Below are 230686 nucleotides of genomic sequence, written 5' to 3' on the forward strand. Positions count from 1 at the left end.
CGGAATAAATGCTTCAGGAAACACAATTAGATCTGCCTCTTTTTCCCCCGCTTCTTGTATTAATTGGATTGTTTTATCAATCGTTTTTTCTTTATCAAATAGCACTGGGGCAGCTTGTACCACCGCTACCTTGCATTTGCTTTTGGTGAACGCAATCATAATTTGACCTCCTAACAGAATAAGTGAACCAATTATAACATCTTTATCTTTTATTTTTAATCTTTTTTTCATTATATATACGACCGTACAGGTTAATTACATTCGATCGTTTCGTACATTTATCACTTCTGCTGTAAGAAACTTCTATAAACTCTACTTAATTCACGAAGCTCATACCCAGACTATATGATCGGTTGGCTATGCGTGTATTAGGTTCAGAATAAGTGATAGAAAGACCCCGTCACAGTTGATGTGACAGGGTCTTTCTATGAATACGAGTAATCGGTATAGTAGTTATTCTTCTGCGCCAAAAACCTCTTTAAAAAATGCCAGCGTCTGCGCTGCATCGCTAGAAAGGTCGTCTGTAAAGGCTTCAACGCTGACTCTTCCCTGATAATTGATCGCCTGTAAGGTTTGGGTAAAAGGTGCGTAATGGGCATCTTCCGTCATCGATACAGGGAATCTGCGGCCTTGGATTTTTGCAAAATGGACGTGGGCCAAGTGTTCTGGTCCGTATGCCTCCAGATGCGCCAGGGGTTCTTTTTCCAGCATCAGATGGTAGTAATCTACCAATACCTTGACTGATTCGTGGTGGACGTGATTCGCGATCAGACACCCTTCTTCAAAGGTATTGATGATATTGCATTCCCCTTTATTCAAGGGCTCAATTACAAGCGTCAGCGCGTATTTTTCAGCCAAGGGGGCGAATTTTTTACAAAAATCGACGACTTGCTGGCAGCCTTTTTCTAGCGGAAAACCTGCCGGGACTGTTTTCGCATCGGGGCTGCCGAAAACGACGAATTCGGCCCCTAAGCGGTTGGCCCGGTGGAAGGCGTTCTCGACATAGTGCAAAACGGCGGCCTCATCGACGGTCTCTCCGGTGATTCGCTGGCTTGCTGGCAAGAAGCCGTTGCAGCCTTCACAGCGAATCCCTGTTTTGGCGATTTCGCGTTGCAGCGCGTCGAATGCTTCTTCTGACAGCTCCATGACCGTTGACAACGGGAGCTCAAGGTAGTCATAGCCGCATTCGGCAATGGTTCGGATATTTTCTGGGCTGATCCCTTCTTTTCCGGGAGCAATAAAATTGAAACAGGCACCAAATCGCATCGCTGGCCTCCTTATTCTGTCATCGTCGCGGCTGCGCGCAGGGCCAATTGGTAGGTTTCAAATCCAAAGCCTGCCATGACACCGCGGGCTTTTTCTGATAAGACAGAATGGTGGCGGAATTCCTCCCGCGCGTGGACATTGGACATATGCATCTCAATAAAGGGAACTTCTAAAATTTCCAACGCGTCTCGAATGGCGTAGCTATAATGGGTCCATGCTCCTGCATTGATGATCACCGCGTCCACATGGTCTTTGTAGCCTTGATGGATGCGATCGACCATTTTACCTTCATCATTGGTTTGATAGCTTTCGACTTCGACGTTTAATTCTTTTGCAAGCGTCGCCATGTTGGCATTGATCTCATCTAGCGTCACCGTTCCGTAATGTTTTGGGTTGCGGTGGCCGAACATATTATGATTGACTCCATGAAGCATTAATATTTTTTTCATGACTGGGTTCTCCTTTACTATTGCCAAGGCACAATGTCTAAAACATCTTTCACAGTGCCTGGATTTGCTTGTAAAATCTCAATACAAAGACCGTCTGGCAATTGCCACCAGTTCTCTCCCTGCGGCAACGGTTTGACATCGTAGGTTTTGATTTTTTCCAAAGCTTCTTTTTGATTGTCGGCCATGATCCCTAAGTGTCCGAGTTTCCCCGTCGGCTGCGGCTCTGTATTTTCAATCAACTGAATGCCCCCATACAGCCAAACTTGCCGCGGCTGACCGGGTTCTTCTTTTCTCATGCGTTCGGTGCAATTTAAGGTCGTTTGGAAGAACTCGATGTACCACTCAATGTCTGTGACGAAAAGAGCGACATGTTCGACATAGGCTTTAGTCATTTTTCATCACCTCGTTTTTCATTTCGATGCCCTTCACACAGGCAGTCAATGCGCTGTTTACGGGAGTAGGAATCCCCATTTTCACGCCCCAGCGAACAACCGCGCCGTTGATAAAATCGACCTCCGTTTTTTGCTTTTTCTCTAAGCTTTGCAGGATCGATGTCTTAAATTCGTAAGGCAAGCCAACCGCCGCTTTTGCCCATACTTGAACGGGAACTTCGGTCGTTAAACGAATGTTGTTGGCTTTGGCAATCGCGACGCCTTCTTCGATCGCCGCAAAGGCTGTTTCTTCGATTTCCTTGATCTTGTACAAGTCGCCGTAGCCAAGTCCGGTGATTCCTGCCAATGCCCCTGTGGCGACATTGATCAGCAGCTTGTCCCAGATCATTCCGTTGATATTTTCGCTGACCTTCGTGATGATTCCGCCGTCGTTCAGTTCTTTCGCGATGGCTGTGATCCGCTCGGAATGACTGCCGTCCATCTCGCCGATACAGATTTCTTTGCCCTTCACACCGGGAATGACTTTTCCTGGCGCCTGAAGCACCCCGCCAACGTAGGCTTTTCCGCCAATGATCTTTTCGGCGCCGACTTGTTCTTCGATGATTTCTTCGTTGCCTAGCCCATTTTGCAGGGACAATACGACGGTTTCTTCCCCAATCAATGGAAGTGCTTGTCGAATGGCAGCTTCTGTTGCGAAGGACTTGACCAATACGATGATCAGATCCATTTTATCTAATTCAGCAGGATTCGTGACGGCTTTGATGGGTACACGGATTTCTTTGTCCTCTTCTATAAAGATCAATCCGTTTTGATTGATGGCATCCACATGCTCCTGCCACTGATCCACTAAGTAAACGTCCTTGCCATGTAGCGCCAGCGTGCCGCCGATGGAACTCCCTAGAGCCCCCGCGCCTAAAAAACAGATTTTCATTCGGTCATCTCCTCTTCAGGAATAAATTTCAAAATGTGCTGTGCATACACACAAATGTCCCCCTTCTGATTGAAAATCTCTACATCCGAGTAAGTTTTCATCGCGTCTACATCTACTTTTTTCACGGTATACTTCGCTGTCACCGTATCTCCGAAGAAGACAGGTTTGATGAAGCGCAATTTGTCATACCCGTAGGAAACACTTGGGATGTCTGCTTTTGCTTGCTGCTGGATCAAGGTCGATGCCGTACACCCAAAGGAGAAGGTCAAGACCCCATGGACGATCCGTTCTTTGTAGGGCGTCGTCTTCATGAATTCTGCGTTCATGTGCATTTGACTGAAGTCTCCCGTGATCCCTGCGTACAGGTACACATCCGATTCACTGATTGTTTTGGTGTAAGAGCACGTATCGTTGACTTTTAAAGGCAATTCTTTCATTCTATTTTCCTCCTAATTGGTTATCTAACCATTCATCTTTGATGCCCATGATCGCTTCACTGAATAAACGCGCGTCCATCACCTGAAGCATGTCTGAAATGATCGGGCGGAAACCCATTTGCTGTACAATGTCCTCTTCAATAGCCATATCGGGTGCGATCTCGATCAGTTCCAGCCCTTGCGCGGTCAATTTGAAAACGGCGCGTTCCGTCACGTAATAGACCTCTTGGCCCCGCGCGATGGCCTCTTTGCCATTGAAGGTGATCTCAGGAACCTTCTCAATAAATTTCTTAAAGCGACCCTCTTGCTGGATCGTGAGCTTCTTATCATGGATCGCCGTTTTTAAGCCCCCGGCCGTCAGCGTGCCGCAGAAAACAACTTTTTGCGTATTTTGACAAATGTCGATGAAGCCCCCAGTCCCGACGATCTTTCCATTGAAGCGATGCACATTGACATTGCCTGTTGCATCCACTTCCGCAAAGCTTAAGAAGCAGACATCCAAGCCGCCGCCGTCATAAAAATCGAATTGCGCAGGCATATCCATCAACGCCCGACTATTCAACGTTGCCCCAAAGAAGATTCCTTGAGCCGATTCGCCCCCGACTGCTCCTGTTTCAACCGTAAGAGTGAAGGCTTCCTGTATCCCTTCCTCTCTGGCGATGATCCCGATCCCATCAGCGATCCCGACACCGACGTTGCCGACATTTCCAGAAGAGACCTCAAACAGCGCTCTGCGACCAACGACTTTTCGCTGATCCAAGGGAATCAACTCCGTAGAATCCAAGTAAGAGGTGTAATCCCCTGAAAGGAATCGGTTGTTTCCACCGACATACAGCTGTGATTGGTCCTCATCCACTACGATCGCATCGACATAAAACCCTGGGATTTTTACCTGTCTCGGATGCAGTGTGCCAGCCTTTACGACCTTCTGCACCTGCACGATGACTTTTCCGCCATTGTTATGTGCTGCTTGGGCGAAGACCAGCGCGTCGCCATAAATGATTTCATCCTCCATCGAGATATAGCCGTCTGTGTCCGCGGTGGTCCCGCGAATCACCGCCACATCGATCGGTGTCGTTTTATAGAAAAGATAATCCTTCCCATCAATTGTGCTTTTTTTCACTAATTCTTCCGTGGTTTTTTCATTTAATCGACCGCCACTCTGCTCGGGATCAATAAACGACCCTAAGCCAACATGGGTGAAGATCCCCGGCTGCTTCGATGCAGCGGCGCGTGTTAAATGACTGATGACTCCCTGCGGAAAATTGTAGGCTTCGATCTCATTTCGCTCTGCCATTTCTGCCAACCTTGGTGATTGCGCCCAATGACCGCCGATCACTCGCTTCACCATTCCTCGTTGTGCCAGCGGGGACATTCCGCGATCATTTCTATCCCCCAGCCCCGTCGCATGGATCAATGTCAGATCTGCTGGGTGCTGCTCCTCTTTAAATCGCTCTGCTAATGAACAGATGACCTTTGTTGGTTCCGTGATGCCTCCGCCAGCGCCGCAAAATCCAACGGTGTCGTTGTCTTCGATCAGCTTGACTGCCTCTTGTGCGGACATTAGTTTAGACTGTTTCTTACCCAAAACGTCGCCTCCTTTTTCTTTATCATAGCGCGATCACTTCATAGAAGATAATACCGTTTTTTCTATTTTTAATAACTTTTAGTTATCGAAATGCGCTATACTGGAAACAAAAAAGGAGCGACCACGATGAATGTGCAGCAGTTGCGCTATTTTCTCCACTTGTCCAATACTCAAAACATGCAGCAATCCGCGGACGAGCTATTTATCAGCCAGCCCGCGCTAAGCAAATCCATCAGTAATTTAGAGGAACGCTTAGGAATAAAGCTTTTTGACCGCGTCGGCAGGAGTATCCAATTAAATAAATTTGGTGCCCTCTATAAAAAACGTGTGCACCGCGCCATCAACGAATTGGATATTGGAAAAGAAGAACTCTACTCCCTGACAAATGCGGAGAATGGCCGCATCGATCTTGGATTCGTGTATTCGTTAGGACCCATTTTTATTCCGAATCTTCTAGCAGAATACGCGCAGATCAGCCATTTAAAAATTCGGGGAAACCAAAATAATACGATGAATCTACTGCTCCAATTGCAGGAAGGAAAATACGATGCCGTCTTTTTTACCGGCAACGACAAGCACCCTGACCTTGACCAATTTTCTGATCTGACCATTTCGACCTTCCATACCCAACCGGTGGTGTTTATCGTCAGCGAACTCTCCCCGCTTTCCAGTGAAAAATATTATTCGATCGAGGAGCTGTTAGCCTATGAATTTATTACCTTTCACGAGCCAAGCACACTGCGGCCGCTCATCAATCATTTCTTTGCTGAAAAAAATCTGTCCCCGAAAATCACCTACGAAGTGCTGGACGATTTGACCTTACTCAGCTTAACAAGTAAAAATTTAGGCATTGGCATCTTCCCTAAATCAAGTATCATGAAAAATTTTGGCGTCCGCGAGATCTATATCAAAGAGACCTTTTTGACCCAAACCATCTATCTAGCCCAAAACCCGCTGCGCTACAAATCACCCGCAGTAAAAAAATTCATCGACTATGTAAAGAAAGAAGAAAAGAATTTGCTGAAGCATGTTTAGGGGGTTTTTGGGAAATACAGCCTTTATGAATGCACTAAAAAAACTGCGTGAGTCACGTATACGAACCGTGACTCACGCAGTTTTTCTATAGTTGTTGTTATCGCCATAGGTAGAAGGATTGTCCAATATGACATCCGCCAATTCGAACAGGCGCAGACCACTGGCATGAGAGAAGAAAACAGTCGTCCTCGTTAGTCATCCTTCCGTTTTATGAGACCCGCAACCGCTATGGCGACTGAAGCGAGTCCTAAGATTTTCAGGCCTGTTTCTACCAGCGTGCCCGAGCGCGGATAGCTCTTCGCTGGGGCACTTTTTTGTGGCGGTGCTTTTTTGGGTGCAGGCTTTTGACTTGTATCGGACGTCTTACTAGGCACCAACTGTACGATCGCGTTTTTTACGCTCGTCAAGGCTATCTGGATTTCATCCACGGTCGCTTGGCGGTCTGTCTGAACCTTTTCCGCCTTTGCCATCGCCCGCTCATAGGTCTGCCAACTGTCCTTCGTGTAGCTCGTTTTGCGGCGGCGTCTCTCCTTCTCTTTATTGATCAGCTCCTCCAAAGCTGTTTTATCCGGTTGCCATTGGGCATATAAGGTGACCGAACCCTCCTGATCCGCTGTCAAATTGTTCACCGCTTGCGCATCTGAATACGCGGTCCCTTTGCCGTCTGGCTGCGTATTCCAGCCTGTAAAGAAATAGCCTTTACGGGTAAACGATGCTGGAAATAAATTCGACGTCTTGTCGTAGATAAATTGCTGGCTCGACGCGTCGTCCGTTCCACCATTCGGCTCGAAAATAACCCTGTAGGAAGTAGCTTTCCATCGCGCTTTTACCCTTTGATCCCCCGTCTCTCCCTTTGCGATTTTTTCTATCTTTTTATTCTCAGCATACCAACCTTGGAAGGTATACCCTGGTCTCTTCGGCGTCGCAAAGGTCTCGATTCCTTGTTCGATCGTATAGCTTTGTTCGGGGATGCTTGTGCCGCCTGCGCTGTCAAAGGTGACTTTGTAGGTGATCGGCTGCCACTGGGCATAAAGATCGACCTGGTCCCCTTCTATTTCAGAGAGATTTTTCACGAGCTGCCCATCGCTATAGGTTGTCGTTCCTTGCCCATCAACTTGGGTGTTCCAATTCTTAAAGGTATAGCCCGTTCTCACGAATGCATTGGGTGTCAGTATTTTTTCTTCCCCATAGAAGAATTCTTGATTTGCCATTGCCCCCGCTCCGTTATTTTTATTGAATCGGACCGCGTATTGAATCGTTCCCCATTGTGCCCTTAAGGTACTTGGTCTCGTAATCTCGCATGTTGTAAAATCAACCGGCTGACCGTTCAAGGTCCAACCGATAAAAGTGTTCTGCTTTTTCGTGCCTGAGTAGGCAGGATCAGTTATTTTTTTGTTTTCAAAAACCTTTTGCATTGCAGGCGTATCTGTGCCGCCGTCCGTATCAAACGCTACTTCATGCTGCCTCTGGATCGTATAGGTGTGGACGGCGTCATCCCTCAGAGTATGATGGCCAGCGACCATCTCACTTGTCGAATCATAAACGGTCTCCCCATCATCCATTACCCAAGCATACGTGGTCTTTCCATTGTTCTCAGACACAGGAAGTTCTCGTAAAAGTGAAAAGGTAAGGAAGTCTCTTGTTATTTTTAATTCGGCAAGCGCCTCGCATCCGTCAAATACACCGTACAGCGCTTGGACATTTACTGTATTCCAACTGGATAAGTCTAAACGAATCAGATTGGTGCAGCCGTTAAATAGAGCTTCAATACTTAATAGTTTTTCGATCCGCCACCTAGAAGCATCCAAACTTTTTAAACTCCGACAATTAGCAAACATGGAATACATGACAGAAACATTTTTCGTATCCCAATTGGACACATCTAAGGTACTCAACCCATGGCAGGATAAAAACATCGACGCCATATTCGTTACATTGCCCGTGTCCCACTTCGAGACATCCACCTGACTCAAGTTCTTACAGCCGCTAAATACAGACCTCATATTCTCGATGGCCGAGGTGTCCGCATCCGCAAAAAGAGCAGAAGAAAGCGAGAGATTATCCATAAATAATTGTTCAAATTTTCCAGTCACCTTCACAGGCGCCTGACCCTCCTTCGAAGCTTCGATCTCAAACGCTTTCGTCTGGCTTCTTAAATACGTGCCAAGCACAGCATTCAGATCGATCGCCACGGGTTTGTCCTCAATGACCGAAGGGACTTTGATCGTCGCGGGATCTCCGGTATAGCTTTTTATGACCATGCGCCCGCTTTCCTCCTCTGCGTACCAATCACTCGAAAACAGGCGCGGTTCTTGCGGAGAAACCCTTTTTTGCTTCTCTTTTAAGGCGCCTTGTTTTGCGGAAGCGCTGGTCTCATCTAGGGACACAGGTGCGTGAGAAGTGATTTCCTGCGTCGTAGTGCAGGTCTCCTGAGAAGGTGCGGGTTGACTAGTTGCTTGTTCTAGCGTTGTGGAAGTACTAGGTGCCGTCGTATCACTGGTCGATTCTGTCGTGTCCGTCGCAACTACGTGGATCGGAAGAAGACCGATATTTCCCAATAGAAAAACACAGGCAGCTAACCTACAGCCCACCTGCTTCATGTGAATTTTAGAAATAAAGCGCGGCTGTCGATCAGCGAATAGTGAACGACGTGTCTCTGTTTTTTTCATTTATCCCACCACCTATGCGAATTAAAAAAACATCGAATCAGACGTTTCCCTTACGTAAATTTTAACAAGGCGCTTCCTCGGATACAACGAACCCCCAAACGAAGAAACAAGATTTTGTTTGCGCGACACTACCAACAAACCCCGTCCCCATGCGATCCAATACCCTTACGATAACGCCTGTCCCTGCTTTGCCCTAAATGCTCGTTTTCCTAAAAATAAATGGGTTTTCCTGTTTGTATTTATTCAAACAAATAGCCACCTATACCATATAGATACAGGTGGCTTTTCAATCGATACTAATTATATTTCCACAAATTGCTTTCTAAAGCGGTGCTGAAAGTCTCTGTCCAATCCTAGACCACGCTCCAAATAAGAGTCGAAACAACCATAATGTTCCTTAATTTGATCTGCCGCATGTATCAAATACTCCTTCTTCACAGATAATGCGGTTTGAAGGGCATGATATGTTTTTTTATCTATTTGGTCTTTGTATGGAGACAAGAGGATTTCATTTGCCTTTTTTCTTGACTGATTCGTTTGCAAATAATCCGCTAAAATATCCTGATTAGATGCCCCAGCGATTTTTAAAATCAATGCGGCTGCAACGCCCGTGCGGACTTTCCCAGCAAAACAATGAAAGATACAAGGAGAATTTCTAGCTAATATATCTTCTAAAAATTGACGGTATCCGATTGAAGCGGAATCACTTTTTACTAGGTCCTCGTAGGTCGTGAGCATTGCCGCTTCAATGTTGTTGGCGTTTTCTAACATCGCTTGCAGGGATACACTGTCTTTTTTATTTGTCGATTCCAGTAAATCAATACTCTCATAGGAAACTTTTCCAAGCTTCTTATCGGGTGCCTCTTTCCTTTCCTTCGGACTTCTAAAATCATAGATTTTACTTATTTTACACGTATTCATTAGATAGTAACTATCCGATTGGTCCAAATCTACTAATTGACCACTTCGATAAAAATAGCCTTCTTTTAAACGACCATTTTTTACTGACACGTCACCGATGTCTCGAAAATTCGTAAGCAATAGAAGCTCTCCTTCCCTTTTTATTCGTTGATCGTATAAACCAGATTATCAAATCGAATATCATTATAGGTGATTTCTGTAGCATTGGTTTGCATTTGCTTAGCAGTAAAAGTAAGCCCTTCGCCTGTTTGAACGTACAGTGTTCTATTTTTCAGATCATATCCGGACCAATACTGGGTATAATCACCAGAAATATCTTCGGGAGAATTTAATTCTAATCCTTTTGGTATAATAAAGGCCCTGAACAATGCATAAAGTGCATTGATTCCGTCTCTCTCTGAAAATTCTTCAATCATATTTTTTAAATAGAAACCGCGAATAAAACGAGAAGGCGACGTATAATCTCCTGGCATCCCAATTAGACCATAGCCTGTTCCATTTTCAATAGGGGTTAATGCGATAGAATGATTAATCGTTCTAGGCTTAGCATCAATATTTTGAAGACCTAAATAATGACGAATATTCGTGGTATGATACGCATATTCAGGACTATTCGTCATGACATCGATATATTCATAAAGTTTAAACCCACCGTTGACGACAGGCTCCAACACTATTCCGACACCAGTTTCATCAATAAAACAAAAATGTAATGGAAACTGAAAGGTTTCTTTTCTAAATACATAAGGTTCATCGATCAGAGTAAACATTTCATAATGTGCCCGAATCGCATCAACTGTTTTAAAGTTGGTTAATATATAGGTAACGAATTCTTCCCCATAAAGAGCCGTTTTCCCATCTTGTAAAATCTTACTTTCATTTTCCCAAGTAGCTTCCATCAAAATCTGACAATCGCCTGTCAGTCCGTGTTCGTTGACGCCGTCAAACAAAACTGCTGTACCTGCGATACCTACGCCTAAAACAGCATACTTACTTGTCCAAGAATGATACCGACTATTGATTACTGCACCTCCCGGTATGTTCATGATTTTTACTGAATCTTCATCCGTATGAAACATTTTTTGATTCAAATCCATGGTTCTTCCAAAAAAAAGACTTCCCTCTTTTGACGTAATTGTCATATTTGTACACATAATGCTTGTCCTTCTTTCTTAAATCAAAAATGCAAAATTCGTCGAAAAAACCTTCCTTGCGAATCTTTACAATTCAATTTTGAATATTTTTTTAAGTGATACATCGGAATATCTTCATGCTCGATCGCTTCGTTCTGAGTGTCGTACATTCTCTGAGTACCATCAGGATATGTCACCACGACGGATACTCTTCTAGGCAGAGAGTAAATCTTCTTCTCCGGTAAGAAAGAGAGAGGAATATTTTTTTCTGGAAATTGATTTGGGTATAACTTTCTTCTTAAGTGATATACTTTAGATCGTGTAAAGGGATCGGTAAGCCAATTTGGATTTTGTGTCATTCGTTTCAATCGCCTCTGCAAGGCTCTTCGCTCTTCGATAGTCATAATTACTTCTCCTACTTTTTAATAGCAAATGAGGAACCTGCATAGAACTCTGTGTAAGTGGATGTGCGTACATACTGTGAATTAGGATGTGGCAGGTCCCTCATGATTAATGTTAGTGAAATTTGCCCTTAAAAGCGCTTCTTTAAAACCGTTTTCGCTGCCCTCATTTCTTATCTTTCCAATCTCGGTACTCGATTTGCACAGCGAAAACAAGCATGTAAATAAGTGAACCTGCTGGGATTACTGCTAAAAACATCAGAATAAAATACACCGTTTCACTCCTCTTCGACACTGAAATCTTGTCATATTATATGAACGTTTCTGATTGTTGAAATGCGGTATGAACCGTTTTACATACCAAAAAGTCGCTTTCCATTTATCGGAATACGACTTTGCTTATAGGAATGAGTCACAAAATGATCAACCGTTCTTCTTCTATTGATGAGTAAACCTCATCATCTAAGAAATATCCTTTTCTCCAAAGGGTTTTCACTGCTTTTTCTTCATTTGAAGGTTGGATAGCCCTCATTTTCTGATTAATGCTGTGGACACAATTAGACAGACTGGAAAGTCTTGATTTCGTTGTATCATCATCTCCCCACAGCTGTTGGATCAATTGATCTCTAGATACTTTATCTGGAAATGCAGTATATAATTGCTTCACTATTTTTTTCTCAAGCATACTTAATGAAACCATTGATTCCCGAACGGATTTCTTCTCGTAGCTCTCTTTTGCTTTCATTTCATCCAAAGTATCTCGTAGCTCTTCAAGCCCGATTGCCAGAGGAATCTCGCAGACACCATCCACTTTACTTTCCTGTAAGCCGGTTACCGAATTTGTTTTTCTAACAACGATATGCCCCTTCTCACATAAGAGTGATTTCGCTTGTTCAAATTCGCTTTCAAAAATGGTTTCACTGATCACGACAACAGGAAAATAGTCGAATAGGTCCATTTCTTTCTTATTAGATAGCAAGGCGTCTAGTAATTGAACCGAACAAAAAACATCATAGCCCAGTGTTTCAAGTAATGTCTTAATGTATTGTTCTTTATTTACGTTTCTAGTTAACACTAAAATCATTCATTTTCTCTCCTTTAAAAAAATCCCATTCATCAGGAAGCTGTTGAATGGGATATGATCATCTTATTCTTGTTCTTGAGAAGCGGTTTCTTGAAAAAGAACACCCTTTGAGAGCTGACTCACTTTAAATTGGAGCTCCTCATACATGGTCAACACATTTTCCTTCGATTCTAATACTTCGATCAAGATTTTTTTTGCTCGATTACCGATATTTTCCAATTCCAATTCCGCGGAATTGATCATATGTTTGGCTTCTATCTGAGCTTCTTCGATCGTGCGATTGGCCTGTTTTTTAGCTGAAATCAATACTTCCCCGATCTCTTGTTGGGATTGGATCACTTCTTTTTTTAAAGTATCGTTTTTCTCTACTAATTCAATGATATGCTGTTTCGCTTGGGTCAATTCTTCACTCGTTTCAGGCGTTTTTTCAGTTTTTAATTTTTCTAGTGCTTCTTTTAAACTGTCTCTTTCTGACACTAACGCGTTGGCATACTGTTGTTTTTCTTCTAATTTTGAAATTTTCTCGTGTGCATCAAAAAGCGCGCTGTTTAACGCTTCCTTTTCTTCTAATAACTCGCTTAGTTGCTGAAGTTGTTTTTCTTGTTCAATCATTTTTTTGTCTAATGTCTCTTTTTCCGTTGTTACTTGTTTGTTTAACGTTTCTTCATTTGCTACTGCCATTTTTAATTCCTCCAATTGATTGTTTAGATGCTGCATCGGTTCCAATTTCTTTTCCAAATCTTTTGTGAGATTTGCTAGATCTAAATTAACGGCTTCCTGCTCTTTTAGTTCATTCTCCTTTTGATATAAGTCTTTTTTTGTTTTCTCAATTTCGTTAGTCAACTGTTCTATTTTTATTGCTTGGTACTCTGTAGAAGAAGCAAATTCATCCAAGCGAATTTTCGCAGTTTCCTGGTCTTGTTTTAGTTCTTGGATTCTTTCATTTCGCTCAACGATTTCAGCATGACCAGTTTCTACAAGTGCTTTTTCTTCTTTAAGCTGCTGAATCAAGGTTTGTACACGCGATTGCTCAGCCTCTAATTGTTGTTTCTGATTTTGATTGATTGCCTCTTGCTCAGCCATTCGAACGAGCAATTCTTCTTTTTGCTGATTGACCTCGTCTAGTTCTATTTGGATTTTTTCGGTCTCCTGCTGAAGTGCTTTTGGTTGATGGCCCGCTAGTTCTTTTTTCAATTGTTCATTTTCAGTTTTTAGTTTCTGAATTTTCTCTGATTGCTGATTGGCTTCAAGCACTTGTTTTTCTTGTGCTTTCGCCAAATCATCGACTAATTGAGCCTTCTCGGTCTCGAGGCGTTCTATGTCTTGTTGCTTCGCTTCTTTTAAGTCCTCGAATTCTTCATTTACGTGTTGCAATTCTTCTAACTGGCTTTTCCGCTCACTAATCTCTTGCTTGAGGGCTTTGATTTGAGCTTGTTGCTCAGCTCCTTTTTCAACCAACGTTTCCTTTTCTTTGGTCGTTTCTTCAAGTGTCGCTTGGAGCTGCATCAATTGCTCTTTTGGGAGCTCTTCTTGTCGCTGTTTTAATTGTTCGATCGTCTTTAACTGTTCTTGTTCCTTTTGAAGCAGTGCATGATTATTAGTTTCTAAGCTCTTCAAAGACTGTTTCAATGTTTGAATTTCAACTTCTTTTTGCGCCAACTGTTTTTGGATCTTATTTATTTCTTCTTCACTCTCATCTATTGAAAGTTTGTCTTCTGGCACATCGTCAATAAATTCTTTTAACGAATTAACAGAGAACCATTTATTCCCCTTCTTATCTGCGGCCATTTACCCTTTCCCTCCTTTTTTTTCGACATCTTGTTCACGATCATTGATTTTCTTAAAATCATTTGTATCTTTTTCTCGGCTATAATCCGCGTTGTAGACAACTTTTTTTGTTTTACCAACCGCTGTCGTCAGTTGCACATGGATTTGTGACAATCCTGGAACGTCGCTGGCTTCTTTGACAAAAGCAGCTACGTTTTCTTTGATCGTCTCTTTACTTGCCGCATTGTCTGTTTTTCCGATTAAATTGATTGAAAGAGTCTTGCTTGGCACATCCAATGAAATCACGACTGTCGAAAGGCCAAAATATTGCACCACTTTTTGAGAAATGTCCGATTCGATCTTTGCTTGCAAATCTGAATTTCTTTCCTCTGAAGAGAAGAGCTTTTTCCAGTTGTAAACGTTCAATCCTACACCCTGCTCAGGATAATTTTTCAGTGGCACATTTTTAACTAATTGCTCTTGCTGTTGCTCTAATAACGTAATCTGATCGTTCATTTGGGCTTCGTGTTGCTTTGTATGATTCAGATTTGCTTGTAAGGAAATCGTCGTCCCCACTAAAATCAATAAGCAGATCGCCAAAGCTAAACAAGCGACTAATAAATAGTTGATATGCCTGCGTTGCTCAATTTTACTTATATAATCAACCTTTTTAAGAAAGGTCGTCGATTGGTTTGGTTCCTTTCGTATAAGTGCCAATTTATAATTTATAAAAACTCGAAACCCCATCAATCCGATGGTCGTTACTACAAAAAGTATCGTCACTATTTCAAGTATTATCATTCCGTACGCTCCCCTAATTTACTCGTCCGAAAGAATTCAGCGGCCATATCCGGTCAATCACAATTCCCTCTATTGACTTTTTTTGGACGAATCCGAATTCTCGACTATCCTTTGATACATCTATATGATCTCCCAACACAAAATACTGATTTTCGGGGATTCGTTTTATATGCTGAAGTTGTTGCGCTTGATATTCTTCTAAGTGAATGCGGTAGGTATTATTGAACGCCGCCCGATCGCCGATATTCAAAATCAATTCATTTTGCTGAATAATGACAGCATCCCCAGGCATGCCAATCACCCGTTTGACCAACATCCCTTTTTCTTTCGGAATAGAAAAAGCAATCATTTCATACCTTGTGATATGTGTATGTTTTTTTACAATGACTGAGTCGCCGTTGTTCAAAGTCGGTGCCATGGACGTTCCGTTAACCTGATGGATTTTGTAAAATACTATGATCTCTATCAGGCATAAGAAAAATAATCCGATAAAAACGTATGTTTTGATTTTTCTGTCTTTCTTCATTTTTCCCTCTATTTCGGTGAAAGATACGTAACTAAGCTAGAGCGTGCGAGATCATTATTGATAACACGATAAGAAATGGCTGTTCCGCCAACGACGTTGCACTCGGAGATTAAAATTCCCTCACTTCCCACTGCTTCTACAAATGCCACATGCCCATAGCTTGGGTCAGAACCTGCGGACCCTGGTGTGAAAGAAACAAGATAACCGGCCTTGGGTTCGCTTGATACATTGTATCCCAAAGCACGAGCTTTACTCCCCCATTGACCGCCATTTCCCATAAAATCGTCAACCGTTTTTCCCAGCTGTGCCATCCGATTATACGCGTACCAAGTACATTGGCCGACGGGGTAGGAGCCTGAAATGTTATAATTCTTCCCATCATAATCTGGGTAGTTCATTCGTTCTTTGTATTCAGTTGGAATCTTGTCTCTCCCTACGAGTATCGCACTCGTTGTTCCAGTAGAAAGCGGCGTTTTTGACACTTGTTTTGCATCATATTTGGTTAAGTGATACGCCGCAATCAACGAACTGATTTTTCGATTGTAGGAAGTGTCCGTCGCGTACTTGCCAGTTAAATTATCTGCTGCTTTCAAATAGTTCTTTGCTTTTGATCGCCAAGAGCCTTCGTAGTACTTATTATTCCCTTGAATGCCACCTCGAATCAGTGTCACATAATCCCCAAGCGAATCACCATAGCTTGAATAACTTCTAAAGGAAGCCTGAATCGTATAATTTTGACCGTTCCCACGATCTTCTTCGGTGGAGAAGTTCACGGAGTTACCCTTGTAAGTTCCTTTAACACCGAACAAATTGTGGTATGGCGCTTGAGACAATCCACTAGTGCCAGACCCACTCTCCAATATCGCTTGTGCAATCATTACGGAAGCAAATACGTCATATTTATTTCCAAGACTTTGCGCATTGTCAGCAATCTTTTGAATAAAAGATTGGGTTTGCGGATTTGCTTTATAGTCCATATTCGCTGGATAATTTTTTTCTTGCTTTTTGCCATATTCTGTAAGAGCAGGAAAAGCAATTTTCCGTACGTTAAGATTTCTATTTTTACTATCCAAGACCTTTATTTGAACGATTTTATTTTCGGAATCCTTCTTCGTTTCTTTGTCTTTATCCACAGCTAAATAGCGATTGCTTCCTATATAAATACCCATCAAAGAATTGTCTTTATAGAGCAAATCCCCTGCTTCTTTCGTCTCAAAACTTCCTTCTGTCTGTGCTAGTTGATCAAAATTCTTACCAAATAGTTGAATCGACAGATAGTTCATCAATTGACTCGCATTCGTCAATGAATAGTTATTTTCTTGTTCGTTCTGACTATCAGATGTGACCTTCACCTCTGATTTCCCTACTTGTTTGATGCCTTCGTAGACGACTATTGCACGTTCTTTACTGCTGAAAGTAGACAGCAATGGTAATTCAAATCCCTTTAGATTCGACTCAGACATTTCACTAACGCGCAAGGAATCGTCTAGTATCACAGCGTCAGAATCTAACACACCGCCTTCAATAGTATTGCCAAATAAAGAAGACGAGGCATTTGCTTCTGGCACAGATGTTTGATTTGGTATCTGGATCGACGGATGTGTGCCATTATCTTTAGCTGAAGGTTGTTCCGTTGTCCCAGTTGTACTTTCAGAACTTCCTTCGCTAGAGGGTTGGGTCTTTTCTGAAGATGATTCACTAGTGGTGTTCTTCTCGGAGCTAGATGAGGACTCCTTACTCTCACTAGAACTCGTTGAACTTGAAGAACTTTGACTACTAGATGAGCTGGACGATTCTGACGTACTACTCTCAGTACTTGAGGAGTCCTGACTACTACTTGAGCTTTCGGAAGATTCTTGTGTACTGCTTTCTGACGTGCTAGAAGTATCATCAGTACTTGAACTTTCGGTACTTGTCGATCCTGGATCATCACTCTCTGACGTAGAAGTTGGGACAGTTTCATCTGTTATATTCGTATCCATCCTAGATGCAGAAGTCGCTGGTTCATTCTTAGTGATAGTGTCGATACTAGTGGCTGTCTCTGACCTTACCGGCTGCCCACTAGAGGGTTCTCCTGTGTGATTGACCTGATTGCTGGCAAAAAGTGTCTCACCATGGATACTATGAATTGCAATCAAGCTGGCTGCTAAGACACCTGCGCCAATGACCTTTTTTTTCATTTCTATTCCCCCTGATTATTGTTGTGCCTGCTAATGAATTAGACACACTATTGCTTTAACCATGATAATCGCCAGATTTATTCCACACACCTCTCGTAAACCGTTTTCAAAGACGCGGAGTCTTTTTATGAATCTTAAGGAGAATCCCCCTTACATTCACTTAAATAAATGAAATTAGTTTATTATATTTGCTATTGCGAAACGGGCTCGATATTATCTAAATAAGAAGAAATGACTCTTCAGTCGGTGAATTCAAACAAATACTTAAATTATGGGCACTCACTCAAGGTAGGTTAGGGGTTATTTACGTGAATATTTATATCGTTGACGACAATTTTGTCATTGAAAAAAAAGTAAGAAAAATCGTTGAACATCTAGATTTAAGTAATGCTCAGTTTGATCTGGAACCAATCGTGATTGATTATCCAGAGAAGTTTTATGACGAGCTCCCTCTTATGGAGATTGCAGATAACAGTATCTTTATCTTAGATATCGATTTAAATACCCACTTTACCGGTATCGATCTTGGAAAAACGATTCGAGCGGTCAATTCTGAGTGTTATGTTGTCTATCTGACAAATTTTCACGACAAGGCGATCTCTGTCATCAATGAAAACATCCATCCTTGGTCTTATATTGTAAAAGAGCTCGATGATATACGGTTTGAGACAGCTATTGCTGATGCATTAACGACGATATTTCATCAACAAATGACGCGTGAACAATCTTCTGATTTTCTTACTTTTTCTGTTCAAAAGAGAGAAATCTTAGTCCCCGCTAAAGAAGTTATGTATTTAAAAAGTATGAATGGCTATAAACATTCTGTTTTGGTCTGTACGATGGAAGAAGAACTTATCGTTGACGGAACCTTGAAGAAATTTAAAACTACTCTTAAGCAACCTTTCTTCTTTAAAGAGCTTCGTGCGTATGTTTTGAACATGAATGCTCTTACAGAATGGAGCAGAGACGAACAATATGTCGGATTCATTAATGGAGAGGTCTTAGAGCTAGGTGTAAAATCGATCGATAAACTAAAGAAAGCTCTTGTGCAAGCAGGCTATCGATAATACGATTTGGAGTTGATGCAGTTGGCACCCTATTTTCAAGCGGGCTTATTGTCTTGCAACTTGTTGGTCAGTTTGATTATTTGGCAGAGAATCAAACTATTTAATAGAAGAAACACGATTATTTTAGCTGGAATTCTTCTCATCTGTTACTTAATTGGCGTAACGAACCATGTCCTTTTCATCAACGATTTTCTTTACCCTTTTATGGTTATTCAATTTGTCATGATGGTGCGGAGAGTCAACAACTGGCTTTTGCCCGCTCTTTTTTTTACCATCCAGTTATGTTTAACGATGGTCGTTTGGATCATTACCTTTGATTTACCGCGAATGCTAACTGATGCTTTTTTTAAAAATGTGAATCAACCGCTCGTGATCCTCCTCTTGTTCCTTTCACAAAACACACTCATTCTTGTGGTTTATTGGTTTCTAAAAAAAATGAATGACAGAACGCATTTTTGGAATTTTTTATATGAGCGTCCGAAAAAGAATCGATTGCTTTCAATCGTGATTCTATTCATTATTTTATCTTTAGCCGTCATTCACGGACATTTTGCTTGGACTCAAAATTGGCTTTTCGGAATGTATACCGCTTTTATCTTAGGTAGTGTTTGTCTGCTTCTGGCACTCGTCGTTCATAATTCAATCGAAAATCAAAAAAAATTAAACGAGTTAAGAACACTAACAGAAATCTACTCTGTAGAAGTCAGCAAAAATGAACTGACTTCCGAATTCCAGCATGATTTCAAAGCTCTATTGATCTCTTTAAATAGTTGCTTGAAAGAAAATGCGATTGATGATGCAAAGCGATTGCTTAGTCAGGTCATCGTTGATTCTAAGGAAATTTTTCAAACCAACTCTTATGCGGGTATCAACCGTTTAAACAACGTCCCTCTTCAAGGACTTGTTTTGAATTTTTTAAAAGACTGCGAAGAAAATGGTATTTCTGCTGAAGTGACTCTCGTCCCCGTTCCAATCACATTGCAGGTCGAGGTCATTGACCTCGTTCGCGGATTGTCAATTTTATTGAACAATGCCTATGAAAATACCGTGATCTTGCCTCCACATCTCCATAGGCTAACCATTGTCATGAAAGATTCTGGCGAAGGTCAACTATCCATCATTATCACAAATCCGATCGAGAAAAAAATCGAAATCGAACAAATCTTGAAAAAAGGCTACTCTACAAAAGAGGGCCATAAGGGGATCGGATTGAATTATCTAAAACGAATCACTTCAGATGATTCCCATTTGCACTTGTACCTTCGGCAAACAAAAAAAGCCTTTTTCGCAGAACTGATCGTTGACTATATTAAAAATAGAGAACCCACATCATAGTTGGGTTCTCTATTTTTTTGTTATTGATTTTGAAATGAATAAACAATTGATAAAATGCCGCTGATCATAAAATAAATTCCTACTAAATAAGAAAGGCTCAAGGCGGCTATGATTGGATGAAATAGTAAAAAGAAGCCAATCATTATACCCAGAATATTTAAAACAAGATGTAACCAATAATACGTTGTGCCTGCGAAAGAGCTAGAGATCATCAATTCCATCAAAGAGTCAAAAATAAACCAAAAGGCAAAGACATAAGGCAATGCCAAAATCCCTGCACCAATATTTATCACTAAAAAAATACCCAATAAAAGATCAACGATACCCAAAATGAAAATCCAGGTATGCTTATTTCCATCGAATTCCTTCGTTTTCCTTCTAAAGAACAATTCAAAAATACCTTTGACGATCGCCATTAAAGCAAACATCCACACAACCGCAATGAGATTCAACTCTGGATTCCTAAAGGCTAACAAAGCGACGAAAATGGCTACTATTCCCATTACAAAATAACTCAACTTAAATGTTTTCATGTTCACACCTCATTTTTCAAACTAGTAGATATTCTGAAATAGAGACCTCTTGTTTTCTATTAAATTCCCTTGCAATTCGATGCTTAACTTTGTTTCTTTAAACAGTTTTGCCCCCTTCCTAACTCCAAGATCCCTTCAGAACATCTACTTACTTTAATGTAGCAACAATAAAAGAAAAGAGATTGAGGCATAAACCCTTTTCATCCTCCAAAGACTTTTAAAAGTCGCTTTTTAAATGAGTGCAAAAATGACACAAAATATGAAACCGGAAAAGAAAACGGTTTATTGGATATTTAGTTTTTGAAAGAATGACGTACTATTTACGAGTAGAAAGGAGGTTAATTACGAATTATCCATAGAACATCGAAACAAAATCAACTAAGGAGGAACAAGGATGTTAAAAATGAATTGGAAAAAGGGGGTTACGATACTCACTACTTTTGCGACACTATTGAGTCAAGGAGTGAGTGGTTCGATCGCATTGGCGGAAACACTCTCTGATAATGAAACAAGCGAGCTTCGATGGGAACAAGACTCCACATCCAAAGATGCCCTAGAATTATCAGACAAAGATCAAACCATTTCTCTAATCAGCGACAATACTGAGGACAGCACAATCGACGTTTTAATACCCGCAGATGTTGAACTTAATCTGAGCGAAACTCAAGTACAGAACAAAGGTAAAAGTTCTGTTGAGTACAATCAAAACTCCCGCGAGTTAAAGGTTACGTTTGACAAAAATAAAACGACCGATAGAAACGCTGCACTTGTATTAAAAGCTGCAAACAAAAACGACTTCAAAAATGTAAAATTAGTCGCAAAATCCACTCGAAATGATGGAAAAGAGTATCGTTCAAAAGCGTTAAATCTCTCTAACGCCACCTCTTCACCTGATTCATCCTCAGAAGAAGCCCAAGATGGGAGTGATGATTCTGAAGATGGTCAGCCAGCGATAACAGAAAAAACAAGCGCTGAACCAAAAAAAGAAACAACAGAAACAACAACGAAAAAAGAAAGAAACAGACCACAAGTCAGAGCCGGAAACAGAAACGTCGATTTAGACATTTCTCCTGCCTCTGAAACAGTTTTATCTGGTCAAGATGCAACTTATACTCTTAACTTTAAAGTCACTGGGAATCAAACAAATTACACAAATGCAAAAATCACTGTTGATATTCCAAAAGAATACGATTTGAATCAAGACTTGTCAGAGCTTGCCATCGCAGGTGTCACACCTACGAGAGATGGTGCTACTGGCCAACTCGTTTATACTTTTGATTCGATTGCTGCAGGTCAAGCCTACACAACGAACATCAAATTAAAAACGATGAACGGAACCACCCCTGATGGTACAGCAATTACGCTAACTTCAAACTTTAGCGCTACTGAATTCTCAGGAAAAGCAGAATCAAAAGCAACAGTTACTGTAAATGCGAAATCTACCTTATCAGCTTCAAAAGCTTATATTTCAACAATCGGTACTGATGGGAAAGAGAAGAAAGATCCTCCAACAGGCGGTGATTCTTCGGTATGGAATATTAAAGTAAATGCATCGCAAAAAAATCCTGGATTGGTTTATTTCAAAGAAGGGTCAAAAATAACGATCAAAGATACTATTCCTTCTGGAATAACTTATGTTAGTGATGATGCGAATGGTTCATATGATAAAGCCAGTAATACTGTTACTTGGACTTTTGATGCACCAACATATGAAGTGCAAAAAAATGCTGTAGAATCATTATTCAGCAAAGAAATCAATCTTAAAACGAAATTTAATGCTGATGTTAATGAATTTGCTACGTTTGAAAACAAAGTGTCAGCAGAAGGTACCGATATTAGTGATAAACCAGTTGCTTCAAGTGCCACAGCAAAAATAATGACTGGTCCTAGTGATCCAAGTAAGATTGAGCCTAGCGGCAGCAATGTTCCACCCTATCATAATGGACCAAGAGATGGTATAGGTACTGTACTAACTACAGGATACGATGGAAATCCAGATCCGACTGTATATGATACGGCTTTATTAACATATAAGTTTTATGTCGCTCCGAATAATGCAAATAGTCCAACAAAAGATTTCACAAAATACGATATTGATTATGCTATCGATCCCAACTTAAATCTTACACAGTTGAATTTTTCGGGCGGAGTAGAATACAAACCGTTTAATAACTATCCAGGAAACGGTGGAACTACTAAAACAGCACCTAAAGCGGATGTTTTTATCACTGTAGGTGGGCAAGAAAAACAAATCTATAAAGACACAGAATTATTCAGTCAAGGAAAGTATAATATTTCGCAGAAAGATCTTAATAATCTCGGAATAAAAACTGGAACATATGTCTCTAAAATAAGGGTTCATTTCACAAATGCTCCTGCGGGCATGAATTGTGGTTTTTATCCGTCATTTAATGTAAAGAAAGGTTTTACTGGTAAAACAACTAATACAGTTGTTTACGATTTCGCTGGGTTTGATACCAACGGAAATCCCGTAAGCTGGACAAACAAAGATGATGCAACTAGCATAGAACCACTAACAGGCGCAAGGACAGCAGAGGTAGTCCCTACCCCACCTGCAGCTACTCCAATCGCTAAATCAGCGATTAGTTTTGATAAAGATAAAAATGGAATCGTTGATGCTGGTAAAAATCGTATTTCAGGATCATTTGCAGCGGATAAAGCTTCTCCTCTTCCATTAAACAAGTCACTTTCATCAACTGCTCTGTTACCAGTAGGAGTTAAAATTGATGAAAAGAATCCAGAATACCGATTAGCAAATGCTAATGGTTGGGATGATGCAACAACGGATGGAAAAAATACAAACGGCACCATAAAAATTATCTCTAATGACTACAATGGAACAAAACGTCAATTAGTCCAAATTACTTGGAATGACTCAAAAATGTATGGTGGTCAAAGTCTTAAATATGGTTTTAATACGATCATTGATAAAACAGCTCCCACTCCACTAAGAATGGATACGTACGGATTTTCAGGTGATGCGAAAATCTCTGTTCCTTCAGGTGCTGCTACTTTGACAGACTCGTATCTTCAAACGGATACGGACGATATCAATGGGAATGGAAACACAACGGAACCTCGCGTACTTTCTTCCAATCAATATCGAATGATCAAAGAAAACAAAGTAGACACGACAAAATTAGTCAAAGGAGATCAAGACAAAGCGTTCTCTAAATTTGGTCATGCTAGTCCAGGTGGGAAAATTGATTATCAATTAACCATGAAAAACACAGGCTCTTCAATTGGCACTTTTGCTATGATGGACGTCCTCCCATCTGTAGGCGATTTAGGAATTACAGATAATGTCAGTCGTGATAGTAAATTCGCACCAATTATGACAGGTCCTATCTCACTTCCTGGTGAATGGAATGGAAAAGTGACGATCAAGTACAGTGAAGCTACGAATCCTAAACGAGATGATCTAGATAAATTAGTCGACTACCCTTCTACTACACAACATCTAGAAAATCCAGCCGGTGCACAATTGCCGCAATGGAAAACAGCCGATCAAGTATCTGATTGGTCGAAGATCCATTCATTTATCGTTACGCTAGATGATGGAAAATGGACTTCTGGTGCAGCAATCACATTGAACTTTTCAATGAAAACACCAGACAACTTAACAAAGAATTTAACGGACAAATCAAAAGATGAAAAGACACGTGCAGCGTGGAATTCATTTGCCTATACAGCGGACAATTCACAAGTCGTGGAACCAGAACGTGTAGGTGTTGTCGTAAATGCAACAGAACCAATTATTCATAAAGATGTTGAAGATAAACAACATTTGGAATTGACCAATCGTGACCAGGCCTTCAACTGGCACGTGAATGCTGAATTTGGTGACAGTGCAGCAGCATGGACACAAGCAAGCATCGTCGACCAAATCAATCCTGTTTTTACTATCAACAGCGTAAAAGTAGCGGATGAAACAGGCAAAGATGTCACAGCAAACGGTACAGTAACAACAGATAAGAACAAAGTTGTCTTTAATTTGAACAAAAAAGAGAACAGCTTCTCTTACCTATCTGGTCATACGTATACAATGACGATCAACACTGTTATTGGTAAAGATGTCACAGATGAACAGTTGGCACCTTATATCAAAGATGGCGGTATTCCTAACCAAGCAGATTTAAATTTTGGTAACGAGGGTGATGTGATCCATTCAGAAAAACCAAATGTGATCCCACCAGAAGAAACCCCCGACATTCATAAAGATGTTGAAAACAAGCAACATTTAGATCTATCAAAACGTGATCAAGCTTTTGATTGGCACGTAAACACGAAATTTGGAAATACGACTGCTTCTTGGACTCAAGCAAGCATTGTTGACCAAATCAACCCACTTCTTACAATCAACAGTGTAAAAGTAGCGGATGAATCAGGTAAAGATGTCACAGCAAACGGCACGTTGACCACAGATAAAAATAAAATCGTCTTCAGCATCAATAAAAAAGACGATAGCTTCACTTATCTTGCCGGTCATACGTATACGATGACCATCAATACAGTCATCGGTAAAGATGTGACAGATGAACAATTAGCACCATATATTAAAGACGGCGGCATCCCTAACCAAGCAGATTTAAACTTTGGGAATAAAGGAGATGTCATTCACTCAGAAATTCCAACAGTGACACCGCCAAAAGAAAATCCAGACATCCATAAAGATGTTGAGGACAAACAACACTTAGACCTAACAAATCGTGATCAAGCCTTTAATTGGCATGTGAATGCAGCGTTTGGAAACACGACTGCTTCTTGGACTCAAGCAAGCATCGTCGATCAAATCAATACTGTCTTCACAATCAACAGTGTCAAAGTCAAAGATGAAACAGGCAAAGATGTCACAGCAAATGGCACATTGACCACAGATAAAAACAAAATCGTCTTTGACATCAACAAAAAAGACGACAGCTTTACCTATCTTGCTGGTCACACGTATACGATGACGATCAACACGGTCATTGGCAAAGATGTGACAGACGAACAACTCGCCCCTTACATCAAAGACGGCGGTATTCCGAACCAAGCGGACTTGAACTTTGGGAATAAAGGGGATGTGATTCATTCTGAAAAACCAACAGTGATTCCTCCGAAGGAAAATCCAGATATCCATAAAGATATCGAAGAAAAGCAACATCTTGATTTAGCCAAACGCGATCAAGCCTTTGATTGGCACGTAAATACGAAATTTGGTAACACGACCGCTTCTTGGACTCAAGCAAGCATCGTCGATCAAATCAACCCGTTACTTACGATCAACAATGTGAAAGTCAAAGATGAAACAGGTAAAAATGTCACAGAAAATGGGACATTAACCACAGATAAGAACAAAATCGTCTTTGATATCAATAAAAAAGATGATGGTTATACGTATCTTGCTGGACATACCTACACCATGACGATCACCACGATCATCGGTAAAGATGTGACAGACGAACAATTAGCCCCTTATATCAAAGATGGCGGCATTCCGAATCAAGCCGATCTAAACTTTGGCAATGAAGGCGACGTGATCCATTCAGAGATTCCTACAGTCACTCCTCCAAAAGAAGTGCCTGATATCCACAAAGATGTGGAAAACAAGCAACATGTAGATCTGACTAATCGCGATCAAGCCTTTGATTGGCATGTCAATACAAAATTTGGTAACACGACCGCTTCTTGGACTCAAGCAAGCATCGTCGATCAAATCAACCCACTTCTTACCATCAACAGCGTCAAAGTTGTGGATGAGAACGGCAAGGATGTCGCAAAAAATGGTGTGATAACTACAGATAAAAACAAGATTGTCTTTGATATCCATAAAAAAGACGACAGCTTCACTTATCTTGCCGGTCATACCTATACCATGACGATCAATACGGTCATCGGTAAAGATGTGACAGATGAACAATTAGCCCCTTATATCAAAGACGGCGGTATTCCTAACCAAGCGGACTTGAACTTCGGCAACGAGGGTGATGTGATCCATTCGGAAGTTCCAACTGTTATTCCACCGAAAGAAGATCCAGACATCCATAAAGATGTAGAAGATAAGCAACACTTGGATTTGGCAAAACGCGATCAAGCCTTTGATTGGCACGTTAAAACAGCCTTTGGCAACACGACTGCCTCTTGGAAGCAAGCAAGCATCGTGGACCAAATCAACCCACTTCTTACCATCAACAAGGTGAAAGTCGTGGATGAAAACGGCAAAGACGTAACGGAAAATGGCAAGCTTACAACCGATAAAAATAAAATCGTCTTTGATATCAATAAAAAAGACGACAGCTTCACTTATCTTTCCGGTCATACCTACACAATGACCATCAACACAGTTATTGGTAAAGATGTGACAGATGAACAATTGGCCCCTTATATCAAAGATGGCGGCATTCCGAACCAAGCCGATTTGAACTTCGGCAATGACGGCGATGTCATCCATTCAGAAATTCCGACGGTTACTCCGCCAGAAGAAGTACCAGATATTCATAAAGACGTTGAAGACAAGCAACAGTTGACCTTAACAAACCGTGATCAAGACTTTAACTGGCATGTAAATGTCACATTCGGAAACACGACTGCTTCTTGGAAAGAAGCAAAAATCGTAGACAAAATTGATCCGCTGCTTACCATCAGCAGCATCAAAGTATTTGATGAAAAAGGAAAAGATGTCACTTCAAACGGTGAGATTTCAACCGAAAGCAACAAAGTCGTCTTTAACGCAATCAAAAAAGATGGTAGCTTCGCTTACCTAGCCGGTCATACCTATACCATGACCATCAACACGGTCATCAGTAAAGACGTGACCAATGAACAGCTAGCTCCTTACATTAAAAATGGTGGGATTCCAAACCAAGCCGACTTAGTCTTTGGTAACGGAAAAGACGTCATCCATTCAGAAGTTCCAAAAGTGGTGCCTCCAAAAGACACACCTAAGGAACCTAAGACTCCAAGTAATGGATCGAATACACCGGGTAATGGAACAGGACGCAATTACGACCCAGATAACAGTGGAACACAGAAACATCTACCTCAAACAAATGATTTAGCTTCAAATCCACTTGTGATCATCGCTGGTTTAGTCCTTGTGGTTGCAGCTGTTTGGATCTCTATTTCTAGATATAAACTAAAGAAATAAGCATAACAGCTTAGATCCAGTTATAGGGGTGGCTCTTTCTAGCCACCCCTATTCTTTATTCTTTCAAAACAGGAAAGTTCAGGTGGTGCTATGCCAAAAATGATACGATCAAACATGACTCGGATCTATTTCAATAACTCTGGGATCATTCGAATCGAAAAAGGAAAATTTTATAAATACATGAAAAAAATGGATCATTCATTCTATAAAGTAGTTGATACATACGGAAACGGCATCATACTGACACATGATGAGTTTTCCTCACTGTTTTTACGAACAGGATCAGGGACTATTCATTGAATGAGCGGTTGTTTCCTCCTCTACGTCTACTATTCGACGTAGAGGAGTTTTTTGTTCATTACTCCATCTGAGAGCGCATCATAATTTGTGGAAGGGGAAATTTATTATTCTCTAGGTAACAGTAAAAACGGTCGAACAAAGCAACTAGCTTGTGCCTTATTCGACCGTTTTTACTATTTATTTTTCTTTTTTATCGAAGCGTTTTGTTCAGATACATCGTTTTATCCATTCTATTCATACACTCTTCTTTTCTCATTTCAGCCATTTTAATATACATCGTTTCTCCTTCTGGTGAGTAGGATTGCTTAACTTGGTCTGAAAATTTTATCCTTGAGTTTAAAATCAAGACCTGGTGTGCATCTAGAGGCTCATCCAATGTAACTGATACAACGGATCGAAATTGCGATAAAGAAATCTCAGAAACATGGGTCAATATCTCCAGCAATTCATCTAAGATACAATCATTGACTCTCTTCATTTTAATTCATGCCTCCATCATCAATACACTCGTAAAATCACGCGTGCTTTCTCTAGATATAGAAATAAAAGGCTGTTAGGCAAGGAGAAAAGCCGCGGGAAGCTTTTCTCTTTGGCCTATTCGCCTTTACTCTATTCCTTTTTTCTGTTTTCTCTTTCTCATTATGAGAATGATTCCACCAATTACAAGAAGTACTATCAAAATTCCGATGATGTAGATCCATATAGGTGTTTTTTGGTTCTCCCCAACTGAAAGACTGTTTACTTTGTCCGCTTGCTTATCTGATACTTCAAATGATCGGTTAAACGTCCATTTATTCTTCTTTGCGTCTGTTATTGTCAGATCCAAGACATACTGTCCTGAAGGTAAGCGATCATTTTCCTTGTAGTCAATTGCAAAATCGTAAGTCGAATTAGGTGCCATTTGCATGTCGCTATCATAGGTTTTTTGGATAATTTTCTTAGCAGTCTGTTTATCTTTGATTTCGACAGTATACTTTAAATGACCATACGCATCCATTGTCGGATTTGACAATTTCGCTACAATCGTAGGTTTTCCGAACATTGCTTTTGGAAACACTTCTTTCAATTGCAAGTCGCGTTTGACAGGAGTATCTGTCTCTGTGAGCTTTAACCCCAACACATACCCATAACGATTATTGATTTGTCCACTTTTATCCTCATCTAGGCGTGTTACCTGAATACCGGATAGAATCTGACCATCAAATTTTTCTTTAGGCATCGTAAGTGTAATGGGTACTTGTATAGAGGATTGCCCTTTCAATGAAATTTTTTTGTCGTAGTTCGCAATCTTATCAATCGAAAAAGGCGTCTTCTTTTTTGACGGTGTTTTGTTAGTCGTATAGTCAATAAAGCCTTGATCGTTTGTATATGCTTGATTTACGTTGATCGCATAATTCGCTTCTTCAGCGGAGGTATTCGTGATTTTTACATACACTGTTTGTTTCTGATTTGGCTGCATCCGTAAATCAAAATAAGATTGTGTACGATCGATTTGATTCGTTGCTGGTATCATTTGAATGTTGAATCCTACATCTTCCGACTGAGCTGCTTTTGTCGCACTTCCTACAAGCATTGCAGCAAGAATGACCGCTGCCAAAAAGAAAAATTTACTCCATTTATTTCTCATTTATCCTCAACCTATCCTTTAATTAGCGAAAGCTTCTTTTACCTATCGCACTTGTATTATTGTGCATCTGCCGTATTGTATAGTTGATAAGAGATCGTCCCAGTTAATGTATCCCCTGCCTTTAACACATTGTTCGTGTCTGTAAATCCAATAGATGCGGAATCGACAGCCGTTTTGAGTAATCCTGTATTGTTTTCTTTTGTTGGAGCAGCATCTGATTTCGCAATGATTCCTTGTGCGCCAGTACCAGTCAACGCAATGTCATTGATTTTGAAGTTCGTGATAGAAAAAGTATCTTTTGCTGAATTGTTTGCTGTGATCGAGTTATTGACAACATTCGCTTTCACCGACCAAGTTCTACTAGAACGATTGTTAAAGACATCGACGGTTTGATCTTTTAAGGTGCCATCAATCGTGTACTTGCCATTTTTAACAGTTGTTTCAAAATTGTATGCATTTGGAACACTTTCCAATGTTAATTCATCTTGATCAGGTTTTGTCGGGTCTAGCGGGTCGACAGGGGTATCATTATCAAGTACCTTGACATTTGCAGGACTTGACCCTGTTTGCCCTGTAACCGAATCCGCTAGCGCGATACTTTGAAATCCTCCCGTTAAAATAGTGCCGATAAGTAATCCTGTCCATAATTTTGTGGTTGTTTTCATTTTTTTCTCCATTCTTGCTACTCGATTTTTGGTTCTTCTACCAATAATAGTTTTTGTTCTGCTTGATAACTGCCTACAGGCGTGTTTTTCGGTACATTCAACATAATGTTCTCTTTTCTGATCCGATACTCATACTGCATATTTAGCTCTGAAACCTTTGTTTTGACTAAAAGAGCTTTTGATTGTTGACTATTACTATCTGCCTTGTAGGAACGATAAATATCTGTTTTGTTGGACTGATCTTTTGTGGTCAATGTCCCTGCCCCAAGAATCACCCTCGTCGGCAACACTTGTTTTTTTTCATTTTTAAACAGTTCGAATTGATAGTATAGAGACCAATCGCCTTTCGAGCCACGTTTATCTATCACTTGAACAGTAAAGTCTTCCTTGGGTCTTAAAACAAATGCATCGGTTTGCTGTTCCTGTTTCCCAAAATCTAGTGGGGCTATCTTTGTTAAATAAAGCTCTTTTGGTTTGATTTTTACTTCTATCGGGGTACTTTTTTCTTCTAAGGACCCATCAGCGAAAACAGTTATTTGCATAACCAATGATCCTAGTAAAAAAATACTGATAAGTATTTTTTTAATTTTCATATTTTCTTCCTCGCCACCCTCGATAGCACATACTTGCTATACCTAAATAAAACAGCATCAGACCAACTTTTTGGATGTATCTTGACTGTTTTTCATTGGTTTTGGGAAGTGTTTCGTATAGTGTATTTCTAAAGGATTCCTTTGATGGGCGGGTAATGACTAAGGTCGCTTCTTGATTTCCAGTGTCATCAATAGGTTGTTCTTGCGCATATCCAGCAGTAGTAGTCACCCATAGAAAAATTAGCACTCCGAGGTATAGGCAGAATTTCTTTCTTCTCATTTTCTTCTTCGCCTTAATCCGCATTTGGCGTATTGTATAACTGATAATTAATTGTGGCTTTCAACGTATTCGACGCCTTTAACCGGCCATTCTCATCCTGGAAATCAATAGAAGCTTGTGAGATCGGCTGCTTCATCACACCTACATTGTTAGACAACGTTTTATCCGTCACTGACTGCACAATGATTCCTTGATTTCCTGTACCCGTTAGTTCTACTTGATTGATCTTAAAAGAAGAGATAGGCAAATATTCGTTCAACGCGTTTTCAAGTGTTAGTTGATTATTTAAAATGGAAGCTTTTACACTCCAATCACGTGCCAATCGATCATTGTAGATTTCAACAGCTTGGTTTGTTAGATTCTGCGAAAGACGATACGATTTTGGTTTTAACTCTGTCTGAAAATCAAAAGCAGTGGGAACAGCTGTCAATACTAGGCTTCGCTGATTCCCATCTGATGGATCAAGAGGGTCAACGGAGGTTTCCCAAACATAGGTGCCCGGATTCGTTCCATCATAGTTGTTTAAAAATTCCGAGGTCGTCCCGACTGTTTGTCCATCAATTTTTTTCCAATTTCCTGTATATCCAGATTGCGTGATTGCTGGCAAATCTGTCGTATTGCCGTTCACTCGAAAATTTGGGCCTAGAATAAACGTCCGCAGACTGGCATCTTCGACGAACATACGGTGCATATTTGGCTTCTGTCGCATATCAAAATTCGAAATATCCAATGTGGTCAACGCAAAATTTTTGTAGAACATCCAGCGCATATCGGAAACCTTGCTTGTGTCAAAACTACTGACAGTGACTGTTTCTAAACTCTGATTGAAATCAAACATTTGCGCCATATTTGTCACATTAGTCGTCACGAAATTAGAAAGATCCATACTTTTTAATTTATAACAGTATCTGAAAAGCATGTTCATATTCGTTACGTTATCGGTTCTAAAATGCGAAACGTCTAGCGCTTCAAGATTGTTCATATTGTAGAACATCCCCTTCATCGAACTGACCCTACTGGTAGAAAGGTTCTCTATCCCCTCGAAACGACTACAATTTGATAGTGTTACAGGTGCCGCATTAGTCTCTTGTTCTTTAGAAAATAGAAACGATGAATTTACTGGTGCTTCAATCGGTTGGGTAAACGCAATTACTTTTACCTGAGTGGGATCAATTTTTTTCGCATCCGTACGGTTCCAAGGAGAGCTTGCGGTCTCGCCCAGCATTCCTCCAGTGGTAAATGAGAGCTTTCCACTGGCAGGATCAAATACCCATGTGGTTGTCCCCCATGAATCAGTGACTACCGATGCTTTTTCCTGTCTTGCTGGTTCCAACGTGTCTTCTACCTGTATGTTCGCCTCTGAAGAACTCGTCTGCGTTTCTTGATGCTCCTCGCTTGTTTGAGTTGTTGATGATTGCGCATTGTTTGTTGAAGTAGGTGCGCTTATCTTCTCTTCCGATACGTACTCGAAACTATTAGCCTTCGCATAACTCGTATCGTGAATTAGAAAACCCGAAATCGCACATAAACAAATCGTCCCTAATAGAATTTTTTTCATACCTTTACTACACTTTTGAATCCAGCATTCTTCAATGAGACTTTTAGCCGCTCAAATCTCCTTCGTCTCTTCAGCCAAATACGGATCATTCAATCTCCTTCCTTTCGTTTTGCATTTATACGATAAGTACTGTCCTCTCATCGATCATGCTTAAACGTATTTTACTTACTTGTATAAAAGAAAAAATGAAAATTAAACCGTTTACAAAGAAGCTTACGGCAAAAATCCACGATCATGATCGTGGATTTTGATTATTCTTCAACTAATTATGGCCTCTTATATTTATTTCTATAATAGTTAGCTTTCTCTTTTCCCAAATCTGAATACTCTTTTTTCTTAAGAGATGATTCAGAAAATCTTTGGTCCCAATCAGGCTCCTGCTGATCAAACTCCTCTGAACTTACTGACGATTCATATTGTTGATCAGCTGTATCTGGCGTGCGTTGACAAGCAGATAATAGGAAGAAAACACTAAATAGAAACAGTAAAATACCTATTCTGATTTTCCTGTTCTCCTTTCTTTAATAAAATAGTCTCATTCAAGTCAGATACTATAAAAGACCAATGCCTCTTTTAAAAAGGAAATTAGTTCTTCCTCTTCGTGAAAATCCACCTTGCTTTCTTTAATTAGTACAGATAATGCACGGGTATATTCCGCTTCAGTCATGATGGTTCCCCCTAATTCGAATGCTTGCCTATTTAATGACTCTCCATTTTTTAAGTGTTTATCATAGTTTCTTTTAACAAACCTAGGAAGGTCGAAAGAACCGTTTTCACCGATCCTTTCCCTATATTTTTTCACAAAAATCCGTTTAAACGTTTTAAAATGGAAAAAAATCGACCAAAGTCATTGTAAACGGTTTATGTATATTGAGAATTATTCCTATGAATTATATGATTTCTTAGGTTAGATTAATTCTAACTAACTTCTTCGATAGCAGTACCCGTTAGTGAAGTTTCAGGTACTGCTATTTAAATTTGTATAAAACAATTATAGAGGTGTGTTGTGATGGATATATATATAGTGGATGATAGCTTTGTGATTGAAAAAAAAGTTTCGGCCCTCATTGATTCACTCAATCAGAAGAAAAAATATTCAAATCTGAACCCTATCATTGTTGATTATCCACAACGATTTTATGAAAAAATCTCTCAAATGGAAATCAAAGATAATGATATTTTTATCCTTGATATTGATCTAAACGCCTTTTTTACAGGAATAGATATTGGAGAAACCATTCGCTCAAAAAACTCAAAATGCTACATTCTGTACCTCACTGGTTTGGAGGACAACGCCATTTCCATTATTAATAAAAATATTTATCCTTGGGCTTATATTGTCAAAGAAATAGATGACCGACTTTTCAATGAGTCTTTGACTCGCACACTGGAGGAGATTGTTTTACATCAAATGAAGAGGCAGCAGTCGTCCGACTTCACGTCCTTTTCCGTTCAAAACAAACAGATCGTGATCCCTGTTAAAGACATAATTTACTTAAAGAGTATAAATGGATATAAAAATTCTGTATTGGTTAAAACGATGGATGAAGATTTGATCGTTGATGGAACCTTAAAGAAATTCAAGAATGTTTTCTATCAACCATTCTTTTTTAGAGGCTTTCGAGCATACATTATTAATCTAAATACGATTACTGAATGGAGTAGAGAAGAACAATATGTCGGTTTTGCTAATGGAGATATTTTAGAGTTAGGAGTAAAATCCATCGATAAATTAAAAAAAGCAATCACGGAGATTTCTTATTAAAAACATTGGGGGAAAAGGCTTTGGCTAGTTATATTCGAGCCGGGTTGTTGGCCAGCAATTTATTAACAACCGTTCTCATCGGAAAAAAAATAAATATCTACAGCAAAAGAAATGCAGCTCTGCTAATGTTAATTCTTCTCATCTGCAGTGTGATTGGTCTATTTACTGAAGATGCTTATATCACATATTTTATTTTTCCATATGGTACGATTCAGTTCTTTATGATAACTAAAAAATTTAACAGTTGGATATTGCCTACACTTTTTTTTGTAATGCAGCTCTGTTTGATTATGAATACTTGGTTTCTGACCGTTGATATTCCAAGAATATTAATCCCTGATTTTCCTTTTTTAACTCGAAGTTCCTATGTAGTTTTGACGCTTTTTATTGTTCAAAACTTATTATTGGTTTTGTGCTATTTTTTTCTAAAATTGATAAATCAGAAAACACACTTTTGGAATTTTTTTGTCTATCAGAATAGAAAACTCCGCTTTCTTTCCATTGCGATTTTAATAGTTTTTATCGCACTTATTGTCTTGTATATTCAAGCAACGATTGATCAAAATGTTAAAATCTTACTTTACACTGTATTATACATAGATATTCTTTGTTTATTGATAACGGTCATCACTCATAATTCTTTTGAATATCAGAAAAAAAATGATGAGTTAGAAATACTGTCAGAGGCTTATCTCATTGATCAAAAAAAACGTGAAATCTCAAATGAGTTTCAGCATGATTTCAAGGCGCTGCTTATAGCTCTGGATAATTGTTTAAAAGAAAACTCGATTACCGATGCGCGGATCTTACTGAACCAAATCATCGCAGATTCCCAAGATATGTTTTCATCAAATGAATACGCGCAGATTAATCGCCTAGAAAATCTGCCCATTCAAGGTTTGATCCTCAATTTTTTAAAAGAATGCTCCAAAAATAACCTCTCTGTCAAACTCAAACTTGACTCAATCCCCAAAAATTTACGCGTCGACAGTGTCGATCTCGTAAGATGTGTTTCCATTTTACTAAATAATGCTCTTGAAACGACAATCGATCTGGATGGCGACAATCAGAAAAAAATAATCCAACTTACTGTAGAAAATGACGGAGTAGATACTCTATGCTTTTCTATTACAAATCCAGTTGATAAAAAAGTTGAGTTAGATGCTCTTTTAAAAAAAGGATTTACAACAAAAATTGGTCATAAAGGGATTGGGCTAAATACGATTAAAAAAATTACTCGCGAATCAGAGTATATAAATTTGTATATCAAACAGACGAATCATACATTTATTTCCGAATTGGTAGTAAGCTATTCTAGTTGAATGGGATCGGTTTTAAAAAAATGAAAGAGTCCCACTACTAAAAAGCAGTGGAACTCTTTTTGTTACTTCCTTCTTCTAAAATAAATCAGTCCTGCTCCAGTAATAATTCCTACACCCAGCACGAATAGCCAATGGCTATTCGAATCATTGGTTTGAGGATAGCTGCTGGCGCTTGAATATGTCTTAGTTCCTTTTCGGTTTGTGACAAGCACTGATTTCCCTATTTTTTTGGGCGGTTGTTTTGGTGTTTCTTTTTCTTTTGGTTTGGTGATTGCTTGGTTGACAAATTCTCCGGCCTCTGTTGGCTTGGGTTTGTCTTTGGCAGCGGCGGCGATCGTGAATGCCCGTTTTTCCTTGCTAAGAACATAGCCTTTCGGTGCTCTGGCTTCCACAAAATAGTAATTTCCCGGCGCCAACCCTTCGATAGTAAGCACCCCATCTTTATCCGTTGTGTAACCTTCTATCTTCGTTCCATCTTCATGATATAAGTCAAAGACGGCATCAGATAAGCCTTGACCGGATTCAGATACTTTCTTCAATTGAACTGAACCTTGGTAATTAATGAAGGATTCTAGTTGAAGAATTTCTGGTTTCCCTTCAATTGAAGCAGCGATCTCAAATGGCATTGCTTTTTTATTTCGTAGATAATTCTTTGGTGCCTTGGTCTCAATCAATTTGTATTTACCGGGAGCTAAACCGAACGCTTGTATTGTTCCATCGTTGCTAGAAACAAGTTTTTCTGTTTTGTTTCCATCAGCGTCAAGAACGGTTTGAATCTTTCCATCTTGGTCACGGATTTCAAATTCAGCATCCTTCAATGGTTGCCCTTGCTCATCTTTCTTGACGACGGAAATCGCTCCTTGAGCGTTCGTTAAGTTACCTAGCTCGATTGCTTCTGGTTTGCCTTGATGCTCTTTGACCTCAAATGGATGCGGGGTCGTATCTTGGATATAACCTTTTGGTGCTTTTGTTTCCACTATTACGTAGTGACCTTCACTTAATCCTTTGAAATAGATCTTGCCATCGTCGCCAGATACTATCGTTTCGGTTTCTTTGCCGTCGCGGTTGATCACCTTCACAGGTACGCGACTCGAATCTTCTGCTTTGTATATCTGAAATTCTGCTCTGGCCAATGCATTTCCGTTCTCATCGACTTTTTTTCCGCTTCCTTCAGCCTGGTAGTTTTTGAAATCTAGATTGTCAATGGTTGGATTTTTGTCATCATTGTCTTGAACCACAAAATAGATGGGTTGCTCGTTCTTTATATACCCAGGAGCTGCTTGAGTTTCTTTTAACTTATAGCTTCCCGCCCCCAAGCCTGAAATGTCTAAGACGCCGTTTTCAGGTGTAACGACTGTTCTCACGAACTGCTCGTTGCCATCCACGATCCGCGTCAGCTTGAACTGGGCCCCGGCGATGGAACCCCCATCGCCGACTTTCGTGATCTGGGCTTTCCCATGAAAATTTTGGAAATCCCCTACTTCGATCTGCTGTGGTTCGCCCTCGACTGCTTCCGATATTTTTACCTCGATCAGCGCGGGATTGACGACATAGTCGGCGCCTTCCGATACTTTTGGTGCAGTCGTTTCTTTGAAGTAATAAATTCCGGGAGCCAAATGGTCAAAGGTGACCTTTCCCTCGTTGTCGCTGACCGCTTTTTTGCCTAACGATTGCTTTTGCTGATTATACAGCGTAAATTCCGCACCGGCTAACGCTTCATACGCGGTATTTCGCTTCACGAGTTGGAAAGATCCTTGGTAGTTGACAAAGTCTGATAATTCGACCGCGGATACAGAGCCCTTGGCTGCTTCCTTAATCGTAAATTTCTGTTGTTTTTTATTGAGCAGATATCCTATTGGCGCTTTGGTTTCCACAAAGGTATAGTTTCCCGGAGCTAAGCGGTCAACGCGGACTTTCCCTTTTTGATCCGACGTGATTGGCTGCGGATTGACCTTTTTTCCTTGTTCATCTAAAACATCAAACGTCGCACCGGACAATGTTTCACCGGCTTTGTTTTTCTTGATAAATTCGGCTTCGCCTTGTTCATTGACTAACTGTAAGGGGGAGCCATTTGGTTGTGTCGTCACTCGATCCGGTTTGTTGTGCTCTTCTGCGTTGATCGAAAAAGGCACAGGCTTCGTATTTCTGATATAGCCTGCTGGTGCCTTCGTTTCAACAAAGGTGTATTCGCCGGGAGCCAATCCTGAAATAACGACTTTCCCATCTGCTTGAGAAACAAGCGGCTGCGTGTTGACTTTCGTGCCTTTGCTGTCTAGCACATCGAAGGTCGCACCCGCTAATGGATTGCCGTCCTTTCCATTTTTGATTAATTCGGCTTCGCCTTGATAATTTTTGAAGGTCAATTGAACCTTCGGAAGCTGGTGGTCCCCATTCCGAAAGACTTGGAAATGCACCGGATCTGTGTTCAGTAGATAGCCGACTGGCGCTTCAAGCTCTGTTAATCGGTACAGCCCCAGCGGCAAGCTGTCGATTTCCAGAACACCGTTATTGTCCAATCGGTCTTGCTTCAAGGAAACTTCTTCCCATAACGATCCCTCTGGCGACAGTCTATTGAAACGTTCCAATTTAAAGCGCGCACCTTTTTGAATCGCCCCACCGAAAGTAATCGGGTTGCCTTGTTCATCGGTCTTTTGCAAAATGACTTTGTTTCGTTCATTTGGAATAGTCATTGGCTGCGCATTTACTGAAGAGGTGTCGTCGTTGATCGTGATCCTCCGACCTGCTGCCAGCTCATCAGAAATGGTAAACCCTTCAGGTGCATCAGTCTCAATCAATAAATATTCTCCGTAAGGCAGGTTTCCAAATATTAATTGTCCTTCGTTAGAAACTTCTCCTTGACGCAGAAGCTGTGTCTTTGTTGTATTCCACAATTGAAAATGAGCACCGCTCAGCTTCTTCTGTGTCTCGGCTTCTGTCTTCTGGATCATCAGTTTTCCTTTTTTTCCTTTTGCGGAGCCTTCACTGTGATGGATCTCCACAGTGACATCTTTGCCTTCGCCGCCAACGATCACCTTGTCATTGTCCCCAGTGACTGATATTTTATTGGATACCGTGTCTTTACTGCCACTGGCACTTGAGGTGATGTAGCTGCTATAGACTAACTGATAAGCTGTGTGGATATCTTTTAACATGTTGATCGTTAACGTCTGTTTTCCTGTTTCATTGTTCGTGTCCAGCGAGACAGTATAGTCCGTATCCAGCATCAACGGCTTCTCGTAATTGGGTGTGATCGTACCATTTACTGCCACACTCGTCTCATATAGGCGAATCGATGAATGATCGATCACTTGGTTTTCCGTTGGCCGATCTGTGATGACCACGTTTTTCAGCGTTGATTGTGATGGATTAATGATGGCCTGCCAATCCACATAATCGGGATTTTGCTTGTTTTGGGTTCCTGCTTTTTGAACATATTTTCCACCATTCGTGATTCCAACTTCCCCAACGACCTCTCGTTTTCGATTATTGTTTTCGTATTGAGCAGTGTTTATATATTGTTTCGAATCTTCGATGATCTTTCCTTCGAGAGACGTCTCAAATTCAATCAAATAGAGTTGTTCGGCTCCTTCTGGAAAAGCGATCGTTAAGGTTTGATTATTGCGGCTGTCTGGCTCAGCTACCTTCTTCATATCTCCAGTCACTAGTATTTCTGGTTGTTTTTTCACAACGGTTCCATTCTTTTGAACCGACGCTTCGTATACTTTAACGGAGCCTTTTACATAGGTCTGATTGTCCTTGATCGTGTCGGTCAGCTCTGCATTGACCAATGGATTGCGGCTGTGGTTAACCGCGATCGTCCACGTGATATGCTTGTTTTGCGCATTGTATTTCCCACTCTTTTGGGCGTTTAGCTGATATGGAACGACTGGACGAAAGTCTTGGTTGTCGTTAGATGTATGCTTCTTCCCGAATTCCGATGTCCATTCAGCCGCCATATTGTTTTTAAAGCGGTCTTTTGCAGGGTCATTCGGGTCTAGCTGATTGACTTCAAAGTGTGTATAATACGCCAAATCAAACTCGGAAGACGTCTGCTTATAGTCGTTTTTGAATTGAACATTGAAGCCTAGTTCGTTGCCTTCGTTATCTTTGACGATCGTCAGGTCATAATCTTTACCTGGCGTCAGCACAACGTTCTTCGTGACATCTCGAATGTTGAATTTGTACGTGCCGCCGTCAGATGCCATCATCAACCCAGGTGTGGGTGAATAGCGATCTTTCAAAAATAACTCGTTCATTTCGTAATGGTTTTTATTGATCGCGATCTTCCAGCCGACTTCTTTGGTGTTATAGTTGATGTCGCTGATTCGTTTAATGACATTTTGCTGTTGGGCTGTTCCTTTGTCTCCGCCCTTTTGACCGGTTCCATCGGCCACACTGTTGGTCACCTGCGTGGGGTCTGTCACGATGCCGTCAACTTTCGTCTTATACTCGACACGCAGCGCTCGCTCCACGTCTTTCAAAAACCGAAGAACGAATCCATGCCCAGAAGCATCTGGCTCTAAGACGTAGTCGGTCCCTTCTATGTAGGGAGTCCCTTTGACTTCCGCCCCTTGTTCGTTAAAGGCAATAGGGAAAACCGTTACAGAGCGATCCACCAGCGTCATATTCTTGCTGATGGTGTCTGTCAAAACAGCGTTGTCTTTGGCAATTTTTTTCTCATTGTAATTGTATTTGATTCCCCAGCTAAATTCTTGCTTGGCAGCATCGTAGCCGGTCCGGTTCTTCTCGAGGGGCTTTCCAACATTCGTCGTCACGGTTGCTTTCGCATCGACACCGTCGTCGTTCTTTTTGTCCGTCAATTTCGCTGTGTTCGTAAAACTGATTTTCCCGCCATTCTCAGGCTTTGCGAAATCCTCGATGGTCGTTTGATAGAGGATGCGATAGGCGCTGCTCGTTTTTCCTGGAATCACGATGTTGCCATTGGCATCTACGGTATATTCGCTTGGAGACAGTTCCCGGCCCGTCTCTTTAACCGTCCCATCAAGATTCATTATTAGTTCCATGACCTTCGCGGATTGAAAAGTGATTCCTGTCGGCCACTTTTCCGTGATCGTCGCGTCTTCTAATACATTCATCGCCTGATTGACATCTACTGTCCATTCCACCTGTTTAGGATTAGGCGTACGGTCAAAATGCCCCTGCTTATCAATCGAGGTTTCTGTGTTTGGACGAATCTCGACCTTCACTGGCGGCAGGTCATCCTTGACAGGATAATGGATCGTAATGTCTCCAGGACCGTCGATGTGTTCCTTCTTGATCGTCGTATCGAATCGAAAGCGACCTTCGATATCGCTTTGGTTTTGGACTTCTTCGGTAAAAGTAAAGCGAATATTTCCTTCGGTATCAAGGGTATACGTTGCATACACGTCCCCGTCGTCATTTTTCAGTTCCCCAGAAGTAGCACGGTTAGGCTTCAATTCCTCTGGTAAATGAAAATCGAAATAATCTCCAGCTTGGATTTTCTGGCGAACTGCTTCAGGAATTTGCCAGTTGTAGGCGATACGCACGGTGGTGTCTGCTTTAACTGGCGGTTCGATGACATTTCCCTTCTCATCTAAGAAGGTTAATTTCGAATGGGTGATGATCGTGCCTGCCCCGTCTGGAAAATAGCTGCGAATATCTGTTGGACCATTCGTATTATCTTTCACAACTGCTTTTTTAGCAGGTTTTGTTGTATCCGTAGAAGATGGAGTGTCGCTTGTTTGTGTTTCGTCTGTAGAGCTGCTAGGTGTACCGCTCGTCTCAGAAGTGGTCGTCTCAGAAATTGCTTCCGAACTGCCGGTCTCAGGCACCTGCTTCTCCTCCGAAGGTGAGGTCATTGGTTCTTCTGAGTGTTCTTCAGCGGATTCTAGAGGATAGCTGATTTTTTGATTTTCATAATTTAGATCGATCGACGTTAGGTTTTTCGTTTCTCCGAGTGTTAGATGAATCACTCCTGACCTTGTGATATCTTTGGGAACAGTGATCACTTGATTGTTCTTGACAGGCAACTCTGTTAAGTGACCCGCTTGATCGAAGGCAGCCTGTTGAATAATAGGCTGTGATGCATAGACCTCCGCCTCTTCCTGCAACTCGTTAATCGTGACAGTGACATCCAGTGAGTCGCTGTCCGATCCTGGTGTGATTTTTTCTAAATGTAAGCCAGAAACATCTCGTGCTTCGGCAAATATCTTGAGTGGTGCGAACGCGTTAAGCAACATCAAAACGGCCATAAATCCGTACATCCCTTGTTGCAGTTTCTTATTCATCATCTTTTAACTCCTCCTTATTGTTTTTAGTTATATCAGACTCTTTTCGCTTTAGTTTTCAAAAAAAGCATCTTCCAGATTCCTTTTCTGAAGTACCCAATCGATGTGTTTTTTCTCAGACACTTCCCCAAGTGTTTGTGAAATTTTCTCCATATCCCCCACCGATAATTTCTTTCCGACGACAACGACCTGCGCCTCTGGATAGGTCTTTTCGATGTCCTTCAAGATTCCCGTGGTTACAAGAATATCCACTTCCTTCGCTTCCGCTTCAAGACTGTTTGCGACCGTTATGTTGTAAAGGTAATGAAAATAGCCATTGAGTTGCTGGATCAGATTGTTTGTTAATAAATTTGGCATATCACTCTCTACTAATATTGAAATAGGAACTTCGTATCTGCAGGGATTATCCAAAAATAAAATATTCTTTAAATACGGAATCAATAAATACTCTTTTTCCAAAAAAATCGGATTTTTTGATTCTTCATACAACACGTCAATAAAACGCGCTGTTTTCTCGATCAGACACGGGAAATTTTTAGAAAAAATCTCCTTATAGGTATTTCCGGTAGTATCCGTATTGAACCCTTTAAAATAGTAGGCAAAACAATTGTTCGCTAATACACACGCTTGAAAGTGCCAGCGCTTTTCTTCAGGAATAGTAAAGTATTCTTCTTGAAAACGCGTCAGCATCAATTCCGTCGCTAAGTAAATCTGCGTTTGTTTTTCTGCTTGCTCCTGCATCAATTTACTCAGAACCGACTCGGTGAAAATCTCGATCGTTTTGGACATCGACAACCAAACCAAAAAAAAGAAAGGTATTTCAGCTATTTGGATATCCACCACACCATCGACTTCACTCATGATTTTTTTAAAGCGCGGATACAATACATTGTCTGTAATCTGCCTTTCGACTTCTGGATCGAAACGAACCCGCTTTCCCTTTCGCGCGCGAATAATTCCTTCGGCGAAAATATACGCGACTTGTTTTTTATAAGCATAGGGAATCTTCGGATAAACGGTGAATTCACTATTTAACACATGATCCACATAACGTTCGATTCGTTGCTCGTTAACGTGGGCAAAGGGCCAGCTTCTGCCACGATAAATACTCCAAAAAAAGGTCATCATGAACATCCGAATTTGCTGCTCCTCACCAACCAATTGACTATTCTCTCTTCCCAACGAAATATGGTAGCGTTCCAGAAGGTTTTGAATTCTTGCGAGGCATCTTCGAACGGTAGACTCACTAATGAAATGATCCAGAGCGTAATTTCTAACGCTATCGAATTCTTCTGTAAGTAAAGCCTCAAAAATCCTGACTGTATGACAGCTCCGAACAACTTCTGCAGCCAGTTGATGGACATCTGCGTCTCGCTCGATCACCAAACGTACACCGCGACCTCGAGAAAACTCAAAATGGAATTTCTCAGGATCGATCTCATTAATCTTATCCGCGAGTTCATTCATGACGCTTAGCGTTGTACGCATACTCATGGACAATTGTTCACTCAACCACTTTGCCGTTACCCAATGCCCATTCGTTTCATTTAATAACAGAACCATCCGTCGCTGGTGAAAAGTCGTGCGATCGAAGAGTTCCTCAAAAAAATCTCTTTTTGCTTCTGACATTTGATCCCCTCTTTTAAAAGAAAAATTTAATGATAAAATAAGCAATCCTTCGGCATCATCATAGTAAATTAACTAAAAAATGGATAATGAACTGCTCAGAAAATCGCCTTCATTTCAATTTTTCTCAAATAATTTTATAAAATTGACCATAACAGCAGAGTTTCATTTTATTCTTCAAAAGCCACAGAAGGATTAACGAGATAAACAAGTAATTCTCTATACAAATAAAAAGATCTATTCTTACTTTTGTAAGAAATAGATCTTTTTTTGAAAGATAATGAATCGTTGTATTTTTTCATCCGCCGTGTTCTGAAAGAACTTAGAAATAAAAAATTGAATATCTCGCTCTATTTACACGTTGTTTAACCAAACGAAGCTCCTTCTATGACTCACATAATGGTCAAACGGCCTTCTTCTATGGCGGAATAGATTGTTTCGTCTAAATAATAGCCTTTCCGCCAAATGGTTCGGACGGCTTTTTCGTCTTCCAACGGATAGATTTGCTCAAATTTGTTATTTATACTATGGACACAATTTGACAGGCTGGACAATCTCGATTTTGTGGTCTCCTCGTCTCCCCAAAGCTGCAAAATCAAATACTCACGTGTCACCGTTTCAGGAAAGGTATCGTACAATTGACGGACAATTTTCTTTTCCAAAGTGCTCAGAGATATTCTTGCCCCCTTGGCTTCATAATTCTGCTGCGAACGAGCTACGTACATTGTATCCAAGGTATCGCGCAGCTCTTCCAAACCAACCGAAACGGGAAGCTGATACACCCGTTCGTCGCTTGTTCTTTTTGGTACGTCTGACACATTATTTGTTATTCTAACGATAAACTGAGGGGCATCTCCCAGCAGCTTTATGACTTGCTCGACTTCACTTTCAAAAATTGTCTCGCTGAGAAAGAGAATAGGAAAAAAGTGGAGTAGGTCTGTCTCTTTTTTTCTATTTAGTAGTGCACCCAATAAATGAGCCGAACAAAAGACATCATAGCCTAGCGTCTCCAATAGCGACTTGAGGGTCTCTTCCTTGTTTACATTTCTGGTTAACATTAAAATCATTTCTTTTCTCTCCTTAAAAAAGTCCCATTCATCAGTAATCTGTTGAATGGGACAGGGACCGACTTTGTTTTTTTTAAAGGATCATTCCTTGCTTTCACAACGCTTATCCACGTTCTTGACCTCAATTTTTATTCTTAAAAAGAAACGTAGGATTAACTCTTTTTAGCTCGTATCCGGTAACGAAATATCCCTGCTGCTACAACGAGCACCAGACCCAGGATTAGAAGAGCACGCGATCCCTTTTCTCCTGTTCTAGGAAGACTTGTTTTATAGTTGGTTGCACTGTTGTCTCCTTTAAATGAATGGCCGCCTCCCCCGTGATTTTTAGGTGAGGAAGGAGCAGGAGGCACATGTGTATTTGTTAAAACATAGCCTTGATCCTGATTTCCAGTGATTGTTGCTTTATAGCCCTTGATAGAAACTTCTTTAATCGTATAGTGGATCGCTTTTCCCTGACTGCTTAGCGGCAGGTCTGAAAAATCTCCCTGCCAGTTTGTCGCTTTGGTCAAAACCAATTCCTTGTCCATTTGTTTTCCGTCAGCGAACAATTGAACACGGATGCGCTCTGGTCGAAGCCCCTCCTGATCTCCAAAATCGTCCCACACTTTCAAAACATTGATACTTGTTCTTTTAGGTGTATAGCTATTTATTAGATTGAAGCCGTTGACCGTCGTACTGTAATGAGAAACGCGATCTTCCTGAATGGCGTAGCTTATTTTCTTGCCATCCTGATACTTCGGAAGATCTGTAAATTGGTATGTCCAGCCCGTTTCAGCGCGAACCTCTTTTTCGGCAACTTCTTTTCCATCGGCTAATAATCGAATATGAATCGACGCAGGTCGAAGCCCGTCCTGATTGTTCTTATCTTTCCAAGTTTTTGTTCCAGTAACTTGTGTTGTTTCAGGAGTATGGGAATTGGTCAGGGCGAAAGTCCCTTTTGCTATTTCCTCTACGGTTCCTTTATACCCGTTGATCGTTCCAACTTCACCAACGGTATACTGAATTTCTTTGCCCTTCGATTTTACGGGTAAATCGTTCCAGGTAGTTGACCAGTGATTCTCTTGGCTCAGCGCCACTTCTTTCCCGACTTTCAATCCATCTCCATACAATTGGAGGTGAATTTTTTCTGGGCGCAGTCCATCTTGATTATCAGCATCGTCCCAGTGTTTGGTTGCAGAGACACTGGTTTTTCCTGGTATATACTTATTCGTAATCGTGAAATCCGTAATCGTCGGCGTATAATCTGTCACAGAGCCTTCCATCACGCTATACTTGATTTCTTTGCCATCTTTGAATTTAGGCAAATTGGTAAACTCATATGCCCAGTTGGTTTCTTCGGATACATCCTTAGACTGAGACTGTTCAGACTTGCCATCTGCCAAAAGATTTACCGTGATTTTTTCTGGCCGCTTACCATCCTGATTGTCGGCATCGTCCCATACTTTTTTTCCTTGAACTGAGATTACTTCAGCTTTATGGGAATTGGTAACCTCAAACCCACCTTTTCCATCGGGAGAGATGCTGGTTGGCTCATAGTTTGGAACGTCAGATTCCTTGACCGAATATAGTATTTCTTTTTTTGCCTCATCGTACTTTTCTAAGTTTTCAAACGCTCCTGACCAGTTGGCGGAAGCAGTGACTGTCAGTGTTTTTTTGGTTGGCTTTCCATTGGCTACCAGCGTAAATGCAATCTTTTCTGGTCGTTTGCCATCTTGGTTATTGGCATCATCCCAAATCTTTTTGATCGGCACATTGACGTACTGCTTTTTTTCATTGGCGATATCTTGAATGGGCTGCGTTAATTTTATGACCCCTTGATCGCTAATGAGTTCAAAAGAATGTTCCTGCGTCACTCGATCGTAGCCGGGAGGCGCGGAAATTTCTTTTATTGAATAGGTTCCTTCCTTTAGGCCTGTAACGGTCACCGTTCCTGTTGCATCAGAAGTTAGTGACTTCGCCACTTCTTCGGAGATCTTGTCTTCACTGCTGACCCATTGGACTTTGTTAGCGGCAGTGACTCCATTGTAATAATCGCCCTTCGCATTCTTGATCGCGAAGACGGCTCCCGACAACCCCTTCTTAGTCTCTCCATCGACCTTCTTAAACGAAATTCTCGGAAGATCGTTTTCAACGAACATTTCCGCAAATTGTGCCGTCTCGGTGTCTGGATTAAATCTCACGACTTTTCCATCCCGCAGCTCTTGGCTGACTGTAAAACCATCTGGTGCCTGCGTCTCAATCAGCAAATAATCGTAATTTGCACGCAAGTTTCCAAATTTCAGCTCTCCTTTTTCATCCGTGGTTCCTGAACGAACGAGTTGTGCCTTGTTTCCTTTCTCATCTCGGGTCCACAGTTCCAGTTTTGCTCCAGCTAGAGGTGTCTTATCGCCTTTGTTCTTGTCGATTTTGACGAGTGTAACAGAAGCCGCTGAGCCTTGTGCACTTCCACCAGAAACAATCACTTTTTGTTTAGTAGTCGTTTCCTGTTGAATCGTTTTTTCATTCATTCCCTTGATCGAAATCTTATTCGTGACTTCATCCGTCAAGAGACTTGAATTGATTAATGACCGGTATTCTAGCATATACGCCGTGTGGATCGTTTTCAGCAGTTTGATTGTTGCTACTTGTTTGCCGGTTTCATTGTCCGTCTGTACATCGACAGAATAGTCTTTTCCTTGTTCTAACGTTTTATTCGTATTTTTTGAAATGTTGCCTGCCGCATCTATGACGGTTTCAAAAATCTTTATAGACGCTTGGTCGATCACTTGATTTACTGAAGGCTCATCCGTGATGACCACATCATCTAGGGTGGATTGCGAAGGGTTGATCACGACCGACCAGTTCACATAATTCATATTTCCGCTGTCTTGTTCCCCTGATTTTACAGCGTAGCTTCCCCCATTTGATGCCTTGACAGAGGCTTCCACTGCCTTACTTTTGCCATCATTTTGAAAAGTTGCCTTATTCAAATATGGCTTGTCTGTGATCAATGACCCTTCAAGACTTGTCTCGAAGACCAGCGCATACGCTTTGGTTGAGCCATCTGGCAAATTCGCAGAGACGGTCTCCGCCGATTCCGCGGCTGCGTTTGCCACTTCTGTTCCAAGTTTTACGGAGCCATCAGGATTGATGGTAACTTCATATAATTTGGCGCTGTTCGGTACATAGGTTTGATCTCCGAGGATCGGATCGCTGATAGTCGCGTTTTTTATCGTTTGTTGATTGTAATTAACGATGGTTGTCCACTTGATCCGCTTCGTTTGCGCATTGTATTCCCCGCCTTTTGAAGCGTCCACCACGTAATTTTTCGTAACTGTTTGATCTTTTTTCCCGGTATTTTGATGATCCTTGCCATCCGCATCCTTCCACTTTGAAACAGCCGTGTTGGTAAATTTCTCTTGTTCTCTGGCAAAATCGGTCGCGTAGCTGATCACATAGGTTTTATTGGTCCCGGGGTCAGCCAAAGCCCCGATGAATTGAACATTGAATTTTTTATCTGTGGGTTCTCCAACAAATTCATAATCAACGCCAAGCTGCAAGGGTATCTTTGAGCCTTGTTCGAAAATCTTGAAGCTCTCTTTATTGAAGACCAGCCCCTCAGACATCGTGTCTTCTAACTTCCAGTTAAGCATGTCATAGTTGAAGCGATTGACCGTGATCGTCCAATTGATTTTTCGATTTTGATAATCCACAGAAGCGTCCTTAACGACACCATTTTTTTCAATCGTTCCACTACCAGACCCTTTATATCCGCCATCTGTGATGACCTCGTTTTTTAACGTGCTTCCATCAAAATTATCGTCAACGATAACGGTCAGTTTTGTTTTGTAGTCAATGGTGATAGCTGTAGAGACTTCTTTTAAGAAGGTGACTGTCATTGATTTTCCATCAAAAACAAGGGAATAATCGGTTCCTTCGACTAAAGTTGTCCCACTTACTGTTTTTACAACAACGGACCCTTTGACAAACTCTGCATAGTCTCCTACAAGAGTGTCCTTCACATACGATCCCGCGGGAAGCTTTTTATATCCTTGATTGTATGCGATTTTCCATTTGTAAACTTGTCCGTTTTCAGTGGTATCTCGTACGCCATTCGATTTAGAAATGAGCTTTCCAAATTGGAGCTTCACTTGCGCATCTGCCGATTTTACATCTGTCCCGTTGGTTATTGTTGCTGTATTTTTGAAGGAAAGCTCCCCGCCTTCATAGGGGATTTTATTCTCATCAACTGTCGTTTGATAGACCAGCTTGAAAGATTTCGCTGTCTCCGCATAGTTGCCGATGAACGTGACGACATTTCCTTCACGTGTGTAGTCGGTTCCTTCAACTAAAGGAGTGGTTCCTACACTTACGACCTCTCCCTTTAGATTTATTTCTTGAGGATAGATTTTTAAATCCGCTAAGTTCAACCCTTCCGGCAGAGGGTCCGTCACCGTGGTATTTTTTAATACATTCAAATTCGTATTAATGGAGACATCCCAGCGAATTGAGCGATTGTCTGACCCTTTGGTGCCCAATTTGCTTATTGAGTTGCCGCCATTTGGCCGAACGGTGACTTTGATCTCTTTAGTCCCTTCATCGAGAGGGACTTTGATCGTTGTTTCTCCCGCATTGTTTTCCTCTTTTAATTGTTCCGCATAAAACAGTGTTCCTGAGATGTCATTTTCCTGCTCGACTTTTTGGTTAAATGTCCAGCGCACCTTGCCCTCTGCACTGATGGTGTAATTCCCATAAACAACCCCGGAGCTGTTTTTTAATTCTCCGCTTTGAGCTCTCACTTTTAGATTATCTGGCAGCTTCGTCTCGTAATAATCCCCGCCTTTGATCAGCTTCTCGTCGATCAGACGTTGCGGGATTTCCCAATTGTAAGAGAGTTTTATGGTGGCGTCAGAGGGAACGGTTTCGTGCTCGTAATCGATCGGAACATTGCCATTGAAAACCTCGATCTTTACATCAGATAAAAATTTTTCATTTCCTTTAAACAACGTTTTGATATCTACCGGTTCTCTTTCAGCTAACATTGCTGCCTTCTTGCTAACAACAGATTTCTCTTTCTCCTTGCTGCTCTCTTGAGTCGTGGTGCTGGTCGTAGTTGTTTGTTCACTTGTGCTTGCGGAAGTTACGGTCGTTGACTCTGACGATTCTTTCGTTGGTTCTTTTGAAGAGGACGTACTTTGAGGGATCGTCAGTGGTGGAATCGTCACTTCTTGCTCTTGATTCGCAGAATGAACCTTAAATGAACGTTCGTTTTCCCCTTTTTTCACGCGGAGACGGATATTTCCTTCCACCGTCGTTTTCGGTTGTGCGTGAATCGTCACCTGTTTCTTATCCTCAGATAAGAGCGTTGAAAATTCTTTTTGAGCGTCGTTGATCAATTCAACCGGCTCGCTCAACGACAGGACGAAAGTTTTCTCTTGATCTGTCGGGTTATCGACAGCGGCTCCCACTTGAACCTCTGCGTACTGTTCCCCCTCTGTTGCTGGGCTTATTTCTAATTTACGTATAGTTAATTTCTCTATCGGTTGTTCGGAAGATGTTTCTGCAATCGCAACGATAGGACCAACAAACGTATTTAAAAGTAAAACGATTAACAAAATAACAGACTTCTTTATCTTCACTTCCCTATCCACTATAACCACTCCTTCTAAAAATAATATTAATAAAATCCATATATTAAAAATATATATTAATATTATTTTATAATTTAAAGAATGGTTATCATACAACTATTTATAGTCTTATTTCTAACTAATAAAGTATCAAATATGACTTATAGTATTTGCTATATTAATTTAACAATGGAATTCTTGTATGCTAGTATCTCACTATGCGGAGTTCCATTAGAAGCTATCAGGGAGTGTCTCTATATGTTTGGGTTAAGTTCCTCTACGCGTTTAAAGCAAGAAATTATTTGTATCTTATATGAACAAAAAGACTATGTATCAAGTGAGAAAATTGTTGAACTGCTTGGTTACTCAAATAGCCAAATGGTCAAGAAAAACTGTCAGGAGTTAAGAGAAATAGCCAATCATTGTTATTTAAACGGCGAAGTTGAACTAAGTATGGTAAGAAATAAAGGAATCAAGTTAACGTGCTCCACAAATAATGATCTGCAAAAAATAACTGAATATATCTTTTTAGAAGATTTAGCCTACAATATTTATTCCGATATTCTCTTTGAAAGATTTATCATCACGACGGTCTTTTGCAAAAAGAATTTCGTCAGCGAATCCACGCTGCAAAGAAAAGTCCGGCATTTGAACAATTACCTGCATAAATACAAGCTGCATATTTCTTTCTCCAGCGTGCTAAAAATCAATGGCAGCGAAGTAGCCATCAGAAATTTTACTTTTTTATTTCTATTTTCTATCCATCGCAGGCTTTCAGGGATTCCTCGATTATCTTCTGAACAAAAAACAAGCTGTTACGAGCGGACAAAGGACATCGAAGAAGCTTTACAGTTTGATTTGATCCCTACACAGAGGGAAATATTGGCCGTGCTATTATTCGTGAATTGTACTGCAGCGGCAAAAAATAAACACATCCTATTTACAGAACAGCAAACTCAAATGATTCATCTCTTAAGCGTAACGAATAAGCCATCATTTTTGATGGATTGGACACAGAGAGATTGGATTTTTTTTTTACTATCTGTTTATTGTTACGATTTCAACAACATTCGCATGGAATTGCATTCAAATTATGACGCGTTGCCGTTATTTGTCAAAGAGGCAGAGCTGTGGCTGACCCTCTTTCAATATTCTTTTGTGCCGCTTTCTCATCAGAACAAGCAATTTGTCAAAGAAAAGTTATTTAAGCAATACCTCATGCAGCATCTGTTTTACATCGATGAAAACTTAATAAAAAAATCTCTCAACATTGATTTAGATAAAATTGCGTGCAATCAACCCTTCTACATGCAGAAATTTTACGAATTTTGGACGTCATTCAAAATGAACAGTCGTTTTTTCGATACGTCTCAGTTTAAAATAAGCAGTTTATTGTTATGTATGTATGTCATACCTATCAAGGATTTTTTACCGAAAATAAGCATTTATTTTTACTCTGATCTTTCACAGCTCCACCATAATTATTTGATGAATAGTGTTATATTTAATTTTTCAAATCAGTACACCATCGACTATGTATCCGACATACAGGACGCTGATTTAGCGATAAGTACCACCAGCTATTTGGAATCTCAGCTCTCGGCGGAACAAGATTTTGTAGTGATAAGATCTGATTTGCCAAAAATTGATCTGAAAAAGCTCGAAGACGTGTTCAAAAAGATCGTGCAAAAGTGGTTATAATAAGCATAAAAAGCGAGGATCAAGAAAATTTTCTTGATCCTCGCTTTGCCTATATGAAGCAGTCTATTTTTAACAATTACCGAAATCGTTTACGCATCCAGCAAACTCCTGCGAAATTCTTCCCTCAAAGCCAGCAAATGCTCCTCCGAAAAATTCTGTGACAGGCGGTACCCGACAAAATACGGGGAAACGATGAAACGCGGCGTTAATTTGATCCTGTATTGATTTTTTTCTTCAAAAATAAACAAATTATAACTGTCGCACCGCCCGTGATGATAGGTATTCAGTACATAACTGACGGTCTTCTGCACATAATCTGCCAGTAAATCAATGGCTTCCGGTGCTTCCGCGTTCACTAAAAGGTTGATCTCAAGAAACCCCATGATCGGCTTTGTAGAGAAATTGATGGCGATATTTTTTTCGGAAAATACATCGATACCTGTAAAGTTTTCGTCATGGATCTGCCCCTCCCCGTCAAGCACATCTAATCCAACGATCTGCATATGGGGATGCTTCAAGCTGCCACCCGAAAAAGGCCCGTGATTTTTGTAAAAAAGCACCGATTCAAATCGCGGATCACGGGTCATTTCAGCCCAGCACTCGAAGGCAAAATGGAACAAGGCGCGATTTTCTTCGTTTGTATAGGTAGAAATATCTTTATTGTGATCCGGATTCTCGATGATCAGAGTTTGGACCGTGTCCTGTAACGTTTGAAATTTATTGCGAATCCAAAACATCTGTTGTTCCGCTCTCAGGATATTTTCCTCTTCCGCATAGTCGCAAAACGGACAGCCCGCCTTCTCCGATCCTAAATGCTGCGGTTTCCCAGTTGCCGCTTGCGGCAAAAAAATAAGCGACCCTTCTTCGTTTCCTTTTTCCATGAATCTGCAACTCCTATCTGAACGCCGCCAACCAAAAACGGCTGACGACCAACTATCGTCTTTTATTCCTTTATGATAGCATTTTTCAGACGTATCTCCTACTTGAGAAAATTATTTTAATGGAGTGAAAAGACAAGTGTTTGACATCCCATTCAGTAAAAATATTAATCATAAGTATTCTTGAAGCAAACTACTGAATTAAAGATGTTCTGCGGCAAAATTTTTTTGTTAATCTCTAGAAACTACCCTTTTGGGTAAAATTATATTTGTAGAGACTTTGCTAAAAGACAATATTAAGTAAAATTTTCACCTCATAACGTCCTTATCTCTTTGAGTCAGAGTTCGTTCTATATCGTCAAGTTTTATTGAGCTGCTATCTCCATATATCGTATGTTTCAGCGCGGCAGCTATAGTCGCAAACTCAACGGTTTCTTGAGGACTCAAATTACTCAATAATCCATGTAAAATCCCAGCAGCGTACGCATCTCCACCACCTACACGATCAACAATAGAATCTAGCTGTATCTCATCTGAACGAACGAATGCTTCGTCAATAAAAAGATTTCCTTGTAGGCGATTGTATTGAGCGGATATTACTTTCCGCGTTGTTGAGTAGAAAACCTTAATATTGGGGTAAATATCTTTGATTTTTTTATAATAATGAGTAATGTCCGCATTAGGAGTTTCAGTAATCTCAAAGAAATTAATAGCATCAAGTTTCCCTGCTGAACACCAATCGATATAAGGAGCAATCTTTTGAATATATTTTCTACAAGCCGACACTGACCATAGTTTTCCACGATAATTGATGTCTAAACTAACTGTAATCTCTCTTTTTTTTGCCTCTTTTAATAGAAGTAAGACGAACTCTTGCCATTTCAAGGAAAGTGCTGGCGTAATGCCCGACACATGTAAAACATCAATCCCATAAAACAACTCATCTAAGTCCCATTCTAATTCAGTCATCTGAGAGAAGCTTGAATATTTTCGATCATAAATAACAGAAGAACTACGAATTCCTGATCCAGTTTCTAAGTAATATGTGCCTAACCGTTCTCCGCCAAATAATAGATGATTCACATTTACTCCATATTTCATCAAATGCTGCTTTGCTCCAAAACCTAATGCATCGTCAGGAATTTTGCTGACAAAATACGTTTCATGACCAAAATTTGCTAAAGAGATTGCAACATTGGCCTCTGCTCCGCCAAAATGGGCTAAGAGACAATTATTGTCACTTAGACGTTCATTGTTACAGGTGGAAAGGCGAAGCATGATCTCACCCAGTGTCAATATTTTAGTCATAAAGATCATCCTTAATCTTTTTAAATTCTGTCATGTATTCTTTAGCGATACGTGTGACACCTTTATAGTCTCCGGTTTTAGCGGGCTTCAACAGATTGCCCCCGACGCCGACTGTTACCACACCTGCCCTGAACCAGTCTTTCATGTTTTCCAACGACACCCCTCCGGTTGGCATAATATTTATCTGTGGCAAGGGGGCTTTGAAGGCAGATATGATTGCTGGACCATATGCCGATCCGGGAAATAATTTTACGATATCTACGCCTGCTTTTAGAGACTCTTTTATCTCCGTTACGGTTAGACACCCTGGTAAATAAGGTATTTGATACAGGTTACAAACTTCTGCTGTTGCCTGATCGAAGGTCGGACTAACTATAAATTCAGCTCCTGCCATTATGGCTAAACGGGCAGTTGTGACATCTAAAACTGTTCCCGCACCAATTACTACGCTAGAATCCAAGTTCTCCGAAAGTAATTCCCTAATAACCTCTGCAGCATTAGGCAATGTAAAAGTAACTTCGATTCCCTTTATTCCACCTTGAATCAATGCTTCACAGGATCGTTTTCCTTGTTCTTTAGAAGCTCCGCGAACTACCGCAATGACCCCTGCTTCTTCAATTTTAGTTAATAATTCTACACGTTTCATTCTTCAGCACCCTTCTCCGTCTTTCAAACGATACTTCCTATCTCATTTCCATTCATCTGCATCCCATACTGAACAGTTAAATGAGGATCTTTCATTTCAGGAAAAACAACCATAATCGAAGTATCCTTATTGTTTTCCTTCAAAAGAGATAGATCAATTTCTGCTAACAACGTATTCTTTGTGACTCTTTCGTTTTCTTCTACTAGAATATTATAGCCATTACCTTGCAATTCTACGGTATCAATCCCCATATGAATCAATGCTTCTTCTCCATGCTCACCTTTGATGATTATGGCGTGTTTTGTAGGAAAAATTGACATAATCGTTCCATTAAACGGTGCATACACCTGTCCATTTTCTGGCTTGATCGCAAATCCTTCACCCATCATTTTCTTTGAAAAAACGGGATCATTAACATCTGTGATTTTTACAACATATCCTTGAACTGGATTATATATCTTTTCATGTCCAGCTTCTTTGACAATCCCTTTCTTCTGTTCTTCTTGTTCCATTGCTTCATTAGGGTCGAAAAAGAAATAGACCAATCCGCCAGATACAATCATTCCCGTTAAATGAATAATGAAATAATCTCTGATACCAGTTGCGCTATACAAATAAGTAACAATTCCGGGTATAGCTGCCACACCCATACCAGTACTTTTAGCATGTAACAATCCTGCAACTAAACCCGCAGTTGCCCCACCTGTTAAGGCAAAAAGGAACGGTTTGCCAAATTTTAGATTCACTCCGAAGATTGCTGGCTCTGTGATCCCCAAGAAAGCTGGCAATGAAGCCGACATCAAAAAGCCACGTTTCTTTTTATCCTGAACTTTCCATCCAGTTACTAAGGCCGCAGTTGCTTGTGCAATAATTCCACCAGTAATCATTGCATTAAATGGGTTAAAGCCCGTATTCGCTAACAAATCTGTTTCCAAAGCCAAAAATATATGATGCATTCCAGTGACAACAATGGCTTGTTGCGTTCCTCCAATAATCAAACCGCCTAATCCGAAGGGTAAACCAATTACTGCTTTTGCAGCACCCAAAACAAGCAATTCAATGTATTGGCAAATTGGACCAATGATAATCAAACCTAATAATCCAGCAACTAAAATCGTTGTAAATGGTGTGACAATCAAATCAAGAACATCAGGAACTTTCTTTTTTAGTGCTTTTTCCGTTTTTGCGGCTATGATCGCCACCATTAGGGCCGGTAATACCGAACCTTGATAACCTACAACATTCAAATCTAATCCGAAAAACGTAAATGTAATTGCGTCTGCTACCCCTTTAGCGACATCGCTAGGATTTGGTAACAACGGGTTGACCAACATCAAACCCAGAACAATCCCTAACACTGGACTTCCACCAAATTGCTTCATCCCCGCCCATGCAATCAGTACAGGCAAAAATGTGAAAGCTGTTTTCATCAAAATAGTTGCGATTGTCAAAACATTTGGGTTCATTTCTACACCAAAAGCGTTGATACAATTGATAAAACCGCTAAATAATCCGGTAGCAACCAAAACTGGAATAACTGGAATGAAAATATCCCCTAAAATTCGCGATACTTTTTTAGGTAAAGACATCCCCTCATATAGATCGCCTTTAATATCTGTATTTAACTCAGTACTCGTATTTCCAACCACAATAGCATACACACGATCAACAAATCCCGTTCCAAGAATAATCTGGTATTGCTCTCCAGCAAAAAATTGTCCCTTTACCCCATCAATATTTTCAATCTCAGCTTCGTTAACTACTTTTTTGTCGTTCAAGGTCAAACGCAAGCGTGAGGAACAGTGTCCTACAGCTCGAATGTTTTCTTTTCCGCCAATCGCTTCAATGATTGCATTTGCTACCATAACATCTTTATTTTGATTCATTTTTTAACTCCTCCTTAAGGTCTTCCTGCAGATCCATCTGGCAAACGGCACAATGTCCAGTCAGCCATCCGATCATGTGTTGGAAAAGCCGCCGCTGCTTCCTCGTCAATATCGACACCAATACCTGGTTGATCATTCAGATAAATGTACCCATCCTTTGCAACCGGTGTTCCCGGAAATACTTTGTACGTATTCTCTTTAATGCTGCAACTCCATTCTTGGATACCGAAGTTCGTGGAAGTAATACTTAAATGCGTATTCACCGCATGCCCGATCCCTGTCATATCACCTGGGCCATGCCACGCAGTTCGCACACCATAAGCATCTGCCAAGGAAATAATTTTTCTTGTTGGTGTAATTCCGCCCACCTGGCTCAGATGCAATCGCAAATAGTCGATTGTCCGGTTTTGGATAAGCCCCGTCCATTCATGGGGATTATTAAACAGTTCTCCCATTGCTAGCGGAATATGGGTATGGCTTCGTAAATGCTCAAACCATTGGACTTGTTCTGGCGGCAATGCATCCTCTAAGAACAACAAGTCAAATTTCTCCAGCTGATTAGCAAATTTTACCGCTTCACTGGGAGATAAGCGTTCGTGCACATCATGACAAAGCTTGATCGAGTCTCCAAATTTTTCTCTCAATTTTTCAAACCCTTCAATCATTGTCTTCATATAAACATCTGGATCGTAGTAAACACCGGGAGTACTCTCCTTAGGTAAATGCATCGCCTGATTATTTCCGCCATACCCGCCAATCTGTACACGAATCTGTTTCCAGCCTTGATCGACTCGCGTTTGCACTAACTCAACAGCATCACTGACACTTTGTGCATCGGCATGAATATAGGCTGGAACAGCATCACGAACCTTTCCACCAAACAATTGATAAAGCGGCATATTCGCCAGCTTCCCTTTAATATCCCAAAGTGCCATGTCGATTCCTGACAAAGCGTTGTTCAATACCGGACCGTTTCTCCAATAGCTACTCACCGAAGCCGTGCGCCAAATATCTTCTATCCGTTGCGGATCTTTACCAATCAAAAATGGTTTTAAGTATTTATCAATCGCTGTTACGACTACTTCATATCTCTGTGTAAATGTTGCACAACCCACTCCATAAATACTTGGGTCATTCGTTGTCACTTTAACTGCTACTAAGTTGATGCCTTCTGGAGCCGTGGTAATTACTTTAATATCTTCAATTACTAGCGCTTTCATCATTTGTTAAAACCTCTTTCTTAAATTTGACTCAAGTATAAGCGAATCCTTTTTTTCTGCCTATAGCGTCTGTGAACTTAAATAAATGATTCAGCATTAGATTCTTTTCCCAAAAATTGAAATTTTTCCCAGATAGTCAAAGAAAAAAACTCCCTAATTAGAGAGTTTTTTTTGTTTATATTCCATATAGCGTAAGAATAGAATACTTACTAAAATAAAATAGGGATCTAACACGCTGTATTTTTTCCAATTACCAATAGGAACTTGCTCCAAATTAACAAAAATATTTTCATTACTGAAGTGGGCGATTTGATTCTCTGAGAAGCTCGTAATCACAACAAATGGGACACCCTTCACCTTCAAGTCTTTAGCAAAGGAATGAGCGTTGTCTGATCGTCCTCTCAATGAAATAATAAAAACCAAGTCTTCTGTCGTTAACGTATCCGTTAGGGAACCGATCTCATCAACCCCCTCAACCACGTAAAAATGTTCATCACCTGCTAGAAAGACCCGACGCATCTCTTGTGCGACAGCCCTTTGCAGAGTTCCTGTACCATAAATAAAGACTTTTTTACTACTTTGAATAAGTTGAAAAATCGTTGAGAAATCCCGGTACTTCATTTCATTCATAGAGTTAGCGATAATCGAAACATACTGATCAATTAAGTTTCCTTCCAAATCTTCTGCTTCTAATTCTGCTTTAAGTGCATACTTCAATTCAGAGAAACCCTTATATGATATTTTTTGAGCAAAACGATGAATACTAGATTTGGAATAATTGCATTTTTTTGCCAAATTAACTAATGTTGATTCTGAGGCTTCTTTTTTATTGTTAGAAATGTATTTCCAGATTGCTAGATCATTCTCATTAAGGTCAAAAAAATATTTACTAACTAGCTCTTCTGTTTTAATAGACACTGCTTTTCACCTCGTTAAGGTATTTTCTTCATTGTATTACAAAACAATGTTCCTAGCGATAGCCAGTTAAATAATACTCTTAATCCCCAAAAGATAAAATCCAGTCAATTTCTTGTAAAACCGCTTGCTCATTATTGGTCCCTACGATTTTATACGCGTACTGTTTTAATGCCTCTTTGCCATTTCCCATGACAAATCCATATGCTGCCTTTTTTATCATTCCCAAATCGTTCATATTATCGCCAAAGCAAGCAAGTGCACGGTCTGAGATTCCCATCCTATTTTGTAAAAAGTCAATGGCTTTTTCTTTTCCTGCGTTGCGAGAAACAATATCCACTGCTTTAACACCACTGGTCAATATGTTTGCTTGCTCCTGAAAAGTAGCCTTTAATGTCTCGAGATTTTCTTCCTTTTTATCTGGCCTAAAATTGACGGTGATTTTATAAATCTTATCCGGCAGATCGTATAAGGAGTCTACTAATCTCAAATTATGATAGAAGAATTTTCCACTTTCTATGAACGTTTTTTTCGTATGACTGAGGATATAAGAGGCTTTTTCTCCAGATAAAATCAATCGATCGAGAGCTATTCGCTCGTCCTCAAGTAAAAGTTTCAAAAGTTCATTTATCAGAATCGGATCTAATGGACACTCATAAATTACTTGCTTTTGTTCGACAATCAATGCACCATTCTCGCAAATGAAACAGAGATCTTCTAAATATCCTGGAAAATAATTGGCTAGGTGAATGTACTGATTCCCGGAAGCCACGATGAATTTGATCCCCTGTTTTTTAATTTGATTGAACTGTCTGGCAAACCTTGACTCATCATACATTTTTTGATCATCCAAAAAAGTTCCGTCCATATCTACCGCGATCATCTGAATCATCTCTTCACTCCTTCTAACGAGGAAAAGTGTGGCACGTGAATCACGCCACACTTTTCCTCGTTATTTTATTTTACCGATCACTACGCCAGCATCAGTCATTCCTTGATGGATCGTAAGCGTTCGCTCCGCCAGGTTGGTAAAAATCACCATGGTTGTTGTTTCTTTTTGTTTTTGCATTAGATAAGAAAAGTCCACTTCTGCAAGCTTCGTCTCAGGCCCAATAGATTGCCCTTCTGTGACAAAAATCGTGAATCCCTCACCCTGTAAAGCAACCGTGTCAATACCGATGTGAATCAATACCTCGTTTCCTCTTTCATCTACTAATCCAATGGCGTGTTTCGTTGGAAAAATGGAAACGACGCTACCCTTGATTGGTGAATAAAGTTCGTTACTTTTCGGTATGACGGCAAATCCATCCCCCATGGATTTCGAGGAGAAGACTGGGTCACTCACTTTTTCAAGATTAAGGATATCCCCAGCCACAGGGGCGTAAATTTCAGTTAAAGCTTTCTTTTTAAATACGTTAAACATAGACTCGCTCCTGTTGGAAGCGCTCGTTGGTTAATTGAATCGCTTCTTTAGATTTTTTCACAACATCTTCTGCAATTCTCGCTGACAGTCCGATGTAGTTTTCAGGCATTAGCATTTCTTCTACTTCTTTAGCTGAGAACAATTGTGTGATGGTCTTATTTTCCATCAGAATTTCTTTGTAGCTTCGATGGGTCAGCTCTGCTTCGATCGCCAACTCATAGACCAGTTCATGCGCTTGGTCCTTTCCGAGTTGCTGTGCGATCTGCATCATGATATATTCGCTATTGTCTAAACCTGCGTTGATGTGTGCATTTTCCTGCATTCTCTTTTCGTCTACAGTCAAGGTCCTGGTCAACTCCTCTGCTCGCATCAAAATTTCTGTCATTAATTCTAACGCTTGCATCATTACACCATCAAGAAGCATGTTTGACGTGCTGTCGGCCTCAAAAGGTCTTGCGGCTGAACAATAAGTGACGGTGGACAAAGAATACATCATTTGCGCGTTTGCAATGATTCCTTTTGACAGCTTAGGATTGATCTTATGAGGCATCGTACTGCTGCCGACTGTCCCACTCGTAAATCCTTCTGCCACCTCGCCGAATTCCTCGATGGACGTCTGAAATACCTCTTCTGCGATTTTATGCAAATTATTGGCTAAGAGCTGCAGTGTATTAAGGTATTCTATTTTTGGCGAGCTAATATTTCGAGAAGGCACCATCATTGGCTCTAATTTCAAAATCTCCGCTACTCGATCTTGCACGGCCAATCCGATCTCACCTGTAGAATTGAAAGCCCCGACTGCTCCACCCATCATCGTTGTGAACACACGCTTTTCGACTTCCTGCATTCGTTCTAAAGACATCAACAGCTCCGATATCCAGACAGAAACCTTGTAGCCGTAAGTGATTGGAATGGCGTGCTTTCCGTGGGTACGTCCTGCCATCACGGTGCCTGCATGCTTTGTGGCTAAGTCGTTCAAATTATCCAATATAGTCAAGGTATAGTCCAAGAAGCCTTCGTGAACTTGTTTCATGACCAAATTCTGTGCGGTTTGCTGGATATTTTGTGTTGTCGCACCAAAGTGGATAAACTTCCCACTTTCTTCATCGCACGCCAGCACGAATACTTTTAAAAATGGAACAAATCCATGACCCACCTTACGATAGATTTCCTCCATCTTTTCAAAATCCAGATTCTCGATAACGGCTTTTTCATTGATCTTTTGTGCAGCTGCTTTAGGGATCACTCCTAGTTCCCCTTGCGCTTTCGCCAAAGCTGCTTCTACCTTCAGCCACGCTTGATACTTTGTCTCATTGCTTAAAAGCTGTTTGATGCCGTGATCATCTAATGTTTTGCTTTTTGAATCATACAATGCTCGCATACTTTTCACCTACCCCTTTTTCAGTGCGTCATCAACCGCATTTCTCACAAATTCAACATACGGTCCAAAAACTACATGAATATGATTCTCTTGCGGGAAAAAGATGCCGGATGTGCCTGAGTCTTTTAACCCTTCCACATCAACTTTCGATTGATCAACGAGATCAATTCGCAAACGAGAAACACAATTATCTATATTTTTGATATTTTCTTTTCCTCCCAATGCAGGCAACACGATGTCTGCGATTTTTCCAAATTGTTTTTCCGCCAGCAACGTATTGTTCTTCAATCCTTTTTCACGCCCCAACGTCTCAAGATTGAATTTCTTGATCGCGTATTTAAAAACGAAATAAAAGACCGCAAAATTCACTGCACCAAGCAGAATCAAATTGATCCAATTAGTGTTCTCATACATCAGCCCGAAGATTCCAAAATCAAAGATCGTTCCACGAATGTAGCCAATCCCAATGTTTAAGAAGTTCAACGGAATAGCCATAACACCACACAATAAGGCATACACTACATACAATTGTGGGGCGATGAATAGGAATGAAAATTCCAAAGGCTCTGTGATATTCCCTAAAAAGGCTGTTAATACGACAGTCAAGATCGCGCCCTTTGCAATTTTCTTATTGTCAATAAACGAGGTATGATACATCGCTAATCCAATCGCAGGTACACGGAATAGGGTAGTCAGCATTTGACCCGACGCTAAATATTTAAACAGATCAGGCGCCATACTCCACGCGGGATGATCCGGTCCTAAGTCAAACAAGACTTTATTTGCTGCATTTAGGATGCCGATAAACTGTTCACCGTCGATCATATAAACACCACCAGCCTCAGTAAAGCGGACGATAGAGGCCAATACATGATGCAACCCAAATGGGATCAACGCCCGGTGTGCGATCCAATACGCTCCCACACCAAAGGTATCGTTCATAAAGATTGGTGAGATGAAAATCAATAGCTGCGTGAATAATCCCCAGACGATCGGGATAATAAACCCTAATGGAATCATGAAGAAAAACGTCGCGATCGGAACAAACTTCTTTCCGCCAAAGAAAGCGAAGGCCAGTGGCAATTGTGTCTTATAAAATTTATCGGTACACTTCGCAGCAACTAAGCCTGCAATGATCCCGCCAGCAGCATCTAGCTTCAATGTCTGAATTCCTAACACGATCCCCTGTCCAACTTCGGCCATTGTCTCTGCATCTGCAAGTGCTCCGGTCAGCGTCAAGTAGACATTTACGACTACTAGTAAAGTGATATACCCTAAAACCGCTGAAAAAATTGCGATCCCTTTGTCCTTTTTCGACATCCCATAAGCAACCCCCATCGCAAACAGCAAGGGAATATTTTCAAATACGACACTTGTAATCGTCTTTAGGCTATTAATAATGGCTTGTACTGCTGGATTTCCTAAGAATGCGACCTGCTCAATCATATAGCTTTGAGATAAGGCATTTGTTAACCCCATCACCATTCCGATTGGTGCCATGACTGCTATTGGCAGCAATAACGAACGGCCAAACTTCTGAATTCCTTTTTTGATATCGTCTTTCATTTTTTCTCCTCCTCAGTAATTCGAATACACTTGTAGTGTAGTATGCAAGCGTTTCCCCAACAAGGTCCGCTTCTGCTTCGTATTTTTTTCAAGATCGGACCATGCTATACTTAAAATGACTAGGGGGCGATATTATGACGGTTAATTCTTTTGACCTTTACTTAGCTAATCGTATACAAGAAAAAAAACGCATTTCTATTGATCAGCTTGCGAAAAAAACGCAGCGATCTGCTGCTACAATCCGTCGGTCGATCCACTCATTGAACGACTACCTTCCAACGGATGCTCACTTCATTATCACTGAATCTGCAGTGATCAGTCAACTTAGCTACCAAACACTGATTCAATTTATCCAGTCTCTGACCCTTTCGGATTTCGTCACCACTGTAGAGGAACGCCTAGATTATTTAATAACAAAAAGTATACTAAATACTTCCATCAACCTATCCAATATTTATGACACGCTGCTGATTAGTCAATCGACAAAAAAAAGAGACCGTTCACTTTTTTTGGAGGAACTAGTCAAGAATGAGTTGTCGCTTGAATCCATTCGTGGAAAAGGCATTACCATCAACGGGAATGAGGAAAATTTGCGCATCAAGGCTACGCATATAATCAGCAAAGTCATCGAAATCAACGAAGAAAATGCGGTTATTGCAAGAAAGGCCAATACACCTTTACAAAATCTCATTTACGAAGAAGTACAGACACTCCTTGACGAAACGACAAGCGATGAATTAACTCAGTTCTTAGGGGAAAATGACCTTGCTTTTAATTACACTGGAACTAAGTTTCTCTACATCTATGTTCAGTTAAGCCGTTTTCGAATTTCCAATAAACAAAGGATTATTGAAAAAACAGACTTTCTTTCCGAACCGCCCAACTATCCTTTTTTTGCCTCTGGCGAAGAAAATCGGACGTTCAATGCCGTTTTAGCCAGTCTTGATGGCGGTATTCGGACCCTTTATCACCAAGACATGAAGCTACGAGATGTTTCTACACAACTGATCGATTTTATTGAGCAGCGGATCATCACGACTTTTTATACCAAGCACTCCTTGTCGCAGTCGATCGAAAACTATCTTTACAAGTGCCTTTTTCGCAACGAACTGGGCTTCGATTTTTATGACAACAAGCTTGACGATGTCAAAAAGGAGTTTTCTTTTCTCTATCAGCTAGTCGACTATTTTTATGAAACGACACTGTCGAAGTACGTATTTTTAGATACCTATCAGCTAAGCACTCTCACTTTGCTTTTTCGAGAACACGTTCTAAAGAACAAAATCTCTGGAAGAAATCGAAAAAAAATCGTACTCGTCACAAATTCAGCGAAAGAAAAAAGTGATTTTTTCGCGCAACAGTTGACGTATTATTTTGATACCGAGGTGGTCTCCTACATCAATATCCAAGAAATCCATCAACTTGAAGGGTTGAAATTTGATACACTTATTACCTTTTCGAATCGGATCTCTTCAATTTTAAATGAGCAAGAGTATCCAAATATCAAACTGAACTACTATTTACATGATGAAGATATTCAATATTTAACAAAGCTGAATTTCTCTCTTAATTCTCACCGAAAACTGGTAGCCGAAACATTTGCTGAAAAAATAGAGGCGCTCCCAACCAATCAGTTATCTGCTTTTTTGACTAATGAGTACCCAAACTTCTTTGTTTAAAAGTAATCTATATAAAACACAAAACACTCATCACTGAACGATGATTAAAGAATGACCGTTCAGTGATGAGTGTTTGAATTCATTTATAGTTTTTTGTCTTACTGCCTAAATTGCTTCGTCTCCTACGGCTGCGTCAATGTCTTCTTGCGTAATGGTGATATTCCCGATCTCCGTTTGATCCGGTGCTAAATAAATGACTTGGATCTTGGCATCTGGAAACATTCCCTTAACAGATTCCATTACGGGCTTCATTCCTTTTATCAGAACCGGTTTGAGCGCCTCCATATCCATGTCATACCCCAGATGTTCTCTAGACGTGTAGGTGTAGACGATGGTGTGGTTCTCCCCTGCTGTGATGGTGATGTCCGAATACATCTCTCCCATTTGCTCTTGTAAAGCAGGGAGCTGAGATTGCGCCGCCTCGATCATCAAATCAAAATAAAAGGAATCATCCTGCTTCGTTGCTGATTTTGTCGAATCTGCCGTTTTCGGTAATTCACTGGATTGTTTGACCTCTGAAGAAGCGGAAGATTCCTTTTCTTTCTTCACCTTCGAGGACGTTGCCGTCGACCCCGGCTCAGGTGCAGACGCCGAATCGTCCCCTTTACAGGCCGCCAAACTCATACTAATCATCATACCAAACACAATTAACCCAAGTTTCTTTTTCATATAAACCCCTCCTATACTTAAATTTTACTATTTTAATACCTTTTAAGCGATACTTTCTATTAATTACAATCAAAATATTTTTTTGAAAAAAGGTTCCTATCGTTTTTAAACCGATGCGGCTTTTATCTTCTTCGTTTGTGCTTATTTAAGAGTAAAAAACTGCCGCGTCTCAGCGGCAGTCGTGAATGACTGTTAAAACATTCGTTGCTTCATTGGATGGTCGTCGGAAAATTGAATCAAGTCCCACAGATTCCCATACAAATCCTCAAATACCGCCACCGTGCCATACGCCGCAGCTTTCGGATCTCTGACGAATACGATCCCTTTTTCCAGCATTTTGTGGTAATCTCGTTGAAAATCATCGGTACCGAGGAATAAAAAGACCCGTCCCCCCGCTTGATCGCCAACGAATTTTTTTTGGATGGGTTTTGATGCTTTTGCCAATAAAATCGTCGTCCCCTGTGATCCTTTGGGAGACACTACGACCCAGCGTTTGTCCTGTTCAGGTTGATACGTATCTTCAATGAGTTCAAAATCGAGCATTTGCGTATAAAACGCAATCGCCTCGTCGTAATCATCTACCACCAGCGCCAAGTGTACAATACTTTGTTTCATCTTTTCTCCTCCTCTTCTCAACATTACCTTAGCAAATGCAGCAAATGAAGTCTACATGCAGGAAAATCTGCGCTTTCCATATCTGGTGCTTGCCCAAAGGCAGCTTCAACTACCTCAGCCAAAACTTGCTATTGTTTCTCTGGATTGTTTCACAGATAATAGAAGAAACTGGCATTTAAAAAAGGAGTGAGGCCATGTTTCATGTCGTGTTAGTCCTCTTGCCACTTGTTCTGATTTTTATTCTTCTGCCGATTCTTTTATTTGGTGTATCTTCTGTTCTAATCAGCCTCTTTGGAGGGACGGCGGCGGTCCTTTTGATCAAAAACAAGAAGGCGCGGGCGATGCTGCTGCTTGCCTTTGTGGTCCTGTCGCTGATCGGCGCACTTTGTCTCTTTCCATTTGTCGCCGCTTATGCCGCGTTGCCTTTTCAGTATTATCCTTATGTATCCAAGGGACTTCTATTCTTGATCGGGTTTTTTTCTCTCTTGGAAATTCTCAAGGCACGCTCTTTAGAAAACAAATTTCTCAAAAATATGGTTATCGTCCTTTTTGTCTTCGTGATGATTATTACGGGATTATTGTTGCTTATGCAGTTCCTTAATTAAGGATATAAAAAAACGTTGAGAAGGAATTTCTCAACGTTTTTTTGACTATCCAAGATCATAAAGGTTATGGTATTTCTGATAATTGATCATTCCTAGCGAGGTCGCGAATAACCGAGATTTCGCCTCGAATTCGATCCGTAGCTTTTCCAGATCTTTGATGGCATGCTTCTTTTCCGTTTGTTTCATTCTTTTTGGGTCAAATAACTCCTTCATAGTTAATTCCTCCTTTTTCTGGGAGCACAGGGACATCTTTATTGCTGCGAAAATGCAGGGACTTCTTCAGGGGACAACGCTTTGGTCATCCAAATAAATGAGAGGTCGTGTTTCGTAAAGGGAACGAGGATCGGGCGGTATGCCCGTTTCATGTAATAAAGATGGGCGCTTTTCCGACCCGTCAAAAAGAGGCGAAAATGGCCTTCCTCTAGAGCAAAATCCTCTAAACGGCTCATCAGCTGATCCCCGATTCCGTGTCCTTGATGATCTGGAGAAACAGCGACCTGACGGACACGGGCGATCCCAAAAGGATACAATTGGATCGATGCTGTTCCGACCACTTCCTCATTCTCGATGGCGACAAAGACGTGGAGACGTTTCTCTTTCTCCCAATCGATCTTTCCGCCTAACACCTGCTTGCGTAATTTGACTGCACCGGTGTGTGCTTTGCTAAATAATTCAGCCTTTTCAATTCTCATTGACAACGACCTCCTTCTTACCAGTTTTCCCAATCACTATCGTGTGGTTGTTCGTGGGGACGGTTCTTTCCTGGTCCGCCGTTTGGACCCATAGGACCGCGGCCTGGACCAAAGGAACCTGGGCCAAAGCCTTCTCTGCCGAATTGCTGGCGCATTTGCTCTTTCCATGCGCGCTTTAATTTGCGGCGATCGGCTGGCGACATCCGTCCAAACTCTTCCATGTGGGGATCGAATTGCAGCTTCATCGCCTTCAATGCTTCGATCGCTGCAAAGGGATCATTCGGAAATTCTGGCCGTCCGCCGAAATCTTCTGTCCAACCATCAATGACCTTATTCAATAATTGATCCAGCGTTTGCTGCTCGTCTTCAGTCAAGCCGGCGAAAAATTCTTCCGAACGCTCCTTCGGCTTGTTGAGGTTCGCCTTTTTACGACCAACCTCCGTGATATAGATACGCTTGATCCGTTTGTCATTCTCATCTTCCTGTCGCTTGATCTCGCCGCGACTTTCTAATTTGTTCAAAATTTCTGTTACTGAACTTGGCCGCATATCCAAGATCTCCGCCAAGACGCCAGAGGTCACGCCGTCTTCTTCTGCTAAAATATCCAAAACCAATTGTTGGGTCGGTGCACTTTTCTGACAATTGCCTGTATCCATCAAACGACGACTCGCAGATCCGACATACGATAACCGCTTCAATAATTCTTTTGTGTATTCACTCATCGTTCTCATTCTCCTTTTTGTTTCGGCACCTATATTTTAGGTACCTAACCTTTATTTGAATTTAGTATACTTCGGTACCTAATCATTGTCAATGGATAACTCCGAAAAAATTTTTGCAGGTCTGATTCGCAAGATACAATCGTCTGATGATTGCTGTTATTTGTTTGATTCTTTGTCACTGGAAGTACATTCAAGATTTCATCTAATTAGAAGAATCTCCTGTTCATACCTCCAATCCTCCTCGCTGCTTTCACGAATAGCGCGAGATTTTGATACTAACGTCCGAATCAACTAAAAAAACACCAAGTAAGCCTTCATCAGAGAAAAAAGTTTACTCAGTGTTTTTTATTCATAACGCTTTGAAAGGATTTTATGCCCGTCCTGCTGACTGATCCGTCGTTCGATCTCGTGGAGGACCGCCTTCTGGTATTTTCGTTTGACATGGATCTTCCGCCATTTTACAAAATAGATAGGCTTCTCCCTCTGCGCCTCCGTAAGCGCGTCGATATCCAGCTCAAGCAAAGCCAATTCTTCGCGAATCGCGCCGTTGAAATAATGCTTGCGACGAAACGGCGCACCTATTACTATCGCTGGAACAATATCGAAGGATCGATAAAATAATCTCGAGCATTCGTGGCTAGACGGATGAAAATGATACGTGAAGCCCATGAAAAATAAAAAGAAGAGCCCGCTAATAAAGATTGCCGCCAGCATGATTTCTAAAATGTATCGAATAAATTTTTTGTTCAACGCGTGATACATCTTGCCTGTCACCTGCATTTCAGTTCATTTGAACTTAGTATAATAATAACAAGAAGAGTCGCCTATAAATATGAGAAAACTTTATTTTATCCTTCACTAAATTCCATTTAATAGCTTTTTTCTTTTATTTGTGCGTGCTATACTTTTTTAAAAAGAAACGAAAGGACAAACGATGCGAAAATTTATACTTGGATGGCTGCTGACAGGAAGTCTACTGTTTTCCGGCTGTGCACAAGCAACACCACACCAGACTTCCTCGGAAACGATGGCAACGAAAAAGGAGAGCGCCAGCACGACAGAAACTTCACAGGCATCCTTTACGACTGGCGACTATTACAAGGAACACAAAGAATGGATCGACCCTGCGACGGATTTGACCCATTTGCTGCGGTCTTTCTCATGGTACAATGGGTCCTTTATTTTGACCTTCAATGATGATGGAACCATCGATGCCTACGACTATCCCGGAAGCAAAGAAAAATTGTATAAGATTGACTACGGGTCTTATTTTATGAATGGAAAAAACATCCTGCATCTTTCATCGTTGGATCACCCAAAAGATGGCACGGATTTTGTTGCGACGATCGAGGAACGGAAGATCCTGCTTAGCCAAATTGATGCCAATGAGACAGGTATGAATCTGTGGGCGATGGAAAAATTCACAGAGATTCCCACAGAGGACAAGTAAAGAAAGGTCTTCCTACATACCATCCTTACGCACACCAAAGAGCCTGCAACCAACCGGATGCAGGCTTTCTTTCAGTAATTTAACTCTAATCGCCTGTCCCTTCATCGGACCATGGCAGATCCGTGGACAACAGGGCGGCGAAATTTTGGTACTCGGTGCGTTCCTTCAAGCGATGGTTTCGCCGTTTCTCGTAGCCGCCGCAGACCATTTTTTCCTCTTCTGTCTCGGGGACGACATGAGGAACGGTGAATTGTTTTTCTTCATTCATATGAGACGGAACAGCGACGAAGGTGGTAAAGCAAGTCGCCGCCAAATAGCGTTCTCCTGTAGCGAGGTCTTCACCGATCACCTTCACAAAGACTTCCATCGATTTATTGTGGCTGCCGGAAACATAGCACTTCACACAGACAGAATGATTGGCGTGCAGAGGTTTCAAGAAATTCAGGTTGTCCAGCGATGCCGTCACGGCGCCTCTGCGGCAATGGCGAGAAATGGCGATGGACGCCGCATCATCAATCAGGGTCATCAGCTTCCCGCCGAATAGATACCCAAATGGATTTAAGTCAAACGGGAAAATACGGTGGGTTTGGATGACGCGGGATTCGCGGCATGTTCGTGCTTCAGTCAAAAAATCACTCTTTCTAGTTTTCAAATTTTATTCTTTCCATTTGAATTATCCCATCTTCGACGCTTTTTTTCAAAAATTCGGAAAAGTATACAGCAGAAAGCACATTCGGTATACTTGTTCTATACAGAATTTCCGTTCCATTCTTCGCAGACAACTCCATGAAGGCGCGGCGGGGATTCCATTTTATTCTATCTTATAAGGAGCGTCATACTATGGAAAAAGAAAAACCTTCAAAACTCGTTCAGTTTTTTGGCGGTAAAACTTCCTATTACATGATCGGGCTGGTCATACTAAGTGCGTTAGCCATTTATTTGTTAAATACAGTATCCTTTATTTTCCGGCCGATCCTTGTGATCATTACCACTGTTTTGCCCCCGATGATTTTTGCGTTACTGCTTTATTACCTGCTTAATCCGATCGTAAACTTTCTTAACAAAAAGGGTGTATCCCGTACGATCGGCATCGTCTTGACGTATGTGGTCATTTTGGGATTCCTCTTTTTCGGAGGCGCTCGTCTGGTGCCCGTCATCCAAGAGCAGACACAGGATCTGATCAAAGAATTCCCTAAATATATGGATGATTTTCAACAAGCCATCAGAAATATTTTGGATGCGACACCTTTTGCTGCCTCTTCGGATCAAGCGTTGAATTCTTTGGACAAGCTGACCAAAGAAGGGCTGAATTATTTAGTCAACAACTGGCAAGACGGCGCCAAAGGCTTAGGCACGATCTTTTCAGCCGTTTCCAGCACCGCGATCACCTTGTTTACCGGACCGATCATCGCCTTCTTTTTGATCCAGAGTCCCCACAAGCTGTACAATGCGGTCATCGAAATGATCCCACCGCGCTTTAGAAAAGATTCTAGCACCTTGATCAACATCGCCAATCAGCAGTTAGGCGCGTTCTTAAAAGGACAAGTAATCGCTTCTTTGTTACTAGGTGTGATTTATTGGGTCGTGTTCCTATTATTAGGATTGCAGTTCGCAACCGTCATCGCCTTTGCTGCGGGAATATTGAGCATCATCCCTTACATCGGATCATTTTTAGCCTTCTTACCCGGGTTATTTATTGCCTTTCAGGACTCGTCCTTTATGGTGGTGAAATTCGTGATCGCCTGGTTCGTGGTCCAATTACTTCACGGTGATTTAGTCGTTCCCCGTGTCATGGGCGACCGCCTAAAGATCCATCCGATCACGATCTTGGTCGTTTTGCTGGTCATGGGAGATTTGCTGGGACTCGTCGGCGTGATCTTCGGAATACCGATCTACTCTATGATCAAGCTGCTCGTCGTCTTCACCTTCCGCAAATTCAAACAGCGCTACAACAAGTACTTTTCTGATGAAGGCGCCTATCGCAACACCGGTTTTTCAGAAGACGATTATTAACAAAAAAAGTGAGACAGTTGCCTTGTTTTTGACAAGCCGCAACTGTCTCACTTTTTTTCAATAAGATTATTTGTTATTCATAGCCGCCAGTTTTTCAATTGTAGAAAGACTTAGGCCTGTCACCATTGATATCTCATCTAAAGAAAGACCTATTTTGAGTAAACTTACTGCTGTTTCTTTCTTTTCTTCCATTCTCCCTTTTCTTTCACCTTTTATTTCTCCTGCTATCTCCCCTTCTTCCCTCGCCACTCTTGCGGCCGTGCTGATTTCGAGGGCTTGTATTTCGCGATTTTTTTCTGCTCGCATGATCATTTCTTTTTCCTCGCTTTCTAGTGATAGGTAATCGATTTTGGCTTTGGCGTCTTTTATGTACTCTGGGGCATCCTCTGCGGCGTCGCCTGTGGTAAAAAAATATTGCCAATGATACAGCGCGGTGTTTCGTCCGCGTACGTGATTTTTTAGGCTGAAAAAGCACAGGAGAAGGAGTTCTTTGCCTGCACGATTTACGAATACTTGCTGGGTCTTGGCGTTTAGCAGCTGAAACAATTGCAGTGCGTGCTCTTTTTCATTAAACAGGTCATACCCCATAATATTGATGCCGTAAACAGGGCGCAGGCTGGCGTAGCTGCTTGGCTTGGCGTCGCTCTGTTTCTTGATGTCTCCATAAGGCGAACGGTAGGCTTCGGCGAGGTAAAACAGCGCACGCTCGTGGAAATAATCGTGGGCATGGATCTGACACTCGATGGTGGCTTGGCTGCCGTCCTCGGCAGTGGCGAGGATGTCGACTTCTGTGCGGCAGATTTCTTCCCCGTTTTCTTTTTGGAGCGTGCGTTTGTAGCTGTCGATATGGTACGTTTCTCGTGGACGCAGGGTCTTGAAATTGGTCCCCAGCAGGTCATTCACAAAGGCCTTCAGGATATACAGGGAATCTTCGGAGGTCATGATTTTCTTAAACAGCAGATCGTTCGTCGGCAAATAATTCGGCATGGATTTCCCACCTTTCAGACAGCGTCGCTTCGCTCTATGAAAGGCTTTTCTCGCCCTCATTATAGCATGGAAATTGCGGCACTATCAAAGTTCTTCTATGGGTAAATTACGCAAAAAGAGGACGGATTCGCTTGAAGAATCCAGACAAAAAAACCGCAGCCGATCAATTCGATCGCGGGTGTTGACTGACTAATTTTTAAGGTTATGGTCACAAAAAGCTCACGAGCGATTCCTAGGTGTTGTCTAAAGCTACGACATTTTCTATAGAGTCGTTTTTTATTCAGAAATCGTTGGATTGTTCTCTGCCTGTAACTGTTTGTCGTAATTTTTGGCTGGAACAATGAGCCAATTTAGAATGGCACACAGGATAATACCGAGTCCTGCAATGACAAATAGTTTTTCTACCCCGATGCGATCTGCTAGTGGGCCTGCGAAAATTAAACCCAATGTCGCTAGTAAACTCAATAATGCCATCACGACACCCATGATTCGTCCGAGCTGATCGACTGGAAAGGTCTGCTGGATCATCGCCATTAATAAGGTATCAAAAAAAGGCGCAGCGACCCCTGTAAAAGCACTTAAGACAATAAACCAAACCAAGCCTGCGCTATTTGCTGGTAAAAGTCCACTAGCAGCTAACGTTGCACCGATCACTAGATACGATAATAGGAGCAGCTTGATTCGATCCTTCCAGTTTCCAAACACACCGATAATTGAGCCCCCTACCAACATTCCAATAGAATAAATAATTTGCACAAATCCTGCGTTGCTGACCGTGCCATCGAAATAACCCATCGTCATTAACGGATACATGCTGGCGGCAGGCATAATAAAGATTGACGACAGCGCGCCGATCAGCACGATGATCCATAAGCCATGTTTACTTCGCAGGTCTTTGATCCCTTGTTTCGTATCTTCTAATGCGAGCGTATTCCCAGAATGCTCCGAAGTATTCGGTATTTTTACGAAAATCAACAACAGTAGACCCAATAATGCGCCTAAAACGTCCAAAAGTAACAATAAATGCAAGGGCATCAGCGAAAAAAGAAACGCGCCAATGCCTGGAGCAATGATTCGATTGGCGGATTGAACCATACCTAATTGCCCATTCACCTTTGTCAATTCTTCTCTTGGAGCAATGGTCGGTAAAATAGCTAGAATCGTCGGCGTTTGAAACGTCTGAGTCACCGCTCGCATGAATAGAGAGACAAAAATCAGCCAGAATGGAAAAGTGCCGGTTACGATTCCCGTCACAGATAGAAGAATCGCGAATGAAGCCGCAATCAAATCTGGAACGATCAACAGCCCTTTTTTATTCAAGCGATCCACATAGGGACCCACGAAAGGACTCAATACAACCATAGGCAGCATACCTAATAATGTCGCAAAACTTAGGATCGTTGCAGACTTCGTTTGTTCAGTAAGGTACCAGATAATCGCATATTGGACGGTCATACTCGTGATACCGGTTAAAAATTGACTCATGAGAAATAATTGAACATTCATGCGCCATTGACGCTTTTTATTCTTTTTCAAAGTGAAAACCTCCTATAAAATAAAATCGGATGAGCCTTCACGCAATGTTCACCAACGAGTTGATCGATGGTGTGTTTTTTTGTCTATGTCTAAGTGAGAATCGTCAAATAGAGCACGCAAAAAGCTAGGATTTCTCCTAGCTCTCAATAGTCGTATTCAACGGACACTCGATATAAGCAAGTTCATATGAATGATGATTGAGAATGTAAGAATATCTATAGACACGCCAAATAAACAATTGCTTATCGGCTATTAAATTCATCTACATAGACATTGTTACGCTCAAAAATACAACCCCGTTCATGACATAAACTTTGCTTAACTCTTAAATTCTTCTCAGTAACTATACTATGCATTCTTTCTTCCTGTCAATGTGGGCACTCAAGACTGTTCATTTTCTATCTGTCTGTGCTGTTGAACGTGTTCTACGCGATCAAAAAAGAGCAATGGATTCCTGTTGGCATTTGCCACTCCATTGCTCGTCGTTTTTATGCTGAAATTTTGTATTGGTCTATCGTTGATGGTGGGTACTCATAGGCCTTTGCTTCCATTAAAGCCACTTCATTTCTTGGGCTTTGATAAATCTTATAGACCGTTAATGTTTCTCCGCGATTTTCTGGCAGTTCTACCTCGCAAAGAATCCAATAATACATGCCTACCACCGGCTGAGTACCTAGTAAAGCGATGGGCGTTGCTTTTTGTTTATCCAATAACGTCTGTCTCGCGCGCTCGACCAATTCTCTGTGTGCATCAGTGATCCTTGCTGCTTCTGGAACCTTGATAGTTGCAGTCATTTTCATAATAAATTTGCTCTCCCTTAATTTTTGATTGCATTTAGATTAGAATATCTATAATAAGATTATAATAATCATTCTGAAACATCAATTAGAACGCTAGTTATTAAAAAATGTTTTTTTATCAAAAGAAATAATTCACATGATTTTTTAGAAACAAGCCTGACCTTCTGCTGCTTCGCCGCAAGTATAGACGTTCTTATACCTTACTAATAGTTTGTTCTGACGTTCGATCACAGCAGCTCGGTCGCTTTGATGGCAACGAAGCACATTGATCATTACTGTATTTCCATAAAGCTGCTCCACCACGCCAACAACAATGTTCTTGATCCCGACCGCATGACATTCGTAAGTAAACCCAACCTCAACTGAATCTGATACTCTCACCATAGTCCCCCTTAAGTTTGCGCCACAATAGTAACACGATCCGCCGCTCCAGAAAACACTTAATTTTCTTGTTTTCTTTTACGGCACGAAGGAAGCCATAATTGTCAGAAAATTCAAAAGAACGCATATAAATTACACTTGTTCTTTTTATCGATCTAGATATTTCTCAAGAAAAACACGATTGTAACGCCTAATCGCACGAAAATCATCTATACAATCGATAACAATTTTATAGTGTCATTCGAGACGGATCATTGAGTGAAGAAGGTCTCTTTTTTAATATCTTAGTGCAAGAAACCAATTATTTGATCAGTCATTAAGAAAATGGCAAAAAAGTTAGCGACCTTAATGGCGATCCAAGTGATCTTTTTGGTAAAGTCATTAATCCCGAACGAATCCATGTCTTAGCTGCCGGCGAAGCCTTTGTCTTAGGAAAGTGATCGAAAAGACGTAGACAGTAGAAATGAACATCATTTTCTATCGCCTCCTTTTTAATTAGACCAAATTTTGAATCATCATCCCTGGCTGCTGCGATAGTTTTCAAAATATAAAAAAAGAATCTCCCCTTCTGATGCCTAGCTGATGCTGCTCAGAAGGAGGGATTCCTTATCTATTTTTTTAAAGCGATCGGTCTTCTTTTACCAACCAGAACTGGCTCCGCCACCACCGGATGAGCCGCCGCCAAATGAACCGCCACCTGAAGAACCTGAGCCGCCGCTGCCGCCGGAACTTCCACCGCCCCAGAAACCTCCGCTGCTGTCAGATGAACGAGTTTCCCACAAACGCTGATGATGATAATAGATCGAATATTCTTCCATCGTTTCTCGATCATTATGGATAAGATCACCCAAAGTCAACTCGCCAAAGGCAAAGGTAAAATCATAAAAACTAGGTTTTTGTGGTCTAAGGTAAAATTGATATTGTTGTTGCAACTCTTTTTTCGCTTCTACTACTTCCGGTGCTTGACTATTGATCAAAGGCTGGTTGAAGGGACTTTTATACCGATAATTGTTGCTTAATAAGACACTGCGTAATTCTTTCGCATAGTCTCTTTTGGTTTTCCAATAGATAAAGATTTTTTGCACGGTTTTACCAAAAAAACTATTTAGCACAAGCACTAGAATCAAGAGCTTAAATGCATTATTTACAATAAATGTTCGAATACTTTCCAGCGAAAAACTCGATTTGGATGCGTCTGGAAAGTCGGCAATTGCTTTTTGTTTTCTCAAGACCTGATCAATATTCGATGCAACAAGTCGGACCCCTGCATCATAGTTTTCCGCTCGAAAATCTTCTTTAGACTCTTCTGTCATCAGATTGGCCGCCAACGCATCTGGAATATCGCCTTCTAAGCCGTAGCCTACTTCAATCCGTTGCTGATGGTCTTCTATCGCGATCATATACATGATTCCCGAGTCGTGTTCTTTATGCCCAACACCAAGTTCTCGAAATTTCTGATTGGCATAACTTTCAATCGTTTCGCCTTCAGGCAGTTTCTTTACTGTCACTACCGCCAACTGCGGCTGAATTTCGAGCTGTTTATACGTTTGATTGTACTGGTATATTTCTCCCTTGGTCTGTTCTGATAAGACATTTGCGTGGTCTTCAACATAAATGTTCTCTGCATGGACCTTGCCGCCAATCATCAAGGCCATCATAAGAAAGCTGAAAAAGAGAAGAAGTCGTTTCATTTTACTACCTGCTTTTCATCGTTTCCCTTATTATGAGTAATTGTTACTTCTTGCGCAATAGGGTTTTACTTTTATTCAGATGATAAACGAGTTAAAACAGTATGTTCGTTATTTTATGAAGAGCGGACAAGCATTTATGCTCCTTTTAGAAAAAACTATTTTCCAATGCGTTCTTTTCCTGAAGCAGGATAGCGGTTACCAACGGAGGTCCTTTGTATTGCTATTGCCTGCGTAATTTCTCCTTTCGATAAGTCAGTGGGGTCATTCCCGAAATTTTTTTGAAGGTGCGGACAAAATAACTAGGTTCCACAAAACCCAAGGCATCACTGATTTCCGTGATCGACCAGTCAGTGGTTTCGAGCAGTTGTTGTGCCCAATGTACTTTGAGCTTCCCATAGATTTTACTGAATGGTTCCCCGAATTCCTCTTTCAATAAACGACTCAGATAGCTTGGCGAAATATTTGTTATCGCAGCTAAAGTGTTGAGATCAACATGCTGCTCTTTATTTTCGAACACAAGATCAATCGCAGGCTGCAAGATTTGGTTTCTCGCTAAATAAATGCCGTTCTCCTCTTGCAGTCGATTTTCCAGTTTTGAGTGCTGGATATCTTTTTGAATAAATTCTAGGTCTAACAATTCCTCGTTTAGCGGCTCTTTCCGCTTGGAAATACGCAAGGTTTGCTTGTACGCTTTGATCAAGTAATCCTTTTTGATTGCTTCAGTGACGATGTATTCACTGATTTTTTCTAGCATTTCCGCCGATTTTTTCAAATCCTCTTTACTAAAGCGTGGGTACTGACTAATTAACGCTTGATGTTCATTTTTAAACGCTTTCAAAAATGCTTGATCTTCCAGTTGCAACACTTGTTCTAAGTCTTCTTGGCCTTCTTCCAGCAAAATCTCTCCTGCCATAATCGCTCCCACGTAACGGTTGTCGATCATGATTGGAATCGCCATATCAACAATATCGAAATGACAGCGATAAATAAATGGCTGGCCGGTTCGAACTGCCTCTAGTCCGCCGCGCGAGTCGCATTTTTCGCAGTACGATGAAAGCGCTGGATGCTGGCGAACGAACTGGCAAAACGGCTGGACCTGACTATGCTTAGTAATGGGTTTTCCGCGATAATCAACTAAAATAATCGCTAAATGTGTCGCTGATGCAATGCTTTCCTGGACGACTTCCCATTTATCCAAATCTAAAACTTCTTCAATATCAAACTGTGTCTTTCCCACAGGATCACCCCTCGAATGCATTATAAAGCTTTTTCAATTAAATACAAAATAGTCCCATTTCATAAAATAATTCAATCTTATCATGAAAGAAAGCGGTAACAAAGTTCAATGATTATTTGATGATAACGCTTTATGATAATCATGTAAATAAAAACAAGGAGGCACCACACATGAGAAAAGCACTAATTTTACCAACGAAGTATGTTCAAGGAGAAGATGAATTACTAAACTTAGGGTATTTTGTTACCACCTTTGGCAAGTCCGCCTTATTAATCGCCAATCCTGACGATGTAGATCGGATTCGCCCACAGCTTGAGGCGACAGCAGAAAAATTTGGGATCTCATTTATTGAAGGCGGATTCAGCGGTGAGGTTACCCGTGAAGAAACCAAACGCCTGCAAGCGGTCGCTGAAGAAAAACAAACTGACTGCATTATCGGTCTAGGCGGCGGAAAAGCGATAGATGCATCAAAGGTTGTCGCTGAAGGTGAACACTTGATCATCGTCCCTACAATCGCAGCGCAAGACGCACCAACTTCCCATTCGGCTGTTCTTTATTATGCAGATGGCTCTTTTGATGATTATGCCTATTTCAAACAAAGTCCTAGCGTCGTCTTAGTTGATACGAAAGTCATCGCACAGGCCCCTACTCGTTTCCTTGTGGCAGGGATGGGCGACGCCTTATCCACTTATTTTGAAGCACGTGCGACCCATAATTCTTATTCCCAAGTAAATGCCAGCTTACCAATGGGTTCACGCGAAGGCTTGACTCCATCCGCCAGTGGAACGTATGCCGCACTTGCTATGGCAAAACTTTGCTGGGAACATCTGCAAGAAGATGGCCTAAATGCCAAAATCGCTTGTGACGCAAATCTCGTAACAGAATCATTGAACAAGATCGTGGAAACGAATATTTTACTTTCTGGTTTAGGGTTTGAAAGTGGTGGCCTTGCCGCAGCTCATGCCATTCATAATGGGATGACTGTCCTTGCTGGAACGCATCATTACCTTCACGGAGAAAAAGTTGCCTTTGCGACATTGGCTCAATTGGTCTTGGAAGATGCTGAAACAGCCGAAGTCAACGCCGTAATGGACTTCATGAGCGCGGTTGGCTTGCCGCTGACTTTGGCGGATCTTGGGGTAGAATCAATCACCTTTGAAGAAGCTTTAAAAGTCGCAAAAATTGCTTCGATCCCTGAAGAATCGATTCATTCTATGCCATTCCCGATCGTGGAAGAAGAAGTTGCTAATTCGATCATTGTGGCTGATCGGATTGGTCAAGCGTACAAGGATCTTCATCAATAACCACCAGAAACGTCCCTTACTTTTCATGATGGTGGGTTTGCTTTTTAGTGAAACCACCATCATGTATATGGAGGATTTTATGTATAAAGGAGTAGTTTTATGAAAAAAGCAATTCTATTGGTTTCTCATAGCCTAAAAATCACGGACGGAATTAAGGAAATGATCGAACAAATGGCTCAAAGCGAATCCCTTCAAATCTTCTCTTTAGGCGGAACCTCGGAAGGTGAGCTGGGCAGTGATCCAACTAAGATCGTTGATACTGTCAATGAAGCGGCTGAAGTGGATACCTTTTTCGTTTTTGCTGATCTGGGCAGTGCTGTTTTAAGTGCGGAATTGGCCTTCGATATGTTAGAAGACGAGCAACAGTCAAAATATATCCTCGTCGATGCACCTTTAGTCGAAGGTGCCTTCGCCGCCGGGATCACTGCAAGCGTCTCTGACGACATCGAGCATATTTTAGTAGAAGCAAAAAATGCCCCTGGGAAAGGTTGGGAATAATATGAAAAAAATCATCAATGAGCCAAAAGAGATCATCGAAGAAATGTTGATCGGCATCGTCAATAGCTACCCTAGTCTGGTTCACCGCGTGGAGGATTCTCGTGTCGTAGCGAAAAATGCGCCCGCTAAACAAGTCGGTCTCGTCTCTGGCGGTGGAAGCGGCCATGAACCCGCTCATGCAGGATTCGTTGGCGATGGCATGTTGAGTGCGGCTGTTTTAGGGGATGTCTTCACTTCTCCTACCCCCGATCAGATTGAGATTGCGATTAAAGAAGCAGACCAAGGGCAAGGTGTCCTATTGATCGTCAAAAATTACACTGGCGATATTTTGAACTTTGAAATGGCAAAAGATTTAGCCGAAATGAGCGATATTCCTACCGAGATCGTCGTCGTTGATGATGACATCGCAGTCGAAGATAGTACCTATACGGCTGGTAAACGTGGTGTTGCCGGCACCATTTTAGTGCATAAAATACTCGGTGACGCCGCAAAAAACGGTGCCAGTTTGACGGAACTGAAAGAAATGGGCGATCGCATCGTTGCCGCGACGAAGACGATTGGTGTTGCATTAAAAGCAGCAACAGTACCTGAAGTTGGCAAACCAGGGTTTTCATTAGAGGATGACGAGATCGAATTTGGTGTCGGCATTCATGGTGAACCCGGTTACCGTCGCGAAAAACTCCAACCCTCAAAGGAACTTGCGAAAGAACTTGTCAGCAAATTGCTCGCTGCCTACGATCAACGCCCAAAGAAACTTGGTATTTTGGTCAATGGTATGGGCGGAACACCCTTGATGGAACAATTCGTCTTCATCCATGATGTCTTGAATCTGCTGAACGCAGAAAAAATCAACGTTGCTTTCCGCAAGGTCGGAAACTACATGACCTCGATTGACATGCAAGGAATATCGTTGACGTTCATCGACTTGGCTGATGAAAACTGGCAAAAGGCTTTGAACAGCTCCGTCACAACAATCTCTTGGTAAAAAAACACAGCTAAAGGAGTAAGCAAAATGTTAGTAACAGTAAAAGAAATTCAAGCATGGTTGTCAGATTATACTGAAGCCATCGAGAAAAACAAAGATTACCTTAGCGAATTGGACACACCGATCGGCGATGGCGACCACGGAAACAATATGAATCGCGGGATGAGCGAATATCAAAAGGCCTTTGAAGCAAAACAACCACAAACGATCACCGAGACCTTCAAGGTGCTTTCGATGGCGCTGATCTCAAAAGTCGGCGGTGCTTCTGGCCCACTATATGGCTCCGCTTTTATGAACCTAACCAAAGCCTCAAAAGATCTCACAGAAATTACTAGCGAAAAGCAATTAGGAGACCTTTTTGAGACTGGACTATCAGGGATTCAAGCACGCGGCAAAGCAGTGTCGGGCGATAAGACGATGGTAGATGTTTGGCAGCCTGTCGTAGAACAGTTAAAACATTCTGATCTATCCAAAAACAATATCGAAGCCGCCAAAGAACAAACCAAAGATATGCAGGCAAAAAAAGGCCGGGCTTCTTACTTGGGCGAACGTTCAATTGGACACATTGATCCAGGTGCCGCCTCTAGCGCCCTGCTCTTTCAAAGCTTATTACCCTACCTAAACTGAACAAATAATGAGCTTCTTCGTAAAATTGAAAATAAGAATAACATCCGAAAAATCCAAATGGTTTTTAGAGAAACAAGGTAGAGAAATCTTGATCAATGATCAGATTTCCCTGCCTATGTTTTTTGTTTATACCAAAAGAAAAAGCTCACTTTTTTTGATAAACGTACCGCACTTCGGAAGGTAGATTTTTTCACTACCTATGATCTGAAATTTTAGTCTACTGTCGTCTTATCTCTACCTTTCATTAGAAAAAAAAGTAGCCGTCCGAGATTATTTTCAGTGCAAGCGTCAGACCAATGGTACAGTTTGCGACGGCAAATGCATACTTTGGCAATTTGGCTTGCGACTTCATAATCGTCTGAGGATCTTCGGGAGCTGGATCGATTTTTAATGGATTTTCTGGATTTTTTTCTAAATAATCCTTCCAGAAAACGGCTTGTTCCGTGTAACTTGGATAACACTTATAACAAAGCGCTGCTGAATAGAACACAAATGCGTACAGCACACCAAAAATGTAGCCCTCCATCATAAACAAAAAGACAAACGCAGCTATCAAAAATACAATCGCCCCAATCGCTGCACTCAGCCAAATATATCTTTTGAAGCCTTTCATTAGGTAGTGAGATAAATAACTACTGATCTCAGAACGACGAGCTTTTAAATCACTCTCCGTCATTTCTGGGTACTTCTCTCTCAATCTCAGTTCTTGCTCTGAGTTCAAGCTGCGAATCTTTCCTTGAAGAATAATCAATTTAAAAAAATACACGAGTAATAGAACACCGAAAAAATAAGGAGTTAAGCGAATGAAAAAAAGTAACATAAGAGCAACCTTCCATGATTAGTATTTTGTTATCATATGATAGCAAAAACACATGATACAAAGCATTAACGGTTGGTTAGTGTCATATTTAAAATCCTTAAAATTACACTGTCGCTCGACGGACTGGTTGGTTCATCTGAACAAAATAAAGTGATGAGCCTTCGGTTATATTCTACGCATCATGCTCAATATCTTTTAGCTAGTTTGCTCATTTTTACAGCAAGAAGTACGCAGACTCTCCCTTCGGTGATAATACAAATTTGCGAAACATCAAGAGCTTAAATAAACTACGCCTTGCACTGCTCTTGTAACGTTTGAAAGCTTGCGTCTTAAGCAGCACGGGAGAATTGTTCAGATATCGCTCGATTAGTTACTTGGATAGATAAAACGTAATGGCAATAGTAACCAAAGAGAACCCCTAGAGTATCCTACAACTCTAGGGGTTCCATGTTCACATATTCTTTATTTGGCGTATCCGTTTTTCGATTAGCGTCTGAGAGCCTCTCATGCATGCAAATTCAAATTTTGATCCATTAGATCTTACGGTCTTCGATTTGCTCGATCATTTTTTCCGTCGTTAAGCCGAATTCTTCCTGTAGGAAATCTGGTGTCCCTACTTGGCCAAAGCGATTATCCACACCGATTCGCTTGAGGGGGACTGCTAGGCCATTATCCGCTAAAACTTCAGCTACCGCACTGCCTAGCCCACCTGTGATCGAATGGTTTTCAATGGTAATAACTCTTTTTTTGCCAACGAGGCGTTCTAGTAACAACTCTTGATCTAAAGGTTTGACCGTGAACATATCGATGACATCGACGGTCACTCCCTTTTGGTTCAGATGATCCGCGACTTCCAATGCTTCTGAGACCAATTGGCCTGTCGCAACAATCAAGTAGTCTTGACCTTCGCGCAAAAGATTTCCTTTTCCAATTTCAAAGGTCGATCCTTCTTCGTATACCTTTCGCACGCCTTTTCGAGTGCCGCGTACATAATGAACGCCGGTCATTTTGCTAAATTCTTTCACGATCCATTCCATTTGGACAGCGTCTGCGGCGTCACAAATAACAACATTCGGGATTGATCGTAACAACGCCATATCTTCCCACGTGGTATGTGTGCCTCCATTATGTCCAGCAGCAAAACCAGGATCGGAACCGAAAATATTGATCGTATTTTTCGAATAGGCTCCTGACAAAAAGATTTGATCTAACACTCGACGGGTCGCAAAGGGACCGAACGTATGGATGAATGGAACGTAGCCGGTAAGATTTAACCCAGCAGCCACTCCCACCATATTGGCTTCAGCGATCCCGACATTAATGAACCGATCGGGGTTTGACTTGATGAGGTCCGTCCATTTACTAGCGCCGCCTAAGTCTGCGTCTAAAGCTACTAGCTTTTCATTTTCGCCCATCGCCTCGTTAAGAGCATCAACAACCGCAACGCGAAGTTCCTTGCCTACTTCTTTATTCGTTACCAATGTAAACATTTATCCACGCTCCTTCGTTAATTCTCTTAAATCAGCTAAGATTTTATCTGTTTCTTCTAAGATGGCCTCGTTGTCAAATTTTACAGAATGGTTCGCAGCCATTTCTTCAAAATACTTGACGCCTTGCCCTTTGATGGTATCAAGAACGAGACAAACTGCCTGATCTTCAACCGCTTTACAATCCTCAATGGCTTGATCGATCGCTGCCATATCATTGCCTTTGACTCTGCTTGTTTTGAAGCCAAACGCACGCATCTTTTCAGCAATATCAAAAGGATTCATAATCTCCTCAGTCGAGCCGTCCAGTTGCTTCTTATTCTCATCGATGATCACGATACAATTGTTCAATTTAAAATGCGCGATGTATTGGAATGCTTCCCAACACTGGCCTTCATTCAGCTCGCCATCGCCAACGATCAAGTAAACATAGGCATCATTTTTTTGCATTTTTAGTCCTGTAGCCATTCCCGCCGCGACAGAGGTTCATTGTCCTAATGAACCAGTCGTCGCATCCACGCCGGGGGTCTTGGTTCTATCTGGATGAGAGGGCAGCTTGGTGCCCCCCTGATTCACTGTCATCAACCATTCTTTATCAAAAAAGCCAACTTCAGCCAATGTACTGTACCATGCAACGCCGGCATGCCCTTTTGAAATGACTAATCGATCGCGAGCTTCCCAATTCGGGTTTTTCGCGTCATAGGTCATTTGCTTGCCATATAATACCGCCAACAATTCAACAATGGATAAGGAGCCGCCTATGTGTCCGGCGCCGATTTTACGAATCGCTTCAATCGTGTCTATACGAATAGTCGCTGCTAAAACTTCTAATTTAGAAATTGTTTGTTTGTCCATCTCTACTTTTTCTCTCCTCGATCTCTCCTCGATTATTCTGCAGCCGCGCTTGATTTTTTCCCTTTAGCTACTGCGGTCAGCGCGATCAGAACACCTAATACCGCTAAAATTCCGATGATCGCGGCGATCTGTCCGCCAAAGTTCGCCAAGTTTCCTAGGAAAATCCCCGTCACTCCGTAATCTGTATCCGAGAAGGTAGAGCCTTGGAACCCAAGTTCACCCATGACCGGCATCAATAGGATCGGCATGAAGCTGATGATGACACCGTGAACGAATGATCCAACCAATGCTCCGCGTAAACCACCCGTCGCATTTCCATAGACACCGGCTGTTGCTCCGCAGAAGAAGTGAGGGACGACACCCGGAATAATCACGGTCGTTCCTGTTAAGACCATGATGACCAAGCTTACGATCCCGCCGACAAAGCTAGTCAAGAAGCCGATCAATACGGCATTGGGTGCGTAAGGGAAAACGATCGGGCAATCCAATGCTGGAATAGAGTTTGGTACCAATTTTTCAGAGATTCCTTTAAAGGCTGGGACGATTTCCGCTAAGATCAAGCGAACACCCGCGAGGATAACAAATACGCCAGCCGCAAATGATCCGGCTTGTTGCAATGAGTAAATAATGTAATTTGTTCCACCACTCAAGTTTTCAGTGATATAGGCATTCCCTGCGAACAACGCGACGATCACATAAACGACTGCCATCGTGATCGTGATACTTACCGTTGAATCACGTAAGAAGGATAGGCCTTTCGGAAAGTTGATGTCTTCGGTGGATTTTTCTTTGTTTCCGACATATTTACCGATCAAGCCGCTCAGTGCATACCCAAAGTTCCCTGTATGTCCTAAAGCAACGGTATCGTTTTTCGTGATTTGACGCGTAAATGGTTGTGCGATTGCTGGGAAGATGGTATTGGCTAAACCTAGCGCCAACCCGCCAAACAATACTAATGGCACAGTGCCCATTCCCGTCACACTCAGGATCACGGCGATCATACATGCCATGTAAAGGGTCGCATGACCTGTTAAGTAGATATATTTAAAGCGGGTGATGCGAGCGATCAAAATATTAAAAGCCATTCCGACTAACATAATAAGTGCTGTGTACGTACCAAATTTATTCAATGCCAGCGCAACGATGGCTTCATTGTTCGGGACGACCCCCTGCATATTGAAAGCCGCTTGGAACATCTCGCCAAATGGCGCCAATGACCCTTCGATCACCCCAGCTCCTGCTGTCACGACCAAGAACCCTACGAAGGTCTTGATCCCGCCTTTCACGGTCGACGCGATATCTTTCTTCTGTAATACGTTTCCTAAAATCGCGATCAATGCGACTAGCAACGCCGGTGTACTGGCGATATCAATTAAAATACTTAAAAATCCATTCATTTTTTTATCCTCCTATTTCTTCCCGAAAACAGAAACCTTCTACAGTAAGCCTTGCTTTACACATTCTGCTTGGACTTTCTCTTTCAATTCATCCATATCAATGATGCTGTCTAAGACAATGACGTTCCCTAAATGCTGCGCACTGTCTGCTAAATCGCCGCCAACAAAGAAGGTATCTGCCAACTCTGGCGTTGCACTTCCCATGTCATAATGAGAAACTTCTACGCCATCTACCCCTAATTCTTTTAATACCGATTGAATATTCATTTCTACCATAAAGCTTGATCCCAAGCCTGATCCACATACCGCTGCAAATTTCATTATTCATCTTCTCCTTCAGTCATGATTTCTAAAATTTCTTCTTTGGTTGTTGCTTCTAATAGTGTGTTCAACTTTTCCTTGTTTGACAAAATCCTGGTCAAACTTGCTAATGCTTTTAAATGCATTTCATTGTCGATCGCTGCTAAACAGATGAAAATTTGAATCGGATGGTTCTCATCATCTGAAAGTAGCACGGGCTTTTCGACTTTTAACAGGGACATTCCCAGCTCATTCACGCCATCTTCTGGTCGCGCATGGGGGAGTGCGACCCCTCTGCCAATATGAATGAACGGACCATAGTCTTTCACTTTATTGATCATCGCTTCAACGTACGTTGACTCGATTTTGTCTTTCTTCTTCAATGGTTCCGCGGCTGCGTCGATGGCCTCTTCCCACCCCATTGTGCGGTCGGTTAATTGAATCATATCAGGCGTTAATAATTCTGATAGCATCGGTCGATCATCTTCCCTTCTCTTCATCTCTTTATTCATTTTTTTCTGTACGATTCTGTAAAGTTTCTCTTTTGTGATGCCGCTTTTCAAATCAATATGAGGGATTAGAATATCTAGAATTTCATTCACCGATGGAATCAATACCTTCGGAAAGAGAAAATCTTCTTGAACACGTCTCATTAGTGCATTTTTTTCTAGCTGACTCATGATCGGGTTGATCACATAAAGCTTTTTCTCCGTCTTCACTGACACACTGGAAAAAATCAAATCAAACTCACTGTCTAGATTTGGATTATTGAAGGTTTCAACGGAGCTCGTCTCAGAAAAATCGATCTGAGGAAACAGCTCCTGCAGCTCAGATTTCATAATCAATGAAGAACTGATCCCACTAGGACATAGAATCAATGCTTTTAACTGGGCATTCCTCTTCTTTTGCCGCTGGTTGCTGATTTCTCCACCAAACAGGATCGTAAAATAGCCGATCTCTTCGTCTGGAATGTCTTTTTGAACCAATTTTTTTAATGGAAACAGGGCTAGTTTGGTCAATTCAAAAATTTCTTTGTACTGCACCTTGATTTCATCGATCAGTACATTGCTTAATTTAAAGTCAAATTTGATTCGAAAATATGCTGGAACTAAATGGTGGAAAAGATCCAACAACAGCTTGCGATAATTTTTGAATTCAATCGCAGAAAGCCGTTCGATCTCATGGATGATCTCACTCGCACATTGCAAAAGAAATTCTAGCGATCGATCCTGTATCTCACCCTGTAGAACGGTCATGAACATGATGGTGAAATAGTAGGATTCCATCCTTTTATTTTTGATCTTTGGAAACTCTTCTAAGAAGCGATCACTCGCCTTATGTGCGATCAGCGGCTCTAATACCCGTTGATCCGCTTTTGAAAAAGCCATCTCATGGTACTCCGTCCGGCAAATCACATATGAAATGAAGTAGACCATTTCATCAAAACGACTAGGTACAAACAACAGATCAAATTCTTCGATCGTCATTGAAAAGGTGGAGCGAACATCTGTGTACAGGTTCGGGGATTTTAATGATAGACCTTCATACAACAAACGTTTGCCATTGGGACTAGCAACTAAAACTCCTAATAAATGGAACGCAGCTCCGCGGATAGACGCCTCGCTTCCATCTAGAAAAAAGCCGACTTTTCTCGAATACTCGAGCGTCACATTCCGCTCTGACAACAACGCCCGAAGCTTTTTCAGATCTTTCAAAATCGTATTTTTACTAACAAAAAGAAATTCCTGAAAATAATAAACAGACAGCTCCTCAAACTGTGCGAAGGCAAGTAAGAAAATCATCGCCTGCCGCTCTTCTTCAAGAAAAACAAGGTCTTCCCGCCGTTGGTTAAAAAAGATATTGATCCAATGTTGCGAAATAACCTTTGGAACTTCGATTTCTCTATCCGTTATTAAAAGCTCTGTTTCATATAACTCAGAAGCCACTTGATTTACTTTTTCGATTGCCAGTAGTAGTTCCGTTTTTTTCATTTCTGTCATTTCCGCTGCTTGATCAAACAGATGTTTCTCTTTTGGACCTGCAATAATATAACTTAATCGATAATCTATCATGTCCCTACCCCCACTTATACTATATAGCCTCGCCTAAGAAAGCGCTACAAAACTTTGGCACAACTTATTTTTGCTTTTTTCAAAACAGTGTACCGAACTTTTGATTGTTTAATAAATAACTTTATATAATGATAGCAGCCCTCCTATCTTAATACTATACAAATCGGATTTTTCCTAGAAACAGAATAGGATTTCTTATAAATCATCTTAAGATCGTTACTTTCCATTTTTATCCATTCGTTATTTTAAAACGAGTGCCCCCCCCCTCAAGGCGTGAAAAGGTTCAAACTAAAACGGAGCCTCAGTAATGAGCCCTACTTTAGCGAATCACTCCGGTAATCGAAGCATCTGAAAAATGATGCCTGCTCTCCTACTCAAATTATAACCACTCGGGAAAGCGAGTGGGTTTTAAGATAGACAAAAAAGACAACGGGCAACCCGTTGTCTTAGACTGGTGCTAGCAGTTATTCTGTTTTCTACTTACTTTCCATAAAGGTATTGGAAAATGCTAGATAGAGTACGTACATGGGGCCTAAAAGAGGAACGAGCCATAGCAACGCTTGCCATTTTTTGTAGCCGTTTTCTTCTAGTTTCATGGCTAAAACATAAAGAAGTGCTAAAAGGGACATGAGTTTCAAAATCGCTGCGATCGGATGAATTTCCCAAAGGGGGCCGTCCCAGTTTGGACCTAGCTGCACGATTCTTGTATTGAACGCAAGATAGATCCCCATGACAATACTGAACGCGTTCGTTTTGACTGCTCGATGAAACATGGATTGCTTCTGCGATGGTGCTTTGGTTGATCCCATGAGTTCCCTCCTATTCCTTAAATGCGCCTGCTTCTTACCTTTAAGTTTACAGCTAAATCTATTTTGAGGATCAACAGATATTTTTAGGAATAGAAAAAAATTGGGTTTTTGAGGGTCAATTCAAACGACGGTTTTTTTATGAAAGCTACTCATGAGCAATGAAGATGGGGTTTCCTATTTCAATGCTTGTCTCCCTTTTTGAAGCTCTTCAAAGAGAAAAAATAGGTTCGTTTGTCTATCATAGATTCCTTCAAGTTTATTCACCGGAATGAAAACCTCCAGCAAATAGCAGCTCTTCTATTGACTCTGATTCCGTATACTTGTTATCATCTTTTCAATATACTGTCATTGTAGCTGCTAATGACCCCTGCTTCAAATGAATAAAAATAAACGGAGAAAAGGCAACTATTATAGGAGGCTTTTTCATTAAGGAGAAAAAATGAACGTCATTGATATGCATTGTGATACGATCATGAAAATATACCAATCCTCAGGCACTAACCTAAGAAAAAATAACTTTCAAATTGATCTGCTCCGTATGAAGGAAAGTCCAACGAAATTGCAGAACTTTGCGATGTTTGTTCCTTTAGATGAAGTAGACGATCCTTATCGTGTGTGTCGAGAAATGATTGCTTGTTATTACACCGAAATGAAAAGAAATACCGATTTGATTCAACCAATTTCTACTATTGAAGACTATGAAGAAAATCTCGCTGCGGAGCGTTTAAGTGCTCTTTTGACCATGGAAGAGGGGGCGCCACTTGCTGGTCGATTAGATCGACTACAGGAATTCTATGATTTGGGCGTACGAATGTTAACTCTCACTTGGAATTTTAGGAATGAGATCGGCTTCCCTAATTCGATTTATTGGGACAATGAACAACAAAAACTAGACCCTGACCAAAAAGGACTAACAAAACAAGGGATCGCCATTGTACAACGCATGGAGGAACTTGGAATGATCATCGATGTCTCCCACGGATCAGACCAATTAGTTCGGGATGTTCTGACATACACCAAGAAACCTTTTGTAGCCAGTCATTCGAATGCACGGTCGATACACAATCATCCACGTAATTTACCAGATGAATTGATCACTGGCATCGCTCTTCGGGGTGGAGTTATTGGCATAAACTTTTTTGAATCCTTTATTCAATCACCAGACAATCCTCAGTCCCTTGTGGAAGGAATCGTTCATCATATCGAACATTTTATCAAAGTTGGTGGCATTGAATGCGTAGGAATAGGGACCGATTTTGATGGTATTGAAGAAAATCCTCAGTTGCCCGATGTCCGATCAATTGAAAAACTTGATGATGGGTTACATGCAGCAGGCGTTTCTTCTAGTGCGCGTGAACAGATTTTCCATAAGAATGTTGAACGCGTATATCGTGAAATTTTATAGCAACCTGAGTCGTCATTGGATCAGAATGAAAAACCGAAAAGAGCGAATGTATAACACATCCGCTCTTTTTAATTTATGCTGGAATCGACAACCGAGGCAGCTGCGCCAGTACTTCTGACAAAGTCGTTACGTCCGTTAAGTGATAATGCCCATTGGGTAAGGTTCCTTGTAGAAGTTTATTCGCCGCAAATACCGCGATTTCTGCCGTCATTTTTGCTTCTTCTTCTCCGAAAAGAACGATCTTTTTAGGATCTTCAACGTGCCCATTGGATACTTTTACAACGAATGAACGATCCCCGACCATTCCCCGCTGCATAAACCATACGAGGCTCTTTAATACCCTTGGATTTTTAAAAAGCTTTGCTAGTCCCGCTTTTTTTATTATTTGTAACAATGCCGTCAACCAATTTTGATCGAAACCAAGAAATGTTGCGTACTTGCGTGAAGGATCTGCCGCAAAAAGCATATGCTGATCGGCAAAATCAAAATTGGCACTGCGGCGTGTCCCAAGCGACGGTCCGAAATCCGTCTTTCGACCATAGACAAAGTTTTCAGTTGTTGGTGACCACTGAGGATGTATATACGTACGATTCAACTGCTCAAAGGTCCATTTTACTGCTGCTTCCCCATGTCGATCGCCTATTCCTAAAAGGACATCAATTACTATCGTTTGAGCTGCCGGTTCTCTTTGAACATACGCAGCGGCGGCCAAATTGGTAATGCCGGGTGCCAAACCTACCCCAAGGACTCGCTTGCTTTTTTTAGGAGTGGGCAGTGAATCAACTTTCTTCAAAAAATCACTATTTGCACTGATATCTAAATAATCAATGCCTAATTGTTGGCACTGTTCGATAAATCGCGTGTCTGTTTGATCCAAACAAACAATTACCATATCAAGATCTGCTAGTGCTTCAGGACTGACCGCTATGGTCAGGTCTACTTCACGCTGCTCTAAAACAGGTGAAAAAAGTTCTGCGAATGCCTCCATCTTCTGTACATTTCTTCCCATCAAAACAACAGAATGTCCTTGACTCGTTAATTCCCTGACGATTCCTTGCCCGACCTGGCCGTGACCCCCGACCACTGCTATTTTTACCATCTATTTTCTCCCTTATCTGTCTAGTTTTTTTCTTTTTTCGTTTACAACTGTAATCTGTTTCGTTTAATTTATAATTAACGTTTACACTTGTCAACGTTAACGCTCATTATGCGTAGAACTATCAACAGAAAAGCTAGTGGTGAAAAATCAATTCAGCTAATTTTGTGCGAAATTAGAAACCAAAAAAATCAGATCCCACTCTCTTATATTGAGCATGGACTCTGATTTGCAGCTACTTCTTCTTTAAGTTGAAACGAAAGCTGAAAACAATAAAACATCCCTTCCTTAGAGGTCATACAAAGTATCAATTATGTAAAATTGGTTATCCCAAATCTCCTATCATGGCTGAAGCAATTGGGCATCTGCTTTTAGAGTGTTTCCTCAAAGACTGAATTTATCTCTTAAACTATTCGCATGAGTTATCTATAAGTAATAACTATTTTTGAAAAGCCTTCTATACTATGTCCACTCCCTTTGATAATTACTAAAGTTCCTTTTCGTAGTCAATCGTTCTTAATAATCCCTTCTAAAGATTTTCAAGCTGTAGTCGAAAATGAGGACTAAGACAATTGTCAGGCTAACCCCTATAATTAAGCTGATAAAACGATAATAAACAAAATTATATTTGTCTGCCGTTGATACTAAACTGACTAAAAGAAGGACTTGCGGATTAATGAATACATTGGCAACAGCGTAATTACGTGACATGAAGTACTCAACACCAATGTTTAAAGGAATCAATAATATAAGATTGACAAAGTTTGGAAAATCAAGAGCAATCAATAAAAACCCGACCATTAGTCCAAGGATTGTCCCAATAATTCGGTGGAGTGAGCGTTCTTTTATTTTCTGTGTATATTCTCCAGCAAGTACGGAAGAGGCAGATATTAGTATCCATTGACCACTATAATCTCTTAATAAATATGAAATATAGGCCGTTAGAAAAAGAATCGTCGAAAAATTGATGGCTTTAATAAACAAATCTGGAAACTCATAAATAGTCACATAATATTTATCTTTGAAACTCAGTCTCTCGTGGGGGTTAACACTCGTCTTTAACGGTAGCCTCTCGATGAAAGAAACCAAAAGACCAGAGATAATGGCTCCAACAATTCCAAAAAGTAAATAATAGCTGGTTTGCACTACATGATGTGTCTCAGGTAACGTAATTCCTGTAGCAAATAGCATAATGATGAAAGAATAACTGGGTTTAGGGATTTGATACATTTTCGTTAGTATAAATGCTGTAAAAGAAATAACACTGATAATGAGAGGAATTGCCCAAGAAATAGAGGCGGCATACAGCCCTAATGAAAAAGAAAGAAATAATAGAATTCCATGCACACAAATTGCTTGAACATTATATAAAATGGATCTCCTTTGAAAGGACAAATACGCAAATGACCCCATTACACCTAATGAAGCAACTTGAATGTCCTTTAGAAAAAAGGAAAGCAGTATCGGAATGGCAATTGACAATCCCGAGCCTAACGGGCGAAAAAAGGTATCCTTACTTTTGTTAAACAAAAATAAACTCTGAAAATGACTCATTTATAATTTCTCCTAATTTTTATTCCTGATGATTTGCCGGTGGGAAAGCAACGTACTGTTTATACTCTTCCCTAGGTCAAATCTTTCTCAAAATCACTAAATGAGACAATTATTATGAGCGGTTTTTCCCCTTCATAATAATTGTCTCAGCTATTTTCTACATCTCGTTATTAAAAATACTAATATTTTTTTAGTAACTACTTTTGACAATTTTATCTACCTGCTGACATCATCGCTTAATCTAAGTTTTCACCGTTGGAAGCGATGACTTGCTTGTACCACTCGAAAGATTTTTTACGACTACGTTTCAACGTGCCCTTGCCTTCATTATCCCGATCAACATAAATGAAACCATAGCGTTTTTTCATTTCGCCTGTGCCTGCTGATACTAAATCGATACAGCCCCAAGAAGTGTAACCCATCAGGTCGACACCATCTTCTTCAACAGCATTTTTCATTGCCTGAAGATGGGCTTTCAAATAAGAGATTCGATAATCATCGTTAATGGTACCATCATCCATCACTTCATCGACAGCACCTAACCCATTCTCCACGATAAATAATGGCTTTTGATAGCGATCAAACAAGTCATTCATTGTAATTCGTAAACCTAGAGGATCAATTTGCCAGCCCCACTCTGACGTTTCCAAATATGGATTTTTAATAGTTGGAAAAAGATTCCCTGCTGTTTTTTCAACCCCAGAATTCTCATCCGCAGCTACTCGAGAAGCATAATAAGAAAAAGAAATAAAATCCACTGTATTGTCTTTCAATATATCTGAATCACCGGCTTCCATTTCGATGACTACACCCTTATGTTCTAATTCTTTTAGGGCATATGGCGGGTAAGCACCCCTCGACTGCACATCGATCAAGAAGTAATTGCCGCGATTTCCTTTCACTGATTCCCAGACATCTTTAGGGTTGCAACTATACGGATAGTAACTACCAGCAGCTAACATACAGCCTACTTGATTTTCTGGATCCACTTCATGGGCAATTTTCGTAGCTAGTGCACTGGCTACTAACTCATGGTGGGCTGCTTGATACTTTACTTGCTCTTGATTTTCGCCTTCTTCAAAAACTAAACCGGCTCCTAAGAACGGTGCATGTAAAATCATATTGATTTCATTGAAAGTCAACCAATATTTTACTAACCCCTTATAACGATCAAATAATACTCGTACCAATTTTTCATAAAAATCAATCATTTTACGATTTCGCCAGCCACCGTACTCCTTGATCAAGTGAATAGGACAATCAAAATGAGTGATCGTTACTAGTGGCTCGATCCCATATTTATGACACTCTTTAAATAAGTCCTCATAAAATTTAAGCCCCTCTTCATTTGGCTGTTCTTCATCACCGTTAGGAAAAATCCGCGTCCAACCAATCGATAAACGATAGGTTTTAAAACCCATTTCGCCAAATAACGCAATGTCTTCTTTATAGTGATGGTACATGTCGATGGCCTCTTTTGCTGGATAAAAATAGCCATCTTCAAAGGCTAACATTTTTCTTTGACCGGTGATCACCTTGCGACGATCAGCTCCAGTAGGGATCACATCGACATTCGCTAAGCCTCGCTGCCCCTCATTGTAACCACCCTCACATTGATTGGCTGCGGTAGCGCCACCCCATAAAAAATCTTTTCTAAAACTCATGAACTTCCTCCTAGTTTCCTTCGTCTAATTTTTTAGCTCATAATCCGAATGACTTGTGCACCAAAATCAATGGCACCTTCATTAGCTGTAAGAATGTCGCCAACTTCTTGAGAATTCGTAATAACAACTGGTGTAATGACTTTATAGCCCTTTTCTTGAATTCCATCTAAATCAAACGTGATCAATTCATCGCCAACGGTAATTTTTTGACCCTTTTCAACATGATATTCATAGCCTTCTCCGTTTAATTGAACCGTATCAATCCCAACATGAATCAAGATTTCTAACCCATCATCACTAGTGATACCAATGGCGTGCTTTGAATCAAACAAAGCAGACACTACTCCATCAACTGGCGAAACGACTTTTCCTTCTTCTGGTTGAATCGCTACCCCTTGACCTAAAATTTCTTCAGAAAACATGCCATCATCAACCATTTTCAATGACTTTAATTGCCCTTTAATTGGTGCCACAATTTGTGCGCCATTGATATTAACTGTTTTATCTTTAGCCAATTCTTGCTCTAATTCTTTTGTTTCTTCTTCCACTTCTACGGTGTCCCGATACAAAATCAAAGTGGCAATAAATGTAATTACAATACTAATCCCAGCACCAATACAAGCACTAATAAAATAGCGCAAAGTATTGTCACCGATATAACTTGGTAAAGTTAATAAACCTGGTGAACCACCTGAAAAGTTGCGAACTCGCATGATTCCCATGAATAGACCGCCGACGCCGCCGCCAATCATAGCCGCATACAAAGGTGTTTTGAATCTCAAATTGACCCCATATAAAGCCGGTTCAGTAATTCCAAAAAGTCCGGTTAAACCAGCAGAAAATGCTAACTGTTTGATGGCAGAATCTTTTGATTTCACACCCACGCCAATTGCTGCTGCCCCTTGGCTGACGTTTGATGCCAACATTCCCGGATAAATTACCGTGTCAAAGCCTGTAGTCATTCGATTATTAATTCCAATCGGAACTAAACCATAATGAGTTCCTGTAGCAACAAACAGTGGTGTCAAAGTCCCAATTAGCAATGGTACAATCCAAGGACTCACGGATTCTAATGCAGTGATTGCTGCAGAAATCCCTGAAGAAATCAAATAACCTAAAGGACCTAAGGCAACTAATGTGACGATTCCTACTACGAAAATAGTAATCAAAGGTTTACTGAAAAATTTAATTACTTTTGGTGATACACGATCAGCAATTGGTTCCACATAAGACATAAACCAAACTGCTAAAATAATCGGGATAACGGATGATGAATAACTCACTGCCGTAATTGGCAGGCCAAACAAACTAATTGAGCCCCCCGCTTCCGTTGCAGTAGTCACCATGTTGACAAAATTTGGGTGTAATAAAATCCCCCCGACCATGATTGCTAAATACATATTGGTTTTAAATTTAATGGCTGAAGAAGCCGCCAATAAAACAGGCAAGAAATAAAAGGCTGCATCTGCCATAAAGTTTAAAATCTGATAACTTTGTCCTTCTATTGACAATACATTAAAAACTACAAGAAGCGATAAGACTGCTTTTAACATCCCAGCTGCCGTAATTGCTGGCAGAATCGGTGTAAAAATACCTGTAATAGTATCGATCACTTTTGCAATTTTACTGCGATCATCTTTTCCTTCTGTCTCACTTGAATCTTCAGACAAATGAAACGCTTGATTAATTTCCTTGTAGACATTTCCCACATCACTGCCAATAATTACTTGGTACTGTCCACCTTTATTGACAACTCCCATAATTCCAGTCGTATTTTTTAAAACTTTTTCTGAAGGTTTTTTATCATCTTTCAACACAAAACGCAGACGAGTTGCGCAATGGGTAAGTGATTTGATATTTTCTTTTCCTCCGATATTTTCGACGATTATTGTAGCTAAGTCTTGGTAATTCATGGTTTTCCTCCTATTTTTTAAACTACGTATCTGCAATATTTCAATTTGAGCATAAAAAAATACCTAAATGTCCCTTTTCAGAACATTCAGGTATAGCCTGCATTATCAGTAACAATCCTATTCGGTAGTTATTCTTTTTATGTGGATAGTTAAATAAATCAATTCATCTTCTTCCAATGGTCGGCCGAATTCTTTACTCACATATTCACTAATTTTTAGTGAACAAGCATATTCCTTGGGAAAGCGTTCCTTCAAGCCAAACATGAAACTTGCTGTACCACTGTCATCCAACTTCGTGCCGTTGAACAAGCGCTGTACAAAAAATTTTAAGTGCGTAATAAAACGCTCATAATTCAGCGAATATTCATCTAAGTCTATTTTGAAGTGATACTTAATGATATTCAAGACATTTTGAATGATTTTGGTCATCTCAGAAACTTGGTTCATCTGATTCATATCTAATTCGGCATTAACGATATGAAAAGCAATAAAACCAGCTTCGTCTTCAGAAAATTTGATCCCTAAGCGTTGTTGAATAATATTAAGCGCTTCTTTTCCAATCAAAAATTCATGATTATAAAAACGTTTGATTTCCCAAAGCAGGCCATTTTTAGTTTCCATGCCTTGTTCGTAACGTTCAATTGCAAAATTAATATGATCGGTCAAAGTTAGGTTTAGATTATCACTCAACCGTTTGCCTAATGATGCTCTCGCGAAGCTGATGATTTCATTTGCCACTTGAATATACTCGATTGGGATAGAAGCAAGTAACTGGGTTAATTTATTGACGTTCCACTCTTTAGTGCTGAGATAGACTTTTTCTATCTTCGCTTCATCAATAATGTCACCAGCCTTCTTCTTAAAACCTAGGCCTTTTCCCATCACAACAATTTCTTGTTGATCAGCATTTTCAGAAATGACAATATTATTGTTGATTACTTTTGCAATGTACATATGGTTACCCTTCAAGATAAAGTTTAGGTCTAGCCCACGTAAAGCGGTAACAATCCATAAGCACATAATAGCATGATAAAAAATATTTTGTCAATTTCTGTATGAATTCTTACTTTCTTGAGTTTTTTTGATTAAATATCAGATTCGTTACTTTTCAATCATTAGCCGCATTTTTTATATAAAGTTTCTTAAAACAATTGAACCCTTTTTAACTTCTCCACTAGATTACCATAAACTGTCGTACTTAAAACTTTACCTAGCGACACCTATCTTACGACGGAGTTCTCAGAAAAACTAATTACATGGTCATAAGCTGATTGACTAGACACAAAATGTTCGGTCGAAAAGTAACACCCTCCTCTTAAAGAGAAAAAATAGAAAATCGCGGAATTCGCCAAAATTACATTTGGGGCTCAAATTTGCAGGGTTTTGAGCGGTCTTTTTTTCTAAAAGGTTGATTTATCAGCTTTTCGGGGGAATTGAGAGGGCTTTTTCGTGCAAATTTGAGAGGGATATGCAAAATTGGCGGTTTTGACGTTTTTCCGATTCGTGGCGTATGGTTGATTCATCAATTGATACGAAACCAAAGGAGACGATACGATGACTGAGGCACTTTTGACACACCGCCAACTATTTTCCATGACTCCGAAGAACCTTGAAAAGCGAATCTCGGAGCATTACTACCAAACACAAAACAGCAATTTGACGATCCAATATGCGCTGGCTTTGCGAGTCCGCTGCACGTTAGGCGCGCAAGAATTCAAGCATATTCTGCGGGATCTTATTCGCGAGCTTTTTCTGACGACCAAAGCGACGCGGACGATGAAACGATTCTTCTATTATTTCCAAGACTATTTTATGGCGCCTGAATGGCGGAGCCTGAAGCTGCGGGTATTTCCGTTGCGAAATTTTGGCGAGAAGGCGGTGACGTTAGTTCATTCCCTTATCTCGACTATCCGTCCTGATGAAACGAACGAACCTTGATGAACGTATATACTCTGTCCCCGACCTAATAAAGAAAGGAAGCGAAGAGATGAACCACAAATTAGTCGCAACATTTACCAACGAACACGGCAAACAGCACAATTGGACTTACAAAGGAATAGATACCGACCTGCCTGCGGAGACCATCAAAGAAGCCTGCGAATTATTGACCAGCTTAGACATTTTTGAACGGGACGGCGTGAAGCTTTTTGATACCGTCGTTACTTCGAAGATCGTGACGACGATCGAACACGAGATTTTTGACCGAAGTGCCGATTCTTCTGAGGAAGCGGAGGAAGTGACAGAAACGGCGTGCAGTTCTTCGAGTAAACGCGTGGAGGCTGTGGAAGTGCCTGCGTTTGTGGTAACTCACGAGAACCAGCCCGCCTTTCCGACTGTTACACTGCCAACTGTTCCTTTGCATCAGCTATCATCCAGCGAAACTTTGTCCGCATCACCTGCGGATTCCGTTAAAAATAGCCCGACAGAAGCGACGAGAGAGGCGATTTCAGCCTATCCAGCGAAGGATTCCCCGCCAAAATCGCGGAAACGGCTCCTCTCCAGTCTATTGCGGCGAGAAAAACGGCATCCTAAATAGCTCGTATCATTTAATGGCTTCCTTCAAGAACCAATCAGCTAAATTTAAATTTGGTCCAAGGTTTCAAGTAGTTAAGGAGTGCCAGTTCCTTCTCTGCAATCCGCCCAATTTTATTTTTGCGGTCATCTTTATGCGGGTTCAGAACAACCTGTAGTTCATTTTTATAGATACCAAAACGATCATTGCCGATCACGACATCTCCAAATTGAAATTCTCCATCGGCGTCGTGAGGAGGATTCGCCTCTCCCTTATAAATAACACGTGATTGCGTAGACCGGGCGACCAAAGCGTTGGTGTCCCCACGACGGAAATGCTGCATCTCACAAGCGATTTTCCATTCTAGCTCAGTCGTAGTTTCTAAAAAATCCACCTTCAGTTGAAGTTGATAACGGTCGACATCTGCCAAGGCTTTCAATTCCTCTTCCGTTGCGTACGCATTTCCGATAATGACATCATCGATCAAGCCGGTCGCAAATAATTTTTTTGCTTGTACGTCGATGGGCAGATAGCGGTCACTTTCTAAGGTAGGCAAGCCATCATTGACATTCCAAGGCCCCTGCTCCCCATGCTGACTTGCGACGAAAGCGGCCGTATGAATCCCATTCTTTTTAAAGCGTTCGCTGCATTCCAAGAAAAATTCCTCAGTTAATCCAGTGCCCACTTGCGGGTAAAAATTGTGACAACCGAATAAATAAGGTTTATTGGCTTGATAACTCAAAATATTCTCAAGATACGCCACATCATTACTCATATTCAATTCAATGATCAGCCCATAAGGATTGTAACTGATCAGTGCTTCGGTATTGCCATCAAATCCTTGATCCAAGCGAATCCCATCGACACCTAATTCTGCAAAAAAGCGTAGATCCTGATAACTGATTTTCAATTTTTCAAAAATACGGGGCGAAATATCGATGATCGTCAGATAGCCTAAATCTTTTGCAACGGCAACGATTTTAGTGAATTTCTCTTTAGTTGCAGGAATATCCTCAGCCTCGAGCATACTCATAAAGAGACGGGAATAGCCGTATTTTTTTCCAAGCTCTAAGTACTGCTTGTCCTTTGTAAAATCGCTATGGTCGGGATAAATCGAGAGTCCTAATTGTCTGAATGTCATGATTGCTCTACTCCTTCATAATAAAGTACCCCTGAAGCATTACTTCCTGTTAAAGGAATAATGGTTACTTCAGGATAGTGTTGTTTAATTGTTTGTTCAAAACTTTTTTGAACAACTAGATTGTGTGTCAAAACTGAGCCACTGATAGCGATCTTGCTTTGACTTCCTAATGACCCCGCCCGATCTAATATATCTAAAGCTTGTTCTGCTAACTGCTCTCCAGATTTTTTCATGATTGCTTGGAATGCTTCGTTTTGATCGCCGTGTTCGGCAAACTCTTTTCCATAAGCAGCCAGTTCGTTGCGGGAAAGACGATTGAACAAATGCACAGCTTCAAAAATATCCTTCACACCGATAATCGGTAAAATCAATGCCGTCAATTCCCCCACCTGTCCTCGGTCCGCCTCTTTCAACATCCCTTTAAACGCCTGCCGTACTAGATCATAGGCACTCCCTTGATCCCCTAATAACTGTCCCCAGCCGCCCGCTCGATAAGGTGTCTGATTAAAGCGTCCCAAAACGATCGAGCCTGTCCCCGCAATAACCAATAGTCCATTAGACCCTTGCAGACCTTTCAACAGTGCGAGTTCAGCATCGGAAAGCACGATAGTTGGTCGCTGTACTTTTTTTTCAATATATTCAGCAAGTTCTTTCTGATTTCCAGCGCTTTGACTACCCGCAACACCAGCTAAGATCAATTCGCACTTGTTAACTGGTAATTCTTCAAAGAGTTTATCCAAAGCAACCAAAATATTTCTCTTTGTCTGGTTAACATCAACGAAGCTGTTTCCAGGTCCGGCTGTTGTTTCGGCGATCAATTCCTTATTTGATGTATATGCTTGAGCGGTAATGTGCGTTCCGCCACTATCAATTCCAATTTTATACCGCATAAATTTTTCCTCCAAAAAACTTGACATGGAATAAGAATACGTTTACATTATATCTGAAATGAAATTTTATTTCAATAACATTGAAGAAATGAAATCGAATTTCTAAAAAGGGGAATGAGAAGAAAGATGAAGAGAAGGAGGTCAATAGATTACGGTAAGAGAGCATGGGAGGAACAAGAATGCCGATTTTTGCTAAAATTCAAGAACAAAAAGATGCTTTTTCAAAATCCGAGTTAAAAATCGCGCAATTCATTCTGGATCAACCAGAAGAAGTGTTGAAAATGACCGCGCAACAAGTGGCGACAGCGGCCAATTCAAGCAGTGCGGCAGTCATTCGTTTGTGTAAAAGATTGAAGGTATATGGATTCCCGCAACTTAAAATTGAATTATCCGCGGATTTAAGCAGCGGTGAATTAAGCCAAAAAATACAACCAGAAGTGCGAAAAAATGAGGCAATCCATTCAATCAAAGAACGATTATTACTAAACGTTCAAAGTTCATTAGCTGAAACCGTAGAAGAACTGGAAGATGCGCAAATCAGTCAACTAAGCCAATTAGTTGCTCGGACGACGCGTTTATTGGTTTTTGGCGTAGGCGCATCGAATTTAGTCGCTCAAGATATCGCCCAAAAGTGGGGAAGCATTGGAACGATCGTCAGCACGTTTAATAATCTAAACGACATCCTTCCAATAGTGGCAAATGCAAACAAGGACGATCTCTTGTGGGTCATATCGAATTCAGGCGAAACGCCAGAAGCGGTGCATGCGCTGAAGATTGCGAAAGAACAGAATGTTGCGACCATTACGATGACCAAAAAAGGCAGCAGCACGATCTCTGAACTCGGGGACATTGACATTCACACGAGTCAACCGATCGAGTTACCGGGGAAGATCGCTGCAACAGATTCGCTGATGTTACAGTTTATGGCTATTGATATTATTTTTTACGATTATGTCAGTCGATATTATGAAACCAGTATTTCCAAATTAGAGCAATCGTCAAAACTAGTGAAAAACTATAAGAAAAGTTTCTATAAAAAATAGAGAATACAGCGTTGCAAAAAAAGATGCCAGACCAACTTTTACTAGTTTAAAAACTGAAATAATTAAAATGAAAAAGGATGCCAGTCCAACTTTTCACAGTTTATCAGTTAGAGCAATCCCAATCGTTTTGCAAGCAGACAAACAGGAACCCTCCTAGTTGGATGGTATACGGCTTGAAAAGCAAACTTATTTTTCTGACAGGAAAAATAATTACATTAAAATGAAAAAGGATGCCAGTCCAACTTTTCACAGTTTATCAGTTAGAACGATCCCAATCGTTTTTCAAGCAGACAAAGAGGAACCCTCCTAGTTGGATGGTATACGGCTTGAAAAGCAAACTTATTTTTCTGACAGGAAAAATAAATACATTAAAATGAAAAAGGATGCCAGTCCAACTTTTAACAGTTTATCAGTTAGAACGATCCCAATCGTTTTTCAAGTAGACAAACAGGAACCCTCCTAGTTGGATGGTATACGGCTTGAAAAGCAAACTTATTTTTCTGATAGGAAAAATAAATACATTAAAATGAAAAAGGATGCCAGTCCAACTTTTCACAGTTTATCAGTTAGAACGATCCCAATCGCTTCTCAAGTAGACAAACAGGAACCCTCCTAGTTGGATGGTATACGGCTTGAAAAGCAAACTTATTTTTCTGACAGGAAAAATAATTACATTAAAATGAAAAAGGAGACTTACCATGGATAGATTCATGAAGATCATTGAAGAAAAACTTGTGCCGCCAATGTCTAAATTAGGGACACAACGACACCTATTAGCAATACGTAATGGGGTCGTGTCGACGTTGTCTCTCATTTTGATCGGCAGCTTCTTTCTAATTTTTGTAAATATTCCTTATAAACCAATCGCAGATTTATTGGCCCCTTACAGTGAAACCATCGCTCTCCCCTTCCGCATGACGATGGGATTAATGGCCATCTACGCAACCTTTATCATGGGATCTGACCTTGCGAAATCCTACAAGCTTGACCCGACAACCGGTGGAGTGTTGTCCTTGGGTGCCTTCTTCATGTTACAGATGCCCGTGAATGTGACCACGCCAGCAGATGCACCGTTAGGATTCGTTTTGCCAATGGCATCATTAGGTGCTTCCGGCATGTTCTCTGGTATTTTAGCAATGATTTTCTCTGTTGAAGTGTACCGTTTCTTCACCAATAAAAAAATCACGATCAAGATGCCTGAACAAGTACCACCGGCAGTCGCACGTTCTTTTGAAGCGTTGATCCCCGGAGCCGTTGTGCTGATCACGTTATGGATCATTCGTGATATCATCGGATTCGATGTGAATTCTGCACTGATGGCCATGTTCAAACCAATCACTGGTTTGCTAGGAAATAACCTGTTCGGTGCTTTACTGCCAATGTTCTTCATCCATTTATTGTGGTCATTCGGGATACACGGGATGAGTATTGTCGGGTCGGTCATCCGTCCAATTTGGCTAGTAATGCTAGATGATAATGCAAAAGCTCTTGCCTCAGGAACACCTGCGACAGAGCTGCCTTATATCGCACCGGAACAATTTTACCAATGGACAGTGACCATTGGCGGCGCAGGTGCAACGATCGTAGTTGCTGTGTTGTTCCTGTTCATTTGTCGGTCAAAATTTTTAAAAGAAGTCGGACGCTTCACCTTGATTCCCGGGATTTTCAATATCAATGAGCCGATGATGTTCGGTGCACCAATGATTCTGAATCCGTACATGTTCATCCCCTTCAATCTAGTACCGTTAGTATTAACGACGATCTCCTATTCCGCCATAAAATTCGGTCTTGTCAACGGGTTTAGCACCTACCAAGCGTGGACGCTGCCCGCTCCGATCGGTGGCTTTCTGAGTGCCGGAAACGATTGGCGCGTCGTGGTACTGATCCTGGTGAACTTACTCGTTGCGGGAATCATTTACTATCCATTTGTAAAAGCATATGACAAAAAGATGGTTCAAGACGAAATGGCGCAAGTTGAAACAAGTGCTGCTGAATAACTCGTTTTTCGAAGAAAGGATGGCGAAACTATGTATTGGTTTATCGTATTTGCATTTTTCTTAGTGGTGTTGACGATCAGTCAGTTCTCATTAAACAAGTTGGGAAAAAAAGGAGTTCGAATCCATCGTTGGATCTGGGCATTTGCTTCATTTCTAATCATGATCATTCCAAACATTTTGCTGCCTCATTTATCTGAACAAGTCAACATCTTCCTCTATGCATTGTGTGCGGTTTTCGCGGTCAATTTCATGATCGAACAAAGAAAATATGTAGAAGCGATGAACCAGCGTTTCCCCACACAATCGAAATGAAGGAATCAAATGAACCAGATGCACTGTAGACGGTCGGTAATTTGATCCTCCCTGTGATGTAACCGGTATTTAGTGAGGGTAAACTCTTACTATTTTAAGAATAAAAATCTGTTAGTTGACCTTGAAGTCTACTAACAGATTTTTTTATTTTCCTTAATTCATCCAAGCCTTTTTTGTCTGAGATTTCCTGTGTACAGCCCATCTACACAAGTTCCTACATGACGGTAACCTAACTCTGAATAATAAGTATTCAAAAACGGATTATCTTTTGCACAATCTAAGCGAACAGTCCTATGGTCTTTTTCCGCCTTCATTTCAATAAATTTCAATAGCAATTTCCCTAAACCCGGTTTATTTAATACCGTTGCAAGATGATGCACATAATAGGAGGGTTCTTTGCTGATCTTTTCCCATCTTGGGTCCTCTGTAAACAGCGCCGCAACTCCTACTATTGTCCCTTCTGATCTTGATCTGAGTACAAATAGTTTCCCTTGTTTTACGAGTTTATAGAAGTAGGATTGAGGGTATACATCGAAGTATTTGGTTTCGTTCCACTGATGGATCTCTTCCCTGTTCATCCACTCAATTCTGTCTTCAATTATTTTAACTATGCCAGCAACATCTACTTCTAAGGCCTTCTCAAAATAATAATCCATGATATCATCCTCTGTTCTAAAATATTCGGCAATTATAGCCTCATTTTTTACATTCAAACGCTCTTTGCTTCCTGCTATTTCAGTAGTGATCATTCCATAATACCACTATTTTAAAGAAAACAATTAGGTTTTTTTGGAGGAAATCAATTGATGACAAATAAAAAATCCACTCAACTATTTTTGAGTGGATTCTTTCATATCCGTCGCAGTCAACGAATGAGATTTGCTAAATTTTTGGTGTCCTGCCTCAATCGATCGCCTTGTTTACACTTTTCTATACCGTCTTAACCCAACGATATTGAGTAGTGTAAAGCCAACAATAAACACGACAAGCATTCCCAGATCCAAGGAGATCTCCGACCAGCCTTGGCCCTTGATCATGATAGCCGTCAGTGCTTCTCCTGCATAGCGCAAAGGGAAAATATAGGCAATATTTCTTACCCAAGAGGCCATACTGTCTAAAGGAATCAAGCCTGAGAAAAATACTTGCGGAATCACAACTAATGGGATGAATTGCACCATTTGAAATTCTGAATTCGCAAAGGTGGATACGAAGATGCCCATTGACAATGCGGCGAGTGCGGTCAATACGTTCGTTACGAGCACCCACATCAAACTGCCTGCTATTTGCAAGTCTAGTAGATAGATTGAATAAAAGACAATGAGTAATGTTTGCAAGATGGCAAATATCCCGTAGCCAGTCAGATAGCCTAGGACGATTTCGCTTCGCTTAACAGGTGTCGCCAGCAGACGCTCTAATGTGCCTGAAGTTCTTTCTCGCAATAAGGCAATTCCTGAAATTAAGAAGACAAAGAAGAAGACGAAAAAGCCAATCAAGATAGGAAAAATTTTATCAAAGAACGAGCTGTCTGCCTCACCGTAAACATAGGCGTTCTTTATTGAGAAATTCTCGATCTGCACACTCTGCCCCGTCTCCATGGCAAGCTTTTGCACATCGGTGCTTAGTTCCTTTAGTTTATTGGTGGTCAAAATATTTTGAAATAAGGCTTTTACTTTAGCAGTATTGCTGGGATCTTCATTTTCATAGGAAATATGGAAGGTCGACTTGTCTAACGTGATAAAGGCGTCTAAGTTATCTTTTTGCATTTTTTCTTTGATGTTGTCTGAATGATCGTAAGTCTTCACTTTTACCTCGTCGGAAGGAAAGCTGTCTACTAATGCACGAGGAATCGTCTTATCAACGCCCACCTTTACATGGGTCTCGGCATTTGTATCAAACACCACATTCATCAAACTTAAAACAATGATCGGGGCAATCAGCATCAGGGCTAACGTGCGTTTGTCCCGAATCAGCTCCTTGACTACTCGTGTCACCATGGCTCGGAAACGAATCATCGTACACGCACCTCGGCTTTCAAGAATACTTCCTCGATACTTTCAGCATGGAACGCTTTCTTTAGCTCACTAGGTGTACCCAGAGCAAACAGCTTCCCATCGATGATCAACCCTACATAATCGCATTTTTCAGCTTCATCCATGACATGCGTCGTCACGATGATCGCTTTTTGGTCCTCTGCCAATGCCCGTAATTGTTCCCAGATGGTGACCCGCAAGCTAGGATCGATCCCTACCGTTGGTTCATCCAGAATGATCAGATCGGGATTGGCTAATAAGGTGATCGCTAACGAAAGGCGTCGCTTCATTCCCCCTGAATACGTTTTTACCGGTTTATCCATAAAGGGCATCAAATTGACCAATTCCATCCTTTTTGTCATGGCGTCTTCTAGAGCTGATCCTGTGAGTCCCATCAAGTTTCCGAAAAAAACTAGATTCTCCTTTGCGGTCAGCTCTTCATAAAGTGCATCGCTTTGCCCCATATAGCCGACGCGCCCTAAGACCTTACGATCAGGCATCCTGTTGCCGAAAATTTCCGCGGAGCCTTGATCCAGTTTTTCCATTCCCATCAAGCATTTGATCGTGGTTGTTTTTCCTGCACCGCTGGGACCTATCAACCCTAAAATGGTTCCAGAATCGAGTTCGATAGTTACGTTGTCTAGCACGGTTCTTTTATCAAATGAAATGGACGCATTCGTCATGTTGGCTACGATACGTTTCTCTTTTGGCATGCACGCTCACTCCTTGATTATTAATGGACATCGTGTCTATTATCTAGTACTCTTCGTAGTATAGAATAATTTAAAAAAACAGCAAGCATTTTGAATACTTAATGGACACTTAAAAAAAATTGATTACTTATTCAAAAGGAGACACCCATGGAAAAAGAAAAAGACATTCGCTTTTATAAAACAAGAGAGCGAATCAACGACGCAATGATCCGTTTATTGAAAGAAAAAAGCTTCGATCAAATCACGGTCAAAAACATCTGCGACTATGCTGAAATCAGCCGCAGCGGGTTTTATTTACATTATTTAGATAAATACGATCTAGTAGAAAAACACCAAATAGAACTAATCACTCAGGCGAATACACTCCTGGAAAGTGCTTCGCAAACCCATCTAACGAAGGAAACATTGATGCTGCACATGCTAAATTACTTGAAAAACGAGGGACAATTAGTGGCTCTGTTGATTTCTGATCACGGGTCCTCCGAAATACAAGCGCAAGTAAAAGCAGTTATAAAAAAGAACACGATGGAAAATGGCCTCTCCCATATCAATATTCAACTGGAATCCGAAATTGAAAAAGAATACTTTGTCGCATTCTTTAGTAACGCCTTATTTGGCGTGTTACAGGAATGGATCAATAACGGTCAGAGAGAGACCCCAGAATACTTGGTTCATATGATCAATAAAATCATTACGTTTGATTTGGTCTGATAACATGAAAGCCACTACCTGCGACTGTAGATTAGCAGGTAGTGGCTCATTTTTTTATGCGACGTAAGGAGGTTCCGTTTCACACCCCTGTTGAATTTCAGGCTGCTTCCTTGATTGATTTTTATAGACTGGCTTCCAGCCATTCTTGATAAACACTCAATTGTTCTGGTGTGTTAAAAAATGTTCCCCAGCTTCAAAAATCGTCACTTCACTTTTTGTAGCTTCAGAAAATGTCTCCAGAGTCTTTCTTGAGGTCAGAAAATCTTTTGCGCCATATAAAATCTTGGTTGGGGCTGTCCATTCGATGGGATGCTCGACGACGTAAGAATAATACGCCCAATCCAATGTTTTATCTGGTGTCACGATCCTTTTTTCTCGTTTCAAATCCTCAGGAGTCACTTGAGACCATAACATCATGTTTTCAATCAATTCCTTCATATCAACGATCGGTGATAGTAAAAAGCTCTGATCAATCTTCATATTTTGGCAGGCCAACATGCCAAAGTACGCCCCAATACTGCATCCAAATAGCGACAAGCAGTCTGCTTGCTCTTTTAATTCAACCAGAATTTTATTCACATCGGCTACAACGTTTTTCGGATTCAACGTATCCGTCTCCTGTTTACGTTCCCCATGCTCCGGCAAATCAAAACTCCAGACTTGATAGCCTTTTTTTGCGGCATATTCTGCTAAAAGCTGAATCACGGTATCCTCTTTGTGGGATTGGTCTCCATGAAATGCGAGAATCACTTTCTTACTTGCCTTCCCCCAACAAGTAACTGGAATCCCTTGAATCTTTTTTTGATCCTGTTTCATTTGTTCTCCTCCGAAATTTTTTTGTTAATGAGTTTCTCTCAACAGAATCCAAAATAGATTTTGAATTCTATCTATTTATTCTGCTTAATTTTCAGTACCTTGTGATTGTTCTGATTTTATTCTATAGTTAAATAGTACAAAAACACATTCCGGTTGGTAGTCCGGGAGCACAGCAAAACTGTGTCAGTAACCTTCCCTCCAGGTCGTCCCGTACAATCTATAAAAAGGAGGGGTCATCATGAATTTAACAATATATTTTGATGGCAGCTTTTGGTGCGGATTGGTGGAATATCAGGAACAAGGAAAAATGCAGGTGTTACGGCATATTTTTGGACCTGAACCCAAAGATTCGGAAGTTTTGGCATTCGTTAACACGTCTTTATTGTCAGAGCTAGCGCAAGTGCCTTTTGTTACGATTGATACTGAGAAAGTAGCCGTTCGAAGGATCAATCCAAAGAGAATGAAACGGTTAGTAAACAAAGAAAAAGTGAAACCCGTTTTTTCTACGAAGGCTCAGGAGGCGTTTAAAAAAGCTCAGGAAATCAAGAAACAAGAGCGGAGATCAACATCAAAGGCAAATAAAAAAGCGGATCAGAATCTAAGATTTCAAATGAAGCAGTATAAAAAGCTTCAAAAGAAAAAAGGACATTGATCACTATCAATTAGAATAAAACAGATTGTGACCGCAAAACGAACTAGTTCATCTGGTTCTTTTTTTTCTGCAATTGTTCATGATTTCTATGCTATAGACCTATACTTAGGAGCTTTTTCATACTGGCAATCTTCCGTTTGCTGACTTTCTACCTTGCTATCATCTACCATTCTCTGTATAATTTTCATTATTAATTCAGAAGGGGATTACAATTTGAAATTAGATATGGTTGGTATTGTTACTAAAAACATGGAACAAGCAATAAAATTCTATGAAACGCTAGGATTTACAGCTCAAGGCACATCGAGTGACGACTATGTGGAACTCAACAACAAAGGTGTTAGAATTTCACTTAATACAAGTAAAATGGTCTCTGGAATCTATGGCTATGATCCAGATAAAGTAGGCGATAAGATTGAATTAGCCTTTTTATGCGATTCTCCTAAAGAGGTTGATGAGCTTCATAACAAAATTGTAAAATCAGGGTATGAATCTTTTAAGGAACCGTGGGATGCCTTTTGGGGGCAAAGATACGCCATTGTCAAAGATATTGATGGTCATTTACTAAGCATTTTTTCAAATCTTCCGACTAAATAATTTATTACTTTAAGCTTGCTCTGCAAGCTTTTTTATTTTTCAAAAAAGTCATTGATTGCCCCACCTACAAGACTATTCCTCACTCCTCCATTACTGTAGAGAGATCCCCTCAAAAAAAGCCGTTAGTTCCTGTTAGATTATTGGTTGCGGCTTATAAAATGTTGTCAATCCTTCTATTGCATTAAAAGAGTAATTGTCATTCAATGTAAAAAAAGCAACTACTTCCTCATCTTGAATGACCAAGGAAGTAGCTGCATCTAAGCTCATAATGTTACATGAAAAATTCTGGCAACTAGAAATACGATCAATTGAGATACGGTCCATCTTTCGATTAACCATTCTATTTTTCCTTTTTTAGTTCATTTTTCTTACACTATTCTGTATTTTTTTTCATTTAATCTTTTATCCTTAAGAAAAGAGGAACATTATCGATTACCAGAGGAGATGAAATTTACGATTATAGATAAGGAATAAGAAGTAGCTATCATTTTTCAGACGTATATTCACTGAAAAAAACCCGTCAATGATTGCTTCATCAACGGGTAAGAGCTTATATGCAAAAACCTACATTTCCTAATGCAGCATTAACTAGACCAGGTTCGAAGGGCATAATATCAGCTTTGCAAAACCAAAATGTTTTCCTATTCAAGTGTAGTCTAGTTTTTGCATATTTTTTTCACAAAAATGTAAAATCTTCCCAATTTTGTTAACTTTCTTTGTTTTCTTTCAACGCAAGATAGCTTGCTAACCATTTAACTGGCGTCTGTTGAAACGCATCTTTTGTCGATCCTGCAATATGTGGAGTACAGACAACGTTATCTAAAGTACAGATTGGATGTCCCTTAGGCAAGGGCTCCAAATCAAATGTATCTAGAGCTGCTCCAGCAATTCGATGAGACTTTAAGACTTCGATTAATGCTTCTTCATTAATAAGGCCAGAGCGCGCCGTATTAATCAAATAACTGGTTGATTTCATCATGGCTAGCTCTTTTGCACCAATAAGATGCTTAGTTCCTTCTGTCAAACGGGCATGTAAACTAACCACATCCGACTGAGACAAAAGTGTCGGTAGATCGACAAAACAAACATCACTTGAGTTCTCTGATATCTGATAAGGTTCATAGACATAAATGGTTTTAGCACCTAATCCACGAAGTAATTGAGCAACTAATTGCCCAATTTTACCGAATCCAACAATACCAAAAGTTAAATATTGTATCTCGCGTGAAGAATTTATTCGTTCAGGATTCTTTCGCCACTGTGCATTTGTCTGCAGATCAACAAATGTTTGCCCAATATTACGAAGTGCAGCAAACATCATCCCAATCGTGAATTCAGCGACCGCACGAGCATTTCGTCCACTAGTATTGATTACATCAATGCCCGCTCGACTAGCGGCATACTCATCTACATTTTCAATGCCACCTCTAAAAACTCCAATCGTTTTTAGATTTGGACAAGCTTCAATTAATTTTCGACTAACTGGATAAAAATGAACGAGTAACAGTTCTGGATCTGCATCAATAATTTGCTGATTAATATTGTCTGGAAAGGCCTGGTTTGGACCCTTTTGTTCAACCAGTAAATTAATTTTTTGAAGTTCCTCGATGGATTCAACCGGCCATTGGTAGGCAAAAACTTTAAAGGGGTCCTTACGATGGAAAGGTGCCTCCATCCAGTTTTTCGAAATCAGTAAATCTCCTATGACTACCGTTCTCAATGATTTATCCCTCCTAGTATACTTGTTTAATACTTACCATTTGAGCCAGTCATATGAATTTTATGTTTCACAGCTTCTCCCAAAACTTCGCTAATAGATCGATGTAAATCAGCTGGCAGACAGTCTAGTCTTTGATTTTCCTTTAAAGCCTCCTCATATCCTTGCCGATTTGCAATTCGTAGATCTGAAAATAAATTGATTTTAGCAATACCATGTTTAAATGCTTCTTGTAATTGATCTTCAGGAGTTCCTGAACCTCCATGCAATACTAATGGTACTTTGGAAATTGCATTGATTTCTTCAAGGCGCTGAATATCCAAGTCTGGCAAAGATTCGTATATTCCATGAGCAGTTCCAATTGAAACTGCTAAACAGTCAACATTTGTCAATTTAATAAATTTCTTAACTTCCTCTGGTGAAGTTAATTGAATTTCTGCTTCATCTTCATTTCCACCAAGCTCTTTTCCGGCAACATGTCCGAGTTCAGCCTCTACTGAAACATTGTATTGATGTGCATAGTCAACTACTTGTTTTGTATTTGTAACATTTTCTTCAAACGGTAGCACCGACCCGTCATACATAACCGAACTAAATCCATTTTGAATGGCACGTTTGATTAATTCGAAATCAGTAGCATGATCTAAATGCAACGCAATTGGAACACGATACCGACTAGAAACACCTTTCACAACCGAAGTGATGTAATCCATACCTTTTCCTACTAAATCGCTTTCTAATGCCATTAAAATAATAGGTGACCCTTCTGATTCCGCAGTATCTAAAATCGTACGAATCATATGGTTCTCAGTAATATCAATAGCTGGAATTGCATATTTTTCTGTTCTTGCTTTCTTTAACATTCCATTTAAATTTTCATACATGGTTTATTCCTCCAATTTTATTAATGCCAAGTTGGTCGTAAAACATTTTCATATTCTCGATAGTTTTGATATTTTTTGTTATAAATGTCTTGATTTTCTTTATTTGGTAAATAAGTGTCCATTTTGTTTAAATGCATGCTTCGTTCAACTGCATCGTCAATGTTCTTGTATACCTCCGAAGCAACACCTGCACATAGCGCCGCGCCAAGACAGCCTAATTCTTGAACTTTCACGACTTCAATTGGTTTTTGCAGAATATCAGCAAACATTTGTAGCCATTCTTTCGAGTTGACAACGCCACCAGCTAAGCGAATTTTCTCAATATCGACGCCACCAAATTGAGTAAGGTAATCAATGTGGTGTTTATGACGGAAAACAATTCCCTCATACACTGAACGAATGAGTTGTGCCCGTGTATTCCAAGCTTTCATACCCAGGAAACAAGATTTCTGTTCACTTCCATATAGAAATGGTAAGAAAATAACATCTTCTTCGGATGGTATCGTCTCACGAACACAATGATTGCTATAATCATAAATCGACTGACCATCAGGTAGTTCAATATCTTTTAAGATTTCTTGTAAAAACCACTCTAAATTACTTGCTGATGTTGGGCTAGCTTCCGTCACTAAATATTTATTTGGCGGGAAAGCTGTACACATAAAGATGTTTTTGGAGACTACAGGTGTGCTTTGGACAATTTGGTTGATTGACCACGTTCCTGCAATAACAGACATAACTTTGTCTTGTACTGCTCCTGTAGCCAAAGTCATTGCATGAATATCATGCATTCCTCCTGCAACAGGAGTCCCTTCTTTTAAGCCCGTTAATATTGCTACATCCTTCGTGATATATCCACTAACGTCAGTTGCTTTTTTATTTTCAGGTAATTTTTTGATTAGCGACTCCAGCCCATACTCTTTTAATAAATCAAGATCATAGGTATTATTTTCAACATCCATTAAACCTGTGGCAGTCATATCAGTCAATTCACCATAGGGCTGGCCGGTCAACCGAAATTTCACGTAATCTTTACACATAAAAACATAATCTGTCTCAGCTAAAACTTCTGGTTTATTTTCCAAAAACCATTTCAAAATAGCCGTTGGTTGACCATGCCAAACTTGTTGGTGTGTTTTTGGCAATACTCGATCAAATGTACCGTCTTCAAGCCATTGATCAGAATATTTAGTTCCTCGGCTATCCGTACTAATAATTCCGTTGTATGCAGGCGTGCCGTCTTTCTTAGTTAAGTACAACCCATTACCATGACCGGTTACTCCCACGCCAACTATATCTTCTTGGGAAACACCACTATTCTTTACAATATCTTGCATTACTTTAATGTTTGCTTGCCATAACTGTTCACTATCTCGACTCGTGTGGCCAGGAATATTTGAAAACATACCTATTTTTTGTGTTGCCAAATAGATTTCTTTTCCTTCTTTATCGTATAATGCACCTTTAATTGTAGTGCCCCCATTATCTAATCCTAAAAAAACTTTTTCTCCCAATGAACCCTACTCCTCTCATAAAAAAGAACCGTCTCCAAAGAATAAAGGTCAGATGACCCCTACTCAGTAGATAAACGGTTCTTTTCAACACCAGATTATTTTGTTTTTGGTTTTTGTTCAGTTCTTTTGAATCAATGCTTAATCAATATATCCTCTAATGAAAACGTTGTCAACACATTTCACAAAGAAATTTTTCATGTAGTGGTAATTATTTCATAGTCCTTTATTCCTTTTTGTGAATATCTAGCTGTATCCTAGATCCTCAATCCCCCAATCCTTATTCACTTGATTCGACAATTCAATGTATTATTCAAATTTATTTATTTTTTTACTTGCGTTCTCATTTACTTATTGCTAGAATCATAGCAGATTCAATAAAACAAAATATTTTTTAGTTGATAGAGAATAGAATCAGCTAAGCACCTCTTTAATATAAAGGGGATGCTTAGCTGATTTTTTTATTGAATCTACCTTTTGTTCAGTTTTGAATCATTGCAGCATTGCCCAAACATTCAGTTTTTTTAATCAATGCAGACGAATATAACTCAATGTTTTGGGAGGTCTATAATGAAAAATGTGAAAAGTTTTATTGGCTTTGCTTTTGCTGGAATTTTTGTCATGAGTTCTGTATGGTCGACATTCGGTGAATATGGAATTTTCTTTTCTTTCATCGGTGGTACGATCATTATTACGTCTCTATGGTACTTAAACCATTATTGGGATCTAATCCACAACCACGAAAATGCCGCATTTGTCGACATGGCGATGGCTATAGGGATTGCCGGAATTGTTCGTGACTTTTTACTTAAGGGCACTCATGAACTCGTTTTGTCTTTACCGACATTATTTTTCGTTTTACTAGGTGGTACATTAGCTGGAGTGACTGCTTATTTTATCGAAAAATATGATCAAAAGGAGGCAAAAAAATGACAATCGCTCAAGCTATTACAACAACAGTTGGCGCTTTTATTTTTCCATTACTTGTTCGCTTAATGTGGGGGAAAATGGTAGACGAATGGAAAGCTTTCGGTGGACTTGCAGCTATCATACTGATTGTGATGCTTTCTTGGAGTCTAAATCATGGTGCAGCAGTTCCATTTATTTATCAAAGTGGCGGTATCTGGATTGATCAAGCAAACGCAGTTGCAATTGGTGTGTTTATCACCACTCTGATGCACAGGCAAAGCCTAAAAAAAAGTCTTCCTACTATTGCCTCTGCGGTATTAGCAGGAATTTTCAGTGGCTGTATTCTATTCCTTCTCTTTCAGTAATTCACCAGATGGTTAGATCACTTGAAGTGGCACCAGTAAAGCCAGATCTAAGTGCATCTTTCAATATTTCATTGCTACAAACAAAGCCACCAATCAGGAAGTCAGCATCCTGACGAATCTCTTTAAATTCTTTGATAAATTGCATGGCATAACTTGCCGGACGAATTTCAAAGATCCATGCAGGAGAGGAAGCGATAATTTTCTTCGCACTATCAATTGAGCGAGAATCGATTAATGTTAATAGTTGGATGGTAACCAAGCCTGCCTTTTGGGCCCATTTTAATTTACTTGCAGAGTTACTGATAACATAGTCAATATCAAACTTGTCCTTTAGTAACTTAATCCCTATTTGGTCAGCAGTGAATCCACCTATTAACTCTAAATTTACAGCAACTTGTTTCCCATTCTTATGACATTGATTAACCAACATATCTAAATTACCGATATGACAGTTTGCCAAAAGAATGACGTTTACGGAACGAATCGTTAATGCTTTTTTTAAAGATTTAATATTCGTAATAGAAATCATAGAGATGTTTGTATGCATCGATCATTCTCCTTCTTTGATATCGCTTTCTAATTATAACGAATTTTATCTTAAAATCAAGAAACCAAATAGCAAAGGATGATTACCAATGAAAAAGACGAAAATTTTACTTGTTGCAGATGGCGGCGTCACCCCTGAATTAATGCAAAAATTTTATGAACTAGAGAAATTAGGCGCTGAAGTCACCATGATTGAGGACAAAGATATGAACAGCATGGGACCCATTACTAATCGGATGCTTTTACTTGAGCAAGAAGGAATTGACAAAGCACCTAACTGTGATGCACTACTCAGTGCTTGTGAGGACAAAGATATTATCGTCGTTCATGTTGCTTCAATCAACAAGGATGTTTTAGAAAAGGCCAAAAATTTGAAACTAGTAGCTGTTTTAAGGGGCGGAGTAGAAAATGCAGATCTGGCGCTTTTAAAAGAAAAACAGATTCCATTGATCCATGCACCTTGGCGTAGTGCGCATGCAGTTGCTGACTTTACTGTTGGAATGATGATTGCTGAAAATAAAAACATCGCCCGTAGCTACCATGCCATTCTTGAAGGAAACTGGAGAAAAAATTATACCAATCAAGCATATATCCACGATTTGCGAACACGGACTGTTGGAATTTGCGGATTTGGTTATATTGGTCAACGCGTTGTAGAACGTTTGCGTGGATTTGGCTGCAAAATATTAGTTACCGATCCTTTTGCTAAAGCTGAAGATGTCAGTAAAGCCGGTGCAACGCTGGTTACCAAAACAGATCTTCTCGCACAATCTGATTATATTAGCCTCCACCTTCGCTTGACTAAAGAAACAACTCATTACATTAGCGCTGAAGAATTAAAACAAATGAAAGAAACAGCTTATTTAATCAACACTGCACGTTCTGGCCTAATCAATACCGCTGATTTGATTGATAGCCTACAAAACAAAGCAATTGGCGGTGCCGCAATCGACGTTTTCGATGATGAACCACTTTCAGCAGACAGTCCTCTTTTGAACTTAGATAACGTCACCTTAACTTCACATATTGCCGGAACTTCTGCCGATACCATGCGCAATTCTGCTGAAATTGGATTCGAAAACTTAAAAGCATATATACAAAATCAACCGATGCCCAATGTATATCCACTTTAATATGACATAAATAGATAAACATTTTTTTTACTTTAACCAAACAAATGGTACGTTTCTACTTCACTCTAGAAACGTACCATTTTTCTTTTTTTTAATAGCGAATTCTCTACGTTTTTCTATATAAACGCGAATCGCCTTTTCTACTAGATTTGAGACACAAACTTGAACACATTTTAGTATAACTATTCCATTTCTATCTTTACGTAAAGTTGTCTATAATTTGATACTAACACCCGTTCATAAAACTAAACGAATAGTTACGATCATCTTCAATTGCTTTAACTCTTTTTCTTCCTTCTTAAGAATTCATATACGCCAATCAAGAATAGTATCATTAATCCCACCAATGCATAGATCACATTATCCTGATCACCCGTTTTTGGGTACGACTTTCCCGTGTAGTTCTCTCCACCTCTAGACACCCCTGTATAAAAGGTTGTCGTCTTTTGCTGACTGTTTCCATGGTTATTCGTTGGTGCTGCAGAATTCTTTTTGTACACATAAGTGACGGTTTGTTCTTTATCCGTGAAGAATCCTTTTTCATTTTCAGGTGTTTTTATCAACGTATACCCCTCAATTTTTTTAGCTTCTGACGTGTAAGCCTCATTGATTTTTCCTGACAATAGAATGGCGTCAGCCACTGCTTTTCCAGAGTCATCCACGTAGTTCACAGTGACCTTCTGAGCTTGATCCGGTTTCACAGGTGCCGGTGTATTTTTCGTATAAATGTACGTGACTGTTTGCGGTTCTGACGTGAAAGCACCCTTTGCATTCCCTTGAATTTCTTTGAATGTGTACCCTTCGATCGCTTGTTGTTCCGTCGTATACGTTTCTCCGACATTCCCAGACTTCGTTGCGTCGGGTGCAAGCTTAGTTCCCTCTTTATCTTGATACTTCACCGTGACGTCGCCCCCGGCCACCGGGATGACTGGATTTTTCGTATAGATATATGTCACTGTTTGCGGTTCTGACGTGAAGACACCCTTTGCATTTCCTTGAACCTCTTTAAACGTGTACCCTTCGATCGCCTTTTGTTCCGTCGTATATGTTTCCCCGATATTCCCAGATAATGTTTCATTCGAAACATCCGCAATTTGATTACCCGCCGTATCGACATAGTTTACTTTCACATCGGCACCCTTCACGGGGTTCTTAGAATAAACATAGGTGACTGTTTGCGGCTGGTCGCTGAATACGCCAGTCGGACTTCCTTGAACTTCTTTGAATGTGTACCCGTCGATCACTTTTTGTTCCGTTGTGTATGCTTCTCCAATGTCCCCAGTTAACGTTTCCTCTGAAACACCCGCGATTGGGGTCCCCGCCGTGTCGACATATTTCACTTTGACAGTAGACAAATCTTTAAAGGATAGGGAAAGTAGACTCTCTAACTCAAAATCTATATATTCAAAATGATAGATAGTATTTAAATTAGAAGTAAAATCTTCTCCAGAATACTCAATTGAATCAAAATTAGAATAGCCGCTATTCATGTTTTTGATTAAGTTGTAATCAACATCGTTTTTCAATGTAAAATCATACGATTCCGTTTCATAATTAAATTTAACGTTATAATTTAAAGGAATACCATTCACTTCTATATTGAACATCGAATCACTCTCATATTCAGTCCCGAATGCTAATAATCGATCTGGTGAGTTAAGAGGAAATCCTTCCGGCTTAACAAAAAATTCACTTAATGGAATAGAAAATTCTTTATAATTATTGCGACTAATTGAAAATACACGTTGAGAAGCAGTGCTCTCCATTTCGATTCCCCCGGAACGAATTGACTCAGACTTAGTATTTTCGAAAAATCGTTTAAATATATTATCAAAATGAATTGGCTCACTAAAAGGATTAGATTCGTTGTCCACTTGGAGAGAAGACAGGGATCTCAAATTGTATAAGGGGGAATAATCTAAATTGTACAAATAGTTTAAATTACCCAAAGGTTCAAACGTCACCAAGTGAAGACTCTCTGCATATTGTAAGCCTTCTAAATTTATTATCGAAGGATCTAAATTTATTGAATCTAATTCCCCAATTTTATCTTTTGTTAACTCGTCACTATTAGTAAGACCCATAGTCGTGATAATACGTTGTTGTAACGATTTATCCGGCATCCAAGAATCTATAGATTCAATTTTATTGTTATCCGCATTATTCGAACTCATTGACGAATCGGCTTGAGTATTGTAATCCTCACTCGTTGTCGCTCCAAAAACATTTTGTATTGGATACACTCCTTGCAAAAGCATTACCATAATAACTAGCTTTACACTTTTTTTCATTTTTATCCCTCTTTCTATAATAGACATCCCAATAATTTATCTGTAACAACAAAACCTATATTAACTAAGTATACATCCATAAATTCTTGACAAACCGCCAAAAAAAAATGAAAATAAGAAAAAATTGTCGTAATTAGAATTTTTCGAGGTTCAACTATCGGGCATTCGATGCAATCAAAAATGAATTATTGCTCAGATAAAACATTGGGAGGAAAGATTCAAGAAGAATAAAGTTGATGATAAATGTTATATCCGAAAGTGTTAATCATAGACAGGTCTTCGAAGAAACTTTTTAAGAGAATCGAAATGTCTTTCCTAACAATAGTGATTAATATAAAAAGGAATTTTTAACAGAATATAAACCGTAAGGCTGTATTCTGTCGAAGGTTTTGTTGCAAAGTTTAAGATAGTGACAAGCCTCTCGTTTCTCACCTAAATTGCGCTGGAATCCCTAACCAGCTTTTAATCTATGTACAAACCGAAAAGCCAAAAAGAGTTCATTCTTTTCGGCTTTTTTGTATATACCTTGAATTGCTCCCTTGGCAGTCTGTTAGCTGAAAGTGTAAAACAGTTGTATAAGTTCTACCCTGTCGATCTTCCGACCAAAAAACTTCCACCCCTTAAACAAATCCAAAACAGCGCGTGTCTCCTTAACTTGATCATCAGCTTCCCCTTCTTGGCATTTATTTTTAGGAAGCGGGTCTCGACTTATACACTTAGTTTGACCCTTCAAGACACTAAAACACCCCCTAAGTTAGACCTAAAAATCTAACTTAGGGGGCGCACTTCATGCCCGCTTCTTTTTCCTACCTACCCGTACAGCCCCATCGCTACTGTCCAAGTTCCTTCAGCATATCCTCATGCGAGATACTTTCGTCTTTTTCAGTATGCTTTTCTGTTAATCCTTGATACGTATGATAATCAATCAGATTCTCTGCCGCACTCAGCGATTCGCTGCGAACAAAATCAGACAGGGAGGACCCTTTGAACTTAGCCGCGCGCGCTAAAAAGCTTTTTTCTTCTTCACTGACTCGGATCGAGAGGGTCGCCATCATTAGCACTCCTTTTGTCTTACTTCTGTCTTTCACACCCTCATTGTATGGTCTATGGATGAGGGAGTCAATTTGGAAATGGGTTCAGAATGGAAAAATAGCTGCCTAGTGACAGCTATTTTTTATTTTGTTTGCCAGACTCTTTTAAAATCGTTCTTATAATGTTTCTTCTTGAATCGCTTGGAATAGATAGCGTTTAGCAAAATAGATAGAAACAAGCAAGGTCGTAAATTCAGTAACTGGCTGTGCGATCCATATCCCATCTTTTCCTAAAAATAGAGGAAGAATAGAGATAGCGAATCCATACATGATAAGTTGCTTGAAAATATTTATATTAACAGCGATTTTTGCATAGCCGACTAAAGACAAATAGCCGGGAAGCAATGTAGTAACAGCCATTAATGGCATCAACGCGCCGTATAACTTGAGTCCATGTGAGGCAATTTGTATTAGCTGGTTATCGTTGCTGAATATAGAGACGATGGTGTCAGAAAAAATAACTATCAGCAGGGTGCAGCCCGTTAAAAATATAAAACAAGTGATCAGGGACAATTTAATTGTCTCACGTACACGTTTTAGATTATTTCGTCCAATATTAAAACTGATAATCGGCATACTACCTTGAGCGATTCCGCTTAAGACCATTGTTGCAATCATCACAACTGAAGTAATGCTGGCCATTGCACCGATATACAGAGTGCCTCCGTAATTTTGTAAGGCCCAATTTGCAATAATTTGAGCAACACTGACAGAAAGTTGATTAAACATAGGAACCATACCGATTGAGAAGATGGCTAAAAAATTGTCTTTATGAATACGATAATCTTCTTTTTGCGGCTTCAAAACGGACTGTGGTCGGAAAAGATAAAGAACTCCGGTAATAGTAACTACTATTTGCGCAATCACAGTAGCAATCGCAGGTCCTTCGATTCCCATATTCAATTTGAATATAAATAACCAATCCAAGACAACATTGACGACAGCGCCGCTAATCATGATCATTGCTGAGACAAAGGGACTGCCATTTGCCCGAATGAGCATTGGAATAACAAAACCTAGAATTGAAAAGATTGTTCCTATCATCAATACAGATAAAAAACGATCCGTATAGTTCAATATTTCGTTATTAGCCCCCAACAAACGATAAATAGGCGTTTTAAAAAGATAAAAAGCAAGGGTTAAACTAGTACCCGTTAAGATAGATATACTCAATGCATTTCCCAGTAATTGGCGGGCTTTCTTAAAATCTTTTCTGCCTAATTCTGTTGAGATATTCGCTAAAGATCCAGTAGCTATACAAGCCGAAATAGCAATAATAAAAGTAGTAAGCGGCATAGAAACACCTATTCCTGAAAGAGCAAGAGGTCCATGATGATTGGGTAAATTTCCAATAAATGCACGATCTATCATCGTATAAGCAGCATTGATGACTAATCCTAAAATGGCTGGTAAAGAATAAGTTACAAGTAATCTAGGTATAGATTGTTTCTCTAAATGATTCATCTGACTCAACTATCCATCTCCTCATATCTATTATAGAGTCATTATATCGCTAATTAAAATAAAAAAAACTAATAAAAACGTGTCAGTTGATTTTGCTGAAAAAGACAACTACATGTGATTTTTCCCATTCTCACGAATCTCGTCAATCAAACATTCATGAGAATTATTCGCTAAGGAAGAAGCTCTTTGTGCAAATAACAGGACCTGAAGCCCCACGTTAATAGCTTTTATAAATTTCAATTGCAAGCTCCCTCGCAATTGACGACATAATGCATCTATAATATACTTATTAAGATTTATTGTCAACAGCATGAATAACTGTCCGAAGAGCTTAAACGTATACAAGGAGGAAGAAGGATATGACTAAAGAAATAAGTTTACAACACAACGTCATTTTTAATACCGTCTGTTTGACCGTAAAAGAAGGTGCTGATTTCGAGAATGCCTATCAAGAATTAGTGGATATAGCGAAATTAGCAAGAAAAGAACCGGGTTGTATAGCGTTTACGCCTGCACCCGGTAATTTTGAAAAAAAGGAAATTTTCCTATGGGAAATTTGGGTGGACAAAGCCTCACTTGAAGCACATGATGCCCAAGAGTATGTCATTAAACACCAGCAGCAAGGATCGCTTGATTTCAACTGGATAAGTAGTTACTCATAAAAATGAACGTTAGGAAAAGACTTAGGTAAAAACAATGAATCTCCCCTTGCCCAATCGCTTTTTGGAATTTGTTAAGCTGCCATACTACAATTGACTTGCGAAAATAGAATGAACATTTCCACACCCAAAAGTCCTCCTAATGCTAGTAGGAGGGCTTTTGGGATAGAAAGCAAAAAATACCCACACACAGCAGGTATTTACCGATTGAATTTAAGCAGTTGATCTAAGTAAACGGGTCTGCTAAACAATTGTTCATCCTCCTATTCACTCATTGTTTGATTTTTAAACTTAACTTTATATCCTCTTGAAAATCAAGAATAATTAAAGCGAACTTTATATTTTCACCTAAATCGAATATTTTTAAAGCAAACTTTATTTATTCTCGTCGTACCACATTATCGTATCCATCCTAAATTGGAATTGTCCTCTGCCGATTATGGGGAAAATCCATCGTTTTAAGACAACAGTATCTATTTGAACTTAGCCATGCTTTCTAAAAAGCGTTTTTCTTCTTCACTGACTTGGATTGAGATGATCGCCCATTATGTCTTACCTTTGTCTTTCACAACACTATTGTATGACGGCGTCAATTTAAAAATAGAGCAGGCGATACGATAAATAAAGTGCACAGAAAATGGTTCCTTTCTGTGCACTTTATCTTAATTATCTTTGTATCGGTTGGTTATCGATCACTTATTTTTTTATTGCTCATCAGTCGATTGATATGGACCGTCAAATAGGCAACTTCTTCTTTTGTGACTTTAACGTCGTTTAGTATCTCGATATAGTCCTTTACGTTGAACGCGACGGTTAATGCCTTCGGATACAGTTGCGCGATTTGCTCGAAGAGACCGGAATCATCTTCTTCGATCATTTTTCCTTCGTAGTACCGTTCCACAAAAAACTTCAAATGGGTAATAAATCGTTGATAATGGATGTCTTCCCGATCGAAATCTATTTTGAGTTCGTACTTGACGATATCTGAAATACCACCGACTAACTTGGCGTACTCCATCCCTTTACTGGTAGAGGAAGCAACATTTTGCGCGTTAATGATGTGGAAAGCGATATTTGCGGCTTCTTCTTGCGGAAGCACTTGCCCCAATTCCTTTTTTAGAAGCTTTAAGGCGTATTCCCCTACTGAAAATTCCATTGGATAGTAGTTTTTGATTTCCCAGAAAACACGATTTAAAATATTCAAACCATTCTTATGCCGCTCAATTGAAAAATTCAAGTGGTCACTCAAGGTAAAGAACAGGCTTGTGTTGAGTTTGGTATCGAGCAATTCTTCAGCTTTTTTGATGATTTGCTGCGTAATGTCAAAGTAGATAGCTGGAATTGAATCGAACAAGCGTAAATACTCTTGAATCTGGCGATTGTCCACAGGGATAAATACACGATTGATGTCCTCGTCGTCCACCGTTTGTCCGATTTTACGACTATATCCGATTCCCTTACCGAAAAAGACGTACTCTTGCTGGTCTTCATCTGCTGCTAAGATCGTATTAGGATTTAGTATTTTTCTGATAATCATCCCACATTCTCCTAATCTAAATTTTGACCATTGCTTTCAATCACCTGTTGATACCAATAGAAAGAATCTTTCTTGCGCCGTTCCAACGTTCCGTTTCCAAGATCGTCTTGGTCAACGTAAATATAGCCGTAACGCTTGCTCATTTGCGAAGTGGATACGCTGATCAGATCAATCGGCGCCCAGCTTGTATAGCCGAACAGGTCGACTCCGGCGTCGACTGCCTCTCTTATTTCTTTGATATGCTGCTTCATATAATCGATTCGGTAGCTATCATGGATTTTCCCGTCAGATGTGACCTCGTCCTTGGCTCCCATCCCGTTTTCGACAATGATCAATGGGACATTATACCTGTCTTGAAGCTCTAGCAAAGAAATTTTCAGCCCGACTGGATCAATCTGCCATCCCCACTCCGTTGAAGGAAGATAAGGATTCTTCACACCCATGATCGTGTTGCCTGAAGTTTGTTCCAAGGTAGGATCAGAAGATTCTGTCCGAGACATATAATAGCTGAACGCTAAATAATCGGCTGTATATTGTTTTAACAGTGTATCATCTTCTGCCTCTTTTTGGATCGTGATTCCTTTATTTTTTAGCTGTTGCTTGTATAACGTTGGGTATTCTCCGAAAAGTTGAATGTCCGCATGAGAATAATTGTTCAAATTACTTTCTAAAGAAAGCAATACATCCTCGGGTTTACAGGTGTTTGGATAGGTCGTCAGCTTCGTCAGCATACAGCCCATTTGACTTCCTGAAATTAGCTCGTGACATAATTTTGTCGCACGTGCGGCAGCTACATATTGGTGATGGAGCGCTTGATAGATCGCCTCCTCTAGCGTATAGCCGATGCACTTGTCTTCAACGATCCCGGCAGTGGTAAACGGGTGACGTCCTACGCTGTCGATCTCATTAAAAGTCAGCCAATACTTCACGTATTCCCCGAATTCTTTAAAGCAAACCTCGGAATAGTTGACAAAAAGATCAACCAGCTTGCGATCGACCCAGCCGTTGTATTTCTCAGACAACGCCAAAGGCATTTCATAATGCGACAATGTAACGATAGGCTCAATGTCGTATTTTTTTAATTCTTTAAAGACATTTTTATAAAACGCGATCCCAGCTTCATTAGCTTCCGCCTCTTCTCCGTTAGGGAACAAGCGCGTCCAAGCGATGGAGATTCTCAGTGCTTTAAACCCCATTTCAGCAAATAACTGGATATCTTCTTTGTATTTATGATAAAAATCGATTCCTCTGCGTTTCGGGTACCATTCGATTTCCGAATCATTTCGTGCCTGAGCGATCATCTCGCTAGTCACCGTGTTATGCGCTTTGTAATCTTTTACATCCACATGGGGTTTGAACGTTGCTACGTCGGCCACGGACATTCCCTTATCGTCTATATTCCAAGCACCCTCTACTTGATTCGCGGCAATGGCGCCGCCCCATAAAAAGTCTTTACGCAATGGCATTCTCTTCTGTCCCTTCAATGATAAATATTTTTTCTTCCTTCGTTATTACTTGTTCTTCTGCTGCAATGTTGAGTGCAACATGTTTTGGCTCAGTGATCACGATCATGGTCGTAGGATCAAACCCGGCTTTTTTAATTTCTTCGAGGTCGAACTTAATCATCAATTCGCCTTGCGTGACCGCTTGACCTTCTCTGACAAAACTTTCAAAATACTTTCCATCCAAGTTCACCGTATCTAAACCGATATGGAAAAGGATTTCCGTTCCGTCCTCGGTCTCCATCCCTAACGCATGTTTTGTGTTGTAGACCATCTTGATCGTTCCATTGATCGGCGCGTACAATTCCCCTTTTGTCGGGATGATCGCTACACCGTCACCCAGCATCTTGCTTGCGAAGACATCATCGTTCACTTTTGATAATGGAATGACTTTTCCTTCGACAGGCGCATGGAATACCAATTCATTGCTAGTTGCGTTCTCTTCTGTTTCTTCATTTACAGGTTCTTTCCATAGAACAAAGACGGCTGTGAACGATGCAATGAAGGATACAACTAAACCAATAACTGCATACATAAGGTTGTTTGGCAGTGTTTCTGAAATAAACATAGACAGACTAGCAATCCCCGGTCCGACAGCCACATACGCTTCAACACCTAAAATCCCAAGTGTTGCACCACCGATCAAGCTCCCAAACATCACTCCGTATAAAACACGTTTGTGTAAGATCGTCACCCCGTACAGTGCCGGTTCCGTAATTCCAAACAGCGCTGAAATCCCCGCAGATACGGCTGTTGCCTTCAAGCCTTTGTCTTTTGAACGGATGGTTACAGCAAAACAAGCGCCTGCCTCTGAGATATTGTGTGCCAATGAAGCAGCATTGTAAATAATTTCTTTTCCAGTCTCGCCTAATGAAGTAATCACATAAGGGATCATCGCTTTGTGCATCCCTGTTACCACCATGAATGGTAAGAAGGCTGCTAAAAGCGCTACAGCGATCCAGCCGAACCGTGCAAAGATCGTCATGATCACACTCGCAAAGCCTTGACCAAAGGTAAACCCGATCGGACCAAGCACTAGCAATGTCAATGGCACTACGATCAATAAGGACATCATAGGAACGAAGAAGCTGCGAATCACCTTCGGACTGATCTTAGTGAAGAATTTTTCTAAATAAGAGTAGCTGATTACACATAAAATAGCTGGAAACACTTGGTACGCATAATTAATGTTTTGAATCGGCAAGCCAGCCAGATTCGTGCCCTCTGTAATCAGAGCAGTCAATCCCGGAATCAATAAGCCCCCGACAGCAGATACTGCCACCAAGCTATTGACCTTTAATTTATTAGCCGTCGTAATCGCCACGAGTAACGGTAAAAAGTACAAAGGAGCGTCACCGACAAACGTCAGAATTTGATACGTAGAGGTTGTTTTATCCAATACGCCTACTAAGTTCAACAGCATTAATAGCGATTTCAAAATTCCCCCGCCGGCAATCGCAGGAATCAACGGCTGAAAAATACTAATGACAAAATCTAACACAACAGCTTTCCAATTTTGCTTTTTCTTCGGCCCAGGATTCTTGTCTGCTTGAACACCTGAAAGAAGCTTTTCCACTTCACGGTACACTTCGACGACAGCCCCACCAATAATTACTTGTGTTTGCGCTGTCTGAGTGACCCCCAACACACCAGGAATCGCTTTTATCGCAGCTTGGTCTACTTTGCTGTCATCAACCAACGTAAAGCGCAGCCGAGTGGAGCAATGCTCCAAGTGAGAAACATTTTTTGCGCCACCAACATTTTTCAAGACCTCTTTTGCTACTGTTTTTTCTTCCATTTCTTTCGCCTCCGATTTTTTCTAACAAAAAAACCGAATCAAACCATCCCCTAAAGAGGATGATTCAATTCGGTTATGCCTACTATTACGTAGTAACACGCCTGATATTTTGTTAACCCAAGTATAGGCTGTTTTTAAGTAAGCGTCAACATTTATTTTTAATTTATCAACTAACTACTGATTAAAGGTCCGATCGATAGGACAAAGAACCCCAAAAATAGTCCCAACTAAAAGTAAAGAGCGACCGCTCACTGAACCAACTTCCGCACACTATAATCTCCTCTATTTTTTTCAATGGCACACCCTTTAAGTACGAACTATCGAAAAAAAATACCATTTATTGTACACTTTACTACACTCAATACAGTTAATCTTTGTTAGTGAATACGAAAATTATTGGAGTGTAAATATGGGGCCTATTGTTTTAGATTTTAAATGATTTAATAATTGAAAGAATGAGAAAAGACAGTAGTGAAAAGAAAAATTAATTTTATACGAAATTAGAAAACATAAAAAAATCAGAGCTCCATCCCTCGAATTGAGCATGGACTCTGATTTGCAACTATTTCTTCTTTAAGCAAAAGCTGAAAACAATAAGAACTCCTTTACTAAACTGAATAAAGATTAAAGCAGCGGTAAAAGAAAAATAAATGCTTTCTTAATGTTAGAGTCTTGCTTTTCTACATCTGCTTATTTCTTTTTATCTCTGATATATGCAAGTGGCGCATATATCAAAAATAGGAGAGTAAAAAAGATAAGGACTTTGTAACTTAGTATTTCTTTGCCGAGTAAATATTTACCTAAGATTGATACTACGATTATCGTTAGGAATTCTTTTATATATCTTTTGTATATTTTTTTAAAATTCATGTTCATAGATATCTCCTAAAAATAATTGGGGGTGAATTATTAACATCAATTATTTTATAACTAATTGATTGCTAAAACTGTTACTGAGTGTGACGTATGTGGTTTCTCATCATATAACAAAATTCGTGCCCTTTTACCTTGAGAAGCGGCAGGAATAACTACATTTTTTACATCTCTATTTTAGAACCTATAGCTGCAAATTGGTAAGCTACTGTTCCTATTCCCATTATAATAGACATTGATGAATTTAAATGATCTAGAAGGGTTCCGCTTTGTAAAATACAATCTGAGTAATCTATTAAGATTCTCCTTATATCCACATTCATTCGGTGCCCATAGATTGTCATAATCAACAGTTTCTTCAAGTTAGTTTGATTTCAAGTTGATAATTCAACATGCTTTTTTAAAAAAATCTCGAATTAGCCGTTTTAAACGGTTACCAGTATTCTTACCTTGTACAGAGAATCGTGGTATGATGCACACCAATGCTAAATTCTGAATTTACTCATGGTTATAACGTAAAATTAAAATCAGAAAAAGTTTGCAACATAACCCTATAAAGTATTTTTGTCTAATTACAGGATTCTGTCTATATCGTTATAATTTTTCAATTACTGTTGTTTATCAGGTGGTGCTGAAAAAACATGCTCATTGATGCGATAATAAATGACTATATTTTTAGAATCAAAAACACCTTCCCGATTAGTAGGTATTTCAAAATCGTTTATCCAATATCTTATACCACTAAAGCTTCCGTCGTTATCTACAGAACCAACCAATGGAACTTCATTCCCTTCATCATCTATAATCGTAAATTTCATCTCCTCTGGTACTTGATAATGTTCCCCAAGTTTCCCTGACAAAAGAATGTCAGAGACCTGTTCCCCTTGAGAATAGATCTTTTGATTGTAGTCTAATAAAACCTTGTACTTATCAAGTTTGGGGTATATGGGAATCAAAGAACCTTCTTTATATTTACTCAAGTCGTAAATAGTAAATGGGTTACCATTTAAATCCAGGAATTTAATAGTTATTGTAGACTCTTGTTCTTTTTTAGTATAGACAAAAGTTACTTCTTGTTTTTGTTCTAAAAAATTGCCCTTTATGTTGTTAGGTAATTTAGAAGTATCTAGCACATATCCCTCAAGATTTAACTGATAATTCTCGGTTGAAACATTGTAAAAATCACCAAGTTTTCCTCTAATTACTTGTGACTCATGTATCGTTTTTCCATCCTGATCTGTATAATTAACAAGCACTTCTCCGTTTATAATAGGTCGTTGATTAAATACATATGTTACTTCTTGTTTTTGATCAGTAAAAACTCCTCTCATATTACTGGGTAATTTAGATGAGTTTAAAACATATCCCTCGAGTGTTAATTGATATTTTTCAGTCGAAGCATCATATGAATCCCCAAGTTTCCCTTTAATTGTTTGTGCCTCATGTATCTTGTCTCCAACTTGATTAACATAATTAACCTGTACTTCTCCTAATGCAACAGGTATTTTAGTGTAGACGTACGTTACCACTTGCGTTTTATCACTGAAGACACCGGTTGTTGTACCAATTGATTCCTTGAAGGTATATCCTTCAATATTTTTAAATATCGTGTCAAATTTTTTTCCTATGGCACCTTTTATAGTTTCGCTAGGAATTAAGGTACTCCCATTTTCATCCTGATACTTTACGAGTACATTTCCCAGTTTGGGGTAGAGTGGTTTGTTCTTATTCTGGAATGTATGAATATATCCTATGTAGTTATATCCTGGTATTACTTCAGGGGATTTCATCTCTTTTTTTCCCTTGAGATAAGTAACAGATTCTTGTTTACTTAAAAAAATTATCTCTACAGCATGAGAAATTGAGGGGACGAAAAAGCTACTACTTCCAAAAAAGATAAAAATCAACAAGATATTTTTGTATCTTTTTGTTTTCAAAATGATGCCACTTAAAATCCCAGCAACTAAAAGGACGCCCAAGATCATCATAACAATATCATTACCTATATCTCCAGTTTCTGGAAGACCTCTGTTTTTAAAGTCACTAGGATTATCTGATGTCTTATATTTTGGATTTTTTTCATAATAGTAATCTTTGGAACCTAAAACCTGTTTGTTTTTTTCTATATCTCCATTTGAATATTTTGCAGATATCGGTTCCTCCCTTTGATAAATAAATAGATAGTTTTCGATGTCATATAAATGAATTTCACTAGGATTTCCTTTAATAATACGTCCCTTTTGATTATTCGTTAATGAATCCATAGATACATAATCATATATTACATGACTTCTTGAATTATCATTTGCTAATGTATTAATTGGTGACGTAATTCCACAAATTATTGTTACCAGAAACAATCCTAACAATTTAATTTTTCTATTTCCCATAACACACCCCTCTATTGTTTCACTCACTATATACGGATTAACTACCTTTACAGACTACAATTCTAAATATGAAGTGCTTTAAAAGTAAATAATTTTTTTTGAAAGTATTCACCTTTTTTGGAGATTATTTACATAAGAACCAATCGACAACTAAAAACTCTCATTTTGACATGTGTTTATATATAAACTCTTAGCCTATCAATAAAAATTAAATCCTATCTATAATATTTATGTAGAATCTTTCGTAATTCTTAATTGGTAAATAGAATCCTAGTAATCATTTAGGAAGTCATTCAAAATAAACAGGTCTATTTAAAGTCATAGTCAATTTCTAGAGAATTTTGAAGTAACTAAAATACCAATGAAAATCAATAAACCATCTATTATTTGATAGCCGTTGATCGGGTTTCCTATTTTTACTCCTTTATGAATGTCACATGCAAATTGTATCAATTATCTATATTCAATGTAAGCTTTTTAATATCAAAGTTTCAAAATGATGAATGTCTTTTGAAGATACTCTCATCGTTAAATCCCTAACAAATCCTAGATTTGTATACAAAAGAAAAGCCGAAAAATGAACTTCTTTTCGACTTTCTTGTATATTTATCGAATTACTTTTATACCTTTGATTATGGTTAAAACAGAACGTAAAATGAAAAAAAATCTAACATTTCTTATCTAACTTTTTCAACATTTTTTACAAAAGAGAAACTAATTAGAACCTTGCAATAAAACCATCTATAAAATATTTCGATCTTATTTTTTCATTAAATACATACTATTCAAAACTAACTTTCCTTACTTAGAGCTATTTTGCTAATTGAATGAGAACAAATGAAATTAGTAGCATTAGGACACAAAATAAAGGAAACACGATAAGAGATCCAGTATGAAAAAAACTTATCAAAAAGGTACTTGTACTAACGATAATATAGTAGCCTAAGCTCAAAATTGCTCCAGCCGTTCCAACTTCTCTTGAAAATTTGGATAACGCCAAACTTAAACAGTTTGGTAGAGACATGCCAATTCCTGCAAGTATAATAAAAATACCTAATATATATAAAGGTACTTGAGCTCGTAAAGGTAGTTTTAAAAGCGCTAGAATACAAAGTAAAAGCGAACCCATTAAAGATACTCCAATTCCATTTTTGATGATAAAAATGGGCGTTGTCCTTTTTAACGCTCTGTTGGATAACCATGATCCTAAAATTGTTGCCGAAGCAACCACGCAACCTATTAACCCATACTGACTTTGACTGAAATGAAATGTCTCCATAAAGATAGTTGGTCCCTCTGAATGGAAACTAAATAAAATACCATTAAAAATACCAATTAAGATTCCAAAAGAGACTGTGTAACGGTCTAATAGCATACTTTTTCCAATAATCAGAATATTTTTTGTGACAAAATTTACTTGTACATCAGCTTTTGTTTCTGGTAAATTTTTCAGACTCCAATATAGTAGGATAACACCCATTAATATTAAGAACAAAAATACAGAACGGAAACCAGAATATTGTCCTAGAAAACCACCAACTAGTGGTCCAATAGCGGGCGAAAATGCTAGAGCTGCTGATATTTTTGCAAATAGCTGATGTCTTTCATTTCCTTGATAGTTATCGCGTAAAATTGTTTGTGTGGTAACCGAACCCGTGCTTGCCCCAAATGCTTGGATAAATCTTCCAATAAAAAATAATGTAATATTACCTGAATTAAAGCAGATTAATGAACCTAGAATATATACGAATATTCCCGAGTTCATTGCTTTCCTACGACCTATATAGTCTGAACTGATTCCCCAAAAGAAGACACCTAATGCAAAAGCGAGAAAATAGATGCTTATAGTCATTTGAGCTAGATTTAATGTTATCCGGTAAGATACAGCAATATCCATTAAAGAAGGGGTGTAAATGGTCTCACTAATTTGCGGAAATCCCACAAGACAAACTAGTAATGCTAAGCTTATATTTTTTTTGGTGTGATGTTTTTCTCCATAAAAAGTCTCCTAATTATTTATAATCTAGGGAAAAACATCCATTGACGGGGAATGGTGGAATCATAATTTTTATCCATTCATAAAAATTCACGATATCACCTCTTTCTATAAGTTTATATACTAACATCTAATTTATTGTTGGTCTACTTTCTATTTAAAATTTGGTGTTAGTATCAAATCTTAGACAGCTTTTCGTAGAGATAAAAATAAATTAAACTAATTTATGAGAGGATGAATTTTATGCTCCGATACGAAGAAAATTTCAAACAGATGATTGTTGAACTGAATAAAATTGAACGCTCTGTTCGAGGGATTGGCTAAAGAATATGGCTTATCTGAAGCAACAATTTACAAATGGAAAATTTATATTTACCCAATCAACCCACAGGACTGACTGGAAAAGAAGTTGCTGAATTGAGAAAAGTGAATGCTCGTTTAAAAAAAGCTACAGCCCTCTTTCTCGATAGACCTAAGTTAGCTTATTCAATTTATAGGAAAATAATGCGACAACTGAATTTAAGTCCTATTACTATTAATAAAATAAAAACCACAAAGGAATAAACAAGCAGTGATAGTCAGAATAAATACCCTAAACCATATTTTTCTACTAAAAAGATTAGCAAATAGTTGTTGGAGTTTTTTGGTTAATAGTCACAAACATTGACTGTTTCCTCTGTCTACTGCCTAAAGCGTTTAAGCTCTCCATCATTCCATAATCCGGACATTGCTTCGTTAAGTTGTTCTTCACCCATTCTGAACGTAATCATATAATAGATTCCTTAAGTTTCTTCCACCTCGCTAAATAAGTTGACAATGTCCACCATTTCTCATATTATGATTATAGTAGACTTTGTCAACAATTTAATCGGGAGGACACTTTTTATGAATAAAATAACAAATCATATTAGAAGCTTCAACAGATTTTACACTAACATTCTAGGTTTAATAGATCAGAATATATTGGAATCTGAATATTCTTTAACAGAGGCAAGAATATTGTTTGAAATATATGAATTGGGGAACTGTAAAGCCAATACTTTATCTGTAAGACTATCTATTGATAAAAGTTATATGAGCAGAATTATCAGAAAATTCAGCAAAAACGACCTTATCACTAAAAAAATATCTTCTGAAGATAACAGGGCAAATTATATCAGTTTAACTAAGAAGGGTATTGAAACCATAAACGAGCTTATCAATAAATCAAATATGCAAATTGCTCAAATGATTGATCCGTTGGAAATTGAAGAATGCAAAGAAATATGTTTAGCCATGGATACCATAAGGAAATACTTTACGAAGGCAACCAGTTCTATTGTTATCCGCCAATTCACTAACGATGATTTAGATTTTATAATTTCTCGTCAAATCAAACTTTATGAAGTTGAATATGGTTTAACTACTGATGAATGGAAATCCTATATAAAAGATGGTGTAAAGAAACTTGTAAAACATTTTGATAAAAGAAAAGATTGTATCTACATTTTAGAGAATAACGGACAATCATTAGGTTGTATTGCTATCACTCATATAGACAGTTCCACAGCACAATTGAGATTCTTTTTCATTGATTCTTCTTTACGAGGATTTGGTGCAGGAAATAAACTTGTTGATAAAGCTATTGAATTTTGCAAGGAGAATCATTATAAAAAGGTTTTTTTATGGACATTTAGCACACTAGGTCCAGCTCGTCATCTATATGCAAAAAACGGCTTTAAAATGGTAGATACCCATGAAAATAACGAATGGGGTTCACCGGTTTTAGAAGAACGATGGGACCTAGATTTATAATTTATAAAGGAATTAAAGTTAAATGAAGAAGCAAATATGGAATTTACTTTTACTAGTTTTTAAAGGTTTAGATTTCGACCAAATAATCATTGATTACTATCAAAAAAAACAGTAATACAGTCTACTCATTGTTTTTACCAATAGGGATGGTTCTCAAAATAGAAAAAGCAGTTTTAAGAGAACTGTTTTTATTATCTTTCCCCTTCTAAAAGTCTACTTGAATTCCAAAATATTGACTGTTTCCTCCGTTAGAAAAATTTGGGTACAGTAGTTTTAATAAATTATTTATGAAAGGATTCCTATGAATAGTTTTTCTTTATTACTATTGATTTTAATGGTCTTAATTCTTTGTCGCAAAGCTTTTAAACTCGAAAAGTTAAGTCGTTTTGAAAGAATTACTCTTCCGTCATACTCACTAATAATGTTCATGCTATCAATGAATTGGACAATAACTACATTTATTCAATTAATATTGATAATCGGAATTTCTGTAGTTATTGGGTTCTATCAGCTCACAAAAGTTGAAATTAAGGTTGAAAAAAATTTAGATCAGTACAATAGACCCGTTGTTCTTGTAAAGAAATATCGCCATCGACCAGGGCAAAATTCAATTCAGGATTCGCTTAGGCCGCGCTTTTCAATCCCTCTGCCTGCAAATAACTTAAACTAATAATCGTTGTGAACTGTTTTTTATGGCTTGATCTATGTTCGTATTATTGTCTTCAGGATTATTTGTTTCGTTATAGGTAAAGTCTTTCTTTGGTGTTAACTGCTTGTCTTTACCTCTCCTTGATTTTGATAACAGCCGACTAGCGTTAAAAATAACGCTAAAAATAGGAATGAAACGAGAACGTTCTTCACTATTTTGCTCCTCTCCGCAACACGTGTCTTGACACGTCTTCGAAGTATAGCATACCTATATACTGAACACTATTGTATTTTTCTTTTTACTCAAAAAAACACCGTCGCAATCCATTTGGGCGATGGTGATTAGAGCTCTTTTTTATTTTCAAGTATAATGCGTCTTACTTTAGGATTGATTTCTAGGATTTTGCCGGACTGCTAAGATTTTCAGCCAAATCATTCAACGCGTCGAAATCATTGATTAAATAATAATTTTTCTTTTTTTCCAAGATATTCGCATCACGAAAATTCGTCATTGTTCGCAAAAGATGGCGATAGCTGACATTTAAGATAGAGGCGCAAGTCGTCAGACGAAAAGAAAATTTTTCATTTTCATGGTTCGTTAAAATGAATTTAGCTAGCCGTGTTTCTACCGGTTCTGCTAGCGAGTTCGCCAAGTTAACCCCTGAGTTCAACCGGTAGCTAAGTAGCTGACAAATATTTTGCAAAAAGCGGACATCCTGCTGCAACTGTTCCCGATATTGGTTCAGTGGGATGCTGACACACATACAATTTGAGACAGCCTTCACACTACTTTTTGGCAGCAGGCCCCATAATGAAGATGCTTCTCCCAGCGGTGTCGCGGGCTTTGCATGGTCGATACAAATGTTCTGTGTATCCGAAGAATAGGAATAGACCATGACCGTTCCATCAACTAAAAAGTATAGAAAATCAGAAGTCGTTCCCGTTCGAATGAGGTGCTCTTCCTTTTCAAAATATTGTAAAGAAGCCATCGCCAAAATATCCGAGTCCATATAATCCTGCAAATGATGCATCTCAACGTAAGCAGATAGTTGCTCAGCGTCATGAAACTTTTTCATCAAAAGGTCACCTCTAAAGAGTTTTTTCTTTATTATAGCCTAGATTGAAAATTCGCTCAATACGAACGATTTATATAATTATTTGTAAATTGTATGTAAAAATTGTGTAAAATAGGACGTGCGTCACTTATTTATTTTTCATTCCTTGCTATGATTTAGACGTAATAGAAATACATACCTAACAGGAGGAAAAAAATGCATTTAAGACAGTTAGCAAAAGGATTTATCGGAGTCATGTTACTTACAGCTTTAGCGGGTTGCGGTTCAGGCAGTACAAACAGCAGTTCCGATAAGGATAGTAAAGAAAAATTGGTGGTTCAATTCGTTCCGACGAACAACGACGGCAGCATGGAAGCAAAAACTAAGCCCTTCGCTAAATACCTATCTAAGAAACTAGATCGCGACGTAGAAGTTACCTTAGCTACTGATTATTCAACGATTGTCGAAGCCATGTCTTCAGGTCAAGTCGATGTCGGCATTATGCCCCCCGCTGCTTATGTTCAAGCAAAGGATGCAAATGCTGCTGAAGCCATCCTAACTTCTCAGTTAGGTGATTACGATCAAAAAACTGGTCTACCATTAAAAGACAAATTGACGAATACATTTAAGGGTGAAGTTTTAGTTCGGGCGGACAGCGATATGTCGAAACTTGCTGATCTTAAAGGGAAAAATATCGCAACATTAAGTCCAAACTCAGCCAGCGGTTATATATATCCCGTTGCTGAACTTAAGGACGCAGGCGTTGATCCAACGACCGAAACAAAAATGACGACTGTCAACGATATTCCTAGTGAGATTACCGCAGTGTTGAATAAACAAATGGATGCGGCTTTTGTTTTTGAAGGTGCTCGAAATGTATTTGCCTCTAGTTTTTCAGATAATGATCTATTTAAAGACTTGAAAGTATTGTATTTAACAGAAGGCGACATTCCAAATGACGCGATTGCTGTTCAACCAGATATGTCGAAAGATCTGAAAGCGAAGATCAAAAAGACGTTCCTTGAAATGAAGGATGACGAAGATGGGGCCGAAGCAATGTCACTATGGGGACATCAAGGCTATGAAGAAGCAGCCGATTCTGCGTATGACACGATCAGAGATTACACGAAAAAAGCAGCCGAATAATACATCACTAAGTGTCAGCAAGCTTCTTTGCTGACACTTTAAAAAATGGAGAACGATAATGATAATTTTTGACAATGTTTCGAAGGTTTACCCGAATGGCGTCGTAGGTCTAAAGGAGATCAATCTAACTATTGAAGATGGCGAATTTGTTTCCATCATCGGATTGAGCGGAGCCGGAAAAAGCACTCTGCTACGCAGCATCAATCGGTTGGTCTCTACGACAGAAGGCGACATTCGGATCAACGAGACTTCTATTACAAAAGCAAACAAAAAGGAATTACGAATGATTCGCCGCCAGATAGGCTTGATCTCACAAAGCTTTAACCTGGTTAAACGCAGTACCGTTCAGAAGAATGTCTTGTCTGGACGCTTGGGCTATTATTCGACTTGGAAAAGTATTTTTGGCCTCTTCACAAAAGAAGATTATCAGCAAACCAAACAAGCCTTAGAAACAGTCGGTCTGTCTGACAAATTACAGACCCGCAGTGACGAGCTGAGCGGCGGTCAGCAACAGCGGGTTTCGATTGCTCGCGCGCTGGTTCAGCAGGCGCCGATCATTTTAGCCGACGAACCAGTCGCCTCTTTAGACCCCATTACGACACAAAAAGTCATGGAAGATTTGAAAAAAATCAATCAAACGATGAACAAAACCGTCATCGTCAATCTGCATTCGGTACCGCTGGCACGTGAGTTTTCCACTCGTGTGGTCGCGTTGAATGCCGGTCAAGTTGTTTTTGACGGCTCACCAGAAGCTTTGACCGATGAACGTTTGAATCGAATTTACGGTAAAGCAATTTTTGAAGAAAAGGCAGGCGAAATCGATGAGCTTGAAAGAGACAGTTCACTTTAAATGGTACAAACACCTGCTTATTCTTTTGTTTTTAGTTGCCTGCTTTCAGGGAAGCGTCTGGATCACCGCGGCCGATTTTTCACAGGTCTTTCAATATTCTAGTCAAATGACCGCCTTCTTATCCCGCTTTGTTCATCCTGATTTCAGCTATCTGCCTAAACTGGTGGAACCGATGATCAAGACGCTGCAGATGTCTCTGTTGGGAACTGTGATCGGCTTGATTTTCGCCGTTCCTGTCAGCTTTTTAGCGACGACCGTTGTCACTGAAAACCGCTGGCTCTCTACTATTTTCCGTTTCCTTTTAGGGTTGGTTCGAACGATTCCTACCCTGCTTTTAGCAGCATTATTTGTTGCGGTTTTTGGCATTGGTGAAGCAACGGGGGTACTGACGATCGCTGTCTTTACCTTTGGAATGGTCTCTCAGTTGATGTTCCAAGCGATCGAAACGATTGATTTTGGTCCGATCGAAGCCACTGCGTCAGTCGGTGCCAACAAGATGCAGATTGCGATCTGGTCGATTGCGCCGCAAGTAATAAGTCAATTTGCCAGCTATGCTTTTTATGCATTTGAAGTTAATGTTCGAGCGTCGATCGTTCTTGGATACGTAGGTGCCGGTGGGATTGGTGTCATCTTGAACTCTTCCTTGGCATTGTTGAATTACGAACGGGTATCGATCATTATCATGACGATTTTGATCACAGTAACGATCGTGGACAAAATGAGCGAACGCGTAAGGAGGTCCCTGTTATGATGATTCGCGAAATGAGCAGAAAAGCATTGGTGTCATTAGCCGTATTGGTCATCCTAGTTGTCTTATCAGCAGCAACTCTAGACTACTCTGGTCTAAGTACCTTCTCACCTGCTAGGGGAATGGATGTGTTGCGCGGCCTAGGTCAGCCTGATTGGGGCTTTTTATATGACGGCAGCGGTGAAGATTTGCTGAGCTTGCTGCTGCTAACGATCGGAATAGCTTGTCTAGGAACGATGATCGCAACTGTTCTGGCTGTCCCGATAACATTAATCAGTGCCGTAAATTTATGGCAGGCGCATCCTTGGGTGACGAATCTGGGAAAATTTGTCTGTAACGTTTTACGGGCTTTTCCTGAATTAGTTTTTGCGATTATTTTTGTAAAAGTCGTCGGGCCAGGTCCTTTTGCTGGCGTCATGGCAATCGGCGTTCACCAGCTTGGAATGCTGGGAAAATTGTTTACCGAAGAAATGGAAGCGATGGATGAACGTTTAGTGGAAGATATGCATGCGGTTGGAGCCAATTTTTGGCAAACAATCTTCTTTGTACGAATCCCCTACTTGATGCCAATCTATTGTTCGTTAGCATTGAATCATTTTGAAATCGCTGTTCGCAGCGCAGCAACACTCGGCTTAGTAGGCGCTGGCGGAATCGGCGCACCGCTGATTTTCGCGATCCAGACACGCTCTTGGAGCAAAGTCAGCATTATTTTGATCGGTGTTGTTGTTACCGTGTTTATTTTAGATCAAATAACCGGAATCATAAGAAAGAAATTGAGATAATTATGAACATATTGCATATATCAGATATTCATTTTCGCAGAGAATATGAAGCCTGTAACGAGGGCTATAAAGGCGTGTTGGCGAAAATGCAGAATCCTCTCATTCCTTTAGGTGAGTGCTTAACCCATTTGCAAAGCCAAACCGCTCTTGATCTTGTGATCATCAGCGGAGATTTGACTGAAGATGGAGAAATAGACGATTATCGCTATTTGAAGGACTGGCTGAAAAAGGCACTGGTTGATACGGAAATTATTGTAACTTTAGGCAATCATGATATCAAAGAGCATTTTCATGTTGGCTGGTGTCAAGAAGCGGCTTCTTCTGCTCCTTACAATCGGATCGTGAACTATCCTGAGTTCAGCGTGATTTCCTTTGATAATTCTAGTTACGGCTATGCAGATGGAATCGTTGACCAACAGCAATTCCACTGGCTGGAGCACGCTTTGGAACAAGAGAAAAATCAGCCGATTATTTTAGTGACCCACCATCACCTGCTGGCGCAGCAAAGCGCGATACCTAAATGGCCGGGAACTGAACGATTCTTAGAATTGATCGCTCCCTATGATATTCGTTGCATTCTAAATGGACATACTCATCACACCTTCAGCGATGAGATTAATGGCATCCCTTATTTCACCGTCTCCAGCATGTCCTTTGTTGGCGAGGATGAAGGCGATGGCCTTGTTCGTTTTGAAGAACGCCACGGATACAATCTCTATCAGCTCAAAAATGGCCGAGTGACTCGACAGACATCCGAGAACTTTATGCCGGGCAATGTTCTAAAAACACTCGATATGAGAAGATAAAAAAAATGAGACCGACTGGATTAATGCATCGGTCTCTTCACTATCATAAAAACGATTCAAAAAGGAGGAGAAACGAGAGTGATCATTACTCTTCTGGAAACGAGCGACATGCATGGGTACGTATATCCAACCGCCTATTCCGGCACAACAGACTCGCCTATCGGTGTTGCTAAGGTTGCTGCTAAAATGAAAGAATTGCGAGCACAAACAGAGGGGCCCTTGATTGCAATCGAAAACGGCGACTTTATTCAGGGCTCCCCTCTGAGCTATTATCTCGCTAAAGAACAGCACTCGGCGAAAGAACTGACGAACCTGATTAATTTGATGAATTACGATGTTCAGCTCATTGGCAATCATGAGTTTAACTATGGGATCGATTATTTAAAAGAAGCCATCAAAAATTATCAGGCGCCTGTTCTAGCGGCGAATATTTTAAATCAAGCCGGGCAGCCCTATTTTGGCAAGGCTTATACTATCCTCGAAAAAGCAGGATTAAAAATCGCGGTATTGGGACTCACCACCCAATACATCCCACATTGGGAAAAGCCAGAGACACTGAATGGAATGACCTTCGAAAGCATCGTTAAGACTGCAAAAAAATACGTACCACTCCTGAAGCAACAAGCAGATTTAGTCGTAGTTAGCTATCATGGCGGATTTGAAAAAGATCTAGCAACAGGTGAAGCAACCGAGGCGCTAACTGGGGAAAACGAAGGTTATCAATTGCTGCAGGAAGTGGCGGGCATCGACGCTCTTTTTACTGGGCATCAGCATCGAACAATCGCAACTAAAATCAACGGCGTTCCGGTTGTTCAGCCTGGTTACCAAGGCAATCATATCGGAGAAATTCAATTAACCGTAAAAAAAATGGACGAACAGTTCGTTGTCACGGACAGCCATGCGATATTGCACTCTGTTGAAGACGTCGCGCCCGATCCACAAATTATCAGCGCAATTGAACCTATGGAAAAAGAATTGGAACATTGGCTAGATCAAACATTAGGGCAAGTTGAAGGTGATATGCGGATTGATGATCCGATGCAGGCTCGCCTGAACGAACATCCTTATGTAGAATTTATCAATCGAGTCCAGATGTTCGCCAGCGGAGCAGCAATATCAGGCACCGCACTTTTTAATAATGAAGGAAAAGGGTTTGGCCAGACGATTACCATGCGGGATGTCATTACAAACTATATCTATCCAAACACTTTGGCAGTAATCAAAGTCAGCGGCGCAGACTTGAGTGCCGCATTAGAGCAAACTGCCAATTATTTGGGGGTGGAGGATGGCAAAATCATCTTTAATCCGGCCTTTATCCAACCCAAACCACAATACTATAATTACGATATGTACGAAGGAATTGACTACACAATCGATATGAATCAGCCCGCCGGACAACGAATAACAAGACTGAAATTCAACGACCTCCCCATCACCGCTGACCAAGAACTTGAAGTCGTGACCAATCAATACCGCGCAATCGGCGGCGGCAATTACAATATGTTCAGCGCTGATAAAATTGTGCGAGAAATCCAAGTCGACATGACCGAACTAATAGCAGATTATCTAAAGGAACATCCAGTCATCCAAGCCAAAGCTGATCATAATTTTCAAGTGATTTTGTAGCCGTCCTTCCATTCCCTTTTTATGGAAGAATTACCAGAACCGTTAGATGAATTTATTGAAACCTATCAGAATTCTTCCATCGCCTCTCCATAAACCGCCACAACATCTTCAACAAAATCACAGGCGACCAGCCGCTCGATCCAGTGGCGTTTCTCGACCAATGTGAGATGCCTACAATCATTGATTTTTAACACACAGGTCTCAACTTGCTGGAAGTATTCGCGATGGATCAAATGAAGGTGTCTTTCCCCTGCATCGATCACGGCGAGCAGCTCGTGATAGTCTGCGGGCTTCTTGCATTGGGACAGGCGCTCTAGGTAGACGGCCTGTGTCTCGCTTGAGGTGTAGGCGAGGGCTTGGATCTTGGTTAGGACGTCGTCAGGGTGTGGATACTCGGTCATCACAGTCTTTTTCATTTTTCTCCCTATGTTCCTTGTTCTTGTTTGGTGGGGCTCTCTCCTTCTTCTTCCTTTATAGCCGCGTGATTTTCTGCGGGTGGTGGGCGTGGATGCGGTCGCGGATCTCGGTGAGGGTCGCTTCTTCTAGTCCTTTTTTAGACAGCACCACGCACATCGCCTCTGTCGCGAAGGCGACGAGGACCTCCTCTGTCTCGACCACCTTTACTACTTGCCCCCACGCGACTCGCAGGTCGATGGCTGGTGAAAATGTCGCGATCGCTTCTTCGTCTATCCGTACCCGACTTTCTTGGTAATAGACGTGATTCTCTGGTCGTTGCAGCCATTTTTTTAGCCGGTTTCTCGCAAAAGTCTGGGAAAAATGATCGTCCAACCGATAGAGAGCCGCCAGCAGCAGCACCAAAAAGACAAACACCAACAGGAGCTTTTCCAGCATCACGGGATCAGACATCCCAAGGCGCAGTGTGTACCACTGGAAGAAAAAGTAATGATTGATCCCTCGAATAGCCGTTACGACGAATAAAAAAGCAATCATCCCCGCCGTCAATAGGTGCAGCCCCCGCCTCGGGCGCACGCTTGCTCGGAGATAGGCTAGGTTGAACCGCAGCCATTCCTCCTTCGTTAAGTGACTCGTTACCTCGATCATGTGTTAACGCCTCCTTTACGCTCTTTACTTGTATGATACACAGGAATCTCCTCTGAGGTAAGGGCGGGAGAAGACCGAACGCCCGCCCGTTTTTCCCACCGCCGATGAAAGATTCAAGAGAAACGAAAAACCCGTCTCCCGTCGTTCCTGCCTCTCTTCCTTCGTTATGGAAAATCGAGACCTTCCACTCGACCTTTCCCTCGAAAAAACCCGACGCACCTGTGCGTCAGGTTCTTTTCACCGATACACGCGGCAACGTATGTACACGCGGGGCTATCTCATATGGCGCAGGTTCTGGTTTCGCAGCGTGTTCTTCGAGAGCAGGTAGCCTTTGCCCCAGATCGTCTTCAGCAGCTCGGGGTCGTAGCCGGCTTCTCCTAGCTTGACCTTGATGCGCTTGATGAGGACGGAGGCTTGGGACAGGTGGGAATTATTGGGTGCTTCATTCCACAGGCAGGCGCACAGCTCTTCTCGTGAGACGACTTCTCCTTTTGCCTGCATGAGGCAGTCCAGTGCCGACAGCTCTCTATTGGAGAGGCTGGCACGGAGCTTCTTGAGGTTCCCGTCGTTGGTGTATTCGGGGTAAAGAAAGACGATATTGGCGTCTTCTTTGTGGAAAGACTTGAGCTTTTCGGACATTTGCTCCCGCAGGAAGTCCAAGCTGCTGTCGCCTACCAGCCAGTCGTCGATCCCCAGACTCTTGAGCTGTTCCTCTTCTTCTTTGGTGGGGGCGCTGCTTAATTTCCGCAATAAGACCCCGTTTCTCGCCTGTAGCGTCGGTAAGATCCCCTTGATCTCGCTGTCTGAGAGGGTCTCGCTGAGGATGATCACCTTGTAATTGGTCAGATACTCCTCGAGCCACTCGATCTGCGCTTCTTCTTGGTACTCACAGGTCCTGAGACACTCAAATAATTGCACCGAACAAAAGACCTCGTAGCTCAAATGCTGCAGCCGCTCCTGTAGTGCCTGCTCTAAGACTAAATTTTTCGTCAAAATCAATATGCTTTTCATGTGGATCGCCCTCCTTTAGTAAAAAGAAGCAGACTCGCGCCTACTTCTTTCCTTTAATTTCCTAAAAAGTAATTCAGTTGCGCTTGCCAATCAAGGTAGAGAAAGATCGCTGCCACGATCGCCAGCAGCATGATGAACAATAAGCCGCAGTCTGCTAATAGCACCGTCGACTTACGGTCATGCACCAGCCGCAGCCTGCTGTCCTTGATGAAGAACAGCAGGAAGCTGATCAATCCCCCCAGCGCGATCGCGCCAAAAATCCCCAGCCACACGGGAATAGTCATACTCGTTTCCTCCTAAAGCGTGTCATCCAATGACCACGTTAATCGCGCTCGGTAGCGCGTCGCCTTCTTCCCGGCATTCGCAGGGACATTCAAGGAGACCTTGTCAAAAGGCATCCGAAGCTGCCACGTCTCACGCCCCTCATTCACCTGCGCATGGACCAGTGTCTTCGCCGTCGCCTGACCCGCCACCAGTGTCTCCGTCGCGGTCACACTACTAGGCACATCTGCCCCAGACGGCGTCGGATCAATCACTTCCTGTGGTGTATCCCGATCCGTCACCCGCTCGATGGTCATGTTCTCCAGCTTCAAGGACGTCCCCGCCCCATTCGGCATCACCTGATTCCCGCTGTCGCGAAACTCCGACAACTTCGCCGTCAGCTTCCACCCCGTGCTGATCGTCCGATCATCCTTCACCCGCGTGTAGAAGCCATCCGTCACCACATTCGTGTTGGACTGGTAATTCGCCGCACCTAGATGATGCGTCTGCGCCGAAGCGGAGACATTATGGTGAGACCCATAATCAAAGGAAATCGGGACGGATTGCAACGCAATGTCGTTACTGTCCTTCGGTGTGTAGGTCTGTTCGTCGTCTAAAATCTGAATACTAACCTTTGATTCATTGTCATACGGACTGGTAATCGTATCATCCTTCCAATCTAATCTACCTTTCACATCCAACCACTCCCCCGCATTCCCAGAAGCCGTGGTCTTAAAGGTAAAGGTAATCACTTCGCCTGTATTCATATCTCCGTGAGAATTCGTCCCGTCTATGTCACCAATCGTTGCAGGACTGCCATTCTTCGTAACACTACTAGGATCAACGACCCAGCCCGCAGGTACATTCAATGTCGCATGAACATCCTCCGCCTTCTTTACACTCAAGCTGGTGATTTTCCATGTCCACTCCACTTCATCGCCTGAGTTCACTTTTTTCTTATTCGCAGAAAGCTCGTTTTCTAAATCGCTAGCTGTGAAAAACGTGATTGTACCTCCGAATTCTTTCATACCACTGGAAGCACCTTCAGTAAGTTGTGTTCCATCATATGAAAAGTTGATGAACTTATCACTCAATGACGGTCGAGAAACATTCGACATAACAATATCATCGCCATTATAAGTAAAAGTAGGAACTGGTGTTACGTCCCCGTTAGTAGCGGTTAATCCAGTATGTGCAGTTGTTTTCAACACTTCTACTTTTGCTTGACCACTATTCACCTTAGGAACAGGGATTTTTATTTCTTGAAACCTGGCATAGAATTTTGTTAAATTCGAAAACCCTTGTAAAGGAGTAATATCGCTAATCATATTATAATCGAGGTGCAAATTTTCTAAGGAATTTAAAATCGATAAATCGTTTAAACTCGAGATCTTATTAACGGCGATAACTAATTCCTCTAACTTTGTATTGTTACTTGCATCTAACCTGGTTAGCTGATTAACAGCACAGTCTAAATAATTCAGTTCCAAGTTTGCTGCTATATCCAAGGTGGTAAGCTGATTAATATTACAGCTTAATTTTGTCAAAGCTGTGTTTGTACCTACATCCAAAGCTGTTATTTGATTATCAGAACAGTCCAATTCGGTCAACGCAATGTTTGCTGATATGTCCAAGGTCGTAATCTGATTAATACTACAATTTAAATAGGTTAATTCTGTACTTGGAGGTAGATTTAAAGAATTCATCTGGAGATTATAATGACAATCTAAGTAGGTCAATGCTGTACTTGCAGTTGCATCTAAGGCAGTAATTTGATTAGAATTACAGTCCACTTTTTTTAGCGAAGGTTTTGATGTCAAATCTAAGGTAGTCAGTTTGTTAAAACTACAATTTATATTTTCTAATTCTGTACACCCAGTTATATCCAAATTACTTAGTTGATTTAATTTACATTCTAATTTTTTTAATGCTGTATTTGACCTCAAATCTAGTGTAGTAATTGCGTTACCCCAGCAATCTAATTCCTCTAAATTTACCGCGTACTCTATGCCCTTCAAACTTGCTAAGTTTCTATTACTTACAATTATTCTACTCAGCGCCGCCATATCATCATCCGTCAACTGATCTTGCCCTTTCCCTAATCCTGACCAAGGTCCGCCCCCTATAACTGCAATCGCTGCTACTCCCGTCCTCAACAACTGCGCAAAGTCCGCATCGATATCCACACCCTCAATCAGATTCACCGTTTGAGGTCCAACCCCACCACCAAAAGGTTTAGGCTTTGGTTTCTTTTTCGTGGCGTCCTCGGTACTGGAATCGGTCGTCTTCGTTTCCTCTGTGGATGCTGTCTCAGAGGTCGTGGTTTGGGTTGCTTCTTTGTCGCTCTCTTCTATAGTAGGAACGTGATCGGTGGTACTCTCGGTCTTGTCCTTTAACGGATCATCTGCCATCGTGCTGATGGTGGTTTCACTGGTCGGTACTTCCTCCACCGTTTCTGCGTAAGCGAGAGAAAAAGGAAGGGAAGACGAGAGCAATAGAAGCAATGCCATCGATTTACCTATTCTCGAAACTGCTTTCTTGTTCATCGTCTTCCTCCTCTCTCAGTCGGGTAAAGAGAAAGAGCCAAAAACTTGAGGAGATACAAAGAAGCCCCATCCACTGCATCCCCGCATGGCGCACTTCTCCCGTTTTTGGTAATGACCCTGATCTTGCACTTGGGTAGTCTTTGCCACTGCCTGATGTGTAGGGCAGAATATCGTCGCTCGGTGTGCGATCCTTTGGCAGCGGGATCGGTGTTGGATCGGGTTCCGCGGGCTGTGTTGCCATGAAGCCGATCCCCACTTCTCCCTGTATTTCTTCTCCCGAAGCAGTCAGTGGGGCGACGGTCGCCAGTAAGACAGCCAACAGTACCCATTTTTTATGTTTCACATCCCTCACTTCCTTTCATTTGCTTGGTGTTGCCACTGCTTCTGACGATAGCTGAGGAAGATCCCCAGTCCGATCAGTGCAAGTACCAATCCTAGAGCGACCCACGGTACCCACTTCGGTACTTGGAGCTTGAAGACGGTCTCTTCATTGATCTTCTCGGCTTGCTTCTCCCCGACGGTAAATTCTTCCTCCCATTTCCATGTCTTCCCGTCGCCTTTGGCTTCTCCTGTGAAAACATACGTCCCCGGCAAGAAGCGCTCGACGCCGAGGGGGATCTCGAAGTTGAAATTAGAATTCGGTGCGACAGAGAAGTCCTCCATCTCGTGCTTGGCGAGAACCTCTGATTTGCCCTTTTCCTTTACCTGTCCTTTGATCGTCATTTTTTGCAGGACCTTCGGCTGGTCGTTCTGGATATTCGCCGCGATGACCTTTCGTCCATTAGACAAAGAAAGCTGCACGTGTTTCAGATGCAGTTCCGCGCCATGATTGAAGGTGTCCTCGTCTTCTGTCAGCATCAAGGCGATCACGCGGGCATACTCTGGGATCAGACCTGATTGATTCTCCTTGTCTTCTTCCCCTTCTCGGAGAAAGCGCAAGGAACCCAGCTTTACCCCTGCATAGGCTTCTTTTGGCATCTGGATCTCGTACTCGACGATCTTCTCCTCAAAATTCTGAACCGTGATCTCCTTCTGATCCCCCTTGATCTTCACGAAGCTCGTGATGGGGTCTTTCAGACTTTTATCCAGTTTCGGCTTTTCCGCCGCATAGTCGATGGCACCGACTTCACTGCTGACGGCATCGTGGACGGCAAGCTTCACCTTCACGGGTTCCTTCTGCATACTGATGACCTTGACCTGAATGGTCTGGGCTTGTTCGGGTACCATCTTTAGATGATAGTAGGTCTTCTCTTTATCTACCTGATTGTCGGGGATCACGCTCTCCACAGTATAGCCTGCGGGATTCTGCGCGTCCTCCTCTGCCTGTGCGGATGTCGGGATAAAGACGGTCAGCCATACTAGAAGTACGATCAGACCGATTCTTTTTCCTGTTTCTCGTATCGTCATGCCGGTCTCCTCCATAAAAAAAGGGGAGAGGAGATGCCTCCTGCTCCTCTTCTATCTTTCAATTAAATCGTGTCATCCAATGACCAAGTTAATTTGCCTTTGTATTGTTTGCCTGCCTGAGCAGCATTCCCTGGCACGTTCATTTTGATATTCGACATTTCCACTGCGGTCGTTCCTTTATGAGAAGAAGTACCTGCGCCATCATCTTCCATGACCTTCACGGCTGCAGCGCTTTGTGCCAATGTTTGAGTTGCAGGTACTGTCGCTGTGTGTCCTGCTGTCGGTGCAATGATCGAACCTGACACTTCTGGAGCGGCTGTTCCCGTGTAGGCTTTCTTCACTGCGTCAAAGCTCAATGTCGCCCCAGTTAATTGAACAGTGCCATCTTTCATGTCACTTAGTTTCGCTGTTAATTCCCATTTGTCTGCATTTGACTCTACACGGTCATCTTCTACGACCACGTATCTATTTGCAGCCGAAGTTTCATTGAAGGTCGCCGCAGCAGTATTCACTGTATTCGTTGTTCCAAAGTCAAAATTGATCGGTGCCCATAAAATCGTTAATGGGTCTGTTCCTGGTGGTACCGTGTGAGCTGAGAACCCGATCCCTACTTCTGTATCGTGACTATCCTTTTCAGCGGCTAATGCGGTTCCCCCTGCCACAAACACTCCTAAAACTGTTGCACTGGCTAATAGACCAGCAAAAATTCTTTTTTTCATCTCTTTTTCTCTCCCTCTTTTTTATTTTTTTTTTGAGATTTCTATATCAAACAGCACCACACTGTCGATACCAAAAAAATTAGAAAATAATCGAAAAGAAATGGTAAACTTGGTTTATAAGAGTTATTTCCTGAGTTATAGGGTGTCTTATTATAAATAAAAACAAGGGGTACTTTATTTTTACCTTGTTTCTAGCTAATATTTAGGTTGACGGCTATTTTTGACGGCTCGTTCTCAAATTATTAAGATTCAAAAATAACAAAAACGACAAAATTGGAATAATTTTTCTTAATACTTTCTTAATAAATTCGTGCAATTTTGAGGCATTTTTGCAGATATGAGGATTTTCAATATGTTAGCGCTTACCTTAAAAAGGCAAAAAAAGGCTCTCCCGTGAATGGCGTTATTCACTGTTTTATCATTAAAATCTATTGTTTATCTAATGTTGGTCAACCGAATCCTAGTTTTTCGATGGCGTACACGGCAGTGACTCGTTCTTCTAGCATTGAGTCTGCGTAAACGTCTAAGGTCATCTTCGTAGAGGCATGACCTAATAAAGAACTGACGGAGGCGATACTGACCTTTGCTTCTAGGCATCGTGTCGCAAAGGTATGTCGTAGTTGGTGGAAGTGGATGTTTCCTAATTTTGCCTTCTTTCTTAGTTGATGGAAATGGTAGGTCAATGTTCTTGGTTCACAGCCTCTTGTACCTGTTGAAAAAACAAATTCACTGGTTCTTTTTTCTTTTAGCTTCATTAATAACTGTTGTACTTTATGGTTCATTGGGATGATGCGTCGAGACGCGCGACTTTTCACCGTATCGTAGGATACGGTGGTTCGCCTATCTTCGCCTGTTCTAATTCGATGGCACGTTTGAGTAATCGAGAGTATCCCTCTAGCAAAATCAACGTTCTCCCATTTCAACGCAGCCACCTCTCCGATACGCATTCCTGTATTTAGGGCGAGAGTGACCGCCTTTCCTTTATCATCCTTGCATTCTTCGACGGCATCTAACAGGGCGTGTTGTTGGTCAAGGGTCAATGCCTTGATTTTCTTATTGATTCTCTTTGGCAAGTGAACAGAATCACACGGGTTCTTAAAAATAAGCGCTTGTTTTCTGGCATCATTCAGTGTTTTCTTCAATAGACAGACAATGATTTGAATACTGTTGGGTGAAAGTCCAATCTCTGTAAAGTGATCGACGACTTCTTGGATACGTTCTGATGTGACTTGATACAGTGCCAAGCTTCCTAAGCTTGGGAGCAAATAACGAGAGAGCTTGTAGCAGTAATCCGAATAGGTGGAGGCTTTGACCGTTCGTTGCATAGATTTTTTCCATTGAACGACCCATTCGTGGTAGGTCATCAGACTTTTTCCGTACAATTCCATCATGCGTTTGGATTGTTCCCTTAATGGGTACAAACGCTTTTGTACAGCTTGATAGGACTTCCCGTAGATGTATCCGTACTTCAAGCGTCCATTGACCTTTCGACCGATGGGATAACGTCCTTCCCATCGACCGTCCTTCCTGTGATAAATGTTCCTTCCTTCACGTAACATGGTATTCATAAAATAACCATCCTTTCTAGTTGGCTTGACGAGCCATTCTGACTACTCGTAAAAGTGACCTTTCCTGTAATGTAAAACCCTTGTTTACCCAACTAAATAATCCAAATTATTTAAAAAGAATAATATTTTTTGATTAATCGTTGCAAATCATTTTTTTATATCTTATAATTTGTAATGTAAAGAGTTTGGTAAACGGAAAATAAAATGTTTTTTCTGATTTATTATTAGATGTCTTGTTTTTATTTAAAACAAGAAAAAAGAATAATTACCATTTAATAATGATTATTCTTCGTTTTATTTTCGTTCCTGTTTCCAGACTCTCCTTTCTGATAAAGCCGCCGGAATTCCTTTCTCTGGCGGTTTTTTGGTGTCTTCGGTGTTGTTTTGGTTTTTCCGTCTGTCTTTTTTTCTCCCTTTAAGATAAAAGCATAATTTCATATGAATAACAACGCTTTTTGTCTTTTTACTGTTTATTGGCGGTTTATGAGCTGTAATAAAACAATTCATTTTTATTAAATATTTCTTGTTTACTGAATATTTTGATTTTTATTCGGTTTTATCTGTTATTTATTGAATTTTTTCATTAGGAGACAAGGGATCTTTTTCCTGTATACTCGAGGCATCAAATGTAATAGGAGTGATGCATATGTCAACTGACGTGCTACAGGGAAAACTTTTGTACAATGATCGAATGTCTGAGGAATGGCTCTATCTGCTGGAGGATGCGCCTGTCTTTAATCGCTATGATTTGAAAGCGATATCAGCGCTATTAGCCGCGCCTTGCGGGATCGGAACGGTGATCTTGCGAGATACTCAGCATTCCTTTGATCCGAACGAGACGTTCCACACCTTGCGAACCTTCCACCAGACCCATCGGTTTTTTGATTATTCATTGACGCGACGGTGCTTTTCCATGATCGACGGGCTTTCTTCCTATAAGGTGCCCTTCGTGAATTGGCATTACGTGCTCTGTCCCCTTGAAAAACCGGAGAATTCGACGTGGCTCAATCCGCTGGCGGTCTATGAGCTGCGGACGATCGACGGGGTCTGTTACGCGGAGCTGATGAGCGGCTTGGTGCTGGAGCTGCCTGTGCAAAAGCGGAGCTTCATCGGTCAAGCGGAACGGGCGCTGTATGCGCTGGCGTATCTGCGACGGGAGTATTCTCTGACGCTGACCTATAACGGCACGCCATTAGACTACCTTCAACTCCCCTATTCCCCATTTTTAGACCACTTAAAAGAACAGTCGCTGCTCCAAAGCTGGCGCACGAATCGCGGCGATTTTCAGCAGCAATACCTCACCGAAGCGATCCTGAGACGACGACGGGAGGCTCTTGGGGAGGCGATGGAGGAGGAGGAAGAGTAGCGTTGCGGCTCGGAATCTTTCGATGGCACTGCCTTCTCTCGTGTTATTTTGCGGAGAGGGAAATTCTTAAGAAGGGGGTTACTTTCCCCGCCTGACGTGGTATTCTGTGCTTGAAGCGCTCCTTTTGCGCGGGGGAGTTTACGAGGAAAAAGCATCATTTAATAACAAGAAATGGAGGGTTTGAGATGGAAAAAGAACGACAGAGGCACCCTCGTTTCGAGGAGGATCGAGTGATTCGACGACCGGCATATCCTCTGGTTTTTTCGCTGATTTTCTTCTTGTTGTCTCTGCCTCTTTTCTTCTATGACAGTCCAACGACGATCGCCTCTGGGATGGACACCGCGGATCTCATCGCCGCTGGTTTTTACCTTCTGACGGGGCTGTCCTTTTGGCGGGTCATGACAGTGGTTACTTTCTTATTCGTGGCAGGGCATCTGTTTGTTTACCGTCGTTTCAAGCTGGTGATCCGTGAAAAAGGGCTGTCGGTGACGCCTGTTTTTGGCAGTACCCACGAGGTCCCTTTTTCGTCGATCCGCTACGTGACCCACGACAGACGCTTCAGCGGCAAGGGCTTCAGCATTCGCCTGACTTATGACACCCAGTCGATCCGCTTCCCCTATACCCTTGATCGACACGGGCACATCAAGCAAACAAGCATTTCCTATCTATTAAAGAAGCTGGCTGCCCTAAAGGTGCCGATCCATGACGCATAAGCCCGTTTTTCCAGTAAAGCGTTGAACAAGTAACGACAAAGGCGTGTTTCCTACTCTAGGAGACACGCCTTTTTGCGTTTGTAATAAAAATCATTACTATGGATAGAGGATGAGAATTCTGTAAAAATAACTAGAAAAATGATCGATACGGAGCGGGTCGGGGCGACTGTCGAGTGGTTGGGTGTTATTTAACTGCTGTTTTTGGGTGTCTTTTGGGGCGAAGAGTTATGAAAACGGTCGGGGAAAAGGGGCATTTTTTTGGATTTTCGGGAAAATAGCGGCTTTTTTCGATTTTTGGTTCTGAAAATGGTCAGCGTTTGAGGGTGTTTTGTGTAGCGAGCGGAAACCTTGAGGAGACGGTGTTTCTGTGGGTGTGGGTGGTTCTTTTTTCAACATTCTTTGAGATTTGCTGAAATTTCCATGATCGCGATTTTCTTTGAAATTTTTTTTGGATTTGAGGGATTTTTTTGGTGGAAACACCCCTTTTTGAGAAAAATCTGCCTGTGAGGCGTCGAATTTTTCGTTTTCGGAGGAAGAAATCGAGGAAACATTTTTTTAATTTGGGGTGAATTTCTCGAAAAAGGGACTTATTTTTGACCCCATCCAGACTTTATTTTCCGTTCAAGGGGGAAAAAAGGGTAAAAAGCACGGGATTTTTTGGTTTTTTCGCCTCTTTCCCCTCTTTCGTGTCTCTCGATCGGTGAAATTTCTCCTAAAAAGGGGAAAAAGCATGTGTGACTGGGTCTGATTCCTCCCAAAGGGGGGACAACTTGAGGACAACTAAGGACAAAATCCCCTCTTTTCCTCGATAAAAGGAGATAAAATCGGAGAATTCGTCAAAATTACATTTGGGGCTCAAATTTGCAGGGTTTTGGGCGGTATTTTTTTCCAGAATATTGATTTATCAGCTTTTCGGGAAAATTGAGAGGGCTTTTTCGTGCAAATTTGAGAGGGATATGCAAAATTGGCGGTTTTGACGTTTTTCCGATTCATGGCGTATGGTGGATTCATCAATTGATACGAAACCAAAGGAGACGATACGATGACTGAGACACTTTTGACACACCGCCAGCTTTTTTCCATGACGCCGAAGAACCTTGAGAAGCGAATCTCGGAGCATTACTACAAAACACAAAACAGCAGTTTGACGATCCAGTATGCATTGGCTTTGCGGGTCCGCTGCACATTGGGCGCACAGGAATTCAAGCATATTCTGCGGGATCTTATTCGCGAGCTTTTTCTGACGACGAAAGCGACGCGGACGATGAAACGATTCTTTTATTATTTCCAAGACTATTTTATGGCACCGGAATGGCGGAGCTTGAAGCTGCGGGTATTTCCGCTGCGGAATTTTGGCGAGAAGGCGGTGGCAGTGCTGCGTTCGTTGCTTTCGACTGACCGCCCTGATGAAACGACAGAACATCGAGCCTCGAGTACGCGACCTTTGAGTATACCCCCGACCCGACAGAGAAAGGATATGAGACGATGAGACACAAATTAGTCGCAACATTTGCGAACGAGCGAGGCAAACAGCACAAATGGACCTATAAGGACATTGATACCGAATTGCCTGCGGAGACCATCAAAGAAGCCTGTGAATTATTGACCAGCCTAGATATTTTTGAACGGGACGGCGTGAAGCTTTTTGATACCGTCGTTACTGCGAAGATCGTGACGACGATCGAACATGAGATTTTTGACCGAACGACAGATTCTTCTGAGGAAGCGGAGGAACCGACAGAAACGACGTGCTGTGCTGCCAGTAAACGCGTGGAGGCTGTGGCAGTGCCTGCTTTTGCGAAGGATCACGAGAACCAACCCGACTTTCCGACTGTTACGCTGCCGACTGCTTCTTTGCATCAACTACCATCTAGTGAAACTTTACCCGCATCACCTGCGGAATCCGTTAAAACTAGCCCGACAGAAGCGACGAGAGCGGCGATTTCAGCTTATCCAATGAAGGATTCCCCGCCAAAATCGCGGAAACGGCTCCTCTCCAGCCTCTTACGGCGAGAAAAACGGCAGCCTAAATAATTTTTTCCTTCTATAGAAAGAAGTCCTTGCGAGTAAAAGACCGAGGCGCGTTTCTGGTGGGGATCGAGGCTTCTTTGTGGTGCCGTCGGTAGGGAGTCGTCGGCTTTCTTTGGCAAAGAAAAGCACCGCTGCTCTCTTTTTCAGAGGCAACGGCGCTGTATGGGATCGTTCCTATTGGTGCGTTTATATCCTAGAGGTTCCTGTGTGGCAGCCTTCTTTTTTCTTGTTTTCTTCTGGCGTACAGGCTTGCTTAAACGTCCGCGAAGTCGCTGGGTTCGATCGTTCCGGGACCATAGGGGGTGATGTCTCCTGTTTCTGGATTCGTGGGCTGGTCAATGTTGAAGAGATACCCGTGCTTTCCGTATCTTCCCCGTTGCGTTTGGTCGTAGGCCTCGCTATCCATCTGAACAGTGACGGCCCTTACTGCGATCGCTACTTCCTGACTGCCTTCAAACAGCGGCTGCTCCCATAAAAATTCACAGGCGATATTCAAAAAGCATTCTTTGATCAGCGGTGCATCGATGGTCTCGGCAGTCTCCGCGGTGAGACCTGAAGCTGTGATCTCGTCTGTCTCGAACTGATTATTCTGGATCGTTTGGACACAGCGGTCAAAGATGTCAGCGGATGGGAAATTCAGCACGCAGACCTTCGTTTCTTTCAGCGATCGGTACATATGACCGGCTTTATTGACTTTTCCCAGTATACAGATGAAGTTGTCCAAGCCGCTCCCCATAAAGCTGGACCATGAGTGCAGGCACGCGTTCTCCTTCCCATTTGCTTTCCAGCCTGTGACGACAAAGACCGCTTGCGGTATAGCTGTCACGTAATCATACCAAGACAGGTTCCCGCTATAGGCCGCGTATTGCTCCAGTGCGTACCCTCCAAGCTTCTCTGGTTTCTCGGACAGTGAGACTTCCTTTTTCATACACGTCTTCTCCTTTCGTTTTGAACTAGCTATAGCGTATCAGAGGCAAGACGACACCTGTATGTCGTATCAGTTGTAATTCGCCATCATTTTTTTTGCCTTTTCGCAGATGTCCTCGGCAACATCGCGAGGCTCCAGCACCTTTACGGCATCGCCATAGCTAAGCAGCCATTGCAGTAGATAGTCGCGGTTCGTAAAAACGTTCTCAAAACGAAGCTTGCCAGAGGAGGCATCGACGGTGATACCTTCCGGGCCGTAGTCATCGATCAGGCGGTATTTTACCCCCGTGTCGAAAAGGGCGACCAACTGAATCTCGTCGTGCCACATATACCGGTCAAAATCCAGCGCCTCTTCTGCAATTTCCCGTTCTTCATAGTGAGTGTCTAATTTTTTCAGCTTGACGAAGCGATTCAATTTGAAGAGCCTGAACGCTTGGCGATCCAAACAGTAGCCATACACATACCAGGCGAACCATCGAAAGAGGATGACATACGGCTCGATCGTGCGCGCGCCTTCGCCCTTTTCAGAATAATAGTAAAAGGATAAATGCTGTTGGCTGCTGATGGCTTGTTTGAGGACATCGATTTTCTCGGTCAGGTCGGCTTGGTAAAAGGAAGACAAGTGAATCCTCACCCGATCGTGGTCGGTCAGGAGCGTCTGCTTCTCCTTCGTGAGCCGTTCCATCAAGCCTTGAGAATACGGCGCTGGCGAAATACTGTCGATCCCCTTGAGTCCCATGAAAATGGCACTCATTTCTTTTTGCGTCAGCACCGTTTTATCCAGCTTATACCCCTCCGCAATGGCGATCCCCCCGCCATATCCCTGCATGGACAGGATGGGGATGCCCGCCTTCCCGATCGTTTCGATGTCCCGCTGGATCGTCCTCTGCGAAACCTCGAAACGCGCTGCTAATTCTGCTGTGGTCACTTTTTCCTTTCGCAAAAGAATGGTGATGATCCCGATCAGACGGTCTATTTTCATATGCGCACCTCCACCTTTCATTATACGTGGACTTTAGGGATAGGGAAGAGGGGATTTTTTTTTTGGGGGGGATTCTAGTAATTCCAGCCAAAGAAAGAGTTCACCTTCTGGATCGGAACGGTCTCTTTCGTTTTCTTCTGTTCTCTCCTTGTTGGACTCAGAAAGCGGGAACGGTCTATTGTACTTTGGCCCGATTTATTCCAAATCGAGAGGGGCTAGTATGGATGGAAGAAAGGAGCGAGGCTCGATGACCAAAAAAATCGACAGTTTTCAACTAAAGCTGCTGGCAATTACCGGTATGCTGATCAATCACATGAGGATCGTCTTTGAATGGAGTCGCAGCATGCCGACCCTTCCCCTGTTTGCTATCTCTGAATTTGTTGGGAAATTCACGTTTCCGATCATGGCGTACCTCTTAGTCGAAGGCTATCATTATACTCGCGACGTAAAAAAATATGCGCTGCGCTTGGCAGGATTCTGGGTGCTCTCCATTTACCCCTTCTACCTGCTGCATCGCCCGGACTACGCCTTCTCCCTGACAGATGTCCCGAACAATATCTTCTTCACCCTTCTCATGGGACTGCTTCTGCTGATCGTCTACGACAAGGTGAAGCATCCCGTGGGGCGTGTCCTTCTGGTTCTTCTGTTCGCAGGTCTCACCCTGTTCTCAGACTGGAACCTCTTCGGCGTCCTTCTGATCTGGGCATTCTACACCTTCCACACAAAAAAAGGCATCGCCCGCACGATGCTCGCCTATTTCCTGTTTTTTGGAACACTCGCCTTGATCGGACTGTTTACCACCACCACTCCCGTCCTCTCAGCAATCGAGCTGTTTAGCACCACTGGCTTTTTAGCAGTCGGCTATCTGCTGCTGCACTACAACGGGAAACGAGGTTACTCTCCTAGCTGGGTCAAGTGGGGCTTCTACGCCTTTTACCCGCTGCATCTGATCCTGTTGGAGGCGGTGCGGTATGTTTTGTTTTAGGGAATCGTCCGGTCGGTTGAATCCCGATGTTTCAACGTTTGGGGGCTATCGCCCGGTCGGTTGATTCGCGGTGTTTCAACGTTTGTGGGCTATCGTCCGGTCTATCGCCCGGTCGGTTAATTCGCGGTACTTCAACGTTTGTAGCCTATCGTCCGGTCTATCGCCCGGTCGGTTAATTCGCGGTACTTCAACGTTTGGGAGCTATCGTCCGGTCTATCGCCCGGTCGCTTGATTCCCGGTGTTTCAACGTTTCTGAGCTATCGTCCGGTCTATCGCCCGGTCTATCGCCCGGTCATTTGATTCCCGGTATTTCAACGTTTCTGAGCTATCGTCCGGTCTATCGCCCGGTCATTTGATTCGTGGTACTTCAACGTTTGAGAGCTATCGCCCGGTCGTTTGATTCGTGGTACTTCAACGTTTGGGAGCTATCGTCCGGTCTATCGCCCGGTCGCTTGATTCGCGGTGTTTTCCATATAGAAAAGCCCTACTCTGGCGGGAGTAAGGCTTAGGTGATGTGGTCGAAAGACCGTCGATCGAGTCTGGGATTTTAGTAATATTGAAAAGTTTCTTCTATAGAAAGAAGTCGTTCGAGCGCATGATGGATGGTAAAAAATCCTCCTAGTAGGTTAGGAGGATTTCGATTTTCGATTCAATTAGGATCATTGCTTCTCCAGCGTTTCCAAGTAGTATTTAGTAGCCGGGCCTCTACCTTCAGAACCGATGATATCTAATCTTTTTAATTCTGCGATCATCTCAAGTGTATAGCTTTTTTGTAAATCAAGGGCTTCCTGAATCTCCTGTCGACTGACCAGCTTTCCATCGCTGAGATATTGAATCATTGAGATCATATTTTCACTTAATTCCAAAGCGTTCAACTTATAGTTCCTATTATATAGAACTACCGTAAACAAATTGTTCGCAGCGAGTAGTTGCGGCTGCCGCTTAAATCCTTTATACACTGAATAAATCCGACGAATGCCAGACCCATAATTTTCTATGTAATTCATTTTATCTAAAACATTGATTAGAATAGGATTTCGTTTGGCATTTGCTCCTTGCTTAATGTCCTCAACGGTTAACCCATCTGGTAAGGAGCCGGGAGAAGAGATCGCTAGTCGATCATCGAACAATTCAATTTTAATATCTGAAGTCATCGTATAGTCTCGATGAAAAAAAGCATTCATCACTGCTTCCCGAACAGCATCTACCGGATAAGAAAAATTCTCTATACGCTTCCCGTTGTGTCCGAAAGTAATATGAAGCTGATTATTCAAATGGATGTATTGAACGGCATCATCAATCTGTTTAGCTATTGAGCCTGAAAAAACTTTTTTATCTCGAAAAGTGGCTACATCCACTCCTTGATAAATAGCAGCTTTTGAAACAAATGGATTCTCATCACTGACTATCCACGCAGCATTATTATACTGATCCTCTTCGTTTTTCTTAAAATCGAGTCCGATAAGATCAAATTTTTTCCCCGCTTTTTTAAACGCACTCTCCACATAAGTAAAATCCAAAGAATCTTTCTCGATCTTTTGACTATCAAATAAGTTAGCATTATGACGATTTAACATTCTTTTTATTTCTGCATCGCTTGCTCGTCTTTTCGTGCTGCCATTGCGAACATACACGCCCTTCGAGTTAAACCCTTCACCATCCGTATAATAGTATGGTTTATTCGTTCCCGCACTAACAGAAATCTTAAATGGTTCATTGTTGGGATCTACCTGTATCAACCCGGTAACGTCTTGTCTGAATGCATTAGCAACCCAATTACTTAGCGTTTCTTCCCATTCTTTGTACTTTTTCTTTCTATCCGCTTCACTCGGGAAATCTACCAACGCACCATTATCATGGACTCCTAAATAAATCGTGCCTCCTACGGTACTATTTAAGAAGGAAACAATCTCTGCTTTTAGTTGGCTCGCTTTTTTAGGGATATCTTCTTTATACTCATAATTATTGTCTTCATTCAGTTTTTCCAATTGGATTCCTCCTATGAAATTGTCGCATTCTTAAATGTCCTATCAAGTGTAGTATAACTTATAATTTCACTTTTTAGGAATACGAACAAAAAATTCTAGTCTTCCTAGAAAATGATCTAATATTCGCGCTATCGTCCGGTCTATCGCCCGGTCGATTGATTCCCGGTGTTTCAACGTTTGTGGGCTATCGTCCGGTCTATCGTCCGGTCGCTTGATTCCCGGTACTTCAACGTTTGGGAGCTATCGTCCGGTCGATTGATTCGCGGGGCTTCAACGTTTCTGAGCTATCGTCCGGTCCATCGCCCGGTCGATTGATTCCCGGTGTTTCAACGTTTGTAGGCTATCGTCCGGTCTATCGCCCGGTCGATTGATTCCCGGTGCTTCAACGTTTCTGAGCTATCGTCCGGTCTATCGCCCGGCCGGTTGATTCCCGGTATTTCAACGTTTGGGAGCTATCGTCCGGTCTATCGCCCGATAATGATGATTGCTTGAATTTCCATATAGAAAAAGCCCTGCTCTGGCGGGAGTAAGGCTTAGGTGATGTGGTTGAAAGATGGTTGATCGAGTTTTGAGTTCTACTCATTTGGAAAAGTTTCTTCTATAGAATAGGTGAATCTTTGTACGTCTGTGCTAGCGTATATCTGTAAGGAAGCCTACTTATGTTTCACACACATTAGATCAATAGTTCGTAGGGAGAAAGTTGTTTTGCTTTTGTAATCATTTGCGCGATTTCTTCTGGGGTCTCTTTGGCTCCTTTTTTGATCCATAGCAGGATGATCCCAACGATACTCGATAAAAGGATTTCTTGCGCGTAATCTTCGGGGAGGTTTTCTTTTTTAAATTCCAGCTCTGGCGACTGCGCGATTTTGGTTGTGATGAGTTCGGAGAGGATCTCTTTGACCATCGTGATAAATTGCGGATCGCCTCCCTTGCCTGCGATGGCGCTGATGAACGCGAAATCGTGTTTTACGTAGACAAGTGATTCTAGGATCAGAGAATAGGGAATCAGTTCGACTGGATCATTTGGGTCGCCTTCTTCGCTTCGGATCAAAATCTGCTTCAGGTCGTAAATGATCTCCATCTCTAATTTTTCCATCAGTTCATATTTATCGACATAATGGGCGTAAAATGTGCCGCGGTTGATCCCTGCTTTTCTGGCTATATCCATCACCGTCAATCCTTCAATTCCTTTTTCTTTCAATAACTCGGTAAAGGCTGTCTTTATGCGGCTTTTGGTCGCTGTTTTTCGTTTTTGAACCATCCTTCTCCTCCTTAATTCAACACTTTGGCTTCTTGTGTTCGTTGCACCTTCCTTGAATCCATCTTATACTAACCTGGTAATTAAAGCAACACGTTGTTCATTTAAGGGAGGAGTTTTACAACTATGAGCTATATTGAAATGAAACATACCTATAAACGTTACCAGATGGGCGATACAGAGATTTTAGCCAATAAGGATGTCACCTTTGACATAACCAAAGGTGAACTTGCCATTATCCTTGGGCCATCGGGTGCAGGAAAGTCCACGGTTTTGAATATCTTGGGCGGTATGGATCAAGCGAGTGAAGGACAGGTCATTATTGACGGGAAAAACATCGCAGAGGATTCAGCCAAAGAATTAACGACCTATCGACGAGAAGATGTCGGTTTTGTTTTTCAATTTTACAATTTGGTGCCGAATCTGACCGCAAAGGAAAATGTGGAGCTGGCTTCAGAGATCGTCGCGGATGCTTCTGACCCCATCCAAGTCTTAAAAAATGTTGGGTTGGCTAATCGGATCGACAATTTTCCTGCACAATTATCCGGTGGTGAGCAGCAACGGGTCGCCATCGCCCGCGCGGTAGCGAAAAATCCTAAGATCCTGCTTTGCGACGAGCCGACAGGAGCGCTGGATTATCAAACGGGGAAACAGGTTTTGAAGATTTTACAGGATATGAGTCGAAAACAAGGGACAACGGTGATCATCGTGACTCACAATGCGGCTTTGGCCCCTATCGCGGATCGCGTCATTCGGATGCACGATGCCAAAGTCCAGGAAGTCACGGTCAATGATGCTCCAAAACAAATTGCAGAGATTGAATGGTAGGTGAACAAGATGACAAAAAAGAAGGCTTTATGGCGGGACATCTTCCGCTCATTTCAAAAATCAAAAGGGCGCTTTTTCTCTATCTTGCTCCTCATGATGCTAGGCTCCTTCGCCCTCGTGGGTCTAAAGGTAACTGGACCGGATATGCGGGCGACAAGTCAACATTATTTCGCAGAACAGAGTACTGCGGATCTGACGGTCATAGGCGATTATGGGATCACGGCTTCGGATCGGAAGCTCCTTGATGAAACGAAGGGGCTGCGGCACATTGATTATGGGTACGTGAAGGATGTGACCAAAAAAGGAAGCAATCAGAGTTTTAGGCTATTTTCAAAAACGGAACACGTCTCTACCTACGACCTCCAAAAAGGACGGCTGCCTGAAAAAGCCACTGAGATCGCGCTGGATGCCGATTACATGAAGCAGTATAGACTTGGGGATACGATCTCGTTTAATGAAAAGTCGGATGCGGCGGGCAACGACGTCTTGCGGCATCCTCAGTATGACATCGTTGGATTCGTTCATTCGACGGAGATTCTATCGGCTATCAACCGTGGGCAATCCACCGCGGGAACGGGGGAATTGGACGGCTTTGGTGTCGTGACTGATGCGGCTTTTGATTCTCCGTACTATATGATGGCGCGGATGACCTTTCAAGATACCAAAGGGCTTGATCCATACTCTGCGGCGTATCTCGACAAGATCCAAACGCACAAGGATGCGATCTCAGATGACTTGAAGGATCGGCCGAAAAAGCGTTTGGCAGAGATTCAGTCAGAGTATAAGCAAAAAATTGATGCGGGACAGCAGACGTTAGAAGCAAAGAAACAGCAGCTGGCTGACGGGCAAGCGCAACTAGACCAAGCAAGTCAGGCGCTTGACGCCGCGCAGCAGCAGCTCCAACAGCAACAGGCCCAGCTTGCGCAATTGCCGCAGATTTCTGATGAAATGCGGGCACAGATGAGCCAATCAGAAGAGGCTTTGGCTCAAAAGAAACAGGTGTATCAGGCACAAGCCCAGCAGTTTGCTGAGCAAAAAGCTGCCGCCGAAACGACCTTGGCAGAAAAGGATGAAGCCCTTCAGAACGCGCAATCGACCGTGGATTCATTGAAACAGCCGACGTACGCAGTAAATAGTCGGAGGGAAACACCGGGGGCAGAAGGCTACAAGATCTATCACAACATCTCGACCATCGTGGATGCTTTGGCCAATGTTTTCCCAATTTTCTTATTCTTCGTCGCTGCCTTAGTCACCTTTACCACGATGGCGCGCTTCGTAGATGAGGAACGGATGATCTCAGGCGCCTTGAAGGCGTTGGGGTATTCGGATCAGGACATCTTGAAGAAGTTCACGGTCTATGGGTTGGTCTCTAGTATGTTGGGGGCGATCTTAGGCATCCTCCTTGGGCATACCGTCTTGCCGCTGGTGGTTTACAATGCGTATCATTCGGGGTTTGATGTACCGAAAATCGCGCTTGGATTCCATTGGGAGATCTCCCTGCTGGCGTTGGTCTTGGCGTTTATCAGCGCGGTCATCCCTGCATGGATCGCTGCTAAAAAGGAACTTCGGGAACGCCCCGCTGCACTGTTGCTGCCAAAAGCGCCCTCAGAGGGATCGAAGATTTTATTGGAACGTCTTCCCTTTATTTGGAATCGATTGAGCTTCACTCACAAGGTGACGGCGCGGAATATTTTCCGCTACAAAAAACGAATGTTCATGACGATCTTCGGGGTCGCTGGGGCTGTCGCGCTGCTCTTTGCGGGCTTTAGCGTCCAGCATTCTATCGGCGGGATCAATGACCGTCAGTTCGGGGACCTGATCCGCTACAATATGATCGTCGCTGAAAACAGCGGTGCCACCACGCAGCAAAAGGCGGAGATCACCCAGCAATTGGAGCAATCAGCCGTAAAAGAGTACGCGCCTATCCACTATGAAGAAGTGACCAAGGTCGCTGGTGATGCCAATGACACCCAAGCAATCAAGCTGATCGTCCCCGAAAACACGAAGGACTTTCATCATTATATTCGCCTAGATAACCGTCCGTCGCAAAAATCACTTACCTTGAACGATCAAGGCGCGATCCTTTCAGAACGACTAGCCAGCTTATTAAAGGTTCAAGTGGGGGATCAGATCACGATCAGAGACCGTGAAGACCAGCCCAAAAAGATTCGAGTCGCCGGAATCACCGAAATGTACATGGGGCACTTCCTATTCATGGATCGTGCCTACTATCAGCGCACCTTTGATCGTGATTTTTCAGCGAATGCTTCCCTCGTGAATCTCGTGGATTCCTCGATGAAAAACACCAATCAGCAGGCCGCGAATTTCATTGATCTGGCTGGTGTTTCCGGGGTCGTCCAGAACACGACCATGACGAATCAGATCCAAACGATCGTTCGATCCCTGAACAAGATCATGACCGTCTTGATCCTCATCGCCGCCCTGCTGGCAGTTGTCATTTTGTATAATTTGACCAATATCAATGTGTCGGAACGTCTACGAGAGCTTTCGACGATCAAGGTCCTCGGCTTTTACGACCAAGAGGTGACCTTGTACATTTATCGCGAAACGATCTTACTGACCCTGATCGGGATCTTGGCTGGCTTTGGTGTCGGTGAATGGCTCCATCAGTACATCCTGACGGCTGTTCCACCGGATGATGTCATGTTCGATCCAGCGATGGCTGCCATCTCCTTTATCGTACCGACGGTCATCATCACCATCGTTACTACCGGCTTAGGCTTTATCATCCATCGACGACTGAAGCACGTCGATATGCTAGAAGCGCTGAAATCCGTGGACTAACCATAAAAAAATCCAGTAAACGACTATGTGCGTTTACTGGATTTTTCTTATTTAAAGGCACGTGCCAATAACGCACGTCCATTGGTATCAAAAATCTGCTGCTTCTCAGCTTCTGAAAGCAACGGCGTAGTCGCTAAGTCCTGATACAGCAAGTCGACGGATCGCGCATCGGTATATGGCGCATCGCTGCCATATACGATATGTGTAGGATCAGCTAGTGTCATCAAGGCTGGAAGTTGCCGCGGCAAGACGCGCCCTGCGGTATCAAAATAAACCTTTTTACTGATCTCATACACGTCGATCCCTTCCACATTCCGAAAATACCCTGCTACCCGATCGGTCAGAATCGGCATCACTGCACCTGCATGGGGCACGATCAATTTGATGTCTGGATACTTTTCAAAAAAGCGGGTCTGGAATAATTTCAGCATCGTCATCGTGGTGTCGAAGAAGAAGCCCATCAAAGGAATCGGCAGATCAATGGTGGCGTTCATTGGAAGTTGCGGCTGATTGGGATGCAGCGCAACGATCGCTTTTTGCTTATTCAACTGCTCGTACACTTCATCAAACACTTCTGAACCAAAATAGGCCCCTCTTGTATTGGTGGGAACGGTGAAGCCTACCGCCTTTTGCTCCTGCGTTGCCCGCTCCATCGCCTTCAGGGTGTCATTGACATACGGCAATGGCAACGACGCAAAATACCCGATCTGATCTGGATAGTTTTGAGTTAGTTCTTTCCCTAATTCATTGGCTTCTTCCGCCAATTCGATCGTTTCATTGCGTGAACCAAAGTTGATGTGGGGGGAAGAAAGAGACAACACCGAATACGCAATGTCGTGTTTCTCCATCAAATCCAACGTATCTTCAACCCTCCAGCTTGGCGTTGGCCAGCCATCCGGGTCTCCCGGAATATGCTTCTCCAGAGCCGCCACATAGCCTTTAGGCAAATAATGTGTATGCAAATCTATACTTTTCATGTTCCTCGCGTCCTCTCTAAAAACACTTCTATCATAGGAGCGTCCTGCAAAAAAATCAATGAACAGACTAGGGAAATGTGTTGGATTAACGATGAGGAACGAAGGAACTTATGCAGCTATTCACCGTTGATTGTTTTCGTATCAAAGGAGTCATTGATGACCCCTCCTAAAAGTGATATATTTATCACATGATACAAATAAGTCACAAGGAGTGAGACGATGTTTAACAAGAGAGCAAAGCCGTGGATGGGCGTATTTGGCGTATTTGGATTTGCGGGCGTATTAGGGTTTATTTTGGGCGAACCAGCATTTCTCTCGTTCTTTCTGTTCTTCGGCTTCTTCGGTCTTTATTGGGAAGGGAAGCTGAATCAGGAGAAAGCGGACGAACGGCTAAAAAAGAATTTTTCCAAAGCGCAGAGGTATGGTTACCGCACAGGACTGACGATCATTTTTTTGACATTGATTCTTTCTTTTAAATTCAGCACGGATTACAAAGCGATCCTCATGCTCCAAACTACAATGATCAGCCTGAGCGTCGCGGTGACCTTCATTTTGATTCCGTTTCTGACCTATCAGTATGATAAGGGGACCCTCGATGATCAAGAATGACCTCAAACGATACCGCATCGAAAAAGGACTCACGCAGCAGCAGTTAGCCGACCTTACGAATGTTCGCAGAGAAACCATCGTCCGATTAGAAAAGCAGCTATACAACCCGTCTTTGGAATTGGCTATCCAGATCGCCGATACTCTCAAACAGGATATACGTGAGGTGTTTTGGATAGCGGAATGACGGGGGCTTCATTACGTGTCTTGACCTGCGAATCCTACCTATAGCCGGTATATTGCACCTTAGATTGATCGAGAATGAAGAGATAGCTTTTGAATAGCAGAAACTAAAACAAGCCCGAATTCCTCTAAACAGGAATCCGGGCTTGTTTTACTTATACAGAATGAAGCTGAACTATGAAGCTCCCTCTTTACATCTCCTTTTCTTCTCGTCGTGTAGACGGCAGAATTGGTTGTTCGAATCAATTCAATTCTTTGCGCTGTTCCAATTCTTTTTTTATTTGCGGGTATATTTTATCTAAGTTGTAAAAAAGCATGGTGAAGATAGAGCAGATAAGTAACAGCATCGGAACATATAAATACATTGCTTTGATGGCGAAGACGGCGTTACCTGATTGTGTCGCTGCACCTGGTTGATACATTCCCCAAGCGAGTAATGCTCCGGCAACTCCACCAGAAATTGCTTGCGCTACTTTTCCCAGAAAACCATTGATCGCGGACAATGAGCCAGAAACATTCACTCCCGTTTTCCATTCCCCGTAATCGACTGGATCTGCCTGCATGGAGAAATAAATACTTTCCTTGATCCCGTAACCAGCCGCTGAGATAAGTGCTCCGACCACTATTCCAGTCACGAAATTATTCGCGATCATAATAACAAGCAAGCCAAAAAACTGTACCGCCGAGGATACGACGTATAGATTTCTTTTCCCCAGTCGTTTTGCTAAAAATGGCACGAAGAAGTTCGCAAACATCGGTACAATGGACATGATCGTAGCAACCGTTATGGACAAGCCTTTATTTCCAACGACAACTACAAAATAGTAGACCAATGCGCTGGACTGCATGAAGAATCCTGTCCACATAAACACGATGTTCACCGCGAAAATCAACCAAGGCCGATTCTTTTTCAACGATGAGAAAACCGTTTTGAGGGAGACACTATCCGCTCCGCTGACAGGCAGCTCCCGAACGTTAGCAAAAGTAAAGAAGAACAGTAAACATCCTAAAATACCGAAAATTGCCATGACGATCTTAAATCCTACTGCCTCATTTCCTTTGCCGAAATAGGCGACTAGCGTTAAAGCTGACGAACTGACAACTGTCGCGCCTAGAAAAGCAAAAAACTTTCTTGATGTAGAAAGAGCGGTTCGCTCGTCCGCATCATTGGTCAGACTTGGTAATATGGATGCCATTGGAACATTGACGATTGTATAAGCAAAAGATAAGCCAAAATAAGTCACATAGGCGTAAATCAATTTTCCAGAGGCTGAGATATTCGGAACATTGAAGCATAAGAAGGCGAACAATGCGAAAGGAATCGCGCCAAACAGAAAATAAGGTCTAGATTTCCCCCACCTCGTATGAGTGTGATCGATGAGATAGCCAACCAATAAATCCGTGATCCCATCCACAAATCTTGTCACGACGAACATAAGGCTGATGGCTGCGGCACCGAGATGCATGATATCCGTATAAAAGTATAAAAGATAAAGAGAGATCATTTGCCAAATAAGATTGCAGGCTAAATCGGAAACACCGTAGCCGATTCGTTGCTGCCACTTCATCATCCATTTTTTCTTTGAAGAATTTGCTTGTGTCGTTTCCATAATAAAAACCCCTTTACATCTAACTAACAATAATTAGTAACGCTTACATCCGCATACTGATAAATCGAACACTTTTGTCTTTGTCAGAACAAAAGTGTTCGAACATCATTTTTGAACGAGGCTCATCCTTAATTGTCTAAGATATACTTCCCAATCAGGTATGCTGGTGTGCAGCTCCAAGCATGACAATAGCTATTAAGTATCGGGCTTCCATAGGGAGAAAACTCTAAATCCTCAGGTTTAAAGGCTTCCCAGAAGGTGTCTGCCCCAAGTCGGATCATTTCTCCCCAGTACTCTTTCATGAGTTTCACAGCTTCCTCTTTGCAGTCCGCTACGAACAATGCTTCCACTACATGATGATACATGTACGGCGTTGCGATCCCTCGAATCGGAAAATGATTCTTGACCGTTTCCTGCATGATCTTTTTGTTTTCCTCTTTATCGAAAACTTCAGCTAGTACCATCCAAACCTGGCTTGCCACATTGATCTCACCAGAAGATTCAATGATAAATTGATCGTTTTCCTCATCAAACAAGTACTTCTTCGAAAAATCGATCATTGAATCTAGTACCTGTCTATAATGGAATTCTCGAGGATCACTGTAGACTTCCGCCAACGCGATCATTCGTCTTAACGTGTAGATCATTATTGCTTGACCCGCGGTGTCTTTTTCAAAATCATTTGACCAATCAACAAACACTGGCCATTCTTCTGTTAGTTTTAAACGACCCATGATATCGACTTGCTCTAACGCCAAATCCACCGCTTTTCTTGCAACTGGATATAAATTTTCTAAAACGTCGTAATCATTTGTCTGAATAAAGTAATCATATAATGAAGTTGCAAAGAAAAGGCTATAGTCAAACAGGAATGTGTCGTCAGGAGTCAACTTTGGCTCAGTAAAGACGTTCGCTGGAATCTTGCCTTGATCCGTTGTCATTCCCCCAAAAAGGTACAAGCATCGCTTCACTAAAGACATGTCGTTAAAAGTGTAATAGTTTGCTAATGCTTGTAAACGCAAATCCCCTAACCATAATCTACGATCCCGTTTCGGACCATCCTCAAAAACGGTTTGCATACAATCCAATAACGTTTTTACGGATACATTGTAAATGTCCTTTAATTCACTGTCTTCAATCTCCACCGAAGGCAATTGGCTCATCGCAACAGAACTCTGTGCCGTAAACACTGGATTACTGAAGCTGACTTTCCATTTAGGAGAGGTATCAATAATGGACAATTCAACATATCGGCAACTATACCTTCTTGGTAATTCGAGCGTCGTAGGCAGGACATCCACATGGATAAATTCTTCTTGAATCCAAGATTTTGACAACCAGCCATCGTAGTCTTCCGATTTTGCATAAAGTTCGGAGGGCACTTCCGCGAATTTTACTTTCATAAATAAAGGCGCATCCATTGGTGAGCCTACTGACTGGATATCGATACTTAATCTTCCGACATAGTGATCCCCTAGATCAAGAATGAGCGACTCTTCTCTGCCAATACTATACTCAGGTAGATCCAACATATTTTTGCTGCTCTTTTTTAATTCAAAATCATTCGTGCGTTCTTCTTCAGGAATCAACTCGACAATTCCGATGGGTTTAATAGTGGTATCGATCAATTCTGGACTATTTCTTTCTGCTCTCTCTAACAGCTTCTCATCGTAGTCCCAAACAACATCCTCGTTAATTTGAAAAGTAAATGCCATGTTCATTCTCCTCGCTAACTATTTTTATGTTGACTATTACACCGTGACATCCGCGTCATGAATAGAACGAGCCTCAGCTTCATGGGTTTCAGATGTTCCATACTTCTTCTGCAATCTCATCATGATGATTCCAGCTATTGTCGCTACTAACACGATCCCGGCAAACCCGATCATTGATGACTGAATACGATCTGGCATGACTAGGTAGGGCGTGATGAAGGCAAATACTCCGCAGCATAATCTTGAAAAACCATTGATAAATCCTTGAAGAGACGCTCTTGTTTCGGCTGGGAATGATTCTTGCGTCCATACTTTGTAAATGGCTTCGCCGGCAAGGGGATTCCCAAAGTTATAAAAGGCGATCGTCATGGCTAACGCAATGAACCCTGCGCCTCCACCGATAAGCGCCATACCGACCATCGCCGCAAATTGAACAAATGCGCCTACAAAGAAGGCTTTGTTTCGATATTTCCCGCCAGAGATTGAAGCAAATACGATCGTCGTTGCTAATGACACGATATTAAGAACGATTCCTAATCCAGTCGCTTGTGTCTGCGTAGCTCCTGCATTTGTTAACGCATACGTTTGAAATTGCCCCCACGTATTTGCTAATAGGTTCCAACATACATAAAATGTAATGATCGCTAAAAAGAAACCAAGGTATTTGTGTTTATTCTGACCAAAAAGAACTGTTTTGAAGGATACTTCTTCTCCTTGTTCAGCGACGGATTTATTCGCCGCTTGTCGTGCGTACCCTTCTTCGTGGAACGTTTTGAATTTTGCGGAAAGTGTTCTCCATAGCCAAGTAATTACGGCGAAACCAAATAAAATTCCAAATACGATTCGAGCGCCTAATACGCCTTCGATCCCTGATAATAGGAAGGAACAAATATAGGAGATGAAGACACCTATTTGCCAAAAGATTTGTGTAGACGACACTAATTTTGCTGAAGTCGTCTCGTCAGGAGCATCGTGAGATACCACGGTTAAACTAATTGGTAGATCGGCCCCGGAGGAAGCGCCCATAATGATCACACCCGTCAGCAGCATTAGAAAACTATTAGAAAAAATACAGATTGCTGCACCGACCGCATAGAAAAGATTTAGCCAATTAAATGATCGGATCAAGCCGAATCCTTTACTGATGTTTCCTGCAAACATTGAACCGAAGGCAATCGCAAACGTTAAACTTCCTGAAAGAATACCCACTTGCCCAGTCGTTAATTCCAATCCTTTTTGCCATACAGGGATGGTTGCGGATAGTCCGACAATGCAGCCTGAGCCTAGCATTGAGCCGATCCCAGCGGCTGTCGCCAGAGGAGAATACCTTTTCACTAGTGCATTTTTTGACTCACTTTTTTTTGACACATTCAACACTCCGTTTCTTTTTGTGATCCGTTGATCATCTTATGAACCAATTGTAAGCGCCTTACAGATTTTCAACTATGGCTGAATCCCATATATTTATTATCCAAACCACAGAAAAAAAGGACCCTCAAACATGAGAGGGTCCTTAAATAAGACAGTTACATTTGCTTTCGTAATTCTTTGGGCGTTTTATCCGTAAATCTCGAGAACAATTTGTATAGAGACGGAAGCGTATCAAATCCAATACTATAGGCGATTTCCTCTATGCTTTTATCCGTCTCCTGCATGAGCTTTAGTGCCGTTTGATACCTTGCAGAGTTGATCAACTCTTTGAATGACTGACCGGTCTCCTTCTTTAATTTGTTGCTCATATAATTGGAATTGTAGCCAAACTGGTCTGATAGCTCCTTCAAGGTCACAGTAGTGAAATGCGCATCTATGAATCTGAGAATACGAATGATTTCTTCATCCTTCTCTTGTTGATCTTCTAAACTCTCTTCTTCTATGGCTCGAGTTAGATTGATCAATAGTAAGGAGAGTAATAGATTTACAGAGCGCATGTAATACCGTTTTTTTTGGTAATACTCTAAAATCAGCTTTTGAAGGATTGATTGAACCTCTTCATTTCTTCCGCAGTGAAAATGAATGAAGGAATCATGTTTTCCAAATTTGTTTGAGGCATTCATCAGAAACCCATTCACTAACCCATTAGACTTCACCATGTTTATAATAATGTCCGTAGAGATCGACTCGTCTTTCAACAGGATATTGATTAAAATATCCTTCTCTTCTAACGGATCTATCCTCTGAACAATCTCTTTATCTAGCAGGATTATTTCGCCCTCTTGTAATTCTATTTTCTTATCATTTACATATTGGGTACAACTCCCAGAAAACATATAGTTAAATTCCACAAACTCATGTGTATGGTTAGGCATTTCTGAAAAGCGATGATGCTTATTGATAAATATGTTTCCTTCTTTAAAAAAATTCTCACTTGGCATCTTTGGAATCTCAACTTCACCGTAGGGCAAATTTTGATCATTCACCATGTGTCCTTCGAGTCGTTGCTCTCTTTCTATCTCATTTTCTTGCCACAATAATTTCTTTAGATCTGACAATTCCATCTCCATACCTCCCACCATTAAGAAAAAAAACTTACAGTACGCCAGTCTTTTCCCTCCGTTTCCCCTTCTAATCTACAATAGAAACGCCGTTAAGAATAGTACAAACTTATAATAAAGTGCTTTTGGATGTTCGATTCGTCACACCTATTGTTTGCCAGTTATCACATATGGGAAACAGTTGAAAGCTGGATTATTAAAAACGGACACCTCCAAAAATCTTCGACAGATTTTCCTGAGGTGTCCGTTTTATTGTTCGTTTCCTAGCCTCTTTTTGACTTGTGGGCTAGGATCAGTCTTTCTTGTTTCGTTTCTTCCAGCTTGCGAGGGCGGTGCTTACTGCGGCGACTCCGATGATCGTTAGGCCTGATCCTGCCAGCATCCCGGTAAGCGGGTAGCGTTTGGCGCGTGTCGGATAGGTCTTGCGCGCAGCGGTTGGGCGGGTGGTTTTCCCAGTTGTTTTTCCGCTGGCGGTCTCGATCGGCTTCAACTGTCCGATCGCCGTCGTGAGTTCGGCGAGGGCGGCGCGGATCTGCTCGGGTGCGGCGTTGGCGTCTGCCAGCACTTTTTTAGCGTTTTCCAGTGCCTTCTCGTAGGTGTCCCAGCTCTCTTTTGTGTACTTGTTTTTGTCGCGCTTGGCTTCTTGTTCTTTCGCGATCACGTCTTCCAGCGCGGCCTTCGTAGGTTTCCACTGGGCAAAGAGCGTGAGGGAACCGCTGGCTTCAGCGACGAGATTTTTGACTTCCTGCTGATCGGTGTAGGTGGTGCCTTTGCCATCTGCCTGAGTATTCCAGCCTGTGAAGCTGTAGCCGTCGCGGGTAAAGGTATTCTTCGCCAGCTTCTCGGCTTTATCATAGGTGAGCCGCTGCGAGGCGCGCGTCCCTGCGCCGCCATTTGGATCAACGATCACCTCGTAAGAATTCGCCTGCCACTGGGCGCTTAATCTGAGATTGCCTGTGGTGCCTGTCGGGATCGTCTGAAGGATTTCCCCCTGATCCGTGACTGCGCGAGCGAGGGTCTCCTCGGAAACCCGCCACCCTAAGAAGGTGTAGCCCAGTCGCTCCTTCTTCGGCAGAACAATGTTCTCGGACTCTACAGTATAGGTGATCGGAGCAAGCGCCGCGTCGTCAAAGGTGATCGTGTAGGTGTTGATCGTCCACTTCGCCGTCAACGCACGATCCCCTGTTTCTCCAACTTTGATACTTTCGACTTTGTCTTTGCCATCGTACCAGCCTTGGAAGGTGTAGCCTTTTTTCGTTGGCGTGGTGAGATCGGCGATGCCTTTTTCGATCGTATAGTGTTGAGCTGCAACGTCTGAACCACCTGCGCTGTCAAAGGTGACGGTGTATTCGATCGCTTCCCATTTTGCGACCAACGATTTATTGCCGGTCATGCCTTTTTCGATTGTATCGACTTTGGTTTCACCGTCGTACCAACCGTGGAAGATGTAGCCTTTGCGTCCAAGTTCTGGCAATTTGAAGGTCTCGGTCTCGACATTGTAGACTTTCGTAGGAACATCTCCTGCCCCTTTACTATCGAAGGTGATCGTGTAGGTATCCATGGTCCATTTCGCCGTCAACGCACGATCCCCTGTTTCTCCGACTTTGATTGCTTCGACTTTATCCTTGCCGTCGTACCAGCCTTGGAAGGTGTAGCCTTTTCTTGTTGGCGTGGTGAAATCGGGCAGTCCTTTTTCAATCGTATAGTGTTGGACGGGAACGTCTGAACCGCCTGCACTTTCGAAGGTGACATTGTATTCGATCGCTTCCCATTTTGCGACCAGCGTTTTATTGCCGGTCGTGCCTTTTTCGATCGTTTCGATTTTGGTTTCGCCGTCGTACCAGCCGTGGAACGTGTAGCCCTTGCGTTTCAGCTCTGGCAATGTGAAGCTTTCGGTCTCGATGGTGTACTTCTTATCTGAAACTGCTTCGCCGCCATTACTATCAAAGGTGATCGTGTAGGTGTCACGTGTCCATTGTGCAAATAGGGTGATCTTGGCATCGTTAACTGCGGTCAGATTTTTGACGGTTTCAGTATTCTTGTATGCTTTTCCGTTGCCATCTTTTTGCGTATTCCAGCCGCTGAAGGTATAGCCTTTTTTGGTGAAGCGATTCTCTGCCAGCTTCGCCTCCTGATCGTAGCGCAGTGCTTGCGATGCTTGGGTGCCCTCGCCCGTATTCGGGTCAAAGTCGATCTGGTAGGTATGTGCCCGCCATTGCGCATACAGGGTGACGGTCTCACCGTCTTTAGCAGAAAGATTCTTCACGGCTTGCTGATCGGTGTAGGATTGTTCGCCTTGCCCATCTGCCTGCGTGTTCCAGCCAGCGAAGGTATAGCCCGTTCGGTTGAACGCATTCGGTAACAGTGTTTTTTCTTCGTCGTAGCTCAGCGTTAGCCCTTGCATCATCCCCGTACCGCCATTTTTGTCAAACTGGATCGAATACTTGTTCAACCGCCAAGTCGCGGTTAATCGGATCGGCGTGGTGATTTTCGCCTGATCGAAATCAAAAGGCTTTCCAGCCAGCGTCCACCCGTCAAATTGATGGTTGGCTTTCGTTCCTTGGTAGTTCGGATTGGTGACCGTCTTGTTCTCCAAAACTTTTTTAGCGGCTAGTTCAGGGCTTCCACCCGCAACATCAAAGGCGACCTCGTGTTTCTTCTGGATCGTATAGGTGTGGACCTTCGTGTCGGACAAGCTATTGTGTCCGCTGACCAGATCAGTCGTCGAATCGTAACTTTCTTTCCCATCATCCATCACCCAATGATAGGTGGTCTTTCCGTCGTTTTCTGCGGTAGGGAGACCGCGCAACTCTTGTGAGTCACTCATTTTGAAGGACTTGGAACAAGCGAGCTCAGTGAGCGCGCTGCACCCTTTAAACATTTCCATTATTTCAGTCGCATTTTTCGTATCCCAGTTTGACAAATCTAAGCTGGTGAGGTTGCTGCAACCGTAAAAAATAGACGTTGCGTTGGTTACTTTTTTCATATTCCATTGTGACATATCTAAACTGCTGAGGCTGCTGCAGTCATAAAACATAGCGACCATCTCTATGACACTCCCTGTATCCCACTTGGAGACATCCAGACCATTGAGGGTGCTACAATCGTAAAACATGCCCCACATGTTCGTTACATTTTCTGTATGCCACTTCGATACATCCAGATTGCTGAGGCTGCTACAGCCAGAAAACAGGTGCCCCATGTTGGTTACGTTCTTCGTCTCCCATTGCGAGACATCCAAACTGCTGAGGGTACTACACCCATAAAAGAGGTTCCCCATGTTGATTACGTTCGCTGTATCCCATTGTGACACATCCAAAGTATCAAGATTGCTGCACCCATTAAACATCCCATTCATATCCTTGATTGCTGAAATATCTGCATCCGCGAATTTAGCAGAGGTTAACTTCGTATTTCCACGGAACAAATCTTCAAATGACCCTGTCACCTTCAAGGGTTTCTCTCCATTTTTCGCCGCTTCGATCTCAAAGGTTTGGGTTGTTCCGTTCAGATAGGAACCTAGTACGGGCTCCAAATCAATCTCCACGGACTTATTATAAAGCCTCGACGGAACCTTGATATTTTCCCCCGTTCCGTTATAGCCAATGATCTTGGTGTACGTCCCCACGTCTTGTGTGACCCACTCGCCTTGTCTCCAATCTGCTTTTAATTCTAATGGTTGCGTGACTGTTTGACTAAAATCGTAGGGTTGATCGCCCACTTTCCAACCGACAAAAGTATGGTCTCGTTTTGTCCCTTTATATTCAGGATCAGCGACTTTTTCGTTGTCCCAGATGGTCGTCGCCGCAGGGGCATCACTTCCGCCATCCGCGTCAAAAGTGACCGCGTGTTTCTTTTGGATTGTGTAGGTGTGAACGTCTGTGTCTGCTAAGCCATTGTGTCCGCTGATCAGTTCAGCCGTCGAATCATAGCTGTTCTTCCTGTCATCCATCACCCAATGGTAGGTGGTCTTTCCGTCGTTTTCCGCAGTAGGGAGACCACGTAACTCTTGCTCGGCATCCATTTTGAAGGACTTGGAACAGGTCAGCTCGGAAAGCTTAGGGCAATTACTAAACATGTGCCACATACTTGTTACATTTTCAGTATTCCAGTTTGACATATCAAGACTGGTGAAGTTGCTACAGCCATAAAACATATCTCCCATTTCTTTTACTTTCTTTGTATCCCATTGTGACACATCCACACTGCTGAGGTTGCTACAACCCAAAAACATAGAATACATATCCTCTACTTTTTCTGTATCCCATTGTGACACATCAAGGCTGATTAGGTTCCTGCATTCAGCAAACATATATAGCATATCTGTTACATTTGCCGTATTCCAGTTGGATACATCCAGACTGCTGAGACTGCTACAACCATAAAACATCTGGCTCATATTTTCTACGTTCGCCGTATCCCATTTTGACACATCCACACTACTGAGGCTGCTACAACCACGAAACATCTGGCTCATATTTTCCACGTTCACCGTATCCCATTTTGACACATCCACACTGCTGAGGTTGCTACAACCATTAAACATAAGACTCATGTCTGTGATTGCTGAAACGTCTGCATCCGCAAATTTAGCAGAGGTTAACTTCTTATTTCCATCGAACAAATTGGCAAATGAGCCTGTCACCTTCACGGGGAGTTCTTCATTTTTCGCCGCTTCGATCTCAAAGGTTTGGGTTCTCCCATTAGGAGGCCCCATGTGATGACCTAGCACCGCTTTCAAATCAATCTCCACCCGCTTGTCATAAAGCATCGACGGAACCTTGATGTTTTCCCCCGTTCCGTTATAGCCAATGATCTTGGTGTACCCTCCCGCATCCTCTGTGACCCACTCGCCTTGTTCCCAATCCGCTTTTAATTCTAGCGGTTCAGTGACTTGCTTGCTAAAATCGTAGGGTTGATCGCCCGCCTTCCAGCCGATAAAGGTATGGTCCCGTTTCTTTCCTTTATAGTCAGGATCAGTGACTTTTTCTTTGTCCCAGATAGTCGTCGCTGAAGGAGCATCACTTCCGCCATCCGCGTCAAAGGAAACTGCGTGTTTCTTTTGGATGGTGTAGGTGTGGGCCTTCGTATCGGACAAACCATTGTGTCCGCTGATCAGATCGTTCGTTGAATCGTAGCTGTTCTTCCTGTCATCCATCACCCAATGATACGTCGTTTTCCCGCTATTTTCCGCAGTAGGGAGACCGCGTAACACTTGCCCGGCATCCATTTTGAATGTCTTGGAACAGGTCAGTTCGGAAAGGTTGGGGCAGTTAAAAAACATTTCATTCATGCTTGTTACGTTTGTCGTATCCCAGTTGGACATATCCAAGCTGCTGAGGTTACTACAGAAAGCAAACATTCCCGCCATGTCTGTTACGTTTGCCGTATTCCAGTTATAGATATCCGGACTATTGAGGCTGCTACAGCCAACAAACATTCCCGTCATTTTTGTCACGTTTGCCGTATTCCAGTTAGAGACGTCCAGACTAATGAGGCTGCTACATTTATAAAACATATAATCCATGTTTGTTACGTTTGCCGTGTTCCAGTTCGATACATCCACACTGCTGAGGTTGCTACAGTTAGCAAACATCCACTGCATGTATTTTACGTTTGCCGTATTCCAGTTCGATACATCCACACTACTGAGGTTGCTACAGCCTTGAAACATCCCATTCATATCAGTGATTGTCGAAGTATCTGCATCCGCGAATTTAGCTGATGTTAACTTCGTATTTGTATTGAACAAATATTCAAATAAGCCTGTCACCTTCACAGGGTTCTCTCCATTTTTTGCCGCTTCAATCTCAAAGGTTTTAGTTTTCGCAGAAAGTCCCCTCAGATATGAACCTAATACCGTTTTCAGATCAATCTCTACCGGATTGTCATAAAGGATCGATGGAACCTTGATAGTTTCCCCCGTTCCGTTATAACCGATGATCCTAGTGTACGTCCCCGCATCCTCTGTGATCCACTCGCCTTGCTTCCAATCTGCCTTCAGTTCAAGTGGTTCCGTGACTTGCTTGCTAAAATCGTAGGGATGATCGCCCAACTTCCAGCCGATAAAGGTATGGTCTCGTTTTGTCCCTTTATAGTCAGGATCAACGACTTTTTCTTTATCCCAGATGGTCGTTGCCGCAGGGGCATCACTTCCGCCATCCGTGTCAAAGGCGACCGCGTGTTTCTTTTGGATGGTGTAGGTATGGGCCTTCGTGTCGGACAAGCCATTGTGCCCGCTGATCAGATCAGCCGTTGAATCGTAGCTTTTCTTCCTATCATCCATCACCCAATGGTAGGTGGTTTTCCCGCTGTTTTCCGCAGTAGGGAGACCGCGTAACACTTGATTGCTACTCATTTTGAATGTCTTGGAACAGGTCAGTTCGAAAAGCTTCGTGCAGTTCGTAAACATTTGATTCATGTTTGTTACGTTTGTCGTATCCCAGTTGGACACGTCCAGACTGGTGAGGTTGCTGCAGTTATAAAACATATATCTCATATTTGTCACGTTTGCCGTGTTCCAGTTCGATACACCCACACTGTTGAGGCTGCTGCAGTTAGCAAACATTTGAATCATGCTGTTTACGTTTGCCGTATTCCAGTTTGAGATATCCAAGCTGCTGAGGTTGCTACAGTCATGAAACATATTATTCATGTCTGTGACGCTTGTCGTTTCCCAGTTTGACATACCCAAGCTGCTGAGGTTGCTACAGCCACGAAACATATTACTCATGTTTCTCACGTTTGCCGTATCCCAGTTCGATACATCCACACTGCTGAGGCTGCTGCAGCCATTAAACATCCAGCTCATATCAGTGATTTCCGAAAAATCTGCATCTGAAAATGTTGCAGATGTTAATATAGGATTTCCATTGAATAAACTGACAAATGAGCCTGTCACCTTTACGGGTCCACTATTTCCCGCCGCTTCGATCTCAAAAGTTTGGGTTGTTCCCGTCAGATGTTGACCTAGTACCGCTTTCAGATCAATCTGTACGGGCTTGTTGTCGATTTCTGATGGGATCGTGATAGTTGCCCCGTTTCCGTTGTAGCTTTTGACCACCATATAGCCGTTTTCTTCTTCTGCGTGCCAATCCGTGGGCGCTTGCGGCGGCATTCGGAGTTGTTTTTCTTTTGTTTCTTCCGTCGGCTCTAATGACTCGGTGTCTGTGGTGTCTGTGGTGTCTGTGGTGTCTTTTGACGTTGATGTTGTGGGTTCTGTCTTGGGTTCCTCTGGTGCTGGGACCGCGGACGCTGGCTTCTCCGTGGACGGTGTGGTGGTGTCTGTTGGGGTTTCTACCGGCAGCGACTCACTCGTCGTTAAGGTGGGCAGCTCTGATTCTGTGGACATCGGCTGCTCATTGGTTATTTCAGGGGTCTCGTTAGCGAACACTTGAATCGGAATAAGGGCGTAATTTCCTACTAACAGCAGTGTCGATCCGACCACACTGATTAGCTGCTTATTGACTTTCTTAAAGACAAATCGCGGCTGTCTGCGGCCGTCTTTGATTGAACCTCTCGTCCTCCAATGCTTCATTTCTCTCTCATCCTCCTTTAGTTCTAACGGTTATTTTAAGTTGTCAGTGTCTCGTTGTTCTTTGCCCCATCGCCCTTAGCTCGTCAAGGTGTAGAAAATTTGATTGTCTGTTAATAGTTTTCACAAACACTCCTGCAGGAAGCTCAGATCCTCCAATCCGTCTTCGCAAATCACTTTTTTTATCATTGCCTTGTTATCTTTCCTCGTTCACTGATTTATTATTTTCACATTAATAATAGTCCTCAATTCAATTAAAACATAATTCTTAATCGTTGTGGGTAAAGGGATGAAAACTATTCCATAAATGTTTAAATCTGTTGCTAAAAACCCTTATTTTTTTTAATTTACTCAAAAAAAGGTTTTTTTAAGACTTGATTTTTGATAAATAGTAAAAATGAAATGTTATTTTCCTTGCTGTTGATTGGGTGGATTGCAACAAAAAAAAGACCAAGAGGACAGCGCCTCTTGATCTTCGGATAATTTTTTTTGGTACGGGTATCTTATCAATAGAAACAATGATCTCAACGACGCTACTATTTTTATAAAGAACTCCTTGATTACTCCTCGATTCTTAAACATCGCAGCTCACCTACTATCGTCTTTTCCACGATCATTCCCATCCCATTGAATAAAAGAAAATTCAATCCTCTTATCAAAAAAGCCTTTGCCACAGGCTTTTTCTGCCTAAAAGTCCTCGATTTTTTCGACTACAACACCATTTCCCTCAAAATTACATTTGGCCCTCAAATTTGCACGTTTTTTGGGGGTGATTTTTTTCAAAAGGTTGATTTATCGGCTTTTGGGAAAAAATGAGGGGGCTTTTTCGTGCAAATTTGAGGGCGATTTGCAAAATTGGCGGTTTTGACGTTTTTCTGATTTGTGCAGTATGGTTAATTCACCGGCCGGTACAAAACAGAAAAAATGGAGGAATACAGATGATTCAGAAATTAGGCAACAAGCTGCAGGTCCAAATTGACCAGGGGCTTGAAAAATTGAAACGAGTGAACTTTCAGCATGTGATCGACGCCCCTACGGAAGAGGCGGTCCTGGAACTGGGAGAGATCATGACGGAGTTATCCGGCGAGAATAGCGAACTGGACGGCGTCATCATGACGAGTCAGACGCGCTACGTCAAATAAGTAGGAAAAAGGAGGAAAAGCAATGATGAAACTTGTCGCGAAATTTAGAAACAGTGAAGGAAAAGCTCAGACTTGGAGCTTGGATGATCCGAATACGAAGAACTCTCCCGCTCAAGTGGAGGGGCTGCTGCAGCGTTTTACGAATTTGAAGTTGTTTAAAAAGGACGGCGTTGACTTGTTCGCCACCGTGGAAAGTGCGAAGTATGTCGAAACGATCGAATCGATCATTTTTTAGTCTAGGAGATAGGCGGTGTTTCAAGGAGCATCGCCTGCTCTAAAAAAAGGAAAGCGGAAGGAGAAGAGACCATGAATGACCCCTTGTTAACGCACCGCCAGTTTTTTTCAATGACCCCTAAAAATCTGGAAAAGCGGATCTCTGAGCATTATTATAAAACGCAAAACAGCAGTCTGACGATCCAGTATGCGCTGGCGTTGCGTGTGCGCTGCACGTTGGGCGCACAGGAGTTCAAGAACATTCTGCGGGATCTTATTCGCGAGCTTTTCCTGACGACGAAAGCCACACGCACGATGAAACGATTTTTCTATTACTTTCAGGATTATTTTATGGCACCGGAATGGCGGGGCTTGAAGCGGCGGCGCTTCTTCGCTCCCTTGTTTCGGCTGTCCGTCCTGATGAAACAAACGACCCTTGAGACCTGACCCTGCGTAAAATACTTCATATAAGAAAGGAAAAAAAGAGATGCCTCCTCAGTTAGTTGCGACGTTTACGAATAGCCTTGGCAGAAAGCACCATTGGCGGTTCAAGGAGATCGACACCCGCCTGCCGCCGCAAGAGATCAAAGAAGCTTGCGAATTATTGACGACCTTAGACATTTTTGAACAAAATGGCGTAAAACTATTTGATTCTGTTGTCACTGCCAAGATCGTGACGACCATTGAACACGAGATTTTTGACCGAACGTCTGCTTCGACTGAGGAACCAACAACGGAACCGTCTGTCTCTGCTGAGGGCACAGACGTCGTGGACACGTCTGAAGAGCAAGCGGCTTCTGAGACATCTGCTGCGAAAGGACCTGTATTTTCGACAATCCCGGGGGCTAATTCGCCAATTCGCCAAACGTCATTAATAGTACCTGCACCACCCATCGGAAATGAACACCTCGCATCTGGTACGAGCCAGATGCCCCCCTCCCGTGGCTGTGGAACAGGCCCCTTCAAGACAGCAATCAGAACCGCCGCCTTCACCCTCACGCAGTCGAAGAGGCTTGCTTTCTCGACTGCTCCGCAAGAAACAGCGGGAATAACTCGTCATTTAAGATAGGCGCGTCTCTTTGAACGGACATCTTTTTACGCAGGGCTCTTCGCTCTTGGCAGCACCCCCACTGTGAAAGGAGGTGATCTGCTTGAGCGAACTGACCCGCTATCTACTCGCCCCGATCGTCGTGGGCGTGATCGTTGCCCTCTTCAACCATTGGCTGAGGGGCCGCGATCCATAAGGAAGCTGCCTGCGGTTTTTATCTTATAGCCGCAGGTATTCTTCATAAAAAAATGATGATCCCTTTAACAGGAATCATCATTTTTTGGCTGCCTTTTTTTAAATAGAAGGCGGCTATTTTCTTATAGATAGATCGAGAAGAACATCAGCATCGCACCCAGCATCACGAATAAGTGCCAGACCACGTGCATATACCGGCGATTTTTCATGCTGTAGAAAAGCGACCCTACGGTATAGGCGACACCGCCTGCGACTAGCAGCAATAACCCCTTCAGCCCAACACTGTGATACAGGCTTGGCAGAGCGATTACGACGGCCCACCCCATCACGTTATATATAATAGTAGAAAGCTTCGACACCGATTTGACTTTGCTTAGCGTCAGGCTTTTGTAGACGATGCCTACGATCGCCGCCAGCCAGATCACACTCAGCAGCACGATCCCGATCGTCCCTTTGATATAGAGCAGGCAGTAAGGCGTGTAGGTCCCTGCGATCAATAAATAGATGGAGCAATGATCGAAGACTTGAAAGACTTTCTTGGCTTTCGTAAAGATCAAACTGTGGTACAACGTCGATGCTAAGAACAGCAGCAGCAGCGAGACCCCGTAAATAATGAAGGACACATAATGCAGCTCGCTAGTGGCCTTCCCCAACAAAAAAACAAACCCAATAATGCTCAAAACGACGCCCACTCCATGGGTCACGGCATTTAATACTTCATTTGTGATTAAATATTTTCGGTTGTACTGTGTCTCCATTTCGTTATCACCTCAGTTGATTTATTAAAGATACTATATCATGGTTAACAAGATAATTCAATCTAGTTTTCAAAACCAGATGTTAAGTTTACCCTAAGATAATACCGTTATCTGCTAACTTGTACCCAAAAACCAACAAGTCTCCTGCATAAATCTCTGCTTCCTTTGCCTCATTCAACACCTTGATCAACCCTGCGACGGTCAATAGTTCCTTTGGCTGCTTCGTCAAAAGGATCTTTCCTTCTTCCACCTTCACCTCGATCCGATTCGTCAGCGTTTTCCCATCGGCAATAAAAACATAGGTATACGAAGACAACTGCTTCAATTCGCCTTCCGCATCTACTTGAATGGCCGTCAATAAATCTTTGGCTTTCATGACATCCCCTCCTCTTTTATTATAACGTAAAACAAAACGATCGCGGGTTTTGTTATAATCGAGGGACTAAAGGATTCGGGAGTCTCCCACTCCTTAGAAAACTATGTAAGGAGAGAGAAGATGTCTAAACAGATTACGCGCTTTTTCAGCTACTATCGTCCCTATAAGAAATTATTCCTATTAGATTTTACCTGCGCGGTTTTTGCGGGCTTATTGGAGCTGGCCTTTCCTGTCGCAGTCAATCAGGTGATCGACAAAATCATGCCTAAAGGGGAGTTCCGCACGATTTTGCTGGCTTGCTTTGCCCTTTTGCTGTTTTATGTATTGAATACGGTGCTGCAATACATCGTGGTCTTTTTTGGTCACAAGCTGGGGGTCAATATCGAGACGGATATGCGGCGGGAATTGTTCGCCCACCTTCAGACGCAGCCCTATGAATATTACGACAATCAAAAAACGGGGAAGCTTATCAGCCGCTTGACGACGGATCTTTTTGAGATTTCCGAGGTGGCGCATCATGGACCGGAGGACGTGTTCATCACCATCATGACTTTGTTAGGGGCATTTTTACTGATGCTTCAGAGCCATGTGAAGCTGGCGTTGGCGACCTTTGCGTTATTGCCGCTGATCACGCTGGCACTTGTGTTCTTCAATAAGAAGATGACCTCGGTCAATAACCGGATCTATGAGGACATCGGGGAATTTAATGCGGGGGTGGAGGCATCGGTGAGCGGGATTCGCGTGACGCAGTCCTTTGCCAATGAGGAGCATGAATTTCATCGCTTCGGCGGGTTAAGTGACGCGTACCGCAAATCGAAGATCGTCTTTTATCGTTTGATGGCGGTCAGTTCTTCCTATAATTACTTTTTGATTCGCTTGATCAATTTGTTCACGCTGATCTTTGGTTCGTATTACGTGATTCAGGGAGAATTGACCAATGGGCAGTTTGTCGGATTCATCCTGCTGGCCAATGTCTTTGTCCGGCCGATCGAAAAGGTCAATACCATGATCGAGAGCTACCCAAAAGGGATCGCGGGGTTCACCCGTTTGACCGAGGAGCTGGACAAGCAGCCAGCCATCGCGGATCGTTCGACGGCGCAGGCAGTCACTGAGCTGTCTGGGGACATTCGGTATGACGACGTGTCCTTTTCTTATGCGGACGGCAAGAAGGTGCTCCACCACATCGACCTCCACATCCAGCCGGGAGAAACGGTGGCGTTTGTCGGGCAGAGCGGCTCTGGGAAGACGACGCTGTGCAACCTGCTGCCGCGTTTTTACGAGGTTACCGAGGGGCGGATCACGATTGACGGGATGGACATTCGCGACATGAAGCTGGCTTCTTTGCGGAGTCAGATCGGGATCGTCCAGCAGGATGTCTTTCTGTTTCCCGGCAGTATTCGGGAAAATATCGCCTATGGCCGTTTGGAAGCCACGGAGGAAGAGATTCTGGCTGCCGCGTCGATGGCTCATTTGGACGGCGTTTTCGCCCAGATGCCGGATGGGATCGACACTCAGATCGGGGAACGAGGCGTCAAGCTGTCTGGCGGACAAAAGCAGCGGGTCGCCATTGCTCGGATGTTTCTAAAAAATCCGCCGATCTTGATTTTGGATGAAGCGACCTCTGCGTTGGATACGGAAACGGAGCAGGTGATCCAAAAATCGCTGAATACCTTGGCAAAGGGACGGACGACCATGATCATCGCCCACCGCCTCGCGTCGATCAAGCATGCCACACGCATCGTCGTGGTGAGCGCAGATGGGATCGTCGAACAAGGCACCCACGAAGCCTTGATGGCAAAGGGCGGCGCCTATCGCGCTCTGTACGACGCACAATTCAGAAGCTAACAAAAAGTCTGTCTACCACCTCTTAAGCGGTGTGTAGACAGACTTTTTTTGCGTTCTCGTTAACTGCGGTCCAAGCTTTTCGCCACGGTATTACCTAAGGACTGTACGATCTGGACCAAGACGATCAATAGGATGATCGTCGTGTACATTACCGCCGGCTCGTTTCTTAAAAAGCCGTATTGGTAAGCGATGCTTCCTAGTCCGCCGGCGCCGACCAAGCCCGCCATCGCGGTAGCGCCGATCAGCCCGATCATGGCGATCGTCAAGCCGCGAATGATCCCGCCTCGTGCTTCTCTCAGCAGCACGCCGCGGATGATATGGAAATGACTGATCCCCATGGCTTGATACGCCTCGATCACGCCGCCATCCACCTCTAGTAAGGACGTTTCCACCAAACGGGCCAAGTACGGCGCCGTGTAGATGATCAGCGGCAGCAAGACCCCCTGCACTCCGATCGTGGTCCCTACCAGAAATTTCGTCAACGGCAAAATCAGAAACAATAGAATAATAAAGGGCAACGAACGCAGCACATTGATGACGCTGTTTAAGATTGAATAGAGGGGAAGATTGCTGTTTAGTCCTCCAGGGCGCGCGATGACCAGCAGAACTCCTAGTGGGATGCCGATCAAAATAGACAACCCTAGCGCGACACACACCATGACGAGGGTCTGCCCCAACCCTTCAAGGACGACCTGCCCCCATTGACTCCAAAATGCACTCATTAGATAACCTCCTCGATTAGGACCCCTTGGCTTTTGATGTAGGTTTTGGCGGACTGAAAATCAGCTTCTGTCCCGCCGTCAAACTGCACCAGCAACTGTCCATGACGTTTTTCCTTTAAATACCCGATGTTGCCGCTAAGGATGTTCGGGCTCAATTGGAAGTCTTTCGCTACTCGAGCCAACACAGGCTCCGTGGCTTCCTCTCCGATAAATTGCAGCTGGACGAGCCGCCCGCTGCCCTTATAGGCCGCTAAGACCTCTGCTGGGACGTTGTAGCCGTCGTTTGCTCCAATGAATCGCTTCGTCGTCTCTTCTTGCGGGCGGGTGAAGAGATCGATCACTGGACCGGCCTCCACGATTCGGCCATCCTCCATCACCGCCACACGGTCACAGATTCGCTGCACCACATCGATCTCGTGGGTGATCAGAAAGATCGTGATCCCCAGCTCCTGATTGATCTTCGTCAATAGCGTCAGGATCGACTCGGTCGTTTCCGGGTCTAACGCACTGGTGGCTTCGTCAGACAGAAGGATCTCCGGTTCATGAGCCAGTGCGCGGGCGATCGCTACCCGCTGCCGCTGCCCGCCAGATAATTGCGCCGGGTAATTCTCCTTGCGATCCGTCAAGCCGACAAGGTCCAAGTATTTCTCCACCCGGTTGGCGATGACATCCTTTGGCACTCCTTCCAATTTCAGCGGTTTGGCGATATTTTCGTAGACGGTCGCCGTTGACAAGAGATTGTAGCCTTGGAAAATCATCCCGATCTTTCGTCTAGTTAACAATAATTCTTTTTTGTTAAGCTCTCGTAAATTTTGACCATTGATCAAAATGTCTCCAGTGGTGGGCGGCTCTAAAAAATTGATCATACGGATCAGGGTGGATTTCCCTGCCCCTGAATAGCCGACAACGCCGAAGATCTCCCCTTTTTCAATCGTCAAATCCACGTCTTTCACCGCTTCGATCCGGCGTTTTTTCTGCTGAAAGACCTTGGATACCTTTTTCAGTTCAATCATGCGACCTCTCCTCCTGTTTAAAACGCTGGTACAACCGAACCTTTAAACTTCTCTTCGATAAATTTCTTCGTTTCGTCTGAATAATAGTATTTCTTTATTTCTTTGATGATCTTGTCGTCTTTGTTCTCTGTCCGTACCGCGAACACGTTGTAATTCGGGTTGTCCTTCAAGGGTTCATGGTAGATGGCGTCGTCGTTGATCGTCAGCCCCGCACCAAAAGCGAAGTTCGTGTTGATGGCTGCGGCGGTCAATTCCCCTAACTGTGACGGGATCTGAGACGCTTCTAATTCGACGATCTCAATGTCTTTCGGATTCTCCGCAACATCGTTCTTCGTCGCTTTGACCTCTACCCCGTCCTTCAGCTTCAAGACACCGGCTTTTTCAAGCAATTTCAACGCCCGATACTCATTGGTCGGGTCATTTGGGACACCGATCTTGTCTCCCTTTTGAAGTTTACTTAAATCAGAAATCTTTTTAGAGTAAACCCCTAATGGGAAGGCGACTGTTTTAAAGGCCTGCTCGATCTTGTAATCCTTGTCCTTCACCTGCTGCTCTAAAAACGAAAGCGTCTGGTAGCTGTTGCCGTCCAGATCCCCGTCATTCAAGGCAGTATTCGGGGTATTATAATCATCAAAGCTCTTGATATCAATCTCGATGCCGTCCTTTTTCGCTTGCTTGGCGACCTCTTCTAAAATCTCCTGATGGGGCCCCGAAGTCACGCCGATCGTGACCTTTTTCTCATCTAAAGGTTTCGCTTCCCCTTTTGATCCGCAGCCTGCCAATACCCCGCTCACGGTCAATGCCGCAACACCTAATAAAATTGCTTTTCCTAGTTTTTTCATCATCATTTCCTCCTGAGTTGTTTGTTTCGGATGCTCCCGCAACGAGTCGCACCTACACACGCCTTTAGACGCTCCTGTTTAGCTGTCTAATGCCTGCCTATCCTGCGAATCGCTGCTGGGCCATCCTGCATTTTGCCAAAGAAAAAAAGCCCGCCCTCTCCCCACACTATGTGCGGGAAAAGGACGAGCTTGCTCGCGATACCACCTTCATTTGCAACAGTCTCACAACTATTGCCTCAACAAGTACGATCATACTTGAGCGTTGTTAACGAGCGCTGCCCCGTCAGTACCTACGTATCGGCACTGCCATTCAGAGACCATTTTCTAAATCTGCCCACATATCCGCTCTCACCTGCCCGGACTCTCTTTGATGCGTTTCGATCTATACTTTTCTCTTCATCACGTTTCTTTGTTTCGCAAATTGATAAATCGTATCTTACAGGTCAAAAAGAAAACTGTCAACACTTTTTTATCATCAAAAGCACATTTGACTTTCATTTTCACAAAGCATAAACTAGTTGAAATCTCACTTTTACCAAATTTTTGAGCAAGTGAGGAAAAAATCGTACGTTCATCCATTCAGGAGACCATGTTTCCTACGTTCAAAAAAGGAGTTGATTCAATGGATATCACCACGGAAGTGCGCCCTGGCGCCAATCGCTACGTTAGCGGCGAAGGCATTCTTCAAGACCTTCCCAGCTATTTCGTCGGATTTAAAAAGATCTCTATTATCACAGGGGAAAAATCCTCTGAAGCATTCAGAAAGTATTACCGCCAAGAATTGCACTATCCTACCTATCGTTATGACGGGACCTCTAGCCATGAAAATGCGGTCGCCCTCGCAGAAGAGATCGAGCAGGCCGAATTGATCGTCGCCATTGGAGCGGGGCGTGTGATCGACACCGCTAAAATGGTGGCAGAAGAGCTCAACGCCGAGCTTTTAGTGATCCCGACGCTCATTTCAAACTGTGCGCCCTTTACACCTATCGTTGCGGTTTACCGTCCCGATCGGACCTTCAAGGCGATGGGCTTCATGACGCGCGCGCCCTTCCTGACTATTGTGGATTCAAAATTCTTACTTGCAACGCCGAAGGATTATTTTGTGGCAGGTGTCGGTGATACCTTGGCGAAATGGTACGAGATTGAAGGCATCACACGACGACTGCCAGAAGACGAAAAGTCGGCTTATGTCAGTCTTGGAATCGCCTGTGCCAAAGCCATTCAGGAGCTGCTTTTAAAAGACGCAATCCCCGCGATCCATGACCTTCAAAACCGCAAAGCCTCCCCTGCCTTTAGTCGTGTTACCGATGCGATCATTGGTCTGGCAGGTGAAACCGGCGGATTTGCTGCATCCTTTGGACGATCCGCGGGCGCCCACGCGATCCATGACGGCCTCTCCTATTTAGAGAGTACCCACGAGCAGCTTCATGGGAAGAAAGTCGCTTACGGTATCTTGGTGCAATTAGCCCATACGAAGGACATTGAAGAGATTCTTACTCTGAGACCCTTCTATGAAGCCGCCGGTTTGCCGATGAAACTGAAGGAATTAAACGTGCTGGATACCTCTAAAGAAGCACTGACTCCTGTCATCGATCATGCCGCTTCTGCAAATGAAACCTTCAACATGGTCGATCCCGCGATCACCTTTGACGACATTTATCAAGCGATTCAAACCGTCGAATCCTTATAAAGTTTACCTTATAGTACAACTATTCAAAAGTTTACTTTAAAAGTCTAGAGAGATCTCTCTAGGCTTTTTTTGCGGTTTACTTTTATATTTTGAAGTTTACTTTTAATTATATGAAATGAAAAGTTCACCTTAAATAAATCCCTTTTTGAAGGTGCTAATTAAGGTTTACTGTTAACCTTAGTATGAGTAATCATTTCTAAAAAGTTCACTTTATTTTTCATCATTTAGGTTTACCTTTTATATTGAAGTTTACCGTATTAGATGTGTTAGGCTGCTGTGGAATTCAGTTTACTTTAATTGATTTATCAAAGGTTTACTGTAAATTTTTCTCTTTAAATTGCTTTAGTTGCAGTCCATATTTTGAAGTATACCTTATCTAATTTAGTTGCAATAGACAGTTTACCTTAAATATTTTGTTTTAAGTAAACTGTATTTATGTATGACAAAAGGTTTACTTTAAACATTAGAGGTTTACCTAAATAAGTTGTATTTGAGTTTACTACAATAAAATACGTTTAAGTTTACTTTTTAGGATTAATGTTTACTTTAATTTAACTTCAAAAAGTTTACCTTATTGTTTGCAATAGAGTTTACTTTATTTAGATTCTATTTGAAGTATACTTTATTTTCGCATCACTTATTGAGGTTTACCTTTGAATACTAAGTTTACTTTAATAAAATGATATACAGCAAACCTTATCGTATAGAGTATACTTTAAATTAGGTTAATCTCTCAATGACGTTTACTTAAATAGAACATCAGGTAAACTTCAATAGAGTTAAAGTATACTTTATTTAGATATAATCGCTGCTATAACAACAATTATATATTCTAAAGGTTTACCTTTATCTATATAGAGTAAACTTTGATTGAGGTAAACGTTTACTCTATTATTTTAATAAGGTTTACTTCTATTTATTAAAGTAAACTTTTAATCAAAAGACTAGGTTTACTTTTATTTCGTATAAGAAGTTTACCTTTATTATTTATTGCAGTTTACTCTAATATCAATCAATACGGTTTACTTTAGTCCAACCTTATTTATAGTTTACCTCATTTTAACTATTTGTAGTAAACCGTATTGCTATTTAGATTTTTATATAGTAAACTTTAATTGAGAAATTAGGATTGGAGAATGTGTATGGCTAAAAAAGCTGAGACCTATGTTGTAGGAAATTTTAAGGGGGGCGTTGGTAAATCGACGACCGTTCAAATGCTTTCATTTGAGAGTGCCTTCCGAAAAGATCGAAAAACACTCGTGATCGATTTAGACCCTCAGGGGAATACCAGTGACGTGTTGTCCTTAACAGCAGAAAATTTTGGAAACAAAGAATTGCCCGATGAATTTGATGCGACGATTTGGGAAGCGGTTCGTTCAGGGGACATTCAATCGTCTATCTATAATATCATGCCGAATTTAGATTTGATCCCAGCGAATATCTCATTTTCTGATTTTCCAGATTATATGATCGAGCGCTACCCAGGGGACAAGCTCTCTCAATTCAAATACATGGAAGAATTGATCGAACCGCTGAAGCGCATTTATGACGTGATCTATATCGATGTGCCACCGACGATCAGCACGTATTCAAATGCGGCGATGTATGTGGCGGAATACGTTATCGTCATTCTGCAAACACAAGTAAAATCCTTAAAAGGGGCCCAAAACTACATTGATTACATGAACTTCTTCATTGAACAGTACGACACAGACCTTGAAGTTGTAGGGATCGTGCCCTTCATGATGCAGAAACGGGATTCTGTTGACCAAGAAATCTATACCGCAGCAAGAGACATCTATGGTGCCCATCTGTTAGACACAGTCGTGCTAAATCAAAGCCGTTTGAAACGCTATGATGGGTCTGGTATTACCTATGATATCAACAAAAATGGCAAAGTTGAGCAGTGGGACAAGCGTGCACACGAGGTTTTCGTCAATATTTTGGATGAAATTGATGAACACCGCCTCATATTGAGCGGTGAAGAGTAGGGGAGACGTTGAATGGCGAAAAAAATGAAGCTAGATTCGCTTTTAACGGCGAACAAAAAAAATAAGGGCATTGAAAAAATGTCTGAATACTCCAATCAAGACAAAGAGGAGAAGAAGCCCAGCTCTCAAGACCTCTTAGCAAACCGAACGCTGAGTCCAGAAACGGACTTTCGGCGCTCCGCACTCCATGACGAATCGCGACACTTAAATGAACGAACACCTATAATAGAAGAACATGCGTCGCAGGCACATGAAACAGAGGCAGGGAAGAGGGGACGGAAGCGTCAATACTACGATCCTCGTCTGAAAGCCTTGGAAATGCAAAAAATCTCGGCCCGGACCAAGATTCGGATGCAAAATTTGATCAATGCGAAGTTTGACGGCTACACGCCAGACAAGATGATCGACTTTTTATACGACTATTATCTTGAAAAAGGGCTCTCCAGAGACGACCGAAACTTCCTGAATCAGCTTGAAGAAGCCTCTATGGAGGAGTATAAAGAGAAGCCGAAGTATCAGAAATTATTCAAAGAATTAGAAAACAATGAGAATTAAATACAAAAAAAGTAAACCGTAATGCTCTTTATCTCCTGCATTATGGTTTACTTTTTTTTAAGTTATTCAGTATTTCAGTTTACCTTTATTATCATAAGTTTTCTTTAAAAGTTTACTTTTGAAAAACGGATCGCTTCTTTCCGCGAGCTGTGGATAACTATTAAACGCCTTATCCACATTACTTTTTATCCACATTCTTGTTTTGAACAGGGGAGGCGATTGCCTTATTTAGAGTTTACCAAAACTACTTTTATATCCTTTAATAAAGTAAACCTAAATAGTTTTTATTCTTGTATTATAGTAAACCTTAAAATTCTTTATAAACATATTAAAAGTTTACTCTAAAAAATGTTGTTTGGAAATCGCTTTACAATAGGGTTTCAATCCATTATTCTAGACATGTAGAAAAAAACGAAAAAAAAGAGTCTAAAGATTTGGCGATCTTTAAACTCAAAGGTTTGAGCTAATTTTGGCGAATTAGCCTGTCACATTTTAGATAAACGTTTAAGGGTTAGAAAAATTGGTGTTTGCCTAACCTCTATTAAGTATACCATATTTTGGTAACTTTCTCAATCCTCTATCTGGTGACAGTACCCATTCCTTTAAAACTTTCGCTACGCATTTGAAAGTATCTATAGGAGGTTCTTTGTCATGTCCACAAACTTAGACAATACCATGACCGCAAACAATTTGCCCAACGGCAATTATATCCCCATCGATTTGAATTTAATCAATAATCCACAGTATAAAACGCTCTCTATTGAAGCGATGATGCTTCATGCCTTGTACACGATGCGCATGACGTGCAGTATCTATAATGGACAAAAAGACGGAAGCTGGCTTGATGAAGCTGGTCTTCCTTACATCTATTTCTCCAATGAAGAGGCTGCAGCCTTGTTGCGGGTATCGGAACGCAAGATCACTAATTTGAAAACAGACTTGGCAAAGGCTGGCTTGATCCAGGTTCTTCGTCACGGACTGAAAAATTATCGGATCTACGTTTCTAATCCCAAAGCACCTGAAAAAAATGTCGTCGTTCAATTGTCCTTCAAGAATTATACCCGCAGCAAAACGATCGTACCTGTGGAAAACGACACACCGAAAAAAGCAGCGGAGTTATCCACTGTGGATAGAGAAGCAAAATCTGCGTCTCCGAGCTCGCAAGATTTGCTTACAAGTACACAAAAACAATTAGCAAAACAAACCACAAGAGCAACAAATGTAACAGGCACGTTGCCAAAAAATGACGTTGTTTCGTTGGATCAAAATCTGATCGACGGATTGGCAGCTCGCTATGCCCATGTCTTGCCGCAACAGGCGTTCCAACGGTTTCTCCCTTTCTGTAACGGGGATTACCGCAAGGCACGCTGGTTTGTCGACACGATCTTCAAGGCGAAGTATGCCAGCACGCAACAATATATTCAGGCAGGCTTGCCGGCAGAGGCAGAGGTTCTGACCTTTGAACACAATACGTATTTCAAAACAGACATCGGTGACGCGATCGCAAAAGCCATCGAGCAAATGTACCGCTACAAGACCGTCCGAAACCCTGAAGGCTTCTTCTTTGCCTTCATGAAGGGCTTCTTTACGGAAAAGACACGCCAATACCTGGTCGATCATTATGAGCTGACGCCAGACTTGAATCGGACCCTGTCCTCTGTTCAACAGACGCTGCAGAAGAAAAATGCGTCTTCTTTGCTGCAAAAATCAGAAAAAGTAGTGAAAAAGGTCTCCTAAGAGCCACAACCTTTGTTATAATGTAGCGGAGTCTATCAGAGAAAGGTTAATGTTATGAATAAGTTTAAACTCGCACTTTTTGGCTACAGTGGGCTCTTAGGCCTCGCGGTGGGGGTCATTGTAGCTTTGTTTATGGGATTTGCGGAGATCGGGCATCAGCTCTTATGGCAAAAGCTGCCTGCGTTGATCGGGAATCCGCGCTTTTATCCTTTGATCCTTTGTACCATCGGGGGTGTGGCGATCGGCTTTTTTGTGAAAGCATTTGGGCGATACCCGCGCACCTTGCAGGAATCCTTTACGGAATACCACGAAACACAACGAATTGATTATCATGATGGAAAGATCGTCCGAAATTTGTTGGGTTCCTTGATCGTCTTGCTTTTTGGCGCAAGCTTGGGACCTGAGGCGGCGTTGATCGCGATTATCGGCGGCTTGGTGACATATGTTGCAGACAGGCGAAAGATCGCAGAGAGTCAGCGCACAGATCTGATCGAGTTTGGGATCGGCACCTCTTTAGGGGTGATCTTTATGACGCCGCTCTTTGGGGTCGGACGTTCGGTGGAGCGTGACGATTGGCAGGTCGTGACAGAAAGCAAGCTGAAGAAATATGTCTTGTATATTTTTACGACGTTTACTGGATTTATCGGGTACCTTTTGGCGTATGGTCTGTTTCCGAATCAGGAGCAGGTCTTCGCGATCCGCAGGCTGGAAGGAAGCTTTACGTGGCAAGGTCTTTTGCTCGTTATTCCCATGATCGTATTGGGCGCGTTGTTCGGAAAGTTCTTCCTAGTGCTTCAGGACAAAAGCGACCAGTTGAACCAGCGGATTCGCAATCCGATTCCTTTAGCCATCTTTGCGGGGATCGTATTAGGTGTTTTAGGAATGATCTCTCCTTATTTCTTGTTTTCCGGGGAGCATAATTTATTGTCCTTTACTCGTCAGGCGGAAACGATGAGCTTTCTCATCTTGCTGCTGATCGGTTTTGGAAAAGTCGGGATCACGATGTTCTGCTTGGCCTGCAACTGGCGCGGCGGAACGATCTTCCCCATGATTTTTGCCAGTATTGCAGTAGGCTTGGCTTTTGCCAATCTTTTTCCTTATTCGCCGGGCTTATTGGTGGCTGTCTTTACCGCCAGCGCCTGTGCCGTGATTTTGAAGCAACCGTTGGCGACGGCCTGCTTGTTCCTATTGCTGTTTCCTGTGGAGCTGTTCCTATGGATCTGGTTGGCAGGGTATCTAGGCAATCTGTTTTTACAGCGGCTGCCTTTTTTCCACGAAGAGCAAACCATCAATACCTTCAAGCTGCCTGAGCTTCCAAAGCGGACAAAGGCACCTAAAAAGAAAAAAGAAGAGACCTCTGTGGCAAAAAGAGACGTTTCAGAATTAAGAAAAGCGGCGGCACGTAAACAGGCTGCGGCAACAGAAACGCAACCAAAAGTAGCAGAACCGAAAAAAGAACTCTTGGTACGCAAAGACGTTCAAAAGGGCGAACGGAAGTCCCGTGAGACCCCGAGAACTCAAGCTTCGCCGCGTACAAGAGAGCTTACGGACGCACCGCGAACACGTTCGAGTCGTCACAAAAGAAAATAGCGAAAAGGGGAGACCGTCGAAGGGGCGATCTGCCCTTTTCTTTTTTGTCCTTTTTTTGAAAGCGTTGACCAACGTTCCTCTGACTGCTACTCTATGTTATAGAAGAGGAGAACCTCAAAATAGAAAGGAACGTGTGACAATGTTAAACGAAACAAAGATCCGTGCGTATTTGGAAAAAGAGAAATTGGATGCTTTTTTTATTGCCAAAAGAGTGAATGTTCGTTTTACTAGCGGTTGGACAGGAGACGATTCATTCATCTTGCTCACACAAGAAGGCCAGTATTTCTTGACCGATCCACGCTATACCGAACAAGCGGCGATCGAAGTACCGGACTATGAGATCATCAATTGGCGCTTGCCCGGAATGACTGTGGGGGACACCGTGGCGCGCTTAGCCAGTGAGAAAAAAATAAAAACGATCGCTTTTGAAGCGGATTATTTAACCTACGATATGTATGCGGATTTTTCAGCGAAAACACCTGCGGAATTTGTTCAGGCAGGGGGCGTGATCGACCGTATGCGGGCGATCAAATCACCAAAGGAAATTCAATACATGCGCAATGCCTGCGAGATTTCTTGCCGCGCATTGGAACGACTATTGCCTGAGATTCGTGTGGGCGTGACAGAAAAAGAGTTGGCGGCCAAGCTTTCCTTGTACATGGTGCAAGAAGGGGCAGACACCCAGCCCTACGGCAATATCCTGATTTCTGGCGCCAACACGTCGCTGCTGCATGGTATCCCATCGAAAAAAGCGATCGAATACGGCGATTTCGTCCTTATGGATTTTGGCTGTCAATACGAAGGCTATATGTCTGATATGACTCGAACGGTGGTCGTCGGTCAAGCGTCTGACAAGCAGCGGGAAGTCTATGAGCTGGAAAAACAAAGCCTCGAAGCAGCAGAAGCAGTGATGAAAAACGGCGCGGCGGTGAAGGACATCTATCAAGCCTCTTTGAAACCTTTGGAGGGAACGGATTATCCGCAATATACGTATCGAAATATTGGTCACAGTATCGGCCTGTTTGTTCATGAATTGCCTTACATCGATGAACAATATGACGATGTTTTGGAGACCGGCATGGTGATGACTATCGAACCGGGAATCTACATTCCAGATTGGGGCGGCGTGCGGATCGAGGATCAAGTGCTGATCACCGAAGACGGCTATGAAAATATGATTCGTCTTTCCCATGATTTGATTGAATTATAAGCATCAGATAAGCTATACTAAGACGACGACGGCAGCGGCTGTCGTCGTTTTTTACCGTAAAAAAATAAAAACGTTTCGCAAATCCCATAGGTATAGGATTTGTGGAAACATTCAAGCAAACCAATCACGACGTATCAGAAAAAGGGGGAGACCGATGGATGAACGGGAAGCATTTGATCTTGTCTACGATATTGGCGAAACACTGCTGAAAAACGGGGCGGAGATCAAACGGATCGAAACGACCATTCACCATATTGCAAAAGCATTGGAACTGCAAGAGTTTGACAGCTTTGTTTTGATCAACGGAATATTTATGACTGCACGTTTGAAGGATCAAACGGTCCAGGCCCGTGTGCGGGACGTGCCGATCTCGCCTATCAACTTAGGCCGCATCGAGCAGATCAATACACTGTCTCGACGACTCGCGGAAAAGCGGCTAAGTCCAGAGGAAGCCAACCAATGGCTGCAGGAGATCAAGCAGCAGACCTTTTCCTCTAATCCGTTAAAAATTTTCGCCTATGCTTTCGGGAGTGCCAGCTTCTGCTTTATTTTTGGCGGAAGTATCTGGGACACGATGGGGGCGCTGCTTTTAGGCGTGATACTCGCCTGCTTTACGATGTATTTGCTGCCGAAGTTCAACATGTCAGACATTATCTTGACCATCACCAGCAGCGGCTTCGTGAGCATTCTGGCCTGCATCTTTGTTCATTTCGTGCCGATCTTGCAATTGACCAGCTTGATCACCGGCGGCATCATCTCGCTTTTGCCGGGGGTAGCCATCGTGAACGGCATCCGCTATTTATTTGACGGCGACTACAGCTCCGGCTGGGGCCAAATGATCAACGCTTTGATCACGGCTCTGTGTGTGTCCGTCGGCGTGGGGCTGGTTCTAAGAGTTTTCAGCATGCTGTAAACGATAAAATGATTTTTTTCTGGAGAAAGGAGCGGCTTATGATCACTATTTTGTTCCAAATTTTAGCAGGCTTTCTAGGAACGATCTCTTTTGCGATCCTGTTTGAAGTGCCGCGACGCTACTATGTCTATTGCGGCATGATCGGTGCGTGCGGGTGGTTCATCTATTTGCTGATCATGCAATTTTGGGTGGCACCAGTCACGGCAACCTTTATCGCCTCTCTTGTGTTGATCTATCTTTCACGAGAAGCCTCGTTTGCCCTGAAGGCACCAGTCACGATCTTCTTGATTTGTGGTATTTTTTGCCTCGTTCCTGGGATGGGAATTTACAATTTTACGTATAATTTCTTTATTGGCGACTCGATCAAGGCTGCACAAATAGGCGTACAGGTATTGAAAATTGCGATCGCGATCGCTGTCGGGATTACCGCGGGGTACGAATTATCACCGAAATTTTTCTATTCTTATCATAAAATGCAAAAGAATAAAAATTCATTCTGATGAATATGGTAGAAAGTCGTTTTGTTATAATACAGAACGGCTTTTTTGTTTGTTTTTGATTGGATAATTTAACTTTTTTTGTCGACAAACGTTATTGAAAAACCCATTATTTTAATGGGAATCCAAATTTTTGGTAGAGGTGAACAAAATAAAAATACCAGAGATATAATAGAATTTTGCGGATTTTTTTTCGAATTATTCCAAATAGAAACCGCTTTTCAAAAAAATGTTTAAAGAAATGTTTAAATTGGGTAAAAGATATAGTAAACTAGTGGAAGCGGATACGCTGTGACACATTCGATTTTCTTTGTCGAAAGCTTGAAAACTAAATAGTTTTATGGTTATTTTAAAACTAGTGACAGGTGAATAGTTACACAAATTAGTATCCTTGTGCTCAAACTGTTGCATAGCAGTTGAGGTCCTCGAAATCAATTATTAACAGCTACGTGAGAACAGAGCTGTTTTTAATAATGCCGTCAGGCAAACAATATCAATAAAAGGAGTGGAACATTTTGAAAGAACGTCGCGTTGAAAGAGTCATCGAAAAAATGAATGAGCAAGACTATGGCCAATTGTTAGTTTCAGATCCAACAACTATTTTCTATCTAACTGGTCGCTGGATTCATCCTGGTGAACGTCTACTAGTATTAGTGATTACTCCAGAGAACAAGAATACTTTGATCGTCAACAAGTTATTCCCGATCGAAGAAGATCTAGGTGTCGAAAAAGTATTTATTGATGATACAGACGATGCTGTGAAGAAAGTGCTTGAATATGTGGATACGGACAAAAAAATCGGTATCGACAAGAATTGGCCTGCCCATTTCTTACTGCACTTGTTAGAGCTTGTTCCAAATGCCAAGTTAGGAAATGGCTCTGAAGTAGCGGATGCCGTTCGCGCAATCAAAGACGAAGAAGAAAAACAATTGATGCGTGACGCACAAGCGGACAACGAGCTTGCGATCGATCGCCTGAAGAATTTGTTGCCGGAAGAGCTTACTGAAGCTGAAATGGCGGACAAATTAGGTGAGATCTACAAAGAATTAGGCAATACAGGGTTCTCTTTTGATCCAATCGTAGGATATGGAGCGAATGCAGCCGATCCTCACCACGAAACGGATGATTCAAAAGTGAAGCCAGGGGATTCAGTGATCTTGGACATTGGCGGGATCAAGAATTCTTATGCTTCTGATATGACCCGTACGTTCTTCTACAAAGAAGTTTCTGACAAAGGGCGCGAAGTCTATGAAACAGTCAAAGAAGCGAACCAACGTGCGATCGATCTAGTAAAACCAGGCGTAAAATTATCAGATATCGACGAGGCAGCCCGCGATTACATTACTGAAAAAGGCTATGGCGAATACTTTACGCACCGTTTAGGCCACTTCATTGGAATCGATTGCCATGAAACTGGAGATGTTTCAGGCGCAAACGACAACGTGGCAGAAGTCGGAAATGTCTTCTCAATTGAACCAGGAATCTATATTCCAGGCGAAGTAGGCGTGCGGATCGAAGATTTAGTGATCGTGACCGAAGACGGATGCGAAAACTTGAATCATTATTCGAAAGACTTAGAAGTCATCGGTTAGGAGGCCAGACGTCGTATGAAAATCGAAGAAGGATACATGCCTTATTTAGGGCATCAGACTTACTACCGCATCGTTGGTGAACAAAGCGGAAATAAGAAACCATTGATTGTCATGCATGGCGGCCCCGGATCAACCCATAACTATTTTGAAGTCCTTGATGAAATGGCGGTCGATGGCCGCCAGATCATCATGTATGATCAATTAGGTTGCGGGAAATCTGCGGTGCCCTCTCAGCCCGAGCTTTGGACGGCTGAAACATGGGTCAATGAATTAATCGCATTAAGAGAACATCTAGGATTGGATGAAGTCCATCTATTAGGTCAATCTTGGGGCGGCATGCTGGAGATCATTTATGTGTGTGACTATGCACCTAAAGGCATCAAGAGCATGGTCCTTTCAAGCACTTTGCCTTCAGCCAAGCTTTGGGCACAAGAACAACATCGGATGATCAAATTCATGTCCGAAGAGGATCAGGCAGCGATCGCAAAAGCAGAAGAAACAGGGGTCTATGATGATCCGGCGTATCTTGCAGCCAATGACCGTTACATGGTTCGCCATGCTGCGCCTGTATTCACTGAAAACGACCCAGAACCTTTACGACGGAAAAAAGTCGCAGGGACGGAAAGTTACGTTACAGCTTGGGGACCGAATGAGTATTCTCCAGAAGGAACACTCCACGGGTACGATTATACCGACAAGCTGACGGACATCACTGTTCCAACACTTGTTACGAGCGGCACAAACGATTTGTGTACACCGTTAGTAGCAAAAACGATGTACGACGCGATTCCAGGAGCAAAATGGGAGCTGTTTGCCTTCAGCAGACACATGCCTTTTGTGGAAGAACGTGAAAAGTATATGAAACTTTTAGCGCAATGGTTAGACGCGAACGATTAATTTTTTAAGAGAAAGAAGGAATGATAGTGGAAACAACTCCAGTAAAAAATAAGAAGCCTTTTGGGTTTTATGTCTGCGCACTTGGCTTTACCTTTGAGCGGTGTGCGTTTTATACCGCGAAATACATGTTGGCGATTTGGATCGCAACAACGGCTGCTTCTGGCGGCTTAGGTATGACCAGTGCACAAGGTGTGCAAATATCTGCTTGGTTCGTTGCAGCGACGTACATCACACCAACCTTTGGCGGATACATCGCCGATTATTGGCTAAGTCCTCGCTTATGTGTGGCAGCCGGAATGGTTATGATGGGTGCAGGCTACATGTTGGCTTGGCAAGCAAGTTCAATGGGCATGGTATGGTTAATGATTATTTTGGTAGCACTGGGTACCGGATTATTTAAAGGGAACCTATCAGGTGTAAATGCCTTGCTTTTCAGTGATGAAAAAGAATTGAACGAAGCCTTCTCGATCCAATACTCATTTGTAAATATTGGGTCATTTATCGGAACAACATTCTTAGTATTATTAATTAAAAATTACGGCTTTAACTTTGTATTTATGATTTGCGGTGTGTTACTGCTAATTGATGCTTTGTGGTTTATTTTGAACAGCCGCTCATTAGGCGAAGCTGGTAAAAAACCATTTAAAGTGGATCAACGCCAATTCGATTCTGCTGGTAAAAAAGCAGAAGGTGCCGTAGATACAAAATTAACATCTGGAGACAAAAAACGTATTGTCGCAATTATTTTAGTAACATTGTTCTCAGTTGCGTTTTGGACCGTTTGGTATTTAGCATATATGCCAGCATACTTCTACTTCGGATACGGTGATGGTGCCGGATTTATCGAGCGCGCCAACTGGGTTATTGGAAGCTTCAAGATTCCTACGTCTTACTTTGACTCAATGAACGCACTGACGTGTATCGTATTAGGCCCACTCTTAGGTCGTTTATGGACGAAGCTTGCTGCACGTCCGCAAGGCGATATGAGTATGTTTAAGAAAACAGCTCTTGGCATGATGTTAGTAGGTGTTTCGTATGTGGTAATGGTACTTGCTGATATCATCGGAAATGGTCATACAGGTATTTTATGGTTGGCATTAGTTAGTTTATTGATGTCGGTCGGCGAAATGGTTTTCTCTCCACTGGGAAATTCATTTATTGCCAAATTAGCTCCTGCTAAATTAATGGGACTGTTATTAGGTGTTTGGACCATCGCGGTGTTCTTCTCACAAATGATTTATCCTGTGATTTATGCAATTTTGGAAACCGCTGATCCAGCGAAATTCCAAATGGGGTATGGGGTCTTAGCCGCAGTAGTAATTGTGCTGGGAATCATCCTATGGTTTGGTAGTAAATCATTAGACAAATTAGAAAGCGCAGAATAAAACGCGTGATGTGATCAAACGCTCATCCCTTGAATAGGGGTGAGCGTTTTTTTGTGTTTTATGTGAAGTCCTATACATATAAATGTATCGAATGAAAGTAAGGTTGATCAATAAAAAATGTCTATATAACGGAAATAAGTGATTCAAATTCCTTATATTAAATAACGATTTAATAAAACACTTAGTTTTGTGAAATAACTGAGTATAAATGGTAATTTTTTAGTCTATTTGTTGATTGTCGACTGTCTACAAGGACTGATAAAAGTTGTGAAATCAATAATTGTGAGCGTTTTTAGTTGATCGTCTCAGATTAATGAAAATTCAATTAGAGAAACCAAAAAAATGAACAATCCATAAAGATATTTGTCAGAAAATATCAAAATAAACAGGAAACGACCTTTAATAAGCTAGATGATTGTGCTATCATTTACATGAACTACGGGTGGCTGATTTGCTCAAGTTCGAACAAACGAAAAAGCGAGGAGGTGAAACAATTTGACACAAATTCTTATACCATTAAAACAACATGTCGGCGCTCCTTGTAAAGGAATCGTGAAGGCAGGCGACCATGTCCAACGCGGACAACTGATCGCTGAGCCGAACGGGTTAGGCGCAAATATCCATGCGAGCTTTTCTGGAAAAGTAGTTGATGTAGACGGTGACAACATTGTTCTCATGATCGATGAGGAGCAGGATTTCTCGAAATATCTGCCTATCCCTAAGACAGAGAGCAACGCGAAAGCTGTCGAGGCTGCGGGGATCGTTGGTGCTGGGGGAGCAGGTTTCCCTACATTCTTAAAACTGGCGTGTGATATTCCAGAAGGAACCTTTATCGCAAACGGTGCGGAATGTGAAGCATTGCTGGCTCATAATGTGAAACAAATGAGCGAGCACATCGATCAATTGATCCGCGGGATGAAGTATTCCATGGAAATGATCCATGCTCCTAAAGGTGTGATCGCTGTAAAAGGCAAGCATCGGATGCTAGTGACACGCTTATTGAAGGCCGTGGACAGCGAGCCAACGATTGACGTGTATCAATTGCCGGATATCTATCCAGCAGGAGATGAGCGAATGATCGTTCGTGAAGTAATGGACATTGTGCTGGAACCAGGCCAGCTTCCAACAGAAGTTGGTGCAGTGATCGATAATGTGGAAACGATCAAACGAATCGCGGAAGCTATTGAAGATCGCAAGCCGTTCATTGACAAAGATGTGACCGTCTCTGGTCGCGTAAAACAAAAAGAAACAGTCTTCGTGGATGTACCGATCGGAACACCAGTCAAGACATTGATCAACAATGTCGGCGGTTACGTCGAACCACATGGCGAGATCGTTGTCGGCGGACCTATGACGGGACGAAGCGGCGATGAAATGACACCGATCACGAAAACAAGTGGCGGTGTGTTAGTCGCCATGCCATTTCCACAAGAAAGCCGGAAAGTCGGTTTGCTGATCTGTGAATGCGGCGGTTCTGCCGAACGCATGACCGAGATTGCTAACAACATGGGCGCGGAAGTTGTCGCTGCTGAAAGATGCAAGCGGATGGTAGAAGTAAATGGAAGATATAGATGTGCCCTGCCAGGTATTTGTCCAGGCCAAGCTGCAACTGTCATGTCCTTGAAGAAACAAGGAGCAGAAGTAGTATTGACTGGCTCCTGTTCCGATTGAACGAACACCGTTATGGGTGTAGCTCCTAGGTTAGGAGTTCCGGTTTATCATCATACAGATCATGTGCTGCGGGCAGATGGGCATAGACTATATCGTAGATTACCTACAAATTAATTTTAAAAATTAGGAGGATTTAACGAATGTCTATTACAGCAGAAACTGCTAAGGAACATGCCAAAGACCCTGCCGTATTATGTTGCCGCGCGGAAGCGGGCAAAGTAATCGCACCAGATGATTTAGAAGATCCAGCGATCTTCCCAGATTTAGAGGATTCAGGCTTATTAGAATTACCTGATACGACTCTAACAATCGAACAAGTACTTGGTACGACATTGAAAGAAACAACGGATGCGTTGGTTCCATTGACAAGAGAATTATTAGATGGTGTTTCTGAAGTCACGGAAGAAGCAGCCGAAGAGGAAGCTCCTGCAGAAGAAGCAGCAGCGCCAGCTCCGGTGGCTCCTATCGCTCCAGTCGCACCTGTTACGCCAATGGGCGGACAAACAATCAAAATCCATATTGCAGAAGGACGCGGGATCGATCTAGAAGTACCGATGTCTATCGCTGGTCAAATGGGTGTTGCACCAGTCGCACCAGCGGCTCCAGGTGAAGCAGCAGCGCCAGCACCAGCTCCTGAAGCAAAAGTAGAAGAAAAAGTGGTTCGTTCCGTTCGTCGTGATCACATGAAGATTGAAAAAGTGGTCTTCGGTGAGGAAACAAAGATCGAAGGAACAACTTTGGTTCTGCGCAAAATGGAAGACATGTGCGAAGAAGCAGCGGAACTAGAAGAACTAGTTGAGAGTGTGACTTTTGAAATCATTACACCAGATAAATATAACGAATATAGTGAAACGATCATGGACGTACAACCTATCGCTGCTAAAGTAGATGGCGCAGATATCGGCCATGGCGTTACTCGTGTGTTAGATGGCGTAGTCATGGTTCTTACAGGTACAGACGCAAATGGTGTACAAATCGGTGAATTCGGTTCTTCTGAAGGCGAATTGGACCGCAACATCATGTGGGGACGTCCTGGTGCACCAGATAAAGGCGAAATCTTCATTAAAACACAAGTAACGATCAAAGAAGGCGCGAATATGGAACGTCCAGGACCATTAGCCGCTCATAAAGCATCAGACTATATCACACAAGAAATTCGCGAAGCCGTGAAAAAAGCGGACGAATCTCTAGTGGTAGAACATGATGAAATCGTACAAAAACGTCGATTTGGTAATAAACGAGTGATCATCATCAAAGAGATCATGGGTCAAGGTGCGATGCACGATAACTTGATCATGCCAATCGAACCAGTTGGAACATTGGGCGCGAAACCCAACGTTGACTTAGGAAACTTACCAATTATTTTGGCGCCAACTGAAGTATTAGATGGTGGTATCCATGCATTGACGTGTATTGGACCTGCATCAAAAGAAACGTCTCGCCACTATTGGAGAGAACCATTAGTGCGTGAAGCGATGGAAGACGAAGAAATCGATTTAGTCGGTGTAATGTTTGTAGGTTCTCCGCAAGCAAATACTGAAAAATATTATGTTTCTAAACGTTTAGGTATGACGGTCGAAGCGATGGACGTTGATGGCGCGATCGTTACGACTGAAGGATTTGGTAACAATCATATCGATTTTGCTTCGCATATTGAAGAAATCGGCAAACGCGGCATTAAAGTTGTCGGAGATTCTTACTCAGCAGTACAAGGTGCGTTGGTTGTTGGGAACCCAGAAATGGTCGCGATGGTCGACAACAACAAATCAATGCAAGGGATCGAAAACGAAATCTTGTCGAACAACACACTATGTAAGGAAGACGCGATTCGTGATTTAGCAATGTTGAAAACATTGATGGGCGGCGGCACGATCAAAGCAGCCGAACGTAAATGGAACCCGAATGTAAAAGCAAACAACATTGAGATCATCGAAAAAACTACAGGCAAGAAGATTGACCTTGTAGAAAATGAGCAAGTCTTGCCTAAGAGTAAAAAACGCCAAGAAATTTACGAAGTAGAATAAGGTGAAATAATGGATGGAATGAATAAACTCAAATATATTTCGACGGAACAAATGTTTGAAGGGATCATCGTTGAACTTCATGATGCCAGTGTGACGATCGACTTAAAAGGTCGATTAGGTCAGCTTAAAATACCTCGTCGAATGATCATTTCTGAATACAATTTAGAGATCGGTCAAGAAGTTGGGTTTTTAATGACTTATCCAGAAGTTTTGGCAGAAGAACCGGATGAACATTATAAAACTGCTATTTATGAGCACGAGCGTCGCCGGGCCGAAGCCAGAAAAAAACGTGAAGAAGCAAGAGAGGAGAATTAACACATGGGCTTAACAGTCTTTGAAGGGTTACAGTCAGAAATTTTTGTGCCGATTACGCCAAAATCTGTCTTTACCCCTGTGAAAAAAGAGCTTAAAGAAATGCGTGTGGCATTAGCAACTGCTGCCGGCGTACATTTGAAAACAGATAAACGATTCAACTTAGCGGGTGATACCACGTACCGCGAAGTACCAGATACAGCTAAAGTAGAGGAATTGATGGTTTCTCACGGCGGGTACGACAATGCCGATGCAAACCGTGACATCAATGCGATGTTCCCATTAGATCGTTTACATGAACTAGCGGCAGAAGGATTCATCAAAGAATCTGCACCTGTCCACTATGCTTTCATGGGCGGCGGCGGAGACCAGGACGCATTCCACGATGTAACTGGACCAGAAATCGCACAAAAATTAGTAGAAGAAGACGTCGATGCTGTCGTCTTGACCGCTGGCTGAGGAACCTGTCATAGAACTGCCGTGATCGTGCAGAGAGCTATTGAGGAAGCGGGAATTCCTACTATTTTAATCGCCGCGTTGCCACCAGTTGTACGCCAAAACGGGACACCACGTGCCGTTGCTCCGCGTGTACCAATGGGTGCAAATGCCGGTGAACCACATAACATTGAAATGCAGACAGGTATCATGAAAGATACTCTGAAAGCACTTGTAGCAATCGAAACGCCAGGGAAAATTGTTCCTTTACCTTATGAATACATTGCCCACGTCTAGAACATGAGGCGGATGGAATAAGTATTCAGCGTCGAGAAATAAGACGAAAAGCCTAAAAATTGGTTCTCCTATTTTTGCGGCTGTTCGCTTATTTCTAAGACGCTGCTTATTCAATCGCCGTTTATATTGGAAGTAGGTGTGAATAATGCGAGGCGAAACGCTAAAAATCAAAGTGTTTCATATGGAAGACGTCACCAGTGGCGACACCTTCCGTCTTGAACCCACTCGTTTGCAGATCAAGCAAGACTTTGACTGCGGAGACACCGCTATTCAGAAGCTGACGATTCGATTGCTCCCACCGCATCAGCATAATGTTGAGACCAACACCATCATGGATATCCTTCCGATCTCCACGAAGGTGTTGGGCGCGCTGGGGTCTGGGATCACGCATACACTTACCGGTGTTTCAGTCGTCATGACTGGGGCTATTGAGGATGGAGAACAAATGCATGAATTTGGCTCTTCTGAGGGTGTATTGCGTGATCATTTAGTATTGAATCGAGCAGGGACGCCTAACGCAGAGGATTATATTCTTTTGATTGATCTTCTAGCGAAAAAGGGGACTCCTTTTAATCGTGAGCTCTGTCTTAAAATGTTTGCGATCGTAGACGACTATATCCAAGAAATTCGCGAAAAGCTGAAGATGCTGGAAGGAAAAGAAGCCTGTGAGACCCATGTCTACGAAGACAAGACCAATCCAGGCAAGCCGAAAGTGGCTTTGGTGAAGCAGGTGGCGGGGCAAGGAGCGATGTACGATATGCTTCTTTATCCGAATGAACCTAGCGGCTTCAAAGGCGGCTGTTCCATCATCGACATGAACAATATGCCCGTCTTCTTGTCAGCGAATGAGTATCGCGATGGGGCGATTCGTTCGATGGTTTAACGTAACTAATGGATAGGTGGTGGTGGTATGGGGATCGGCCCATCAACCAAAGAAACATCTTTGCATCATTTTCAAGACCCACTGGTGGATCTGTTAAGCAACGATCCTGATATCGATTTTCAAGGAGTGGTTGTCGTTGGGACGCCGCAAAGCAACGCCATGAAATACCTCGTTGGTCAGCGTACGGCTGCATGGCTGGAAGGGATGCGCACGAATGGTGTGATCGCTTCGACCGATGGCTGGGGGAATTCAGATGTTGATTTTGCGAACACTTTGGAAGAGATCGGCCGCCGAGAGATTAGCGTGATTGGACTCAAGTTCATTGGTACACAAGCGAAGTTTGTTGTAGAAAATGACTTTACCACGCACGTTTTGGATTTCAACAAATCAGAAGCGGGGATCGAAACAGAGATCGTTGGTGAAAATACGATCAATCAGCGAGATGCTGTTAAAGCGCTTGCGTCGATCAAATTGAAAATGCGAAAAGACAATCAAGAAATACGATAACTGTTTAAAAAAATAGAAATAGTGGATGAAAAAATCATTCACTAGTACGAACAAGGGAGGATAATCATGAAAGTATCAAAAATGATCTCAGCAATCGACACACATACAGCAGGTGAAGCTGCCCGTCTGATCATCGGTGGAATTCCTAAATTCCCTGGTGAAACAATGGCTGATAAGAGAGCCTATTTGGAAAACGAAGCAGATGACCTTCGTAGAATGTTGATGCTGGAACCACGAGGACACCGTGATATGTTCGGCGCCTTCATTACAGAGCCTGTTCACAAAGAAGCAGACTATGGTATCATTTTTATGGATTCAGGCGGCTATTTGAACATGTGCGGCCACAACACGATCGCAGCGATGACTTCAGCAGTAGAACAAGGCTGGGTAGAGGTCAAAGAAGGCGAACGTGAAGTCAAAGTGGTTCAAGATACGCCAGCCGGGATCGTTCACGGAACGGTTCATCTGGATGAAGATTATTCAGCAGAATCTGTGTCATTTGAAAACGTGGAATCATTCCTTTATAAAGAAAACGTCACAGTTAATGTTCCGGATATCGGAGAATTGTCGATGGATATCTCCTTCGGCGGCAGCTTCTTTGCGATCTTGCCAGCCGCATCTGTTGGTCTGGAGATCAAACCAGAGAACGCATCGAAATTCAATGATTTTGGGATGATCATTCGTGATGCAGTGAACGAACAAATTGACATTCAACATCCAACATTGGCGCATATCAAAACTGTAGACCTTGTGGAATTTTATGGTCCAGCAACGAGCCCTGATGCGACGTATCAAAATGTGGTGGTATTTGGTGATGGACAGGTAGACCGCTCGCCATGCGGAACGGGAACCAGTGCCAAGCTTGCGACATTATACGGCAAGGGCGAAATGAAAGTCGGCGACACCTTCGTGTATGAAAGTATTCTTTGCACGAAGTTTAAAGGGGAGATTGTGGAAGAAGCTGAAGTTGGCGGATACAAAGCAATTATTCCTCGCGTAAGCGGTTCAGCGTATGTCACAGGATACAACTCATTCTTGGTTGATCCGAAAGATTCCTTGAAGGATGGATTCCTTTTAGGATAAAGATGAAGGAGGGGTAATATGGTAACGATTTTAGTAACATTATTTGCGGTGGTTCTAGCGGCACAAGCGGCTGGGATGGTCATTGACTTCTTGAGACACAAAGGCGACGACGGTGGCGGCTCATGGGGCGGCGGACTTGGGATTGGTTTTGTAACGAACTTTTTGGATACATTGGGAATTGGTAGTTTTGCCCCAACGACATTGCTTTTTGATGTCACCAAACAATTGAAAAACCCTCGTCATTTACCAGGAACATTGAACGTGGGACATGCGATCCCCGTATTGACACAAGCGATTTTATTCACGACGACAGTTGCCGTCCAACCATTGACGTTGGTTGCTTTGATTGGCTCAGCGACGGTTGGTTCGTATATCGGTTCAAACTTTGTAACAAAATTACCAGCTAAAAAAGTCCAATTGTATATGGGTGTTGCGTTGATCGCAACGGCGATCTTGATGGCTTTGAGACAGTTAGGGATGATCGACATCTTGGGTGCTGATAATACAGCGACTGGGTTGAGCGGTATCCGTTTGATCATCGGTGTTGTCGGAAACTTCATCTTCGGTGCGTTGATGACTGTTGGCTGCGGCTTGTACGCACCATGTATGGCAATGGTTTATATGCTTGGGATGAGTCCATTGGTTGCTTTCCCGATCATGATGGGTTCTTGTGCAGGCTTGATGCCCGCAGCAAGTATCAACTTTATCCGTACAGGCGACTATGCCCGTAAATTGAGCTTAGGCTTAGGGATCGGCGGCGTTGTCGGTGTATTCATCGCCTTTACCTTTGTGAAGAGCTTGAACCTTGATATTTTAGTATTCTTGATCGTATTAGTTGTTCTTTATACAGGCGCAACGTATATCAAAAAAGGCTTGTCAAAAGAACCTGAACAAAAAACAGCGTAATTGCTATCAAAACTACCTGCTTCTTTCGAGCAGGTAGTTTTTTTATGCCGGTTTAAAAAGATAAAAACAGCGGGCCGTTTTTTATTTCCCGCGCGTCAGGGGCCAGCGATGTTGCGTCTCAGAATTTCTTGATGATTGGAGAGGTCATTGGATCGAAAAAAAACCGTCTGAAATGCAAACAAGTCCCCAAAAAAGAGTTCGTATAAAAAACACGTGACAAGAATCACGAGAATAAAAGAAAATTCTTTATGCAATCGCTTAACACGAGAGAAAAAGGCGTATCTTATTCTTAACAAAGAGAGACGAAAATTTACATAGAGAAACAAAAAACAAACTGTTATAATAGAACACGTGAAGGATGGTGAAGAGGATGGAAACAGTCCAACAATTAATCGTCTGCGGCGGCTGTAATGCAAAAATTGGACCAGGAAATTTAGGGGAGCTCTTGGCAGATTTGCCGAAAGCGACTAGTGAAAAACTACTGGTGGGATTTGATTCAACTGACGATGCTGCTGTTATTAAATTACGAGAAGATCTGGCGATTATCCAGACATTAGATTTTTTCCCAACGATGGTCACTGACCCGTACCTTTTCGGGAAGATCGCGGCGGCCAATGCGCTGAGCGATGTGTATGCGATGGGAGGCGAGGTGCTTTCAGCATTAAATATCGTCGCCTTTCCAGAAGAAAAGGATTTAGGGATTCTAAAAGAAATTTTGCGGGGCGGCGCGGAGAAGGTGCAAGAAGCAGGGGCGATCTTAGCCGGCGGGCACTCGATCCATGATTCGTCTGTCAAATATGGTCTTTCTGTCACAGGAACGATCGATCCAACGAAGATCTACCAGAACAATACGTGTCAGTTAGGCGATCATTTGATTTTAACGAAGCCTTTGGGCGTGAGCATCATTACGGTGGGCTATAGCGCAGAGGAAATCAGTGAAGAGGCGTTTGTGAAAGCGACCACGAGCATGGAGACTTTGAATAAATATGCGATGGCGATCATCCGCAACTACGAGATCAATAGCTGTACGGATGTCACCGGCTTTGGATTGGCGGGGCATCTCCATGAAATGGTGAATGGTCAGTACAGTGCGGAGATCGATTCGGCACGTCTGCCATATTTTGAGGAAGCTTACCAAGGGGCGAAGGAATTTATCTTGACGGCTGGCGGCCAGCGCAATCGGAATTATATGGAAGACAAGATCGATTTTCAATTGAATGATTTTGGGATCGAGGAATTGCTCTTTGATCCGCAAACCTCTGGTGGATTGCTGGTCAGTGTACCAGCGGATGAAGCGGCAGCGCTAGTGGCGGAATTACAAGCAGCCGGGATTCCCGCACAGGATTTTGGTGCGATCATTGAAAAACAAGACAAGGAATTGATTGTTTATTAATCTCTGCTTGCAGCAGACAATAACGATAAAAAAGAACGGAGTGAACCAAATGTTTAAAATCGATGCATTAGGAAAAGCGTGTCCGTTACCGGTGATTGAAACAAAGAAAGCTTTGAGAGAACACGATGTCGTGGAAACCTTAGTGGACAATGAGATCGCGACACAAAACTTAAGAAAAATGGCGGAGCAGCTTGGCTATATTTATCAGATGGATCAGGATGCGCCGAATCACTACAAAGTGGTCATTTCAAAAGGAAACGCAGATATGATCGATGACGAGGAGCCGCAGGTCGCTGAGGCGATCGCAACCGTTGACGATTATATCGTCGTGGTGGACACCAATGTCATGGGGCGGGGTTCCGATGAATTAGGGAAAAACCTGTTGAAGGGCTTCATTTATTCCTTGACGGAACAAGATGTACTACCTGAAAAAGTCATCTTCTATAATGGCGGTGTGCAATCCGTCGTTGAAGGGTCTGATTCGCTGGAGGATATTCGCGGGTTGGCGGAGCAGGGCGTGGAGATCTACGCTTGCGGCGCGTGCCTGAACTTCTATGAGTTGACCGCGGCTGTCGGTGAGGTCACAAATATGTACCGAATCGTAGAAATGATGCGTCAAGCACCAAAAATCGTGAAACCATAAGCAAAACAAATGCATTACCAAATAGTAAAAACCTACAGGTTGAAACGAAAGAGCATTTTTCGAAGGAAGAATGACTAGTTGATCATGAAGGAGCAGTTTTTATGCAAACATACGGAGTTGCGTTGTTTTATTCGACCCGTGAGGCCATGAAAGCTGAGGAAATCGCGAAGAAAGCCCAACTCGCTGTTCGAATCATTCCCACACCGGAAAAGATTCATGCCAGTTGCGGCTTTTCTTTGAAATATCCACTGGCTGAAGAGGCGTCCCTGACCCTTTTGCTGACAGAAGCGGAGATCGTTTCGGAGGGCTTTTATCATGCGTCTCAAGAGGGCTTGAAAACGGACTATGAATTGATTCAGAAAGGATAACGGAATGGCAAATATAGTGATTGGAACGGCAGGGCATATCGATCATGGCAAGACGACCCTGATCAAAGCGCTGACCGGTATTGAGACGGACACCACCAGTGAGGAAAAGAAACGCGGGATGTCGATCAATTTAGGCTTTGCTTATTTGGACCTGCCGAATAACAAACGCGTCGGGATCGTGGATGTGCCTGGGCACGAGAAATTCATCAAAAACATGGTGGCTGGCTTGCCGGGCATCAATTTGGTTTTATTGGTGATCGATGCGGCAGAAGGGATCATGCCGCAAACAAAAGAACACATCGATATTTTGACCTTGTTGGGCATTCGTGAGTTCTTGTTGGTTTTGACCAAAGTGGATACGGTCGATCCCGAATTAAAGGAGCTGGTGGTCGAGGATATTCGCGACCAATTGGCGGATACGCCTTTAGCTGAGGCGGAGCTGATCGAGACCGATGCGGTGACCGGAACGGGAATCAAGGAGCTGTTGGCAACGATCCAGGCTCATTCGGAAGAGGTTCAGGAGCGTTCAGGCAGCGGGTCCGCACGGCTGAACGTGGACCGCGTGTTCAGTGTCAAAGGATTCGGGACAGTCGTGACCGGTACCTTACTGGATGGATCGGTGAATGCGGGGGACGACCTGTATCTTTATCCAAGTCAAAAAAAGACGCGGATACGAAACATCCAAGTCCATGAGACGGATGTAAAAAGTGCACAAGCAGGGCAGCGGACGGCCTTAAATTTAGCCAACATCGCCACCGACGAGATTCAACGGGGGGATGTTTTGTCGGTATCAGAGAAATTGGAAGACACGTGGATGCTGGATGTCAAAGTCACCTGTTTGCCAGAAGTGGAAACCGGCATCGGTCTTTGGGATCGGGTTCGATTGTTAGTCGGTACCCGTGAGGTGATGGCGCGGACCGTTCCGTTAGGCGTTGATTGGATCGGGCCAGGGGAAGACGGCTTCTTACAGCTCCGCTTGGAAGAGCAGGTAGCTGTCAAAGAGCGCGATCGGTTCATTCTGCGGTCGTATTCGCCGATGCATACCATCGCTGGCGGGGAGGTTCTCGATGCGGCGCCTCATAAACACCGCCGCTTCAAAGTAGAGATTCTTGAGAGCCTGAAGGCCAAAGAAGACGGCAGCTTGGATGAATTGATCGCCGATTTTATGGTCAATAAAAAGCAGCCATTTACAAAGGAAAAAGAGCTGCAAGAATATTTAGGCGCTGGAAAAGAAGAAATTCAGCCCATCCTAGCAGAAATGGTCGCAGCCGATCGGGTGATGGAGACGAAGGTCGGCTATCTGGCACAAGCGAGTTATCAAAAGCTTGCAGAGCAGGCAACGGAGATTTTGTCGTCGTATCATAAGCAATACCGGCTGCGGTTTGGGATGCCGATCGAAGAATTCCGTTCGCGGATGCGAGGGGTTCTTGCCGAGAAGGAAATCTCTACCTTGATCGCCTTATTAAAAGCAGATCTTGTCAAAGAAGCAAACGACCGACTTGCTTTGCAGACCTTCGATGTTGTCTTTAACAGCTACCAGCAAGCGGCGAAAGAAAAAATCGAACAAACGCTTGCGAAAAATGGCTTCACTCCGGTGAAAAAAGAAGACTTGTTTGGCTTAGATAAAAATGCGGAGGAAGTCTTGGAGGCGTTGAACGGAGATACGGTCGTCTTTTTGACTCATGAATATGTGCTATTAGGCACGGTATTCGACCAAGCGGTGAAGGTGATCCAAGACACGATCACGGCTCATGGACAAATGACGCTGGGAGATTTTCGCGATTTGACGGATTCTAGCCGGAAATCATCAATGCTGATCCTAGAGTACATGGATAAACAAGGGATCACCAAACGAGTGGAAAATTACCGCGTATTAGGCTAGGACACGAGTTAGAGAACGAAGAAAGAAAGAAGGGCAGAGGAATGGGTATTTACTTGGACAATGCGGCCACGACGGCGCAAAAACCGTCTGTTGTGGCAGAGGCGATGACAGCGACCCTTACAGGTGACTATGGGAATCCTTCCCGCGGTGCCCACGGGTATTCCTTAGCAGGGTACCGTGTGGCAGAGAAGGCACGCAATCAAATCAAAGCGCTGTTTCACGCCGATCAGCGGTATGAGGTCGCCTTTACCAATAATGCGACGGTGGCTCTGAATGAAGTCCTAAAGGGCTTGATCCAACCCGGCGATCATGTACTCACGACTTCTTGGGAGCACAATTCGGTCTTGCGTCCGCTGTACCAATTGGAGGCGCAGGGCGCACGTTTTGATGTGGTTTCCAGCGAAGCCGTGACCGGACGTCTACGTTACGACGAGTTTGTTGCAAAGGTCCGCCCTGAAACGAAGGCGGTGGTCTGCAATCAGGCCAGTAATGTCACAGGGAATCTGATGGATCTCGAATGGGTCACGACCTTTTGTGAAGAGCGAGGACTCTATCTGATTCTCGATGCGTCACAAACTGCTGGGGTCGTTCCCATTGATCTGACTGACGGAAAAGTCGCGGCAGTGTGCTTTACAGGGCACAAATCCTTGTACGGGCCACAAGGGACTGGCGGGGTTTGCCTGTTGAAAAATCTTCCGCTGGAACCTGTTCTCACAGGCGGTGACGGGATGCAGTCCTTTTCAAAAGTTCAGCCGAAGGAATTACCGACGTTGCTGGAGGCTGGCACGTTGAATATTCCCGGTTTGGCAGGACTGGCGGCGAGTGTCGAGTGGCTCCAAACCAACGAGAGCAACGGAGCGTTAGGGGATTATTTTTCCAAAGGATTACAGAACATCGAGGGTGTGACGGTGTATGGTGCGTTATCTGATCCGCGAGTGTCTGTCTTTTCCATCAACATCAAGGACGCAGAATCAGCATTGGTGAGTGATATTTTATGGGAAGAGTACCGCATCGCGACACGACCGGGGTATCACTGTGCGCCCTTGATGCATGACGCGTTGGGAACGGCGGATCGTGGAACTGTTCGCTTGTCGCTGTCTCACTTTACGACGCAGTCTGAGATCGACACCGTCTTAGAAGCGATTCAAAATTTGGCGTTACGCTAGGAAAGCAGGTGACCTATGTCAAAAGAAATTCAAACTATTTTAGCTAGTCTGCCTTCAGTGGATGTCTTACTGAAGCAGATCGATCCCGTCTATCCTCATGGGAAAGCGAAGGAGGCGACCCAAGAAGTCGTTGCCCGTCTGCGGGAATCCGTGGTGGAGGGCACACGGAAAACCGTGATTGACCGAGAAGAGGTACTGGCGATGATCCACAAGCAGCTAGAGGAAAAACAATTTTCACTGCGGCGGGTGATCAACGGGACAGGAACCGTGATCCATACGAATCTAGGACGTTCTTCCTTGAGTAAAACGATCCAAGAACAACTGCTGGCGACCAGTTTTAATTATTCAAATCTGGAGCTGGATCTTTCGAGCGGCAAGCGTGGCTCGCGCTACAGCCATTTGGTCTCTATCGTGAAGAAGCTCACAGACGCAGAAGATGTCTTGGTCGTGAACAACAATGCAGCGGCTGTCCTGCTGGTTCTGAGTACACTGACGCAGGACAAGGAAGTCTTGGTCTCACGGGGTGAATTAGTAGAGATCGGCGGGGCCTTCCGAATCCCTGACGTAGTGACCTCCAGCGGCGGAACGATCGTGGAAGTCGGCACCACCAACAAGACCCATTTGCGTGACTATGAACACGCGCTGACAGAAGAGACGGGTGCCGTCTTGAAAGTCCACACGAGCAATTATCGAATCGTCGGATTTACGGAAACGCCGAAGCTGACGGATTTAGCAACGCTTGCTCATGCCAACGACTTGCCGCTGATCAATGATTTAGGCAGCGGGCTGTTGATGGATATGCGGCCATTCGGCTTGCCTTATGAACCGACGGTGAAAGAAGTGCTGGATCAAGGCTGCGACATCGTGACCTTCAGCGGTGACAAGCTGTTGGGCGGACCGCAGGCAGGGATCATCGTTGGGAAAAAAGAATACATCGAAAAGATGAAGAAAAACCAACTGCTGCGCGCTTTGCGAATCGACAAGATGACGCTGGCTGCACTAGAAGCCACTTTGGCGCTGTATTTAGATGAAAAAGAAGCCTTAAAAACAGTTCCAACGCTGCAAATGATCAGTTTAAGTGAAGAAGACTGTTTAGGAAAAGCCGCGGAGCTTGCGGCGATGCTTCAGCCAATCACTGAATTGAGTATAAAAATCGAAAAAGACAGCAGCACGATCGGCGGCGGTTCGTATCCAGAACACTTGTTGCCAACGTATGCGGTGGTCTTGAGCTGTGAGAAATTCTCTCCAGACGAGCTGCAAGAGAAATTAAGATTTGCTGTCACCCCGATCATCAGCCGCATCAAGGACAACTGCAATTTCTTAGATATGCGAACCATCGCTGTCGAAGAATTCCCGATGATCCAAGAATGCTTGCAGGAAATCTTCGGATAGTGTATTGGGTTAGCATAAAGGAGTAAACATGAGTCAACCACAAAAACAATTGGTCGTCGTGTCGCATTGTGTTTTGAACCAAAATGCCGTGATCCATGGGTGGGAACGGGCACGGGGCGCCTTTCCCTTCGCGATCGAACTGCTGCGTCGCGGCATCGCGCTCATTCAATTGCCGTGTCCAGAATTTATCGTCTTAGGCGGCGACCGTCCACCGATGACCTACGAGGAATACCACGAGCTGCCGGACTTTCGCCAGACGTGTCAGGAGCTGCTGGCCCCGTGCATCCAGCAGATTCAAGCCTATCAAGTAGAAGGCTATGAATATCTAGGGGTGATCGGTATAAATGAAAGCCCTAATTGCGCCATCAGCGGACAACGCGGCGTATTAATGGAAGAATTTTTTAAAGAATGTCAAAAAAGACAGATTGCGAACAATTATTTAGAAGTACCCACGTGGTACGAAGAAGAGGAACAACGAGAATTTAATGACTCGTTGCAGGTGTTTTTAGAAAGAGGAGTGAAGAAATGAATAGTAAGGCAAAAGTGATCGCCATGTGTGCCATTGCGGTCGGGTTGAATGTTGTGTTGGGTGAAGCTGTCTCCATGATGAAGATTCCGCTATTATTTTTAGATACAATGGGAACGATTTATATTGCGGCGAATTTTGGGATGGGCTACGGGATTTTGACCGGAGTAACGACGAATTTGCTGATGGGACTGTTTAGCGGACCAATGGCGATCCCCTTCGCTTTAGTGAATGTTGCGGTCGCTATCGTCGTAGCGTTATTGGCGAAAAAGGGATTTGGCTATAAGGAAGCATTGATCGCAGGGATATTGCTGGCCGTTATTTGCCCGATGATCGGTGCACCGATCCGATTGGCGTTGTTCGGCGGCTTTACCGGATCAGGCACGGACGTGGTCATTATGGCGCTCAGGGCGTCTGGCAAAGAAATGATCAGTGCCACCTATTGGGGCGCAGTCATGGGAAATATCGTCGACAAGATCGTTTCCTGTTTACTGGTCGCATGGTTTATCAAATTGCCGCAGATGAAGCGTTTTGCTGTCAAATGAGCGTGAATACCTTCTACGGCTGAGGGACTTAGCCTAGAACATTTAAAATGAGTGGGTTTCGACGGAATTAGTTGAAGCTTGCTCATTTTTTGTTGGTTAGAAAAGAATTCTTTGTTGCCGGTTTCAGGTATGGTATTCTTTAGTGGACGAAACACACGAAAGGAGGGAATTTATCAATGGTCTGTGTGTCAAAAATAACGTTGAATGAAGATCGCTTACGTTTTCATATCAGCTTTTGTCATGCAATTGCTTTTAAATCAGTGGTCAAGGGAGAAGTATGCTCAAAAACACTGACAATAAAAGAAAATACATGACCATGTGGTAAAATCCTGAATTTTTAGACGTTTAAATAATAACAGGGTCATGTTTGGAATATCCAAACATGATTTTTTATTTTTCCCGTGGTCTCGACTAAGGGAGAGAAACACGATGTTGATTCAAGCAAACATGATCACAAAAAAATTTAGTACGAGCCCTGTTTTTGAAGGGTTGACGCTCGCGATTTATCCAGGCGATAAAATAGGCTTAGTAGGAATGAATGGCTGTGGCAAGAGCACGCTGCTGCGCATATTGACAGGCGAAGAAGGGATCGAAGCTGGAACTGTCGCGCGGCGAAAAGGAGTGTCGATCGGGTATGTTCCTCAAACATTGGCCTACAGCGAGACGAGTGTAAAAGACTACTTGTTCAACAGCTTTGAAAAAGTTGCCGCTTTACGCCAACGCTTGCGAAAAATCGAGGAAGCCATGACCGATCCGCAGGCAAATTTCGAGGTGCTGCTGCAAAAATATGGGCAGTTGCAAGAGCGCTATGAAGAAGCCGGCGGGTATACATTAGAGGATCGGATCGCTGCTACGATGAAGGGCTTAGGCATTGAGGAAAAACTTGAGGCATCCCTTTCCTCATTGAGCGGAGGGCAGCGTGTCCGCGTTGAATTAGCTAGAGTATTGACAGAACCAGCAGACGTTTTGCTTCTGGATGAGCCGACCAATCATCTGGACATTGACGGCATTCATTGGTTAGAAAATTATTTAAGCCACAGCAAACAGGCGTATCTGGTGATCTCCCACGATCGGGTATTTCTGGATACGGTCGTGACGCGTATTGTGGAGATTGAAGGGGAGCAAGCCGTCAGCTATCCGGGAAATTATAGCAACTATGCACAACTCAAACGCGAAAGAATCGTGTTGCTGCAAAAGAATTTTGACCTGCAACAAAAGGAAATCCAACGGCTGCAGCGGATGAGTCGCCGGTATCGCCAATGGGGTCAGGAAAGCGATAATGAAGATTTTTTCCGTAAAGCGAAAGAAATCGAAAGACGAATAGAAAAATTAAAACACGCGTTGATCAAACCGCCAGAATCTGGCAAGAATCGGTTGCAGCAGGTCACGCAAGCCAATCGCTCAGGAAAAGAAGTTCTTGTGGCTGAGGAAATCGGCAAGTTTGTCGGCGACCGCTTGTTGTTCTCAGATTCAACCTTCATGATCTATCGGCAAGAAAGGTTGGCGTTGACAGGCGCGAATGGCAGCGGCAAATCCACGTTGATCCGCTGTCTATTGGGAGAAACTTCGTTGGATGAGGGCACGATTCGATTGGGTGCGAATGTGAAGATCGGCTACCTTCCCCAAAAACTATTTTTTGCCAACCCCAAGCAACGTCTGCTGGCCTATGTGCAAGACGTGCTGCCAGAAGAACAAAAAGCGCGCCGAACACTGGCGCAATTCGGTTTCTTTGCGGAAGATGTGACGAAACGAATCCAAGACCTTTCTGGCGGCGAACAAATGCGGATCTATCTATTGAAACTTTTGCAACAGAAAATCAACTTTTTGATTTTAGATGAACCGACGAATCATTTAGACATTGCCGGCAAAGAAGAACTCGAAACAATCTTAGCCGCTTATGAAGAAACGATTTTAGTAGTCTCCCACGACCGGTATTTTTTGCGGGAGGTCACGGATGGGCAGTTGGCAATAACGGATGGAAGCATTTGCAAGCACACGTTGCCAGTTATACAATAGCGTTGGACCAGCAGTCATGGAGCGTGGCTGCTGGTTTTTTTGCGGGAAATGACTGAAATGACAAAACTGTTAGGTGTTTTTAGGCTCTATCAATGGTTGATTTTGCAGGAAGTTTGTATAGTAGGCGTAGAAAGAAAAAAGGAGCAATCAGTGATGAAAAAATTTTTGATTGGTTTGATTAGTTTAATCGTTCTCGCCTATGTAGGCTTACAAATAGCAGATAAAGTTGTGAAAAGCGGGGATGATTACTACGTTCAGATCACCACAGACGGGAAACGTCTCAACGAGAAAGACGATAGCGGCAATGACTTCGTCGATTATAAATATGAATTGCCTGGCTATGACAAGGAAGGCAAGAAAAAGGACTTGGATTTCAACGCCAACAAAGATCGTCCATTGCGACGCGAGGCCTTTCTTAAAGTAACGTGGAACAAGAGCAAAGGGGTCACTTCCTATGAAGAGGTCCAACAAAAGGAACTGCCCAAAAAAGCAGCAGAAAAACTAGGCGTTTAATATTCTGTCAGAAAACAGGTATAAACTTTCAGCATTTCGGTGCTGAAAGTTATTTTTTAAATGAATGTAGGAGTGATAGCATGGAAAAAATCGTAACCGTCGATGCCGTAAAGAAAACCTACGGCAAAGGCAATCAGAAAAAAACGGAAGCCTTAAAAGGCATTTCATTTGAAGTAGAAAAAGGAGAATTCGTCGGGATCATGGGCGCATCAGGCTCAGGAAAATCCACCCTGTTGAATTTATTAGCGACTTTAGACAAGCCGACAGAAGGACAAATCAGCATCAACCAAGACGATGTCACTAAATTGTCTGGCAATCAATTGGCAGATTTTCGGAGCCGCGAGATCGGCTTCATCTTCCAAGACTTTAATTTATTAGAAAATCTAACGGCGGCGGAAAATATCGCTGTGCCCTTGTCCTTGCAGGGCGTGAAGGCTAAAGAAATCCATCGACGGGTCTCAGAAGTCGCGCAGCGTTTGTCGATTGACGGGATCTTAAACAGCTATCCTGCACAAATCTCTGGCGGGCAAAAGCAACGTGTGGCGGCAGCACGTGCCTTGATCACACAGCCGACGATCTTGCTTGGGGATGAACCCACAGGAGCATTGGATTCAAACAGCGCCCGGGATCTGTTGGACACGATGGAGGAATTGAACCAAAAGGACCAAGTATCGATTCTCTTAGTGACCCACGATCCTTTCTCAGCCAGCTATTGTCAACGAATTCTCTTCATTAAAGATGGCGTGATCTATCAAGAGGTGAAACGAGAAAATCAAACGCGGGAAGCTTTTTATCGTCAGATTTTAAGTATTCTCGGGAACTTGGAACAGTAGGGGGTGCCGTTCGATGCTTTTAAAATTATCACTTACTGGGATCAAGGGACGTTTGCGTGATTACATCGTTTTGTTCTCCGGCTTAGTCGTCGCTTCAGGAATTTTTTATATGTTTGAAGGTTTGGCTACAAATACGGCCTTCCTAGAAAGCAACTCCATGGTCAAATCGATCGTGTTCATTTTTCATTTAGGAACGGTCTTGCTGTCGATCATTACCTTTGTCTACATTCTGTATGCCAATTCCTTCTTGATGACGATGCGCCAGAAGGACTATGCGATGTTCATGATGCTTGGGGCAAAAGGACGCAAGATCGCTCAATTGATATTTATTGAAACGTTTGTGGTTGGCGTCAGTGCCACCATCGTTGGAACCGTCCTGGGCATTGGATTGAGCAGTGTCGTCCAGCAATTATTGGTCAAACAGTTGGCGATCAAGATTACCCACTTTACGGCCGTCAGTTCGTCGGCAGCGCTGTTTACGTTGATTTTTTTCACTGTCATTTTTCTGTTGGCAGCCTTTGTCAACGCCATGACGATCGTGAAAAAGCCGATCCTGACATTGCTGCGAGCAGGCGAGACACCGATGCCGGCAAATCGCAAACCATTTACGCTGCTGCTAGAGGTAATTGCGGGCATCGCGTTTCTGGCTATCGGCTATTTCATGATGTCACAAGTCATGACCTTGGCATTTTTCGCCTTGATCACTGCCCTGATCACGATTGTTTTAGGAACGTATTTTGTTTTCCATTCGATCTTGATCTTCGTTTTAGACCTGTTGAAACGTCGGGACAGTATCGCGTTGAAAAAATTGAACAATTTCACGCTCTCGCAACTAAGTTTCCGTATCCAGGATTACACGAGGATTTTATCCATGGTGGCGATGCTCTTTGCTCTTGCATTAGGAGCGATCACCGTTGGGTTGGGCTTTCACAATGAGATCATGAAAATGACGGACGCCACTTCAACCTATGATCTTGTGCTGAACAATGGGCAAGAATTCACCGCGTCTGATTTAAAAGGGCTCTCGACTTCTTCCGATGTGGCGTATCAGCAAAAAGAAGACAAGGATACCGTTTATTACGATCGGGAACAATTCAATCAAACACCTTTCAAAACCAAAATATTTACCTCAAACCGCCAAACAAAGACGGTTGGCTTTGATGGGGAGAAATTAGCCAGCGATGTCACTGCGTCAGACCAGCTCCGAACCTTGGAATTGCCTGAACAAAGTGCCAAGAAGCATCAATTTGTCTCCAATCAAGAATTTGCGGCGTTGCCGGGAAAAACAACGGAATTACGTCTAATCACGGTGAAGGACTTCGAGAAAGACCGAGACGCCTTGACAAAATTAGCCAATGAGAACTTCCAAAAAAATCCGACATTAGACAAGGATATGGGTGGGATGAGCCAGAAAGCTTTGGTCTATGAGCTATACAACGCCTTGTTCTCAGGCTTTGAATTTATGGGCTTCTTCTTAGGGATCGCCTTTTTGACGATGCTGGCAAGCTGCCTGATGTTCAAGATCTTGTCAGGAGCCAAAAGCGATATCCAACGATACAGCATGCTGGAAAAAATCGGCGCACGCCAAAAGCTCTTGAAACAATCTATTCGCAAAGAGATCGGCATTCTTTTCCTAGTTCCAGGACTGTTAGGGGTGACCCACGTGCTCTTTGGACTGCAAATGTTCAACACGCTCCTAAGTGATCCCTACAGCAATCTCTGGCTGCCATTCCTGATTTTCTTCGTGCTATACTTTGTCTATTATTTATTGACAGTGTGGATCTATACAGGAATCGTGATGAAACGCGAGGGGTAACAAAAATCCGGCAATGCCGGTTTTTTTGTTATTTTATCCCAGTTTCTTAAGAATGTGAATTTTTTATGTCTTGGAAAGTGGGTAAGGGATGCTACAAAAAGCAAGTATATCGGGATTTTTCTTTGCATTTTGAACGTAAAAAAACGATTTACGTTCAAAATGTAAAATTGAGCGATGAAGCTTAATTTAAAATGCATTTTTTTAAAATCTGCTCTATAGTAGATACGGACAATTTAATAGAGAAAGAAGTGTTCCGGATGAACCGGGTAAAAAAAGCTTTTAGCAACCGCTGGGTGATTTTACTGACAGCGAGTATGCTCTTTTGGGCGAAAACGATTTTAGCCTATTACGTAGATTTTTCATTAGGTGTAGAGGGGTCCGTTCAAACCTTCATTTTGTGGATCAATCCAATCGCTACGACCTTGTTGATGTTTGGCGTGTTTTTGTACGTCAAAAAGTTCAAGCCGGCTCTGGTGGTCTTGTTCTTGATGGATCTGTTGAACACCGTGATCCTCTATTTGAACGTGATCTTCTATCGTGAATTCACCGATTTTGTGACGATCAAATCGATTTTAGGCTTTTCTAAAGTGTCGCAAGGCATCTCCGGCAGCTCCTTTGCCTTGATGAAGCCCCATGATGTGTTGTACTGGATCGATTTGGCAGTATTTTTAGGGATTCTGATTTACCTCTTTGCCAAGCGCAAAGAAATCGTCAGCAAGCCTGCCAAAAAAACTGTTGCCATCGCTGTGAGCTGTTTGGCCGCGTTGACCTTCTCGATCAACCTATCCATGAGTGAAGCCGATCGGCCGCAATTATTGCAACGGACCTTTGACCGTTCCTATATTGTAAAATATTTGGGATTGGACGCCTTTACCGTGTATGACGGCATCAAGACGGAGCAAACGAACAGTGTGCGTGCCCACGCCTCAAGCAACGGATTAACGGATATTTTGAAATATACCAAGTCCCACTATGCGGCGCCTGATCCAAGCAAGTACGGGATCGCGAAGGGAAAAAATATCATCGTGATCCATTTGGAAAGCTTCCAGCAATTTTTGATCAATATGAAAGTGGATGGACAAGAAGTAACGCCATTCTTAAACAGCTTAGAAAACGACAATAAACAAACGCTGGCCTTTGATAATTTCTTCCATGAAGTCGGCCAAGGGAAAACCAGTGACGCGGAAAATATGCTGGAAACAGGTACGTTTGGGTTGCCGCAAGGTTCGCTGTTTACACAACTAGGCTCGGACAATACGTTCCAGGCCGCTCCAGCGATCTTACAGCAGCAAGCAGGCTACACCAGCGCCGTGTTCCACGGAAATGTCGGCAGCTTCTGGAATCGCGACCACGTCTATAAAAATCTCGGCTATCAAAATTTCTTCGATCGCTCCTACTTCAATCAGTCGGATGAAAATCTAGGCTACGGGATCTTGGACAAGGATATGCTGAAGGAAACGGTAGGGCATCTAGAACACTTGCAACAACCGTTTTACTCAAAATTCTTGACCGTTACCAATCACACGCCTTATTTGACGGATGGAAAGAACTTTAATTTCCCTGCATTGAAGACGGGCAACAGCACTGTCGATGATTATGTTCGGACGGCACATTACTTGGATGAATCGCTGCGCCAATTCTTTGACTATCTAAAAGCGTCAGGCATTTATCAAAACTCGATCTTTATGATTTACGGCGACCACTTTGGGATCTCTGACAGCAACAATAAAGATCTCGCAAAGGCAATCGGAAAAGATCCTACGACTTGGGATAAATTTGACGATTCTCAAATGCAGCGGGTGCCATTGATGTTCCATATCCCAGGCTATACAAATGGCGGTATCCAACATCAGTACGGCGGGGAGATCGACGTTTTGCCAACCCTCTTGCATTTGATGGGAATCGACAATCAAAAATACATTCAATTCGGGACCGATCTGTTTTCTCCAAAACACGATCAAACCGTGGCTTTCCGTAATGGTGATTTCGTTTCACCTGCGTATACGGAATTAGGCGGCGACACCTACGATACGAAGACGGGTGAAAAGGTTGATCCTCAAGCCTTGGGTATCCAACCTCAGATCGATAAGGAACAAAAGCAAGTCAAGCAAGCGCTGAGCCTGTCCGACAAGCTGAACCAAGAAAATCTGCTGCGCTTCTATACACCAGAAGGGTTCACGCCTGTTGATCCGAAGAAATACGACTATCACGATCTGGATAAAAAGAACGCGGAGATCGAAAAAGAGAAGGGCGGCCAATCAACCAGCCTTTACTCGAAGAACGGCAATAAAACGACCACAGCCCTTTATCCACCGATCCAATAGTTTCCAACTGTAAAGAAAAATCAAAAAATACTTTACAAATATAAAGCCAAACGCTGAAAAACTTTCCAAAAAGAAAGTGCCGCAGGGTTTGGCTTTTTTCTTGTCTCGTTAAAGAAGAGGGAGTCTAATCCCCGCAAGGCTATAATTAGGTAAGTTAGGGAGGCCTTTGGTAAACTAAAGAGGAGCAAAAAAAGAAAGGTGAGGCAACTATGGCAACCTTGGAAAAGTTGATTCCAATTATTTTTCATCCAATCGTGCTGTTATTGGATATATTATCGATCTGCATTATTTTGTACGGGGCGGTTTTTTCATTTATGAAACTGCTGCAACGAGGAAAAGAATCCAGCCAGTTATCTGCGCTACACAAGATCAAATACATTAAAGCCTATTTAGGCAGCTATATACTATTAAGTTTAGAATTTCTTATCGTCGCCGATATTATTGAAACAATCATTAATCCGACATTCCAAGACATTCTCAAGTTAGGATTGATCGTTTTGATTCGGACCACGATCTCCTACTTCCTAAACAAAGAAATCAACGAATTCTCCGAGCAGCAGCAGTAGAAGCGGTAAAGGCTTAAACCAATTAGTTAGTCATTTTTTAAAAGAAAGAAGTTTCTCAGAGAGGGAAAATTCTTTCTTTTTTTCTTATGAAATTGTTATTGATTCCCCTTTGAATGAATGGTATGATTGTTTTGTTTCGGGAGTGGATGGGTTCTGGTGTTCCCTCTGGTCTTCAAAACCAGTATGAGGAGTTAAGAGCTTCTTGGGTGAGTTCGATTCTCACACATTCCCGCCAATATGATTATTATGTCCGATAAACATTGATACAGAGCGCTTTCTGTTAAATGTTTGTCGGATTTTTTTGATTTCCGCTGCATTTAGTTTAATTCTCAAGATAGTGCATCATTTTTTCGACTGATTCATGTTTACGCTTTTCGATGAGGCGTAAATAGTATTTGCTAGTAATTTCAATAGAGGAATGCCCTAAATGATCCTTAACATCTTGTAAAGCTAGTCCACTTTCTAAAAGCATTGGAGAGCGTGCCAAAAAGGATATAAGCGAGAAAATTATCAATTCTGTTTTAGGGATAATTTTTTTCGGCAACATTTTAGCCTGTTTCAAATATGGGATAGATTTGTTTGTAGTTAAAGATACACAAAATGTTGGAAAAAATGTACTTATGCATTGTGGAGTCTATGCGTGTGTGTCGGTCAAACTACATTGTAAAGAGTCAAAGCGTAATGATATAATATTTTAATAATTGATTTATAAAGGAGTCATAGCGAGTGGTGGAAAAAGGGAAGAGTACTGATGGGTTAATGAGACATATTAGAAATACTCATGGAGTAGATATTAATGGCAGTACTGAGAAGCAGGCTCTTTTAAATATGGGATATTATCATGGTTACAAAGCGAGTAGGTATATAAAAAAGAGCACTAATTTACAAAATTATGACAATTTTCAGGAAGTAAAAGCTATTTATGATTTTGATATAGAAGTAAAAACAATATTCTATCCATTGCTAGTACGAATTGAAACATCATTAAAAAATCGTTTAATTGATTATTTGGTAAAGGATAATGATTCAGATTTGGAAAGTATTTACCAAAATAAATTAAATGATTATGAGGCCAAACCTGTAGGAAATAAAGATTATAAAAAATATTTAAATAAAAAACTGGAGTTGAGGAACAAGATAGACAGTACTATTGCGTACAACTATTCTAAAGGACATCCATGTATTCAGCATTTTTTTCATAGCAGTAAGCCACTTCCTTTGTGGGCATACTTTGAAGTAACAACTATGGGGGAATTTGGAAATTTTATCTCTTGTATGGATGTTTCATATAGAATTGAATTTACTCAAAATATGAATATGCATCATACTGGTTTTAATCAAAATGGTAGAATGTTAGAAAATATTATTTTCTGTTTAACAGGTATTAGAAATGCAACAATGCATAATTCTATGATTTTTGATTGCAGATTTAATAACAGTAATTTTTCTTCTCAACTTATAAGTTATTTAGAAAATACTACAGGGATAAAAAACATTGATTTTGAAAGCATAGTAGACTTTTTAATACTGCTTATATTTTTAATGAAAAAGCAGCATACGACAAAAACGGAACTGACCCGCGTAGTATCACAGTTTGATAAAAAAAGAGAGCTACTATATTCATCTATTCCGATGAAAGCATATAGTGAGATATTAGGAACAGATGCTAGGAAGAAAATAAATGGGTTAAAAGAGTATATTTCAAACGGCTAGAAGAATTTTTTACTTTACTCTATAAATAGCTCATGGTACCATTAATATACCAAATAGCGGTGTATTACTTCGGTTTGCACCTAAAAAAGTCGGATGCGTCCGGCTTTTTTTCTTTGTTTTTATCATACTGAATGTTTGGAGTTTATTGAAATACGCCTCACAGTTAAGTGAAATTGAATAAGAATTGTTGATTTTTAAAGCCATGATAAATCCGGTTAAACTCTACATTTAAATCCACACATTCCCGCCAATATAAACGCTACATCCGACGAACGCTATTGCAGAGAAGATCTGTCGAGGGGGACGTCGGATTTTTTTATTTTCCTTCCTCAATTAATCGTTCGTGTTTACGGTAAAAGGACTAAAAACAGAGAGAAACGTCAACGTTTTTTTTCGTTTGGATGAGGAAAGATACGTTGTCGTGTTTGGGAACAGTTCTTAAGAAAAAGAAGCAAAACTTAATGTTTGAAACAGTTAATTCAGGAAATGTTCATGTTTTTTTGCTTTTACTATCTATCCGTGATATAGTAACTGAGTAATACTTTGATATGTGACTAGTTGTTTATCTAGCTTTTCTAAGATACTTTTTTTTACACGTCATTCTTTATTACAAATAAACACACTTGATGTGTAATTGGAGGTACTTTATTATGAATAAAGGTACAGTAAAATGGTTTAACGCAGACAAAGGTTTTGGTTTTATTACAGGTGAAGATGGCAATGACGTATTTGCTCATTTCTCAGCTATCCAAGGCGACGGATTCAAAACTTTGGACGAAGGCCAAGCAGTTTCTTATGATGTAGAAGAAGGCCAACGCGGCTTACAAGCTACAAACATCACAAAAGACTAATTTGTTTAATCGACAGATAACGAAGAAGATCGGAAACGGTCTTCTTTTTTTCTATAATTATTTGAAGGAGGATATTCACATATGGCAAGCACCTATGGATTCAAATCTCCACAACCCTCATCGTTAGGGGAACGCTTCTCGATCGGTCAAGAAGTATTTTTCGAATATAACCAGGAAACGCAACTAGGGATTGTAAAGAACAAGCTGAACAATTCTGCGATCGTAAAAATAATTAAAAGTGAAACAGAAGATTTAATTGATTTCACAACGGTCATTAGTTACGGTGATCTCGTCGAACCTATTATGTAAATAAACACCGGCCTTCGCAAACGTGAAGGCCGGTGTTTTTCTATTCAAAAAACTCAAAGACGCCTATCGTGCCATCTGCGCGAAAAAGGATGCGGTAATTTTTATAGGACAAGCCTTCTTCATACATTCTTGCGTAGACTCTGACAGCATGCTCGAAGGCTCTTTTCGTGATCCCTAAGTAATCGGCGCATTCCCAGACCGCCGAAAAATGTTCCTTATGGCAGTCAATAATATCCTGTGGCGTGACGACCAATGTGGCACCGACGTCGCGGGCCTTCTGCTCTTGCTTTCGTTTTTCATTCGTATCTTGACTGGTGATATCACCAACACTCGTCAAATAGTGGGCAATTTCTTCTGCGACTGTCTCTGTCAATTCTTCAGACGACTGTCGCGGGTTCAAATAAACCTGATCATCAATGCATAGGCCCTTCAATCCGTCTGGCATAGCAGGCTCAAAAGTATAATCGATCCCTTGAAAGTCAGCCATCAATTTCTCTGCTTTATCCATCTCATCAATCCTTCTTTGCATGCTTCAGCTTAATAAAATCAATGTAATTTAAGATATCTTCCATTTGTTCTTCTGTGACCTCGTCATCGATATGCGCAGCAACGGTCAGTTGTTTGGAAGAAAAGGCCGTATTTTTTTCGCGGCCATGCAAATAATCCAAAGAAACATGAAAAAAATCGGCGAGCTTATTTTGTGTCTCAATATCGGGTGTTCGTTTTCCCTGTTCATAGGAGGCGTAGGTGGTTTTGGCGATCCCGAGCTCTTTTGCCATGTCCATCTGGGTGAGTCGCGGTGTTCTTTTTCTCAAGGCTTTCAACTGTTGAGCAAACATAGGTGGTCACTCCCTTCTAAAACAGCATACCATAACTACGCCTATTTTTCGTATAAAAAGAGACGAAATGTGGACAAAAGAATTTACAGTGTACGCGAAATGTATTACCATTGACTTATAAAAAAGAAATTCAACCTACTTTTAAAAAAAGGTAGGTGTTCACTCATTCAGAAGATGCCTATCTTCTAAGTGTATTTGAGTTATTTTAAGGAGGGCTAGCGATGGAAAAATGGAAGAAAGACTATTTGAAAGGAATCTTGCAGGACTACCCGAACATGCAGGATTATTATTTAGAGCGAAGGGGAAAGCTGCTATTACATCCCACTGAAGCAACAAAGGTGGAAAATACTGACCCAGAAAGCAAGGATCTGTTGATCTCCATTTCATTGGATCGGCAGTTGATCAATCTCGAACGAAACC

General features: G+C 42.1%; 194 protein-coding genes, 1 tRNA gene, 3 pseudogenes and 1 other annotated feature (2 of these 199 running past the window's edge). Of the genes and pseudogenes, 90 read left to right on the forward strand and 108 right to left on the reverse strand.

The window, feature by feature from the left end; genetic code table 11:
• The 7 genes from IGI66_RS17370 to IGI66_RS17400 all read right to left on the reverse strand — a co-directional run.
• On the reverse strand, positions 1–159 hold the 5' portion of the coding sequence (locus IGI66_RS17370) for a carbon-nitrogen hydrolase family protein (protein WP_438849750.1). Its footprint begins 768 nt before the window's first position; only the first 159 of its 927 coding nucleotides appear in the window; it begins with the start codon at positions 157–159; the stop codon falls past the left edge of the window.
• Between the two features lie 294 nt (positions 160–453).
• Positions 454–1266 (reverse strand): sugar phosphate isomerase/epimerase family protein, encoded by an 813-nt coding sequence (locus IGI66_RS17375; protein WP_438849751.1) that lies wholly within the window; start codon positions 1264–1266, stop codon positions 454–456.
• 11 nt (positions 1267–1277) lie between these two features.
• Positions 1278–1715, reverse strand: a complete 438-nt coding sequence (aroQ, locus tag IGI66_RS17380; RefSeq protein WP_010778758.1) for a type II 3-dehydroquinate dehydratase — start codon at positions 1713–1715, stop codon at positions 1278–1280.
• A 17-nt stretch (positions 1716–1732) separates the two neighbouring features.
• Positions 1733–2107, reverse strand: a complete 375-nt coding sequence (locus IGI66_RS17385) for a VOC family protein (protein ID WP_314575765.1) — start codon at positions 2105–2107, stop codon at positions 1733–1735.
• Positions 2100–3038, reverse strand: a complete 939-nt coding sequence (locus IGI66_RS17390; protein WP_316406777.1) for a ketopantoate reductase family protein — start codon at positions 3036–3038, stop codon at positions 2100–2102. Before IGI66_RS17390 ends, IGI66_RS17385 begins: the two co-directional genes overlap by 8 nt.
• Complete coding sequence (locus tag IGI66_RS17395; RefSeq protein ID WP_010778761.1) at positions 3035–3475, reverse strand: MaoC/PaaZ C-terminal domain-containing protein; 441 nt, start codon at positions 3473–3475, stop codon at positions 3035–3037. The genes IGI66_RS17390 and IGI66_RS17395 overlap by 4 nt, the downstream gene beginning before the upstream one ends.
• A 1-nt stretch (position 3476) precedes the next feature.
• Positions 3477–5063, reverse strand: coding sequence for an acyl CoA:acetate/3-ketoacid CoA transferase (locus tag IGI66_RS17400; RefSeq protein WP_438849752.1), 1587 nt, complete (start codon positions 5061–5063; stop codon positions 3477–3479).
• A 126-nt stretch (positions 5064–5189) separates the two neighbouring features.
• Here IGI66_RS17400 and IGI66_RS17405 point away from each other — a divergent pair, with 126 nt between their 5' ends.
• On the forward strand, positions 5190–6098 hold the full coding sequence (locus tag IGI66_RS17405; protein WP_316406774.1) for a LysR family transcriptional regulator: 909 nt from the start codon (positions 5190–5192) through the stop codon (positions 6096–6098).
• Positions 6099–6289: 191 nt separating this feature from the next.
• Here the strand turns inward: IGI66_RS17405 and IGI66_RS17410 are convergent, their stop codons facing one another.
• The 9 genes from IGI66_RS17410 to IGI66_RS17450 form a co-directional block, all read right to left on the reverse strand.
• On the reverse strand, positions 6290–8767 hold the full coding sequence (locus tag IGI66_RS17410; RefSeq protein ID WP_438849753.1) for an InlB B-repeat-containing protein: 2478 nt from the start codon (positions 8765–8767) through the stop codon (positions 6290–6292).
• Between the two features lie 300 nt (positions 8768–9067).
• Positions 9068–9808, reverse strand: a complete 741-nt coding sequence (locus IGI66_RS17415; protein WP_438849754.1) for a tyrosine-protein phosphatase — start codon at positions 9806–9808, stop codon at positions 9068–9070.
• Positions 9809–9828: 20 nt separating this feature from the next.
• Positions 9829–10842, reverse strand: a complete 1014-nt coding sequence (locus IGI66_RS17420; RefSeq protein ID WP_316406771.1) for a linear amide C-N hydrolase — start codon at positions 10840–10842, stop codon at positions 9829–9831.
• Between the two features lie 23 nt (positions 10843–10865).
• Positions 10866–11225, reverse strand: a complete 360-nt coding sequence (locus IGI66_RS17425) for a hypothetical protein (RefSeq protein ID WP_010778767.1) — start codon at positions 11223–11225, stop codon at positions 10866–10868.
• 409 nt (positions 11226–11634) lie between these two features.
• Positions 11635–12306, reverse strand: coding sequence for a helix-turn-helix domain-containing protein (locus IGI66_RS17430; protein ID WP_314575787.1), 672 nt, complete (start codon positions 12304–12306; stop codon positions 11635–11637).
• A 63-nt stretch (positions 12307–12369) separates the two neighbouring features.
• Positions 12370–14094 carry a hypothetical protein gene (locus tag IGI66_RS17435; protein WP_438849755.1) on the reverse strand — a complete coding sequence of 575 codons (1725 nt, stop codon included), beginning with the start codon at positions 14092–14094 and terminating at the stop codon, positions 12370–12372.
• Entirely contained in the window at positions 14095–14874 is a 780-nt protein-coding gene (locus IGI66_RS17440; RefSeq protein WP_010778770.1) for a hypothetical protein, read from the reverse strand.
• A 13-nt stretch (positions 14875–14887) separates the two neighbouring features.
• A complete protein-coding gene (gene lepB, locus IGI66_RS17445) occupies positions 14888–15400 on the reverse strand; it encodes a signal peptidase I (protein ID WP_438849756.1) in 513 nt (170 codons plus the stop codon).
• Positions 15401–15408: 8 nt separating this feature from the next.
• Positions 15409–17580: a glucosaminidase domain-containing protein gene (locus IGI66_RS17450; protein WP_438849757.1), complete on the reverse strand. Its 2172-nt coding sequence runs from the start codon at positions 17578–17580 to the stop codon at positions 15409–15411.
• 308 nt (positions 17581–17888) lie between these two features.
• Here IGI66_RS17450 and IGI66_RS17455 point away from each other — a divergent pair, with 308 nt between their 5' ends.
• Together IGI66_RS17455 and IGI66_RS17460 are read left to right on the forward strand one after the other, a co-directional pair.
• On the forward strand, positions 17889–18647 hold the full coding sequence (locus tag IGI66_RS17455) for a LytR/AlgR family response regulator transcription factor (protein ID WP_114525862.1): 759 nt from the start codon (positions 17889–17891) through the stop codon (positions 18645–18647).
• A gap of 21 nt (positions 18648–18668) precedes the next feature.
• Positions 18669–19982 (forward strand): GHKL domain-containing protein, encoded by a 1314-nt coding sequence (locus IGI66_RS17460; RefSeq protein WP_431380100.1) that lies wholly within the window; start codon positions 18669–18671, stop codon positions 19980–19982.
• A gap of 20 nt (positions 19983–20002) precedes the next feature.
• On the opposite strand, the gene IGI66_RS17465 is transcribed toward IGI66_RS17460, so the two are convergent.
• Complete coding sequence (locus tag IGI66_RS17465) at positions 20003–20515, reverse strand: HdeD family acid-resistance protein (RefSeq protein ID WP_316406765.1); 513 nt, start codon at positions 20513–20515, stop codon at positions 20003–20005.
• A 394-nt stretch (positions 20516–20909) separates the two neighbouring features.
• On the opposite strand from IGI66_RS17465, the gene IGI66_RS17470 reads away from it, so the two are divergent.
• Together IGI66_RS17470 and IGI66_RS17475 are read left to right on the forward strand one after the other, a co-directional pair.
• Positions 20910–27665 (forward strand): isopeptide-forming domain-containing fimbrial protein, encoded by a 6756-nt coding sequence (locus IGI66_RS17470; RefSeq protein ID WP_438849758.1) that lies wholly within the window; start codon positions 20910–20912, stop codon positions 27663–27665.
• A gap of 90 nt (positions 27666–27755) precedes the next feature.
• Positions 27756–27965 carry a hypothetical protein gene (locus IGI66_RS17475; protein WP_114525859.1) on the forward strand — a complete coding sequence of 70 codons (210 nt, stop codon included), beginning with the start codon at positions 27756–27758 and terminating at the stop codon, positions 27963–27965.
• Between the two features lie 190 nt (positions 27966–28155).
• Here IGI66_RS17475 and IGI66_RS17480 read toward each other — a convergent pair whose 3' ends face one another.
• From IGI66_RS17480 to IGI66_RS17510, 7 genes are all read right to left on the reverse strand, one after another.
• Positions 28156–28443 carry a hypothetical protein gene (locus IGI66_RS17480; RefSeq protein WP_114525858.1) on the reverse strand — a complete coding sequence of 96 codons (288 nt, stop codon included), beginning with the start codon at positions 28441–28443 and terminating at the stop codon, positions 28156–28158.
• 126 nt (positions 28444–28569) lie between these two features.
• On the reverse strand, positions 28570–29592 hold the full coding sequence (locus IGI66_RS17485; RefSeq protein WP_438849759.1) for a DUF916 and DUF3324 domain-containing protein: 1023 nt from the start codon (positions 29590–29592) through the stop codon (positions 28570–28572).
• Between the two features lie 56 nt (positions 29593–29648).
• Positions 29649–30257 carry a hypothetical protein gene (locus IGI66_RS17490; RefSeq protein WP_010778780.1) on the reverse strand — a complete coding sequence of 203 codons (609 nt, stop codon included), beginning with the start codon at positions 30255–30257 and terminating at the stop codon, positions 29649–29651.
• 17 nt (positions 30258–30274) lie between these two features.
• Positions 30275–30850 (reverse strand): WxL domain-containing protein, encoded by a 576-nt coding sequence (locus IGI66_RS17495; protein WP_438849760.1) that lies wholly within the window; start codon positions 30848–30850, stop codon positions 30275–30277.
• On the reverse strand, positions 30840–31130 hold the full coding sequence (locus IGI66_RS17500; protein ID WP_438849761.1) for a hypothetical protein: 291 nt from the start codon (positions 31128–31130) through the stop codon (positions 30840–30842). The genes IGI66_RS17495 and IGI66_RS17500 overlap by 11 nt, the downstream gene beginning before the upstream one ends.
• 13 nt (positions 31131–31143) lie before the next feature.
• A complete protein-coding gene (locus IGI66_RS17505; RefSeq protein ID WP_438849762.1) occupies positions 31144–32688 on the reverse strand; it encodes a BspA family leucine-rich repeat surface protein in 1545 nt (514 codons plus the stop codon).
• 544 nt (positions 32689–33232) lie between these two features.
• A complete protein-coding gene (locus tag IGI66_RS17510) occupies positions 33233–33355 on the reverse strand; it encodes a hypothetical protein (protein WP_431380093.1) in 123 nt (40 codons plus the stop codon).
• Between the two features lie 342 nt (positions 33356–33697).
• On the opposite strand from IGI66_RS17510, the gene IGI66_RS17515 reads away from it, so the two are divergent.
• Complete coding sequence (locus IGI66_RS17515) at positions 33698–34453, forward strand: LytR/AlgR family response regulator transcription factor (protein ID WP_010778785.1); 756 nt, start codon at positions 33698–33700, stop codon at positions 34451–34453.
• Between the two features lie 20 nt (positions 34454–34473).
• Entirely contained in the window at positions 34474–35775 is a 1302-nt protein-coding gene (locus IGI66_RS17520; protein ID WP_431380092.1) for a GHKL domain-containing protein, read from the forward strand.
• Between the two features lie 62 nt (positions 35776–35837).
• Here IGI66_RS17520 and IGI66_RS17525 read toward each other — a convergent pair whose 3' ends face one another.
• The 4 genes from IGI66_RS17525 to IGI66_RS17540 all read right to left on the reverse strand — a co-directional run bounded on the left by IGI66_RS17525 (position 35838) and on the right by IGI66_RS17540 (position 50367).
• Positions 35838–42047: a SpaA isopeptide-forming pilin-related protein gene (locus IGI66_RS17525; RefSeq protein WP_438849764.1), complete on the reverse strand. Its 6210-nt coding sequence runs from the start codon at positions 42045–42047 to the stop codon at positions 35838–35840.
• A 48-nt stretch (positions 42048–42095) separates the two neighbouring features.
• Positions 42096–43673, reverse strand: coding sequence for a helix-turn-helix domain-containing protein (locus tag IGI66_RS17530; RefSeq protein WP_114525849.1), 1578 nt, complete (start codon positions 43671–43673; stop codon positions 42096–42098).
• A 389-nt stretch (positions 43674–44062) separates the two neighbouring features.
• Entirely contained in the window at positions 44063–44737 is a 675-nt protein-coding gene (locus IGI66_RS17535; RefSeq protein WP_438849765.1) for a helix-turn-helix domain-containing protein, read from the reverse strand.
• Positions 44738–44889: 152 nt separating this feature from the next.
• Positions 44890–50367: a Cna B-type domain-containing protein gene (locus tag IGI66_RS17540; protein ID WP_438849766.1), complete on the reverse strand. Its 5478-nt coding sequence runs from the start codon at positions 50365–50367 to the stop codon at positions 44890–44892.
• Between the two features lie 237 nt (positions 50368–50604).
• Between IGI66_RS17540 and IGI66_RS17545 the strand changes: the two genes are divergently transcribed.
• Positions 50605–52047, forward strand: coding sequence for a helix-turn-helix domain-containing protein (locus IGI66_RS17545; protein WP_438849767.1), 1443 nt, complete (start codon positions 50605–50607; stop codon positions 52045–52047).
• Between the two features lie 89 nt (positions 52048–52136).
• On the opposite strand, the gene IGI66_RS17550 is transcribed toward IGI66_RS17545, so the two are convergent.
• The 10 genes from IGI66_RS17550 to IGI66_RS17595 all read right to left on the reverse strand — a co-directional run bounded on the left by IGI66_RS17550 (position 52137) and on the right by IGI66_RS17595 (position 63270).
• Complete coding sequence (locus IGI66_RS17550) at positions 52137–52928, reverse strand: DUF4931 domain-containing protein (RefSeq protein WP_438849769.1); 792 nt, start codon at positions 52926–52928, stop codon at positions 52137–52139.
• A gap of 306 nt (positions 52929–53234) precedes the next feature.
• Complete coding sequence (locus IGI66_RS17555) at positions 53235–54233, reverse strand: PfkB family carbohydrate kinase (RefSeq protein WP_438849770.1); 999 nt, start codon at positions 54231–54233, stop codon at positions 53235–53237.
• Positions 54226–54879: a bifunctional 2-keto-4-hydroxyglutarate aldolase/2-keto-3-deoxy-6-phosphogluconate aldolase gene (locus IGI66_RS17560; RefSeq protein WP_438849771.1), complete on the reverse strand. Its 654-nt coding sequence runs from the start codon at positions 54877–54879 to the stop codon at positions 54226–54228. The genes IGI66_RS17555 and IGI66_RS17560 overlap by 8 nt, the downstream gene beginning before the upstream one ends.
• A gap of 23 nt (positions 54880–54902) precedes the next feature.
• Positions 54903–56765 (reverse strand): glucose PTS transporter subunit IIA, encoded by a 1863-nt coding sequence (locus IGI66_RS17565; RefSeq protein WP_438849773.1) that lies wholly within the window; start codon positions 56763–56765, stop codon positions 54903–54905.
• A 14-nt stretch (positions 56766–56779) separates the two neighbouring features.
• Positions 56780–57988 (reverse strand): enolase C-terminal domain-like protein, encoded by a 1209-nt coding sequence (locus IGI66_RS17570; protein WP_438849774.1) that lies wholly within the window; start codon positions 57986–57988, stop codon positions 56780–56782.
• Positions 57989–58138: 150 nt separating this feature from the next.
• The gene (locus IGI66_RS17575; protein WP_003127877.1) at positions 58139–58903 is read right to left on the reverse strand and encodes a MurR/RpiR family transcriptional regulator; all 765 of its coding nucleotides are present in this window, start codon (positions 58901–58903) and stop codon (positions 58139–58141) included.
• 79 nt (positions 58904–58982) lie between these two features.
• Positions 58983–59792: a Cof-type HAD-IIB family hydrolase gene (locus tag IGI66_RS17580; protein ID WP_438849776.1), complete on the reverse strand. Its 810-nt coding sequence runs from the start codon at positions 59790–59792 to the stop codon at positions 58983–58985.
• A gap of 60 nt (positions 59793–59852) precedes the next feature.
• Complete coding sequence (locus tag IGI66_RS17585) at positions 59853–60323, reverse strand: PTS sugar transporter subunit IIA (RefSeq protein ID WP_438849777.1); 471 nt, start codon at positions 60321–60323, stop codon at positions 59853–59855.
• The gene (locus tag IGI66_RS17590; RefSeq protein WP_438849778.1) at positions 60316–61704 is read right to left on the reverse strand and encodes a class-II fumarase/aspartase family protein; all 1389 of its coding nucleotides are present in this window, start codon (positions 61702–61704) and stop codon (positions 60316–60318) included. Before IGI66_RS17590 ends, IGI66_RS17585 begins: the two co-directional genes overlap by 8 nt.
• Before the next feature lie 9 nt (positions 61705–61713).
• Positions 61714–63270, reverse strand: a complete 1557-nt coding sequence (locus tag IGI66_RS17595) for a PTS transporter subunit EIIC (protein WP_438849779.1) — start codon at positions 63268–63270, stop codon at positions 61714–61716.
• Between the two features lie 134 nt (positions 63271–63404).
• Between IGI66_RS17595 and IGI66_RS17600 the strand changes: the two genes are divergently transcribed.
• Positions 63405–64949, forward strand: a complete 1545-nt coding sequence (locus IGI66_RS17600) for a hypothetical protein (protein ID WP_438849780.1) — start codon at positions 63405–63407, stop codon at positions 64947–64949.
• Positions 64950–65054: 105 nt separating this feature from the next.
• On the opposite strand, the gene IGI66_RS17605 is transcribed toward IGI66_RS17600, so the two are convergent.
• Together IGI66_RS17605 and IGI66_RS17610 are read right to left on the reverse strand one after the other, a co-directional pair.
• Complete coding sequence (locus IGI66_RS17605) at positions 65055–65618, reverse strand: hypothetical protein (protein ID WP_288227769.1); 564 nt, start codon at positions 65616–65618, stop codon at positions 65055–65057.
• Positions 65619–65810: 192 nt separating this feature from the next.
• A complete protein-coding gene (locus IGI66_RS17610) occupies positions 65811–66233 on the reverse strand; it encodes a VOC family protein (RefSeq protein WP_316407938.1) in 423 nt (140 codons plus the stop codon).
• A 194-nt stretch (positions 66234–66427) separates the two neighbouring features.
• Here IGI66_RS17610 and IGI66_RS17615 point away from each other — a divergent pair, with 194 nt between their 5' ends.
• Positions 66428–66838, forward strand: a complete 411-nt coding sequence (locus tag IGI66_RS17615) for a hypothetical protein (RefSeq protein WP_438849781.1) — start codon at positions 66428–66430, stop codon at positions 66836–66838.
• Positions 66839–66883: 45 nt separating this feature from the next.
• On the opposite strand, the gene IGI66_RS17620 is transcribed toward IGI66_RS17615, so the two are convergent.
• From IGI66_RS17620 to IGI66_RS17635, 4 genes are all read right to left on the reverse strand, one after another.
• Entirely contained in the window at positions 66884–67051 is a 168-nt protein-coding gene (locus IGI66_RS17620) for a hypothetical protein (RefSeq protein WP_010778794.1), read from the reverse strand.
• A gap of 38 nt (positions 67052–67089) precedes the next feature.
• Positions 67090–67530, reverse strand: a complete 441-nt coding sequence (locus tag IGI66_RS17625) for a GNAT family N-acetyltransferase (protein WP_438849783.1) — start codon at positions 67528–67530, stop codon at positions 67090–67092.
• Between the two features lie 17 nt (positions 67531–67547).
• A complete protein-coding gene (locus IGI66_RS17630) occupies positions 67548–68252 on the reverse strand; it encodes a MarR family winged helix-turn-helix transcriptional regulator (RefSeq protein WP_316407932.1) in 705 nt (234 codons plus the stop codon).
• A gap of 345 nt (positions 68253–68597) precedes the next feature.
• Entirely contained in the window at positions 68598–69014 is a 417-nt protein-coding gene (locus IGI66_RS17635) for a hypothetical protein (protein ID WP_438849784.1), read from the reverse strand.
• A 172-nt stretch (positions 69015–69186) separates the two neighbouring features.
• Between IGI66_RS17635 and IGI66_RS17640 the strand changes: the two genes are divergently transcribed.
• Positions 69187–69702 carry a hypothetical protein gene (locus tag IGI66_RS17640; RefSeq protein ID WP_114525839.1) on the forward strand — a complete coding sequence of 172 codons (516 nt, stop codon included), beginning with the start codon at positions 69187–69189 and terminating at the stop codon, positions 69700–69702.
• A gap of 85 nt (positions 69703–69787) precedes the next feature.
• Here IGI66_RS17640 and IGI66_RS17645 read toward each other — a convergent pair whose 3' ends face one another.
• Positions 69788–70330, reverse strand: coding sequence for an acyl-CoA thioesterase (locus IGI66_RS17645; protein WP_010778799.1), 543 nt, complete (start codon positions 70328–70330; stop codon positions 69788–69790).
• A gap of 212 nt (positions 70331–70542) precedes the next feature.
• Here IGI66_RS17645 and IGI66_RS17650 point away from each other — a divergent pair, with 212 nt between their 5' ends.
• Positions 70543–71715, forward strand: a complete 1173-nt coding sequence (locus tag IGI66_RS17650; protein ID WP_086305334.1) for an AI-2E family transporter — start codon at positions 70543–70545, stop codon at positions 71713–71715.
• A gap of 66 nt (positions 71716–71781) precedes the next feature.
• Here IGI66_RS17650 and IGI66_RS17655 read toward each other — a convergent pair whose 3' ends face one another.
• The 6 genes from IGI66_RS17655 to IGI66_RS17680 all read right to left on the reverse strand — a co-directional run bounded on the left by IGI66_RS17655 (position 71782) and on the right by IGI66_RS17680 (position 78347).
• Positions 71782–72702 (reverse strand): Rpn family recombination-promoting nuclease/putative transposase, encoded by a 921-nt coding sequence (locus IGI66_RS17655; protein ID WP_438849785.1) that lies wholly within the window; start codon positions 72700–72702, stop codon positions 71782–71784.
• A gap of 276 nt (positions 72703–72978) precedes the next feature.
• Positions 72979–74208, reverse strand: a complete 1230-nt coding sequence (locus IGI66_RS17660) for an MFS transporter (protein ID WP_438849895.1) — start codon at positions 74206–74208, stop codon at positions 72979–72981.
• A gap of 518 nt (positions 74209–74726) precedes the next feature.
• Positions 74727–75038, reverse strand: coding sequence for a hypothetical protein (locus tag IGI66_RS17665; RefSeq protein WP_316407927.1), 312 nt, complete (start codon positions 75036–75038; stop codon positions 74727–74729).
• A gap of 144 nt (positions 75039–75182) precedes the next feature.
• Positions 75183–75422, reverse strand: a complete 240-nt coding sequence (locus tag IGI66_RS17670) for a hypothetical protein (RefSeq protein WP_438849786.1) — start codon at positions 75420–75422, stop codon at positions 75183–75185.
• 635 nt (positions 75423–76057) lie between these two features.
• Complete coding sequence (locus tag IGI66_RS17675) at positions 76058–77110, reverse strand: TPM domain-containing protein (protein WP_438849787.1); 1053 nt, start codon at positions 77108–77110, stop codon at positions 76058–76060.
• Positions 77111–77330: 220 nt separating this feature from the next.
• Positions 77331–78347, reverse strand: a complete 1017-nt coding sequence (locus tag IGI66_RS17680; protein WP_086305329.1) for a PocR ligand-binding domain-containing protein — start codon at positions 78345–78347, stop codon at positions 77331–77333.
• A 170-nt stretch (positions 78348–78517) separates the two neighbouring features.
• On the opposite strand from IGI66_RS17680, the gene IGI66_RS17685 reads away from it, so the two are divergent.
• The 4 genes from IGI66_RS17685 to dhaL all read left to right on the forward strand — a co-directional run bounded on the left by IGI66_RS17685 (position 78518) and on the right by dhaL (position 81761).
• Positions 78518–79651 (forward strand): glycerol dehydrogenase, encoded by a 1134-nt coding sequence (locus IGI66_RS17685; RefSeq protein ID WP_010778808.1) that lies wholly within the window; start codon positions 78518–78520, stop codon positions 79649–79651.
• Between the two features lie 99 nt (positions 79652–79750).
• Complete coding sequence (gene dhaM / locus IGI66_RS17690; protein ID WP_288226693.1) at positions 79751–80149, forward strand: dihydroxyacetone kinase phosphoryl donor subunit DhaM; 399 nt, start codon at positions 79751–79753, stop codon at positions 80147–80149.
• A 1-nt stretch (position 80150) separates the two neighbouring features.
• Positions 80151–81134, forward strand: coding sequence for a dihydroxyacetone kinase subunit DhaK (gene dhaK, locus IGI66_RS17695; RefSeq protein ID WP_438849788.1), 984 nt, complete (start codon positions 80151–80153; stop codon positions 81132–81134).
• A 27-nt stretch (positions 81135–81161) separates the two neighbouring features.
• Positions 81162–81761: a dihydroxyacetone kinase subunit DhaL gene (dhaL, locus tag IGI66_RS17700; protein WP_438849789.1), complete on the forward strand. Its 600-nt coding sequence runs from the start codon at positions 81162–81164 to the stop codon at positions 81759–81761.
• A gap of 244 nt (positions 81762–82005) precedes the next feature.
• Here dhaL and IGI66_RS17705 read toward each other — a convergent pair whose 3' ends face one another.
• The 7 genes and pseudogenes from IGI66_RS17705 to IGI66_RS17735 form a co-directional block, all read right to left on the reverse strand.
• Positions 82006–82581: a hypothetical protein gene (locus tag IGI66_RS17705; protein WP_316407917.1), complete on the reverse strand. Its 576-nt coding sequence runs from the start codon at positions 82579–82581 to the stop codon at positions 82006–82008.
• Positions 82582–83114: 533 nt separating this feature from the next.
• Positions 83115–84071: a transketolase family protein gene (locus IGI66_RS17710; RefSeq protein WP_438849790.1), complete on the reverse strand. Its 957-nt coding sequence runs from the start codon at positions 84069–84071 to the stop codon at positions 83115–83117.
• Positions 84072–84923, reverse strand: a pseudogene (locus tag IGI66_RS17715) (transketolase).
• Between the two features lie 32 nt (positions 84924–84955).
• Positions 84956–86320, reverse strand: a complete 1365-nt coding sequence (locus IGI66_RS17720) for a PTS ascorbate transporter subunit IIC (protein ID WP_316407913.1) — start codon at positions 86318–86320, stop codon at positions 84956–84958.
• Between the two features lie 39 nt (positions 86321–86359).
• A complete protein-coding gene (locus tag IGI66_RS17725; protein ID WP_314575898.1) occupies positions 86360–86641 on the reverse strand; it encodes a PTS sugar transporter subunit IIB in 282 nt (93 codons plus the stop codon).
• Positions 86641–88692, reverse strand: coding sequence for a BglG family transcription antiterminator (locus tag IGI66_RS17730; protein WP_438849791.1), 2052 nt, complete (start codon positions 88690–88692; stop codon positions 86641–86643). Before IGI66_RS17730 ends, IGI66_RS17725 begins: the two co-directional genes overlap by 1 nt.
• Before the next feature lie 476 nt (positions 88693–89168).
• Entirely contained in the window at positions 89169–89501 is a 333-nt protein-coding gene (locus IGI66_RS17735) for a hypothetical protein (RefSeq protein WP_438849792.1), read from the reverse strand.
• Positions 89502–89940: 439 nt separating this feature from the next.
• Between IGI66_RS17735 and IGI66_RS17740 the strand changes: the two genes are divergently transcribed.
• Positions 89941–90906, forward strand: a complete 966-nt coding sequence (locus tag IGI66_RS17740) for a dipeptidase (RefSeq protein ID WP_438849793.1) — start codon at positions 89941–89943, stop codon at positions 90904–90906.
• A 73-nt stretch (positions 90907–90979) separates the two neighbouring features.
• On the opposite strand, the gene IGI66_RS17745 is transcribed toward IGI66_RS17740, so the two are convergent.
• The 5 genes from IGI66_RS17745 to licT form a co-directional block, all read right to left on the reverse strand.
• Positions 90980–92005 (reverse strand): NAD(P)-binding domain-containing protein, encoded by a 1026-nt coding sequence (locus IGI66_RS17745; protein WP_438849794.1) that lies wholly within the window; start codon positions 92003–92005, stop codon positions 90980–90982.
• Positions 92006–92518: 513 nt separating this feature from the next.
• Positions 92519–93556: an FUSC family protein gene (locus tag IGI66_RS17750; RefSeq protein WP_438849795.1), complete on the reverse strand. Its 1038-nt coding sequence runs from the start codon at positions 93554–93556 to the stop codon at positions 92519–92521.
• Between the two features lie 236 nt (positions 93557–93792).
• Positions 93793–95220: a 6-phospho-beta-glucosidase gene (locus IGI66_RS17755; RefSeq protein WP_086305320.1), complete on the reverse strand. Its 1428-nt coding sequence runs from the start codon at positions 95218–95220 to the stop codon at positions 93793–93795.
• A gap of 32 nt (positions 95221–95252) precedes the next feature.
• Positions 95253–97133: a beta-glucoside-specific PTS transporter subunit IIABC gene (locus IGI66_RS17760; protein WP_438849796.1), complete on the reverse strand. Its 1881-nt coding sequence runs from the start codon at positions 97131–97133 to the stop codon at positions 95253–95255.
• A 117-nt stretch (positions 97134–97250) separates the two neighbouring features.
• Positions 97251–98087, reverse strand: a complete 837-nt coding sequence (gene licT, locus IGI66_RS17765; protein ID WP_044926647.1) for a BglG family transcription antiterminator LicT — start codon at positions 98085–98087, stop codon at positions 97251–97253.
• 600 nt (positions 98088–98687) lie between these two features.
• On the opposite strand from licT, the gene IGI66_RS17770 reads away from it, so the two are divergent.
• A complete protein-coding gene (locus IGI66_RS17770) occupies positions 98688–99071 on the forward strand; it encodes a hypothetical protein (protein ID WP_438849797.1) in 384 nt (127 codons plus the stop codon).
• 49 nt (positions 99072–99120) lie between these two features.
• Positions 99121–99669 carry a DUF2922 family protein gene (locus IGI66_RS17775; protein WP_438849798.1) on the forward strand — a complete coding sequence of 183 codons (549 nt, stop codon included), beginning with the start codon at positions 99121–99123 and terminating at the stop codon, positions 99667–99669.
• A 34-nt stretch (positions 99670–99703) separates the two neighbouring features.
• Here the strand turns inward: IGI66_RS17775 and IGI66_RS17780 are convergent, their stop codons facing one another.
• Positions 99704–100786, reverse strand: coding sequence for a DUF871 domain-containing protein (locus IGI66_RS17780; RefSeq protein ID WP_438849799.1), 1083 nt, complete (start codon positions 100784–100786; stop codon positions 99704–99706).
• Positions 100783–101676, reverse strand: a complete 894-nt coding sequence (locus IGI66_RS17785) for an N-acetylglucosamine kinase (protein WP_438849800.1) — start codon at positions 101674–101676, stop codon at positions 100783–100785. Before IGI66_RS17785 ends, IGI66_RS17780 begins: the two co-directional genes overlap by 4 nt.
• 179 nt (positions 101677–101855) lie before the next feature.
• Between IGI66_RS17785 and IGI66_RS17790 the strand changes: the two genes are divergently transcribed.
• From IGI66_RS17790 to IGI66_RS17800, 3 genes are all read left to right on the forward strand, one after another.
• Complete coding sequence (locus IGI66_RS17790) at positions 101856–102719, forward strand: MurR/RpiR family transcriptional regulator (protein ID WP_438849801.1); 864 nt, start codon at positions 101856–101858, stop codon at positions 102717–102719.
• A gap of 698 nt (positions 102720–103417) precedes the next feature.
• Positions 103418–104716 carry a PTS sugar transporter subunit IIC gene (locus IGI66_RS17795; protein ID WP_010778827.1) on the forward strand — a complete coding sequence of 433 codons (1299 nt, stop codon included), beginning with the start codon at positions 103418–103420 and terminating at the stop codon, positions 104714–104716.
• Positions 104717–104746: 30 nt separating this feature from the next.
• Entirely contained in the window at positions 104747–105028 is a 282-nt protein-coding gene (locus tag IGI66_RS17800; RefSeq protein ID WP_438849802.1) for a diacylglycerol kinase, read from the forward strand.
• A gap of 158 nt (positions 105029–105186) precedes the next feature.
• Here the strand turns inward: IGI66_RS17800 and IGI66_RS17805 are convergent, their stop codons facing one another.
• The 3 genes from IGI66_RS17805 to IGI66_RS17815 all read right to left on the reverse strand — a co-directional run bounded on the left by IGI66_RS17805 (position 105187) and on the right by IGI66_RS17815 (position 107771).
• On the reverse strand, positions 105187–105777 hold the full coding sequence (locus IGI66_RS17805) for a GNAT family N-acetyltransferase (protein ID WP_438849803.1): 591 nt from the start codon (positions 105775–105777) through the stop codon (positions 105187–105189).
• Positions 105778–105948: 171 nt separating this feature from the next.
• Positions 105949–107040, reverse strand: a complete 1092-nt coding sequence (locus IGI66_RS17810) for an ABC transporter permease (RefSeq protein ID WP_438849804.1) — start codon at positions 107038–107040, stop codon at positions 105949–105951.
• Positions 107037–107771, reverse strand: a complete 735-nt coding sequence (locus IGI66_RS17815) for an ABC transporter ATP-binding protein (protein WP_438849805.1) — start codon at positions 107769–107771, stop codon at positions 107037–107039. Before IGI66_RS17815 ends, IGI66_RS17810 begins: the two co-directional genes overlap by 4 nt.
• Before the next feature lie 147 nt (positions 107772–107918).
• Here IGI66_RS17815 and IGI66_RS17820 point away from each other — a divergent pair, with 147 nt between their 5' ends.
• The gene (locus IGI66_RS17820; protein ID WP_438849806.1) at positions 107919–108482 is read left to right on the forward strand and encodes a TetR/AcrR family transcriptional regulator; all 564 of its coding nucleotides are present in this window, start codon (positions 107919–107921) and stop codon (positions 108480–108482) included.
• Positions 108483–108638: 156 nt separating this feature from the next.
• Here the strand turns inward: IGI66_RS17820 and IGI66_RS17825 are convergent, their stop codons facing one another.
• Positions 108639–109298, reverse strand: a complete 660-nt coding sequence (locus tag IGI66_RS17825) for an alpha/beta hydrolase (RefSeq protein ID WP_438849807.1) — start codon at positions 109296–109298, stop codon at positions 108639–108641.
• A 238-nt stretch (positions 109299–109536) separates the two neighbouring features.
• Here IGI66_RS17825 and IGI66_RS17830 point away from each other — a divergent pair, with 238 nt between their 5' ends.
• Together IGI66_RS17830 and IGI66_RS17835 are read left to right on the forward strand one after the other, a co-directional pair.
• A complete protein-coding gene (locus tag IGI66_RS17830) occupies positions 109537–109950 on the forward strand; it encodes a YjdF family protein (protein ID WP_438849808.1) in 414 nt (137 codons plus the stop codon).
• A gap of 213 nt (positions 109951–110163) precedes the next feature.
• Positions 110164–110547, forward strand: coding sequence for a VOC family protein (locus IGI66_RS17835; RefSeq protein WP_438849809.1), 384 nt, complete (start codon positions 110164–110166; stop codon positions 110545–110547).
• A 706-nt stretch (positions 110548–111253) separates the two neighbouring features.
• Here the strand turns inward: IGI66_RS17835 and IGI66_RS17840 are convergent.
• The 3 genes from IGI66_RS17840 to IGI66_RS17850 are packed head-to-tail and all read right to left on the reverse strand — an operon-like array spanning position 111254 to position 114662.
• A complete protein-coding gene (locus IGI66_RS17840) occupies positions 111254–112267 on the reverse strand; it encodes a 2-hydroxyacid dehydrogenase (RefSeq protein WP_438849810.1) in 1014 nt (337 codons plus the stop codon).
• 26 nt (positions 112268–112293) lie between these two features.
• Positions 112294–113148: a class II fructose-bisphosphate aldolase gene (locus tag IGI66_RS17845; RefSeq protein WP_438849811.1), complete on the reverse strand. Its 855-nt coding sequence runs from the start codon at positions 113146–113148 to the stop codon at positions 112294–112296.
• A gap of 20 nt (positions 113149–113168) precedes the next feature.
• Positions 113169–114662, reverse strand: coding sequence for an FGGY-family carbohydrate kinase (locus IGI66_RS17850; protein ID WP_438849812.1), 1494 nt, complete (start codon positions 114660–114662; stop codon positions 113169–113171).
• A 567-nt stretch (positions 114663–115229) separates the two neighbouring features.
• Here IGI66_RS17850 and IGI66_RS17855 point away from each other — a divergent pair.
• Positions 115230–115592: a Lin0368 family putative glycerol transporter subunit gene (locus tag IGI66_RS17855; protein WP_438849813.1), complete on the forward strand. Its 363-nt coding sequence runs from the start codon at positions 115230–115232 to the stop codon at positions 115590–115592.
• Entirely contained in the window at positions 115589–115933 is a 345-nt protein-coding gene (locus tag IGI66_RS17860; RefSeq protein ID WP_438849814.1) for a Lin0368 family putative glycerol transporter subunit, read from the forward strand. Before IGI66_RS17855 ends, IGI66_RS17860 begins: the two co-directional genes overlap by 4 nt.
• A 1-nt stretch (position 115934) precedes the next feature.
• Here IGI66_RS17860 and IGI66_RS17865 read toward each other — a convergent pair whose 3' ends face one another.
• Positions 115935–116480, reverse strand: a complete 546-nt coding sequence (locus IGI66_RS17865) for a glycerol-3-phosphate responsive antiterminator (protein ID WP_438849815.1) — start codon at positions 116478–116480, stop codon at positions 115935–115937.
• Between the two features lie 88 nt (positions 116481–116568).
• Between IGI66_RS17865 and IGI66_RS17870 the strand changes: the two genes are divergently transcribed.
• A complete protein-coding gene (locus tag IGI66_RS17870) occupies positions 116569–117612 on the forward strand; it encodes a 2-hydroxyacid dehydrogenase (protein WP_438849817.1) in 1044 nt (347 codons plus the stop codon).
• A gap of 278 nt (positions 117613–117890) precedes the next feature.
• On the opposite strand, the gene IGI66_RS17875 is transcribed toward IGI66_RS17870, so the two are convergent.
• From IGI66_RS17875 to IGI66_RS17885, 3 genes are all read right to left on the reverse strand, one after another.
• Positions 117891–119903: a MucBP domain-containing protein gene (locus IGI66_RS17875; RefSeq protein ID WP_438849818.1), complete on the reverse strand. Its 2013-nt coding sequence runs from the start codon at positions 119901–119903 to the stop codon at positions 117891–117893.
• An 830-nt stretch (positions 119904–120733) separates the two neighbouring features.
• A complete protein-coding gene (gene relB / locus IGI66_RS17880) occupies positions 120734–120958 on the reverse strand; it encodes a type II toxin-antitoxin system RelB family antitoxin (protein ID WP_438849819.1) in 225 nt (74 codons plus the stop codon).
• Positions 120959–121111: 153 nt separating this feature from the next.
• On the reverse strand, positions 121112–122458 hold the full coding sequence (locus IGI66_RS17885) for an MATE family efflux transporter (protein WP_438849896.1): 1347 nt from the start codon (positions 122456–122458) through the stop codon (positions 121112–121114).
• Between the two features lie 359 nt (positions 122459–122817).
• Between IGI66_RS17885 and IGI66_RS17890 the strand changes: the two genes are divergently transcribed.
• Positions 122818–123120, forward strand: coding sequence for a putative quinol monooxygenase (locus tag IGI66_RS17890; RefSeq protein ID WP_438849820.1), 303 nt, complete (start codon positions 122818–122820; stop codon positions 123118–123120).
• A gap of 682 nt (positions 123121–123802) precedes the next feature.
• Here IGI66_RS17890 and IGI66_RS17895 read toward each other — a convergent pair.
• From IGI66_RS17895 to IGI66_RS17915, 5 genes are all read right to left on the reverse strand, one after another.
• Positions 123803–124654: a PRD domain-containing protein gene (locus IGI66_RS17895; protein WP_438849821.1), complete on the reverse strand. Its 852-nt coding sequence runs from the start codon at positions 124652–124654 to the stop codon at positions 123803–123805.
• 11 nt (positions 124655–124665) lie between these two features.
• The gene (locus tag IGI66_RS17900; protein WP_438849822.1) at positions 124666–126120 is read right to left on the reverse strand and encodes a glycoside hydrolase family 1 protein; all 1455 of its coding nucleotides are present in this window, start codon (positions 126118–126120) and stop codon (positions 124666–124668) included.
• Positions 126107–127954: a beta-glucoside-specific PTS transporter subunit IIABC gene (locus IGI66_RS17905; protein ID WP_438849823.1), complete on the reverse strand. Its 1848-nt coding sequence runs from the start codon at positions 127952–127954 to the stop codon at positions 126107–126109. Before IGI66_RS17905 ends, IGI66_RS17900 begins: the two co-directional genes overlap by 14 nt.
• 1481 nt (positions 127955–129435) lie before the next feature.
• A complete protein-coding gene (locus IGI66_RS17910; RefSeq protein WP_438849824.1) occupies positions 129436–131217 on the reverse strand; it encodes a MucBP domain-containing protein in 1782 nt (593 codons plus the stop codon).
• Positions 131218–132028: 811 nt separating this feature from the next.
• Positions 132029–133159 carry a multidrug effflux MFS transporter gene (locus IGI66_RS17915; protein ID WP_438849825.1) on the reverse strand — a complete coding sequence of 377 codons (1131 nt, stop codon included), beginning with the start codon at positions 133157–133159 and terminating at the stop codon, positions 132029–132031.
• A gap of 411 nt (positions 133160–133570) precedes the next feature.
• On the opposite strand from IGI66_RS17915, the gene IGI66_RS17920 reads away from it, so the two are divergent.
• Both IGI66_RS17920 and IGI66_RS17925 read left to right on the forward strand, forming a co-directional pair.
• Entirely contained in the window at positions 133571–133777 is a 207-nt protein-coding gene (locus IGI66_RS17920) for a hypothetical protein (RefSeq protein ID WP_438849826.1), read from the forward strand.
• 321 nt (positions 133778–134098) lie between these two features.
• Positions 134099–135007 carry a bifunctional helix-turn-helix transcriptional regulator/GNAT family N-acetyltransferase gene (locus IGI66_RS17925; RefSeq protein ID WP_438849827.1) on the forward strand — a complete coding sequence of 303 codons (909 nt, stop codon included), beginning with the start codon at positions 134099–134101 and terminating at the stop codon, positions 135005–135007.
• 1043 nt (positions 135008–136050) lie between these two features.
• On the opposite strand, the gene IGI66_RS17930 is transcribed toward IGI66_RS17925, so the two are convergent.
• The gene (locus tag IGI66_RS17930) at positions 136051–136731 is read right to left on the reverse strand and encodes a cyclic nucleotide-binding domain-containing protein (RefSeq protein ID WP_438849828.1); all 681 of its coding nucleotides are present in this window, start codon (positions 136729–136731) and stop codon (positions 136051–136053) included.
• 195 nt (positions 136732–136926) lie between these two features.
• Here IGI66_RS17930 and IGI66_RS17935 point away from each other — a divergent pair, with 195 nt between their 5' ends.
• From IGI66_RS17935 to IGI66_RS17960, 6 genes are all read left to right on the forward strand, one after another.
• The gene (locus IGI66_RS17935) at positions 136927–137856 is read left to right on the forward strand and encodes a phosphate/phosphite/phosphonate ABC transporter substrate-binding protein (protein ID WP_438849829.1); all 930 of its coding nucleotides are present in this window, start codon (positions 136927–136929) and stop codon (positions 137854–137856) included.
• Positions 137857–137914: 58 nt separating this feature from the next.
• Entirely contained in the window at positions 137915–138706 is a 792-nt protein-coding gene (phnC, locus tag IGI66_RS17940) for a phosphonate ABC transporter ATP-binding protein (RefSeq protein ID WP_438849830.1), read from the forward strand.
• Positions 138678–139457 (forward strand): phosphonate ABC transporter, permease protein PhnE, encoded by a 780-nt coding sequence (gene phnE, locus IGI66_RS17945; RefSeq protein WP_438849831.1) that lies wholly within the window; start codon positions 138678–138680, stop codon positions 139455–139457. Before phnC ends, phnE (IGI66_RS17945) begins: the two co-directional genes overlap by 29 nt.
• Positions 139454–140236, forward strand: coding sequence for a phosphonate ABC transporter, permease protein PhnE (phnE, locus tag IGI66_RS17950; RefSeq protein WP_438849832.1), 783 nt, complete (start codon positions 139454–139456; stop codon positions 140234–140236). The genes phnE (IGI66_RS17945) and phnE (IGI66_RS17950) overlap by 4 nt, the downstream gene beginning before the upstream one ends.
• A 2-nt stretch (positions 140237–140238) precedes the next feature.
• Positions 140239–141042 (forward strand): metallophosphoesterase family protein, encoded by an 804-nt coding sequence (locus IGI66_RS17955; protein WP_438849833.1) that lies wholly within the window; start codon positions 140239–140241, stop codon positions 141040–141042.
• Between the two features lie 78 nt (positions 141043–141120).
• Positions 141121–142668, forward strand: a complete 1548-nt coding sequence (locus tag IGI66_RS17960; RefSeq protein WP_438849834.1) for a bifunctional metallophosphatase/5'-nucleotidase — start codon at positions 141121–141123, stop codon at positions 142666–142668.
• 65 nt (positions 142669–142733) lie between these two features.
• Here IGI66_RS17960 and IGI66_RS17965 read toward each other — a convergent pair whose 3' ends face one another.
• The 9 genes from IGI66_RS17965 to IGI66_RS18005 all read right to left on the reverse strand — a co-directional run bounded on the left by IGI66_RS17965 (position 142734) and on the right by IGI66_RS18005 (position 151242).
• Positions 142734–142931 (reverse strand): hypothetical protein, encoded by a 198-nt coding sequence (locus IGI66_RS17965; RefSeq protein ID WP_438849835.1) that lies wholly within the window; start codon positions 142929–142931, stop codon positions 142734–142736.
• A gap of 208 nt (positions 142932–143139) precedes the next feature.
• A complete protein-coding gene (locus IGI66_RS17970) occupies positions 143140–143631 on the reverse strand; it encodes a YcxB family protein (protein WP_438849836.1) in 492 nt (163 codons plus the stop codon).
• Positions 143632–144003: 372 nt separating this feature from the next.
• Positions 144004–144741 (reverse strand): winged helix-turn-helix domain-containing protein, encoded by a 738-nt coding sequence (locus IGI66_RS17975; RefSeq protein ID WP_438849837.1) that lies wholly within the window; start codon positions 144739–144741, stop codon positions 144004–144006.
• A 53-nt stretch (positions 144742–144794) separates the two neighbouring features.
• Entirely contained in the window at positions 144795–145025 is a 231-nt protein-coding gene (locus IGI66_RS17980; RefSeq protein WP_438849838.1) for a hypothetical protein, read from the reverse strand.
• A 12-nt stretch (positions 145026–145037) separates the two neighbouring features.
• Positions 145038–147548: a WxL domain-containing protein gene (locus IGI66_RS17985; protein ID WP_438849839.1), complete on the reverse strand. Its 2511-nt coding sequence runs from the start codon at positions 147546–147548 to the stop codon at positions 145038–145040.
• Positions 147517–147891: an LPXTG cell wall anchor domain-containing protein gene (locus tag IGI66_RS17990; RefSeq protein ID WP_438849840.1), complete on the reverse strand. Its 375-nt coding sequence runs from the start codon at positions 147889–147891 to the stop codon at positions 147517–147519. Before IGI66_RS17990 ends, IGI66_RS17985 begins: the two co-directional genes overlap by 32 nt.
• Positions 147892–147896: 5 nt before the next feature.
• Complete coding sequence (locus tag IGI66_RS17995; RefSeq protein WP_438849841.1) at positions 147897–148955, reverse strand: DUF916 and DUF3324 domain-containing protein; 1059 nt, start codon at positions 148953–148955, stop codon at positions 147897–147899.
• Between the two features lie 62 nt (positions 148956–149017).
• Positions 149018–149674, reverse strand: coding sequence for a WxL domain-containing protein (locus IGI66_RS18000; protein WP_438849842.1), 657 nt, complete (start codon positions 149672–149674; stop codon positions 149018–149020).
• 449 nt (positions 149675–150123) lie between these two features.
• On the reverse strand, positions 150124–151242 hold the full coding sequence (locus IGI66_RS18005) for a tyrosine-type recombinase/integrase (RefSeq protein WP_438849843.1): 1119 nt from the start codon (positions 151240–151242) through the stop codon (positions 150124–150126).
• A gap of 646 nt (positions 151243–151888) precedes the next feature.
• Here IGI66_RS18005 and IGI66_RS18010 point away from each other — a divergent pair.
• From IGI66_RS18010 to IGI66_RS18025, 4 genes and pseudogenes are all read left to right on the forward strand, one after another.
• Positions 151889–152608 carry a hypothetical protein gene (locus IGI66_RS18010; RefSeq protein ID WP_438849844.1) on the forward strand — a complete coding sequence of 240 codons (720 nt, stop codon included), beginning with the start codon at positions 151889–151891 and terminating at the stop codon, positions 152606–152608.
• A 185-nt stretch (positions 152609–152793) separates the two neighbouring features.
• Positions 152794–153321, forward strand: coding sequence for a hypothetical protein (locus tag IGI66_RS18015; protein WP_438849845.1), 528 nt, complete (start codon positions 152794–152796; stop codon positions 153319–153321).
• 1042 nt (positions 153322–154363) lie between these two features.
• A pseudogene (locus IGI66_RS18020) lies at positions 154364–154741 on the forward strand (hypothetical protein); the annotation flags it as partial.
• A gap of 65 nt (positions 154742–154806) precedes the next feature.
• On the forward strand, positions 154807–155355 hold the full coding sequence (locus IGI66_RS18025) for a DUF2922 family protein (protein WP_438849846.1): 549 nt from the start codon (positions 154807–154809) through the stop codon (positions 155353–155355).
• 250 nt (positions 155356–155605) lie between these two features.
• On the opposite strand, the gene IGI66_RS18030 is transcribed toward IGI66_RS18025, so the two are convergent.
• Both IGI66_RS18030 and IGI66_RS18035 read right to left on the reverse strand, forming a co-directional pair.
• Positions 155606–156280: a flavin reductase family protein gene (locus IGI66_RS18030; RefSeq protein WP_438849847.1), complete on the reverse strand. Its 675-nt coding sequence runs from the start codon at positions 156278–156280 to the stop codon at positions 155606–155608.
• A 69-nt stretch (positions 156281–156349) separates the two neighbouring features.
• On the reverse strand, positions 156350–157261 hold the full coding sequence (locus IGI66_RS18035; RefSeq protein ID WP_438849848.1) for a helix-turn-helix transcriptional regulator: 912 nt from the start codon (positions 157259–157261) through the stop codon (positions 156350–156352).
• A gap of 247 nt (positions 157262–157508) precedes the next feature.
• Here IGI66_RS18035 and IGI66_RS18040 point away from each other — a divergent pair, with 247 nt between their 5' ends.
• A complete protein-coding gene (locus tag IGI66_RS18040) occupies positions 157509–158246 on the forward strand; it encodes a TraX family protein (RefSeq protein ID WP_438849849.1) in 738 nt (245 codons plus the stop codon).
• A gap of 659 nt (positions 158247–158905) precedes the next feature.
• On the opposite strand, the gene IGI66_RS18045 is transcribed toward IGI66_RS18040, so the two are convergent.
• A complete protein-coding gene (locus tag IGI66_RS18045; protein WP_438849850.1) occupies positions 158906–160234 on the reverse strand; it encodes an ATP-binding protein in 1329 nt (442 codons plus the stop codon).
• Positions 160235–160907: 673 nt separating this feature from the next.
• Positions 160908–161495, reverse strand: coding sequence for a TetR/AcrR family transcriptional regulator (locus tag IGI66_RS18050; protein ID WP_438849851.1), 588 nt, complete (start codon positions 161493–161495; stop codon positions 160908–160910).
• A 123-nt stretch (positions 161496–161618) separates the two neighbouring features.
• Between IGI66_RS18050 and IGI66_RS18055 the strand changes: the two genes are divergently transcribed.
• Both IGI66_RS18055 and IGI66_RS18060 read left to right on the forward strand, forming a co-directional pair.
• On the forward strand, positions 161619–162320 hold the full coding sequence (locus tag IGI66_RS18055) for an ABC transporter ATP-binding protein (RefSeq protein WP_438849852.1): 702 nt from the start codon (positions 161619–161621) through the stop codon (positions 162318–162320).
• A gap of 9 nt (positions 162321–162329) precedes the next feature.
• Positions 162330–165125, forward strand: a complete 2796-nt coding sequence (locus IGI66_RS18060; RefSeq protein WP_438849853.1) for an ABC transporter permease — start codon at positions 162330–162332, stop codon at positions 165123–165125.
• Between the two features lie 47 nt (positions 165126–165172).
• Here the strand turns inward: IGI66_RS18060 and IGI66_RS18065 are convergent, their stop codons facing one another.
• Positions 165173–166102 carry an amidohydrolase family protein gene (locus tag IGI66_RS18065; RefSeq protein WP_438849854.1) on the reverse strand — a complete coding sequence of 310 codons (930 nt, stop codon included), beginning with the start codon at positions 166100–166102 and terminating at the stop codon, positions 165173–165175.
• Positions 166103–166321: 219 nt separating this feature from the next.
• Between IGI66_RS18065 and IGI66_RS18070 the strand changes: the two genes are divergently transcribed.
• Positions 166322–166711, forward strand: a complete 390-nt coding sequence (locus IGI66_RS18070) for a DUF3796 domain-containing protein (protein WP_114525820.1) — start codon at positions 166322–166324, stop codon at positions 166709–166711.
• Positions 166698–166895: a helix-turn-helix transcriptional regulator gene (locus IGI66_RS18075; protein ID WP_438849855.1), complete on the forward strand. Its 198-nt coding sequence runs from the start codon at positions 166698–166700 to the stop codon at positions 166893–166895. The genes IGI66_RS18070 and IGI66_RS18075 overlap by 14 nt, the downstream gene beginning before the upstream one ends.
• A gap of 238 nt (positions 166896–167133) precedes the next feature.
• Here the strand turns inward: IGI66_RS18075 and IGI66_RS18080 are convergent, their stop codons facing one another.
• The 5 genes from IGI66_RS18080 to IGI66_RS18100 form a co-directional block, all read right to left on the reverse strand.
• Positions 167134–168501: an MFS transporter gene (locus tag IGI66_RS18080; protein ID WP_438849856.1), complete on the reverse strand. Its 1368-nt coding sequence runs from the start codon at positions 168499–168501 to the stop codon at positions 167134–167136.
• 128 nt (positions 168502–168629) lie between these two features.
• Positions 168630–170216, reverse strand: a complete 1587-nt coding sequence (locus IGI66_RS18085; protein WP_438849857.1) for an alpha-L-rhamnosidase-related protein — start codon at positions 170214–170216, stop codon at positions 168630–168632.
• 36 nt (positions 170217–170252) lie between these two features.
• A complete protein-coding gene (locus IGI66_RS18090) occupies positions 170253–171584 on the reverse strand; it encodes an MFS transporter (RefSeq protein ID WP_438849858.1) in 1332 nt (443 codons plus the stop codon).
• 158 nt (positions 171585–171742) lie between these two features.
• Positions 171743–172711 carry an AraC family transcriptional regulator gene (locus IGI66_RS18095; RefSeq protein WP_438849859.1) on the reverse strand — a complete coding sequence of 323 codons (969 nt, stop codon included), beginning with the start codon at positions 172709–172711 and terminating at the stop codon, positions 171743–171745.
• Positions 172712–173000: 289 nt separating this feature from the next.
• Complete coding sequence (locus IGI66_RS18100) at positions 173001–180245, reverse strand: BspA family leucine-rich repeat surface protein (RefSeq protein WP_438849860.1); 7245 nt, start codon at positions 180243–180245, stop codon at positions 173001–173003.
• 935 nt (positions 180246–181180) lie between these two features.
• Here IGI66_RS18100 and IGI66_RS18105 point away from each other — a divergent pair.
• The 5 genes and pseudogenes from IGI66_RS18105 (at position 181181) to IGI66_RS18125 (ending at position 182841) form a co-directional block, all read left to right on the forward strand.
• Positions 181181–181384 carry a hypothetical protein gene (locus IGI66_RS18105; RefSeq protein ID WP_114525814.1) on the forward strand — a complete coding sequence of 68 codons (204 nt, stop codon included), beginning with the start codon at positions 181181–181183 and terminating at the stop codon, positions 181382–181384.
• 22 nt (positions 181385–181406) lie between these two features.
• On the forward strand, positions 181407–181619 hold the full coding sequence (locus IGI66_RS18110; RefSeq protein ID WP_114525813.1) for a DUF2922 domain-containing protein: 213 nt from the start codon (positions 181407–181409) through the stop codon (positions 181617–181619).
• Between the two features lie 71 nt (positions 181620–181690).
• Positions 181691–182037 (forward strand): annotated as a pseudogene (locus tag IGI66_RS18115) (hypothetical protein).
• 47 nt (positions 182038–182084) lie between these two features.
• On the forward strand, positions 182085–182666 hold the full coding sequence (locus IGI66_RS18120; protein WP_438849861.1) for a DUF2922 family protein: 582 nt from the start codon (positions 182085–182087) through the stop codon (positions 182664–182666).
• 82 nt (positions 182667–182748) lie between these two features.
• The gene (locus IGI66_RS18125; RefSeq protein ID WP_205242212.1) at positions 182749–182841 is read left to right on the forward strand and encodes a type I toxin-antitoxin system Fst family toxin; all 93 of its coding nucleotides are present in this window, start codon (positions 182749–182751) and stop codon (positions 182839–182841) included.
• Between the two features lie 121 nt (positions 182842–182962).
• Here the strand turns inward: IGI66_RS18125 and trhA are convergent, their stop codons facing one another.
• Complete coding sequence (trhA, locus tag IGI66_RS18130) at positions 182963–183598, reverse strand: PAQR family membrane homeostasis protein TrhA (RefSeq protein WP_010778840.1); 636 nt, start codon at positions 183596–183598, stop codon at positions 182963–182965.
• Positions 183599–183686: 88 nt separating this feature from the next.
• Positions 183687–183974, reverse strand: coding sequence for a hypothetical protein (locus tag IGI66_RS18135; protein ID WP_431380057.1), 288 nt, complete (start codon positions 183972–183974; stop codon positions 183687–183689).
• 120 nt (positions 183975–184094) lie between these two features.
• Between IGI66_RS18135 and IGI66_RS18140 the strand changes: the two genes are divergently transcribed.
• On the forward strand, positions 184095–185819 hold the full coding sequence (locus tag IGI66_RS18140) for an ABC transporter ATP-binding protein (RefSeq protein WP_438849862.1): 1725 nt from the start codon (positions 184095–184097) through the stop codon (positions 185817–185819).
• Between the two features lie 59 nt (positions 185820–185878).
• Here IGI66_RS18140 and IGI66_RS18145 read toward each other — a convergent pair whose 3' ends face one another.
• From IGI66_RS18145 to IGI66_RS18155, 3 genes are read right to left on the reverse strand one after another with little or no spacing between them, the layout of a single operon-like run.
• Positions 185879–186541, reverse strand: coding sequence for a methionine ABC transporter permease (locus IGI66_RS18145; protein ID WP_010778845.1), 663 nt, complete (start codon positions 186539–186541; stop codon positions 185879–185881).
• Positions 186541–187554: a methionine ABC transporter ATP-binding protein gene (locus tag IGI66_RS18150; RefSeq protein ID WP_431378290.1), complete on the reverse strand. Its 1014-nt coding sequence runs from the start codon at positions 187552–187554 to the stop codon at positions 186541–186543. Before IGI66_RS18150 ends, IGI66_RS18145 begins: the two co-directional genes overlap by 1 nt.
• 17 nt (positions 187555–187571) lie before the next feature.
• Positions 187572–188396, reverse strand: coding sequence for a MetQ/NlpA family ABC transporter substrate-binding protein (locus IGI66_RS18155; protein ID WP_044926769.1), 825 nt, complete (start codon positions 188394–188396; stop codon positions 187572–187574).
• 176 nt (positions 188397–188572) lie between these two features.
• Positions 188573–188805 (reverse strand) — a binding site (T-box leader).
• 213 nt (positions 188806–189018) lie between these two features.
• On the opposite strand from IGI66_RS18155, the gene IGI66_RS18160 reads away from it, so the two are divergent.
• The 37 genes from IGI66_RS18160 (at position 189019) to IGI66_RS18340 (ending at position 229427) form a co-directional block, all read left to right on the forward strand.
• On the forward strand, positions 189019–190086 hold the full coding sequence (locus IGI66_RS18160) for an iron-containing alcohol dehydrogenase family protein (protein ID WP_431380055.1): 1068 nt from the start codon (positions 189019–189021) through the stop codon (positions 190084–190086).
• Between the two features lie 1142 nt (positions 190087–191228).
• Positions 191229–192077, forward strand: coding sequence for a ParA family protein (locus tag IGI66_RS18165; RefSeq protein ID WP_435934796.1), 849 nt, complete (start codon positions 191229–191231; stop codon positions 192075–192077).
• A 12-nt stretch (positions 192078–192089) separates the two neighbouring features.
• Complete coding sequence (locus tag IGI66_RS18170) at positions 192090–192632, forward strand: hypothetical protein (protein ID WP_435934795.1); 543 nt, start codon at positions 192090–192092, stop codon at positions 192630–192632.
• 651 nt (positions 192633–193283) lie between these two features.
• Positions 193284–194369 (forward strand): replication initiator protein A, encoded by a 1086-nt coding sequence (locus tag IGI66_RS18175; protein ID WP_435934794.1) that lies wholly within the window; start codon positions 193284–193286, stop codon positions 194367–194369.
• Positions 194370–194423: 54 nt separating this feature from the next.
• Positions 194424–195959, forward strand: a complete 1536-nt coding sequence (locus IGI66_RS18180) for a chloride channel protein (protein ID WP_431380054.1) — start codon at positions 194424–194426, stop codon at positions 195957–195959.
• Positions 195960–196098: 139 nt separating this feature from the next.
• Positions 196099–197169 (forward strand): M24 family metallopeptidase, encoded by a 1071-nt coding sequence (locus IGI66_RS18185; protein WP_367379005.1) that lies wholly within the window; start codon positions 196099–196101, stop codon positions 197167–197169.
• Between the two features lie 154 nt (positions 197170–197323).
• A complete protein-coding gene (locus IGI66_RS18190; protein ID WP_314576175.1) occupies positions 197324–198082 on the forward strand; it encodes a threonine/serine ThrE exporter family protein in 759 nt (252 codons plus the stop codon).
• Between the two features lie 38 nt (positions 198083–198120).
• A complete protein-coding gene (locus IGI66_RS18195) occupies positions 198121–198582 on the forward strand; it encodes a threonine/serine exporter family protein (protein ID WP_010778855.1) in 462 nt (153 codons plus the stop codon).
• Between the two features lie 512 nt (positions 198583–199094).
• On the forward strand, positions 199095–200171 hold the full coding sequence (locus IGI66_RS18200) for a M24 family metallopeptidase (protein ID WP_438849863.1): 1077 nt from the start codon (positions 199095–199097) through the stop codon (positions 200169–200171).
• Positions 200172–200186: 15 nt separating this feature from the next.
• Positions 200187–201068 carry a proline iminopeptidase gene (gene pepI / locus IGI66_RS18205; protein ID WP_010778857.1) on the forward strand — a complete coding sequence of 294 codons (882 nt, stop codon included), beginning with the start codon at positions 200187–200189 and terminating at the stop codon, positions 201066–201068.
• Between the two features lie 26 nt (positions 201069–201094).
• Complete coding sequence (locus IGI66_RS18210) at positions 201095–202453, forward strand: peptide MFS transporter (protein WP_438849864.1); 1359 nt, start codon at positions 201095–201097, stop codon at positions 202451–202453.
• Positions 202454–202948: 495 nt separating this feature from the next.
• On the forward strand, positions 202949–204238 hold the full coding sequence (gene prdC / locus IGI66_RS18215; RefSeq protein ID WP_174293634.1) for a proline reductase-associated electron transfer protein PrdC: 1290 nt from the start codon (positions 202949–202951) through the stop codon (positions 204236–204238).
• A 26-nt stretch (positions 204239–204264) separates the two neighbouring features.
• Positions 204265–206148, forward strand: coding sequence for a D-proline reductase (dithiol) proprotein PrdA (prdA, locus tag IGI66_RS18220; protein ID WP_438849865.1), 1884 nt, complete (start codon positions 204265–204267; stop codon positions 206146–206148).
• Between the two features lie 9 nt (positions 206149–206157).
• Positions 206158–206463 carry a CBO2463/CBO2479 domain-containing protein gene (locus IGI66_RS18225; RefSeq protein ID WP_010741587.1) on the forward strand — a complete coding sequence of 102 codons (306 nt, stop codon included), beginning with the start codon at positions 206158–206160 and terminating at the stop codon, positions 206461–206463.
• A gap of 3 nt (positions 206464–206466) precedes the next feature.
• A complete protein-coding gene (gene prdB / locus IGI66_RS18230) occupies positions 206467–207192 on the forward strand; it encodes a D-proline reductase (dithiol) protein PrdB (RefSeq protein WP_438849866.1) in 726 nt (241 codons plus the stop codon).
• A gap of 145 nt (positions 207193–207337) precedes the next feature.
• Positions 207338–208075, forward strand: coding sequence for a proline reductase cluster protein PrdD (gene prdD, locus IGI66_RS18235; RefSeq protein WP_435934791.1), 738 nt, complete (start codon positions 207338–207340; stop codon positions 208073–208075).
• Between the two features lie 27 nt (positions 208076–208102).
• Positions 208103–208582 (forward strand): glycine/sarcosine/betaine reductase component B subunit, encoded by a 480-nt coding sequence (locus IGI66_RS18240; protein WP_438849867.1) that lies wholly within the window; start codon positions 208103–208105, stop codon positions 208580–208582.
• Between the two features lie 66 nt (positions 208583–208648).
• Entirely contained in the window at positions 208649–209665 is a 1017-nt protein-coding gene (locus tag IGI66_RS18245) for a proline racemase family protein (RefSeq protein WP_438849868.1), read from the forward strand.
• Between the two features lie 18 nt (positions 209666–209683).
• Positions 209684–210571: a hypothetical protein gene (locus tag IGI66_RS18250; RefSeq protein WP_010778866.1), complete on the forward strand. Its 888-nt coding sequence runs from the start codon at positions 209684–209686 to the stop codon at positions 210569–210571.
• A 370-nt stretch (positions 210572–210941) separates the two neighbouring features.
• Positions 210942–211964 (forward strand): selenide, water dikinase SelD, encoded by a 1023-nt coding sequence (gene selD, locus IGI66_RS18255; protein ID WP_438849869.1) that lies wholly within the window; start codon positions 210942–210944, stop codon positions 211962–211964.
• 49 nt (positions 211965–212013) lie between these two features.
• Positions 212014–212607 carry a sulfurtransferase-like selenium metabolism protein YedF gene (gene yedF, locus IGI66_RS18260; protein ID WP_114525800.1) on the forward strand — a complete coding sequence of 198 codons (594 nt, stop codon included), beginning with the start codon at positions 212014–212016 and terminating at the stop codon, positions 212605–212607.
• Positions 212608–212708: 101 nt separating this feature from the next.
• Complete coding sequence (locus IGI66_RS18265; RefSeq protein ID WP_010778869.1) at positions 212709–212975, forward strand: DUF3343 domain-containing protein; 267 nt, start codon at positions 212709–212711, stop codon at positions 212973–212975.
• 4 nt (positions 212976–212979) lie between these two features.
• The gene (selB, locus tag IGI66_RS18270) at positions 212980–214857 is read left to right on the forward strand and encodes a selenocysteine-specific translation elongation factor (RefSeq protein ID WP_438849870.1); all 1878 of its coding nucleotides are present in this window, start codon (positions 212980–212982) and stop codon (positions 214855–214857) included.
• A 41-nt stretch (positions 214858–214898) separates the two neighbouring features.
• Positions 214899–216023 (forward strand): aminotransferase class V-fold PLP-dependent enzyme, encoded by a 1125-nt coding sequence (locus IGI66_RS18275; RefSeq protein WP_438849871.1) that lies wholly within the window; start codon positions 214899–214901, stop codon positions 216021–216023.
• A gap of 15 nt (positions 216024–216038) precedes the next feature.
• Positions 216039–217415: an L-seryl-tRNA(Sec) selenium transferase gene (gene selA, locus IGI66_RS18280; protein WP_438849872.1), complete on the forward strand. Its 1377-nt coding sequence runs from the start codon at positions 216039–216041 to the stop codon at positions 217413–217415.
• A gap of 28 nt (positions 217416–217443) precedes the next feature.
• Positions 217444–217944, forward strand: a complete 501-nt coding sequence (locus tag IGI66_RS18285; protein WP_438849873.1) for a CD3072 family TudS-related putative desulfidase — start codon at positions 217444–217446, stop codon at positions 217942–217944.
• Positions 217941–218486, forward strand: a complete 546-nt coding sequence (locus tag IGI66_RS18290; RefSeq protein ID WP_010778874.1) for a CD3073 family putative ECF transporter S component — start codon at positions 217941–217943, stop codon at positions 218484–218486. The genes IGI66_RS18285 and IGI66_RS18290 overlap by 4 nt, the downstream gene beginning before the upstream one ends.
• A 429-nt stretch (positions 218487–218915) precedes the next feature.
• Entirely contained in the window at positions 218916–220502 is a 1587-nt protein-coding gene (gene abc-f / locus IGI66_RS18295) for a ribosomal protection-like ABC-F family protein (RefSeq protein WP_438849874.1), read from the forward strand.
• A gap of 153 nt (positions 220503–220655) precedes the next feature.
• Positions 220656–221015, forward strand: a complete 360-nt coding sequence (locus IGI66_RS18300; RefSeq protein WP_010778877.1) for a YxeA family protein — start codon at positions 220656–220658, stop codon at positions 221013–221015.
• An 80-nt stretch (positions 221016–221095) separates the two neighbouring features.
• Positions 221096–221848 (forward strand): ABC transporter ATP-binding protein, encoded by a 753-nt coding sequence (locus tag IGI66_RS18305; protein ID WP_010778878.1) that lies wholly within the window; start codon positions 221096–221098, stop codon positions 221846–221848.
• A gap of 13 nt (positions 221849–221861) precedes the next feature.
• Complete coding sequence (locus IGI66_RS18310; protein WP_114525794.1) at positions 221862–223664, forward strand: FtsX-like permease family protein; 1803 nt, start codon at positions 221862–221864, stop codon at positions 223662–223664.
• 257 nt (positions 223665–223921) lie between these two features.
• A complete protein-coding gene (locus tag IGI66_RS18315) occupies positions 223922–225988 on the forward strand; it encodes an LTA synthase family protein (RefSeq protein ID WP_438849875.1) in 2067 nt (688 codons plus the stop codon).
• Between the two features lie 209 nt (positions 225989–226197).
• Entirely contained in the window at positions 226198–226554 is a 357-nt protein-coding gene (locus IGI66_RS18320; protein ID WP_114525792.1) for a DUF1622 domain-containing protein, read from the forward strand.
• A gap of 138 nt (positions 226555–226692) precedes the next feature.
• Positions 226693–226789, forward strand: a tRNA-Sec gene (locus IGI66_RS18325).
• A gap of 491 nt (positions 226790–227280) precedes the next feature.
• A complete protein-coding gene (locus tag IGI66_RS18330; protein ID WP_438849876.1) occupies positions 227281–228267 on the forward strand; it encodes an Abi family protein in 987 nt (328 codons plus the stop codon).
• A gap of 650 nt (positions 228268–228917) precedes the next feature.
• Positions 228918–229118, forward strand: a complete 201-nt coding sequence (locus IGI66_RS18335; protein WP_010778882.1) for a cold-shock protein — start codon at positions 228918–228920, stop codon at positions 229116–229118.
• 81 nt (positions 229119–229199) lie between these two features.
• Positions 229200–229427, forward strand: coding sequence for a hypothetical protein (locus IGI66_RS18340; RefSeq protein WP_010778883.1), 228 nt, complete (start codon positions 229200–229202; stop codon positions 229425–229427).
• A 40-nt stretch (positions 229428–229467) separates the two neighbouring features.
• On the opposite strand, the gene IGI66_RS18345 is transcribed toward IGI66_RS18340, so the two are convergent.
• Together IGI66_RS18345 and IGI66_RS18350 are read right to left on the reverse strand one after the other, a co-directional pair.
• Positions 229468–229935 (reverse strand): ImmA/IrrE family metallo-endopeptidase, encoded by a 468-nt coding sequence (locus IGI66_RS18345; protein ID WP_438849877.1) that lies wholly within the window; start codon positions 229933–229935, stop codon positions 229468–229470.
• A gap of 4 nt (positions 229936–229939) precedes the next feature.
• A complete protein-coding gene (locus IGI66_RS18350) occupies positions 229940–230266 on the reverse strand; it encodes a helix-turn-helix domain-containing protein (protein ID WP_010778885.1) in 327 nt (108 codons plus the stop codon).
• Between the two features lie 221 nt (positions 230267–230487).
• Between IGI66_RS18350 and IGI66_RS18355 the strand changes: the two genes are divergently transcribed.
• On the forward strand, positions 230488–230686 hold the 5' portion of the coding sequence (locus IGI66_RS18355; protein ID WP_438849879.1) for a transcriptional regulator. 191 nt of this gene lie beyond the right edge of the window; 199 of the gene's 390 nt are visible here — the first part of the coding sequence; its start codon is at positions 230488–230490; its stop codon lies beyond the right edge, outside the window.

The sequence above is a fragment of the Enterococcus sp. AZ048 genome, assembly GCF_051715125.1.
GTDB classification, from domain to species: domain Bacteria; phylum Bacillota; class Bacilli; order Lactobacillales; family Enterococcaceae; genus Enterococcus_A; species Enterococcus_A gilvus.

Bases quoted from the DNA above. Each gene is read 5' to 3' on its own strand.
- IGI66_RS17495 (WP_438849760.1), bottom strand. From the start codon at position 30,850: ATGAAAATTAAAAAAATACTTATCAGTATTTTTTTACTAGGATCATTG.
- IGI66_RS17815 (WP_438849805.1), bottom strand. From the start codon at position 107,771: ATGCCAAAAGAGAAACGTATCGTAGCCAACATGACGAATGCGTCCATT.
- lepB (WP_438849756.1), bottom strand. From the start codon at position 15,400: ATGAAGAAAGACAGAAAAATCAAAACATACGTTTTTATCGGATTATTT.
- IGI66_RS17930 (WP_438849828.1), bottom strand. From the start codon at position 136,731: ATGAAAAAGTTTCATGACGCTGAGCAACTATCTGCTTACGTTGAGATG.
- IGI66_RS17535 (WP_438849765.1), bottom strand. From the start codon at position 44,737: ATGATTTTAATGTTAACCAGAAATGTAAACAAGGAAGAGACCCTCAAG.
- IGI66_RS18340 (WP_010778883.1), top strand. From the start codon at position 229,200: ATGGCAAGCACCTATGGATTCAAATCTCCACAACCCTCATCGTTAGGG.
- IGI66_RS17650 (WP_086305334.1), top strand. From the start codon at position 70,543: ATGGAAAAAGAAAAACCTTCAAAACTCGTTCAGTTTTTTGGCGGTAAA.
- IGI66_RS17530 (WP_114525849.1), bottom strand. From the start codon at position 43,673: ATGTCAGAAGCAAAAAGAGATTTTTTTGAGGAACTCTTCGATCGCACG.
- IGI66_RS17585 (WP_438849777.1), bottom strand. From the start codon at position 60,323: ATGTTTAACGTATTTAAAAAGAAAGCTTTAACTGAAATTTACGCCCCT.
- IGI66_RS17705 (WP_316407917.1), bottom strand. From the start codon at position 82,581: ATGTTACTTTTTTTCATTCGCTTAACTCCTTATTTTTTCGGTGTTCTA.
- IGI66_RS17635 (WP_438849784.1), bottom strand. From the start codon at position 69,014: ATGTATCACGCGTTGAACAAAAAATTTATTCGATACATTTTAGAAATC.
- IGI66_RS18165 (WP_435934796.1), top strand. From the start codon at position 191,229: ATGGCTAAAAAAGCTGAGACCTATGTTGTAGGAAATTTTAAGGGGGGC.
- IGI66_RS18285 (WP_438849873.1), top strand. From the start codon at position 217,444: ATGAGTCAACCACAAAAACAATTGGTCGTCGTGTCGCATTGTGTTTTG.
- IGI66_RS18060 (WP_438849853.1), top strand. From the start codon at position 162,330: ATGACAAAAAAGAAGGCTTTATGGCGGGACATCTTCCGCTCATTTCAA.
- IGI66_RS17910 (WP_438849824.1), bottom strand. From the start codon at position 131,217: ATGGGAAATAGAAAAATTAAATTGTTAGGATTGTTTCTGGTAACAATA.
- IGI66_RS17955 (WP_438849833.1), top strand. From the start codon at position 140,239: ATGAACATATTGCATATATCAGATATTCATTTTCGCAGAGAATATGAA.
- IGI66_RS18155 (WP_044926769.1), bottom strand. From the start codon at position 188,396: ATGAAAAAACTAGGAAAAGCAATTTTATTAGGTGTTGCGGCATTGACC.
- IGI66_RS18095 (WP_438849859.1), bottom strand. From the start codon at position 172,711: ATGGAATTGTCAGATCTAAAGAAATTATTGTGGCAAGAAAATGAGATA.
- IGI66_RS18335 (WP_010778882.1), top strand. From the start codon at position 228,918: ATGAATAAAGGTACAGTAAAATGGTTTAACGCAGACAAAGGTTTTGGT.
- IGI66_RS17890 (WP_438849820.1), top strand. From the start codon at position 122,818: ATGACTAAAGAAATAAGTTTACAACACAACGTCATTTTTAATACCGTC.
- IGI66_RS18050 (WP_438849851.1), bottom strand. From the start codon at position 161,495: ATGGTTCAAAAACGAAAAACAGCGACCAAAAGCCGCATAAAGACAGCC.
- IGI66_RS17785 (WP_438849800.1), bottom strand. From the start codon at position 101,676: ATGCGGTATAAAATTGGAATTGATAGTGGCGGAACGCACATTACCGCT.
- IGI66_RS17975 (WP_438849837.1), bottom strand. From the start codon at position 144,741: ATGAAAAGCATATTGATTTTGACGAAAAATTTAGTCTTAGAGCAGGCA.
- IGI66_RS18030 (WP_438849847.1), bottom strand. From the start codon at position 156,280: ATGAAAAAGGAAGTCTCACTGTCCGAGAAACCAGAGAAGCTTGGAGGG.
- IGI66_RS17480 (WP_114525858.1), bottom strand. From the start codon at position 28,443: ATGAAGAGAGTCAATGATTGTATCTTAGATGAATTGCTGGAGATATTG.
- IGI66_RS18105 (WP_114525814.1), top strand. From the start codon at position 181,181: ATGATTCAGAAATTAGGCAACAAGCTGCAGGTCCAAATTGACCAGGGG.
- IGI66_RS17665 (WP_316407927.1), bottom strand. From the start codon at position 75,038: ATGAAAATGACTGCAACTATCAAGGTTCCAGAAGCAGCAAGGATCACT.
- selB (WP_438849870.1), top strand. From the start codon at position 212,980: ATGGCAAATATAGTGATTGGAACGGCAGGGCATATCGATCATGGCAAG.
- IGI66_RS18085 (WP_438849857.1), bottom strand. From the start codon at position 170,216: ATGGCATTTACTTTTCAAATTAACGAGGATGTTGTTTGGGACTACGAT.
- selA (WP_438849872.1), top strand. From the start codon at position 216,039: ATGTCAAAAGAAATTCAAACTATTTTAGCTAGTCTGCCTTCAGTGGAT.
- IGI66_RS17500 (WP_438849761.1), bottom strand. From the start codon at position 31,130: ATGAGAAGAAAGAAATTCTGCCTATACCTCGGAGTGCTAATTTTTCTA.
- IGI66_RS18140 (WP_438849862.1), top strand. From the start codon at position 184,095: ATGTCTAAACAGATTACGCGCTTTTTCAGCTACTATCGTCCCTATAAG.
- IGI66_RS17675 (WP_438849787.1), bottom strand. From the start codon at position 77,110: ATGAAACGACTTCTTCTCTTTTTCAGCTTTCTTATGATGGCCTTGATG.
- IGI66_RS18300 (WP_010778877.1), top strand. From the start codon at position 220,656: ATGAAAAAATTTTTGATTGGTTTGATTAGTTTAATCGTTCTCGCCTAT.
- IGI66_RS18240 (WP_438849867.1), top strand. From the start codon at position 208,103: ATGGGGATCGGCCCATCAACCAAAGAAACATCTTTGCATCATTTTCAA.
- IGI66_RS17655 (WP_438849785.1), bottom strand. From the start codon at position 72,702: ATGCCGAATTATTTGCCGACGAACGATCTGCTGTTTAAGAAAATCATG.
- IGI66_RS17620 (WP_010778794.1), bottom strand. From the start codon at position 67,051: ATGAAGGAGTTATTTGACCCAAAAAGAATGAAACAAACGGAAAAGAAG.
- phnE (WP_438849832.1), top strand. From the start codon at position 139,454: ATGATGATTCGCGAAATGAGCAGAAAAGCATTGGTGTCATTAGCCGTA.
- IGI66_RS17590 (WP_438849778.1), bottom strand. From the start codon at position 61,704: ATGCGAGCATTGTATGATTCAAAAAGCAAAACATTAGATGATCACGGC.
- IGI66_RS17685 (WP_010778808.1), top strand. From the start codon at position 78,518: ATGAGAAAAGCACTAATTTTACCAACGAAGTATGTTCAAGGAGAAGAT.
- IGI66_RS18055 (WP_438849852.1), top strand. From the start codon at position 161,619: ATGAGCTATATTGAAATGAAACATACCTATAAACGTTACCAGATGGGC.
- IGI66_RS17450 (WP_438849757.1), bottom strand. From the start codon at position 17,580: ATGAAAAAAAAGGTCATTGGCGCAGGTGTCTTAGCAGCCAGCTTGATT.
- IGI66_RS17710 (WP_438849790.1), bottom strand. From the start codon at position 84,071: ATGTTTACATTGGTAACGAATAAAGAAGTAGGCAAGGAACTTCGCGTT.
- IGI66_RS17560 (WP_438849771.1), bottom strand. From the start codon at position 54,879: ATGAAACGTGTAGAATTATTAACTAAAATTGAAGAAGCAGGGGTCATT.
- phnE (WP_438849831.1), top strand. From the start codon at position 138,678: ATGAGCTTGAAAGAGACAGTTCACTTTAAATGGTACAAACACCTGCTT.
- IGI66_RS17855 (WP_438849813.1), top strand. From the start codon at position 115,230: ATGAAAAATGTGAAAAGTTTTATTGGCTTTGCTTTTGCTGGAATTTTT.
- IGI66_RS17515 (WP_010778785.1), top strand. From the start codon at position 33,698: ATGGATATATATATAGTGGATGATAGCTTTGTGATTGAAAAAAAAGTT.
- IGI66_RS18035 (WP_438849848.1), bottom strand. From the start codon at position 157,261: ATGAAAATAGACCGTCTGATCGGGATCATCACCATTCTTTTGCGAAAG.
- yedF (WP_114525800.1), top strand. From the start codon at position 212,014: ATGTTTAAAATCGATGCATTAGGAAAAGCGTGTCCGTTACCGGTGATT.
- IGI66_RS17630 (WP_316407932.1), bottom strand. From the start codon at position 68,252: ATGAGTGAATACACAAAAGAATTATTGAAGCGGTTATCGTATGTCGGA.
- IGI66_RS17790 (WP_438849801.1), top strand. From the start codon at position 101,856: ATGCCGATTTTTGCTAAAATTCAAGAACAAAAAGATGCTTTTTCAAAA.
- IGI66_RS17485 (WP_438849759.1), bottom strand. From the start codon at position 29,592: ATGAGAAATAAATGGAGTAAATTTTTCTTTTTGGCAGCGGTCATTCTT.
- phnC (WP_438849830.1), top strand. From the start codon at position 137,915: ATGATAATTTTTGACAATGTTTCGAAGGTTTACCCGAATGGCGTCGTA.
- IGI66_RS17800 (WP_438849802.1), top strand. From the start codon at position 104,747: ATGTATTGGTTTATCGTATTTGCATTTTTCTTAGTGGTGTTGACGATC.
- IGI66_RS18310 (WP_114525794.1), top strand. From the start codon at position 221,862: ATGCTTTTAAAATTATCACTTACTGGGATCAAGGGACGTTTGCGTGAT.
- IGI66_RS17870 (WP_438849817.1), top strand. From the start codon at position 116,569: ATGAAAAAGACGAAAATTTTACTTGTTGCAGATGGCGGCGTCACCCCT.
- IGI66_RS18195 (WP_010778855.1), top strand. From the start codon at position 198,121: ATGATCACTATTTTGTTCCAAATTTTAGCAGGCTTTCTAGGAACGATC.
- IGI66_RS17875 (WP_438849818.1), bottom strand. From the start codon at position 119,903: ATGAAAAAAAGTGTAAAGCTAGTTATTATGGTAATGCTTTTGCAAGGA.
- IGI66_RS17740 (WP_438849793.1), top strand. From the start codon at position 89,941: ATGAACGTCATTGATATGCATTGTGATACGATCATGAAAATATACCAA.
- relB (WP_438849819.1), bottom strand. From the start codon at position 120,958: ATGATGGCGACCCTCTCGATCCGAGTCAGTGAAGAAGAAAAAAGCTTT.
- IGI66_RS17625 (WP_438849783.1), bottom strand. From the start codon at position 67,530: ATGAGAATTGAAAAGGCTGAATTATTTAGCAAAGCACACACCGGTGCA.
- IGI66_RS18315 (WP_438849875.1), top strand. From the start codon at position 223,922: ATGAACCGGGTAAAAAAAGCTTTTAGCAACCGCTGGGTGATTTTACTG.
- IGI66_RS18170 (WP_435934795.1), top strand. From the start codon at position 192,090: ATGGCGAAAAAAATGAAGCTAGATTCGCTTTTAACGGCGAACAAAAAA.
- IGI66_RS17440 (WP_010778770.1), bottom strand. From the start codon at position 14,874: ATGATAATACTTGAAATAGTGACGATACTTTTTGTAGTAACGACCATC.
- licT (WP_044926647.1), bottom strand. From the start codon at position 98,087: ATGTACATTGCAAAAGTAATCAACAATAATATTGTCATTTCTGAAAAT.
- IGI66_RS17900 (WP_438849822.1), bottom strand. From the start codon at position 126,120: ATGCCATTGCGTAAAGACTTTTTATGGGGCGGCGCCATTGCCGCGAAT.
- IGI66_RS17775 (WP_438849798.1), top strand. From the start codon at position 99,121: ATGAACCACAAATTAGTCGCAACATTTACCAACGAACACGGCAAACAG.
- IGI66_RS18065 (WP_438849854.1), bottom strand. From the start codon at position 166,102: ATGAAAAGTATAGATTTGCATACACATTATTTGCCTAAAGGCTATGTG.
- IGI66_RS17510 (WP_431380093.1), bottom strand. From the start codon at position 33,355: ATGACTGAAGCGGAATATACCCGTGCATTATCTGTACTAATTAAAGAA.
- IGI66_RS17545 (WP_438849767.1), top strand. From the start codon at position 50,605: ATGTTTGGGTTAAGTTCCTCTACGCGTTTAAAGCAAGAAATTATTTGT.
- IGI66_RS17580 (WP_438849776.1), bottom strand. From the start codon at position 59,792: ATGATTCAGATGATCGCGGTAGATATGGACGGAACTTTTTTGGATGAT.
- IGI66_RS18145 (WP_010778845.1), bottom strand. From the start codon at position 186,541: ATGAGTGCATTTTGGAGTCAATGGGGGCAGGTCGTCCTTGAAGGGTTG.
- IGI66_RS18135 (WP_431380057.1), bottom strand. From the start codon at position 183,974: ATGAAAGCCAAAGATTTATTGACGGCCATTCAAGTAGATGCGGAAGGC.
- IGI66_RS17605 (WP_288227769.1), bottom strand. From the start codon at position 65,618: ATGAAAAAGAAACTTGGGTTAATTGTGTTTGGTATGATGATTAGTATG.
- IGI66_RS17420 (WP_316406771.1), bottom strand. From the start codon at position 10,842: ATGTGTACAAATATGACAATTACGTCAAAAGAGGGAAGTCTTTTTTTT.
- IGI66_RS17805 (WP_438849803.1), bottom strand. From the start codon at position 105,777: ATGATCACTACTGAAATAGCAGGAAGCAAAGAGCGTTTGAATGTAAAA.
- IGI66_RS17825 (WP_438849807.1), bottom strand. From the start codon at position 109,298: ATGAAACAGGATCAAAAAAAGATTCAAGGGATTCCAGTTACTTGTTGG.
- IGI66_RS17980 (WP_438849838.1), bottom strand. From the start codon at position 145,025: ATGACTATTCCCGTGTGGCTGGGGATTTTTGGCGCGATCGCGCTGGGG.
- IGI66_RS17425 (WP_010778767.1), bottom strand. From the start codon at position 11,225: ATGACTATCGAAGAGCGAAGAGCCTTGCAGAGGCGATTGAAACGAATG.
- IGI66_RS17610 (WP_316407938.1), bottom strand. From the start codon at position 66,233: ATGAAACAAAGTATTGTACACTTGGCGCTGGTGGTAGATGATTACGAC.
- IGI66_RS18025 (WP_438849846.1), top strand. From the start codon at position 154,807: ATGAGACACAAATTAGTCGCAACATTTGCGAACGAGCGAGGCAAACAG.
- IGI66_RS17375 (WP_438849751.1), bottom strand. From the start codon at position 1,266: ATGCGATTTGGTGCCTGTTTCAATTTTATTGCTCCCGGAAAAGAAGGG.
- IGI66_RS18250 (WP_010778866.1), top strand. From the start codon at position 209,684: ATGGTAACGATTTTAGTAACATTATTTGCGGTGGTTCTAGCGGCACAA.
- IGI66_RS17820 (WP_438849806.1), top strand. From the start codon at position 107,919: ATGGAAAAAGAAAAAGACATTCGCTTTTATAAAACAAGAGAGCGAATC.
- IGI66_RS17760 (WP_438849796.1), bottom strand. From the start codon at position 97,133: ATGAATTACCAAGACTTAGCTACAATAATCGTCGAAAATATCGGAGGA.
- IGI66_RS18110 (WP_114525813.1), top strand. From the start codon at position 181,407: ATGATGAAACTTGTCGCGAAATTTAGAAACAGTGAAGGAAAAGCTCAG.
- IGI66_RS17555 (WP_438849770.1), bottom strand. From the start codon at position 54,233: ATGACTAAAATATTGACACTGGGTGAGATCATGCTTCGCCTTTCCACC.
- IGI66_RS18075 (WP_438849855.1), top strand. From the start codon at position 166,698: ATGATCAAGAATGACCTCAAACGATACCGCATCGAAAAAGGACTCACG.
- IGI66_RS17730 (WP_438849791.1), bottom strand. From the start codon at position 88,692: ATGATAGATTATCGATTAAGTTATATTATTGCAGGTCCAAAAGAGAAA.
- IGI66_RS17395 (WP_010778761.1), bottom strand. From the start codon at position 3,475: ATGAAAGAATTGCCTTTAAAAGTCAACGATACGTGCTCTTACACCAAA.
- pepI (WP_010778857.1), top strand. From the start codon at position 200,187: ATGAAAATCGAAGAAGGATACATGCCTTATTTAGGGCATCAGACTTAC.
- IGI66_RS17405 (WP_316406774.1), top strand. From the start codon at position 5,190: ATGAATGTGCAGCAGTTGCGCTATTTTCTCCACTTGTCCAATACTCAA.
- IGI66_RS17410 (WP_438849753.1), bottom strand. From the start codon at position 8,767: ATGAAAAAAACAGAGACACGTCGTTCACTATTCGCTGATCGACAGCCG.
- IGI66_RS17845 (WP_438849811.1), bottom strand. From the start codon at position 113,148: ATGTATGAAAATTTAAATGGAATGTTAAAGAAAGCAAGAACAGAAAAA.
- IGI66_RS18345 (WP_438849877.1), bottom strand. From the start codon at position 229,935: ATGGATAAAGCAGAGAAATTGATGGCTGACTTTCAAGGGATCGATTAT.
- IGI66_RS17475 (WP_114525859.1), top strand. From the start codon at position 27,756: ATGCCAAAAATGATACGATCAAACATGACTCGGATCTATTTCAATAAC.
- dhaK (WP_438849788.1), top strand. From the start codon at position 80,151: ATGAAAAAAATCATCAATGAGCCAAAAGAGATCATCGAAGAAATGTTG.
- IGI66_RS17435 (WP_438849755.1), bottom strand. From the start codon at position 14,094: ATGGCCGCAGATAAGAAGGGGAATAAATGGTTCTCTGTTAATTCGTTA.
- IGI66_RS17725 (WP_314575898.1), bottom strand. From the start codon at position 86,641: ATGAAATTTGCAGCGGTATGTGGATCAGGCTTGGGATCAAGCTTTATG.
- IGI66_RS18185 (WP_367379005.1), top strand. From the start codon at position 196,099: ATGTTAAACGAAACAAAGATCCGTGCGTATTTGGAAAAAGAGAAATTG.
- IGI66_RS18080 (WP_438849856.1), bottom strand. From the start codon at position 168,501: ATGGAAACGACACAAGCAAATTCTTCAAAGAAAAAATGGATGATGAAG.
- IGI66_RS17920 (WP_438849826.1), top strand. From the start codon at position 133,571: ATGGAAAATTTATATTTACCCAATCAACCCACAGGACTGACTGGAAAA.
- aroQ (WP_010778758.1), bottom strand. From the start codon at position 1,715: ATGAAAAAAATATTAATGCTTCATGGAGTCAATCATAATATGTTCGGC.
- prdA (WP_438849865.1), top strand. From the start codon at position 204,265: ATGTCTATTACAGCAGAAACTGCTAAGGAACATGCCAAAGACCCTGCC.
- IGI66_RS17755 (WP_086305320.1), bottom strand. From the start codon at position 95,220: ATGAGTTTTAGAAAAGATTTTTTATGGGGTGGCGCTACCGCAGCCAAT.
- IGI66_RS17470 (WP_438849758.1), top strand. From the start codon at position 20,910: ATGTTAAAAATGAATTGGAAAAAGGGGGTTACGATACTCACTACTTTT.
- IGI66_RS18040 (WP_438849849.1), top strand. From the start codon at position 157,509: ATGACCAAAAAAATCGACAGTTTTCAACTAAAGCTGCTGGCAATTACC.
- IGI66_RS17550 (WP_438849769.1), bottom strand. From the start codon at position 52,928: ATGGAAAAAGGAAACGAAGAAGGGTCGCTTATTTTTTTGCCGCAAGCG.
- IGI66_RS18350 (WP_010778885.1), bottom strand. From the start codon at position 230,266: ATGTTTGCTCAACAGTTGAAAGCCTTGAGAAAAAGAACACCGCGACTC.
- IGI66_RS17595 (WP_438849779.1), bottom strand. From the start codon at position 63,270: ATGAAAGACGATATCAAAAAAGGAATTCAGAAGTTTGGCCGTTCGTTA.
- IGI66_RS17780 (WP_438849799.1), bottom strand. From the start codon at position 100,786: ATGACATTCAGACAATTAGGACTCTCGATTTATCCCGACCATAGCGAT.
- IGI66_RS18000 (WP_438849842.1), bottom strand. From the start codon at position 149,674: ATGAAAAAAAGAATTTTTGCTGGTCTATTAGCCAGTGCAACAGTTTTA.
- IGI66_RS17810 (WP_438849804.1), bottom strand. From the start codon at position 107,040: ATGATTCGTTTCCGAGCCATGGTGACACGAGTAGTCAAGGAGCTGATT.
- IGI66_RS17385 (WP_314575765.1), bottom strand. From the start codon at position 2,107: ATGACTAAAGCCTATGTCGAACATGTCGCTCTTTTCGTCACAGACATT.
- IGI66_RS17885 (WP_438849896.1), bottom strand. From the start codon at position 122,458: ATGAATCATTTAGAGAAACAATCTATACCTAGATTACTTGTAACTTAT.
- IGI66_RS17895 (WP_438849821.1), bottom strand. From the start codon at position 124,654: ATGATTATCAGAAAAATACTAAATCCTAATACGATCTTAGCAGCAGAT.
- IGI66_RS17465 (WP_316406765.1), bottom strand. From the start codon at position 20,515: ATGAAAACATTTAAGTTGAGTTATTTTGTAATGGGAATAGTAGCCATT.
- abc-f (WP_438849874.1), top strand. From the start codon at position 218,916: ATGTTGATTCAAGCAAACATGATCACAAAAAAATTTAGTACGAGCCCT.
- IGI66_RS17795 (WP_010778827.1), top strand. From the start codon at position 103,418: ATGGATAGATTCATGAAGATCATTGAAGAAAAACTTGTGCCGCCAATG.
- IGI66_RS17925 (WP_438849827.1), top strand. From the start codon at position 134,099: ATGAATAAAATAACAAATCATATTAGAAGCTTCAACAGATTTTACACT.
- IGI66_RS18175 (WP_435934794.1), top strand. From the start codon at position 193,284: ATGTCCACAAACTTAGACAATACCATGACCGCAAACAATTTGCCCAAC.
- IGI66_RS18190 (WP_314576175.1), top strand. From the start codon at position 197,324: ATGGATGAACGGGAAGCATTTGATCTTGTCTACGATATTGGCGAAACA.
- IGI66_RS17995 (WP_438849841.1), bottom strand. From the start codon at position 148,955: ATGACGATACGAGAAACAGGAAAAAGAATCGGTCTGATCGTACTTCTA.
- IGI66_RS18160 (WP_431380055.1), top strand. From the start codon at position 189,019: ATGGATATCACCACGGAAGTGCGCCCTGGCGCCAATCGCTACGTTAGC.
- IGI66_RS18320 (WP_114525792.1), top strand. From the start codon at position 226,198: ATGGCAACCTTGGAAAAGTTGATTCCAATTATTTTTCATCCAATCGTG.
- IGI66_RS17615 (WP_438849781.1), top strand. From the start codon at position 66,428: ATGTTTCATGTCGTGTTAGTCCTCTTGCCACTTGTTCTGATTTTTATT.
- trhA (WP_010778840.1), bottom strand. From the start codon at position 183,598: ATGGAGACACAGTACAACCGAAAATATTTAATCACAAATGAAGTATTA.
- IGI66_RS17720 (WP_316407913.1), bottom strand. From the start codon at position 86,320: ATGAATGGATTTTTAAGTATTTTAATTGATATCGCCAGTACACCGGCG.
- IGI66_RS18150 (WP_431378290.1), bottom strand. From the start codon at position 187,554: ATGATTGAACTGAAAAAGGTATCCAAGGTCTTTCAGCAGAAAAAACGC.
- IGI66_RS18265 (WP_010778869.1), top strand. From the start codon at position 212,709: ATGCAAACATACGGAGTTGCGTTGTTTTATTCGACCCGTGAGGCCATG.
- IGI66_RS17935 (WP_438849829.1), top strand. From the start codon at position 136,927: ATGCATTTAAGACAGTTAGCAAAAGGATTTATCGGAGTCATGTTACTT.
- IGI66_RS17565 (WP_438849773.1), bottom strand. From the start codon at position 56,765: ATGAATCAAAATAAAGATGTTATGGTAGCAAATGCAATCATTGAAGCG.
- IGI66_RS17770 (WP_438849797.1), top strand. From the start codon at position 98,688: ATGACTGAGGCACTTTTGACACACCGCCAACTATTTTCCATGACTCCG.
- IGI66_RS17670 (WP_438849786.1), bottom strand. From the start codon at position 75,422: ATGGTGAGAGTATCAGATTCAGTTGAGGTTGGGTTTACTTACGAATGT.
- IGI66_RS17985 (WP_438849839.1), bottom strand. From the start codon at position 147,548: ATGAACAAGAAAGCAGTTTCGAGAATAGGTAAATCGATGGCATTGCTT.
- IGI66_RS17830 (WP_438849808.1), top strand. From the start codon at position 109,537: ATGAATTTAACAATATATTTTGATGGCAGCTTTTGGTGCGGATTGGTG.
- IGI66_RS18070 (WP_114525820.1), top strand. From the start codon at position 166,322: ATGTTTAACAAGAGAGCAAAGCCGTGGATGGGCGTATTTGGCGTATTT.
- IGI66_RS18275 (WP_438849871.1), top strand. From the start codon at position 214,899: ATGGGTATTTACTTGGACAATGCGGCCACGACGGCGCAAAAACCGTCT.
- IGI66_RS17430 (WP_314575787.1), bottom strand. From the start codon at position 12,306: ATGATTTTAGTGTTAACTAGAAACGTAAATAAAGAACAATACATTAAG.
- IGI66_RS17490 (WP_010778780.1), bottom strand. From the start codon at position 30,257: ATGAAAACAACCACAAAATTATGGACAGGATTACTTATCGGCACTATT.
- IGI66_RS17905 (WP_438849823.1), bottom strand. From the start codon at position 127,954: ATGGAAGAAAAAACAGTAGCAAAAGAGGTCTTGAAAAATGTTGGTGGC.
- IGI66_RS17745 (WP_438849794.1), bottom strand. From the start codon at position 92,005: ATGGTAAAAATAGCAGTGGTCGGGGGTCACGGCCAGGTCGGGCAAGGA.
- IGI66_RS18100 (WP_438849860.1), bottom strand. From the start codon at position 180,245: ATGAAGCATTGGAGGACGAGAGGTTCAATCAAAGACGGCCGCAGACAG.
- IGI66_RS18245 (WP_438849868.1), top strand. From the start codon at position 208,649: ATGAAAGTATCAAAAATGATCTCAGCAATCGACACACATACAGCAGGT.
- IGI66_RS18290 (WP_010778874.1), top strand. From the start codon at position 217,941: ATGAATAGTAAGGCAAAAGTGATCGCCATGTGTGCCATTGCGGTCGGG.
- dhaL (WP_438849789.1), top strand. From the start codon at position 81,162: ATGTTAGTAACAGTAAAAGAAATTCAAGCATGGTTGTCAGATTATACT.
- IGI66_RS17640 (WP_114525839.1), top strand. From the start codon at position 69,187: ATGCGAAAATTTATACTTGGATGGCTGCTGACAGGAAGTCTACTGTTT.
- IGI66_RS17505 (WP_438849762.1), bottom strand. From the start codon at position 32,688: ATGAAAAAAATTCTATTAGGGACGATTTGTTTATGTGCGATTTCGGGT.
- IGI66_RS17525 (WP_438849764.1), bottom strand. From the start codon at position 42,047: ATGATGAATAAGAAACTGCAACAAGGGATGTACGGATTTATGGCCGTT.
- IGI66_RS18010 (WP_438849844.1), top strand. From the start codon at position 151,889: ATGTCAACTGACGTGCTACAGGGAAAACTTTTGTACAATGATCGAATG.
- IGI66_RS18305 (WP_010778878.1), top strand. From the start codon at position 221,096: ATGGAAAAAATCGTAACCGTCGATGCCGTAAAGAAAACCTACGGCAAA.
- IGI66_RS18015 (WP_438849845.1), top strand. From the start codon at position 152,794: ATGGAAAAAGAACGACAGAGGCACCCTCGTTTCGAGGAGGATCGAGTG.
- IGI66_RS18005 (WP_438849843.1), bottom strand. From the start codon at position 151,242: ATGAATACCATGTTACGTGAAGGAAGGAACATTTATCACAGGAAGGAC.
- IGI66_RS17735 (WP_438849792.1), bottom strand. From the start codon at position 89,501: ATGGGATCAACCAAAGCACCATCGCAGAAGCAATCCATGTTTCATCGA.
- IGI66_RS18225 (WP_010741587.1), top strand. From the start codon at position 206,158: ATGGATGGAATGAATAAACTCAAATATATTTCGACGGAACAAATGTTT.
- IGI66_RS17660 (WP_438849895.1), bottom strand. From the start codon at position 74,208: ATGAATGTTCAATTATTTCTCATGAGTCAATTTTTAACCGGTATCACG.
- IGI66_RS17570 (WP_438849774.1), bottom strand. From the start codon at position 57,988: ATGATGAAAGCGCTAGTAATTGAAGATATTAAAGTAATTACCACGGCT.
- IGI66_RS17860 (WP_438849814.1), top strand. From the start codon at position 115,589: ATGACAATCGCTCAAGCTATTACAACAACAGTTGGCGCTTTTATTTTT.
- dhaM (WP_288226693.1), top strand. From the start codon at position 79,751: ATGAAAAAAGCAATTCTATTGGTTTCTCATAGCCTAAAAATCACGGAC.
- selD (WP_438849869.1), top strand. From the start codon at position 210,942: ATGGAAACAGTCCAACAATTAATCGTCTGCGGCGGCTGTAATGCAAAA.
- IGI66_RS17390 (WP_316406777.1), bottom strand. From the start codon at position 3,038: ATGAAAATCTGTTTTTTAGGCGCGGGGGCTCTAGGGAGTTCCATCGGC.
- IGI66_RS18180 (WP_431380054.1), top strand. From the start codon at position 194,424: ATGAATAAGTTTAAACTCGCACTTTTTGGCTACAGTGGGCTCTTAGGC.
- prdD (WP_435934791.1), top strand. From the start codon at position 207,338: ATGCGAGGCGAAACGCTAAAAATCAAAGTGTTTCATATGGAAGACGTC.
- IGI66_RS18120 (WP_438849861.1), top strand. From the start codon at position 182,085: ATGCCTCCTCAGTTAGTTGCGACGTTTACGAATAGCCTTGGCAGAAAG.
- IGI66_RS17865 (WP_438849815.1), bottom strand. From the start codon at position 116,480: ATGCATACAAACATCTCTATGATTTCTATTACGAATATTAAATCTTTA.
- IGI66_RS17750 (WP_438849795.1), bottom strand. From the start codon at position 93,556: ATGAGTCATTTTCAGAGTTTATTTTTGTTTAACAAAAGTAAGGATACC.
- IGI66_RS17600 (WP_438849780.1), top strand. From the start codon at position 63,405: ATGACGGTTAATTCTTTTGACCTTTACTTAGCTAATCGTATACAAGAA.